At 56.3% G+C, this 226,671-nt stretch carries 229 protein-coding genes, 4 tRNA genes, 4 rRNA genes and 1 pseudogene (2 of these 238 running past the window's edge); 160 read left to right on the top strand and 78 right to left on the bottom strand.

The window, feature by feature from the left end; translation table 11 throughout:
* Positions 1-115 carry the beginning of a LacI family DNA-binding transcriptional regulator gene (locus SCU88_RS23235; RefSeq protein WP_175340022.1) on the bottom strand. 902 nt of this gene lie to the left of the window's left edge, so 115 of the gene's 1,017 nt are visible here — the first part of the coding sequence; the start codon lies at positions 113-115; its stop codon lies off the left edge, out of view.
* A gap of 116 nt (positions 116-231) precedes the next feature.
* Here SCU88_RS23235 and SCU88_RS23230 point away from each other — a divergent pair, with 116 nt between their 5' ends.
* Positions 232-981, top strand: a complete 750-nt coding sequence (locus SCU88_RS23230; protein ID WP_168198756.1) for an SDR family oxidoreductase — start codon at positions 232-234, stop codon at positions 979-981.
* Between the two features lie 28 nt (positions 982-1,009).
* Complete coding sequence (locus tag SCU88_RS23225; RefSeq protein WP_431810188.1) at positions 1,010-2,617, top strand: FGGY-family carbohydrate kinase; 1,608 nt, start codon at positions 1,010-1,012, stop codon at positions 2,615-2,617.
* Positions 2,618-2,682: 65 nt separating this feature from the next.
* On the opposite strand, the gene feoC is transcribed toward SCU88_RS23225, so the two are convergent.
* The 4 genes from feoC to SCU88_RS23205 form a co-directional block, all read right to left on the bottom strand.
* A complete protein-coding gene (feoC, locus tag SCU88_RS23220; protein WP_138094571.1) occupies positions 2,683-2,922 on the bottom strand; it encodes a [Fe-S]-dependent transcriptional repressor FeoC in 240 nt (79 codons plus the stop codon).
* A 16-nt stretch (positions 2,923-2,938) separates the two neighbouring features.
* Positions 2,939-5,254, bottom strand: coding sequence for a Fe(2+) transporter permease subunit FeoB (gene feoB / locus SCU88_RS23215; RefSeq protein ID WP_175340020.1), 2,316 nt, complete (start codon positions 5,252-5,254; stop codon positions 2,939-2,941).
* A gap of 59 nt (positions 5,255-5,313) precedes the next feature.
* Complete coding sequence (feoA, locus tag SCU88_RS23210; RefSeq protein ID WP_138094567.1) at positions 5,314-5,538, bottom strand: ferrous iron transporter A; 225 nt, start codon at positions 5,536-5,538, stop codon at positions 5,314-5,316.
* A gap of 292 nt (positions 5,539-5,830) precedes the next feature.
* Positions 5,831-8,167: a Tex family protein gene (locus tag SCU88_RS23205; protein WP_138094565.1), complete on the bottom strand. Its 2,337-nt coding sequence runs from the start codon at positions 8,165-8,167 to the stop codon at positions 5,831-5,833.
* Positions 8,168-8,332: 165 nt separating this feature from the next.
* On the opposite strand from SCU88_RS23205, the gene greB reads away from it, so the two are divergent.
* Positions 8,333-8,854 (top strand): transcription elongation factor GreB, encoded by a 522-nt coding sequence (gene greB, locus SCU88_RS23200; RefSeq protein WP_138094563.1) that lies wholly within the window; start codon positions 8,333-8,335, stop codon positions 8,852-8,854.
* Here the strand turns inward: greB and SCU88_RS23195 are convergent.
* Positions 8,835-9,593 (bottom strand): FadR/GntR family transcriptional regulator, encoded by a 759-nt coding sequence (locus SCU88_RS23195; protein ID WP_138094561.1) that lies wholly within the window; start codon positions 9,591-9,593, stop codon positions 8,835-8,837. The genes greB and SCU88_RS23195 overlap by 20 nt on opposite strands.
* A 224-nt stretch (positions 9,594-9,817) precedes the next feature.
* Between SCU88_RS23195 and SCU88_RS23190 the strand changes: the two genes are divergently transcribed.
* The 9 genes from SCU88_RS23190 (at position 9,818) to envZ (ending at position 18,289) form a co-directional block, all read left to right on the top strand.
* Positions 9,818-10,558 (top strand): SDR family oxidoreductase, encoded by a 741-nt coding sequence (locus SCU88_RS23190; RefSeq protein WP_175340019.1) that lies wholly within the window; start codon positions 9,818-9,820, stop codon positions 10,556-10,558.
* A gap of 32 nt (positions 10,559-10,590) precedes the next feature.
* Positions 10,591-11,436 carry a fumarylacetoacetate hydrolase family protein gene (locus tag SCU88_RS23185; protein ID WP_175340018.1) on the top strand — a complete coding sequence of 282 codons (846 nt, stop codon included), beginning with the start codon at positions 10,591-10,593 and terminating at the stop codon, positions 11,434-11,436.
* Between the two features lie 2 nt (positions 11,437-11,438).
* Entirely contained in the window at positions 11,439-12,725 is a 1,287-nt protein-coding gene (locus SCU88_RS23180) for an L-fuconate dehydratase (RefSeq protein WP_175340017.1), read from the top strand.
* Positions 12,725-13,564, top strand: coding sequence for an amidohydrolase family protein (locus SCU88_RS23175; RefSeq protein ID WP_175340016.1), 840 nt, complete (start codon positions 12,725-12,727; stop codon positions 13,562-13,564). Before SCU88_RS23180 ends, SCU88_RS23175 begins: the two co-directional genes overlap by 1 nt.
* A 2-nt stretch (positions 13,565-13,566) precedes the next feature.
* Complete coding sequence (locus SCU88_RS23170; RefSeq protein ID WP_138094551.1) at positions 13,567-14,343, top strand: SDR family oxidoreductase; 777 nt, start codon at positions 13,567-13,569, stop codon at positions 14,341-14,343.
* A complete protein-coding gene (locus SCU88_RS23165; RefSeq protein WP_175340015.1) occupies positions 14,340-14,699 on the top strand; it encodes an L-rhamnose mutarotase in 360 nt (119 codons plus the stop codon). The genes SCU88_RS23170 and SCU88_RS23165 overlap by 4 nt, the downstream gene beginning before the upstream one ends.
* Positions 14,700-14,763: 64 nt before the next feature.
* On the top strand, positions 14,764-15,999 hold the full coding sequence (fucP, locus tag SCU88_RS23160; RefSeq protein WP_175340014.1) for an L-fucose:H+ symporter permease: 1,236 nt from the start codon (positions 14,764-14,766) through the stop codon (positions 15,997-15,999).
* Between the two features lie 218 nt (positions 16,000-16,217).
* Complete coding sequence (gene ompR, locus SCU88_RS23155; protein ID WP_138094546.1) at positions 16,218-16,937, top strand: osmolarity response regulator transcription factor OmpR; 720 nt, start codon at positions 16,218-16,220, stop codon at positions 16,935-16,937.
* Entirely contained in the window at positions 16,934-18,289 is a 1,356-nt protein-coding gene (gene envZ / locus SCU88_RS23150) for a two-component system sensor histidine kinase EnvZ (protein WP_138094544.1), read from the top strand. Before ompR ends, envZ begins: the two co-directional genes overlap by 4 nt.
* Positions 18,290-18,345: 56 nt before the next feature.
* Here the strand turns inward: envZ and pckA are convergent, their stop codons facing one another.
* From pckA to SCU88_RS23125, 5 genes are all read right to left on the bottom strand, one after another.
* Positions 18,346-19,965: a phosphoenolpyruvate carboxykinase (ATP) gene (gene pckA, locus SCU88_RS23145; protein ID WP_138094542.1), complete on the bottom strand. Its 1,620-nt coding sequence runs from the start codon at positions 19,963-19,965 to the stop codon at positions 18,346-18,348.
* Between the two features lie 355 nt (positions 19,966-20,320).
* A complete protein-coding gene (gene hslO, locus SCU88_RS23140) occupies positions 20,321-21,199 on the bottom strand; it encodes an Hsp33 family molecular chaperone HslO (RefSeq protein WP_138094540.1) in 879 nt (292 codons plus the stop codon).
* A gap of 22 nt (positions 21,200-21,221) precedes the next feature.
* Positions 21,222-21,623: a ribosome-associated heat shock protein Hsp15 gene (gene hslR, locus SCU88_RS23135; RefSeq protein ID WP_138094538.1), complete on the bottom strand. Its 402-nt coding sequence runs from the start codon at positions 21,621-21,623 to the stop codon at positions 21,222-21,224.
* On the bottom strand, positions 21,620-22,309 hold the full coding sequence (yrfG, locus tag SCU88_RS23130; protein ID WP_431810063.1) for a GMP/IMP nucleotidase: 690 nt from the start codon (positions 22,307-22,309) through the stop codon (positions 21,620-21,622). Before yrfG ends, hslR begins: the two co-directional genes overlap by 4 nt.
* A gap of 56 nt (positions 22,310-22,365) precedes the next feature.
* Positions 22,366-24,504, bottom strand: coding sequence for an intracellular growth attenuator family protein (locus SCU88_RS23125; RefSeq protein WP_138094536.1), 2,139 nt, complete (start codon positions 24,502-24,504; stop codon positions 22,366-22,368).
* 327 nt (positions 24,505-24,831) lie between these two features.
* Between SCU88_RS23125 and nudE the strand changes: the two genes are divergently transcribed.
* A complete protein-coding gene (nudE, locus tag SCU88_RS23120; protein ID WP_138094534.1) occupies positions 24,832-25,407 on the top strand; it encodes an ADP compounds hydrolase NudE in 576 nt (191 codons plus the stop codon).
* Positions 25,408-25,457: 50 nt separating this feature from the next.
* Here the strand turns inward: nudE and mrcA are convergent, their stop codons facing one another.
* A complete protein-coding gene (gene mrcA / locus SCU88_RS23115) occupies positions 25,458-28,010 on the bottom strand; it encodes a peptidoglycan glycosyltransferase/peptidoglycan DD-transpeptidase MrcA (RefSeq protein WP_175340013.1) in 2,553 nt (850 codons plus the stop codon).
* Positions 28,011-28,177: 167 nt separating this feature from the next.
* On the opposite strand from mrcA, the gene SCU88_RS23110 reads away from it, so the two are divergent.
* The 12 genes from SCU88_RS23110 to trpS all read left to right on the top strand — a co-directional run bounded on the left by SCU88_RS23110 (position 28,178) and on the right by trpS (position 38,291).
* A complete protein-coding gene (locus tag SCU88_RS23110) occupies positions 28,178-28,966 on the top strand; it encodes a pilus assembly protein (RefSeq protein ID WP_175340012.1) in 789 nt (262 codons plus the stop codon).
* Positions 28,963-29,508 (top strand): PilN domain-containing protein, encoded by a 546-nt coding sequence (locus SCU88_RS23105; RefSeq protein ID WP_168198755.1) that lies wholly within the window; start codon positions 28,963-28,965, stop codon positions 29,506-29,508. The genes SCU88_RS23110 and SCU88_RS23105 overlap by 4 nt, the downstream gene beginning before the upstream one ends.
* Positions 29,489-29,926, top strand: a complete 438-nt coding sequence (locus tag SCU88_RS23100; protein ID WP_175340011.1) for a hypothetical protein — start codon at positions 29,489-29,491, stop codon at positions 29,924-29,926. The genes SCU88_RS23105 and SCU88_RS23100 overlap by 20 nt, the downstream gene beginning before the upstream one ends.
* Positions 29,923-30,306, top strand: coding sequence for a HofP DNA utilization family protein (locus tag SCU88_RS23095; protein ID WP_175340010.1), 384 nt, complete (start codon positions 29,923-29,925; stop codon positions 30,304-30,306). The genes SCU88_RS23100 and SCU88_RS23095 overlap by 4 nt, the downstream gene beginning before the upstream one ends.
* Positions 30,257-31,477, top strand: coding sequence for a secretin N-terminal domain-containing protein (locus SCU88_RS23090; protein WP_175340215.1), 1,221 nt, complete (start codon positions 30,257-30,259; stop codon positions 31,475-31,477). Before SCU88_RS23095 ends, SCU88_RS23090 begins: the two co-directional genes overlap by 50 nt.
* Before the next feature lie 360 nt (positions 31,478-31,837).
* Positions 31,838-32,359 carry a shikimate kinase AroK gene (gene aroK, locus SCU88_RS23085; RefSeq protein WP_138094522.1) on the top strand — a complete coding sequence of 174 codons (522 nt, stop codon included), beginning with the start codon at positions 31,838-31,840 and terminating at the stop codon, positions 32,357-32,359.
* 56 nt (positions 32,360-32,415) lie between these two features.
* Positions 32,416-33,504, top strand: a complete 1,089-nt coding sequence (aroB, locus tag SCU88_RS23080) for a 3-dehydroquinate synthase (RefSeq protein ID WP_138094520.1) — start codon at positions 32,416-32,418, stop codon at positions 33,502-33,504.
* Positions 33,505-33,630: 126 nt separating this feature from the next.
* Positions 33,631-34,965, top strand: a complete 1,335-nt coding sequence (gene damX, locus SCU88_RS23075; RefSeq protein WP_175340009.1) for a cell division protein DamX — start codon at positions 33,631-33,633, stop codon at positions 34,963-34,965.
* A gap of 64 nt (positions 34,966-35,029) precedes the next feature.
* On the top strand, positions 35,030-35,893 hold the full coding sequence (dam, locus tag SCU88_RS23070; RefSeq protein ID WP_138094516.1) for an adenine-specific DNA-methyltransferase: 864 nt from the start codon (positions 35,030-35,032) through the stop codon (positions 35,891-35,893).
* The gene (gene rpe / locus SCU88_RS23065) at positions 35,890-36,567 is read left to right on the top strand and encodes a ribulose-phosphate 3-epimerase (RefSeq protein WP_175340008.1); all 678 of its coding nucleotides are present in this window, start codon (positions 35,890-35,892) and stop codon (positions 36,565-36,567) included. Before dam ends, rpe begins: the two co-directional genes overlap by 4 nt.
* Entirely contained in the window at positions 36,560-37,282 is a 723-nt protein-coding gene (locus SCU88_RS23060; protein ID WP_138094512.1) for a phosphoglycolate phosphatase, read from the top strand. Before rpe ends, SCU88_RS23060 begins: the two co-directional genes overlap by 8 nt.
* Positions 37,283-37,286: 4 nt before the next feature.
* Entirely contained in the window at positions 37,287-38,291 is a 1,005-nt protein-coding gene (gene trpS, locus SCU88_RS23055) for a tryptophan--tRNA ligase (protein ID WP_138094510.1), read from the top strand.
* A 53-nt stretch (positions 38,292-38,344) separates the two neighbouring features.
* On the opposite strand, the gene cysG is transcribed toward trpS, so the two are convergent.
* The 5 genes from cysG to tsgA form a co-directional block, all read right to left on the bottom strand.
* Positions 38,345-39,721, bottom strand: a complete 1,377-nt coding sequence (gene cysG / locus SCU88_RS23050) for a siroheme synthase CysG (RefSeq protein ID WP_175340007.1) — start codon at positions 39,719-39,721, stop codon at positions 38,345-38,347.
* A gap of 135 nt (positions 39,722-39,856) precedes the next feature.
* Entirely contained in the window at positions 39,857-40,663 is an 807-nt protein-coding gene (gene nirC, locus SCU88_RS23045; RefSeq protein ID WP_138094506.1) for a nitrite transporter NirC, read from the bottom strand.
* A 128-nt stretch (positions 40,664-40,791) separates the two neighbouring features.
* On the bottom strand, positions 40,792-41,118 hold the full coding sequence (gene nirD / locus SCU88_RS23040; RefSeq protein ID WP_138094504.1) for a nitrite reductase small subunit NirD: 327 nt from the start codon (positions 41,116-41,118) through the stop codon (positions 40,792-40,794).
* Positions 41,115-43,658: a nitrite reductase large subunit NirB gene (nirB, locus tag SCU88_RS23035; protein ID WP_175340006.1), complete on the bottom strand. Its 2,544-nt coding sequence runs from the start codon at positions 43,656-43,658 to the stop codon at positions 41,115-41,117. The genes nirD and nirB overlap by 4 nt, the downstream gene beginning before the upstream one ends.
* A gap of 236 nt (positions 43,659-43,894) precedes the next feature.
* A complete protein-coding gene (gene tsgA / locus SCU88_RS23030; protein ID WP_175340005.1) occupies positions 43,895-45,076 on the bottom strand; it encodes an MFS transporter TsgA in 1,182 nt (393 codons plus the stop codon).
* 267 nt (positions 45,077-45,343) lie between these two features.
* Here tsgA and ppiA point away from each other — a divergent pair, with 267 nt between their 5' ends.
* The 4 genes from ppiA (at position 45,344) to argD (ending at position 48,565) form a co-directional block, all read left to right on the top strand.
* Positions 45,344-45,916 (top strand): peptidylprolyl isomerase A, encoded by a 573-nt coding sequence (gene ppiA / locus SCU88_RS23025; RefSeq protein WP_138094497.1) that lies wholly within the window; start codon positions 45,344-45,346, stop codon positions 45,914-45,916.
* Positions 45,917-46,020: 104 nt separating this feature from the next.
* A complete protein-coding gene (locus tag SCU88_RS23020) occupies positions 46,021-46,659 on the top strand; it encodes a putative adenosine monophosphate-protein transferase Fic (RefSeq protein WP_138094495.1) in 639 nt (212 codons plus the stop codon).
* Positions 46,660-46,691: 32 nt separating this feature from the next.
* The gene (gene pabA, locus SCU88_RS23015; protein ID WP_138094493.1) at positions 46,692-47,255 is read left to right on the top strand and encodes an aminodeoxychorismate synthase component 2; all 564 of its coding nucleotides are present in this window, start codon (positions 46,692-46,694) and stop codon (positions 47,253-47,255) included.
* An 89-nt stretch (positions 47,256-47,344) separates the two neighbouring features.
* Positions 47,345-48,565 (top strand): bifunctional acetylornithine/succinyldiaminopimelate transaminase, encoded by a 1,221-nt coding sequence (argD, locus tag SCU88_RS23010; RefSeq protein ID WP_175340004.1) that lies wholly within the window; start codon positions 47,345-47,347, stop codon positions 48,563-48,565.
* On the opposite strand, the gene SCU88_RS23005 is transcribed toward argD, so the two are convergent.
* On the bottom strand, positions 48,566-50,650 hold the full coding sequence (locus SCU88_RS23005; RefSeq protein ID WP_138094489.1) for a YccS/YhfK family putative transporter: 2,085 nt from the start codon (positions 50,648-50,650) through the stop codon (positions 48,566-48,568).
* A gap of 72 nt (positions 50,651-50,722) precedes the next feature.
* Positions 50,723-51,355, bottom strand: a complete 633-nt coding sequence (crp, locus tag SCU88_RS23000; RefSeq protein WP_138094487.1) for a cAMP-activated global transcriptional regulator CRP — start codon at positions 51,353-51,355, stop codon at positions 50,723-50,725.
* Positions 51,356-51,659: 304 nt separating this feature from the next.
* Between crp and SCU88_RS22995 the strand changes: the two genes are divergently transcribed.
* Positions 51,660-52,064, top strand: a complete 405-nt coding sequence (locus tag SCU88_RS22995; protein ID WP_138094485.1) for an OsmC family protein — start codon at positions 51,660-51,662, stop codon at positions 52,062-52,064.
* Between the two features lie 44 nt (positions 52,065-52,108).
* On the opposite strand, the gene SCU88_RS22990 is transcribed toward SCU88_RS22995, so the two are convergent.
* The 3 genes from SCU88_RS22990 to SCU88_RS22980 form a co-directional block, all read right to left on the bottom strand.
* On the bottom strand, positions 52,109-52,975 hold the full coding sequence (locus tag SCU88_RS22990) for a phosphoribulokinase (RefSeq protein ID WP_138094483.1): 867 nt from the start codon (positions 52,973-52,975) through the stop codon (positions 52,109-52,111).
* A gap of 69 nt (positions 52,976-53,044) precedes the next feature.
* Positions 53,045-53,263, bottom strand: a complete 219-nt coding sequence (locus SCU88_RS22985; RefSeq protein WP_175340003.1) for a YheU family protein — start codon at positions 53,261-53,263, stop codon at positions 53,045-53,047.
* Entirely contained in the window at positions 53,264-54,280 is a 1,017-nt protein-coding gene (locus SCU88_RS22980; RefSeq protein ID WP_138094479.1) for a hydrolase, read from the bottom strand.
* A 152-nt stretch (positions 54,281-54,432) separates the two neighbouring features.
* Here SCU88_RS22980 and SCU88_RS22975 point away from each other — a divergent pair, with 152 nt between their 5' ends.
* Positions 54,433-54,618 carry a hypothetical protein gene (locus SCU88_RS22975; RefSeq protein ID WP_175340002.1) on the top strand — a complete coding sequence of 62 codons (186 nt, stop codon included), beginning with the start codon at positions 54,433-54,435 and terminating at the stop codon, positions 54,616-54,618.
* A 221-nt stretch (positions 54,619-54,839) separates the two neighbouring features.
* On the opposite strand, the gene SCU88_RS22970 is transcribed toward SCU88_RS22975, so the two are convergent.
* A complete protein-coding gene (locus SCU88_RS22970) occupies positions 54,840-55,838 on the bottom strand; it encodes a 5-bromo-4-chloroindolyl phosphate hydrolysis family protein (protein WP_138094477.1) in 999 nt (332 codons plus the stop codon).
* Position 55,839: 1 nt separating this feature from the next.
* A complete protein-coding gene (locus tag SCU88_RS22965; protein ID WP_175340001.1) occupies positions 55,840-56,973 on the bottom strand; it encodes a toxic anion resistance protein in 1,134 nt (377 codons plus the stop codon).
* 251 nt (positions 56,974-57,224) lie between these two features.
* Between SCU88_RS22965 and tauA the strand changes: the two genes are divergently transcribed.
* Genes tauA through tauD form a run of 4 tightly spaced genes read left to right on the top strand, consistent with a single transcriptional unit; the run spans position 57,225 to position 60,663 of the window.
* Positions 57,225-58,214 carry a taurine ABC transporter substrate-binding protein gene (tauA, locus tag SCU88_RS22960; protein WP_175340214.1) on the top strand — a complete coding sequence of 330 codons (990 nt, stop codon included), beginning with the start codon at positions 57,225-57,227 and terminating at the stop codon, positions 58,212-58,214.
* Between the two features lie 9 nt (positions 58,215-58,223).
* Positions 58,224-58,991: a taurine ABC transporter ATP-binding subunit gene (gene tauB / locus SCU88_RS22955; protein WP_175340000.1), complete on the top strand. Its 768-nt coding sequence runs from the start codon at positions 58,224-58,226 to the stop codon at positions 58,989-58,991.
* Complete coding sequence (gene tauC / locus SCU88_RS22950; protein ID WP_175339999.1) at positions 58,988-59,818, top strand: taurine ABC transporter permease TauC; 831 nt, start codon at positions 58,988-58,990, stop codon at positions 59,816-59,818. Before tauB ends, tauC begins: the two co-directional genes overlap by 4 nt.
* Positions 59,815-60,663: a taurine dioxygenase gene (gene tauD, locus SCU88_RS22945; protein WP_138094469.1), complete on the top strand. Its 849-nt coding sequence runs from the start codon at positions 59,815-59,817 to the stop codon at positions 60,661-60,663. Before tauC ends, tauD begins: the two co-directional genes overlap by 4 nt.
* A gap of 121 nt (positions 60,664-60,784) precedes the next feature.
* Here tauD and SCU88_RS22940 read toward each other — a convergent pair whose 3' ends face one another.
* On the bottom strand, positions 60,785-62,701 hold the full coding sequence (locus SCU88_RS22940) for an ABC transporter ATP-binding protein (protein WP_175339998.1): 1,917 nt from the start codon (positions 62,699-62,701) through the stop codon (positions 60,785-60,787).
* A 121-nt stretch (positions 62,702-62,822) separates the two neighbouring features.
* On the opposite strand from SCU88_RS22940, the gene kefG reads away from it, so the two are divergent.
* The 4 genes from kefG (at position 62,823) to slyD (ending at position 66,061) form a co-directional block, all read left to right on the top strand.
* Positions 62,823-63,374, top strand: a complete 552-nt coding sequence (gene kefG, locus SCU88_RS22935) for a glutathione-regulated potassium-efflux system ancillary protein KefG (RefSeq protein ID WP_175340213.1) — start codon at positions 62,823-62,825, stop codon at positions 63,372-63,374.
* Entirely contained in the window at positions 63,374-65,179 is a 1,806-nt protein-coding gene (gene kefB / locus SCU88_RS22930; protein WP_175339997.1) for a glutathione-regulated potassium-efflux system protein KefB, read from the top strand. Before kefG ends, kefB begins: the two co-directional genes overlap by 1 nt.
* An 11-nt stretch (positions 65,180-65,190) precedes the next feature.
* Positions 65,191-65,391, top strand: coding sequence for a YheV family putative zinc ribbon protein (locus tag SCU88_RS22925; protein WP_138094461.1), 201 nt, complete (start codon positions 65,191-65,193; stop codon positions 65,389-65,391).
* A 94-nt stretch (positions 65,392-65,485) separates the two neighbouring features.
* Entirely contained in the window at positions 65,486-66,061 is a 576-nt protein-coding gene (gene slyD, locus SCU88_RS22920) for a peptidylprolyl isomerase (protein ID WP_175339996.1), read from the top strand.
* 56 nt (positions 66,062-66,117) lie between these two features.
* On the opposite strand, the gene SCU88_RS22915 is transcribed toward slyD, so the two are convergent.
* Positions 66,118-66,336, bottom strand: a complete 219-nt coding sequence (locus SCU88_RS22915; protein WP_138094457.1) for a SlyX family protein — start codon at positions 66,334-66,336, stop codon at positions 66,118-66,120.
* A 230-nt stretch (positions 66,337-66,566) separates the two neighbouring features.
* Here SCU88_RS22915 and fkpA point away from each other — a divergent pair, with 230 nt between their 5' ends.
* The 43 genes from fkpA (at position 66,567) to SCU88_RS22700 (ending at position 92,824) form a co-directional block, all read left to right on the top strand.
* Positions 66,567-67,385: an FKBP-type peptidyl-prolyl cis-trans isomerase gene (fkpA, locus tag SCU88_RS22910; RefSeq protein ID WP_138094455.1), complete on the top strand. Its 819-nt coding sequence runs from the start codon at positions 66,567-66,569 to the stop codon at positions 67,383-67,385.
* 160 nt (positions 67,386-67,545) lie between these two features.
* A complete protein-coding gene (locus tag SCU88_RS22905; protein ID WP_138094453.1) occupies positions 67,546-68,271 on the top strand; it encodes a helix-turn-helix transcriptional regulator in 726 nt (241 codons plus the stop codon).
* Positions 68,271-68,657: a sulfurtransferase complex subunit TusD gene (gene tusD, locus SCU88_RS22900; RefSeq protein WP_175339995.1), complete on the top strand. Its 387-nt coding sequence runs from the start codon at positions 68,271-68,273 to the stop codon at positions 68,655-68,657. Before SCU88_RS22905 ends, tusD begins: the two co-directional genes overlap by 1 nt.
* Positions 68,657-69,016 (top strand): sulfurtransferase complex subunit TusC, encoded by a 360-nt coding sequence (gene tusC, locus SCU88_RS22895; protein ID WP_175339994.1) that lies wholly within the window; start codon positions 68,657-68,659, stop codon positions 69,014-69,016. Before tusD ends, tusC begins: the two co-directional genes overlap by 1 nt.
* 7 nt (positions 69,017-69,023) lie before the next feature.
* The gene (gene tusB, locus SCU88_RS22890; RefSeq protein ID WP_175340212.1) at positions 69,024-69,311 is read left to right on the top strand and encodes a sulfurtransferase complex subunit TusB; all 288 of its coding nucleotides are present in this window, start codon (positions 69,024-69,026) and stop codon (positions 69,309-69,311) included.
* A 125-nt stretch (positions 69,312-69,436) separates the two neighbouring features.
* On the top strand, positions 69,437-69,811 hold the full coding sequence (gene rpsL, locus SCU88_RS22885; RefSeq protein WP_138094445.1) for a 30S ribosomal protein S12: 375 nt from the start codon (positions 69,437-69,439) through the stop codon (positions 69,809-69,811).
* A gap of 96 nt (positions 69,812-69,907) precedes the next feature.
* A complete protein-coding gene (gene rpsG / locus SCU88_RS22880) occupies positions 69,908-70,378 on the top strand; it encodes a 30S ribosomal protein S7 (RefSeq protein ID WP_138094443.1) in 471 nt (156 codons plus the stop codon).
* 92 nt (positions 70,379-70,470) lie between these two features.
* Positions 70,471-72,585, top strand: a complete 2,115-nt coding sequence (gene fusA, locus SCU88_RS22875) for an elongation factor G (RefSeq protein ID WP_138094441.1) — start codon at positions 70,471-70,473, stop codon at positions 72,583-72,585.
* A 73-nt stretch (positions 72,586-72,658) separates the two neighbouring features.
* The gene (gene tuf, locus SCU88_RS22870; protein WP_138094439.1) at positions 72,659-73,843 is read left to right on the top strand and encodes an elongation factor Tu; all 1,185 of its coding nucleotides are present in this window, start codon (positions 72,659-72,661) and stop codon (positions 73,841-73,843) included.
* 157 nt (positions 73,844-74,000) lie between these two features.
* Positions 74,001-74,195 carry a bacterioferritin-associated ferredoxin gene (bfd, locus tag SCU88_RS22865; RefSeq protein ID WP_138094437.1) on the top strand — a complete coding sequence of 65 codons (195 nt, stop codon included), beginning with the start codon at positions 74,001-74,003 and terminating at the stop codon, positions 74,193-74,195.
* Between the two features lie 119 nt (positions 74,196-74,314).
* On the top strand, positions 74,315-74,791 hold the full coding sequence (bfr, locus tag SCU88_RS22860; RefSeq protein ID WP_138094435.1) for a bacterioferritin: 477 nt from the start codon (positions 74,315-74,317) through the stop codon (positions 74,789-74,791).
* A gap of 290 nt (positions 74,792-75,081) precedes the next feature.
* Positions 75,082-75,393, top strand: coding sequence for a 30S ribosomal protein S10 (gene rpsJ / locus SCU88_RS22855; RefSeq protein WP_001181005.1), 312 nt, complete (start codon positions 75,082-75,084; stop codon positions 75,391-75,393).
* A 33-nt stretch (positions 75,394-75,426) separates the two neighbouring features.
* Positions 75,427-76,056: a 50S ribosomal protein L3 gene (rplC, locus tag SCU88_RS22850; RefSeq protein ID WP_138094433.1), complete on the top strand. Its 630-nt coding sequence runs from the start codon at positions 75,427-75,429 to the stop codon at positions 76,054-76,056.
* A 10-nt stretch (positions 76,057-76,066) separates the two neighbouring features.
* Entirely contained in the window at positions 76,067-76,672 is a 606-nt protein-coding gene (rplD, locus tag SCU88_RS22845; RefSeq protein WP_138094431.1) for a 50S ribosomal protein L4, read from the top strand.
* A complete protein-coding gene (gene rplW / locus SCU88_RS22840; RefSeq protein ID WP_012768102.1) occupies positions 76,669-76,971 on the top strand; it encodes a 50S ribosomal protein L23 in 303 nt (100 codons plus the stop codon). Before rplD ends, rplW begins: the two co-directional genes overlap by 4 nt.
* 19 nt (positions 76,972-76,990) lie before the next feature.
* Positions 76,991-77,815 carry a 50S ribosomal protein L2 gene (gene rplB / locus SCU88_RS22835; protein WP_138094429.1) on the top strand — a complete coding sequence of 275 codons (825 nt, stop codon included), beginning with the start codon at positions 76,991-76,993 and terminating at the stop codon, positions 77,813-77,815.
* Positions 77,816-77,831: 16 nt separating this feature from the next.
* Positions 77,832-78,110 carry a 30S ribosomal protein S19 gene (rpsS, locus tag SCU88_RS22830; protein WP_017374152.1) on the top strand — a complete coding sequence of 93 codons (279 nt, stop codon included), beginning with the start codon at positions 77,832-77,834 and terminating at the stop codon, positions 78,108-78,110.
* Between the two features lie 14 nt (positions 78,111-78,124).
* Positions 78,125-78,457, top strand: a complete 333-nt coding sequence (rplV, locus tag SCU88_RS22825; protein WP_138094427.1) for a 50S ribosomal protein L22 — start codon at positions 78,125-78,127, stop codon at positions 78,455-78,457.
* Between the two features lie 17 nt (positions 78,458-78,474).
* Positions 78,475-79,176, top strand: coding sequence for a 30S ribosomal protein S3 (rpsC, locus tag SCU88_RS22820; RefSeq protein ID WP_138094425.1), 702 nt, complete (start codon positions 78,475-78,477; stop codon positions 79,174-79,176).
* A gap of 12 nt (positions 79,177-79,188) precedes the next feature.
* Positions 79,189-79,599 (top strand): 50S ribosomal protein L16, encoded by a 411-nt coding sequence (gene rplP / locus SCU88_RS22815; RefSeq protein ID WP_008927134.1) that lies wholly within the window; start codon positions 79,189-79,191, stop codon positions 79,597-79,599.
* The gene (gene rpmC / locus SCU88_RS22810; RefSeq protein ID WP_004388609.1) at positions 79,599-79,790 is read left to right on the top strand and encodes a 50S ribosomal protein L29; all 192 of its coding nucleotides are present in this window, start codon (positions 79,599-79,601) and stop codon (positions 79,788-79,790) included. The genes rplP and rpmC overlap by 1 nt, the downstream gene beginning before the upstream one ends.
* Complete coding sequence (gene rpsQ / locus SCU88_RS22805) at positions 79,790-80,044, top strand: 30S ribosomal protein S17 (protein WP_138094423.1); 255 nt, start codon at positions 79,790-79,792, stop codon at positions 80,042-80,044. The genes rpmC and rpsQ overlap by 1 nt, the downstream gene beginning before the upstream one ends.
* 171 nt (positions 80,045-80,215) lie before the next feature.
* Positions 80,216-80,587, top strand: coding sequence for a 50S ribosomal protein L14 (gene rplN / locus SCU88_RS22800; RefSeq protein WP_035344535.1), 372 nt, complete (start codon positions 80,216-80,218; stop codon positions 80,585-80,587).
* Between the two features lie 9 nt (positions 80,588-80,596).
* A complete protein-coding gene (gene rplX, locus SCU88_RS22795; RefSeq protein ID WP_138094421.1) occupies positions 80,597-80,911 on the top strand; it encodes a 50S ribosomal protein L24 in 315 nt (104 codons plus the stop codon).
* Positions 80,912-80,925: 14 nt separating this feature from the next.
* Positions 80,926-81,465, top strand: coding sequence for a 50S ribosomal protein L5 (gene rplE / locus SCU88_RS22790; protein ID WP_138094419.1), 540 nt, complete (start codon positions 80,926-80,928; stop codon positions 81,463-81,465).
* Positions 81,466-81,480: 15 nt separating this feature from the next.
* Positions 81,481-81,786 carry a 30S ribosomal protein S14 gene (gene rpsN / locus SCU88_RS22785; RefSeq protein WP_138094417.1) on the top strand — a complete coding sequence of 102 codons (306 nt, stop codon included), beginning with the start codon at positions 81,481-81,483 and terminating at the stop codon, positions 81,784-81,786.
* 33 nt (positions 81,787-81,819) lie between these two features.
* On the top strand, positions 81,820-82,212 hold the full coding sequence (rpsH, locus tag SCU88_RS22780) for a 30S ribosomal protein S8 (RefSeq protein WP_138094415.1): 393 nt from the start codon (positions 81,820-81,822) through the stop codon (positions 82,210-82,212).
* A 12-nt stretch (positions 82,213-82,224) separates the two neighbouring features.
* Positions 82,225-82,758, top strand: coding sequence for a 50S ribosomal protein L6 (gene rplF, locus SCU88_RS22775; protein WP_138094413.1), 534 nt, complete (start codon positions 82,225-82,227; stop codon positions 82,756-82,758).
* Between the two features lie 9 nt (positions 82,759-82,767).
* Complete coding sequence (gene rplR / locus SCU88_RS22770) at positions 82,768-83,121, top strand: 50S ribosomal protein L18 (RefSeq protein ID WP_138094411.1); 354 nt, start codon at positions 82,768-82,770, stop codon at positions 83,119-83,121.
* Between the two features lie 14 nt (positions 83,122-83,135).
* Positions 83,136-83,636: a 30S ribosomal protein S5 gene (gene rpsE / locus SCU88_RS22765; protein ID WP_138094409.1), complete on the top strand. Its 501-nt coding sequence runs from the start codon at positions 83,136-83,138 to the stop codon at positions 83,634-83,636.
* 6 nt (positions 83,637-83,642) lie between these two features.
* Complete coding sequence (gene rpmD / locus SCU88_RS22760) at positions 83,643-83,822, top strand: 50S ribosomal protein L30 (RefSeq protein WP_001140434.1); 180 nt, start codon at positions 83,643-83,645, stop codon at positions 83,820-83,822.
* Between the two features lie 3 nt (positions 83,823-83,825).
* Positions 83,826-84,260: a 50S ribosomal protein L15 gene (gene rplO, locus SCU88_RS22755; RefSeq protein ID WP_154776078.1), complete on the top strand. Its 435-nt coding sequence runs from the start codon at positions 83,826-83,828 to the stop codon at positions 84,258-84,260.
* A gap of 7 nt (positions 84,261-84,267) precedes the next feature.
* The gene (gene secY, locus SCU88_RS22750; RefSeq protein WP_138094405.1) at positions 84,268-85,599 is read left to right on the top strand and encodes a preprotein translocase subunit SecY; all 1,332 of its coding nucleotides are present in this window, start codon (positions 84,268-84,270) and stop codon (positions 85,597-85,599) included.
* A 28-nt stretch (positions 85,600-85,627) separates the two neighbouring features.
* A complete protein-coding gene (rpmJ, locus tag SCU88_RS22745; RefSeq protein WP_000868187.1) occupies positions 85,628-85,744 on the top strand; it encodes a 50S ribosomal protein L36 in 117 nt (38 codons plus the stop codon).
* 146 nt (positions 85,745-85,890) lie between these two features.
* Positions 85,891-86,247 (top strand): 30S ribosomal protein S13, encoded by a 357-nt coding sequence (gene rpsM, locus SCU88_RS22740; RefSeq protein ID WP_138094402.1) that lies wholly within the window; start codon positions 85,891-85,893, stop codon positions 86,245-86,247.
* Between the two features lie 16 nt (positions 86,248-86,263).
* Positions 86,264-86,653, top strand: coding sequence for a 30S ribosomal protein S11 (rpsK, locus tag SCU88_RS22735; RefSeq protein ID WP_116938351.1), 390 nt, complete (start codon positions 86,264-86,266; stop codon positions 86,651-86,653).
* 31 nt (positions 86,654-86,684) lie between these two features.
* Positions 86,685-87,305: a 30S ribosomal protein S4 gene (gene rpsD / locus SCU88_RS22730; protein ID WP_138094400.1), complete on the top strand. Its 621-nt coding sequence runs from the start codon at positions 86,685-86,687 to the stop codon at positions 87,303-87,305.
* Between the two features lie 25 nt (positions 87,306-87,330).
* Positions 87,331-88,320: a DNA-directed RNA polymerase subunit alpha gene (locus SCU88_RS22725; RefSeq protein WP_138094398.1), complete on the top strand. Its 990-nt coding sequence runs from the start codon at positions 87,331-87,333 to the stop codon at positions 88,318-88,320.
* Between the two features lie 40 nt (positions 88,321-88,360).
* A complete protein-coding gene (gene rplQ / locus SCU88_RS22720; RefSeq protein ID WP_138094396.1) occupies positions 88,361-88,747 on the top strand; it encodes a 50S ribosomal protein L17 in 387 nt (128 codons plus the stop codon).
* A 108-nt stretch (positions 88,748-88,855) separates the two neighbouring features.
* The gene (locus SCU88_RS22715) at positions 88,856-89,224 is read left to right on the top strand and encodes a DUF1992 domain-containing protein (protein ID WP_138094394.1); all 369 of its coding nucleotides are present in this window, start codon (positions 88,856-88,858) and stop codon (positions 89,222-89,224) included.
* Positions 89,225-89,305: 81 nt separating this feature from the next.
* On the top strand, positions 89,306-89,545 hold the full coding sequence (locus SCU88_RS22710; RefSeq protein ID WP_175339993.1) for an alternative ribosome rescue factor ArfA: 240 nt from the start codon (positions 89,306-89,308) through the stop codon (positions 89,543-89,545).
* Positions 89,546-89,812: 267 nt separating this feature from the next.
* Positions 89,813-91,192 carry a glycoside-pentoside-hexuronide (GPH):cation symporter gene (locus SCU88_RS22705; RefSeq protein ID WP_175339992.1) on the top strand — a complete coding sequence of 460 codons (1,380 nt, stop codon included), beginning with the start codon at positions 89,813-89,815 and terminating at the stop codon, positions 91,190-91,192.
* A gap of 18 nt (positions 91,193-91,210) precedes the next feature.
* Positions 91,211-92,824, top strand: coding sequence for a family 43 glycosylhydrolase (locus tag SCU88_RS22700; RefSeq protein WP_175340211.1), 1,614 nt, complete (start codon positions 91,211-91,213; stop codon positions 92,822-92,824).
* Positions 92,825-92,868: 44 nt separating this feature from the next.
* On the opposite strand, the gene mscL is transcribed toward SCU88_RS22700, so the two are convergent.
* The 5 genes from mscL to def form a co-directional block, all read right to left on the bottom strand.
* Entirely contained in the window at positions 92,869-93,282 is a 414-nt protein-coding gene (mscL, locus tag SCU88_RS22695) for a large-conductance mechanosensitive channel protein MscL (RefSeq protein WP_138094388.1), read from the bottom strand.
* 140 nt (positions 93,283-93,422) lie between these two features.
* On the bottom strand, positions 93,423-94,799 hold the full coding sequence (trkA, locus tag SCU88_RS22690) for a Trk system potassium transporter TrkA (protein WP_138094386.1): 1,377 nt from the start codon (positions 94,797-94,799) through the stop codon (positions 93,423-93,425).
* Positions 94,800-94,844: 45 nt separating this feature from the next.
* Positions 94,845-96,134 carry a 16S rRNA (cytosine(967)-C(5))-methyltransferase RsmB gene (gene rsmB, locus SCU88_RS22685; protein WP_175339991.1) on the bottom strand — a complete coding sequence of 430 codons (1,290 nt, stop codon included), beginning with the start codon at positions 96,132-96,134 and terminating at the stop codon, positions 94,845-94,847.
* A gap of 78 nt (positions 96,135-96,212) precedes the next feature.
* Positions 96,213-97,160 carry a methionyl-tRNA formyltransferase gene (gene fmt / locus SCU88_RS22680; RefSeq protein WP_175339990.1) on the bottom strand — a complete coding sequence of 316 codons (948 nt, stop codon included), beginning with the start codon at positions 97,158-97,160 and terminating at the stop codon, positions 96,213-96,215.
* Positions 97,161-97,176: 16 nt separating this feature from the next.
* Positions 97,177-97,692 (bottom strand): peptide deformylase, encoded by a 516-nt coding sequence (def, locus tag SCU88_RS22675; RefSeq protein WP_175339989.1) that lies wholly within the window; start codon positions 97,690-97,692, stop codon positions 97,177-97,179.
* A 128-nt stretch (positions 97,693-97,820) separates the two neighbouring features.
* On the opposite strand from def, the gene dprA reads away from it, so the two are divergent.
* The 6 genes from dprA to SCU88_RS22645 are packed head-to-tail and all read left to right on the top strand — an operon-like array spanning position 97,821 to position 101,594.
* Complete coding sequence (dprA, locus tag SCU88_RS22670) at positions 97,821-98,936, top strand: DNA-protecting protein DprA (RefSeq protein WP_175339988.1); 1,116 nt, start codon at positions 97,821-97,823, stop codon at positions 98,934-98,936.
* The gene (gene smg, locus SCU88_RS22665) at positions 98,908-99,381 is read left to right on the top strand and encodes a DUF494 family protein Smg (RefSeq protein ID WP_138094376.1); all 474 of its coding nucleotides are present in this window, start codon (positions 98,908-98,910) and stop codon (positions 99,379-99,381) included. Before dprA ends, smg begins: the two co-directional genes overlap by 29 nt.
* A gap of 22 nt (positions 99,382-99,403) precedes the next feature.
* Positions 99,404-99,961 (top strand): topoisomerase DNA-binding C4 zinc finger domain-containing protein, encoded by a 558-nt coding sequence (locus tag SCU88_RS22660; RefSeq protein WP_175339987.1) that lies wholly within the window; start codon positions 99,404-99,406, stop codon positions 99,959-99,961.
* A 10-nt stretch (positions 99,962-99,971) separates the two neighbouring features.
* Positions 99,972-100,523, top strand: a complete 552-nt coding sequence (gene tsaC / locus SCU88_RS22655; protein ID WP_175340210.1) for an L-threonylcarbamoyladenylate synthase type 1 TsaC — start codon at positions 99,972-99,974, stop codon at positions 100,521-100,523.
* A 4-nt stretch (positions 100,524-100,527) separates the two neighbouring features.
* On the top strand, positions 100,528-101,346 hold the full coding sequence (aroE, locus tag SCU88_RS22650; RefSeq protein ID WP_175339986.1) for a shikimate dehydrogenase: 819 nt from the start codon (positions 100,528-100,530) through the stop codon (positions 101,344-101,346).
* Entirely contained in the window at positions 101,343-101,594 is a 252-nt protein-coding gene (locus tag SCU88_RS22645; protein ID WP_138094367.1) for a DUF1488 domain-containing protein, read from the top strand. The genes aroE and SCU88_RS22645 overlap by 4 nt, the downstream gene beginning before the upstream one ends.
* Here the strand turns inward: SCU88_RS22645 and SCU88_RS22640 are convergent.
* The gene (locus SCU88_RS22640) at positions 101,555-102,124 is read right to left on the bottom strand and encodes a gamma carbonic anhydrase family protein (RefSeq protein WP_175339985.1); all 570 of its coding nucleotides are present in this window, start codon (positions 102,122-102,124) and stop codon (positions 101,555-101,557) included. The genes SCU88_RS22645 and SCU88_RS22640 overlap by 40 nt on opposite strands.
* A gap of 463 nt (positions 102,125-102,587) precedes the next feature.
* On the opposite strand from SCU88_RS22640, the gene SCU88_RS22635 reads away from it, so the two are divergent.
* The 6 genes from SCU88_RS22635 (at position 102,588) to rrf (SCU88_RS22610) (ending at position 107,839) form a co-directional block, all read left to right on the top strand.
* A 16S ribosomal RNA gene (locus SCU88_RS22635) occupies positions 102,588-104,129 on the top strand.
* Positions 104,130-104,212: 83 nt separating this feature from the next.
* Positions 104,213-104,288: transfer RNA gene (locus SCU88_RS22630), tRNA-Glu, on the top strand.
* 184 nt (positions 104,289-104,472) lie between these two features.
* Positions 104,473-107,377 (top strand): 23S ribosomal RNA (locus tag SCU88_RS22625).
* Between the two features lie 100 nt (positions 107,378-107,477).
* Positions 107,478-107,593, top strand: a 5S ribosomal RNA gene (gene rrf / locus SCU88_RS22620).
* 14 nt (positions 107,594-107,607) lie between these two features.
* Positions 107,608-107,683 (top strand) — tRNA-Thr (locus SCU88_RS22615).
* A gap of 40 nt (positions 107,684-107,723) precedes the next feature.
* Positions 107,724-107,839, top strand: a 5S ribosomal RNA gene (rrf, locus tag SCU88_RS22610).
* The 16S, 23S and 5S rRNA genes sit together here with 2 tRNA genes alongside, the layout of an rRNA operon.
* Before the next feature lie 420 nt (positions 107,840-108,259).
* Here the strand turns inward: rrf (SCU88_RS22610) and fis are convergent.
* From fis to SCU88_RS22555, 11 genes are all read right to left on the bottom strand, one after another.
* Entirely contained in the window at positions 108,260-108,556 is a 297-nt protein-coding gene (fis, locus tag SCU88_RS22605; protein ID WP_000462905.1) for a DNA-binding transcriptional regulator Fis, read from the bottom strand.
* A 26-nt stretch (positions 108,557-108,582) separates the two neighbouring features.
* Positions 108,583-109,548, bottom strand: a complete 966-nt coding sequence (dusB, locus tag SCU88_RS22600; protein WP_138094363.1) for a tRNA dihydrouridine synthase DusB — start codon at positions 109,546-109,548, stop codon at positions 108,583-108,585.
* Positions 109,549-109,862: 314 nt separating this feature from the next.
* Positions 109,863-110,744, bottom strand: coding sequence for a 50S ribosomal protein L11 methyltransferase (gene prmA, locus SCU88_RS22595; RefSeq protein WP_175340857.1), 882 nt, complete (start codon positions 110,742-110,744; stop codon positions 109,863-109,865).
* A 26-nt stretch (positions 110,745-110,770) separates the two neighbouring features.
* A complete protein-coding gene (panF, locus tag SCU88_RS22590) occupies positions 110,771-112,210 on the bottom strand; it encodes a sodium/pantothenate symporter (protein WP_175340856.1) in 1,440 nt (479 codons plus the stop codon).
* On the bottom strand, positions 112,200-112,442 hold the full coding sequence (locus SCU88_RS22585; RefSeq protein WP_138094355.1) for a YhdT family protein: 243 nt from the start codon (positions 112,440-112,442) through the stop codon (positions 112,200-112,202). The genes panF and SCU88_RS22585 overlap by 11 nt, the downstream gene beginning before the upstream one ends.
* A 111-nt stretch (positions 112,443-112,553) precedes the next feature.
* On the bottom strand, positions 112,554-113,897 hold the full coding sequence (accC, locus tag SCU88_RS22580; RefSeq protein WP_138094353.1) for an acetyl-CoA carboxylase biotin carboxylase subunit: 1,344 nt from the start codon (positions 113,895-113,897) through the stop codon (positions 112,554-112,556).
* Between the two features lie 10 nt (positions 113,898-113,907).
* Positions 113,908-114,375: an acetyl-CoA carboxylase biotin carboxyl carrier protein gene (gene accB, locus SCU88_RS22575; RefSeq protein ID WP_138094351.1), complete on the bottom strand. Its 468-nt coding sequence runs from the start codon at positions 114,373-114,375 to the stop codon at positions 113,908-113,910.
* 22 nt (positions 114,376-114,397) lie between these two features.
* The gene (gene aroQ / locus SCU88_RS22570) at positions 114,398-114,850 is read right to left on the bottom strand and encodes a type II 3-dehydroquinate dehydratase (protein ID WP_175340855.1); all 453 of its coding nucleotides are present in this window, start codon (positions 114,848-114,850) and stop codon (positions 114,398-114,400) included.
* A 235-nt stretch (positions 114,851-115,085) separates the two neighbouring features.
* A complete protein-coding gene (msrQ, locus tag SCU88_RS22565; protein WP_175340854.1) occupies positions 115,086-115,685 on the bottom strand; it encodes a protein-methionine-sulfoxide reductase heme-binding subunit MsrQ in 600 nt (199 codons plus the stop codon).
* Positions 115,686-116,687 carry a protein-methionine-sulfoxide reductase catalytic subunit MsrP gene (gene msrP, locus SCU88_RS22560; RefSeq protein WP_175340853.1) on the bottom strand — a complete coding sequence of 334 codons (1,002 nt, stop codon included), beginning with the start codon at positions 116,685-116,687 and terminating at the stop codon, positions 115,686-115,688.
* A gap of 80 nt (positions 116,688-116,767) precedes the next feature.
* Positions 116,768-117,742: an acryloyl-CoA reductase gene (locus SCU88_RS22555; RefSeq protein ID WP_175340852.1), complete on the bottom strand. Its 975-nt coding sequence runs from the start codon at positions 117,740-117,742 to the stop codon at positions 116,768-116,770.
* A gap of 222 nt (positions 117,743-117,964) precedes the next feature.
* On the opposite strand from SCU88_RS22555, the gene csrD reads away from it, so the two are divergent.
* From csrD to tldD, 8 genes are all read left to right on the top strand, one after another.
* Positions 117,965-119,905, top strand: a complete 1,941-nt coding sequence (gene csrD, locus SCU88_RS22550; RefSeq protein WP_175340851.1) for an RNase E specificity factor CsrD — start codon at positions 117,965-117,967, stop codon at positions 119,903-119,905.
* 309 nt (positions 119,906-120,214) lie between these two features.
* The gene (mreB, locus tag SCU88_RS22545; protein WP_000913396.1) at positions 120,215-121,258 is read left to right on the top strand and encodes a rod shape-determining protein MreB; all 1,044 of its coding nucleotides are present in this window, start codon (positions 120,215-120,217) and stop codon (positions 121,256-121,258) included.
* Between the two features lie 58 nt (positions 121,259-121,316).
* On the top strand, positions 121,317-122,408 hold the full coding sequence (gene mreC, locus SCU88_RS22540; protein ID WP_175340850.1) for a rod shape-determining protein MreC: 1,092 nt from the start codon (positions 121,317-121,319) through the stop codon (positions 122,406-122,408).
* Entirely contained in the window at positions 122,408-122,896 is a 489-nt protein-coding gene (mreD, locus tag SCU88_RS22535; protein ID WP_138094336.1) for a rod shape-determining protein MreD, read from the top strand. Before mreC ends, mreD begins: the two co-directional genes overlap by 1 nt.
* A 9-nt stretch (positions 122,897-122,905) precedes the next feature.
* Positions 122,906-123,499 carry a Maf family protein gene (locus tag SCU88_RS22530; protein WP_138094334.1) on the top strand — a complete coding sequence of 198 codons (594 nt, stop codon included), beginning with the start codon at positions 122,906-122,908 and terminating at the stop codon, positions 123,497-123,499.
* Positions 123,489-124,958 carry a ribonuclease G gene (gene rng, locus SCU88_RS22525; RefSeq protein ID WP_175340849.1) on the top strand — a complete coding sequence of 490 codons (1,470 nt, stop codon included), beginning with the start codon at positions 123,489-123,491 and terminating at the stop codon, positions 124,956-124,958. Before SCU88_RS22530 ends, rng begins: the two co-directional genes overlap by 11 nt.
* Before the next feature lie 52 nt (positions 124,959-125,010).
* Positions 125,011-128,787, top strand: coding sequence for an AsmA2 domain-containing protein YhdP (yhdP, locus tag SCU88_RS22520; protein ID WP_175340848.1), 3,777 nt, complete (start codon positions 125,011-125,013; stop codon positions 128,785-128,787).
* Between the two features lie 87 nt (positions 128,788-128,874).
* On the top strand, positions 128,875-130,320 hold the full coding sequence (tldD, locus tag SCU88_RS22515; RefSeq protein WP_175340847.1) for a metalloprotease TldD: 1,446 nt from the start codon (positions 128,875-128,877) through the stop codon (positions 130,318-130,320).
* A gap of 33 nt (positions 130,321-130,353) precedes the next feature.
* On the opposite strand, the gene aaeR is transcribed toward tldD, so the two are convergent.
* Positions 130,354-131,292, bottom strand: a complete 939-nt coding sequence (gene aaeR, locus SCU88_RS22510; protein ID WP_175340846.1) for an HTH-type transcriptional activator AaeR — start codon at positions 131,290-131,292, stop codon at positions 130,354-130,356.
* A 179-nt stretch (positions 131,293-131,471) separates the two neighbouring features.
* On the opposite strand from aaeR, the gene aaeX reads away from it, so the two are divergent.
* The 5 genes from aaeX to SCU88_RS22485 all read left to right on the top strand — a co-directional run bounded on the left by aaeX (position 131,472) and on the right by SCU88_RS22485 (position 136,468).
* Entirely contained in the window at positions 131,472-131,675 is a 204-nt protein-coding gene (gene aaeX / locus SCU88_RS22505; protein WP_138094324.1) for a p-hydroxybenzoic acid efflux pump operon protein AaeX, read from the top strand.
* A 7-nt stretch (positions 131,676-131,682) separates the two neighbouring features.
* Entirely contained in the window at positions 131,683-132,615 is a 933-nt protein-coding gene (gene aaeA / locus SCU88_RS22500; RefSeq protein WP_175340845.1) for a p-hydroxybenzoic acid efflux pump subunit AaeA, read from the top strand.
* A gap of 5 nt (positions 132,616-132,620) precedes the next feature.
* Complete coding sequence (aaeB, locus tag SCU88_RS22495; RefSeq protein ID WP_175340844.1) at positions 132,621-134,588, top strand: p-hydroxybenzoic acid efflux pump subunit AaeB; 1,968 nt, start codon at positions 132,621-132,623, stop codon at positions 134,586-134,588.
* Positions 134,589-134,677: 89 nt separating this feature from the next.
* The gene (locus tag SCU88_RS22490; RefSeq protein WP_175340843.1) at positions 134,678-136,135 is read left to right on the top strand and encodes a succinate-semialdehyde dehydrogenase; all 1,458 of its coding nucleotides are present in this window, start codon (positions 134,678-134,680) and stop codon (positions 136,133-136,135) included.
* Positions 136,136-136,186: 51 nt separating this feature from the next.
* A complete protein-coding gene (locus tag SCU88_RS22485) occupies positions 136,187-136,468 on the top strand; it encodes a barstar family protein (protein WP_138094316.1) in 282 nt (93 codons plus the stop codon).
* Between the two features lie 53 nt (positions 136,469-136,521).
* Here the strand turns inward: SCU88_RS22485 and yhcN are convergent, their stop codons facing one another.
* Complete coding sequence (yhcN, locus tag SCU88_RS22480) at positions 136,522-136,785, bottom strand: peroxide/acid stress response protein YhcN (protein ID WP_138094314.1); 264 nt, start codon at positions 136,783-136,785, stop codon at positions 136,522-136,524.
* Positions 136,786-137,135: 350 nt separating this feature from the next.
* Positions 137,136-137,606 (bottom strand): transcriptional regulator ArgR, encoded by a 471-nt coding sequence (gene argR / locus SCU88_RS22475; protein ID WP_138094312.1) that lies wholly within the window; start codon positions 137,604-137,606, stop codon positions 137,136-137,138.
* A gap of 430 nt (positions 137,607-138,036) precedes the next feature.
* On the opposite strand from argR, the gene mdh reads away from it, so the two are divergent.
* Entirely contained in the window at positions 138,037-138,975 is a 939-nt protein-coding gene (gene mdh, locus SCU88_RS22470; protein WP_175340842.1) for a malate dehydrogenase, read from the top strand.
* Between the two features lie 65 nt (positions 138,976-139,040).
* Here mdh and degS read toward each other — a convergent pair whose 3' ends face one another.
* The 3 genes from degS to zapG all read right to left on the bottom strand — a co-directional run bounded on the left by degS (position 139,041) and on the right by zapG (position 142,086).
* Positions 139,041-140,099: an outer membrane-stress sensor serine endopeptidase DegS gene (degS, locus tag SCU88_RS22465; RefSeq protein WP_138094308.1), complete on the bottom strand. Its 1,059-nt coding sequence runs from the start codon at positions 140,097-140,099 to the stop codon at positions 139,041-139,043.
* A gap of 87 nt (positions 140,100-140,186) precedes the next feature.
* Positions 140,187-141,551: a serine endoprotease DegQ gene (gene degQ, locus SCU88_RS22460; protein ID WP_175340841.1), complete on the bottom strand. Its 1,365-nt coding sequence runs from the start codon at positions 141,549-141,551 to the stop codon at positions 140,187-140,189.
* A 139-nt stretch (positions 141,552-141,690) separates the two neighbouring features.
* Positions 141,691-142,086, bottom strand: coding sequence for a Z-ring associated protein ZapG (gene zapG / locus SCU88_RS22455; protein WP_138094304.1), 396 nt, complete (start codon positions 142,084-142,086; stop codon positions 141,691-141,693).
* A 181-nt stretch (positions 142,087-142,267) separates the two neighbouring features.
* Here zapG and zapE point away from each other — a divergent pair, with 181 nt between their 5' ends.
* The 10 genes from zapE to SCU88_RS22405 all read left to right on the top strand — a co-directional run bounded on the left by zapE (position 142,268) and on the right by SCU88_RS22405 (position 152,527).
* On the top strand, positions 142,268-143,401 hold the full coding sequence (zapE, locus tag SCU88_RS22450) for a cell division protein ZapE (RefSeq protein ID WP_138094302.1): 1,134 nt from the start codon (positions 142,268-142,270) through the stop codon (positions 143,399-143,401).
* 298 nt (positions 143,402-143,699) lie between these two features.
* Positions 143,700-144,128 carry a 50S ribosomal protein L13 gene (rplM, locus tag SCU88_RS22445; RefSeq protein WP_138094300.1) on the top strand — a complete coding sequence of 143 codons (429 nt, stop codon included), beginning with the start codon at positions 143,700-143,702 and terminating at the stop codon, positions 144,126-144,128.
* A gap of 15 nt (positions 144,129-144,143) precedes the next feature.
* Entirely contained in the window at positions 144,144-144,536 is a 393-nt protein-coding gene (rpsI, locus tag SCU88_RS22440) for a 30S ribosomal protein S9 (RefSeq protein ID WP_138094297.1), read from the top strand.
* Between the two features lie 279 nt (positions 144,537-144,815).
* Complete coding sequence (sspA, locus tag SCU88_RS22435; RefSeq protein WP_138094295.1) at positions 144,816-145,454, top strand: stringent starvation protein SspA; 639 nt, start codon at positions 144,816-144,818, stop codon at positions 145,452-145,454.
* 5 nt (positions 145,455-145,459) lie between these two features.
* Positions 145,460-145,951 carry a ClpXP protease specificity-enhancing factor gene (sspB, locus tag SCU88_RS22430; RefSeq protein WP_138094293.1) on the top strand — a complete coding sequence of 164 codons (492 nt, stop codon included), beginning with the start codon at positions 145,460-145,462 and terminating at the stop codon, positions 145,949-145,951.
* A 93-nt stretch (positions 145,952-146,044) separates the two neighbouring features.
* A complete protein-coding gene (locus tag SCU88_RS22425) occupies positions 146,045-146,794 on the top strand; it encodes a transcriptional regulator NanR (protein ID WP_175340840.1) in 750 nt (249 codons plus the stop codon).
* Positions 146,795-146,940: 146 nt separating this feature from the next.
* Positions 146,941-147,840, top strand: a complete 900-nt coding sequence (gene nanA, locus SCU88_RS22420) for an N-acetylneuraminate lyase (RefSeq protein WP_138094289.1) — start codon at positions 146,941-146,943, stop codon at positions 147,838-147,840.
* A gap of 75 nt (positions 147,841-147,915) precedes the next feature.
* The gene (locus SCU88_RS22415; protein ID WP_138094287.1) at positions 147,916-149,409 is read left to right on the top strand and encodes an MFS transporter; all 1,494 of its coding nucleotides are present in this window, start codon (positions 147,916-147,918) and stop codon (positions 149,407-149,409) included.
* Between the two features lie 97 nt (positions 149,410-149,506).
* Positions 149,507-150,844 carry an aryl-sulfate sulfotransferase gene (locus tag SCU88_RS22410; protein ID WP_431810062.1) on the top strand — a complete coding sequence of 446 codons (1,338 nt, stop codon included), beginning with the start codon at positions 149,507-149,509 and terminating at the stop codon, positions 150,842-150,844.
* Positions 150,845-151,111: 267 nt separating this feature from the next.
* Entirely contained in the window at positions 151,112-152,527 is a 1,416-nt protein-coding gene (locus SCU88_RS22405) for a sodium:solute symporter family transporter (RefSeq protein WP_175340839.1), read from the top strand.
* Between the two features lie 51 nt (positions 152,528-152,578).
* Here SCU88_RS22405 and SCU88_RS22400 read toward each other — a convergent pair whose 3' ends face one another.
* Positions 152,579-153,997 carry an FAD-dependent oxidoreductase gene (locus SCU88_RS22400; protein WP_175340838.1) on the bottom strand — a complete coding sequence of 473 codons (1,419 nt, stop codon included), beginning with the start codon at positions 153,995-153,997 and terminating at the stop codon, positions 152,579-152,581.
* A 9-nt stretch (positions 153,998-154,006) separates the two neighbouring features.
* Positions 154,007-158,464, bottom strand: coding sequence for a glutamate synthase large subunit (gene gltB, locus SCU88_RS22395; RefSeq protein ID WP_175340837.1), 4,458 nt, complete (start codon positions 158,462-158,464; stop codon positions 154,007-154,009).
* A 683-nt stretch (positions 158,465-159,147) separates the two neighbouring features.
* Between gltB and SCU88_RS22390 the strand changes: the two genes are divergently transcribed.
* The 4 genes from SCU88_RS22390 (at position 159,148) to mtgA (ending at position 164,103) form a co-directional block, all read left to right on the top strand.
* Positions 159,148-160,074, top strand: a complete 927-nt coding sequence (locus SCU88_RS22390; protein ID WP_175340836.1) for a TIGR01212 family radical SAM protein — start codon at positions 159,148-159,150, stop codon at positions 160,072-160,074.
* Between the two features lie 77 nt (positions 160,075-160,151).
* The gene (gene arcB, locus SCU88_RS22385; protein ID WP_175340835.1) at positions 160,152-162,503 is read left to right on the top strand and encodes an aerobic respiration two-component sensor histidine kinase ArcB; all 2,352 of its coding nucleotides are present in this window, start codon (positions 160,152-160,154) and stop codon (positions 162,501-162,503) included.
* A 230-nt stretch (positions 162,504-162,733) separates the two neighbouring features.
* Complete coding sequence (elbB, locus tag SCU88_RS22380) at positions 162,734-163,387, top strand: isoprenoid biosynthesis glyoxalase ElbB (protein WP_138094275.1); 654 nt, start codon at positions 162,734-162,736, stop codon at positions 163,385-163,387.
* Entirely contained in the window at positions 163,378-164,103 is a 726-nt protein-coding gene (gene mtgA / locus SCU88_RS22375) for a monofunctional biosynthetic peptidoglycan transglycosylase (RefSeq protein ID WP_175340834.1), read from the top strand. Before elbB ends, mtgA begins: the two co-directional genes overlap by 10 nt.
* Before the next feature lie 14 nt (positions 164,104-164,117).
* Here mtgA and yrbL read toward each other — a convergent pair whose 3' ends face one another.
* The 12 genes from yrbL to SCU88_RS22315 form a co-directional block, all read right to left on the bottom strand.
* Entirely contained in the window at positions 164,118-164,762 is a 645-nt protein-coding gene (gene yrbL / locus SCU88_RS22370; protein WP_175340833.1) for a PhoP regulatory network protein YrbL, read from the bottom strand.
* A gap of 216 nt (positions 164,763-164,978) precedes the next feature.
* Positions 164,979-165,251, bottom strand: coding sequence for a PTS phosphocarrier protein NPr (gene npr, locus SCU88_RS22365; RefSeq protein WP_138094269.1), 273 nt, complete (start codon positions 165,249-165,251; stop codon positions 164,979-164,981).
* Entirely contained in the window at positions 165,248-166,102 is an 855-nt protein-coding gene (gene rapZ, locus SCU88_RS22360) for an RNase adapter RapZ (protein WP_138094267.1), read from the bottom strand. Before rapZ ends, npr begins: the two co-directional genes overlap by 4 nt.
* A 66-nt stretch (positions 166,103-166,168) precedes the next feature.
* The gene (gene ptsN, locus SCU88_RS22355; RefSeq protein ID WP_138094265.1) at positions 166,169-166,654 is read right to left on the bottom strand and encodes a PTS IIA-like nitrogen regulatory protein PtsN; all 486 of its coding nucleotides are present in this window, start codon (positions 166,652-166,654) and stop codon (positions 166,169-166,171) included.
* 75 nt (positions 166,655-166,729) lie between these two features.
* Positions 166,730-167,017, bottom strand: a complete 288-nt coding sequence (hpf, locus tag SCU88_RS22350) for a ribosome hibernation promoting factor (protein ID WP_138094262.1) — start codon at positions 167,015-167,017, stop codon at positions 166,730-166,732.
* Positions 167,018-167,039: 22 nt separating this feature from the next.
* On the bottom strand, positions 167,040-168,473 hold the full coding sequence (rpoN, locus tag SCU88_RS22345; RefSeq protein ID WP_138094260.1) for an RNA polymerase factor sigma-54: 1,434 nt from the start codon (positions 168,471-168,473) through the stop codon (positions 167,040-167,042).
* 81 nt (positions 168,474-168,554) lie between these two features.
* Positions 168,555-169,280, bottom strand: a complete 726-nt coding sequence (lptB, locus tag SCU88_RS22340) for an LPS export ABC transporter ATP-binding protein (RefSeq protein ID WP_138094258.1) — start codon at positions 169,278-169,280, stop codon at positions 168,555-168,557.
* A gap of 6 nt (positions 169,281-169,286) precedes the next feature.
* Positions 169,287-169,829 (bottom strand): lipopolysaccharide ABC transporter substrate-binding protein LptA, encoded by a 543-nt coding sequence (lptA, locus tag SCU88_RS22335; RefSeq protein ID WP_138094256.1) that lies wholly within the window; start codon positions 169,827-169,829, stop codon positions 169,287-169,289.
* Positions 169,798-170,382 carry an LPS export ABC transporter periplasmic protein LptC gene (lptC, locus tag SCU88_RS22330; RefSeq protein ID WP_175340832.1) on the bottom strand — a complete coding sequence of 195 codons (585 nt, stop codon included), beginning with the start codon at positions 170,380-170,382 and terminating at the stop codon, positions 169,798-169,800. Before lptC ends, lptA begins: the two co-directional genes overlap by 32 nt.
* Positions 170,379-170,945 (bottom strand): 3-deoxy-manno-octulosonate-8-phosphatase KdsC, encoded by a 567-nt coding sequence (kdsC, locus tag SCU88_RS22325; RefSeq protein ID WP_138094252.1) that lies wholly within the window; start codon positions 170,943-170,945, stop codon positions 170,379-170,381. The genes lptC and kdsC overlap by 4 nt, the downstream gene beginning before the upstream one ends.
* A 16-nt stretch (positions 170,946-170,961) precedes the next feature.
* Complete coding sequence (kdsD, locus tag SCU88_RS22320; protein ID WP_175340831.1) at positions 170,962-171,948, bottom strand: arabinose-5-phosphate isomerase KdsD; 987 nt, start codon at positions 171,946-171,948, stop codon at positions 170,962-170,964.
* Between the two features lie 12 nt (positions 171,949-171,960).
* A complete protein-coding gene (locus SCU88_RS22315; protein ID WP_138094248.1) occupies positions 171,961-172,938 on the bottom strand; it encodes a calcium/sodium antiporter in 978 nt (325 codons plus the stop codon).
* Positions 172,939-173,169: 231 nt separating this feature from the next.
* Here SCU88_RS22315 and mlaF point away from each other — a divergent pair, with 231 nt between their 5' ends.
* From mlaF to murA, 7 genes are all read left to right on the top strand, one after another.
* Entirely contained in the window at positions 173,170-173,982 is an 813-nt protein-coding gene (mlaF, locus tag SCU88_RS22310) for a phospholipid ABC transporter ATP-binding protein MlaF (RefSeq protein ID WP_138094245.1), read from the top strand.
* Positions 173,983-173,989: 7 nt separating this feature from the next.
* Entirely contained in the window at positions 173,990-174,772 is a 783-nt protein-coding gene (gene mlaE, locus SCU88_RS22305) for a lipid asymmetry maintenance ABC transporter permease subunit MlaE (RefSeq protein ID WP_138094243.1), read from the top strand.
* Positions 174,773-174,776: 4 nt separating this feature from the next.
* A complete protein-coding gene (gene mlaD, locus SCU88_RS22300; protein ID WP_138094241.1) occupies positions 174,777-175,328 on the top strand; it encodes an outer membrane lipid asymmetry maintenance protein MlaD in 552 nt (183 codons plus the stop codon).
* 17 nt (positions 175,329-175,345) lie between these two features.
* Positions 175,346-175,981, top strand: coding sequence for a phospholipid-binding protein MlaC (mlaC, locus tag SCU88_RS22295; protein WP_138094239.1), 636 nt, complete (start codon positions 175,346-175,348; stop codon positions 175,979-175,981).
* A complete protein-coding gene (gene mlaB / locus SCU88_RS22290) occupies positions 175,981-176,283 on the top strand; it encodes a lipid asymmetry maintenance protein MlaB (RefSeq protein WP_138094237.1) in 303 nt (100 codons plus the stop codon). Before mlaC ends, mlaB begins: the two co-directional genes overlap by 1 nt.
* Before the next feature lie 121 nt (positions 176,284-176,404).
* Positions 176,405-176,659, top strand: coding sequence for a BolA family iron metabolism protein IbaG (gene ibaG, locus SCU88_RS22285; RefSeq protein WP_138094235.1), 255 nt, complete (start codon positions 176,405-176,407; stop codon positions 176,657-176,659).
* A gap of 50 nt (positions 176,660-176,709) precedes the next feature.
* On the top strand, positions 176,710-177,972 hold the full coding sequence (murA, locus tag SCU88_RS22280) for a UDP-N-acetylglucosamine 1-carboxyvinyltransferase (protein ID WP_175340830.1): 1,263 nt from the start codon (positions 176,710-176,712) through the stop codon (positions 177,970-177,972).
* A gap of 49 nt (positions 177,973-178,021) precedes the next feature.
* On the opposite strand, the gene sfsB is transcribed toward murA, so the two are convergent.
* Together sfsB and ispB are read right to left on the bottom strand one after the other, a co-directional pair.
* Entirely contained in the window at positions 178,022-178,285 is a 264-nt protein-coding gene (gene sfsB / locus SCU88_RS22275; RefSeq protein WP_138094231.1) for a DNA-binding transcriptional regulator SfsB, read from the bottom strand.
* Between the two features lie 173 nt (positions 178,286-178,458).
* Positions 178,459-179,430 (bottom strand): octaprenyl diphosphate synthase, encoded by a 972-nt coding sequence (ispB, locus tag SCU88_RS22270; RefSeq protein WP_175340829.1) that lies wholly within the window; start codon positions 179,428-179,430, stop codon positions 178,459-178,461.
* 260 nt (positions 179,431-179,690) lie between these two features.
* Between ispB and rplU the strand changes: the two genes are divergently transcribed.
* From rplU to cgtA, 4 genes are all read left to right on the top strand, one after another.
* A complete protein-coding gene (gene rplU, locus SCU88_RS22265) occupies positions 179,691-180,002 on the top strand; it encodes a 50S ribosomal protein L21 (RefSeq protein WP_138094227.1) in 312 nt (103 codons plus the stop codon).
* Between the two features lie 18 nt (positions 180,003-180,020).
* The gene (gene rpmA / locus SCU88_RS22260; protein ID WP_002434222.1) at positions 180,021-180,278 is read left to right on the top strand and encodes a 50S ribosomal protein L27; all 258 of its coding nucleotides are present in this window, start codon (positions 180,021-180,023) and stop codon (positions 180,276-180,278) included.
* 96 nt (positions 180,279-180,374) lie between these two features.
* Entirely contained in the window at positions 180,375-181,346 is a 972-nt protein-coding gene (locus SCU88_RS22255) for a DMT family transporter (RefSeq protein ID WP_138099094.1), read from the top strand.
* A gap of 16 nt (positions 181,347-181,362) precedes the next feature.
* Complete coding sequence (gene cgtA, locus SCU88_RS22250; protein WP_138094225.1) at positions 181,363-182,538, top strand: Obg family GTPase CgtA; 1,176 nt, start codon at positions 181,363-181,365, stop codon at positions 182,536-182,538.
* A gap of 57 nt (positions 182,539-182,595) precedes the next feature.
* On the opposite strand, the gene pmrB is transcribed toward cgtA, so the two are convergent.
* From pmrB to dacB, 3 genes are read right to left on the bottom strand one after another with little or no spacing between them, the layout of a single operon-like run.
* On the bottom strand, positions 182,596-183,654 hold the full coding sequence (gene pmrB, locus SCU88_RS22245) for a two-component system sensor histidine kinase PmrB (RefSeq protein ID WP_138094223.1): 1,059 nt from the start codon (positions 183,652-183,654) through the stop codon (positions 182,596-182,598).
* On the bottom strand, positions 183,651-184,313 hold the full coding sequence (gene pmrA, locus SCU88_RS22240; protein WP_138094221.1) for a two-component system response regulator PmrA: 663 nt from the start codon (positions 184,311-184,313) through the stop codon (positions 183,651-183,653). Before pmrA ends, pmrB begins: the two co-directional genes overlap by 4 nt.
* A gap of 2 nt (positions 184,314-184,315) precedes the next feature.
* Complete coding sequence (gene dacB, locus SCU88_RS22235; protein ID WP_138094219.1) at positions 184,316-185,749, bottom strand: serine-type D-Ala-D-Ala carboxypeptidase; 1,434 nt, start codon at positions 185,747-185,749, stop codon at positions 184,316-184,318.
* Positions 185,750-186,001: 252 nt separating this feature from the next.
* Here dacB and greA point away from each other — a divergent pair, with 252 nt between their 5' ends.
* The gene (gene greA, locus SCU88_RS22230; protein WP_138094217.1) at positions 186,002-186,478 is read left to right on the top strand and encodes a transcription elongation factor GreA; all 477 of its coding nucleotides are present in this window, start codon (positions 186,002-186,004) and stop codon (positions 186,476-186,478) included.
* A 158-nt stretch (positions 186,479-186,636) separates the two neighbouring features.
* Here greA and yhbY read toward each other — a convergent pair whose 3' ends face one another.
* Complete coding sequence (yhbY, locus tag SCU88_RS22225) at positions 186,637-186,930, bottom strand: ribosome assembly RNA-binding protein YhbY (RefSeq protein WP_175340828.1); 294 nt, start codon at positions 186,928-186,930, stop codon at positions 186,637-186,639.
* Positions 186,931-187,056: 126 nt separating this feature from the next.
* On the opposite strand from yhbY, the gene rlmE reads away from it, so the two are divergent.
* The 12 genes from rlmE to truB all read left to right on the top strand — a co-directional run bounded on the left by rlmE (position 187,057) and on the right by truB (position 199,085).
* A complete protein-coding gene (gene rlmE, locus SCU88_RS22220) occupies positions 187,057-187,686 on the top strand; it encodes a 23S rRNA (uridine(2552)-2'-O)-methyltransferase RlmE (RefSeq protein WP_138094213.1) in 630 nt (209 codons plus the stop codon).
* Positions 187,687-187,742: 56 nt separating this feature from the next.
* Positions 187,743-189,683 (top strand): ATP-dependent zinc metalloprotease FtsH, encoded by a 1,941-nt coding sequence (gene ftsH / locus SCU88_RS22215; protein ID WP_175340827.1) that lies wholly within the window; start codon positions 187,743-187,745, stop codon positions 189,681-189,683.
* Between the two features lie 94 nt (positions 189,684-189,777).
* The gene (folP, locus tag SCU88_RS22210) at positions 189,778-190,626 is read left to right on the top strand and encodes a dihydropteroate synthase (protein ID WP_175340826.1); all 849 of its coding nucleotides are present in this window, start codon (positions 189,778-189,780) and stop codon (positions 190,624-190,626) included.
* Positions 190,619-191,956 (top strand): phosphoglucosamine mutase, encoded by a 1,338-nt coding sequence (gene glmM, locus SCU88_RS22205; protein ID WP_175340825.1) that lies wholly within the window; start codon positions 190,619-190,621, stop codon positions 191,954-191,956. The genes folP and glmM overlap by 8 nt, the downstream gene beginning before the upstream one ends.
* Before the next feature lie 220 nt (positions 191,957-192,176).
* Positions 192,177-192,506 carry a preprotein translocase subunit SecG gene (gene secG / locus SCU88_RS22200; protein WP_138094204.1) on the top strand — a complete coding sequence of 110 codons (330 nt, stop codon included), beginning with the start codon at positions 192,177-192,179 and terminating at the stop codon, positions 192,504-192,506.
* 45 nt (positions 192,507-192,551) lie between these two features.
* A tRNA-Leu gene (locus SCU88_RS22195) sits at positions 192,552-192,638 on the top strand.
* 56 nt (positions 192,639-192,694) lie between these two features.
* Positions 192,695-192,771 (top strand) — tRNA-Met (locus SCU88_RS22190).
* Positions 192,772-193,007: 236 nt separating this feature from the next.
* Complete coding sequence (rimP, locus tag SCU88_RS22185) at positions 193,008-193,460, top strand: ribosome maturation factor RimP (protein ID WP_175340824.1); 453 nt, start codon at positions 193,008-193,010, stop codon at positions 193,458-193,460.
* A gap of 26 nt (positions 193,461-193,486) precedes the next feature.
* Entirely contained in the window at positions 193,487-194,974 is a 1,488-nt protein-coding gene (gene nusA, locus SCU88_RS22180; RefSeq protein WP_138094200.1) for a transcription termination factor NusA, read from the top strand.
* A gap of 23 nt (positions 194,975-194,997) precedes the next feature.
* Positions 194,998-197,673, top strand: a complete 2,676-nt coding sequence (gene infB / locus SCU88_RS22175) for a translation initiation factor IF-2 (protein ID WP_175340823.1) — start codon at positions 194,998-195,000, stop codon at positions 197,671-197,673.
* A gap of 63 nt (positions 197,674-197,736) precedes the next feature.
* The gene (gene rbfA, locus SCU88_RS22170) at positions 197,737-198,141 is read left to right on the top strand and encodes a 30S ribosome-binding factor RbfA (protein WP_138094196.1); all 405 of its coding nucleotides are present in this window, start codon (positions 197,737-197,739) and stop codon (positions 198,139-198,141) included.
* Positions 198,141-199,085: a tRNA pseudouridine(55) synthase TruB gene (gene truB / locus SCU88_RS22165; protein ID WP_138094194.1), complete on the top strand. Its 945-nt coding sequence runs from the start codon at positions 198,141-198,143 to the stop codon at positions 199,083-199,085. Before rbfA ends, truB begins: the two co-directional genes overlap by 1 nt.
* A gap of 75 nt (positions 199,086-199,160) precedes the next feature.
* Here the strand turns inward: truB and kduI are convergent, their stop codons facing one another.
* Positions 199,161-199,997, bottom strand: a complete 837-nt coding sequence (kduI, locus tag SCU88_RS22160; RefSeq protein ID WP_175340822.1) for a 5-dehydro-4-deoxy-D-glucuronate isomerase — start codon at positions 199,995-199,997, stop codon at positions 199,161-199,163.
* 341 nt (positions 199,998-200,338) lie between these two features.
* Between kduI and kdgT the strand changes: the two genes are divergently transcribed.
* The 7 genes from kdgT (at position 200,339) to mtr (ending at position 208,701) form a co-directional block, all read left to right on the top strand.
* On the top strand, positions 200,339-201,334 hold the full coding sequence (kdgT, locus tag SCU88_RS22155; protein ID WP_138099093.1) for a 2-keto-3-deoxygluconate transporter: 996 nt from the start codon (positions 200,339-200,341) through the stop codon (positions 201,332-201,334).
* A 160-nt stretch (positions 201,335-201,494) separates the two neighbouring features.
* On the top strand, positions 201,495-201,764 hold the full coding sequence (gene rpsO / locus SCU88_RS22150; protein ID WP_138094190.1) for a 30S ribosomal protein S15: 270 nt from the start codon (positions 201,495-201,497) through the stop codon (positions 201,762-201,764).
* Between the two features lie 249 nt (positions 201,765-202,013).
* Positions 202,014-204,149 carry a polyribonucleotide nucleotidyltransferase gene (pnp, locus tag SCU88_RS22145; protein WP_138094188.1) on the top strand — a complete coding sequence of 712 codons (2,136 nt, stop codon included), beginning with the start codon at positions 202,014-202,016 and terminating at the stop codon, positions 204,147-204,149.
* Positions 204,150-204,266: 117 nt separating this feature from the next.
* Positions 204,267-205,154: a lipoprotein NlpI gene (nlpI, locus tag SCU88_RS22140; RefSeq protein ID WP_138094186.1), complete on the top strand. Its 888-nt coding sequence runs from the start codon at positions 204,267-204,269 to the stop codon at positions 205,152-205,154.
* A gap of 218 nt (positions 205,155-205,372) precedes the next feature.
* Positions 205,373-205,453: a protein YrbN gene (gene yrbN, locus SCU88_RS22135; RefSeq protein WP_138099092.1), complete on the top strand. Its 81-nt coding sequence runs from the start codon at positions 205,373-205,375 to the stop codon at positions 205,451-205,453.
* Positions 205,446-207,296: a DEAD/DEAH family ATP-dependent RNA helicase gene (locus tag SCU88_RS22130; protein WP_175340821.1), complete on the top strand. Its 1,851-nt coding sequence runs from the start codon at positions 205,446-205,448 to the stop codon at positions 207,294-207,296. Before yrbN ends, SCU88_RS22130 begins: the two co-directional genes overlap by 8 nt.
* Before the next feature lie 160 nt (positions 207,297-207,456).
* A complete protein-coding gene (mtr, locus tag SCU88_RS22125) occupies positions 207,457-208,701 on the top strand; it encodes a tryptophan permease (RefSeq protein WP_138094182.1) in 1,245 nt (414 codons plus the stop codon).
* 195 nt (positions 208,702-208,896) lie between these two features.
* On the opposite strand, the gene nrdG is transcribed toward mtr, so the two are convergent.
* Together nrdG and nrdD are read right to left on the bottom strand one after the other, a co-directional pair.
* Positions 208,897-209,361 (bottom strand): anaerobic ribonucleoside-triphosphate reductase-activating protein, encoded by a 465-nt coding sequence (gene nrdG, locus SCU88_RS22120; protein WP_138094180.1) that lies wholly within the window; start codon positions 209,359-209,361, stop codon positions 208,897-208,899.
* 2 nt (positions 209,362-209,363) lie between these two features.
* A complete protein-coding gene (gene nrdD / locus SCU88_RS22115; RefSeq protein WP_175340820.1) occupies positions 209,364-211,499 on the bottom strand; it encodes an anaerobic ribonucleoside-triphosphate reductase in 2,136 nt (711 codons plus the stop codon).
* Positions 211,500-211,682: 183 nt separating this feature from the next.
* Here nrdD and SCU88_RS22110 point away from each other — a divergent pair, with 183 nt between their 5' ends.
* From SCU88_RS22110 to SCU88_RS22100, 3 genes and pseudogenes are all read left to right on the top strand, one after another.
* Positions 211,683-211,991, top strand: a complete 309-nt coding sequence (locus SCU88_RS22110) for a hypothetical protein (RefSeq protein WP_138094176.1) — start codon at positions 211,683-211,685, stop codon at positions 211,989-211,991.
* A 245-nt stretch (positions 211,992-212,236) separates the two neighbouring features.
* A pseudogene (gene mgtA, locus SCU88_RS22105) lies at positions 212,237-214,816 on the top strand (magnesium-translocating P-type ATPase); the annotation flags it as partial.
* Between the two features lie 114 nt (positions 214,817-214,930).
* Positions 214,931-217,336 (top strand): family 20 glycosylhydrolase, encoded by a 2,406-nt coding sequence (locus tag SCU88_RS22100; RefSeq protein WP_175340818.1) that lies wholly within the window; start codon positions 214,931-214,933, stop codon positions 217,334-217,336.
* A gap of 41 nt (positions 217,337-217,377) precedes the next feature.
* Here SCU88_RS22100 and ridA read toward each other — a convergent pair whose 3' ends face one another.
* The 3 genes from ridA to pyrB all read right to left on the bottom strand — a co-directional run bounded on the left by ridA (position 217,378) and on the right by pyrB (position 219,254).
* Positions 217,378-217,764, bottom strand: a complete 387-nt coding sequence (gene ridA, locus SCU88_RS22095) for a 2-iminobutanoate/2-iminopropanoate deaminase (protein WP_138094170.1) — start codon at positions 217,762-217,764, stop codon at positions 217,378-217,380.
* A gap of 79 nt (positions 217,765-217,843) precedes the next feature.
* On the bottom strand, positions 217,844-218,305 hold the full coding sequence (gene pyrI, locus SCU88_RS22090) for an aspartate carbamoyltransferase regulatory subunit (RefSeq protein WP_138094168.1): 462 nt from the start codon (positions 218,303-218,305) through the stop codon (positions 217,844-217,846).
* Between the two features lie 16 nt (positions 218,306-218,321).
* Positions 218,322-219,254 carry an aspartate carbamoyltransferase gene (gene pyrB / locus SCU88_RS22085; RefSeq protein WP_175340817.1) on the bottom strand — a complete coding sequence of 311 codons (933 nt, stop codon included), beginning with the start codon at positions 219,252-219,254 and terminating at the stop codon, positions 218,322-218,324.
* Positions 219,255-219,618: 364 nt separating this feature from the next.
* Here pyrB and SCU88_RS22080 point away from each other — a divergent pair, with 364 nt between their 5' ends.
* On the top strand, positions 219,619-220,071 hold the full coding sequence (locus tag SCU88_RS22080; protein WP_175340816.1) for a YhcH/YjgK/YiaL family protein: 453 nt from the start codon (positions 219,619-219,621) through the stop codon (positions 220,069-220,071).
* Between the two features lie 41 nt (positions 220,072-220,112).
* Here the strand turns inward: SCU88_RS22080 and argF are convergent, their stop codons facing one another.
* The gene (gene argF, locus SCU88_RS22075) at positions 220,113-221,117 is read right to left on the bottom strand and encodes an ornithine carbamoyltransferase (RefSeq protein WP_138094162.1); all 1,005 of its coding nucleotides are present in this window, start codon (positions 221,115-221,117) and stop codon (positions 220,113-220,115) included.
* 166 nt (positions 221,118-221,283) lie between these two features.
* On the opposite strand from argF, the gene rraB reads away from it, so the two are divergent.
* The 3 genes from rraB to SCU88_RS22060 are packed head-to-tail and all read left to right on the top strand — an operon-like array spanning position 221,284 to position 223,342.
* On the top strand, positions 221,284-221,703 hold the full coding sequence (gene rraB / locus SCU88_RS22070; RefSeq protein WP_138094160.1) for a ribonuclease E inhibitor RraB: 420 nt from the start codon (positions 221,284-221,286) through the stop codon (positions 221,701-221,703).
* 52 nt (positions 221,704-221,755) lie between these two features.
* Positions 221,756-222,514 carry a tRNA isopentenyl-2-thiomethyl-A-37 hydroxylase MiaE gene (gene miaE / locus SCU88_RS22065; RefSeq protein ID WP_175340815.1) on the top strand — a complete coding sequence of 253 codons (759 nt, stop codon included), beginning with the start codon at positions 221,756-221,758 and terminating at the stop codon, positions 222,512-222,514.
* A 24-nt stretch (positions 222,515-222,538) separates the two neighbouring features.
* Entirely contained in the window at positions 222,539-223,342 is an 804-nt protein-coding gene (locus SCU88_RS22060) for a topoisomerase II (protein WP_138094156.1), read from the top strand.
* 100 nt (positions 223,343-223,442) lie between these two features.
* On the opposite strand, the gene SCU88_RS22055 is transcribed toward SCU88_RS22060, so the two are convergent.
* Both SCU88_RS22055 and SCU88_RS22050 read right to left on the bottom strand, forming a co-directional pair.
* On the bottom strand, positions 223,443-223,946 hold the full coding sequence (locus SCU88_RS22055; RefSeq protein ID WP_138094154.1) for a GNAT family N-acetyltransferase: 504 nt from the start codon (positions 223,944-223,946) through the stop codon (positions 223,443-223,445).
* A gap of 127 nt (positions 223,947-224,073) precedes the next feature.
* On the bottom strand, positions 224,074-226,671 hold the 3' portion of the coding sequence (locus SCU88_RS22050; RefSeq protein WP_175340814.1) for a valine--tRNA ligase. The gene runs 258 nt beyond the window's last position; 2,598 of the gene's 2,856 nt are visible here — the last part of the coding sequence; the start codon falls outside the window, past its right edge — the gene reads right to left on this strand; it ends in the stop codon at positions 224,074-224,076.

The raw sequence follows: 226,671 nt of genomic DNA, 5'->3' as shown, positions 1-226,671 counted from the left end.
TGCGGCGCTTTTTCCATGAGCCATTAAGGATTGCACTGACGGCACTGGCCGATATTCCCGTCAGTTGCGCCAGATCGTAAATCGTGGTCTTCCTGTTTTTTTTGATGTCAGTCACAGGTTAACTTCTCCGCTTTATATTTCGCTTGTTACTACTATTTAGAGTTGCTAGATCTGCTTCATCGATTGAGCTGGTTGTGAATTAGCCAATAGCCATCATCGGAGGAGTATAAAATGAGCAACTCTGTTACCGCCATGAATCACCCCCTCCAGGGGAAAGTAGCCGCTATCACCGGCGCCGCATCGGGTATCGGGCTTGCCTGTGCCCAGGCCCTGCACAGCGCTGGCGCCACGGTAATACTAATCGACCGTGATGCCGCCAGTCTGCAAAAAAGCGTTACTGAAATGGGTGAAAATGCCTTCGCATTGCAAATTGACCTGATGAAGCCTGAACAGGTCGATGGCCTGCTGGAGGGGATCCTGAAGCTGGCTGGTCGACTGGATATTTTCCATGCTAACGCTGGTGCCTATGTGGGCGGCCCTGCGGCCGAGGGGGATCCGGATGTTTGGGATCGGGTTTTGAATCTGAATATTAATGCGGCCTTCCGTTGTGTACGTGCCGTCCTGCCTCATCTGATTGAGCAGAAATCCGGCGATATTCTGTTCACCAGTTCTATTGCTGGTATTGTGCCTGTGATTTGGGAACCCATTTATACCGCCTCTAAATTTGCCGTTCAGGCCTTTGTGCACACCACGCGTCGACAGGTGGCGCAGCATGGGGTGCGGGTCGGTGCTGTACTTCCCGGGCCAGTGGTAACCGCACTGTTGGATGACTGGCCGAAGGCTAAGCTGGAAGAGGCATTAGACAGCGGTAGTCTGATGCAGCCAACAGATGTGGCTGATGCTGTGCTGTTTATGGTTACACGGCCAAAACATGTCACCATTCGCGATCTGGTCATCCTGCCAAATAACGTTGACCTCTGACCTTCTCCCTCTTTCCGGATAATGCATGATGAACTGTGATAAAGCTGTTATTGGCGTGGATGTTGGTTCAGGAAGCGCACGAGCGGGTGTATTTGATGCTGACGGCAATCTGCTGGCACACGCATCGCGAAAAATAACCCTTTACCGTGATAGCGGCGATCGGGCGGAACAGTCCAGCCGGGAGATTTGGCTGGCGGTTTGCCACTGCGTCCGGGAGGCGGTAGTTACCTCCGGCGTATCGCCATTAGCGATTGCGGGGATGGGGTTTGACGCAACCTGTTCCCTGGTTGTGCTGGGAGCAGGGGGAGAGCCGCTGCCGGTGGGTGAGAGTGAAGATCCTGAACGCAATATTATTGTCTGGATGGATCATCGGGCGACGGCTCAGGCCGAACGTATTAATGCCACACAACATCCGGTGCTTCGCTATGTCGGAGGGCGTATCTCACCGGAAATGGAAACGCCCAAGCTAGCCTGGCTGAAAGAGCAGCGCCCTGAAATATATAACGGCGCCTGGCAATTTTTTGATCTGGCCGATTTTCTGACGTGGCGCGCTACCGGGGATCTCGCTCGTTCCGTTTGCACCGTCACCTGTAAATGGACCTACCTTGCGCATGAGCAACGTTGGGATCCGGATTATTTCCGCGCCATTGGTCTGCACGATCTGGCGGATGACGATTTTGCGCGTATCGGCCAGCGTATTGTCGAACCAGGCACACCTTGCGGGCAGGGATTAACAGAGGAAGCCGCAACCGCGATGGGGCTACCGGTGGGTACACCGGTTGCGGCTGGTCTGATTGATGCGCATGCGGGCGGTATTGGCACCGTGGGGGTGAGTGGGGGAGCCACTCGCAGCCTTGGATACGTCTTTGGCACCTCATCCTGCACCATGACCTCAACCCGTGAGCCGGTATTCGTGCCGGGCGTCTGGGGGCCTTACTATTCGGCAATGGTCCCGGGGTTGTGGCTGAACGAGGGGGGACAAAGTGCCGCTGGCGCAGCGATAGACCGATTGCTGGCACTCCATCCCGCAGCCCTGGAGGCCAGAGAACGGGCGAAACTTACCGGTGTTTCTCTGCCTGTCTGGCTAGCGGACAGAGCGCTGGAAGCCGTATCCGATGCTTCATACGCTGTCGAGCTGGCGAACGGTTTACATATCGTGCCGGAATTTCTGGGAAATCGGGCGCCGTTTGCCGATCCAGACGCGCGTGCCGTTATTGTTGGACTGGGTATGGAGCAGGATCTAAAAAGCCTGATATCACTCTATATCGCAGGGATCTGCGGTATCGGTTACGGTCTGCGACAGATACTCGGCGTTCAGAGTGAGCGGGGCATCAAAACGGAAAATATCGTCATCAGCGGAGGCGCCGGGCAGCACCCACTGGTGCGGCAACTGCTGGCGGATGCCTGTGGCTTACCAGTACTTTCTACCCGCTCTCAGGAGCCTGTGTTACTGGGAGCCGCTATTCTTGGCACAGTGGCTGGTGGATTAGCACCCAGTGTGGGTGATGCCATGGCGAACATGGTTGTGGCTGATACTCGCTATGAACCTTCCAGCGATGTATCAGAACTGCATGTTCGGCGCTATGAGGCATGGATACTGCTGCAGCAAACGGCAAAAGCTATTCGTCAGGCTTAAGCCACATCATAGGCAGGAAGTACGACAGCGCTCCGGTATGTTCTGAAATGCGGGTGCTCGTCTCTTCAGACCTTCAGCATCCAGCGCTCCGTCAGGCAGCGCTGGCCTTCCGGGCAACTGCGGCAGCTGCCGGAAAGGCAGCCATCGGCTTCATCGGGCACCCGCACCGTTCTGCCCATGGCTTCCAGCCGCTCCAGCATGGCGGTGACCAGCGGCAGTGGGGCGCCCAGCGTCTCGCTAATCTGACGCGCTTCCATCCGCCCGCGCAGCGCCAGCAAATCCCGAACCTGAGTCAGGGTAGCCATAGGTAGCCTGGTCTCCTTAGTGGCAGTCGCCAGCGTGGGACCGACAGCCGTCCGGTTTCCTGGCTGGCGCCAGCAGGTTGACGTCCACCCGGCTACGCATCCGCCGCAGCGTCACGAGTAGCGCCAGGTTAAACAGCACCACCACGGCAATGGCTGTCGTACTGTAGCGTGGATGTTCGCTAAAGGTGGCGCACTGATAGTAGAGGGTCGCCAGCGAGTAGCCGATGTTCAGCCCCCACAGTACCGAAAAGGTCATCCAGCCACGGCTCGATTCGCGGGCGATAGCCCCCATTACCGAGATACAGGGGATGTAGAGCAGCACGAAAATCAGATAGCTGTAGGCGGCGGCATCGCTGCCGAACTTACTGCTCATCACACCCATGGCGCCGCTGGCCATCTCGCCGTCACCCTTGCTGGCTTCGATGGGGTTAGCCAACACGCTCAGGCTGAAGGTCTCTTTCAGGCTCTGCCAGGTGTCATCAACCGCGCCTTTCAGTTCGTCGCTCAGGCTAAAGGTGGCGGGATCGAATTCGTCTTCGTGCATATCCTCGGCGGTATACAGGGTGTTCAGGGTGCCGACCACCACCTCTTTTGCCATGGCGCCGGTAAACAGCCCGACGGTGGCCTGCCAGTTATCCTGATGAACGCCGATCGGCGCCAGCAGTGGCGTCAGCACTTTACTCACCGAAGCGAGCGCGGAGTCGTTAATGCTATCGACTGTCTTGCCGCTGAACGAAAAGCTGTTCAGAGCACCGATAAAGATACTGACGATGACAATCACCTTACCGGCCCGCAGCACGAAGCCTTTCAGGCGCTGCCAGGTTTGCAGCAGCAGGCTCTTCATATGGGGAACGTGATAAACCGGAAGCTCCATCACAAAGGGAGTCGCTTCGCCGCGCATCAGCGTATATTTCAGCACCAGCCCGGTGACGATCGCCATCACAATCCCCAGCAGATAGAGCGAAAAGACCACCGTGGCGCCCTGCTTACCGAAGAAGGCGGAGGCGAAGACGGCGAAAATCGCCAGACGGGCGCCGCAGGACATAAAGGGCGCCATCATAATGGTCATCAGACGTTCGCGCGGCGCATCCAGGGTACGGGCCCCCATGACCGACGGCACATTACAGCCGAAGCCGACGATCAGCGGCACGAAAGATTTACCAGGCAGCCCCAGCGCCTGCATCAGGCGGTCCATAACGAAGGCGGCGCGTGCCATATAGCCGGAGTCTTCCAGGAAGGAGAGGAACAGGTACATCATGCCAATCTGCGGCACCAGCGGTAGCACGGTGTTGATACCGCCGCCCACCCCCTGGGCCAGGAAGATGGTCAGCCATTCCGGGAAGTGCAACGCATCTCCCAGCCAGCGGGTACCGTGAATAAAGATTGCTACCGAACCGCCGTCAAAGATGGGCTGAAGGGCGCCGCCGATATTGATCGCCAGCAGGAACATCAGGTACATCACCAGCAGAAACACCGGCAGCCCCAGCAGACGGCTGAGCACGATTTTGTCCAGCGCCACGGTCAGACGATTAGGCGCGGCGGTCAGGCTGTTGCTGACCTCATCGCATATTGCGGCGATGCTCTGATAGCGGGCATCGGCAATGCTCAATGCCGGATCCTCAATTTGGGTGCTCAGCCGCGCCAGGGCGCCGTCGAGATCCCCGGCAACGCTGCCCGCCAGATGGCGGCTATAAATATCGCCTTCCAGCATTTGTAGCGCCAGCCAGCGCCGTTCGCTGTGGGGTTGGGTGGCTGGCATCCGCTCGGCAAGCTGTTCGGCTTCCGCCAGCAGCGGCTGAGGATAGTGCACCAGCTCGATGGCGGTATTACCGCGATGGCGGTCAACAGCCAGTTTCAGACCGTCGATACCCCGGGCGCGGGTGGAGACCAGCGGTACTACCGGGCAGCCCAGACGGGCGGAAAGGGCGTCGATATCGATACGGATCTGCTGCTTTTCGGCAATATCCAGCATGTTCAGCGCTACCACGCAGGGAATGCCCAGCTCCAGCAACTGCAGCGTCAGATAGAGGTTACGCTCCAGGTTCGAGGCATCCACTACGTTTATCAGCATATCGGCGTCGTTGCTCAGAATGTAGTGGCAGGCGATCTGCTCATCGAGAGAGGTCTGGGAAGAGATAGTGGTCAGGGAGTAGGTGCCGGGCAGATCCACCAGTGTGACCGCATGGTCGGTGGTGGTGAACTGCCCCTCTTTACGTTCGACAGTTACGCCAGACCAGTTGCCGACCCGCTGGCGGGAACCGGTCAACTGATTGAACAGCGTGGTTTTGCCGGAGTTAGGGTTGCCAATAAGACCGATAGTGAGTTTTTTCATTTGTAGTATCGCAACGTGAAAGTGGTTCGCGGCGCCTGAAGCTCCAGGCGCCAGTCCGGTCAGGCGAGCGCTTCCAGGGAGAGTAGCGCCAGGTCTTTCTTACGTAGTACCAGGCTGATACGGCGCGTTTCTATCTGTACCGGATCGCCGAAAGGCGCCACCCGCACGACCCGGAATGAAGAGCCAGGCAGCATCCCGAGAGAGAGCAGCTTCTGACGCCAGGCCGGACTGATTTCCCGGGAAAATCCGGTAATTTTCCACGAACTGTTCGCGTGCATATGCATAGAATCCCCTGTGAACGAGACCGATCGGCAAAAAACCTGGCCACCGCAGGCGACCAGGAAAAAACCTGAAAAAGTATGAGGCAATGATAATGAGAACAATTTTTATCTTCAATCTGAAGAAGGGGGTTAAATGCGTTTTTTTTGAGCGTAAACAAATTTAGCGCTCGGGGCGGGATAACGAAGGGTTAATAAAGTTATCTGTCGGTAAGAAGGTTTTAGAAAATGGGCCAATGTTACTTTTATGTTGGCGCGGAAAGAGGCCGCCGGTGCAGGGCACCGGCGGCTTTCTGGGTTAGCGCTTCTTGCCGAAGGCGGCCGCCAGAGCATCGCTCATGGCGCTGTTACCCGCAGGCGTGCTTTCTGCCCGCCGGGGTTTACCCGCCGGACGGCTACGATCGCGGCCATTGCCGTTACCGGCGTTGCCGGAAGCGGAACGGCGGCTACCGGTATCGCCGGGTTGTTCATCCAGCCGCATGGTCAGCGCGATACGCTTACGCGCCATATCCACATCCAGCACCTTCACCTTCACGATATCGCCCGCTTTCACTACTTTGTGGGGATCGTCAACGAAGCTGTCGGACAATGAAGAGATATGGACCAGGCCGTCCTGATGAACGCCGATATCCACGAAGGCGCCGAAGTTGGTGACGTTAGTGACCGCCCCTTCCAGCACCATGCCGGGCAGCAGATCGTTCATGGTTTCCACGCCGTCGGCGAATTTGGCGGTCTTAAACTCGGGGCGCGGATCGCGGCCCGGTTTTTCCAACTCTTTGATGATATCGCTGACGGTCGGCACCCCGAATTTGTCGTCGGTAAAGTCCACGGCCTTCAGATTACGCAGGGCGCTGCCGTTGCCCATCAGATCGCGCAACGCCTGCTCAGTCGCCGCCAGAATGCGTTCCACCACCGGGTAGGCTTCCGGGTGAACGGTGGAGGCATCCAGTGGGTTATCGCCGTGGTTAATACGCAGGAAGCCAGCGCACTGTTCAAAGGCCTTCGGCCCCAGACGGCTTACCTTCAGTAACTGCTGGCGGTTGCTGAACTGGCCGTTTTCGTCGCGCCAGGCCACGATATTTTGCGCCATCATGCGCGTCAGACCCGCTACCCGGGTCAGCAGAGGGACCGAAGCGGTGTTCAGGTCAACGCCAACGGCGTTTACGCAGTCTTCCACCACCGCGTCCAGCTTCTTCGCAAGCTGGCTCTGGCTGACATCGTGCTGATACTGGCCCACCCCGATGGATTTAGGATCGATCTTCACCAGCTCTGCCAGCGGATCCTGAAGGCGGCGGGCGATAGAGACCGCGCCGCGCAGCGACACGTCGAGATCCGGGAATTCCAGCGCCGCCAGCTCGGAAGCGGAATAAACCGACGCCCCAGCCTCGCTAACGATCACCTTCTGGGCGGTCACTTTGGGGAACTGCTTCTGAACGTCCAGGTAGAAACGCTCGGTCTCGCGGGAAGCCGTACCGTTACCGATCGCCACCAGCTCAACGTTGTATTTTTCGCAGAGCGCGGCTACTACGGTCGCCGCTTTGGCCGCCTGACCGGTGTGGGGGTAAATCGTGTCGGTGGCGACCAGCTTACCGGTGGCGTCCACCACTGCGACCTTAACGCCGGTGCGTAGACCGGGATCGAGGCCCATAGTGGCGCGCAGCCCGGCTGGGGCCGCCATCAGCAGGTCATGCAGATTACGGGCGAAAACGTTGATAGCCTCGTCTTCGGCGCGTTCGCGCACCGTGCCCATCAGCTCAGTTTCCAGGTGCATCAGCACCTTAATACGCCAGGTCCAGCTCACTACCGCACGGCGCCAGCTATCCGCCGGAGCGTTGTTCAGACGCAGGCCCAGGTGGTCGATAATAATCTGTTCGCCGTGACTCTCTTTCGGCGGCTCGTCGAACTGCGGATCGGGGTTCAGGGAAAGTTGCAGTACGCCTTCGTTACGACCGCGGAACATTGCCAGAGCGCGGTGGGAAGGCACTTTGGCGATGGGTTCATGATGGTCGAAATAGTCGCGAAACTTGGCTCCTTCTTCTTCCTTGCCGCTCACGACACTTGCTACCAGATCGGCGTTCTTCCACAGGTAGTCACGCACTTTAGCCAGCAGGGCCGCGTCTTCTGCGAAGCGCTCCATCAGAATGTAGCGAGCGCCGTCCAGGGCGGCTTTCGCATCGGCGACCCCTTTATCGGCATCGATATAGCTTTCCGCTTCCTGTTCCGGGGTGAGGGAAGGCGTGTTCCACAGGCTGTCCGCCAGCGGCTCCAGACCGGCTTCGATGGCGATCTGCCCACGGGTACGGCGCCTGGGCTTATAGGGAAGGTAGAGATCTTCCAGTTCGGTTTTGCTCAGGGTGCCATTAATGGCCGTGGCCAGTTCACTGGTCAGCTTGCCCTGCTCATCGATGGATTTCAGAATCGCCTGGCGGCGATCGGACAGCTCGCGCAGGTAGCCCAGACGGGTCTCCAGTTGGCGCAACTGGGTATCGTCCAGCCCGCCGGTGACCTCCTTACGATAACGTGCGATAAACGGCACGGTGTTCCCTTCATCCAGCAGACGAACCGCGGCTTCTACCTGTTCGGCCCGGGCCTGCAGCTCACCGGCGATAATGCGACAGAGCGAATCATTCATCATGGCTAAAATTTCATCTTGTGAGTACCAAAAGTCAGGGGACAGTTATACGGACTGACGGCGAAAAATGCCAGTCGCAGCGGCCGGGCAGCGGGGAATCAGACAGTTCCTCGCATGTGGATATTGCTGTTATGATTTATGTCAGCGTTTGAATTCGGGAATATGGCTGTGGGCACCAAACTGATTACCCGGGAAGGGTATAACAAGCTGAAACAAGAGCACGATTACCTGTGGAACGAGAAACGCCCGGAGATCACTAAAATCGTCTCCTGGGCTGCGAGTCTGGGTGACCGCTCGGAAAATGCCGACTACACCTATAACAAGCGACTGCTGCGCCAGATCGATCGTCGGGTGCGCTTTCTGAGGAAGCTGCTACCGGTGCTTTCAATCGTCGATTATTCGCCGCAGCAGGAAGGGCGCGTTTTCTTTGGCGCGTGGGTGGAAATTGAAAACGAAGCAGGGGATGTGAAGAAGTTTCGCATTGTCGGCCCGGAGGAGATCTACAGCGAGCGCAAAGACTATATCTCCATTGATTCGCCTATGGCCCGGGCGCTGCTGAAAAAGCAGGTGGACGAAGAGTTTGTGGTCCAGACACCGGAAGGTGAAAAACTCTGGTTTATCAATGCCATTGAGTATCCGAAGGGCGATGCCGCGTTGGATGATACCGGCTTCAGACCGCTCCGCGGCTGAAAATGGCGATGACCTGCGTCAGGTGCGCCTTCATCGCCTGGCGCGCTGCGCGTACGTCCCGGGCTTCCAGCGCTTCCAGAATGGCGCGGTGCTCCAGTTCCGAGCGGTGCGGCATATCCTGCGGCGTGTAATGGCGCTGCAGCATACGGAACATACTGCCGTAGCGGTGGCCCAGCAAATGGCTGATGATAAAGGCCAGCGTGGGATTACCGCTGGCCCGGGCGATGCGAATATGAAACAGGCGATCCCCGGGATGAGTGACCGAGCCCGCGCGGTTATCGCGGCAGTTCTGTTCCCAGGCGCTGCGGATCCCCGCCAGCTCCTCATGGCTTGCGTGGCGCGCCGCCAGCGCTGCGGTTTCCGGTTCAATCAGCAGTCGGGTTTGCAGTAGCGAAAACGGCGGCAGTTCGGCGTTCAAATCCAGACTGATACCCAGTTCGTTATCCACGTCGCCCCACTGATCGCGCCCGGCCTGAGTCATTACCGGCTCCTGGCGGGCGTCCGGCGTCTGCGCCTTCACAATCACCCCGTTACCGACCTTCACATCCACCAGTCCTATCACTTCCAGCGCAATCAGCGCTTCACGCACCGAAGCCCGGCTCACCTGAAGCTGACGCGCCAGTTCGCGCTCTGGCGGCAGGCGGCTACCGGGAGGAAACTCGCCATTCTCGATGAGCTTGTGCAGTTGATCGGCTATCTGTCTGTATATCCTTGGGTTTTCAAGTCGGGTGATCGGCATGGGTTACCTTTTCTTACCAGTTTGAAGTGACTGAGTGCACAAAAAACAATCAGGAAACTTGAGTAATCGTTATCTGGGTGTAAAAAAATAGTTAATCCGAAACGCTGTTTTGAGATCTGAATAACCCATAACTGTACACACAATAACCCGTTACTCCGGTTTTGTCATGGTGCCGTCGGCGGCTAAAGGCCTGACCATTAGACCGAAGTAGCGAAGGAGTCACTATGGATTTAGCAGGTAAGCGAGCGCTGATAACCGGCGCCGGACAGGGGATTGGCTATAGCACCGCCAGACTATTCGTGGAGGCCGGTGCCGAAGTGATTGGTTGCGATCTGAATCCCGCGTCTCTGGAGGCGATCGCCGGTATTCAGGCCGTTACCCTGAATGTGACTGACGGTGCTGCGGTCGCGGCGGCAGCTCAAAGGCTGGGGCCGGTGGATGTACTGTTCAACTGCGCCGGAGTGGTGCACAACGGCTCGATTCTTGAGTGTCGCGAAGAGGAGTGGCGTTTCGCCATGGATCTTAACGTGACGGCGATGTTCCACACCATTCGCGCCTTTCTGCCCGCCATGCTCGAGCGCGGCGGCGGCTCCATTATCAATATGTCATCGGTGGCCTCCAGCATCAAAGGGGTGGCTAACCGTTTTGCCTATGGCGCCAGTAAAGCGGCGGTCATCGGTCTGACCCGTTCGGTGGCGGCGGACTACATCACCCGGGGAGTTCGCTGTAACGCCATTTGCCCGGGCACCGTGGAGTCGCCATCGCTACGCGATCGCATTGCCAGCCAGGCTCAGGCCCAGGGCAAAAGCGTGGAGGAAGTGTACCAGGCCTTTGTGGCCCGCCAGCCCATTGGCCGCATCGGTAAGTCTGAAGAAATTGCGCAACTGGCGCTCTATCTGGCCTCTGACGCAAGCGGCTATACCACCGGCACCACACAGATTATTGATGGCGGCTGGAGCAACTGACGCCTGTATACCTTCAAAAATTGGGGAACCACATGAAATTACTGCGTTATGGAGAGCCGGGCCAGGAGCGTCCGGGGGTACTGGATAAAGCGGGGCTGATTCGCGATCTTTCCGGGTATATCCCGGATGTGGCAGGTCCTGCGCTATCGGCAAAAAGCCTGGAGCATCTGAAGAGTCTGGATATCGAGGCGCTGCCCCACGTGCCGGGGCAGCCGCGCATCGGTGCCTGTGTGGGCAATATCGGCAAATTTATCTGTATCGGCCTGAACTACGCCGACCATGCGGCAGAGACCGGCGCTGAGATTCCGAAGGAGCCAGTGGTATTTAACAAGTGGACCAGCGCGGTGGTGGGCCCTTATGACAATGTGCTGATCCCACGCGGTTCAGAGAAGACCGACTGGGAAGTGGAGCTTGGGGTGGTGATCGGCCGTGCCGCCAGCTACATCAGCGAACAGGAGGCGATGGATTACGTGGCGGGGTACTGCGTGGTGAACGATGTCTCCGAGCGCGAATACCAGATCGAGCGCGGCGGCACCTGGGATAAAGGCAAGGGCTGCGACACTTTCGGCCCCATTGGCCCGTGGCTGGTCACAACCGATGAGGTGCCGGATCCTCATAACCTGAAGATGTGGCTGGAGGTGGACGGCAAGCGCTATCAGAACGGCAGCACCAGCACCATGATCTTTAACGTGCCGCAGATAGTCAGCTACCTGAGCCGTTTTATGAGCCTGCAACCCGGGGATGTGATTTCTACCGGCACGCCGCCGGGCGTGGGAATGGGCCAGAAACCGCATCCGGTGTACCTGCGTCCCGGTCAGACCATGCGTCTGGGGATTGAGGGACTGGGCGAACAGCGTCAGCAAACCCGGGGGGCCTGATCATGACGACGATCGTTGGCCTGCGCGTGGAGGATATTCGCTTTCCCACCTCCCAACACCTGGACGGCTCGGATGCCATGAACCCGGATCCCGACTATTCCGCCGCCTATGTGGTTCTGGAGACCGACGATCCACAACTGAGCGGGCACGGCCTGACTTTCACCATCGGTCGCGGCAATGAGATCTGCTGTACGGCTATCCGTGCCCTGGCGCCGCTGATTGTCGGTGAAAGTCTGCAAACCATCGCCGCCGATATGGGAGCCTTCTGGCGACGCTTTACCGGCGACAGCCAGCTACGCTGGATTGGCCCGGATAAGGGCGCTATTCATCTGGCCACCGGCGCGGTGGTCAATGCAGTCTGGGATCTGTGGGCAAAGGCCGAAGGTAAGCCGCTGTGGCGACTGGTGGCAGAGATGTCGCCCCAGGAGCTGGTGCGCTGCATCGACTTCCGCTACCTGACTGATTGCATCACGCCACAGGAGGCGGAAACGCTGCTGACTGAACGGGCAGAGGGCAAGGCCCGGCGGCTGGAAACCCTGCTGGCGGAAGGCTATCCCTGCTACACCACCTCTGCCGGTTGGCTCGGTTATCCGGACGATAAACTGCGACGCCTGTGTCAGCAGGCGGTGGACGCCGGATTTTCCCATATCAAACTGAAGGTCGGGCGCGACCTGGAAGACGATATCCGCCGGGTACGCATCGCCCGGGAAGTGCTGGGGCCGGACCGGCATCTGATGATCGACGCCAACCAGGTCTGGGAGGTCGATGAAGCTATCGAATGGGTACGCCAGTTGGCCTTTGCCGAGCCCTGGTTTATCGAAGAGCCCACCAGCCCGGACGATGTGGAAGGGCATCGCCGCATCCGGGAAGGGGTGGCGCCGGTGAAGGTCGCCACCGGCGAGATGTGCCAGAACCGGATTCTGTTTAAGCAGTTTATTATGCGCGACGCCGTGGATGTGGTGCAGATAGACGCCTGTCGTCTGGGCGGTGTTAACGAAGCGCTGGCGGTGATGCTGATGGCGGCGAAGTATCAGCTACCGGTCTGTCCTCATGCCGGGGGCGTTGGCCTGTGCGAATACGTCCAGCACCTGTCGATGATCGATTACCTGTGCATTTCGGGCAGCCGTGAAGGACGGGTGATTGAGTATGTGGATCATCTGCATGAGCACTTTGTCGATCCGTGCGTCATCAAAGGCGCAGCCTATATGGCGCCGACCACGCCGGGCTACTCCATTGAAATGTATCCGGAATCTATCGAGCGTTACCGCTTTCGCGAAGGGAATGCCTGATGCCGCGCATCGACGCCCATCAGCACTTCTGGCGCTACCGGCCCCGGGATTTCCCGTGGATAAACTCGCAAATGGCGGTGCTACAGCGTGATTTTGGCTCGCAGCAGTTGCAACCGCTGCTGGAGCAGCACGGCTGCGACGGCGCCATTACGGTGCAGGCCCGCCACAGCGAGCAAGAAAACGCGTGGCTGGTGGAGCAGGCGCGAACGCTTCCTGGCTTGCGCGGCGTGGTGGGCTGGCTGGATGTCAGGGCGACGAGTCTTGGCGATAAGCTGGCGCAGTGGTCCCATGAACCGCTGCTGTGCGGCGTGCGTCATCAGGTGCAGGACGAACCCGATCCCGCCGCCTGGCTGGATGACAGCGCGGTGAATGCGGGCGTTGAACAGGTACAGCGCGCTGGCTACGTCTGGGAGCTGCTGGTGACCTGGCGTCATCTGGAGGACGCCACCCGTTTTGCCCGTCGTCATGACCGCCACTTGCTGGTGCTGGACCATTGCGGCAAGCCGGATATTACCGCCGGGGCACGGCGCTGGGCTCAGCAAATCGCCCCTCTGGCAGCGCAGTCCCATGTGATGTGCAAGCTTTCCGGGCTGGTTACCGAGGCGCCCGGCGGGCAGTGGAAGGCTGAAGAGCTACGGCCCTTTATCGATGCGGCGCTGGAGGCATTCGGGCCGCAGCGTTTGCTGTTTGGTTCCGACTGGCCGGTCTGCCTGCTGGCGGCGGAATATGGACAAGTGGTTGCGTTAAGCGAACGGGCACTGAGTAAGCTGAGTCCGGCAGAGCAGGCGGATATCGCAGGCAATAACGCCGCACGGGTTTACCGACTGACGGAGGTCTGAGTATGGATCTGTTTCTGGAAGATAAGGTCGTTATCGTCACTGGCGGCGGTTCCGGCATTGGCGGCGCGATCGCGCAACTGCTGGCGCAGGAAGGGGCGATTCCGGTCATTGTCAGTAATGTCGAACCGGACGCGCAATTTATGGCGCAACTGACCCGGCATCAGCCCGACAGTCTGTTTATTCTGGCCGATCTGTGTCAGGAAGCCGCGTGCGACAGCGCTGTGACCCAAACTCTGACGCGCTTCGGGCGTATCGATGGACTGGTGAATAACGCCGGAGTGAATGACGGTGTCGGGCTGGAGGCCGGGCGCACCGCTTTTATCGGCTCTCTGGAGAAGAACCTGGTGCACTACTACCAGATGGCGCATCTGTGTCAGTCGGCGCTGGAGCGGGCCCGGGGCGCCATTGTGAATATCGCCTCAAAAACCGCTCTGAGCGGTCAGGGGGGAACCAGCGGTTACACCGCCGCCAAAGGGGCAATCCTGGCGCTGACCCGGGAGTGGGCCGTCTCCCTGCGACACAGCGGGGTGCGGGTGAACGCCGTAGTTCCGGCAGAGGTGATGACGCCGCAGTACCAGCGCTGGATCGAAACCTTTGAAGAACCGCAGCGTCAACTGGCGGCCATCAGCGCCCATATTCCTCTGGGGCAGCGGATGACCACGCCGGAGGAGATCGCCAGTACCGCGGTGTTTCTGCTGTCGGCGCGTGCATCGCACACCACCGGTCAGTGGTTGTCGGTCGATGGCGGCTATCTGCATCTCGACAGGGCGATAACGTGAACGGGGGGCGCAGGCGCTACTGCCAGGCGCTCGATCTGGTGGATTCCCCGGCGTTGATTGCGGAGTACGAGGAGTACCACCGGCAAATCTGGCCTGAAGTGGCGGCACACCTGCGTGAGCAGGGGGTCGCGCAGATGGATATTTACCGGCTGGGCACCCGGCTGTTCATGATTATGGAGGTGGACGCGGACTTTGATGAACGGCGTTTTGCGCGGCAGAGCCTGGATCACCCGGTGATTCAGCGCTGGGAGGCGTTGATGTGGCGCTACCAGGTGCCGACCCCCTGGACCCCGGAAGGGGAAAAGTGGGCGGCGATGACGAGGATATTTTCGTTGCAGGATCAATCCCCCGAGTAACGGCAGGCTGCCGTTCGGGCGTGTCGGGGCAATACCACTCTGTACGTCTTGTGAGGATATAATCATGCTGGTAAACGAGAAAACGTCGGCCGCAGGCGCGCCGACGCGCGCGACCACCGGTATGCGCTGGGCCTTTATGCTGGTCACCAGCCTGTTCTTTATGTGGGGTCTCTCCTACGGCCTGTTAGATGTCCTGAACAAACACTTCCAGGAAACGCTGCATGTCACTAAGGCCCAGTCCGGGCTGTTACAGGCCGCTTATTTTGGCGCTTACTTCCTGGTGGCGCTGCCAGCGGGCTACTTTATGGACAAACGCGGCTATAAGGCCGGTATTCTGGCGGGGCTTTGCCTGTACGCCCTGGGCGCGCTGCTGTTTGTGCCCGCCGCCTCCGTAGGCAACTTCGGGATGTTCCTGTTCGCGTTGTTTGTTATCGCCAGCGGCCTGGGCTGCCTGGAGACGGCCGCCAACCCCTATGCCACGGTACTGGGCGATCCCTCCGGAGCCGAACGGCGTCTGAACCTGGCGCAATCCTTTAACGGTCTGGGGCAGTTTATTGGCCCGGTGATCGGCGGCTCGCTGTTTTTTTCCGGCACCCAGAGCGTCGGGGATGAGCAGGGAGCGGTAAAACTGACCTATGTCGGGATTGCCGTGGTGGTGCTGGGGATTGCGCTGCTGTTTCGGCGCACCTCGCTTCCGGATATCCGCGATGCGCGTGAGGCGAATGACGGCCCGCGCGGGCTGTGGTCGCATCGCCATTTTGCCGGTGGCGTGGTGGCGCAGTTCTTCTATGTGGCGGCTCAGGTGGGTGTGGGGGCCTTCTTTATCAACTATGCCACCGAGCACTGGCAGGGGGTCACCAGCCGCCAGGCCTCTTATCTGCTGTCTGTGGCGATGATTAGCTTTATGGTCGGGCGCTTCTTCAGTACCTGGCTGATGGGGCGAATTAAACCCGCCACGCTGCTGGCGACCTACGCCCTGGTGAATATGGCGCTGTGTGGCGTAGTGATGATGGGCATCGACGGCGGCGTTTCGGTGGTGGCGCTGATCGCCGTGTTCTTTTTTATGTCCACCATGTTTCCCACCATTTTCGCACTGGGGGTGAAAAACATGGGCGGCCACACCCGCCGCGCCAGTTCGTTTATGGTGATGGCGATCGTGGGCGGGGCGGTGATGCCCTGGTGTATGGGGGCGATTGCCGACAGCAGCAGCACCGCGCTCTCCTACGGGCTGCCGTTGATCTGTTTCGCCGTGGTGCTGATTTACGGTCTGAGCCAGCGGCGCCACAGCGTCGCGGGGTAAAAAGATTCTGGCGTATGTGCGGGCGGGGGAAACCCCGCCCGTTTTTTTAACTACAATTTTTATGAGGTCACACCGGAAATAGAGATGGATCGGTAGCATAACCTGCTGTTAAATATGCTTTGTAACAATTTTGCCTGGAATATATACCAGTTTTAACTGGTGGTGGGCGCCTGCTTTTTTAGAATACTCTGCTACAGAGAGCCTTTGGGAGTTTAACAATGCAAGAGAATTATAAGATTCTGGTTGTGGATGACGATATGCGTTTGCGAGCTCTGCTGGAGCGCTATCTGACTGAGCAAGGCTTCCAGGTTCGTAGCGTGGCTAACGCCGAGCAGATGGACCGTCTGCTGACCCGTGAATCATTCCACCTGATGGTGCTGGATCTGATGCTGCCTGGCGAAGATGGCCTGTCCATTTGCCGCCGACTGCGTAGCCAGAGCAACCCGATGCCGATCATTATGGTTACCGCCAAGGGTGAAGAGGTCGACCGTATTGTCGGGCTGGAGATCGGCGCCGACGACTATATTCCCAAACCCTTTAACCCCCGTGAGCTGCTGGCCCGTATCCGTGCGGTGCTGCGTCGCCAGGCCAATGAGCTGCCGGGAGCCCCTTCCCAGGAAGAAGCGGTTATCGCTTTTGGTAAGTTCCGGCTCAATCTGGGCACCCGCGAAATGTTCCGCGAAGATGAACCGATGCCGCTGACCAGCGGTGAATTCGCGGTACTTAAAGCGCTGGTCAGTCATCCGCGTGAGCCGCTGTCCCGCGATAAGCTGATGAACCTGGCCCGTGGTCGCGAATACAGCGCCATGGAGCGCTCCATCGACGTACAGATCTCCCGCCTGCGCCGCATGGTGGAAGAGGACCCGGCGCATCCGCGTTATATCCAGACCGTTTGGGGCCTGGGCTACGTCTTTGTACCGGACGGCTCTAAAGCATGAAGCGACTGCGCTTCTCGCCACGAAGTTCATTTGCCCGCACCCTGCTTCTGATCGTCACTCTGCTGTTCGTCAGCCTGGTGACGACCTATCTGGTGGTGCTGAACTTTGCCATTCTTCCCAGTTTGCAGCAGTTCAATAAAGTCCTCGCCTACGAAGTGCGTATGCTGATGACCGATAAGCTGCAGCTGGAAGATGGAACCCAACTGGTGGTACCGCCGGCCTTCCGGCGTGAGATTTACCGGGAGCTTGGGATCTCGCTCTACTCTAACGAGGCGGCCGAGGAGGCGGGACTGCGCTGGGCGCAACACTATGAGTTTCTGAGTCAGCAGATGGCGCAGCAGTTGGGGGGACCTACCGAGGTCCGGGTCGAGGTCAATAAGAGCTCGCCGGTGGTGTGGCTTAAAACCTGGCTGTCGCCCAATATCTGGGTTCGGGTGCCGCTGACCGAGATCCATCAGGGCGATTTTTCGCCGCTGTTCCGCTATACCCTGGCGATTATGCTGCTGGCCATTGGCGGCGCCTGGCTGTTTATCCGTATTCAGAACCGACCATTAGTGGAGCTGGAACACGCCGCCATGCAGGTAGGGCGGGGGATTATTCCGCCGCCGCTGCGGGAATACGGCGCTTCTGAGGTGCGTTCCGTAACCCGGGCCTTTAACCATATGGCGGCCGGGGTGAAACAGCTGGCGGATGACCGTACCCTGTTGATGGCCGGGGTCAGTCACGACCTGCGAACGCCTCTAACCCGTATTCGCCTGGCGACGGAGATGATGGGCGAGCAGGATGGCTACCTGGCGGAATCGATCAATAAAGATATCGAAGAGTGTAACGCCATCATCGAGCAGTTTATCGACTTCCTGCGGACCGGACAGGAGGTGTCGCTGGAAGATGCTGATCTGAACGCGGTGCTGGGTGAGGTGGTCGCTTCAGAGAGCGGCTATGAGCGCGAGATTGAAACCGATCTGAAGCCCGGCGAGATTCCGCTGCATATCCATCCGCTGTCGATCAAGCGCGCCGCAGCCAATATGGTGGTGAACGCCGCCCGCTATGGCAACGGCTGGATTCGGGTAGCCAGCGGTACTGAACTGAACCGTGCCTGGTTCCAGGTGGAAGACGACGGCCCGGGGATTAAGCCGGAACAGCTTAATCAGTTGCTACAGCCGTTTGTGCGCGGCGACAGCGCGCGCAGCACCAGCGGCACCGGGTTGGGGCTGGCCATCGTCCAGCGTATCGTGAACAACCATAACGGTACTCTGGATATTGGCACCAGCGAGCGGGGCGGTCTGCGTATTCGTGCCTGGCTGCCGATGCCGCTGGCGGGAGGGCACTCGTCGCATCCGAAAGGGGAGTGATACTTCGCCCATAAAAAATGGTCGCCCGGGCGACCATTTTTTTTACCCAGAGGCAGTTAAAGCTGCGGACCGGCGCTAACCAGTTCGGCGCCTGCGGGGGTATCGGTATATTTATCGAAGTTAGCGATAAACAGCTGTGCCAGCTGGGTCGCTTTCTCCTGCCAGGCTTCCCGTGAGCTCCAGGTGTTGCGCGGATCGAGAATCTCCGGATTCACGCCAGGCAGCGAAGTGGGGATAGCCAGATTGAACAGCGGCAGGGTAAAGGTTTCTGCGTCGTCCAGTGAGCCATTAAGGATGGCATCGATAATGGCGCGGGTATCCTTGATGGAGATACGCTTGCCGGTACCGTTCCAGCCGGTATTCACCAGATAGGCCTGAGCGCCAGCTTCCTGCATTCGCTTCACCAGCACTTCGGAGTACTGGGTCGGGTGCAGGGTCAGGAAGGCGGCACCGAAGCAGGCGGAGAAGGTCGGCGTTGGTTCGGTCACGCCGCGCTCGGTACCGGCCAGTTTGGCGGTAAAGCCGGACAGGAAGTGGTACTGGGTCTGGCTGGCGGTCAGGCGCGAAACCGGCGGCAGCACGCCGAAGGCGTCGGCAGTCAGGAAGATAACCTTAGTGGCATGGCCCGCTTTCGACACTGGCTTAACGATATTGTCGATATGGTAGATCGGATAGGAAACGCGGGTGTTTTCGGTTTTCGAAGCATCGTCAAAGTCGATGGAGCTGTCGTCACGTACGGTCACGTTTTCCAGCAGGGCATCGCGGCGGATCGCGCGCCAGATATCCGGCTCGGCCTCTTCCGACAGACGGATGGTCTTGGCGTAGCAGCCGCCTTCAAAGTTAAAGACGCCGTCGTCGTCCCAGCCGTGTTCGTCATCGCCGATCAGGCGGCGTTTAGGATCGGTGGACAGGGTGGTTTTGCCGGTGCCGGAAAGGCCGAAGAAGACCGCCACGTCGCCTTTTTCGCCCACGTTGGCGGAACAGTGCATTGAAGCGATGCCACGCAGCGGCAGCAGGTAGTTCATGATGGCGAACATCCCTTTCTTCATTTCGCCGCCGTACCAGGTACCGCCGATCAACTGCATGCGTTCGGTCAGGTTAAAGGCGACAAAGTTTTCCGAGTTCAGCCCCTGCTCCTGCCACTGCGGATTAGTGCACTTCGCGCCGTTCATCACGATAAAGTCCGGCGTAAAGCTCGCCAGCTCTTCGTCGCTCGGGCGAATAAACATGTTCTTTACGAAGTGCGCCTGCCAGGCGACCTCGGTAATAAAGCGTACGGAAAGGCGGGTGTCGGGGTTGGCGCCGCAGTAAGCGTCCACCACGAACAATCGCTTGCCGGAAAGTTCGCTGGTGACCAGCCCTTTCAGGTGCTGCCAGGTTTCCTGACTGAGTGGTTTATTATCGTTTTTGCTTTTCGCGTTATCGTTCCACCACAGAGTATCGCGGGTGGTGTCGTCGCGGACGATGTACTTATCTTTCGGAGAACGACCGGTAAAGATGCCGGTATCGACAGCGACGGCGCCAGAGTTGGTCAGGGTGCCACGCTCAAAGCCCTCCAGGCTCGGGTCGAGCTCTTCTTTATAGAGGGTATCGTAATCGGGGTTATGGACGATCTCGGTGACATCAACAATACCGTATTGAGCGAGATCCTGTGGGGTCATGCCATTAGCGCCCATTTCACTACTCCTTAGCTAACTTATACTGCCTGAGATTGTAGGGGTGTTTCGAGGTTGTTAACCGCGACCGGAATCATAGATTTGTGAATTTGCACAAACCAGCGTCGGGGCAAACGCTGTGAGGCCCGTCACAGTTGCTCGAGAGTATGCCAGCATTTTACGCGGTGTCGGTGAAAATATTCCGAATATGTTAAAAAAATGTGCAGTTTGGAGGCGGTTTGTGAGTGTAAGCGCTTTCTCAGGAAAATGTATGAAACGACGCCTGATATCAGGGCATTGTTATACGTGAGCGCATGCCGGATACCCTCACCCCAGCCCTCTCCCTGAAGGGAGAGGGAGAATTAACGAGAGGGGATTAATGCAACTGATGTCCGGAGCTGCTCTCTTCAGCACGCAGCGTGACGATCTGCTCCGGCGTAAAGATGTAGTGGCTACCGCAGTAGTCGCAGTGCATATCGATTTCACCGTCTTCTTCGAGGATGCCTTTAAGCTCATCGTCAGGCAGGGTTTTCAACGCGTCCGCGCAGCGTTCGCGTGAGCAGGTGCACTTAAAGGTCACCGATTGCGGGTCGTATAGCTCTACCTCTTCCTCATGATAGAGGCGCCACAGCACTTCCTGAGCCGGCAGGGTCAGCAGCTCGTCAGCGCGAATGGTTTCGGTCAGGGTCGCCAGGTGATTGAAATCGTCGGCCTGAGACTCCTGCGCCGGCAGGACCTGCAGCAGCATACCGCCCGCGGCCGGTTTGCCTTCAGCTTCGCCGGTGCAGATAAACAGACGGGTCTGCAGCTGCTCTGAGCGCTGGAAGTAATCTTCCAGGCAGGCCGCCAGGGTATCGCCTTCCAGACCGACCACGCCCTGATAGCGCTCGCCGTCGCTCGGCGTAATAGTAATGACCAGATAGCCATTACCCACCAGGGTCTTCAGCGTAGCATCTTCCGGGATCTCACCCTGTACCCGTGCCACGCCGCGCATCTGCTGCTGGTTGTCACCGTTGATCACCGCCAGATTCATCGGGCCATCGCCCTGAAGCTGCACGGTGATATCGCCGGTGAACTTCAGGGTGGCGGTCAACAGGCTGGTGGCCACCAGCAGTTCGCCAAGAATATTCTTCACCGGCTGGGGATAGTCGTGGTTTTCCAGGATCTGCTGCCAGGTTTCAGAAACCGTCACCAGTTCGCCGCGTACGGCATAGTTCTGGAACAGATAGCGGTGTAATTGGTCGTGTTGGGACATAACTTCTCTCTCCGGGCGACGCTCAGTCAGCATCGCCATATTTAAATTTCATCAGGTCGCGGCGCTCTTTTTTGTCCGGGCGGCGATCCGGATGCGGCATCGACAGGGCGTTCATCTTGCGCGCCAGCGCCATTTTTTCCCGCTTGCTCTGGCTTTCTGCCGTCTCCTCATAGAGCTGCACCGCAACGCTCGCCGGGCCGCGTCGGCTGCTGATGCCTTTGATCAGCACTTCGCGTTCATCATTGCCCTGACGTAGCGTCAGCCGTGCATTCAGTTCCACAATCTTCCCGGGCTTGCTGCGCTGCCCGTTATAGTGCACTTTCCCACCTTCGATCATCTCGCGGGCGAGGGCGCGGGTTTTATAAAAGCGGGCCGCCCAGAGCCATTTGTCGAGGCGAACCTCTTCAGTCTGTTTCTCTTTCATGACGACTCCGATAGCTGTGGAATCAGATGGCGATAGTCATTCAGCGCCGGATGGCGAGCGTAACGTTTTTCCGCCATGCCGGAATCCGGATTGCCAACGCCCAGACAGAAGCGAATACCAAAGCGGGCGGCGGCATCCAGGATGGGTTCGCCGTCGTCGATAAACAGTGTCTTTTGGATATCAAGACCGGTATGTTCGACAACGGCCTGCCAGAGCCGGCGATCCTCTTTCGGATATCCAAATGTGTGGGTGGAAAGTAATAAATCAAGGTGCTGTCCCAGCCCGGTATGCTGTAGCTTCACCGCCAGATTGTGCGGGTGTGCGTTCGTCAGCAGAATCCGGCGCTTTCCCTGGCGCTGCAGCCAGTTCAGGAAAGGGACGGTATCTTCGCGCAGTGCGGCGTTCGGTCCCATCTCGCTGGTCATGCCGCGGATATCCAGACTCAGCCGCTCGCTCCAGTAATCCAGACAGTACCAGTTTAGCGTATGCTGCACCGCCTGATACTCCAGGTCTATCAGCGCTCTGGCCTGCGGTAGCGAAATACCGCGGGTCCGGCTCAGGGTTTCGGGCACCAGGGTCAGCCAGAAGTGGCGATCGAAGGCCAGATCCAGCAGGGTGCCATCCATATCGAGCAGGATTGTATCGATCTCCTGCCAGGGGAGCGAAATAGCGATAACGGGCTCCATTCAGCGCGCGGGAAAGGGATGGGCGACAGGTTAGCATAACCCGTCGCCGGGTGGGATCAGAAGCGCGGTTGAATATCCGGCCCCGGCAGCAGTACCGGGTTAAAGCAGCTTTCGTAATACTGCTGGATGGATTGCAGACGGTGGCGGTTGCGGCGATAGCGGCGTACGGCGAGCCAGCAGTTGGCGAGCAGGCTGACAATCAGGCCCAGCAGCAGCAGTGTGGTGCCCACGAAACGCCACTGGCCCAGGCTATCCGGAATGCTGTGCAGCGTGATATGGCGGGTACCGTTGGCGTCGGTACGAATGCCAGTGACGATCCCTTCGGCACTGAACTGGGTGTGCATCAGCATGTTGGCCAGGCGGCGGAACTCCGGCCACTGATCGCGAGCCGGGTAATCATAGAGCCCCATTGGTGGGAAGGGCTGATCCACCAGATCGGTACCTTCATCGCTGATAATCATAAAGCCACCCGGCGCCGGGCTGTTGAGCGACTGGGCGGCACGGGTCGTTTCACGCATAAAGAACGGCGCGGTCGAGGTGGTGACCAGATTATCCAGCGACTCCGCGCTAACCGGGCGTAGCGTGATGTTAACCCCGTCCAGCTTGCCGGTGTCGGCGCGTCGGGTCAGGGATGCCCAGTCACGGGAGTTCCCCAGGTTAACCAGCGCATTCTTCAGGCGGGTACACTCATCTTCCCCGGTGCACAACGCCTGGGTTTTCAGCACGATATCGGCGAAATCATCCAACAGCACCAGACCCGACTTTTGAATGGCGGAGGCCAACTGCGGGTTTACCTTTCTGTCTTCCCGGGTTTCCGGATGGAGCTGAGCGTGCACGGCATCGCTTAGCGCCGTTGCTTTTTCGACGATAGGGGAGTCAGGCACGGGCAGTGGGCGGGCGTTGTTCCAGACAATACGCGAGCAGTCGAACGGCATAAAGGGGGAGCTCTGACGTGACGGATAGGCGCCTGGCGTATGAATGTTGCACATACCGGAGCCCTTAACGCGCAGTGTGTCACCGACTCTGACGCCCGCTTTCGCCAGGGCCTCCAGGCTGGTAGCTTCAACGGTCTGGGCGCCTTTCAACCAGGAGACGGTCAGCTTCAGCGGCATTTCCAGCGGTACCCAGATGGTCAGCATCACCAGCACTAACAGGGAGCCGCAGGCGATGGTCAGATTACGTTTCCAGTGCTGTAGCGGAAAGTTCTTCACCTCGTCATGCAGCGACAGGAAGCGCCCCTGACGCACCACATGCCTGTCGAGATAGATATCAATATCGGTCTTTTGCCCCAGATCCTGAGTAATCCACGGCTGCCAGTGGGGAGGATAGATCAGATCGATGATGCCCAGCGAGATATTGTTGATGTGGTCCCGATCGGCTTCGCCAAACAGCCCCCAGCGCTTTGGCGTACCGCGCAAGCAGTGGATCTCACGCAAGGTGTTTTTAGCCGGGCGGGCAAACAGCCCCCACATACCGGCCCCCAACAGCAGCAACGCTCCCCCTAACAGCCAGGGAATAATGACGCCCGGCGTCACCAGACACAGGAACATTAGCAGCAGCGAAGCGACGACCAGAAAGGCTTCGCGCATGCCATCCGGGCGGCTCAGGGCATACTCTTCCGGGCTCTCCTGACGGATATTGAGCAGTTCAATCTGTTCGCTCTCTTCGCCGCGGATAGATGCCTGACGGTTATTGGGCTGCGTGGCGGGGAAGGCATCGGCTTCCTGCTGATATTCCAGAAGGCTGTGGCCGTTAAGCGCAATCACCAGCGGCATTGAGTCGGTACGGATTAGCTCCACGCTGTTATCGTCGGTGATGTACTGCTCCCAGAACGGGGGCAGATGGACTTCAACCGCGTCGAGGTAATAGCGCCACTTGTTGGGATCGTCCGTAGACAGACCGTAGCGGGTAATGGAGCGCGTCAGGCACAGCACTTCGTCGCTCAGGGCGTTAAGCGCCAGAGTGGCAGATGTGGTGCTGGCCCCGGTTGGGGTAATCTCCTGGCGCGTGCGTGACAGCGACGACAGGTAGTTCTCAATCGCCGAACGTTCGTCGCCCGTCAGCTTACGGGTGGTAGTGCCGGTGAAGGCGTGCAGCTCCCTGCGCAACTGGAAGCGCGGACTACGCCAGAACCTCCACCCGGCTACTGCCAGACAGGCCAGCATGGCTGCGATGAAAAAAGATACAGTGCTCATGCTTTTTCCGTCAAACCGTCAATATTCTTCTCTAAGCGCAGCAAACAGTGACCCTTCCAGCGCGTTGGAAAACAGATAATCATTGGCAGGTATGACGCGTGACAGGAATTATTTTTCAGGCATACCAGCGGTAGAGCAATGGTAGCAGAGCCGCTTCGATGGTTACATCGGCAAATTCTCATTTCAGGAACAATAACTTGACAGGGGAGTGTGATACGTGGTTGGTGATATGAAAGTTTCAGAAATGTAAATAAGAGGCAATTGACATTGCCGAAACCGTGCGCCATGTCGCACAATGCCCGAAATGTACCTGCTAAAGCGGTCGAGATGAGTAATCTGCAAAAACCGAAAATTCAACATGTCGAAACGGTCGCACGTTCCCGACTGTTTACTATTGAAGCAGTAGATCTGACTTTCAGCAATGGTGAATGTCGTGTTTATGAACGCATGCGTCCTACCGATCGCGAAGCGGTGATGATTGCGCCGCTTCTCGATGACCACCTGCTGCTGATTCGCGAATATACCGTGGGCACTGAAAGTTACGAACTGGGTTTCCCCAAAGGGTTGATGGATCCCGGAGAAACGGTAGAGCAGTCGGCGAACCGGGAACTGAAAGAGGAAATCGGCTTCGGCGCGCGCGAGCTGACTTTCCTGAAACAGGTAGGGATGGCACCTTCTTATTTCTCCAGCAAAATGAATATTCTGGTGGCTGAATCGCTCTATCCTGAAAAGCTGGAAGGCGATGAGCCAGAGCCGCTGCCGCTGGTGCGTTGGCCGCTTGCCAGAATGATGGATCTGCTGAACGAACCCGACTTCAGTGAAGCGCGCAATATCAGCGCGCTGTTCCTGCTGCGGGAGTGGCTGATAGCCCAGGGGCGTCTGCCGCCGGCGGTGACTGGCTGATTTTTTCAATGCACCATAAAAAAACGCCCGTTACGGGCGTTTTTTGTTAATCAGAACAGTTCCTGGGTTTCGCCATTATCGATAATGGTGGTACCGACATCGCGCACTGCATGGTGCGTGGGCTGGGTTCCCTCAATGAAGTACTCATCGCGGCTGTTTCCGCCGTTAGAGAGCTGCCCGGTCGCCCGGTCGATCTTGATGGTGACCACGCCTGGCGGCGGCGTTAGCGGTTCTTCAGGAACCCCTTCCAGAATCACCTTCATAAAGGCATCCCAGGCGGGTTGCGCGGTTTTCGCGCCGCCTTCGTAGCCGGAAACCTGATCCTTAATGGCGCCAGATGCGGTGGTACGCCCCAGATTACGGCGATGATCGTCAAAGCCGATCCACACCGATGTCACCACGCCCGGACCGTAACCAGAGAACCAGGCATCTTTCGAGCTGTTGGTGGTTCCGGTCTTACCGCCAATATCGTGACGCTTCAGGTCACGGGCCGCACGCCAGCCGGTACCCATCCAGCCGGGTTCGCCATAGATATTGGTGTTCAGCGCGCTCTTAATCAGGAAGGTCAGCGGCGTGTTGATCACGTGCGGCGCATACTCTGGCGCCGTACTACGGGAAACCAGATCCTGATTCGCCTGCTCGAGCTGCGGCTGGGGAAGACCCATATTGCGCTGCTGCTGAGAAGTCGTCACATTCTCCACGTCCTGATTTTCCATCACGTTGGATTTCTGGGTATCGCCGTAAATCACCGGCAGATTACATTCAGGGCAGGCGATTTTCGGTCTGGCCTCAAACTGGGTTTCGCCCTGAGCATTGACGATGCGGGTGATGAAGTAAGGATCCACCAGAAAACCGCCATTAGCCATGACCGCATAGCCCCGGGCAACCTGGAGCGGCGTGAAAGAGGCGGAACCCAGCGCCAGAGACTCGGTACGTACGATGTTCTGCGCCGGGAAGCCAAAGCGCTGCAGGTATTCGGCGGCGTAGTCGACGCCCATAGCGCGCATGGCACGCACCATCACTACGTTCTTCGACTGACCCAGTCCCTGGCGCAGGCGAATAGGGCCGGCATACTGAGGTGGTGAGTTTTTCGGTCGCCAGTCGGTGCCGGACCCGGCATCCCAGCGTGAAATTGGTACGTCGTTGATGATGCTGGCCAGGGTAAAGCCTTTGTCCATCGCTGCGGTATACAGGAACGGCTTAATGTTGGAGCCGACCTGACGCAGCGCCTGAGTGGCGCGGTTAAACATGCTCTGGCTGAAGTCAAAACCGCCAACCAACGCCCGTACCGCGCCATCTTTCGGATTCAGGGAGACGATGGATGAATTCACTTCCGGTACCTGAGCCAGCCACCAGTTGTCATCGACCTTACGCACCCAAATCTGCTGTCCGGTCTGGACCACATCGGTCACCTTACGGGGTGTCGGGCCCTGCTGAGTATCAGAACGCCAGGGGCGGGCCCAGCGCATGCCTTCCATCTTCAGGGACACGGCGCTACCGTCAGCGATTTGTGCCACGGCCTCTATAGGAGAGCTGGAGGTCACCACTGCCGGCACCAGGGGACCGTAGGTGGGTAACTTTTTCAGTTCTCTGATGATTTTTTTCTGGGGCCAGGGCGTCTCACCGACTTTCCACAACTGATTCGATGGGCCGCGATAGCCGTGGCGCATATCGTAAGCGATCACGTTATCACGCAGCGCTTTTTCAGCCGCCTGCTGGACCTTGCGATTAACAGTGGTATAGACCCGATAACCGTCGTTATAGGCGTCCTCACCGTAGCGCTTCACCATCTCCTGGCGCACCATCTCCGTCAGCCAGGGGGCGGAAAAGGCGATTTTCGGCGCGTGATAGTTAGCGTCAATCGGCTCTCTGCTCGCCTGAGCATACTGCTGGGCGGTGATATAGCCTTCATGCTCCATCCGCGACAGCACCACGTTACGACGTGCGGTGGCGCGCTCCAGCGAGTAGAGCGGGTTGAAGGTGGAAGGCGCTTTGGGAAGACCCGCGATCATCGCCATTTCGCTCAGCGTGAGCTGATCCACCGATTTACCAAAATAAACCTGTGCGGCTGCGCCCACGCCATAGGCGCGGTAGCCGAGGTAAATCTTATTCAGGTAAAGCTCCAGGATCTCATCCTTGCTCAGCAACTGCTCAATGCGAATCGCCAGAAAGACCTCTTTGATCTTACGGATCAGGGTACGTTCCGGGCTAAGGAAGAAGTTACGCGCTAACTGCTGGGTAATGGTACTGGCGCCCTGAGAGGCATGGCCGGAGAACATAGCGACGCTACCGGCGCGGAAGATACCAATGGGATCTACACCGTGATGCTCAAAGAAGCGGCTGTCTTCGGTCGCGATAAACGCCTTCACCATTTGGGGAGGGATCTGGTTTAACTTCAGGGGGATACGACGCTTTTCGCCGTACTGCGCCATCAGTTCACCGTCGGCGCTATAGACCTGCATGGGGATCTGGAGCCGTACCTCTTTCAGCGTGGCCACATCCGGCAACTGAGGCTCAACATATTTATATAAACCATATATCGAGCCCGCTCCCAGCAGGATGCAACACACTGCAAGGATGAATAAATACTTTACGAACTTCACTCGGAATTTCCCATTTCGTTTGGACCGGGCAGTTTATAAACAAACGCGCGGTAGTATAAAGGCAAGCCAGGCGCTTTGATACACCCGTCGTCATTCGGACTGTCTCCGTCGCCCGAATTAGTGGGGGTGTCGCCATATTTCAGAACAGACATCAGGGAGGAGCATTTATGGCGTTCGGTAACTGGCGAATTGGTGTGGATATTCAGGAAGATGTCATCAGGGCGGTGGCGGTCTCACGGCGGCGCGGCGCGTGGTACTTACAGCGTTGGTGGCGGCTGCCTGTCGACGGGGAAAATGAAGGGGAAAAGCTGAGCGTCGCACTTAATGGCTGGCACAGGCAGCTTCCGTTGGGCTATTGCCTGTGTCTGGGCTTTCCCACCCGCCGCACGCTGCAACGGGAGATCCCGGCGCCCCCACCGGAGTTGAGCGAACTTCAGTATAGCCACTATGTGGCCAGCGCGACCGGGCGTCAGCTCCAGATGTCGGAACAGATGCTGTGTCTGGATTTCCGCCCCGTTCCCGGTGAGCCGCGTTTTGCGGTCACCGCGGCCCGCGCCAGCGAAGTGGATCGGCTGGTCGCAAGCATGCGGCAGGCCCGGTTGAGGCTCACGGCGATAGCGCCGGAAGCCTGCGCATTGTTCAGCTTTTTGCCTTTTATTCACGATAGCGATGATGCCTGCCTGGTCTGCAGAACGGCGACGGAGTGGCTATGGGTTCGCCATGCCCGCTGGGGATCGCTTCCCTGTCAGGAGGTTCCCGACTGCGTGACGCTGTGCCAGCGTCTGTCGGTGACGGCCCGGCATCTGATCTGCTGTTCGCCTGGCGAGCTGACAAACGATGAGGTGCGTGAATTTGATCCCTGGCGGGTCCTGTCTCGTCTGCAACCGCCGCTGCCGGAACAGGGGGAACGCTATGCGATCGCGCTGGGACTGGCGCTGGCGAGGCTACCGCAATGAGGCTTATTAATTTGCTTCCCTGGCGCCGCAGTCTGGCGCAGCAGCGCTTGCGCTTCTGGGGGGCGGTGATGTCCGGGAGCCTGATGGCGATGCTGGCCGTTCACGGGTATCGCATTGCGCTCGGCTCCCTGGACTCCCGGCGCCAGATGCTGTTGGTCGAAAGCGATCGGCAACACCGTGAATGGCTGACGCAGGCGCTGGAACAGGCCGATATTCGGCAGCGTCAGCGTGAGGCGCAACAGCAGGAAAATCAGCGCCGGCATGCCAGGCGCGCGCAGGTTCTGGCATGGCGTGATGCCATGCTGTCTCTGTCGGGATTGTTGCCTGACGACGTCTGGCTTACCCGGCTGGAAGGGGATGCAAGTCGATGGCGCATCTCCGGTCTGGCGCGCACTTCCGATGCGCTAAGCGCTCTGGAGCAGGCGATCGGTCAACATTCAGATTTTCGCCATGCCCGCGCCGGGGCGCTGGTACACAAAGGGCCCCGTGAATGGCAGTTCACCTGGCAATTTGGGTTAGGTCATGATGCCGCCGCGCCTTGACGACTGGTTACTGGGGCCGCGCAGGCGTCGTGCGATCTGCGGTTTTATATGGGGACTGGTGATGGTCGGGATGACGGCGCTACCATCAGGCCCGGCGGCGCAGTTGCGTGAGGCCGATCGGGAGTGGGTGCAGCAGCGTATCAGGCTACGTCAGATGTGGTTGCAGGAGCAGGAAACCACTGCGACGTTGCTGCCGCCAGTGCGTCCTTTTTCTGCCCTGAGGCTGGCCCGGGCCAGCGGCGGGCAAATAACGTCGTGGCAGGCGGATGAGGGCGTGCTGATCCTCTCGGTGGATTGGCCGACTTTGCCACGGCTTTTTCGGTTACTGGCGGAAAGCGATGTTGTACTGCGCGGATTTCAACTGGAGCCTGGCGCCCCGGCGCTTAACCTGACCTTACGGCTGGAGGCAGAACAATGAAACGCTGGCGATGGATGGTTCTGCTGGTATTGAACGTACCGCTTCAGGCTACGCTACGCGACCCTTTTCAGGCGTTGCCGGATCCCTGCGCCGTCCCTTTTCACACCTGGCGCTTGCATGCGACGGTGCAGGGCAATGGGGGGCGTGCGGTCGCGATTGTCGCCGTGCCGGAAGGCTGGCGTCGCCTGTATCACGGCGAAACTCCCTGGCCAGGTTGGCAAGTGACGGAGATTGTGGAACGTCGGGTTTATCTGAAATCACAGGCGCGCTGCCCGGCTATTGTGCTGGAACGTGAGCCGCAAGGAGGAGGCTATGGCAGGAAGGAGCCTGATGCTGTTCGGATTTCTCTGGGCCGTCACGGGGCTGGCGGCAGTCCCTGATGAAGTTTCACTCAGTGCGGATGAGGCGCCGGTAGTGCAGGTGCTACAGGCGCTGGCGGAAAGCCAGGAGGTCAGTTTGGTGGTGGCCCCAGGCGTGGAAGGCAAGCTCTCTTTACATCTGACGGCCCTGTCCTGGAAGCAGGCGTTCGGCGCGGTGACCCAGGCTGCGGGGCTGGCCTGGGAGCGTAAAGGCAATCTGGTGAGCGTCTGGCCTGCGGGACGAAAAACACCGGGTACCGAACAACAGGAAGCTGCCCGTAATACGCCACGGGACAGGCGACCGCTACTGCGAGAGATCTTCCCCCTGAGCCACGCCAGCGCGGGCGAGCTGGCTGCGGCGTTACGGGAATCCGGGGAGCATGTATTAAGCGCTCGCGGAACTATTACCGTAGATGCCCGAACCAACCGGCTGCTGGTGGATGATATCCGCGCTGCGCTACCGCGTATTCGCTCGTGGGTCACCGAGATGGATCGTCCGATGGGGCAGGTCGAACTGATTGCGCATATCGTCTCTATGACCCAAAGCAGCCTGCGGGAGCTGGGCATCAAATGGTCCCGCGCTGCCCGTGCGGAGGGTCGAAGTTCATTGAGCGCTGATTTGTCTGTGGCGGCAGCCAGCAGCCGTATCGGGTTTAGTGTGGGTCGTATCAATGGGCGCCTGCTGGAAATAGAACTGTCGGCGCTGGAGCAGAAACACCAACTGGCGTTTATCGCCAGCCCGCGGCTGCTGGCGGCGCACCAGCAGCCTGCCAGCATTAAACAGGGCAGCGAGATCCCCTATCAGGTCGCCGGTACTGAGAAGGGCAGTGGCAGGATTGAGTTTCGGGAAGCGGTGTTGGGCATGGAGGTGACGCCCACTATCCTGCCCCACAGTCGGGTTCGGTTGAAGCTGAGAATCAGTCAGAACATGCCTGGCCAGAAACTTAAACAGGCTGATGGCGAAACGCTCATCATCGATAAACAGGAAATCGAAACCCAGATAGAGCTGCGGGAAGGGGAAACCATTGCGCTGGGCGGTATTTTTCAGCAGCGGCGCCAGAGCGATAAAGACAGCGTACCGCTACTGGGGGCGATTCCCGTTCTGGGGCACCTGTTCAGCCATGATGGGCGTAGCAAAGAGCGGCGCGAACTGGTGGTGTTTATCACACCGCATCTGCTTAAAGAGGGATAACTTATTGAGATAACGGGCCGGTAGAATGCGATTCATCCGTGCACGAATGGCGCGATATGCTATTTTTACGGCAGATGTGCCTCAGGAATTTGACGGCGGCAGGGAATTATCATACAAGGTGTACCGATTCCGGGACAGGTAGTCCGGCGCTTTCCCTTGCGTTGGTAGCGACGATGGCGTCTGCGGCGGTTTTCGCGCCCCGACGCTGATTTATTCGGTTGCCAAACTACCTTGAGTGTTGAGATAATTTTCAGTCTGATTCTCGAACTCACGCAATGAGGTTTCAGTTCATGTCTCGCCCCCAGGGTACGAATGGGGTGGGTTTATCATCAACGAATTGTCTTACGTAGTACCGAAAAAATGGCAGAGAAACGCAATATCTTTCTGGTTGGGCCTATGGGTGCCGGCAAAAGCACTATTGGGCGCCAGTTAGCTCAGCAGCTCAATATGGAATTCTACGATTCTGATCAAGAGATTGAGAAACGAACCGGAGCGGATGTGGGATGGGTCTTCGACGTTGAAGGCGAAGAAGGTTTCCGCCATCGTGAAGAAAAAATCATTAATGAACTCACAGAGAAGCAGGGTATCGTGCTGGCTACGGGCGGTGGCTCTGTCAAATCCCGCGAAACCCGCAATCGTCTCTCTGCACGCGGCGTAGTTGTCTATCTGGAGACGACCATCGAGAAACAGCTGGCACGCACTCAGCGCGATAAAAAGCGCCCGCTGCTGCAGGTCGATGCGCCGCCGCGCGAGGTTCTGGAAAATCTGGCCGGTGAACGCAATCCGCTGTATGAAGAGATTGCTGATGTGACGATCCGCACTGACGATCAAAGTGCTAAAGTTGTTGCCAACCAGATTATTCATATGTTGGAAAACAACTAATTCTGTTTAGATAACAGACTCGTTCGTCAGCACAAGCAAAAAAGGTACTGAGCGTCATGGAGAGGTTGACCGTCACCCTTGGGGAACGCAGTTACCCCATCACCATCGCATCCGGATTGTTCAACTCAGCGGATGCATTCTGGCCCCTGGCTGCTGGCGATCGGGTTATGCTGGTCAGCAACGAAACCCTGGCGCCTCTCTACCTTGAACCTGTGCGCGCCGTGCTGGAACAGGCGGGCGTTAAGGTTGACCAGATTATTCTGCCGGATGGCGAACAGTATAAAAGCCTGACTTCGCTGGATTCGGTGTTTACCGCACTACTGAAAAAGCCTCACGGTCGCGATACCACGCTGGTTGCCCTTGGTGGCGGTGTGATTGGTGACCTTACCGGTTTTGCTGCCGCCTGCTATCAGCGCGGCGTGCGTTTTATCCAGGTGCCCACCACCCTGCTGGCGCAGGTAGACTCCTCGGTAGGAGGCAAAACGGCGGTTAACCATCCGCTGGGTAAAAATATGATTGGCGCCTTCTGGCAGCCTGCCTCGGTGATTATCGATCTCGACTGTCTGAAGACGCTGCCCGCCCGTGAGCTGGCCTCCGGCCTGGCGGAAGTCATCAAATATGGCGTGATTCTCGATGCCGAATTCTTTACGTGGCTTGAACAGAATCTGGATGCGCTGCTGGCACATGATGAAGCGGCGATGTCCTGGTGTATCCGTCGTTGCTGTGAACTGAAGGCAGAGGTTGTGGCGGCCGACGAGCGGGAAAGTGGTCTGCGTGCTTTACTGAATCTGGGCCATACCTTTGGTCATGCCATCGAAGCTGAAATGGGCTATGGCAATTGGCTGCACGGCGAAGCCGTTGCTGCGGGTATGGTGATGGCGGCACGCACCGCCCAGCGTCTTGGACAGTTCTCCGAAGACGATACCCGGCGTATTATAGCGCTGCTGACACGTGCGGGGCTGCCGGTGGAAGGCCCGGTACAGATGGCGCCGCAAAGTTATCTTCCCCATATGCTGCGTGACAAAAAAGTGCTGGGCGGCGAATTACGTCTGGTATTGCCGCAGGCTATCGGGAAAAGTGAAGTTCGCGCGGGCGTGGCGCACGATTTAGTGCTGGAGGCTATTGCCGATTGCCTGCCAGCGTGAACAATAAGAGTGAACAGATGCCCGGACCAATATCGGGCAGACAGGTAGCCGCCCGCGGGCGGCTCCGTAGTTGATGCGCTAACAGTGCTTTTTTATCAGGCGTTGGCCTGTGAGTGGGGGTGTTAAATGGATGAGTTTAAACCGGAAGACGAGCTGAAACCCGATCCCAGTGACCGACGTTCTGGCCGCCAGCGTAACGGCGCCAGCCATGAGCGTGATAATGAACCCAGTATCAACGTCGATGATGTTGATATTGATGAAGATGATGTTCGTCCCGGTCGTCGCCGTGAAGAGACGGCGGATGACGAGCCGCAGCGTGAAGCTGTCCGCCCCGCGGCCGATGACGACGATGAGCGTCGCCCGCGCCGCCGTAAAGCTACCCCGGCCCGTAAACCTGCCTCGCGTCAGCACATTATGATGGGGGTGGGGATTCTGGTACTGCTGCTGGTGATTATCGGTATTGGCTCTGCGCTGAAGGGGCCTTCTTCTGACGATAACCGTACGGCAGACAACGGCGGCGAGAAGAATATTGACCTTTCCGCCAACGGTGCCGATAACGGCAACCCGCAGCCGGATAATAATGCCATGGCGCCTCAGGGCAGCGATGCGCAGAACAACGGTAACCCGCAGGATATCTCCCTGCCGCCGGTTTCCCAAACGCCGACGCAGTCCCAGCCTCAGGTTGCACAACAGGGCCAGCAGCGCGTTGAGGTTCAGGGCGATCTGAACACTGCGCTGACCGGCGATCGGGGTCAGCAGAATCAACAGCAGATGGATGTTGCCGCAAGCCCAGGCTCTTCAACGCTGCCGACCCAGCCAGCTACTGTGGCGCCGGTCGGTAATGGCCACCGCAGCACGGCGAGCAGCGCGCCGCATCAGACCGCGTCTCAGCAGCCCTCTCACCGCAGTGAGCCTCGTCAGGAGCGTAAGAAAACGGTAAGTGAACAGCCGCCGCGGACCAGCACGCAGCAGCATGCCAGCGCGCCGAAGAGTACGGCTTCCACCGCAAAGGCGACTCGCGAGCCGGTGAAAGCGAAGAGCGAAACCACTCAGCCTGCGCAGAAGGTTGCGACCACGGCCAGCAGCAAGCCTGAGCCGACGCAGAAAGCGGCGACCACCAGTTCGACTCAGCAGACGGCACCGACGGTCGCCGCTACCAGCAAGGTATTGAGCGGTAACGGCGGTGCGTTGCAGTCCGCGCCTTCCGGTCACTATACACTGCAGTTGAGCAGCTCTTCGAACTACAACAATCTGAGCGCCTGGGCGAAGAAAGAGAACCTGCAGGACTATGTGGTTTATCAGACGGTACGTAACGGTAAACCCTGGTACGTGTTGGTCAAAGGCGTCTACGCCTCTAAAGATGCGGCGAAAAGCGCAGTGGCCTCACTGCCTTCCGGCGTACAAGCCAGAAATCCGTGGACCAAACCTGTTGCTCAGGTGCAGTCCGACCTGAAACAATGATCGAAGCGCAGTATGCTGTCGGAGCTTCTCCACAGCTGGAGAAGGTATAAAATTGTCAGGCAGCATGAAAAAGAATCGCGCTTTTTTGAAATGGGCGGGGGGGAAATACCCCCTGCTGGAAGAGATCAAACGTCACCTTCCCAAAGGTGACTGTTTGATCGAACCTTTCGTTGGCGCAGGTTCGGTATTCCTCAATACCGATTACCAGCGTTATGTTCTGGCTGATATCAACAGCGATCTGATCCAGCTCTATAACATCGTGAAGGAACGGCCGGAGGAGTACGTACGTGAAGCGCGGGCGCTGTTTTGTGTAGCGAATAACACCTCGGATGCCTATTATGCGTTGCGCGATGAGTTCAATCAGAGCCGCGACGCGCTGCGGCGTTCGGTGCTGTTCCTCTATCTTAATCGCCACGGTTACAATGGCCTGTGCCGGTATAATCTGAGCGGCGAATTTAATGTGCCGTTTGGCCGATACAGCCGCCCTTATTTTCCTGAGGTTGAGCTGTATCACTTTGCGGCTCAGGCGCAGAAGGCCACCTTCCACTGCCAGTCCTATATCGATAGCATGGGTGATGCGCCGCCGGGTTCGGTGGTCTACTGCGATCCGCCCTATGCGCCGCTTTCCGCAACGGCCAACTTTACGGCTTACCACACCAACAGCTTTAGCCTGGCGCATCAGCAACAGCTGGCCCGTCTGGCGGAAGAGCTGTCCGGGCGCGGCATTCCTGTGTTGATCTCCAACCACGATACCGTGCTGACTCAGGACTGGTACCAGCAGGCGACGGATTTGTACAAGGTGAGCGTCCGGCGCAGCATCAGCAGCAATGGCGGAACGCGCAAGAAGGTAGACGAACTACTGGCGCTCTACAAGCCGCTTCAGGCCTTAGCCGCCGCAGACGAAGCGTTGAACAGGAGAAGTGGATGAAACAGTATCTGATTGCCCCCTCTATCCTCTCGGCCGATTTTGCACGGCTGGGGGAAGATACCGCGAAGGCGCTGGCGGCCGGTGCCGATGTGGTGCACTTCGACGTTATGGACAACCACTATGTCCCTAACCTGACCATTGGTCCCATGGTGCTTAAGGCGCTGCGCGATTACGGTATTACCGCGCCGATTGATGTACATCTGATGGTGAAACCGGTGGATCGCATCATTCCCGACTTTGCGGCGGCGGGCGCCAGCATCATCACCTTCCACCCTGAAGCTTCTGAACATATCGATCGCTCTTTGCAGCTTATTAAAGAGCACGGCTGTAAGGCCGGACTGGTCTTTAATCCCGCCACGCCGCTGACTTATCTGGACCACGTGATGGATAAGCTGGACGTGATCCTGCTGATGTCAGTCAACCCCGGTTTCGGTGGACAGTCGTTTATTCCCCATACCCTGGAAAAACTACGTCAGGTACGTGAGCGCATTGATGCCTCTGGTCTGGATATCCGCCTGGAAGTGGATGGCGGCGTGAAGGCCGACAACATTGGCGAGATTGCCGCGGCGGGAGCCGATATGTTTGTCGCGGGATCGGCTATCTTCGGGAAGCCGGATTATAAAGCGGTAATTGATCAGATGCGTAGCGAACTGGCAAAGGTGAGTCATGGATAAGTTTTCAACCCTGCGTGCCGTTGCCTTCGATCTTGACGGCACCCTGGTGGACAGCGCTCCGGGTCTGACCGAGGCGGTGGATAACGCGCTTTACGCGCTGGAGCTGCCTCGGGCCGGTGAAGATCGGGTCATTACCTGGATTGGCAATGGCGCCGATGTGCTGGCGGAGCGGGCGTTATGCTGGGCTCTGAAAGAAAAGGCCGAAGGTAAAGGCGAACCGCAGCCGGACGACGAAATGCGCCGTATGATGCGCAAACTGTTCGATCGCTATTATGGCGAAGTCGCTGAACAGGGGAGCTTCCTGTTCCCGGCGGTTGCAGAAACCCTGGCCGCGCTAAAACAGCATGGTGTGGCGCTGGCGCTGGTCACCAATAAGCCCACCCCCTTTGTGCGGCCGATCCTGGAAAGCCTGGGGCTGTCGGGTTACTTCGAGCCGATTATCGGCGGCGACGATGTCGAGAACAAAAAGCCGCACCCGGAACCGATTCTTCGGGTGGCGGAGCGGCTGGGCATTTCCCCGCAAGCATTGCTCTTCGTCGGCGATTCGCGTAATGATATTCAGGCCGCCCGGGCCGCGGGTTGTCCCTCGGTCGGTATGACTTACGGTTACAATTACGGCGAAGCGATCGCGCTTAGCAACCCTGACAAGGTGCTCGATCGCTTCCATGAACTTTTGCCCTTGCTTGGGCTTCCCCAATACGAACATCAGGAATGAGCCAATGACTAAGCCCATCGTCTTTAGCGGCGCGCAGCCGTCAGGAGAGTTAACCATCGGGAACTATATGGGTGCGCTGCGTCAGTGGGTGAACATGCAGGATGATTACCACTGCATCTACTGCATCGTCGACCAGCACGCGATTACGGTTCGCCAGGATCCTGCACAGCTGCGTAAGGCGACTCTGGATACCCTGGCGCTCTATCTGGCCTGCGGCATCGACCCGGAAAAAAGCACCATCTTCGTTCAGTCGCACGTGCCGGAGCATGCGCAGCTGAGTTGGGTGCTGAACTGCTACACCTATTTCGGCGAGCTGAGCCGCATGACTCAGTTTAAGGATAAGTCATCCCGCTATGCGGAAAATATCAACGCCGGTCTGTTTGACTACCCGGTGCTGATGGCGGCGGATATCCTGCTGTATCAGACCAATCAGGTTCCGGTTGGGGAAGATCAGAAGCAGCATCTGGAACTGAGCCGCGATGTGGCCCAGCGCTTTAACGCCATTTATGGCGAGATTTTCCGGATCCCTGAGCCGTTCATTCCTAAGTCCGGCGCCCGCGTGATGTCGCTGCTGGAGCCGACCAAAAAGATGTCCAAGTCGGACGATAACCGCAACAACGTGATCGGCCTGCTGGAAGAGCCGAAAGCGGTAGTGAAGAAGATCAAACGCGCGGTAACCGACTCCGACGAGCCGCCGGTAGTGCGCTATGACCTGACCAACAAAGCCGGGGTTTCTAACCTGCTGGATATTCTTTCCGGCGTTACCGGCCAGAGCATCAGCGAGCTGGAACAGCACTTCGAAGGCAAGATGTATGGCCATCTGAAAGGCGAAGTGGCGGATGCGGTTTCCGGAATGCTGAGCGAGCTGCAGGAGCGTTATCACCGCTACCGCAATGACGAAGCTTTCCTGCAAAAGGTGATGAAGGAAGGGTCGGATAAAGCCCGCGCCCGCGCCCAGGAGACGCTGAAAAAGGTCTATGAGGCTATCGGCTTTGTCGCGCAGCCGTAACCGCAACTAACCAACAAAAAAGCTCCCACCGGGAGCTTTTTCGTTATTGCGAATCAGTGGTTAGAGAACCAGTTCAGCTTATCGCGCAGGGCCACCACGCGGCCGACGATAATCAGGCTGGGGCTTTTGACCTGCTGTGCCAGTTCGCCTAACTGCGCCAGAGTCCCGTCCACTACCCGCTGGGTAATGGCAGTGCCATTTTCCACCAGCGCCACCGGCACTTTCGGCGACATTCCGTGGGCAATCAGGTTTTGTTGGATCTCTGCCGCCTGATTCAGGCCCATATAGAACACCAGAGTCTGTTTTTCAGCCGCCAGGCTCTGCCAGTTAAGCTCTTCGCCATCGTGCTTAAGATGGCCGGTGATCAGGCGCACGCCCCGGGCGTAGTCCCGGTGAGTCAGCGGAATACCGGCGTAGGCGGAACAGCCCGATGCGGCGGTAATCCCCGGAACTACCGAGAAGGGAATGCCGGCGTTGCACAGCACCTCCAGCTCTTCGCCTCCGCGCCCGAAGATAAAAGGATCCCCGCCTTTAAGACGCACCACGCGCTTACCGCGTTGGGCCTCGCGCAGCAGGATCTGGTTAATCTCCTCCTGGGGAACGCAGTGATAGCCTGCCCGCTTGCCGACGAAAACCCGATCCGCATCGCGACGCACCAGGTTCATGATGTCGTCGGAAACCAGCCGATCGTAAACCACAATATCGGCCTGCTGGATCTGCTGTAGCCCTTTCAGGGTCAGCAGACCGGCGTCGCCCGGCCCGGCGCCCACCAGTACCACTTCGCCGCGATTATCCAGCGGTTCATTGAACAGCGATTCGGTGACCTGGGTAACCGCTTTGTCATCGCGGTTGGCCAGCGATTGGGCCAGCCGATCGTTGACGAAAAACTTCTCCCAGAAGCGGCGTCGTTCGCCCATGGTGGTAAAACGGTCTTTCACGCGCTTGCGTAACTGGCCCGCGTAGTGGGCGACCTGGCCCAGGTGCAAAGGCAGTATCGATTCCAGCTTTTCACGCAGCAGACGCGCCAGCACCGGAGAGGTACCACCGGAAGAGATGGCGACCATCAGCGGGGAACGGTCGATAATGGAGGGCATGATAAAGCTGGCCTGCTTAGGGGCATCCACCACGTTGCAGAAGATACGCCGCGCTTCGGCAGCGTCGCTGACCTGCTGGTTGACCGCGTCATCGTCGGTGGCGGCAATGGCCAGCCAGCACTCATCCAGCAGCGCTTCGTCAAAGGGGCCCTGCGCCAGGGTCAGCAGCCCGGCATTTGCCCAGGCCTGAAACTGAGGAACAAAGTCGAGCGCGTTAACGGTCAGACTGGCGCCTGCCTCCAGCAGAAGCCGCGCCTTGCGCTCTGCGACATCGCCGCCGCCTACCAGCAGGCAGGCGCGGTCACGTAACTGGCAAAATATGGGCAGGTGATCCACGGTGTCTTTTTCCTCATCTTTTATCGGTAATGCTCGCCGGGCTGCGATGGCGTCCGTTGGGACACCCGGCAAGGCAAAACAGCATACCAGCAACCCCGCCCGCTGAATATGGCGCGGGCGGGGAGAGAGAAGGGGTTAGCCTGCGACCTGCTCCTGAGCCTCTGTGCGCTGAGGCTGCGGGCGTTCGGCGCGCGGTGTGGCGTACCAGTAACCCAGCCCCATCAGAATAGCGCCGGAGACGGTGTTACCCAGGGTGACCCACAGTAAATTATGGCCGATCCCTGCCAGGGTGAAGCTGTCGCCGTGGTTACCGAACCAGGAGAGGGCGAACAGCGTCATATTGGCGATGGAGTGCTCGTAGCCAGAGGCGATAAAGGCCAGCAGGCACCACCAGATAGCGATGAACTTCGCCGCCCCTTCGCTGCGAATTGCCATCCAGATCGCCAGACAAACCAGCCAGTTACACAAGATGCCTTTAAAGAACAACACCATGCCCGGCTGCGTGGTTTTCGCCAGCGCCGCGCTGTGGATAAGGCTGGTGTCTACCGGCAGCAGGCTACCGCCGCCCCAGTAATAGAGCAGCGCCACGAACACCGAGCCCAGCAGATTGCCGAGCCAGGTCTGAGGCAGAATGCCCCACATCTGGCGCTGACTGATGGTGCCTGCTTTGACACCCAGTGTCAGGAACATGGTATGGCCGGTAAAGAGTTCGGAACCGGCGATAATCACCAGCGTCAGGGCGATACCAAAGGTTGCGCCCATTACCAGCGGACGTACTGAGGGATCGAGCAAATTACCGAGGGTAAAGATGAGGATGATACCCAGTCCGACATAGGCGCCGGCCATAGCGGAGGCTATCCAGAAACCCAGAGGATTGGTGCGGTTGAGGCGGGCAATGCGCGCGGCATTCGCCGCACACAGCTTGATGGTGTCGGTGAACATGCAGTGGTTATCCTTAAGTCAAAATAAAAAAGTAAAAAAGAAAAATAAATGGGCCGGGGATACCCTTTATGATCGGGTATTTCCCCAAAAAATAACGCCCCCTGCGTGGCCGAAGGGGGCGTGGTGTATCAGGCTTTAATCTGTACCTGACCGTCCTGGACGCGGGCTTCAAAGTGCGCCACGGAACGGCCCTCATCTTCCATGCACAGTCCGTCGCGCAGACGGAAGCGCTGCTTCTTCAGCGGGCTGGCGACCCAAAGGTCGCCCAGGTGTTCGGCAATGATGCCGCGCGACAGCACGCTGGCTTCGAAGAAGGGGTCAATATTGCTGATGGCGTAGATCTGCTCATCCGCACGCGGGCGGAAGATAGCCACCTGCTGCTGACCCACCAGGGCGCAGACGCCGGTGGCGGGCAGGATGTCGGCTAACGGGCAGACGGTGGTCCACTGGCTCATGCGTTCTCCTCCACAAGGGTTACCGGAATGCGTTCATAGGGTGTGGCCGGACGATGCTGCTGGCGCTCAGGCACCACCTGCACATTCGGGTCGCGCTGCGGGCTGTTAATAAAGTGATGGAAGCGAACCTGGGCCTGCGGGTTATTTACCGTTTCGCTCCATTCACAGGCAAAGGCTTCGCGCAGACGGGCCAACTCAGCTTCAAGCTGTGCGTTAAGGCCCAGCTTGTCGTCGATGATGACGCTCTTCACGTAGTCGATGCCGCCTTCCAGGTTTTCCAGCCAGACCGAAGTACGCTGCAGTTTGTCGGCGGTACGGATGTAGAACATCATAAAGCGGTCGAGGTAGCGGACCAGGGTGTCGTGGTCAAGATCTGCGGCCAGCAGATCGGCGTGGCGCGGTTTCATCCCGCCATTACCGCAAACGTAAAGGTTCCAGCCTTTTTCGGTGGCGATAACCCCAACGTCTTTGCCCTGGGCCTCGGCACATTCACGGGTACAGCCGGAAACCCCGAACTTCATTTTGTGCGGGGTGCGGATACCTTTGTAGCGGTTTTCCAGCTCAACGCCAAAGCCGACGCTGTCGCCCACGCCGTAGCGGCACCAGGTGCTGCCGACGCAGGTTTTCGCCATACGCAGCGCTTTGGCATAGGCGTGACCGGTTTCGAAGCCCGCTTCAATCAGCTGACGCCAGATTTCCGGCAGATCGTCTTTCTGGGCGCCGAACAGGCCGATACGCTGGGAGCCAGTGATTTTGGTGTAAAGGTTAAATTCACGGGCGATACGACCCACCTCTATCAGCCCTTCCGGGGTGATTTCGCCGCCTGCGGAGCGGGGGATCACCGAGTAGGTACCGTCTTTCTGGATGTTCGCCAGGAAGTTGTCGTTGGTGTCCTGCAGCGGCGTGTGCTGAGGCTCCAGCACATACTCATTCCAGCAGGAGGCCAGCAGGGAGCCTACGGTCGGCTTACAGACTTCACAGCCGTAGCCTTTACCGTATTTTTCCAGTAATTGGTCGAAGGTTTTAATGCCTTCCACGCGGATCAGGTGGTACAGCTCCTGGCGGGAGAATGCGAAGTGTTCACACAAGTGGTTGTTCACTTCAATACCCTGTTTCGCCAGTTCGGCGTTCAGCACCTGGGTGACCAGCGGGATACAACCCCCACAGCCGGTACCGGCTTTGGTTTCCGCCTTCAGCGCGGCAACGGTGTGACAGCCTTTGTTGATGGCGGCGACCAGGGCGCCTTTGGTGACATCGAAGCAGGAGCAGATCTGCGCGCTGTCGGGGAGCTTATCCACGCCGATAGCTGGTTTGCCGCTGCCCGCATGGGCAGGCAGGATCAGCGAGTCCGGGTTTTCCGGCAGCTCAATGGCGTTCAGCATCAGCTGTAGCAGGTTGCCGTAGTCACTGGTATCGCCGACCAGTACCGCACCCAGCAGGGTTTTGTTGTCTTCGCTTACGATCAGGCGCTTATAAACTTCTTTGTTTTCATCGAGGTAGACATAGCTGCGGCAGCCCGGCGTGCGGCCGTGCGCATCGCCGATACCGCCGACGTCCACGCCCAGTAGTTTCAGCTTGGCGCTCATATCGGCGCCTTCAAAGGTGCTGATATTGCCCAGCAGATGGTCAACGGCGATCTGCGCCATCTTGTAGCCAGGGGCGACCAGACCAAATACGCGGTTATGCCAGCTGGCGCATTCACCGATGGCGTAGATATCCGGGTCAGAGCTCTGGCACTGGTCGTTGATAACAATACCGCCACGTTGCGCTACGGAAAGGCCGCACTGGGTCGCCAGCTTGTCCTGGGGACGAATACCGGTAGAGAAGACGATAAAGTCGATTTCCAGCTCGCTGCCGTCGGCAAAGCGCATGGTTTTACGCGCTTCCTGGCCGCCCTGAACGATCTCCTGGGTGTTCTTGCTGGTGTGAACTTTCACGCCCATGCGCTCGATCTTATTGCGCAGCTGTTCGCCGCCCATCTGGTCGAGCTGTTCGGCCATCAACATGGGGGCGAATTCGATGACGTGGGTTTCTACCCCTAGGTTCTTCAGCGCACCGGCCGCTTCCAGACCCAGCAGCCCACCGCCGACTACGGCACCACGCTTGCTGCGACGGGCGCAGGCTTCAATGGCGTTCAGGTCTTCGATAGTACGGTAGACGAAGCAGTCCTGGGTTTCGGCGCCTTTAATGGGCGGTACCCATGGATAGGAGCCGGTAGCCATAATCAGCTTGTCGTAGTAAAGCGTACGACCAGAGCTGGAGTGGATAACCTTCTCCTGGCGATTGATGGTAATGGCGCGTTCGCCAACCAGCACCTGTACGCCGTGTTTCTCGTAGTAGCCTTCCCGCACCAGCGACAGTTCTTCAGCAGTATGGTGGGAAAAGTAAGAGGAGAGGTGGACACGGTCGTAGGCGATACGGGGCTCTTCACAAAAAACGGTGATATCAAATTGCCCGGGTTCAGCTTTATCAAGAAGCTCTTCGATAAAGCGATGGCCGACCATGCCGTTACCGATAATAGCGAGTCTGACTTTGCTCATTTTTGCCTCGATTTCTTTTCTATTACCGATGACTTTAACGATTCAGCACCGGTTATTATTGATTCAGATCAATTTCGCCCCTGTATACCCCTTAATGGGTATATTCTTGATTTTTAAGTGGATATCTAAGTGGCGGAAAATGCTGGTTTTTAATTGAGCAGTTTCTTTAGGGGGAATATTGGCAGGTTGGGGAGCGATTCCCCCCGAGAGGGAGGAATCGGTCGTGAGTAGATCGGTCACTGTTTCACGATACAGGCATGCTGGCGGTGACGGGAGACAAATCCCAGTAGCAGGCACATCAGGAAGACCACGGCGTAGAGACCATTGGCGGTAAACAGCGCTGCCTGTGGCCCGCTGTGGGCGACTATCGGGCCGGTGACCACAAAGGTCAGCATGGTGCCGATGGTGCCGCAGGTCAGCACGAAGTTAACCAGTTTCGGTGACGCCACCCGGGTCTGTAGCGAGCCCAGGGTGATAATCGAGGTGTAGATAGCGCTGGAGCAAAAGCCAAGCGCCAGAATAAACCACGGCAGATGTGGGGCGCTGCTGGTAATAAAGCCGTACATCAGCAGCGTGGCAAGTAGCGCCAGCACCGTCAGGATGCGCTGCAGATCGAAGAAACGCAGTATCACGCTGAAGGCCCACATGCCCAGCATATAGGACATCCAGAAGTTACTGACCAACCTGCCGGCATCGTTCAGATTCATTCCCAACTGCCTGGCGTATTCCGGGACCCAGGAGATAAAACCCAGCTGGCCGAGGATGTAGCAGAGTGCCGCGATGGACAGGAACAGAACGCCGATTCCCCATTTCTCTTTCGGCGCTTTCTGCTGCTCAGGAGCGGCGTGGCGCCCCAGGGCCGGAAACTGGCAGCCCAGGGTCAACAGGAAAATGGCGACGTAGATCAGGCCGATGCAGACGTACACCCAGTACCAGGTAAGGCTGCGCGCCAGCAGAAAGGCGGCCAGCATCGGAAAAATCATGCCTGCCATGCTGAAGAAGGAGTCGGTAAACAGCAACCGGGAGCCGCGCTGACGGCCTTCATACATATGGGTAATCAGAAAGGTACCGATAGACATGGTAATACCGCTGACCAGGCCCATGACGAACATCGAGGCGGAAAAGAGAGCCAGGCTGTGGCCGAGTATCAGCCCCGCCAGCGCCAGGATCATCAATATGAAGCCAAAACGCAGCTGGGTTTTTAGCGGAACGATTTCCATTAGCCAGGCATTCAGGAAGATGGAGATCAGGATCCCGGCATTAAGAAAGGTGAAAGTATTACTCATGCTGGAGACCGGCAGACCGAAGTAATCTGCGATATTTCCCATGACCATTCCGGTGATAATCACCAGCGCCCCGGTCAGGGCGTAGGAGAGAAAACTGATCCAGGTAAGCTTGATACGATTGTGACTGGTCATAACGAACCTGTGAATAGAAGTGTAAAGCGCATTGACGGCGCGGTAAGCGCTCGAAGTCTAGACATTAATGTGATCAATTTAAACTTTTTACTGTTTATTTTATGAAATAAGCTTTTTGTTTTGTGTTTTGAGTCCCGTTTTTGAACTAAAAAACCGTTTTAGCTGCCAGTCATGGAGCCATCGTAAAAAAAGGTAAATGGCTGGCATGACGCAGCGAGGCTCTTTAAAATCAATCAATTCCCCTCAAGCTTCTCAAAGGAACCGTTCATGCTGAAATCGACCCTGGCAGCGGTCGTTACCGTGTTTGCCCTTTCAACGCTTTCTCCCGCCGCACTGGCGGCAAAAGGCTCCCCGCACGTTCTGTTGAATACCTCTGCAGGCGATATTGAACTTGAGCTGGATAGCCAGAAAGCGCCGGTTTCAGTACAAAACTTCCTGGACTATGCCAACAGCGGTTTTTATAACGGTACTGTCTTCCACCGCGTGATTCCGGGCTTTATGGTTCAGGGCGGCGGTTTTAACAAAGAATTGCAGCAGAAGCAGCCGAAGCCGCCGATTAAGAACGAAGCGGACAATGGTCTGCGTAATACCCGTGGCACTATTGCGATGGCGCGTACGGCAGATAAAGACAGCGCCACCAGCCAGTTCTTTATCAACGTGGCCGATAACGCTTTCCTCGACCACGGCCAGCGTGACTTCGGTTATGCGGTATTTGGTAAAGTTGTGAAAGGAATGGACGTTGTCGATAAGATCTCTCAGACCCAGACTCACGATGTCGGCCCTTACCAGAATGTACCGACAAAACCGATCGTTATTCTGTCTGTGAAGCCGCTGCCTTAATCTCTTCGCGCGCGGGCCCTGACGCCCGCGTGCTGCTCTGCCCCCGACGCGGTCCGGAATTGCTGCTTATACTTGTGGCAAACGGGCTGCGTACGGGAGGTGTCATGACCAAAAAACTCACCGACAAACAAAAAATCCGCCTGTGGGAACAGCGACGCTTGCCCTGCTTTCAGGACAGCTGTCGGCTGGAGATCCCTGATTCCGGGCGCGCGCCGGAGCCCGCGGGTAACGCACTGAGCGGCGAAGCGCTGGCGTTGACGACGCAACGCCTTGCCACGCTGGAGCTGGGCCCGGTACTGCGCGGCTTGCCCTGGCTGTGCGCCATCCATCATCATCTGTTTATCGAACTGTTCGATCGGGCCGGCGAACTGCGCCAGGTGGATATTTCGCTGGGAGATACGCCTTTCTGCCTGTTTACCCGAATCGAAAAAGAGGGTAATGCGCTGATGCAAAAGCTGGAGAATGAGCACTATCTGGCGGGGCTGGAGCGCCATCGCTTTGTGACGCGGCTGGCCTGGTATTACGGCGAGATTAATGTTCTGCATCCGTTCCGGCTCGGTAGCGGTCGTACTCAGCGTATTTTCTTTGAACAGATGGCGATCCACGCTGGTTACTGTCTGGACTGGAAACCCGTTACCCCACAGGCATGGCGCGATGCCTGCCAGAGTAGCGCTATGGGCGATCCGGCGCCACTGGAGGCGTTGTTCGCAACTGTCGTGAGCGTAGCAGGGGAAAAAGCGTAGAATAGCGCGGTATCATTTTTGCCGGAGCCGCCATGCTATTACTGATCGACAACTACGACTCTTTTACCTGGAACCTCTACCAGTATTTCTGCGAACTCGGGGCTGATGTCAGGGTGAAGCGTAATGATGAGCTCTCGCTTGATGAGATAACGGCGCTGGCACCCCGGCAACTGGTGATCTCCCCCGGTCCCTGCACGCCCAATGAAGCAGGCATTTCTCTGGCTGCTATCCGCCATTTCGCCGGTCGGCTGCCGATTCTGGGGGTCTGTCTGGGGCATCAGGCGATCGCCCAGGCGTTTGGCGCATCGGTGGTACGTGCCGGTAAGGTGATGCACGGCAAGACCTCCGCTATCCGCCATACGGGCGTCGGTGTATTCCAGGGGCTGAATAATCCCCTGACGGTGACCCGATATCATTCGCTGCTGGTGGATCCCGCTACCTTACCTGACTGTCTGGAAGCGACGGCCTGGAGCGATGAGCAGGAGATTATGGGGCTGCGCCACCGGACGCTGGCGCTGGAGGGGGTGCAATTTCATCCCGAGAGTATCCTGAGCGAACAGGGGCACCGGTTGCTGGAAAACTTCCTGAAGCGCTGATTTTATGTTTGCCAGTGTGTGATTTTTTATGCATATTTAATGATTATATTTTCAATTAAAGATGTGCGTAAAAAAGGGACGGTTAACCCATGGCAAATGAAAATTCAGCGATTACTCGCGCCACTTTTGATGATGTCATCCTGCCCGTTTATGCACCGGCGCAGTTTATCCCGGTGAAGGGGCAGGGCAGCAGGGTCTGGGACCAGCAGGGCAAAGAGTACGTTGACTTTGCCGGTGGTATTGCCGTCACGGCACTGGGACACTGCCACCCGGCTCTGGTGTCGGCGCTGAAGCAGCAGGGAGAGACTCTGTGGCATACCAGCAATGTGTTCACCAATGAACCGGCGCTGCGTCTGGGTCGTAAGATCATTGACGCGACCTTCGCTGAGCGGGTGATTTTCATGAATTCCGGCACCGAAGCCAATGAAACCGCCTTTAAGCTGGCGCGTTACTATGCTTCCACGCGCTACAGTCCGTACAAAACCAAAATTATCGCCTTCCATAATGCTTTCCACGGGCGTTCACTGTTTACCGTATCGGTCGGTGGACAGCCCAAGTATTCAGACGGCTTCGGCCCTAAACCTGCTGATATTATCCATGTGCCCTTTAACGATCTGCACGCCGTGAAAGCCGTCATGGATGACCACACCTGTGCCGTGGTGGTCGAGCCGATTCAGGGAGAAGGGGGAGTCACCGCCGCCACGCCGGAGTTCCTGCAGGGGCTGCGTGACCTGTGCGACCACTATCAGGCGTTGCTGGTCTTTGATGAGGTACAGTGCGGTATGGGTCGCGTGGGCAAGCTGTTCAGCTATATGCACTACGGTGTGACGCCGGACATTCTGACCAGCGCCAAAGCGTTGGGCGGCGGTTTCCCGGTGAGCGCGATGCTGACGACCCAGGAGATTGCCTCTGCTTTCCACGTGGGCTCCCATGGCTCGACCTATGGCGGTAACCCGCTGGCATGCGCAGTGGCGGAAGCGGCCTTCGACATCATTAATACCCCACAAGTGCTGGGTGGCATTCAGAGCAAGCGTCAGCGTTTTGTCGACCATCTGCGTCAGATCAACGAGCAATTCAATATTTTCAGCGAAGTTCGCGGTATGGGGCTACTGATTGGTGCTGAGTTGAGTGAAGCATATAAAGGGCGCGCCCGGGATCTGCTGAACGCAGCAGCGGAGCAGGGCGTTATGGTGTTGAATGCCGGGCCGGACGTGGTTCGTCTGGCGCCGTCGCTGGTGGTGGAAGACGCCGACATCGATGAAGGCATGGCGCGTTTCGCCAAAGCGGTGCAGAAAATTGCCCTGGGATGATTATTTGTGGCTTTGCAGACGGCGGCGTAGCCAGGCGCCGTGGTGGGGGCGCTGATGCCAGGCCACGGAAGAGATGGTATGCATCGCATTCAGATGGCTGAGGATGCGATCCAGATGGCGCTCCATGGTACTCATTGGGCCAATGGTGAGCGCCTCGGGGTCGTCCAGTACGTGAATGGCCCCGCTGTCGTCGGGGTTGTCCCAGGTCAGCCGTTGCTGGCAGCGCTGAATAGCGATTTCACAGGATTGCAGATAGCGTTGGGCCAGCGCTGGCGTCAGCATATTATGCTCGCGCGCCAGGATCGTCATGGCGTTAATATGCTCGACGATAAACTGGCTGTGGGTTACCCATAGCTTCATATCGGCCAGGTAACGGTTATTGAATGATGGCTCCTGCATTGCCTGATTTAGCGAGTTATAGAGCGCATTATGGGCCTGATTGACCCGCATTCGCTCCCAGGCCAGCGGGCCGGGCTGTGGATCGTCGCTCAGGATCTGGCGGATGGCCTGCTGGTCGCGCTCCAGCGCATCGTGGGCATTCTGTCGTAGCAGGCCGCTCTGCCACTGAGGCCACAGCCAGACCATGCCGCCAAAGGCGATCAGGCAACCGAGCAGCGTATCCACCAGTCGGGTCATAATAAACTGCTCACCGCTCAGCGAAAGCAGTTGCAGGCTGTACACCGCAGTGATGGTAAATCCGACGGTCGCCAGCGCGTAATGTTTACGGATTATCAGGTAGCCAATCAGCGTTATCAGCAGCATTCCCGCCAGAATATAGCCCTGGGGTACGTTAAAGTGCAGCGCGCCCGCCGCAATTAACAGACCCGCGATAGTTCCCCCCGCCCGGTGCAGAATGCGTACCCGGGTGGCGCCATAGCCGTTCTGGGTGACAAACATGATGGTCATCAGTATCCACCAGGGTTTGGGCAGATTGAGCGCGGCGCCAAGCAGACTGGCGATGGCAAGCATGGTTCCAATGCGCGCTGCGCTACGCAGCGCCGAGGACTTCAGCGACAGATAGCTGCGCAGCGCCCGAAGCAGCGGAAGATGCTGTTGCCGGTCGGCCATCAGATCCCGAATATAGAGCGGGCGCTGGGTGCGCAGTAGTCGGGCGATACGGCTGAAGTGATAGTGGCAGAACTGCCCCACCGGGTTTTCCGGATGCTGGCGGGCAATCTTTTCCAGCGCGGAGATGGGTTTTTCCATGCTAAAGCGCCGGGGATAGCGGTGGTAGAGTATATCGTCGCTGACTACGCGCAGTCGGGCGGCCACGGTACGGGCCGCCCAGCGAATCACCGGTTCCGCGTGGCTCTGCTCTACCAGTTTCTGTACCTCTTCAGGCTGGTGAAGGCTGACGGAAATATGCTCCTGAAGATCCAGCGCCACCTGAAAGACGCGCAGCAGGCGCTTATAATCATTCTGGCGGCTGGTGGCAGATAGCATATGCAACTGCTGATAACAGAGGCTGATGAGATCCACCACCTTTTGCTGACGAATCAGCAGCGGCGGCAGCGCATTTTCCGGATCGGTATGCTGGGTCAGCAGGCTGTATTTGGCTTCGCAGTAGTCCGCCAGTTCGCGATAGAGCAGGCTCAGGGTCTCGCGTAGCGGCTGTTCACGCCACATCCAGAACCAGAACCAGTTAAAGGCGCCGTACCACAGGGTGCCGAGCGCATACAGCAGCATCGGCTGCCAGACCGGCATATTGCCGGCCAGCCCCAGAGTAAAGATCGCGGCGATAAGCGAAGCAGGCAACAGGCGGCCATGCAGGGCGCTGATTTCCGCCGTAACGCCCAGTAACAGCGCCATTCCGAAGAAGATGGCGGCCAGTGGCAGCTTTTCCATCAGCAGTAGCTGAACCATCAGGCTGCTAAAGGCGAACAGCGAGCCGCCGACGATCAGGCGTTTAAAGAAACGTTTATGGGGGGTATCCAGGCCCGCGATATTGCAACAGGCGGGAACCAGCGAGAAGAGCAGGCCCTGTTGCAGGCTACCGAATATTAGCCCGATAATCACCGGCAGCGACAGTACCAGGGTCTGACGCAGCGCATAGTTAACTTCGGGGTGATAGATCAGTCGGCGCATTGGCACAGGGTAACGCGTCAGTGGCAAAGAGAAAAACGGCGCGTTGCCACAACACGCCGTTACAGACCGGGATTAACGGGTACCGAAGACGACGATGGTTTTCCCGTGTGCGGAGATCAGGTTTTGATCTTCCAGCATCTTCAGAATACGGCCAACGGTTTCGCGGGAACAGCCCACGATCTGCCCAATTTCCTGACGGGTGATTTTGATCTGCATTCCGTCTGGATGGGTCATTGCGTCCGGCTGTTTTGCCAGGTTTAGCAGGGTCTGTGCGATACGACCTGTCACATCCAGGAAGGCGAGATTGCCCACTTTCTCTGAGGTGACCTGCAGACGGCGGGCCATCTGCGAGGAAAGGCGCATCAGAATGTCCGGGTTTACCTGGATCAGCTGACGGAATTTCTTATAGGAGATTTCAGCGACTTCGCAGGCGGTTTTCGCCCGTACCCAGGCGCTACGCTCCTGGCCTTCTTCGAATAGCCCCAGTTCACCAATGAAATCCCCCTGATTCAGGTAAGAGAGGATCATCTCTTTCCCTTCCTCATCTTTGATAAGTACTGCGACAGAGCCCTTAACGATGTAATAGAGGGTTTCGGCTTTTTCACCCTGATGAATAAGTGTGCTCTTCGATGGATACTTATGAATGTGGCAATGAGACAAAAACCATTCGAGAGTCGGGTCTGTTTGCGGTTTGCCAAGCACCATGCGCGGTTATCCTCTGGTTATAAGCTGACGCCCGGAAGAATATGGGCCTCCGGGCGTATTGATCGTTTGTCCCCGCTCTTGGGGATCTGGCATGAGAAAAGCCTGTAAGCTACATAAATTTCACGTGAAATTTCATCCCGTACGCGCTTCGCCGCGCCGCGAGAGGGTATCCTCAGTGTTTTAGCATAGCTTTTTCCGGGTGTCTCCTATTGTCTCGTTTCAGCTTGACCCGGATCGCCTTCTGTTGCGACTTTCTTTGCGGCGGCTTACTCTGTGGGGAAAATGGCTTGATGGGAGCGACAACATGCAGTCACGAGTAAAATGGGTTGAGGGCCTGACTTTCCTGGGTGAGTCCGCCTCCGGGCATCAGGTGCTGATGGACGGGAATTCCGGCGACAAGGCCCCCAGTCCGATGGAGATGGTGCTGATGGCGGTGGGAAGCTGTAGCGCCATCGATGTGGTCTCTATTCTGCAAAAGGGTCGCCACGGCGTGACCGACTGCGAGGTGAAGCTAACCTCGGAGCGTCGTGAAGAGGCGCCGCGCCTGTTCACTCATATCAATCTGCACTTTATCGTTACCGGCCAGGATCTGAAAGACAATGCGGTGTCGCGTGCGGTGGATTTGTCTGCCGAGAAATACTGCTCTGTGGCGCTGATGTTGGGTAAAGCGGTGAATATCACCCATTCATATGAGGTGGTGGAAGGCTGATGCTGGCTGGGGAGGGGAGACAGATTCCCCTCCCCAGCCAGGGATTAGGCTATCTTTTTACCTTCCATAATGCGCCGCACCAGCGGCGTCATAATCAGCTCCATCGCCAGTCCCATCTTGCCGCCCGGCACCACCAGCGTATTGATATGCGAGATAAACGAGCCCTGCAGCATCGCCAGCAGCCAGGGATAATCGACCTCCAGATCCCGGAAGTGGATCACCACAAAGCTTTCATCCAGCGACGGGATCTCTCTGGCGGCGAAGGGATTAGAGGTATCTACCGTCGGCACGCGCTGGAAGTTGATGTGGGTACGTGAGAACTGCGGGGTGATGTAGTTAATGTAGTCTTCCATCGAACGCACCACCGAATCCATCACGGCTTCACGGGAATGGCCGCGCTCGCTGGTGTCGCGCACCAGTTTCTGAATCCACTCCAGGTTGACGATGGGTACTACGCCGACCAGTAGATCCACATGCTGCGCCACATCGTGCTGCGAGGTGACCACGCCGCCGTGCAGCCCTTCGTAGAACAGTACGTCCGTAGGTTCTGGTAGCGGCTGCCAGGGAGTAAAGGTGCCTGGCACCTGATCCCAGGGCACTGCTTCATCGTAGGTATGTAGATATTTGCGGGACTTTCCCGTACCGCTATGACCATATTCGGTAAAGGTATTTTCCAGCAGACCAAAGTCATTGGCGTCCGGGCCGAAATAGCTGATATGGCGCCCTAAATCCCGGGCCTTGCGAATCTCCATATCCATTTCCGGGCGGGTATAGCGGTGGAAACTGTCACCTTCGAGCTCGGCGGCTCTGAGCCCGAGTTCGGCGAAAATCTTACGAAATGCGATGCTGGTGGTGGTGGTTCCCGCACCGCTGGAACCGGTGACGGCGATAATCGGATGCCTGGTGGACATAGCTGAGCAACTCCTTGAGTACAGGGGTGTAGCCACTGAAACACGGCGAATTGTTTGGTAAACCAGATATTAGCCGCGGAATTGCGAGCGCGGCATGATGTTGACCGTTTCATAAAGTTCCGACCATACCACAACGGCTTCGCCGGTTTGTAGCTGATGCTTTACATCCGCCACTTTTTGTTCGAGCGAACGCTCATGTTCACCGTAATCGGTGCCTTCGCGCAACACAAAGGCTTCTATCAGGCTATCCAGCGTTTCCGCCGATATCTGCTGCCAGGGAATAATCATTTATCCATCCAGGAATTGACTTAACCAGTCGGGAATACGTTTTTCCAGCCACATTTCCGGGTGTCGTAGTGTTCCCCCCACGAAGCCGACGTGGCCACCGTGCTCGGTCAGCTGATACTCAATGTTGGGGGGCAGATGGTCGAGATCCGGAATGACCTGGTGATCCATAAAGGGATCGTCTTTCGCGTGGATAATCAGCGTCGGTCGGGCGATTTGCGGCAGCATTGGCAGTGCGCTACAGCGTCGGTAGTAGTCCAGAGCATCACGAAAACCGTGGATTTTCGAGGTAATCAGATCGTCGAATTCCCGGATGCGGCGAATGCGTTTCAGACGGGCCCTGTCGATGGGCAGGGTTCCGGGCCAGGCCTTGAGTTTGCGCCCGGCGTTAGCCTTCAGCAGATTCAGCAGATAGCGCTGGTAGAAACGGGAAAACCCTTTTTCCATATGGTAGCAGCAGGGCTCCAGCATCAGCGGCGCCGACACCACGACGCCAGCCGCCAGCGAACAGGCTTTTTCCTGTTGGGCCATCAGGCAGGCCAGCATATTACCGCCCAGCGAAAATCCCACCGCGGCGGTCGGACGAGCGCCGTAGCGCCGGCGCAGCCAGTCCAGGAAGTAGCTGGCATCGTTAGTTTCGCCGGAGTGATAGATGCGGTTCATGCGGTTTGGTTCGCCGCTACAGCCGCGAAAGTGCATCACCACGCCCAGCCAGCCGCGCTGTTTTGCCGCATTCATCAACCCGTGAGCGTATGGGCTGTGCAGGCTGCCCTCCAGGCCGTGAAACACCACCAGGCGCGGCTTATGCTGTGCTTTTGACGGGTGTTCGCTCCAGGCGAGGTCGATAAAATCGCCGTCCGGCGTATCGATTCTTTGCCACCAGGGGGTAAAGCGCAGCCGACGGCGTATCAGGCGCGGCAGCATGGTTTGCATATGCGGATTGCGTGCGCCGATCATTGGGCGGAAAAGCTGCGTCTCGTCACTATTGGCGGAGAGTTCTGCAGGGGTAATTTCTGCCATGGTACAGAGTAATTTTAGTTAATTAATCCACCATCATACCGGTAAATCCGTAGATTGTTGATGCTTTTTTTGGTCTGTTTAATTCGTCTCAAAGAGGGGGACCCACAGTTAAGGAATGCTTATTAAATCAATCCTGTGAGGAATACGTCATAATGAATCAGAATAAGAATACCCGTGCTGAAATGTTTTATCTACGGAGGTATTCAGTCCATGTTAAGGCGATTGCCGTTGCGGTTAATACTGAAACCTATTCTGGTGAGCACATCCTGAATATGCTGGTTTCTCTTTTACGTCAATCGGTTATTGGTAAAGCATTCGAATACCCCTGGCATTTTTAAGTATATCAGGCGAAGCGTTTTATTCCCTTCACTGACGGCATTTATATTCCGTCTAAATCTGTCGCCCATGGTCAGTTGATCCCACAACATGTTAATTCCCATGGGAATCATCAGGAAATAAGCAAAGAGCTCGATCTGATCGTGCCTGTGTCGTGAGGGAGAAAACGAGATTATTGATGTAGCCGATGCGGGCCCGCCAGTTGCTGCGGGCCCGAAAGGGGTTACAGGAAGCCGTCTGTTTTTAGCAGCTTTTCCAGAGTACTGACTTCGGTGTTCAGTTCCGTTTCGTCGTTTTCCAGCAACTGGGCGTGCTTCTGGCGGAAAGCGGAACGTAGCGCTTTCAATATTTCCACGCTGCGGGCCGTGACCTGATGTTCATTCCCATGTCCGGCAAGCTGACTGGACAGGTTCTGGCTTTTGGTGATGATCTCCTCGACTGACGGCAGATAGCGGTTCAGGAAATCCTGGCCGGGCTGCATATCCCGCGGGTCGGTCAGCATGCAGTGCTGGATAAGCCGCGCATACTTAATAATGCCTTTAAGTTCGCTGTGAACAGCGCCTTCCAGATTTTCCAGACTCTCCAGGCGGGCTATTTCCGTTTCAAACGGTGCCAGTTCCGGTTCGTCCTCGCTGTTATCAGGCTCCTTGTCTTCGTCAAACGCTTCCTCTTCGTCGTCTTCATCCTCTTCTTGCGCGGCTTGCCGCTCCTGGATAAACCGCGGATACCAGTACTTACAGTAAGTGACGAAAAGGGCAATAATCGCACCAGTATAGAAGGGGCTGTTGAGAAGCGTATAGGCTTCTATATAACTACCGATAACGAAGCTCCACAGCGCCATATACCAGTAATGGATGCCGCGCCATTTTCCCAGACTGTTTAGCAGATACACCAGCAGCGCCATACTGCCAGCCCAGAACGGGAGCGCCAGAATATCGCCAGTGGGGATCCAGAGCAGACCGGCGGCTATTCCCATCGCAAGAGCCCTACGGTCAAAAAGCAGAGTCCGGAACAGAATCGTGAATCCTGCCCAGCAGAATACCAGGATGGCGCCATCAAGGGAGCCCTCATCTTCCGGGAGCGGGGGATGGAGTTCCGTAGCCAGTGGCTGGAAGTTATTCATGAATCCTCTTGCCAGGACGAACAGCAAAAATACAAGCGTAGCGCGTTTCCAGCGTTTATCGGTCAACCTTTCGGCAAGGCGTTGCTCAAGACTGCTCATGTTATGCCTGCTCTACTTTTCCCGCGCCGCCGTTGGCGATATTCGCAAGGCGAAGGCGCAGGTCGTTTTCCATGGATGACAGCTCTTTTTCCACTTCGCTGCGACGCTTGCGGGCGTCGCTGGCGATATTGACCGACTCTTCAATAGTGTTCAGCAGACGGGACTGCACATCACGCAGGGTTTCGATATCCACTACCGACCGCTCCACTTCGCGGGCGGTTTCCAGGGTGCCGGTCTGCAGCAGCTCTGCATTGCGACGCAGCATCTCGTTGGTGGTATCTGAAACCTCTTTCTGCAGCTTTGTGGCCTGACGCTGTGAATGCAGCGACAGCGCCAGCACAATCTGGCTTTTCCAGATGGGAATGGTGGACAGAATGCTGCTCTGTATTTTTTCCGCCAGCGCCTGGCTGTTCCCCTGCATCAGGCGAATCTGCGGTGCAGTTTGTATCGCAATGGTGCGTGACAGCATCAGGTCATGCAGGCGGCGCTCAAAGCGCTGCATCCCGTCAATCATATCCCGGACAACCTGGGCATTCATGGGGTTATCGGAAAGCTGCGCCTGGGCCTGAGGCAGATCGTGTTGCTGGAGCTGCTCCAGCTTGCGCTTACCGGCGATGATATGCAGGTTGATCTGCTGGAAGAAGTCGCGGTTGCGGGTAAACAATTGCTCCAGCGTAGAGATATTGCGCAGTAGATCGACCATCGCTTCATCCAGCTTACGGGTAATACCTTCCACCTGCTGCGCCAGCGTTTGATACTCCATGAGCGAGCGTTCAACGCGGTTAAACAGCTTGCCGATCAAGGGGATCGAGGCCAGCATGCCGGGCTTTTTATCGAAGGCGGTCAGATCGACGGACTTTACCTTACCCAGCATGTCGGTCAGTTGTTCACCGATAGCGCCAGCATCTTTGGCGCGCACTTGCTCCATCAGGGCGTCGGAAAAGCGTGAAATGCCATTCATGGTTTTGGCGCCGTAAGACAGGGAAAGCACCGGATCGTTAATATCTATCTGCTCGATGAGTTGCTGAACTTCCTGCTGTTGTTCCTGGGTTAGCCGCTCATCAGAAGGGAGCGCGTCGGTAATATCCAGGGGGGCCTGAGAGGCGGAAACGGTGACTGAGGTGTTTTCCGTCATTAATGCATTCCTTAAATAAGAGAACAGTCCGTCTGCAGCAAAATGACGTGAGGCTGGCCACGGAAACAATGGGTGTAATGGTACTTCACGCTCAGAGGCGAGCCAACAAGGCCATGAGAAATATATGGACTCCAGGGGCGGTATTTTCTTTATATTCCTTTAAGAAATAAAAGATAATTTTTTATTTCTTTTTATAGTCTTCGCGTCCGGATACAACTGTCGCTAACAGAGAGTGAATAACGGAGCGAATGATGGCGGGCAGATTTCCTTTATTTCGGGCAGCGACGCTGCTGGCACTGGTGCTGACGGCAGGAGCGGTCCAGGCAGTGGAGGTGACCGTAGCGTATCAGACCTCGGCGGAACCGGCCAAAGTGGCTCAGGCAGAGAATCGCTTTGCGAAGCAGTCCGGGGCGCAGGCCGACTGGCGTAAGTTCGACAGCGGTGCTGGCGTGCTGCGGGCGATGGCCTCCGGGGATGTGCAAATCGGCAATATTGGCTCCAGCCCCCTGGCGGTAGCCGCCAGCCAGCGTTTGCCGATTGAAGTTTTCCTTGTCGCGTCGCAGCTCGGCAGTTCGGAAGCGCTGGTGGTGAATCCGAAAATCCGCTCGCCGCAGGATCTTATCGGTAAACGTATTGCCGTGCCTTTTATCTCCACGGCTCATTACAGCCTGCTATCGGCGTTACAGCACTGGGGCATTCGTCCCGATCAACTGACTATTGTCAATCTGCAGCCGCCTGCTATTGCCGCGGCATGGCAGCGCGGCGATATCGACGGCGCTTATGTCTGGGCTCCGGTGGTTAACGCCATGGCGAAACAGGGCCGGGTGCTGACCGATTCCGGGCAGGTAGGGCAGTGGGGAAAACCGACGCTGGATGTCTGGGTGGTACGCAAGGATTTCGCCGAAGCGCATCCGGAAGTTGTTACCGCGTTTGCAGCCAGCGCGCTGACCGCTCAGGGGGAATACCTGAAGGCGCCAGATGCCTGGCTGAAAGATAAGGAGCACCTCAGCGTTCTGTCGCGTCTGAGCGGCGTGCCGCAGGAACAGATTCCGGGACTGGTTAAGGGGAATCGTTATCTGCCAGTGGCGCAGCAAATAGAGCAGCTCGCTCAGGGCGGACCGGTGGCGCATACGATTCACGATACCGCGCAATTCCTGAAACAGCAGGGCAAGGTTGCCCGGGTGAGTGACGATTACAGCGACTGGGTGACCGATCGCTTTGTGAAACAGGTTCAACCCTAAGGAGGGCATATGCTGAAGGTCAGTCATCTCAGCGCCGGTTACCAGGGGCATCAGGTACTGCGCGATATTTCGTTGCAGATAGACAGCGGCTCTCTGGTGGTGGTACTTGGCCCTTCGGGTTGCGGTAAAACCACGCTGCTCAACCTGATTGCCGGATTTACGGCGCCTTCCTCGGGGGAGATTACCCATGATGGTCTGCCGGTGACCGGGCCGGGGGCCGATCGCGGCGTGGTATTTCAGAATGAAGGGCTACTGCCGTGGCGCAACGTGCTGGATAACGTGAGCTTTGGCCTGCAACTGGCCGGGGTGGAGCAGCCCCGACGGCATGATATAGCGCAGCGCATGCTTCGGCGTGTGGGACTGGAAGGCTATGAGCGGCACTTTATCTGGCAACTGTCTGGCGGTATGCGCCAGCGGGTGGGGATTGCCAGAGCCCTGGCGGCGGACCCGCGCCTGCTGTTGCTGGATGAGCCCTTTGGCGCGCTGGATGCCTTCACACGCGAGCAGATGCAGGAGCTGCTGCTGACCATCTGGCGCGATACCGGCAAGCAGATTCTGCTGATTACCCACGATATTGAAGAGGCGGTTCTGCTGGCCAGTGAGCTACTGATTTTGTCGCCGGGGCCTGGCAGGGTTGTGGATCGCCTGAACCTCGACTTCGGGCGTCGCTACGTGGAGGGCGAATCCTGCCGCAGCATTAAGTCGGATCCTGAATTCATCCGCTACCGCGAGTATGTATTGGGCAGCGTTTTTCACCAGCGGGAGGCCCTGCTATGAGCCTGCATGCCACGTTAAAAGCCGCAACCCGTCCAGGAACGCGCTACCGGTGGCGGATACCGGGGCGACTCTGGCTGAGCGCCGCTACGCTGTTGACCGTACTGGCAGTTTGGTGGCTGGTGACAATGCTGGGGCTTATCGATCCGCTGTTTCTGCCTGCGCCGCAGCAGGTACTGCATCAACTTATGGTTATTGGCGGATCTCAGGGCTTTATGGATGCCACGCTGTGGCAGCATCTGGCGGCCAGTCTGGGGCGCATTCTGGTGGCGCTGCTGGCGGCGGCGGTTATCGGCGTTCCCGTCGGTATTGCGATGGGGTTGAACGATAAAGTCCGAGCGGTGTTCGATCCGCTCATTGAACTGTACCGGCCAGTGCCGCCGCTGGCCTGGCTGCCGCTGATGGTGATCTGGTTCGGCATTGGTGAAACACCGAAGATTCTGCTGATTTATCTGGCGATTTTCGCCCCCGTCACGCTTTCCGCCGTGGCGGGAGTGCGCAGCGCCGATCCGGTGCGAGTGCGCGCCGCGCAGTCGTTGGGCGCCAGCCGCTGGCAGGTGTTGCGCTATGTGATTCTGCCCGGGGCGCTACCGGAAATTTTAACCGGTCTGCGTATCGGGCTGGGCGTTGGCTGGTCCACGCTGGTCGCGGCTGAGCTGATCGCCGCCACCCGTGGTCTGGGGTTTATGGTGCAGTCCGCCGGTGAGTTTATGGCGACCGATGTGGTGCTGGCCGGTATTGGCGTGATTGCGATAATCGCATTTGGTCTGGAGCTGGGGTTGCGCATACTGACGCGGCGGCTGACTCCCTGGCATGGAGTACAACGATGAACGAACGTCTGAGCATTACCCCGCTGGGGCCCGCTATTGGGGCTCTGGTTGATAATCTGTCGCTGGCAAAACCGTTGAGCGATGTGCAGTTTGAGCAGCTTTATCACGCGCTGATGAAGCACCAGGTACTGTTTTTCCGCAATCAGCCGATTGTGCCGACGCAGCAGCGCGACCTGGCACGGCGCTTTGGCGATCTACATATTCACCCGGTCTATCCTCACGCTCGTGAGGCTGATGAGATTATCGTGCTGGATACCCATAACGATAATCCGCCGGATAACGATAACTGGCATACCGACGTGACCTTTATCGAAAACCCGCCGCTGGGCGCTATTCTGGCGGCGAAGCAGTTGCCTGCCAGCGGTGGCGATACCCTGTGGGCTAGCGGTATCGCGGCTTATGAAGCGCTTTCCGCGCCGCTGAAACAGCTGTTGTGCGGGCTGCGGGCGGAGCACGACTTCACCAAATCCTTTCCGGAGTACCGGCACCGAGACAGCAAGGAGAGTCATGAACGCTGGAAGCGGGCGGTGGAGAATAACCCGCCGTTGCTACATCCGGTAGTGCGTACCCATCCGGTCAGCGGACGTCAGGCGTTGTTCGTTAATGAAGGATTCACCACCCGAATTGTCGATCTGGCGCCCAAAGAGAGCGACGCGCTACTGGGCTTTCTGTTTGCCCATATCACGAAGCCAGAATTTCAGGTGCGCTGGCGCTGGCAGGAAAATGATGTCGCTATCTGGGACAATCGGGTAACGCAGCATTACGCCAACGCCGACTACCTGCCTCAGCGGCGGGTGATGCATCGGGCGACGATACTGGGCGATAAGCCTTTTTACCGGGGGTAATGGCTGTGCGTGGCTGTGACGGCGTTGCTGCGTCGCCTCGGGATCTCACATACTATTTGTATGCTCCGTTCCCTCGGCTCCTTGCGCCTTGTCTCGCCGACGCACAGCCATGGTCCGGGCGTTACTGCTCCTCGAATACCTGAGTCAGTTGCTCCAGTTGTTCCTGCGCTTCCAGCCAGGCCATTTCCGTCTCTTCCAGAGCGGATTTAGCCTGGCTCTGGGCCTGCAGGCATTCGGTTAGCTCGGCTTTACGATCGGGATCGTACAGCCCCTGGTCCGACAGCTTCTCCTCGGCTGCCGCCAGCGTATCGCCCAGTTTTTCCATCTGCTTCTCAAGAGTCGCTATCCGTTTACGCAGCGGTTGGGTCTGGTTGCGGAATTCCGCTTCGCGCCGCTTCTGATCTTTACGAGCCTGGGCGCTGTTGGTGCTATCCGGCTTTGCTGCCGTATCCTGACGACTCTCCTGCTTCTGCTGGTCACTCAACCACTGCTGGTAGTCGTCCAGATCGCCGTCGAAGGGCTCTACCAGCCCGTCATGCACCAGATAGAGGTCGTCGGTGGTGGAGCGCAGCAGGTGCCTGTCGTGCGAAACCACCACCAGCGCGCCGTCAAAGCCGATCAGGGCTTCGGTGAGCGCCTGACGCATATCGAGATCCAGGTGGTTGGTCGGTTCGTCCAGCAGCAGCAGGTTGGGGCGCTGCCAGACGATGAGCGCCAGCACCAACCGGGCCTTTTCGCCGCCGGAAAAGTGCTGCGTGGGAGCGCTGACCTTATCGCCGCGGAAGTCGAAACCGCCCAGATAGTCGCGCAGCGCCTGTTCGGTCTCTTTTGGTGCCAGACGCGCCATGTGCTGGAGCGGAGACTCATCGGCTCGCAGAAACTCCAGCTGATGCTGGGCGAAATAGCCCAGCTTAATGCCTTTGGCTAACGCCACTTCGCCGTTAAGCGGCGCCAGTTCGTCCGCCAGCAGTTTGATCAGCGTGGATTTACCGGCGCCGTTACGCCCCAGCAGACCGATGCGTGAACCCGGAACCAGGTTGAGCTTAATCGACTTCAGCACGACTTTATCGCCATAACCGGCGCTGACGTGTTCCATCTTCAGCAGTGGATTCGGCAGGCTTTCCGGCGCCCGGAAGCTAAAGTGGAACGGGTTATCGACGTGGGCCGGGGCGATGAGCTCCATGCGTTCCAGCATCTTAATACGGCTCTGGGCCTGCTTGGCCTTGGTCGCTTTGGCGCGGAAACGATCGATATAGCTTTGCAGATGCGCGACCTTCAGTTGCTGGCTTTCGTAAGTCGCCTGCTGCTGGGCCAGACGCGTAGCGCGCTGGCGCTCGAAGTCGCTGTAATTGCCGGTGTATTCGAACAGCTGTTGCTGCTCGATATGAATAATTTTGTCCACGATGGGATCGAGAAAGTCGCGATCGTGAGAGATCAAAATCAGCGTTCCCTGATAGCTTTTCAGCCATTTTTCCAGCCAGATCACCGCATCCAGATCCAGGTGGTTGGTGGGTTCGTCAAGCAACAGCAGATCGGAACGGCAGATCAGCGCCTGGGCCAGGTTAAGACGCATACGCCAGCCCCCGGAAAAGTCGCTGACCGGGCGCTCCAACTGGGCGTTGCTGAAGCCCAGTCCGTGCAACAGACTGGCGGCGCGGGCGTGGATGGTCCAGGCGTCGATGGCGTCGAGCTTGCCGTGGAGCGTGGCGATGGCGTGGCCGTCGTTTTTCTCGTTGGCGCTGGCAAGCTGCTGTTCGAGCTGGCGATATTCGCGATCGCCATCGATAACATACTCGATGGCCGGCATGGCGAGCGCCGGAGTTTCCTGATTCACCCAGGCGAGCTGCCAGTTGCCGGGGAAGGTGGCGCTGCCGCCGTCGGCGGCGATCTCATGTTTCAGCAGTGCCAGCAGCGTCGATTTGCCACAGCCGTTCTTGCCCACCAGCCCTGCTTTTTGACCGGGGTTGATGGTGGCGGTCGCGTTATCCAGCAAAAGCTGAGCGCCGCGGCGGATCTGGAGAGATGAGAAAACAATCATAAGGCGCCGTATGTTCAGAGTATGTTAAATTGTCATGACGAAGGCGTAGCATGGTGGTATGCCCGCCCGGGCTGCATGGTAGCCCAAAACAGAATCGAAGACGACGCCCTGGAGGGTAATGATGTCGCAGCCGCCTAAAGTTTTGCTGCTGTATGCCCATCCGGAATCCCAGGACTCGGTAGCCAACCGGGTTTTGCTCCAACCGGCTCGGCAGTTAAGCAATGTCACCGTGCACGACCTTTACGCGCACTACCCGGACTTTTTTATTGATATCCGCCATGAGCAGGAGCTGCTTGAGCAGCATGAGATCGTGGTGTTTCAGCATCCCCTCTATACCTACAGCTGCCCGGCGCTACTGAAAGAGTGGCTGGATCGCGTGTTGAGTCGCGGTTTTGCCAGTGGCCCGGGCGGTGATGTGCTGGCCGGAAAGTACTGGCGTAACGTGATTACTACCGGTGAGCCGCAGGCGGCATGGCGCCGTGACGGCCTGAATCACTACACCCTGAATGAGGTGCTGCGCCCTTTTGAGTTGACCGCCGCCATGTGCCGGATGCACTGGATGAATCCGATGATTATTTACCAGGCTCGCCGCCAGTCCGCCACCGCGCTGGCTCACTACGCCAGCGCTTACGGCGAATGGCTGGCCGAGCCGCTGCCGCCGGGAGGACACTGATGGAAGGAAGTGATTTACTGCTGGCGGGGCTGCTGTTTCTGTTTGCCGCCGTGGTGGCGGTGCCGATCGCTGCCCGGTTGGGCATTGGCGCCGTGCTGGGCTACCTGCTGGCGGGGATCGCCATTGGCCCCTGGGGGCTGGCGTTTATCAGCGATGTCGACGAAATTCTGCACTTCTCCGAACTGGGCGTGGTGTTCCTGATGTTTATCATCGGACTGGAGCTCAATCCGTCCCGGCTCTGGCAACTGCGGCGCCCGATTTTCGGCGTCGGTACCGGTCAGGTGCTGATTAGCGCCGGGGTGCTGGCGGGGCTGCTGATGCTGACCAATTTCAGCTGGCAGGCCGCGTTGGTCGGCGGTATCGGGCTGGCGATGTCGTCAACGGCAATGGCGCTGCAGCTGATGCGCGATAAGGGGATGAATCGCAGCGAATCCGGGCAACTGGGCTTTTCGGTACTGCTGTTTCAGGATTTGGCTGTCATTCCGGCGCTGGCGTTGGTGCCACTGCTGGCGGGCAATGGCGACGATCATCCGGACTGGATCCGTATTGGTCTGAAGGTACTGGCCTTTGCCGGTATGCTGCTGTTTGGTCGCTATATGCTGCGCCCGGTGTTCCGCTTTATTGCTGGCTCCGGCGTGCGCGAGGTGTTTACCGCGGCGGCGCTGCTACTGGTGCTGGGCTCTGCGCTGTTTATGGATGCGCTGGGCTTCTCGATGGCGCTGGGCACCTTTATTGCCGGGGTACTGCTGGCGGAAAGCGAATACCGACACGAGCTTGAGATTGCGATTGAGCCCTTTAAGGGGCTGCTGCTGGGGCTGTTTTTCATCTCGGTTGGGATGGCGCTGAACCTGGGCGTGCTCTACACCCATCTGCTGTGGGTGGCGGTCAGCGTACTGGTGCTGGTGGCGGTGAAAGTGTTAGTGCTTTGGGGGCTGGCTCGCCTGCATGGCCTGCGCGCCGACGAGCGGCTTCAGTTTGCGAGCGTACTGAGTCAGGGCGGTGAGTTCGCCTTCGTGCTGTTTTCCGCCGCTTCTGCCCAGAAGCTGTTCGATAGCGATCAGATGGCGCTACTGCTGGTGACGGTCACGCTGTCGATGATGACTACGCCGCTGCTGATGAAGCTTATCGACAAACTGCTGGCCCGACGAATCAACAGTACGGAAGAGGGTAATGAAAAGCCCTGGGTGGAAGACGATCAGCCGGAGGTGATTGTGGTGGGCTTCGGCCGCTTTGGTCAGGTGATTGGCCGTTTGCTGATGGCCAATAAGAAGCGTATTACGGTGCTGGAGCGTGATATCGCCGCAGTCAATCTGATGCGTAAATATGGCTACAAGGTGTATTACGGCGATGCCGCGGAGCTGGAACTGTTGCGTTCGGCAGGCGCGGATCGTGCCCGCTCGATAGTCATCACTTGCAATGAGCCGGAAGATACGATGAAGATCGTCCATCTGTGCCAGCATCATTTCCCCCACCTGGCGATTCTGGCCCGGGCAAGGGGCAGGGTAGAGGCCCATGAGTTATTGCAGGCCGGGGTCAGTCTGTTCAGTCGTGAAACCTTCTCCAGTGCTCTGGAGCTGGGGCGCAAGGCGCTGATGTCGCTGGGGATGCATCCTCATCAGGCGTTACGTGCCCAGCATCACTTCCGTCGTCTGGATATGAGCATGCTGCGCGAGCTGATGCCGCTTCACAGCGACAATGCGCAAATTTCCCGGGTGCGTGAAGCCCGGCGCGAGCTGGAAGAGATTTTTGAGCGAGAGATGCAGCAGGAGCGACGTCAGATCAACGGCTGGGATGAGTTCGAATAGAGGACTGGGTAATGACAGTGCGTAAAAGATTTATCGCCGGTGCAGTGTGTCCACACTGTCAGGCGCAGGATTCCATGGCGATGTGGCGCGAAAACGGCGTAGATATTGTTGAGTGCGTGAAGTGCGGTCACCAGATGCGTGAAGCCGATAAAGAGGCGCGCGGTAGCGTGCGCGATCGCGAACAGGTTATCGGGATTTTCCATCCGGACTAGCGATATGCGGCAGGTTTTTTTAAGCTAAGGGGTACAGCGGCGTCGATTTCCGCTACAATCGGCGCCCGTCACTTTCTCACGCTCAGGAGATATCATGAAAGTAGCAAAAGACCTGGTGGTCAGTCTGGCCTATCAGGTACGTACAGAAGACGGTGTAATGGTTGATGAGTCTCCGGTGAGTGCGCCGCTGGACTATCTGCACGGTCACGGCTCCCTGATTTCAGGCCTGGAAAAAGCACTGGATGGCCGCAGCGTTGGCGATAAATTCGACGTTAGCGTTGGCGCCAACGATGCCTACGGTCAGTACGACGAAAACCTGGTTCAGCGCGTACCGAAAGACGTGTTCATGGGCGTTGATGAGCTGCAGGTGGGGATGCGTTTCCTTGCTGAAACCGATCAGGGTCCGGTACCGGTAGAAATTACCGAAGTCGGCGATGACTACGTTGTGGTTGACGGTAACCACATGCTGGCGGGTCAGAACCTGAACTTTAACGTTGAAGTGGTGGCGATTCGCGAAGCGACGGCGGAAGAGCTGGCTCACGGCCACGTTCACGGCGAGCATGACCATCATCACGGTGAAGGCGACGGCTGCTGCGGCGGTCACGGCCACGACCATGACCACGAACATGGCAAAGGCGGTTGCGGTAACGGCGGTTGCGGTTGCCACTAAGCGCGCTATAAATGCAAAAAAAGCTTCCATCCGGAAGCTTTTTTTATGTCTGTATTTCAGTAGTGCGGCGGTGGCGTTTCTTCTGACTGGTGTGCGACCAGCGATTCCTGGCTGGACTTGATCTTCTCTACCAGTATTTTCAGATGTTCGCGTAGCCTGGCCATTTCTAGCTCATGGGCGGTGACCGTCTGGTTCAGCTCTTCGATGGTCAGCTCCTGGAATGCCAGGCGGCTTTCCAGTTCGGCCAGGCGCTGTTCGGTCGATTTGTCGTGCATGATTCCTCCTGGGATTTGCCGCAGCCCCTGTACGGCTCCGGGATTTTACTGGAATTCTCCGGGTCTGACAGTGGCTTATTGCCGTTGAGGAAACTTATTTAAACAAAAATAGTCTTAACTTGACTCGGGATCAGACCGGGTGAGATTGTGTTGCTTTTCTCACAGACGGTATAGTACACAATTCGGTTCATACAAACCCGGGGCGAGAGACTTCGGGCTGGAGATAATGGATGAAATCACTGTTTAAAGTAACGCTGCTTGCGACCACGATGGCTGTGGCGCTGAATGCACCGCTGGCGTCCGCTGCTGATGCAGCTAAACCGGCTGCCGCTGCGAGCGACAGCAAAGCGAATTTCAAAAATGACGATCAGAAATCCGCTTATGCCCTGGGTGCATCTCTGGGCAGCTACATGGAAAACTCACTGAAAGAGCAGGAAAAACTGGGGATTAAACTGGATAAAGACCAGCTGATTTCCGGTGTTCAGGATGCTTTTGCTGATAAGAGCAAGCTTTCCGATGAGGAAATTCAGAAAACGCTCCAGGCGTTTGAAACCCGTGTGAAGACCGCCGCTCAGGAACGTATGGAAAAAGAAGCGACGGAAAACGAAACCAAAGGTAAGAAGTTCCGTACCGACTTCGCTGCCGAGAAAGGTGTGAAAAACACCAAGAGCGGCCTGCTGTATAAAGTAGAGAAAGAGGGTAGCGGCGACGCACCGAAAGACAGCGATACCGTGGTGGTGAACTACAAAGGTACGCTTATCGACGGTAAAGAGTTCGATAACTCCTACACCCGCGGCGAGCCGCTCTCTTTCCGTCTGGACGGCGTTATTCCAGGCTGGACCGAAGGTCTGAAGCACATTAAGAAAGGCGGCAAGATCAAACTGGTTATCCCGCCGGGTCTGGCTTACGGTAAGGCTGGCGTTCCGGGGATTCCGGCGAACTCCACCCTGGTGTTCGACGTTGAGCTGCTGGATATTAAACCGGCACCGAAAGAAGACGCTAAAGCTGATGCCGATAAGGCTAAGCAGGAAGCAGGAAAGAAACAGTAATCCGCTTCAGTTTAAGCGCCGCCCTTCGGGGCGGCGTTTTTATTTGGAATTAAAACTGGAAAGCGCTGGCTGGGCTGTATTACCTTAAGCTTCACACGTTATATAACGAGCCTGCATCTGCGTAATGGCAACAGGCTGCCGTAAAGGAGTGATTTTCTTCATGTCCAGGTCGCTTTTAACCAATGAAACCAGTGAACTTGATTTACTGGATCAGCGTCCCTTTGTTCAGACCGACTTCGATATTCTAAAATCCTACGAAGCGGTAGTGGATGGCCTGGCAATGTTAATTGGCCCCCACTGTGAAATCGTTTTGCACTCATTACAGGATCTGAAATGTTCGGCAATTCGTATCGCCAACGGGGAACATACCGGGCGTAAGATTGGGTCTCCCATTACTGACCTGGCGCTGCGCATGCTGCACGATATGACCGGTGCCGACAGCAGCGTATCAAAGTGCTATTTCACCCGCGCCAAAAGCGGGGTTCTGATGAAGTCGGTGACCATTGCTATCCGTAATCGGGAACAGCGGGTGATTGGTCTGTTATGCATCAATATGAATCTCGATGTGCCGTTCTCGCAGATTATGAGCACCTTCATTCCGCCGGAAAGTCAGGAGGAAGTTCCCTCTTCGGTTAACTTCGCTTCATCCGTGGACGATCTGGTAACTCAGACACTGGAGTTTACGATTGAAGAGGTTAATGCCGACCGTAGCGTTTCCAATAACGCCAAGAATCGTCAGATTGTCCTGAATCTTTATGAAAAAGGGATCTTTGATATTAAAGATGCCATTAACCAGGTTGCGGATCGTCTGAATATTTCCAAGCACACCGTCTATCTCTATATCCGCCAGTTTAAAAGCGGTGATTTCCAGGGGCAGGAGAAGTAATGCGTTTTGCCCTGACGGTGACCGGCCCCGCCTATGGTACTCAGCAGGCCAGCAGCGCGTTGCAGTTTGCCAGGGCGCTGATTGCCGAAGGCCATCAACTGGAGCGTGTGTTTTTCTATCGTGAAGGCGTTTATAACGCCAATCAGCTAACTGCCCCGGCCAACGATGAGTTTGATATCGTGCGCGCCTGGCAGGCGCTAAATGAAGACCATGGCGTTCAGCTTCATATCTGTGTGGCGGCCGCACTGCGTCGCGGTGTGGTAGATGAGACAGAAGCACAGCGCCTGGGGCTTAACGCCGCCAATATGCAGTCCGGCTTTACGTTAAGTGGCCTGGGACAGCTTGCCGAAGCGGCGCTGACCTGCGAGCGGATGGTGCAGTTCTGATGAAACGTATTGCCTTTGTTTTTACCCGGGCTCCCCATGGCTCTGCTGCTGGCCGTGAAGGGCTGGATGCACTGTTGGCGACTTCGGCGTTGAGCGATGAGATCGGCGTATTCTTTCTGAGCGATGGCGTACTGCAACTGCTGCCTGACCAGCAGCCCCAGAAAATCCTGGCGCGCGACTACATCGCCACCTTCGGCGTTCTGGAACTCTATGATATCGATCAGTGCTGGATATGCAGCGCCTCGATGCGCGAGCGCGGTCTGGAGCCGGGTCGTCCTCTGGTGATGGAAGCCGCGCCGCTGGAGCCGGATGCCTTACGCGCCCGGCTGGATGAGTATGACGTTATTTTCACTTTCTGAGGCCTTCATGCTGTTTACGCTCAGTCACTCCCCATTCCATTGCGATCTCGCCGCTCTGTTGCGCACGACCCGCGCCGGCGACGATCTGCTGCTGCTGCAGGATGGGGTTATCGCCGCGCTGGAAGGCGGGGCGGCCCTTGGGTTATTGCGTTCCGCCCCCATATCAGTCTACGCCTTGCAGGAAGATGTCGAAGCGCGCGGGCTTTCTGCGCAAATTTCGACCAAAATTGAGCGCGTAAGCTATACTGACTTCGTCAGACTAGCGGTAAACCAGCGTAGCCAGATGGCCTGGTAAGCTGCGTTCCGCTGTATATTTCTTGACACCCTTTCGGCCCGGCCCTAAAATTCTGCGTCCTCATATTGTATGAGGCCGTTTTATTACGTGTTTACGAAGCAAAAGCTAAAACCAGGAGCTATTTAATGGCAACAGTTAACCAGCTGGTACGCAAACCACGCGCACGCAAAGTTGCGAAAAGCAACGTGCCGGCGCTGGAAGCCTGCCCGCAAAAACGTGGTGTATGTACTCGCGTATATACCACCACTCCGAAAAAACCGAACTCCGCACTGCGTAAAGTTTGCCGTGTTCGTCTGACTAACGGTTACGAAGTGACCTCCTACATCGGTGGTGAAGGCCACAACCTGCAGGAACACTCCGTCGTCCTGATCCGTGGCGGTCGTGTTAAAGACCTTCCGGGTGTTCGTTACCACACCGTTCGTGGCGCGCTGGACTGCTCTGGTGTTAAAGACCGTAAGCAGGCTCGTTCCAAGTACGGCGTGAAGCGTCCTAAGGCTTAATGGATCTCCGTTAAGTAAGGCCAAACGTTTTAACTTAAATGTCAAACTAAACTCGTAGAGTTTTGGACAATCCTGAATTAACAACGGAGTATTTCCATGCCACGTCGTCGCGTCATTGGTCAGCGTAAAATTCTGCCGGATCCGAAGTTCGGATCTGAACTGCTGGCTAAATTTGTGAACATCCTGATGGTAGACGGTAAGAAGTCTACCGCTGAAGCAATCGTATACAGCGCGCTTGAGACCCTGGCTCAGCGCTCTGGTAAAGCCGAACTGGAAGCGTTTGAAATCGCCCTTGAAAACGTGCGCCCGACTGTCGAAGTTAAGTCGCGCCGCGTAGGTGGTTCTACCTACCAGGTTCCGGTTGAAGTTCGTCCGGTTCGTCGTAATGCTCTGGCAATGCGCTGGATCGTTGAAGCTGCTCGTAAACGCGGTGATAAATCCATGGCTCTGCGCCTGGCGAACGAACTTTCTGACGCTGCAGAAAACAAAGGTACTGCAGTTAAGAAACGTGAAGACGTTCACCGTATGGCAGAAGCCAACAAGGCGTTCGCACACTATCGCTGGTAATCCCACGACAGTGTAAGTCACCAGGCGGGCGCTTTAAGAAGCTGCCCGCGCTGGGTAACTCACTTGAACGCCTAAGGCAATAGAGGAATCAAATGGCTCGTACAACACCTATTGAGCGCTACCGTAACATCGGTATCAGCGCACACATCGACGCCGGTAAAACCACGACTACCGAACGTATTCTGTTCTACACCGGTATCAACCATAAGATCGGTGAAGTTCATGACGGCGCTGCCACTATGGACTGGATGGCTCAGGAGCAGGAGCGTGGTATCACCATCACCTCTGCTGCGACCACTACGTTCTGGCAGGGTATGGCGAAGCAGTATGAACCGCATCGCATCAACATCATCGACACCCCAGGGCACGTTGACTTCACCATCGAAGTAGAACGTTCCATGCGTGTGCTCGACGGTGCGGTCATGGTTTACTGTGCAGTCGGTGGTGTTCAGCCGCAGTCTGAAACCGTATGGCGTCAGGCAAACAAATATAAAGTTCCGCGTATCGCGTTCGTTAACAAAATGGACCGCATGGGTGCGAACTTCCTGAAAGTTGTTGACCAGATCAAAACCCGTCTGGCGGCTACCCCGGTCCCGCTGCAGCTGGCGATCGGTGCCGAAGACGCTTTCACCGGTGTTGTTGACCTGGTGAAAATGAAGGCCATCAACTGGAACGATGAAGATCACGGCGCAACCTTCACCTATGAAGATATTCCGGCTGACATGCAGGATCTGGCTGAAGAATGGCACCAGTTCCTGATCGAGTCTGCTGCAGAAGCTTCTGAAGAGCTGATGGAGAAATACCTCGGCGGTGAAGAACTGACTGAAGAAGAGATCAAAAAGGCTCTGCGTCAGCGCGTTCTGGACAACGAGATCATCCTGGTCACCTGTGGTTCTGCATTTAAGAACAAAGGTGTGCAGGCGATGCTGGATGCGGTCATCGATTACCTGCCGGCACCGACTGACGTTCCGGCGATCAAAGGTATGCTGGACGACGGTAAAGATACCCCGGCTGAGCGTCACTCTGACGACAAAGAGCCGTTTGCGGCGCTGGCGTTCAAAATCGCCACCGACCCGTTTGTGGGTAACCTGACCTTCTTCCGCGTGTACTCTGGTGTGGTTAACTCCGGTGATACCGTGCTGAACTCCGTGAAGTCTGCTCGTGAGCGCTTTGGTCGTATCGTTCAGATGCACGCTAACAAGCGTGAAGAGATCAAAGAAGTTCGTGCGGGCGACATCGCTGCTGCGATCGGTCTGAAAGACGTGACTACCGGTGACACCCTGTGCGATCCGGACGCGCCGATCATCCTGGAGCGTATGGAATTCCCTGAGCCGGTAATCTCCATCGCCGTTGAGCCGAAGACCAAGTCTGACCAGGAAAAAATGGGTCTGGCACTGGGTCGTCTGGCCAAGGAAGACCCGTCTTTCCGCGTATGGACTGACGAAGAGTCTAACCAGACCATTATCGCCGGTATGGGTGAGCTGCACCTCGACATCATCGTTGACCGTATGAAGCGTGAATTCAACGTTGAAGCGAACGTGGGTAAACCTCAGGTTGCTTACCGCGAAGCGATTCGCCAGAAAGTTACCGATATCGAAGGTAAGCATGCGAAGCAGTCTGGTGGTCGTGGTCAGTACGGTCACGTTGTGATCGACATGTATCCGCTGGAGCCGGGTTCAAACCCGAAAGGCTACGAATTTATCAACGAGATCAAAGGTGGTGTTATTCCTGGCGAATACATCCCGGCTGTTGATAAAGGTATCCAGGAGCAGCTCAAGTCTGGCCCGCTGGCGGGTTACCCGGTAGTTGACCTCGGCGTGCGTCTGCACTTCGGTTCCTACCACGACGTTGACTCCTCCGAGCTGGCGTTTAAACTGGCCGCTTCTATCGCCTTTAAAGAGGGCTTTAAGAAGGCGAAGCCGGTTCTGCTTGAGCCGATCATGAAGGTTGAAGTTGAGACTCCGGAAGAGAACACTGGTGACGTTATCGGTGACCTGAGCCGTCGTCGCGGCATGCTGCGCGGTCAGGAATCCAACGTAACTGGCGTTGTTATTCATGCTGAAGTTCCGTTGTCTGAAATGTTTGGTTATGCAACCGACCTGCGTTCTCTGACCAAGGGTCGCGCATCTTACTCCATGGAATTCCTGAAGTATGATGATGCACCGAACAACGTTGCTCAGGCCGTTATCGAAGCCCGCGGTAAATAAGCCCAGGGTTTTAATACAATGATCCCGTGCTCTCCTTTCCACAGGGAGAGCACAGAAAGTAAGGAATATAGTCGTGGCTAAAGAAAAATTTGAACGTACAAAACCCCACGTCAACGTCGGTACTATCGGCCACGTTGACCATGGTAAAACCACTCTGACCGCTGCTATCACCACCGTACTGGCTAAGACCTACGGCGGTGCTGCTCGCGCATTCGACCAGATCGATAACGCGCCGGAAGAGAAAGCTCGTGGTATCACCATCAACACCTCTCACGTTGAGTATGACACCCCGACTCGCCACTACGCGCACGTTGACTGCCCCGGGCACGCCGACTACGTGAAAAACATGATCACCGGTGCTGCTCAGATGGACGGCGCTATCCTGGTTGTTGCTGCAACTGACGGCCCGATGCCGCAGACCCGTGAGCACATCCTGCTGGGCCGCCAGGTAGGCGTACCGTGCATCATCGTGTTCATGAACAAGTGCGACATGGTTGATGACGAAGAGCTGCTGGAACTGGTTGAGATGGAAGTTCGTGAGCTGCTGTCTCAGTACGACTTCCCGGGCGACGACTGCCCGGTTATCCGCGGTTCCGCACTGAAAGCGCTGGAAGGCGAAGCTCAGTGGGAAGAGAAAATCATCGAACTGGCTAACGCTCTGGATACCTACATCCCTGAGCCGGAGCGCGACACCGACAAGCCGTTCCTGCTGCCGATCGAAGACGTATTCTCCATCTCCGGTCGTGGTACCGTTGTTACCGGTCGTGTAGAAACCGGTATCATCAAAGTGGGCGACGAAGTAGAAATCGTTGGTATCAAAGATACTGCGAAGACCACCTGTACTGGCGTTGAAATGTTCCGCAAACTGCTGGACGAAGGCCGTGCTGGTGAGAACTGTGGCGTTCTGCTGCGTGGTACCAAGCGTGATGAAATCCAGCGTGGCCAGGTTCTGGCTAAGCCGGGCTCCATCAAGCCGCACACCAAGTTCGAAGCAGAAGTTTACGTTCTGTCCAAAGACGAAGGCGGCCGTCACACTCCGTTCTTCAAAGGCTACCGTCCGCAGTTCTACTTCCGTACTACTGACGTGACGGGTTCCATCACTCTGCCGGAAGGCGTAGAGATGGTAATGCCGGGCGACAACATCAAAATGAATGTTGAGCTGATTCACCCGATCGCAATGGACCAGGGTCTGCGCTTCGCAATCCGCGAAGGCGGCCGTACCGTTGGCGCGGGCGTTGTTGCTAAAGTTGAAGCTTAATTTCTTTTAAGCTGAACGAAAAAGGCGCCTTCGGGCGCCTTTTTGCTATCTGTTGTAAGTGAATTGTAGTACTCACATGATCTTCTTCCCGCGATGCGCTATTGTAATCATAACTATTCTCATTTAGAATTTGCGCAGTTTTTGAACGGGAGTTGTTATGTACGTTTGCTTATGTAACGGCGTGAGTGATAAAAAAATCCGCCAGGCCGTGCGCCAGTTTCATCCCCAGTCTTTTCAGCAGTTGCGTAAATTTATCCCCATTGGCAATCAGTGTGGTAAGTGCGTGAGAGCTGCCCGTGAGATCATGCAGGAAGAGATGATCCAGATGCCGGAATTCAAAGAGATCGCCTGAGTCCGCAATTGATCACTGAGTGCTGCCGACGCTGTTGGTAACCTCAGGTTTAGCGGGGATAGTTTGACTTACCCCGTAGCCCTTCTACGCTTTTTTGTAGTGGAAGCGGAGGGTTAAAAATGAAAGGTGACGTTAAGATAATAAATTATCTCAATAAATTATTGGGAAATGAGCTTGTCGCAATCAATCAGTACTTTCTTCATGCCAGAATGTTCAAGGACTGGGGGTTGATGCGTCTGAATGACGTTGAATACCACGAGTCCATTGATGAAATGAAACACGCCGATAAATACATCGAGCGCATCTTGTTTCTTGAAGGCATTCCTAATCTCCAGGATCTGGGTAAGTTACGCATCGGCGAAGATGTGGAAGAGATGCTGCGTTCCGATCTGCAACTGGAGATGGAAGGCGCTAAAGACCTGCGGGAGGCCATTGCCTATGCTGACAGCATCCATGACTACGTCAGCCGGGACATGATGATCAAGATTCTTGAAGAAGAGGAGCATCACATCGACTGGCTGGAAACGGAGCTGGGGTTGATAGATAAGATTGGCCTGCAGAACTATATACAGTCCCAGATTAAGGAAGAGGAGTAACCCTCTTTCTGATTCAGTTACCGGCGGGGGAGGGGCTTCTCCGCCGAATGCCGTTGACAGTGACGCTTTTCTAAACAGCGCTTGCTTAAGTGTGATATTCACGTATAATGCGCGGGCTTGTCATTATTGACGGCGGGTTCGACGGAACCCTGTGGTAATCTTCTCTTTTTTGGATTGCCGACAATGCTCCCAATCGGGGAGCTACGCAAGAACGATTACACTCCCCCATCAATCGTAATGGGTGTGAGGAGTAATTCTTTTCGTCTATAAATAATTGGAGCTCTGGTCTCATGCAGAACCAAAGAATCCGTATCCGCCTGAAAGCGTTTGATCATCGCCTGATCGATCAATCAACCGCGGAAATCGTCGAGACTGCCAAGCGCACTGGTGCGCAGGTACGTGGTCCGATCCCGCTGCCGACCCGCAAAGAGCGCTTCACCGTTCTGATCTCTCCGCACGTTAACAAAGACGCGCGCGATCAGTACGAAATCCGCACTCACAAGCGTCTGGTTGACATCGTTGAGCCAACCGAGAAAACCGTTGATGCTCTGATGCGTCTGGATCTGGCTGCCGGTGTAGACGTGCAGATCAGCCTGGGTTAATCAGGGTCATTGAGCGATTGAGAGGTTGAAACAATGATTGGTTTAGTCGGTAAAAAAGTGGGCATGACCCGCATCTTCACTGAAGAAGGCGTTTCTATCCCCGTAACCGTTATCGAAGTAGAAGCAAACCGCGTTACCCAGGTTAAAGATCTGGCGAGCGATGGCTACCGTGCAGTTCAGGTTACCACTGGTGCTAAAAAAGCAAACCGCGTAACCAAGCCGGAAGCGGGTCACTTCGCTAAAGCTGGCGTTGAAGCTGGCCGTGGTCTGTGGGAATTCCGCCTGGCTGAAGGCGAAGAGTTCACCGTAGGTCAGGACATTAGCGTTGAGCTGTTTGCTGAAGTTAAGAAAGTTGACGTAACTGGCACCTCTAAAGGTAAAGGTTTCGCCGGTACCGTTAAGCGCTGGAACTTCCGTACCCAGGACGCGACTCACGGTAACTCCTTGTCTCACCGCGTTCCGGGTTCTATCGGTCAGAACCAGACTCCGGGCAAAGTATTCAAAGGCAAGAAAATGGCAGGTCAGATGGGTAATGAGCGTGTAACCGTTCAGAGCCTGGACGTAGTACGCGTTGACGCTGAGCGCAACCTGCTGCTGGTTAAGGGTGCTGTTCCGGGTGCAACCGGCTGCGACCTGATCGTTAAACCGGCTGTGAAGGCGTGAGGAGATAGCAATGGAATTAGTACTGAAAGACGCGCAGAGCGCGCTGACTGTTTCCGAAACTACCTTCGGTCGTGATTTCAACGAAGCGCTGGTACACCAGGTTGTAGTTGCATACGCTGCAGGTGCTCGTCAGGGTACCCGTGCGCAGAAAACCCGTGCTGAAGTGACTGGCTCCGGTAAAAAACCGTGGCGCCAGAAAGGTACTGGTCGTGCACGTTCCGGTTCCATCAAGAGCCCGATCTGGCGCTCTGGTGGCGTAACCTTCGCTGCACGTCCGCAGGACCACAGTCAAAAAGTTAACAAAAAGATGTACCGCGGCGCGCTGAAAAGCATTCTGTCCGAGCTGGTACGTCAGGATCGTCTGATCGTCGTCGAGAAGTTTGCAGTCGATGCGCCGAAGACCAAACTGCTGGCGCAGAAACTGAAAGACATGGCGCTGGAAGATGTGCTGATCATCACTGGTGAGCTGGACGAGAACCTGTTCCTGGCCGCACGTAACCTGCACAAGGTTGACGTTCGCGACGCAACGGGTATCGACCCGGTTAGCCTGATCGCCTTCGACAAAGTCGTCATGACTGCTGACGCTGTTAAGCAAGTTGAGGAGATGCTGGCATGATCCGTGAAGAACGTCTGCTGAAAGTGCTGCGTGCACCGCACGTTTCTGAAAAAGCGTCTACTGCGATGGAAAAAAACAACACCATCGTTCTCAAAGTTGCTAAAGACGCGACCAAAGCAGAAATCAAAGCTGCTGTGCAGAAACTGTTTGAAGTCGAAGTCAATGACGTACGTACCCTGATCGTTAAGGGTAAGGTTAAGCGTCATGGACAGCGTATCGGTCGTCGTAGCGACTGGAAAAAAGCTTACGTCACCCTGAAAGAAGGCCAGAATCTGGACTTCATTGGCGGCGCTGAGTAAGTCGGAGGAGTAAAGAACAATGGCAATTGTTAAGTGTAAACCGACATCTCCGGGTCGTCGCCACGTCGTTAAAGTGGTGAACCCTGAGCTGCACAAGGGCAAACCTTTTGCTCCGTTGCTGGAGAAAAACAGCAAGTCCGGTGGCCGTAACAACAATGGCCGTATCACTACCCGTCACATCGGTGGTGGTCACAAGCAGGCTTACCGTATTGTTGACTTCAAGCGCAACAAAGATGGTATCCCGGCAGTTGTTGAGCGTCTTGAGTACGATCCGAACCGTTCCGCGAACATCGCGCTGGTTCTGTACAAAGATGGCGAGCGCCGTTACATCCTGGCCCCTAAAGGCCTGAAAGCTGGCGACCAGATTCAGTCTGGCGTTGATGCTGCTATCAAAACCGGCAACACCCTGCCGATGCGCAATATCCCGGTTGGTTCTACCGTTCATAACGTAGAAATGAAGCCGGGTAAAGGCGGCCAGCTGGCTCGCTCTGCAGGCGCATACGTGCAGATCGTTGCTCGCGACGGTGCATACGTTACCCTGCGTCTGCGCTCTGGCGAGATGCGTAAGGTTGAAGCCGAATGCCGCGCGACACTGGGCGAAGTCGGTAACGCAGAACATATGCTGCGCGTACTGGGTAAAGCTGGTGCCAGCCGCTGGCGTGGTGTTCGTCCGACCGTTCGCGGTACTGCGATGAACCCGGTAGATCACCCGCACGGTGGTGGTGAAGGTCGTAACTTTGGTAAGCACCCGGTATCCCCGTGGGGCGTTCAGACCAAAGGTAAGAAGACCCGTAGCAACAAGCGTACTGATAAGTTCATCGTACGTCGCCGTAGCAAAAAATAATTTTAGAGGATAAGCCATGCCACGTTCTCTCAAGAAAGGTCCTTTTATTGACCTGCACTTGCTGAAGAAGGTAGAGAAAGCGGTGGAAAGCGGTGACAAGAAGCCCCTGCGCACCTGGTCCCGTCGTTCAACGATCTTTCCTAACATGATCGGTTTGACCATCGCTGTCCATAATGGTCGTCAGCACGTTCCGGTATTCGTAACCGATGAAATGGTCGGTCACAAACTGGGTGAATTCGCGCCGACCCGTACTTATCGCGGCCACGCGGCTGATAAGAAAGCCAAGAAACGTTAAGAGAGGAGGAAGAGATGGAAACTATCGCTAAACATCGCCATGCTCGTTCTTCTGCTCAGAAGGTTCGCCTGGTGGCTGACCTGATCCGCGGTAAGAAAGTGTCGCAGGCTCTTGAAGTTCTGACCTACACCAATAAGAAAGCGGCTGTACTGGTCAAGAAAGTTCTGGAATCTGCCATTGCTAACGCTGAACACAACGATGGCGCTGATATCGACGATCTGAAAGTCACGAAAATCTTCGTCGACGAAGGTCCGACCATGAAACGCATTATGCCGCGTGCCAAAGGTCGTGCAGATCGCATCCTGAAGCGCACCAGCCACATTACTGTGGTTGTGTCCGATCGCTGAGACTCTGGAGACTAGCAATGGGTCAGAAAGTACATCCTAATGGTATTCGCCTGGGTATTGTAAAACCCTGGAACTCTACCTGGTTCGCGAACACCAAAGAATTCGCTGACAACCTGGACAGCGATTTTAAAGTACGCCAGTACCTGACTAAGGAACTGGCTAAAGCGTCCGTATCCCGCATCGTTATCGAGCGTCCGGCTAAGAGCATCCGTGTGACCATTCACACCGCTCGCCCGGGTATCGTTATCGGTAAAAAAGGTGAAGACGTAGAGAAACTGCGCAAGGCCGTAGCCGATCTGGCTGGCGTACCTGCTCAGATCAATATCGCCGAAGTTCGTAAGCCTGAACTGGACGCTAAACTGGTAGCTGACAGCATCACTTCTCAGCTGGAGCGTCGTGTGATGTTCCGTCGCGCGATGAAGCGTGCTGTTCAGAACGCTATGCGTCTGGGCGCTAAAGGTATCAAAGTTGAAGTTAGCGGCCGTCTGGGCGGCGCGGAGATCGCACGTACCGAATGGTACCGTGAAGGTCGTGTTCCGCTGCACACCCTGCGTGCTGATATCGACTACAACACTTCCGAAGCGCACACCACTTACGGTGTAATCGGCGTTAAGGTATGGATCTTCAAAGGTGAGATCCTTGGTGGTATGGCTGCTGTTGAACAGGCGGAAAAACCGGCTGCTCAACCCAAGAAGCAGCAGCGTAAAGGCCGTAAATAAGGAGCGTCGCTGATGTTACAACCAAAGCGTACAAAATTCCGTAAAGTGCACAAAGGCCGCAACCGTGGTCTGGCTGCCGGTACGGATGTTAGCTTCGGCACTTTCGGTCTCAAAGCTGTTGGCCGTGGTCGTCTGACTGCCCGTCAGATCGAAGCAGCACGTCGTGCAATGACCCGTGCAGTTAAGCGTCAGGGTAAGATCTGGATCCGTGTATTCCCGGACAAACCGATCACCGAGAAGCCGCTGGAAGTGCGTATGGGTAAAGGTAAAGGTAACGTGGAGTATTGGGTTGCCTTGATTCAGCCGGGTAAAGTCCTGTACGAGATGGACGGTGTGCCGGAAGAGCTGGCCCGTGAAGCATTCAAGCTGGCAGCAGCGAAACTGCCCATCAAAACCACCTTTGTAACTAAGACGGTGATGTAATGAAAGCAAAAGAGCTGCGTGAAAAGAGCGTTGAAGAGCTGAACACCGAGCTGCTTAACCTGCTGCGCGAGCAGTTCAACCTGCGTATGCAGGCGGCAAGTGGCCAGCTGCAACAGACTCACCTGTTGAAGCAAGTGCGTCGTGATGTCGCACGCGTTAAGACTTTACTGACTGAGAAGGCGGGTGCGTAATGACCGATAAAATCCGTACTCTGCAGGGTCGTGTTGTTAGCAACAAAATGCAGAAATCTGCCGTTGTTGCTATCGAACGTTTCGTGAAGCACCCGATCTACGGTAAATTCATTAAACGTACGACTAAACTGCACGTACACGACGAGAATAACGAATGCGGTATCGGCGACGTGGTAGAAATCCACGAGTGCCGTCCGATTTCCAAGACCAAGTCCTGGACTCTCGTTCGCGTTGTAGAGAAAGCGGTTCTGTAATACAGTACCTCTTTCATACAAGATAAACGGCCCAGCGATGGGCCGTTTATTTTTTCTACCCATAGCAGGCCGGTGGTGTTATAATGCCGCGCCCTTGATTATGGGGCTTTCTAACGACCTGTTTATATTAGGTCCCGAAGTAGTAGTAGTTGACATTAGCGGAGCACTGAAATGATCCAAGAACAGACTATGCTGAACGTCGCCGACAACTCCGGCGCGCGTCGCGTAATGTGTATCAAGGTTCTGGGTGGCTCGCACCGTCGCTACGCAGGCGTCGGCGACATCATCAAAATCACCATCAAGGAAGCAATTCCTCGTGGCAAGGTGAAGAAAGGCGATGTGCTGAAGGCGGTAGTGGTGCGCACCAGGAAGGGTGTTCGTCGCCCTGACGGTTCTGTCGTTCGCTTCGATGGCAATGCTTGTGTTCTTCTGAACAATAACAGCGAGCAGCCGATCGGTACGCGTATTTTTGGGCCGGTTACTCGTGAACTTCGTTCTGAGAAGTTTATGAAAATCATCTCTCTGGCACCAGAAGTACTCTAAGGAGCGAACATGGCAGCGAAAATCCGTCGTGATGACGAAATTATCGTGCTGACCGGCAAAGATAAAGGTAAGCGCGGTAAAGTAAAAAATGTCCTGACTTCTGGTAAGGTCATCGTTGAAGGTATCAACCTGGTTAAGAAACACCAGAAGCCGGTTCCGGCTCTGAACCAGCCGGGTGGCATCGTTGAAAAAGAAGCTGCAATCCAGCTTTCCAACGTTGCGATCTTCAATGCGGCAACCGGTAAAGCGGACCGTGTAGGCTTTAGATTTGAAGACGGCAAAAAAGTCCGTTTCTTTAAGTCTAATGGCGAAACAATCAAGTAATTTGGAGTAGTACGATGGCGAAACTGCATGATTACTACAAAGACGAAGTAGTTAAAAAACTCATGACAGAGTTTAACTACAATTCTGTCATGCAAGTCCCTCGGGTCGAGAAGATTACCCTGAACATGGGTGTTGGTGAAGCGATCGCTGACAAGAAACTGCTGGATAATGCAGCAGCGGATCTGGCAGCTATCTCCGGTCAAAAGCCGTTAGTCACCAAAGCACGCAAATCTGTTGCAGGCTTCAAAATCCGTCAGGGCTATCCGATCGGCTGTAAAGTAACTCTGCGTGGCGAACGCATGTGGGAGTTCCTTGAGCGCCTGATCACCATTGCTGTACCGCGTATCCGTGACTTCCGTGGCCTGTCCGCGAAGTCTTTCGACGGTCGTGGCAACTACAGCATGGGTGTCCGTGAGCAGATCATCTTCCCGGAAATCGACTATGACAAGGTCGATCGCGTTCGTGGTCTGGATATCACCATTACCACCACTGCGAAATCCGATGATGAAGGCCGCGCTCTGCTGGCAGCCTTTGACTTCCCGTTCCGCAAGTAAACCAGGGTTACGTTCATGGCTAAGCAATCAATGAAAGCTCGCGAAGTTAAGCGTGCCGCACTGGCCGATAAATACTTCGCTAAACGCGCTGAACTGAAAGCAATCATTTCAGACGTGAACGCTTCCGACGAAGATCGTTGGAATGCCGTTCTCAAGCTGCAGACTCTGCCGCGTGATTCCAGCCCGTCCCGTCAGCGTAATCGCTGCCGTCAAACAGGTCGTCCGCACGCATTCCTGCGGAAGTTCGGGTTGAGCCGTATTAAGGTCCGTGAAGCCGCTATGCGCGGTGAAATCCCGGGTCTGAAAAAGGCTAGCTGGTAATTGTCACCAATTGAATCACGGGAGTAAAGACAGATGAGCATGCAAGATCCGATCGCGGATATGCTGACCCGTATCCGTAACGGTCAGGCCGCGAACAAAGTTGCGGTCACCATGCCTTCCTCCAAGCTGAAAGTGGCAATTGCCAAAGTGCTGAAGGAAGAAGGTTATATCGAAGATTTTAAAACTGAAGGCGACACTAAGCCTGAACTGGAACTGACTCTTAAGTATTTCCAGGGCAAGGCTGTGGTAGAGAGCATTCAGCGTGTCAGCCGCCCGGGCCTGCGCATCTATAAGCGAAAAGATGAGCTGCCGAAAGTTATGGCCGGTCTGGGTATTGCTGTCGTTTCTACCTCTAAAGGTGTTATGACCGATCGTGCAGCGCGCCAGGCTGGTCTTGGTGGCGAAATTATCTGCTACGTAGCCTAATCGGAGGAAAAAATGTCTCGTGTTGCTAAAGCACCGGTCGTTATTCCTGCCGGCGTTGACGTTAAAATCAACGGTCAGGTTATTACGATCAAAGGTAAAAACGGCGAGCTGACTCGTACTATCAACGATGCTGTTGAAGTGAAGAATGCCGACAATGCGCTGACCTTCGGTCCGCGTGACGGCTTCACTGACGGCTGGGCACAGGCGGGTACCGCTCGTGCACTGCTGAACTCAATGGTTATCGGTGTTACCGAAGGCTTCACTAAGAAGCTGCAGCTGGTTGGTGTAGGTTATCGTGCAGCGGTTAAAGGCAATGTGCTGAACCTGTCTCTGGGTTACTCACATCCGATTGACCATCAGCTGCCGGCAGGCGTTACTGCTGAATGTCCGACTCAGACTGAAATCGTGCTGAAAGGCGCTGATAAGCAGGTGATCGGCCAGGTTGCTGCTGACGTGCGCGCCTACCGTCGTCCTGAGCCGTATAAAGGCAAGGGTGTTCGTTACGCCGACGAAGTCGTGCGTACCAAAGAGGCTAAGAAGAAGTAAGGTAACACTATGGATAAGAAATCTGCTCGTATCCGTCGTGCGACCCGCGCACGCCGCAAGCTCAATGAGCTGGGTGCGACTCGCCTGGTGGTACATCGTACCCCGCGTCATATTTACGCCCAGGTAATCGCACCGAACGGTTCTGAAGTTTTGGTAGCCGCTTCTACTGTAGAAAAAGCTATCTCTGAGCAACTGAAGTACACCGGAAACAAAGACGCTGCCGCCGCTGTCGGTAAAGCTGTCGCTGAGCGCGCTCTGGAAAAAGGCATCAAAGATGTTTCTTTCGACCGCTCTGGTTTCCAATATCATGGTCGTGTCCAGGCACTGGCAGATGCTGCCCGTGAAGCTGGCCTTCAGTTCTAAGGTAGAGGTGTAAGATGGCTCACATCGAAAAACAAGCTGGCGAACTGCAGGAAAAGCTGATCGCGGTGAACCGCGTATCTAAGACTGTTAAAGGTGGCCGTATTTTCTCCTTCACCGCTCTGACTGTAGTGGGTGATGGTAACGGTCGCGTAGGTTTTGGTTACGGTAAAGCCCGTGAAGTTCCGGCAGCGATCCAGAAAGCGATGGAAAAAGCCCGTCGCAACATGATTAACGTCGCGCTGAACAACGCTACCCTGCAGCACCCGGTTAAAGGTGTTCACACGGGTTCTCGCGTGTTCATGCAGCCGGCTTCTGAAGGTACCGGTATCATCGCCGGTGGTGCAATGCGCGCCGTCCTGGAAGTCGCTGGGGTTCATAACGTTCTGGCTAAGGCCTATGGTTCCACTAACCCGATCAACGTGGTTCGTGCAACCATCGATGGTCTGGAGAACATGAATTCCCCGGAAATGGTCGCTGCCAAGCGTGGTAAATCCGTTGAAGAAATTCTGGGGTAATTGACCATGGCAAAGACTATTAAAATCACTCAAACCCGCAGCGCTATCGGTCGTTTGCCGAAACATAAGGCAACGCTGCTTGGCCTGGGTCTGCGTCGTATTGGTCACACCGTAGAGCGCGAGGATACTCCTGCTGTACGCGGTATGGTCAACGCGGTTTCCTTCATGGTTAAAGTTGAGGAGTAAGAGATGCGTTTAAATACTCTGTCTCCGGCCGAGGGCTCCAAGCGCGAAGGTAAGCGTCTGGGTCGTGGTATCGGTTCAGGCCTCGGTAAAACCGGTGGTCGTGGTCACAAAGGTCAGAAGTCTCGTTCTGGCGGTGGCGTACGTCGCGGTTTCGAGGGTGGCCAGATGCCGCTGTACCGTCGTCTGCCGAAGTTCGGCTTCACCTCTCGCAAAGCTATGGTTACCGCAGAAGTTCGTCTGTCTGACCTGGCTAAAGTGGAAGGCGACGTAGTTGACCTGAACACGCTGAAAGCAGCTAACATTATCGGCATCCAGATCGAGTTCGCGAAAGTGATCCTGGCTGGTGAGGTAACTCGTCCGGTAACCGTTCGCGGTCTGCGTGTCACCAAAGGTGCGCGTGCTGCTATCGAAGCTGCTGGCGGTAAAATCGAGGAATAAGTAGCAGATGGCAAAGCAACCGGGATTAGATTTTCAAAGTGCTAAAGGCGGCCTCGGCGAGCTGAAACGCAGACTTCTGTTTGTTATCGGTGCGCTGATCGTGTTCCGTATTGGCTCTTTTATTCCGATCCCTGGTATTGATGCCGCTGTACTTGCCAAACTGCTCGATCAACAGCGTGGCACCATCATTGAAATGTTCAACATGTTCTCTGGTGGTGCCCTGAGCCGTGCTTCTATCTTCGCACTGGGTATCATGCCGTATATTTCGGCATCGATTATTATCCAACTGCTGACGGTGGTTCATCCCGCCCTGGCTGAGCTGAAGAAAGAAGGGGAGGCTGGCCGTCGTAAGATTAGCCAGTACACCCGTTACGGAACGTTGGTGTTAGCGATATTCCAGTCGGTCGGTATTGCGACCGGTCTGCCGAATATGCCTGGGATGCAGGGTCTGGTGATTAATCCGGGCTTTGCGTTCTATTTCACCGCTGTTGTTAGTCTGGTCACGGGAACCATGTTCCTGATGTGGCTTGGCGAACAGATTACAGAGCGGGGTATCGGTAACGGTATCTCAATCATAATCTTCGCGGGTATTGTCGCGGGTCTTCCGCCGGCGATCGCCCACACTATCGAGCAGGCGCGGCAGGGCGACCTGCACTTCCTCCTGTTGCTGTTGGTTGCAGTATTGGTATTCGCCGTGACCTTCTTCGTGGTGTTTGTTGAACGTGGTCAACGCCGCATTGTGGTGAACTACGCCAAACGCCAGCAGGGCCGCCGCGTCTATGCTGCACAGAGCACACATTTACCGCTGAAAGTGAATATGGCAGGGGTCATCCCGGCAATCTTCGCTTCCAGTATTATTCTGTTCCCGGCGACCATCGCGTCGTGGTTCGGGGGCGGAACGGGTTGGAACTGGCTGACAACAATTTCGCTGTATTTGCAGCCTGGGCAACCGCTTTATGTGTTACTCTATGCGTCTGCAATCATCTTCTTCTGTTTCTTCTACACGGCGTTGGTTTTCAACCCGCGTGAAACAGCAGATAACCTGAAGAAGTCCGGTGCATTTGTACCAGGAATTCGTCCGGGAGAGCAAACGGCGAAGTATATCGATAAAGTAATGACCCGCTTGACCCTGGTCGGCGCGCTTTACATTACCTTTATCTGCCTGATCCCGGAGTTCATGCGTGATGCGATGAAAGTGCCGTTCTACTTCGGTGGGACCTCACTGCTTATTGTCGTCGTGGTCATCATGGACTTTATGGCTCAAGTGCAAACTCTGATGATGTCCAGTCAGTACGAGTCTGCATTGAAGAAGGCGAACCTGAAAGGCTACGGTCGTTAAGGCGCCTGAGAAGTTACGGAGAGTAAAAATGAAAGTTCGTGCTTCCGTCAAGAAATTATGCCGTAACTGCAAAATCGTTAAGCGTGATGGTGTCATCCGCGTGATTTGCAGTGCCGAGCCGAAGCATAAACAGCGTCAAGGCTGATTATCTCGCATATTTTTCTTGCAAAGTTGGGTTGAGCTGGCTAGATTAGCCAGCCAATCTTTTGTATGTCTGTACGTTTCCATTTGAGTATCCTGAAAACGGGCTTTTCAGCATGGGACGTACAAATCTAATAGTAGGAGTGCATAGTGGCCCGTATAGCAGGCATTAACATTCCTGATCACAAACATGCTGTAATCGCGTTAACCGCTATTTATGGCGTCGGCAAAACCCGCTCCAAGGCCATCTGTGCCGCTGCGGGCATCGCTGAAGATGTTAAGATCAGTGAGCTGTCTGAAGAACAGATCGACACGCTGCGTAACGAAGTAGGTAATTTCGTCGTAGAAGGTGATTTGCGCCGTGAAGTAACCCTGAGCATCAAGCGTCTGATGGACCTTGGTTGCTACCGTGGTTTGCGTCATCGTCGTGGTCTGCCGGTTCGCGGTCAGCGTACCAAGACCAACGCACGTACCCGTAAGGGTCCGCGTAAACCGATCAAGAAATAATCGGGGTGATTGAATAATGGCAAAGGCACCTATTCGTGCACGTAAGCGTGTAAGAAAGCAAGTCTCTGACGGCGTGGCTCATATCCATGCTTCTTTCAACAACACCATCGTTACCATTACTGATCGTCAGGGTAACGCTCTGGGTTGGGCAACTGCCGGTGGTTCCGGTTTCCGTGGTTCTCGTAAATCTACGCCGTTCGCAGCTCAGGTAGCAGCAGAGCGTTGCGCAGAAGCCGTGAAAGATTACGGTATCAAGAACCTGGAAGTTATGGTTAAGGGACCGGGTCCGGGCCGCGAATCTACCATTCGTGCTCTGAACGCCGCTGGTTTCCGCATCACGAACATTACTGATGTGACTCCGATCCCTCACAACGGTTGTCGTCCGCCGAAAAAACGTCGCGTATAACGCCCGTTTTTAGGAATGTTGGAGAAAGAAAATGGCAAGATATTTGGGTCCTAAGCTCAAGCTGAGCCGTCGCGAGGGCACAGACCTGTTCCTTAAGTCTGGCGTTCGCGCGATCGATACCAAGTGTAAAATTGAACAGGCTCCTGGCCAGCACGGTGCGCGTAAACCGCGTCTGTCTGACTATGGTGTACAGTTACGTGAGAAGCAGAAAGTTCGCCGTATGTATGGCGTTCTGGAACGTCAGTTCCGTAACTACTACAAAGAAGCAGCGCGTCTGAAAGGCAACACCGGTGAAAACCTGCTGGCTCTGCTGGAAGGTCGTCTGGACAACGTTGTATACCGTATGGGTTTTGGTGCCACTCGTGCAGAAGCACGTCAGCTGGTAAGCCACAAAGCTATCATGGTAAACGGTCGTGTTGTTAACATCGCTTCTTATCAGGTTAGACCGAGCGACGTTGTATGCGTACGTGAGAAAGCTAAAAAGCAGTCTCGCGTTAAGGCCGCTCTGGAGCTGGCCGAGCAGCGTGAAAAGCCTACCTGGCTGGAAGTTGATGCTGGCAAGATGGAAGGCACGTTCAAGCGTAAGCCGGAGCGTTCTGATCTGTCTGCGGACATTAACGAACACCTGATCGTCGAGCTTTACTCCAAGTAAAGCTTAGTACCAAAGAGAGGACACAATGCAGGGTTCTGTGACAGAGTTTCTAAAACCGCGCCTGGTAGATATCGAGCAAGTGAGTTCGACGCACGCCAAGGTGACCCTTGAGCCTTTAGAGCGTGGCTTTGGCCATACTCTGGGTAACGCACTGCGCCGTATTCTGCTTTCATCGATGCCGGGTTGCGCGGTGACCGAGGTTGAGATTGATGGTGTACTTCATGAGTACAGCACCAAAGAAGGCGTTCAGGAAGATATCCTGGAGATCCTGCTCAACCTGAAAGGGCTGGCGGTGAAAGTTCAGGGCAAAGATGAAGTTATTCTTTCTCTGAATAAATCTGGCATTGGCCCTGTAACCGCAGCCGATATCACCCATGACGGTGATGTCGAAATCGTCAAGCCGCAGCATGTGATCTGCCACCTGACCGATGAAAACGCATCTATTAGCATGCGTATCAAAGTTCAGCGCGGCCGTGGTTATGTTCCGGCGTCTGCCCGAATTCATTCGGAAGAAGATGAGCGCCCGATCGGTCGTCTGCTGGTCGACGCCTGCTACAGCCCTGTAGAGCGTATTGCCTACAATGTTGAAGCAGCGCGTGTTGAGCAGCGTACCGACCTGGACAAGCTGGTCATCGAAATGGAAACCAACGGCACTATCGATCCTGAAGAGGCGATTCGTCGTGCGGCAACCATCCTGGCCGAACAACTGGAAGCTTTCGTTGACCTGCGTGATGTACGTCAGCCGGAAGTGAAAGAAGAGAAACCAGAATTCGATCCGATCCTGCTGCGCCCTGTTGACGATCTGGAATTGACTGTCCGCTCTGCTAACTGCCTTAAGGCAGAAGCTATCCACTACATCGGTGATCTGGTACAGCGTACCGAGGTTGAGCTGCTTAAAACGCCTAACTTGGGTAAAAAATCTCTTACCGAGATTAAAGACGTGCTGGCCTCTCGTGGTCTGTCTCTGGGCATGCGCCTGGAAAACTGGCCGCCGGCAAGCATTGCTGACGAATAACCGGATCGCAGGTTAAGGTTTTACTGAGAAGGATAAGGTCATGCGCCATCGTAAGAGTGGTCGTCAACTGAACCGCAACAGCAGCCATCGCCAGGCTATGTTCCGCAATATGGCAGGCTCTCTGGTTCGTCATGAGATCATCAAGACGACCCTGCCGAAAGCGAAAGAGCTGCGTCGCGTAGTTGAGCCGCTGATTACTCTTGCCAAGACCGACAGCGTAGCTAATCGTCGTCTGGCATTCGCCCGTACTCGTGATAACGAGATCGTGGCAAAACTGTTTAACGAGCTGGGCCCGCGTTTCGCGAGCCGTGCAGGTGGTTACACTCGCATTCTGAAGTGTGGCTTCCGCGCAGGTGATAACGCACCGATGGCATACATCGAGCTGCTGGATCGCCCTGAGCCGCAAGCAGAAGCTGCTGCAGAGTAATCTGCCGCATGTAAAAAAACCCGCCCCGGCGGGTTTTTTTATATCTGGCGTTTTCCTCCTCCCCTGAATCCTCGTATCCTTATTTCATAACTCCCACGGAGATTCGCGATGTGGCTGATTGATGAATGGGCCGAGCGCCATATCCAGGAAGCGCAACGTAAGGGCGAACTGGACTCCCTGCCAGGCAGCGGTGAACCGCTTGAGCTTGATGATGACTCTCATGTTCCCTCTGAGCTACGTGCCGGTTACCGGTTATTAAAGAATGCCGGCTGTCTGCCACCAGAACTGGAAATGCGTAAAGAAGCTATCGAACTTGCTGATTTACTGAAGGGGATCCATCAGTTACACCCGGACTATAAGGCGGTGAGTAAACGTCTTTCCCTGCTGGAACTGCGTCTGCGGCAGGCTGGCATTAGCACCGATTTCCTTTATGGCAACTACGCCGATAAACTACGACAGCGCTTGCCTGAAGAGTAATGCTGACGCCTGTTGCGGCACTCGATACCGCGGCGCATAATAGCGCCGATTCCGTAATACCATCATGATGAGGTTTATTCTATGAGTCGCTATCAGCATAAACGCGGCAAGATTCAGGACAATGCCCTGGAGGCTTTGTTGCACGATCCGCTCTTTCGCCAGCGGATAGAAAAGAACAGCAAGGGCAAGGGGAGCTATAAACGTAAGGCTAAACATGGCGGTAAGGACTGGCAGGAGGCCAGTGGCAAGCAAGCGATGCGCTTTTTTACCACTGGTCTTCTCCCCCTTCGGTCCCAGCTTCTTCTTATCCCTTCTTTCTGATCCCACGTTCCGATAATCTCCGGTTATCATATAATAACACAATGATATTTAAGGGTTTTATTCCCTGTCCTCTATCACAAAAACCAAAAAACGTAATACCCAAACCAGAATTGATGGCTGTTGCAGCGGGCTAACTCTTTTCATACTGCCCTGGCCGGAAGCGCTCAGGTGCCCGGCATAAAAGGTGCGTTTCTTACAGAATGCCAGTCGCTGTATCACCCATTTTGTAGATTCCTTTAATCCACTTACTTCTGGTTGGGGGCCGAAATGGCGTTAACGCTGAAAGATAAGATTGGTTACGGTCTGGGGGACACCGCCTGCGGATTTGTCTGGCAGGCAACCATGTTTCTGCTGGCCTATTTCTATACGGATGTCTTTGGCCTGTCGGCTGGAGTGATGGGCACGTTATTTCTGATCTCGCGGATCCTGGATGCTGTCACCGATCCGCTGATGGGACTGCTGGTTGACCGTACCCGAACCCGCTATGGGCAGTTCCGCCCTTATCTGCTCTGGGGCGCGATCCCGTTTGGTATCGTCTGCGTCATGACCTTCTACACGCCCGATTTTTCGCAGACCGGCAAGATAGTTTATGCCAGCGTGACCTATATCCTGCTGACCCTGGTCTATACCTTTATCAATGTTCCCTACTGCGCGATGCCCGGCACGCTTACCAACGATCCCAAACAGCGCCATGCGCTGCAGTCCTGGCGCTTTTTTCTGGCGGCGGCGGGCGCGCTGGCGATCAGCGGTATCGCCTTGCCGTTGGTTGGCCTGATTGGCAAAGGCGATGAGCGGCTGGGGTATTTTGGCGCGATGTGTGTGCTCGGTATTACTGGTGTAGTTCTGCTGTATATCTGCTTTTTCACTACCCGCGAACGCTATCAGTTTGCTCCTCAGCCAGGGGCTTCGGTGACGCGCGATCTTCGATTGCTGTTGGGCAATGGTCAGTGGAGAATTATGTGCACTTTCAAGATGATGGCGACTTGCTCCACAGTAGTTCGCGGTGGTGCCACCCTCTATTTTGTGAAATATGTGATGGATCATCCTGCGCTGGCAACGCAGTTTCTGCTCTATGGCAGTATTGCCACTATGTTTGGCTCCCTTTGCTCCTCCCGCTTACTCGGGCGTTTCGATCGCCTTGTGGCATTCCGGTGGATTATCGGTATCTATTCATTGATTAGTCTGCTGATTTTCTTTATTCCGGCCGATAGCATTGCCATGCTTTTTGCCCTGAATATTCTGTTCCTGTTTATCTTTAATACCACCACGCCTCTGCAGTGGCTGATGGCCTCTGATGTGGTTGATTATGAAGAGAGCCGCAGTGGTCGTCGCCTGGACGGTCTGGTGTTTTCCACCTATCTCTTCAGCCTCAAGATCGGTCTTGCGATTGGCGGCGCGCTTATTGGCTGGATCCTGGCCGCTGCCAATTACTCTTCCAGCGCTGTGACCCAGCCGGAGAACGTAGTGACCTCAATCAGGTTACTGTTCTGCATTGTCCCCGTCATTCTCTATGCCGGTATGTTCGTTATGTTGCATCTCTACAAACTGGACAGCCGCAGAGTGGAAGAGATTAGCCGCCAGTTAGAGAAAAAACGCCAGCAGCAGTCGGAAGCGCCAGCCTCCTCTGCGGTTGCAGTTTCCAGTTAACGATTAGCGGGAGAAATGATGTCCACTATTACCAATCCTGTACTGAAAGGCTTTCATCCCGATCCGTCCATTTGCCGGTGCGGAGAGGATTACTACATTGCCACTTCCACGTTCGAATGGTTCCCCGGCGTACGGATCTATCACTCCAGGGATCTCAACAACTGGACGCTTGCAGCCTGCCCTCTGGATCGCGCATCGCAGCTCGATATGTGGGGTAACCCCGATTCTGGAGGTATCTGGGCACCCTGTCTGAGCTACGCGGATGGTCTGTTCTGGCTGGTATATACCGACGTTAAGGTGGTCGATTCGCCCTGGAAAAACGGACGAAACTACCTGGTGACTGCCCCCTCAATCGAGGGGCCATGGAGCGAACCGATTCCAATGGGTAACGGCGGTTTCGACCCTTCTCTGTTTCACGATAGCAACGGGCGTAAATATTACCTGTATCGCCCCTGGGGACCGCGCCATCATAGCGATCCCCACTGCACGATCGTGATGCAGGAATATTTTCCGCAGGAGCAGCGGTTATCCCCGGAACGTCGAACATTGTTTACCGGTACGACGCTGCGCTATACCGAAGGCCCGCATCTGTACCAGCGTGATGGCTATTACTATCTGGTGGTGGCGGAAGGCGGAACCAGTTATGAGCATGCTGTGGTGGTATTACGGGCCAGAGCGCCGGAAGGCCCTTATGAACTGCATCCTGATACCGTCATTATGACGACCTGGGACCAGCCCGAACATCCATTGCAGAAAAGCGGCCACGGCTCGCTGGTCGATACGCCCAACGGCGAGTGGTTTATGGCCTATCTGACCAGTCGACCCTTACGCTTGCCAGGGGTTCCGCTACTGGCTGTCGGAGGCCGCGGCTACTGCCCACTGGGGCGTGAAACCGGCATTGCCCGGATCGCCTGGCAGGATGGCTGGCCTTATGTAGAAGGGGGGAAACATGGCGGTGTGCAAATCCAGGGGCCGGAAACGGCAAACCGTGATGCATCTCCAGACGAAGCGTGGCGTGATGACTTTATCGATTCGACACTCGATCCTGCACTCCAGACCTTGCGCATTCCATTTGACGATCGCCTGGGGTCGCTGAGTGCCCGTAAGGGCTTTCTGCGTCTATACGGTAATGACTCCCTGGTCTCAACCTTCGCTCAGTCTACCGTCGCCCGGCGCTGGCAGCACTTTCGCTTTCAGGCTGAAACCTGCATGCAGTTCGATCCTGCCCATTTTCAGCAGAGCGCGGGACTGACCTGTTATTACAACACCAAAAACTGGAGCTACTTCTTTATGGATCGGGAAGAAGGCCGGGGTCGAACGCTGAAGATTATTCAGCTGGATCGTAATGTTCCGGGCTGGCACCTGTATGAAGAACCGATCCCGGTGCCGGAGGAGGTTTCCGCCGTCTGGCTGAGAGTGGAGGTTGATCACCTCAGCTATCACTATAGCTACTCGTTCGATGGTGAAAACTGGCAGCGGGTCGCGCTGAGTTTTGAAGCCTGGAAGCTGTCAGATGATTATATCGGAGGGCGAGGATTCTTTACCGGCGCCTTTGTCGGGCTGCACTGCGAAGATATTAGCGGCGATGGCTGTCACGCTGACTTCGATTATTTTAGTTATTTACCGGGATAATATGTGAAAGTTTGGCGGCTACGGTCGGGTAGCCGCCAGCGGAATCAGGGTTTACTGTTACGCTCTTTCAGCAGATCGCGAATCTCGCCCAGCAGAACTTCTTCTTTGGTCGGTTCTGGCGGCGCTGCCGGGGCCTCCTCTTTTTTCTTATGCAGGTTGTTGATCAGTTTGATCATCATAAAGATCGCCAGTGCGACAATCACAAAATCAAACACGTTCTGCAGGAAGGCACCGTAATTGATCACTACGGCGGGGGTATCTCCGACCGCTTCTTTAAGCGTCCAGGCAAACTGCTTAAAGTCGATACCGCCAATTAACAGCCCCAGCGGCGGCATAATAATATCCGCAACCAGTGACGAAACGATCTTGCCGAAGGCTGCACCAATAATGACACCCACTGCCAAATCCACCACGTTTCCACGCATCGCGAATTCGCGGAACTCTTTAAAAAAGCTCATTGTTATTACTCCATGTATATGCCGACACGGCTAAGTTTAACAGAAGCCGCCTGCTTTGCCATTTGTGCGCTCGGGGAATAGAGATGGTTATCCACTGAAATAAAAGGGATTTTATCAGGGCGGTAGCTACCGCCCTGGTTTTACAGGAAGAAGGGACTGGGCTGGAACAGGCGTTCCACATCAGAAACAAACTTCTTATCCGTCAGGAACATAATCACGTGATCGCCCTGTTCGATACGCAGATCGTCATTGGCGATCATGACGTCGTTACCGCGCACGACCGCGCCGATGATGGTGCCGGGCGGCAGCTTGATTTCACTGATAACCCGACCAACGACGCGCGAGGTGCTCTCGTCGCCGTGGGCTACGGCTTCAATGGCTTCCGCGACGCCGCGACGCAGGGAAGAAACCCCGACGATATCCGCTTTGCGCACGTGGCTGAGCAGCGCCGAAATGGTCGCCTGCTGAGGCGAGATTGCAATATCAATCACGCTCCCCTGAACCAGGTCGACATAGGCGCGTCGCTGGATTAGCACCATCACTTTCTTGGCGCCCAGACGTTTGGCCAGCATGGCCGACATAATATTGGCTTCGTCGTCATTGGTCACGGCGATAAACAGATCCACCTGTTCGATATGCTCTTCGGACAGCAGTTCCTGATCCGACGCATCGCCATAGAACACGATGGTATCCTGTAGCATTTCTGCCAACTCGGCGGCACGCTGCTGATCGCGCTCGATCAGTTTCACGCTGTAATCTTTTTCCAGCCGCTGGGCCAGACCGGCGCCGATATTGCCGCCGCCGACCAGCATAATGCGCTTGTAGGGCTTTTCCAGACGCTGAAGTTCGCTCATTACTGCACGGATATGCTGGGATGCGGCGATAAAGAACACCTCATCACCGGCCTCGACGATGGTTGATCCCTGCGGGCGAATTGGCCGATCGTGGCGGAAAATGGCGGCAACGCGGGTATCGATATGCGGCATATGTTCGCGCATCGTCGACAGCGCATTACCGACCAGCGGACCACCGTAATAGGCTTTCACGACCGCCAGCGCCACCTTGCCTTCGGCGAAGTTCACCACCTGCAGAGCACCGGGATATTCGATCAGTCGGTAAATACTGTCGATGACCAACTGCTCGGGGGCTATCAGGTGATCGATGGGCACGGCTTCCGGGGTAAACAGCCGTTCGGCGTCCCGAACGTACTCCGGCGCGCGGATACGGGCGATACGATTTGGCGTATTAAACAGCGAATAGGCCACCTGGCAGGCGATCATATTGGTTTCGTCGGAACTGGTGACCGCGACCAGCATATCGGCGTCATCAGCGCCGGCGTCGCGCAGTACTCTGGGGTGTGAACCATGGCCCTGTACCACGCGCAGGTCGAACTTATCCTGCAGGCTGTGTAGTCGATCCCCGTTGGTGTCGACTACGGTAATATCGTTATTTTCGCCTACCAGGTTTTCCGCCAGCGTACCGCCGACCTGGCCCGCGCCAAGAATAATTATCTTCATCGCATATCGCTTCGTTGATGCTGTAAACCCAATCCACTATGTGGATTAGCCCCTGATTAGCTTAGCGTAAAAGAAGCCATCGCCTTCATCCGCCGCAGGCAGATTCTGTATGCCGGGCTGTTCCGGCGTACCGGTTTCCACCAGACGGGCATCCGGATGTCGGCTAAGAAACGCGGCAATCTGTTCGCTGTTTTCCTGCGGCAGGATGGAGCAGGTCGCATAAACCATGGTACCGCCGGGCTTCAGGTGCGGCCAGATGGCGTTGAGGATCTCCGCCTGGAGTCGTACCAGCTCGTCGATATCCCGATCGCGGCGTAACCATTTGATATCGGGATGACGGCGAATAACGCCGGTTGCCGAGCAGGGCGCATCCAGCAAAATACGATCAAACTGTTGTTCGTCGCACCACTGCGCGGGGAAGCGCCCATCGCCGCATTTTACCTCAGCCTTCATCCCCAGACGCGCCAGATTTTCGTGCACGCGCTTCAGACGCTGGTCGTCAACGTCCACCGCCATCACCGTGGCGCCGGGGGCCGCTTCCAGAATATGAGTAGTCTTACCGCCCGGTGCCGCGCAGAGATCGAGGATAACCTCGCCGTCACGGGGATCCAGCAGATCGACACAACCCTGGGCCGAGGCGTCCTGAACGGTAACATCGCCTTGTTCAAATCCCGGCAGTGCCTGCACCGGCAGAGGGGAGTCCAGCCGCACCGCATCGCGGTAGCGTGGATGTGGATGCCCATTAATCTCCTGAGCTTTCAGGCGCTCAAGCCAGGCATCACGGCTGCCATGTTGACGGTTGACCCGTAACCACATGGGAGGGCGCTGGTTATTGGCTTCGACGATCGCCTGCCACTGCTGGGGGTAAGCTTTGCGTAATCGGGCCAGCAGCCATTCGGGGTGCAGCCAGCAGCAGTCATTCTTTGTCGCTTGATCCAGTAGCTCCTGCTGACGACGCTGGAAGTTGCGTAATACGCCGTTGATAAGCCCCTTAAACTGTATCTTACGCAGCGCCACGCTCCCTTCGACGGTTTCCGCCAGCGCCGCATGGGCTGGAATACGGGTGTGGATCAGCTGGTAGAGGCCTACCAGGATCAGATAGTGGACGACGCGCTGCTTCCCGGTCATGGGGCGGGCCATCAGTTGGGCAGCCAGCCACTCCAGTTGAGGAAGGGTACGTAGCACGCCGAAGCACAGCTCCTGTAGCAGCGCCCGGTCTTTATCCTGGACCTTATTCTGCATGGCAGGCAGCACATTGCTCAGGGACTGCCCCTTTTCCACCACCTGTTCGATGGCCTGGGCCGCCAGGCTGCGGAGGTTTACGTTTTTTTTCATAGACTGGATCGGTTCTGTGCCCGCGTTAAAAACAAAAATGCCCGGAGGGGGAGTTCCGGGCGTGAGTCAGACAGGTTGTCAGGCCAGGCGACTGCCAGGCTCGAACCATTCGCGGCGCGAGTTCAGCAGGTCGCGGGCCGCCATGGGCTTTTTACCCGCCGGTTGCAGAATTTCCAGATTCAGCACGCCATCGGCGGTGGCGATTCGGATGCCCTGCTTGTCGGCATCGAGAATAGTTCCTGGCTCGGCGCCAGCAGGGCCGTCGATGACTGAAGCCTGCCATACCTTGACCGGCTGCTCATCGATGGTGAAGTAGCTCACCGGCCAGGGGTTAAAGGCGCGGATGCAGCGTTCGAGCTGAGTCGCGGACAGTGACCAGTCGAGACGAGCCTCTTCCTTACTTAACTTTTCGGCCCAGGTGACTCGCGTTTCGTCCTGTTTTTCCGGGCTGGCCTGACTGCTGGCCAGCTGTGCCAGGGTTTCCAGCAGGCCTTTGGGGCCGAGCTCAGCAAGCGTGTTATACAGCGTAGCGCTGGTGTCCTGGGCCGTGATAGGGCAGGCGAGCTTATACAGCATATCGCCAGTATCCAGACCCACATCCATCTGCATAATGGTCACGCCGGTTTCGGCATCGCCAGCCCAGAGCGCACGCTGAATCGGCGCCGCGCCGCGCCAGCGCGGCAGCAGCGAGCCATGGACGTTAATGCAGCCCAGACGCGGCATTTCCAGCACGGCTTTTGGCAGAATCAGGCCATAGGCCACCACCACCATGACGTCGGCATTTAAATCAGCGACCAGTTGCTGGTTTTCTTCCGGGCGTAGCGAAACGGGTTGGAAAACGGGGACGGCTTTTTCCTGGGCCAGCGTCTTCACCGGGCTGGGCATCAGTTTTTTACCACGGCCCGCCGGGCGGTCTGGCTGCGTGAAAACGCCGACCACCTGGTGCTCAGACGCGAGCAACGCGTCCAGGTGACGCGCTGCGAAGTCCGGCGTTCCGGCAAAAATAATACGTAGTGATTCGGACACGTTATTTCCTGTCTGCTTAGCTGGCGGCGCGGGCTTTCATGCGATCCAGTTTCTCGACTTTCTGCACGATGCGATCGCGTTTCATCTTTGACAGATAATCAATGAACAGTTTACCCATCAGATGATCCATCTCGTGCTGAATGCAGATCGCCAGCAGGCCATCGGCTTCCAGTTCGTATTCCTTGCCGTCGCGGTCGAGCGCGCGAATCTTTACCTGCTCGGCACGCGGCACCAGGGCACGCTGCTCAGGGATGGAAAGACAGCCTTCTTCGATCCCGGTTTCGCCGTTTTTTTCCAGTAGCTCAGGGTTAATCAGCACCAGGCGTTCGTCGCGATTTTCTGAAACGTCGATAACGATAATACGCTGGTGAATGTTGACCTGGGTTGCGGCCAGGCCAATGCCTTCTTCGGCGTACATCGTATCGAACATATCATCGACGATACGCTGAATTTCCGCATTCACTTCTTTAACGGGCTCGGCAACTTTGCGCAGACGCTCGTCGGGAACATGTAATACCTGCAAAACTGACATAACTATCCGGATCTGTATTCAATGATTGAAAGGATTATGTCCTTTATTCTAGACAAATCGCCCCCTGATTGACAGCATCAGTCACCAATCACAGGGATTGTCTGGCGGCCTGTGTCAGGGGGGCGGACATGGATGAGACGGAGTTCTGGTTGCGCTTAATGGCAGTACAAAATTTAAGCGGAGAAAAGATGGTGGCGGTGGCAACCCGGTTTATTGCATCGCCCCGAGGGGACGGGTGGCGGCATGGGCTGACGCCGTTACAGCGCGTGCAGTTCGATGGCGTGACGTCTGTTATACTGGAGCGGGCTCATTGCTGGCTTGCCCAGCCGGAAAATCATCTGGTGACGGCGCTGGCGCCGGAATATCCGGTACAGTTACGGGCGATTGACTGGTTCCCTGGCGCTTTGATGGTCACAGGCAACACGGCGCTGCTGCGAAGTGAACAGCTGGCAATCGTTGGCAGCCGCAACCACTCCTGGTATGGCGCTCGCTGGGGAGAGCACTTCGCCCGTGCGCTGGCGGCGGCTGGTTTCTCTATTGTGAGTGGACTGGCATTAGGTATTGATGCCGTTGCCCATCGGGCTACGCTTGCGGTGAAAGGCAAAACGCTGGCGGTACTGGGTAACGGGCTGGGGACATTCTATCCGCGCCGCCACAGGCACCTGGCGGAGCAGATTATCGAACAGGGCGGTGCGATTATTTCGGAGTTCCCGCTGGATGCACCTGCGCTGCCTTATCATTTTCCACGGCGTAACCGAATTATCAGCGGGCTTAGCCGCGGCGTGCTGGTGGTTGAGGCATCGTTGCGTAGCGGATCTTTAACGACGGCGCGTTACGCACTGGAGCAGGGAAGAGAGCTGTTCGCACTGCCCGGTGCTATCGGTAGCCCCGGTAGCGAAGGAACCCACTGGCTGATCAAGCAGGGCGCGGTGGCGGTCACCGAGCCTCAGGATATTATCGATCATTTACAAAATGAGCTATGCTGGCTCCCTTCTTTAACGAATGCGGGCAATAATCCCACAGATCGCGAAGTCCCCCCATTGCCATTTGCCCACCTCCTGGCTAACGTAGGAGATGAGGTTACACCTGTTGACGTCGTCGCTGAACGTGCCGGCCAACCTGTGCCAGTGACAGTGGCTCAATTACTTGAACTGGAGTTAGCAGGATGGATCGCAGCTGTACCCGGCGGCTATGTCCGATTGAGGAGGGCAGGCCATGTTCGACGTACTAATGTATTTGTTTGAAACCTATATCCATACTGAGCCGGAAGCGCGCGTGGATCAGGACAAACTGACCCGTGATCTGACGGATGTCGGTTTTGAGCGGGAAGATATTTATAACGCCCTGATGTGGCTTGAAAAACTGGCCGACTATCAGGACGGACTGGCAGAGCCGATGCAACTGGCTGCCGATCCGCTCTCCATGCGTATCTACACTGAGGATGAGAGCCGTCGCTTAGATGCCGACTGCCGGGGTTTCCTGCTGTTTCTTGAGCAGATTCAGGTGCTGAACCTCGAAACGCGTGAAATGGTGATTGAGCGCATTATGGCGCTGGATGCCGACGAGTTCGATCTCGAAGATCTTAAATGGGTGGTGCTGATGGTGCTGTTTAACCTCCCGGGGTGTGAAAACGCCTATCAGCAAATGGAAGAGTTACTGTTTGAAACCAGCGAAGGCCAGCTGCACTAACGCGGCGGTCTGATAAGTTCATATGGCCAAACCGGCATTATTTGATGTTAGTCATCAGGAACTCTGCCCCCGCTGCGGGGCAGAGTTAGTTATACGCTCCGGGAAACATGGTCCGTTTCTTGGCTGTTCCCACTATCCGGACTGTGACTATATCCGACCGCTGAAGAATCAGACGGACGGACATGTCATTAAGGTACTGGAGGGGCAGCAGTGCCCGGCCTGCGGTAGCGAGCTGGTTTTGCGCCAGGGGCGTTTCGGGATGTTTATTGGCTGCGCCAGCTATCCTGCCTGTGGCCATACTGAGCTTATCGATAAACCCGATGACACTGCGATTCCCTGTCCTCAGTGCGGTGAGGGACATCTGGTGCAGCGGCGTTCTCGCTATGGCAAAACCTTTCATTCCTGCGATCGTTATCCAGCCTGCCAGTTCGCCATCAATTTTAAACCGGTAGTGGGGGAGTGCCCTGAATGTCACTACCCGCTGCTTATCGAGAAGAAGACCGCGCATGGCGTCAAACGCTATTGTGCGAGCAAACAATGTGGAAAGCCGGTTCCGGCCCAATCAACCTGTGAAGAATAACCCCCTTGAAATGACCCCTGAGGAGATTATCGCTCTCCTTAATCAACAGCAGGTCATCGCCTACCCGACGGAAGCCGTGTTTGGCGTTGGCTGCGATCCCGATAGTGAAGAAGCGGTTAACCGCCTGCTGACCCTGAAACAGCGTCCGGTAGAGAAAGGGCTGATTCTGATAGCGGCAAACTATCAGCAGCTTATGCCGTATATCGATGACAGTCGGCTTGATGCATCGCAGCGTGAGTCTGTATTTTCCCGCTGGCCGGGACCGGTGACTTTCGTTTTCCCGGCAAAACCCACGACACCGCGCTGGCTGACGGGCCGTTTCGACTCGCTGGCGGTACGGGTTACCGATCACCCGCTGGTGGTGAAACTGTGTCAGACATACGGTAAGCCACTGGTTTCAACCAGTGCGAATCTGAGCGGGCAGCCGCCGTGCCGTAACGCGCAGGAGGTTATCGCGCAGTTCGGGGTGGACTTCCCCGTACTGGCAGGGGAAACCGGTGGCCGTCTGAACCCTTCTGAAATTCGTGATGCCTTAACCGGCGAACTCATTCGTCAGGGGTAATAGCATGGAAACCTATGCCGTCTTCGGTAATCCGATTGCACACAGCAAATCGCCATTTATTCAGCGCCAGTTTGCCGAACAGCTGAGCATCACGCATCCCTATGGTCGGGTACTGGCCCCGATGGACGACTTTGTGTCGACGCTGGAGCGCTTTTTTATGACTGGCGGTCGCGGGGCTAACGTCACTGTACCCTTTAAAGAGCAGGCATTTGCTCGCTCCGATGAACTGACCGAGCGCGCTTCGCTGGCCGGTGCCGTCAATACGTTTAAGCGTCTGGACGATGGGCGACTGTTGGGGGATAACACTGACGGTGTGGGGCTGCTCAGCGATCTGGAACGTCTGCAACTGATCCGCCCGGGCGACCGAATCCTGCTGGTGGGGGCCGGAGGTGCGGCGCGAGGCGCGCTTCTGCCGCTGCTGTCGCTGGGCTGCCCGGTCACGATCGTTAACCGAACCTTTGTCCGAGCCCAGGAGCTGGCCCGGCTTTTCAGTCATACTGGTAGCGTTAGCGCGCTGGAGATGTCTGCACTTGAAGGCCATGAGTTCGATCTCATTATCAACGCCACTTCCAGCGGCTTAAGCGGTGAGGTACCGGCACTGCCGACATCAATACTGAGCCATCACGTTCGCGGCTACGATATGTTTTACCAGCAGGGATTAACGCCTTTCCTGCACTGGTGCGTGGATGGCGGTGTACAGCAGTATGCCGACGGTCTGGGCATGCTGGTGGGCCAGGCGGCGCATGCTTTCCTGTTATGGCATGGTAAATTGCCAGAGATAGAGCCGGTTATCGCAGCACTGAAACTGGAATTAGCGCAATGAACCAGTCTATCCAGTTTCCGGATCGTGAAACCTGGGATGAAGCGCGTCAGGCCGTCTGTTTCCCTGCGCTGGTGGGGGGGATGCAACTCACCTGCGCCATTCGCGGCGCAACGCTGGCGGCACGCTATGGAAATGTGGATGAGCCACTTGCGCTGTTCCGGACCCGGCGTTGGGATCTTGAAGAGGAGGCGGAACAGCGCATACAGGATCAGGAAGAGGATGAGTCCGGGTGGCTCTGGCTCTCCTGAGCCAGATAATCATCTTTCCATTTGACGTAGTTGTTGGCGGAATACTTCAGCCCCTCAAGCTCTTCCTGCTTCAACGGACGGATCTGCTTTACCGGACTTCCCAGATAGAGATAACCACTCTCCAGTCGCTTGTTCTGCGGTACCAGGCTGCCAGCGCCGATCATGACATCATCTTCAATGGTGGCGCCATCCAGTAGAATTGATCCCATTCCCACCAGAACCCGGTTACCTATGATGCAGCCATGCAGCATCACTTTATGTCCGACGGTAACATCTTCTCCTACGACTAATGGATTGCCTTCGGGATTCCTGGAAGATTTATGAGTCACATGCAATACACTGCCATCCTGAATATTGGTACGCGCGCCTATTGAAACAGTGTTGACGTCACCGCGGATTGCGACCAGTGGCCAGATGCTGACATCATCGGCCAGCCGGACATCGCCGATCACCACGCTGGATGCGTCCAGCATGACACGCTGACCAATCCGGGGAATAAGATCCTTATAAGGGCGGAGAACCTCAGCCATAGCTACCTCTTTGTTAAACAAACTTCATCAAGACTTTGGGCGCATTTCTGGTGCACCGCAAGGATGAAAAGTGACAAATCTGCGGCAGATCGTTCAGGATCTCTACGGAAAGGCTGAAAAAACATCAGTTGAAAGAAAAGATCGAAAAAAGGCTTGTGCTAAAAAATGGGATCCCTATAATGCGCCACCACTGACACGGAACAACGCCTTACAGCGCACCGGTCAGAAAGAGAAAATCCTGAAAATCAGGGTTGACTCTGAAAGAGGAAAGCGTAATATACGCCACCTCGCGACAGTGAGCTTAACGCCTTGTCGCAACTGCTCTTTAACAATTTATCAGACAATCTGTGTGGGCACTCGAAAGCACTGATATCCTGAACGTCGAAAGACGCTAAATGAATATCAAGTCTCAAGAGTGAACACGTAATTCATTACGAAGTTTAATTCTTTGAGCATCAAACTTTAATTGAAGAGTTTGATCATGGCTCAGATTGAACGCTGGCGGCAGGCCTAACACATGCAAGTCGAGCGGCAGCGGAAGGAAGCTTGCTTCCTTGCCGGCGAGCGGCGGACGGGTGAGTAATGTCTGGGGATCTGCCTGATGGAGGGGGATAACCACTGGAAACGGTGGCTAATACCGCATAATCTCGAAAGAGCAAAGTGGGGGACCTTCGGGCCTCACGCCATCAGATGAACCCAGATGGGATTAGCTAGCAGGTAGGGTAATGGCCTACCTGGGCGACGATCCCTAGCTGGTCTGAGAGGATGACCAGCCACACTGGAACTGAGACACGGTCCAGACTCCTACGGGAGGCAGCAGTGGGGAATATTGCACAATGGGCGCAAGCCTGATGCAGCCATGCCGCGTGTATGAAGAAGGCCTTCGGGTTGTAAAGTACTTTCAGTCAGGAGGAAGGGTGTGAGCTTAATACGTTCACACATTGACGTTACTGACAGAAGAAGCACCGGCTAACTCCGTGCCAGCAGCCGCGGTAATACGGAGGGTGCAAGCGTTAATCGGAATTACTGGGCGTAAAGCGCACGCAGGCGGTTGGTTAAGTCAGATGTGAAATCCCCGGGCTCAACCCGGGAACTGCATTTGAAACTGGCCAGCTGGAGTCTCGTAGAGGGAGGTAGAATTCCAGGTGTAGCGGTGAAATGCGTAGAGATCTGGAGGAATACCGGTGGCGAAGGCGGCCTCCTGGACGAAGACTGACGCTCAGGTGCGAAAGCGTGGGGAGCAAACAGGATTAGATACCCTGGTAGTCCACGCCGTAAACGATGTCGACTTGGAGGCTGTGAGCTTGACTCGTGGCTTCCGGAGCTAACGCGTTAAGTCGACCGCCTGGGGAGTACGGCCGCAAGGTTAAAACTCAAATGAATTGACGGGGGCCCGCACAAGCGGTGGAGCATGTGGTTTAATTCGATGCAACGCGAAGAACCTTACCTGGTCTTGACATCCACAGAAGAATCCAGAGATGGATTTGTGCCTTCGGGAACTGTGAGACAGGTGCTGCATGGCTGTCGTCAGCTCGTGTTGTGAAATGTTGGGTTAAGTCCCGCAACGAGCGCAACCCTTATCCTTTGTTGCCAGCGATTCGGTCGGGAACTCAAAGGAGACTGCCGGTGATAAACCGGAGGAAGGTGGGGATGACGTCAAGTCATCATGGCCCTTACGACCAGGGCTACACACGTGCTACAATGGCGCATACAAAGAGAAGCGACCTCGCGAGAGCAAGCGGACCTCATAAAGTGCGTCGTAGTCCGGATTGGAGTCTGCAACTCGACTCCATGAAGTCGGAATCGCTAGTAATCGTGAATCAGAATGTCACGGTGAATACGTTCCCGGGCCTTGTACACACCGCCCGTCACACCATGGGAGTGGGTTGCAAAAGAAGTAGGTAGCTTAACCTTCGGGAGGGCGCTTACCACTTTGTGATTCATGACTGGGGTGAAGTCGTAACAAGGTAACCGTAGGGGAACCTGCGGTTGGATCACCTCCTTACCTTTGGATACAGGTTTCGCAGTGTCCACACAGATTGTCTGATGAAAGTAAAGAAGCAAGGCGTCTGCGAAGCCGACTTTAGTGTCCCCTTCGTCTAGAGGCCCAGGACACCGCCCTTTCACGGCGGTAACAGGGGTTCGAATCCCCTAGGGGACGCCACTTGCTGGTTAGTGTGAGTGAAAGTCGCCAACCTTAATATATCTCAAAACTGGCTCAGTGAGTCACGTTTGAGATATTTGCTCTTTAACAATCCGGAACAAGCTGAAAATTGATAATCCATAAACGGGTTAACCGTTTAATGGGTCTCTCAAGCTTACAACACGAAGACATCTTCGGGTTGTGAGGTTAAGCGAATAAGCGTACACGGTGGATGCCCTGGCAGTCAGAGGCGATGAAGGACGTGCTAATCTGCGAAAAGCGTCGGTAAGCTGATATGAGGCGTTATAACCGACGATGTCCGAATGGGGAAACCCAGTGTGATCCGTCACACTATCATTAACTGAATCCATAGGTTAATGAGGCGAACCGGGAGAACTGAAACATCTAAGTACCCCGAGGAAAAGAAATCAACCGAGATTCCCTGAGTAGCGGCGAGCGAACGGGGAAGAGCCCAGAGTCTGAATCAGCGTGTGTATTAGTGGAACGGTCTGGAAAGTCCGGCGATACAGGGTGACAGCCCCGTACACGAAAATGCACATGCTGTGAGCTCGATGAGTAGGGCGGGACACGTGTTATCCTGTCTGAATATGGGGGGACCATCCTCCAAGGCTAAATACTCCTGACTGACCGATAGTGAACCAGTACCGTGAGGGAAAGGCGAAAAGAACCCCGGCGAGGGGAGTGAAACAGAACCTGAAACCGTGTACGTACAAGCAGTGGGAGCACCCTTTGGGGTGTGACTGCGTACCTTTTGTATAATGGGTCAGCGACTTATATTCTGTAGCAAGGTTAACCGAATAGGGGAGCCGAAGGGAAACCGAGTCTTAACCGGGCGTTAAGTTGCAGGGTATAGACCCGAAACCCGGTGATCTAGCCATGGGCAGGTTGAAGGTTGGGTAACACTAACTGGAGGACCGAACCGACTAATGTTGAAAAATTAGCGGATGACCTGTGGCTGGGGGTGAAAGGCCAATCAAACCGGGAGATAGCTGGTTCTCCCCGAAAGCTATTTAGGTAGCGCCTCGTGAATTCATCTCCGGGGGTAGAGCACTGTTTCGGCTAGGGGGCCATCCCGGCTTACCAACCCGATGCAAACTACGAATACCGGAGAATGTTATCACGGGAGACACACGGCGGGTGCTAACGTCCGTCGTGAAGAGGGAAACAACCCAGACCGCCAGCTAAGGTCCCAAAGTCATGGTTAAGTGGGAAACGATGTGGGAAGGCCCAGACAGCCAGGATGTTGGCTTAGAAGCAGCCATCATTTAAAGAAAGCGTAATAGCTCACTGGTCGAGTCGGCCTGCGCGGAAGATGTAACGGGGCTAAACCATGCACCGAAGCTGCGGCAGCGACACTTAAGTGTTGTTGGGTAGGGGAGCGTTCTGTAAGCCTGCGAAGGTGTACTGTGAGGTATGCTGGAGGTATCAGAAGTGCGAATGCTGACATGAGTAACGATAAAGCGGGTGAAAAGCCCGCTCGCCGGAAGACCAAGGGTTCCTGTCCAACGTTAATCGGGGCAGGGTGAGTCGACCCCTAAGGCGAGGCCGAAAGGCGTAGTCGATGGGAAACGGGTTAATATTCCCGTACTCGGTGTTACTGCGATGGGGGAACGGAGAAGGCTATGTCATCCGGGCGACGGTCGTCCCGGTTTAAGCGTGTAGGCTGACTTTCCAGGCAAATCCGGAGAGTTAAGGCTGAGGCGTGATGACGAGGCACCACGGTGCTGAAGTGACAAATGCCCTGCTTCCAGGAAAAGCCTCTAAGCTTCAGGTAACAACGAATCGTACCCGAAACCGACACAGGTGGTCAGGTAGAGAATACCAAGGCGCTTGAGAGAACCCGGGTGAAGGAACTAGGCAAAATGGTGCCGTAACTTCGGGAGAAGGCACGCTGACATGTAGGTGAAGCCCCTGCGGGTGGAGCTGAAGTCAGTCGAAGATACCAGCTGGCTGCAACTGTTTATTAAAAACACAGCACTCTGCAAACACGAAAGTGGACGTATAGGGTGTGACGCCTGCCCGGTGCCGGAAGGTTAATTGATGGGGTTATGGGTAACCAGAAGCTCCTGATCGAAGCCCCGGTAAACGGCGGCCGTAACTATAACGGTCCTAAGGTAGCGAAATTCCTTGTCGGGTAAGTTCCGACCTGCACGAATGGCGTAATGATGGCCAGGCTGTCTCCACCCGGGACTCAGTGAAATTGAACTCGCTGTGAAGATGCAGTGTACCCGCGGCAAGACGGAAAGACCCCGTGAACCTTTACTATAGCTTGACACTGAACATTGAGCCTTGATGTGTAGGATAGGTGGGAGGCTTTGAAGCGTGGACGCAAGTCTGCGTGGAGCCAACCTTGAAATACCACCCTTTAATGTTTGATGTTCTAACCTGGCGCCATTATCTGGCGTGGGGACAGTGTCTGGTGGGTAGTTTGACTGGGGCGGTCTCCTCCCAAAGAGTAACGGAGGAGCACGAAGGTTGGCTAATCCTGGTCGGACATCAGGAGGTTAGTGCAATGGCATAAGCCAGCTTGACTGCGAGCGTGACGGCGCGAGCAGGTGCGAAAGCAGGTCATAGTGATCCGGTGGTTCTGAATGGAAGGGCCATCGCTCAACGGATAAAAGGTACTCCGGGGATAACAGGCTGATACCGCCCAAGAGTTCATATCGACGGCGGTGTTTGGCACCTCGATGTCGGCTCATCACATCCTGGGGCTGAAGTAGGTCCCAAGGGTATGGCTGTTCGCCATTTAAAGTGGTACGCGAGCTGGGTTTAGAACGTCGTGAGACAGTTCGGTCCCTATCTGCCGTGGGCGCTGGAAGACTGAGGGGGGCTGCTCCTAGTACGAGAGGACCGGAGTGGACGCACCACTGGTGTTCGGGTTGTGATGCCAATTGCATTGCCCGGTAGCTAAGTGCGGAAAAGATAAGTGCTGAAAGCATCTAAGCACGAAACTTGCCCCGAGATGAGTCTTCCCTGAGACCCTGAGTCTCCTGAAGGGACGTTGAAGACGACGACGTTGATAGGCCGGGTGTGTAAGCGCAGCGATGCGTTGAGCTAACCGGTACTAATGACCCGAGAGGCTTAACCTTACAACGCCAAAGATGTTTTGGTGATGAGAGAACGAACGATATTCAGCTTGTGACGGATAAACGCTTATGGCCTGTATGGCGGTAAGCGGAACAGAATTTGCCTGGCGGCGACAGCGCGGTGGTCCCACCTGACCCCATGCCGAACTCAGAAGTGAAACGCCGTAGCGCCGATGGTAGTGTGGGGTCTCCCCATGCGAGAGTAGGGAACTGCCAGGCATCAAATTTAGTGTGCTGATATGGCTCAGTTGGTAGAGCGCACCCTTGGTAAGGGTGAGGTCCCCAGTTCGACTCTGGGTATCAGCACCACTTTATTCGGTTAAAGTTCGGCGCTTAAGAAAAGAATTTGTCTGGCGGCGATAGCGCGGTGGTCCCACCTGACCCCATGCCGAACTCAGAAGTGAAACGCCGTAGCGCCGATGGTAGTGTGGGGTCTCCCCATGCGAGAGTAGGGAACTGCCAGACATCAATTAAGAGAAAGGCCCGGTCATTTGACCGGGCCTTTTTCGTTACTGACGTTGAAATTCTTCCACGTCATCTACCGTAAAACCTCTTATCATATTCCCGCTCTGTCATTGAGCTCCCTCATACCCGGTGTGACGGTGACAGGACAATGATATAAAGACCTTAACGTAGCACATTGGGTCACGCTCAGACGGAACTGCAGAGGTAATGCGTCAGGCTGCTTGTGCTTTCCTGCGGGGCAGCAGGATCCCAGGGAAAGCTGGATATGTGATGTCCTGGAGCCTTCTGTAGCGCTTTAACGAGCATCAGGTAAAGGGGATGGAGCCGTTGGCTTTGGGGACCGGGGAGAGAGGGATTCAGGCAATAAAAAAGGCGCTTCCCCATGCCGGTCAGCGCCTTTTATCAACATGTAACGGATAATCAGTTCATGCCGTATTTTTTCAGTTTCTTACGCAGCGTGCCGCGGTTGATACCCATCATCAGGGCTGCGCGGGTCTGGTTACCGCGGGTGTATTGCATCACCATGTCCAACAGGGGCTGCTCTACTTCAGCCAGTACCAGCTCATACAGGTCATTAACGTCCTGACCATTCAGTTGAGCAAAATAGTTCTTCAGTGCCTGTTTTACCGAGTCACGCAGGGGCTTTTGAGTCACCTGGTCCTGAGAGTTAACGGTTGAAACGGTCAGTACGTCAGAATTTACGCGTTGTTCGAACATAGTTCTGTCAGCTCTTTTATTTCTGGTTACGCAAAATTTTCGAAGTATGCCTCCAACGCCTCCAGCTGTTCGCTGGCATCCTCAATGGCGTTGAATGTGCGCCGAAACTGGTCACTGGGCGCGTGCTCCTGGAGATACCATGAGACGTGCTTACGCGCAATTCGGTACCCCTTTACCTCACCATAGAAGGCATGAAGTTCCCTAACGTGCGCGCAAAGTAAGCGCTTAACCTCTGCCAGTGGCAGCGGGGGCAGCAACTCACCCGTGTCCAGATAATGCTGGATTTCCCGAAAGATCCAGGGTCTTCCCTGAGCCGCACGTCCAATCATCAGAGCATCTGCTCCGGTATATTCGAGCACGGCTCTGGCTTTTTGCGGGGTAGTCAGGTCACCATTCGCGATAACCGGAATGGAAACCAACTGTTTAACCGTCCGAATGCTGTCGTATTCCGCCTCGCCTTTAAACAGGCAGGCACGGGTACGACCATGGATGGTCAATGCCTGAATACCACAGCTTTCGGCCAGTTGGGCTATTTCCGCACAGTTGCGATGTTCAGGATCCCAACCGGTGCGGATCTTCAACGTAACAGGCACGTCTACTGCATTTACCACAGCGCTGAGAATCCTTTTCACCAGTTCCGGGTACTGCAGCAGGGCGGAACCTGCCAGTTTTCGATTCACTTTCTTGGCCGGGCACCCCATATTGATATCAATAATCTGGGCGCCGTTTTTCACGTTAATCCGCGCGGCCTCGGCCATATCTTCCGGTTCGCTACCGGCAATCTGAACCGTACGAATTCCCGGTTCATCCACATGCACCATTCGCAGGCGAGACTTATCACTGGCCCAAACTTCCGGGTTCGATGACATCATCTCTGAAACGGTCAGTCCGGCTCCCATCTCGTGACACAGCGTCCGAAACGGTCGGTCAGTAATCCCGGCCATTGGGGCTGCGATCAGTCGATTTCTGAGCTGGTATTGTCCGATGCGCATGAGTTAAGAAATGACCATATATGCCTGCAAGGCGGCGTATATTACGCATTTTTTGCACGAGATGAAAGGCCAAACTTTGAACAATCAGATGTTGTAGATCAATGAATCGTGTCACCGCCGCACGGTTATAAATAATAATCTTTACTAATCAGTTGCTTACTAAGGCATGATGTTTTTGTGCGCTACGCTATTTTTATAGAAACTTCCTGGCAATAATCCTGCCAGATAGCGTTAACGCACAGATTATGTGCTGAAAAACTGTGCCTGACCGGGGTTCTGAAGAAGGGGATGCGGCTATCGCATCCCCGCTGGATTCAGCGCCTTGTACCGGTAATACGGCACCACTCTTCCTTTTCCGCCACCGGATCAAGCGTGAAGCGTTCACGATAGGCTTCACAAACGCCTTCCGCCTGGCTCGCCAGCACGCCGGAGAGCCCCAGCAGCCCACCCTGGACCGGCAGAACGCTAATCAATGGCGCCAGCTCGCGCAGAGGACCAGCAAGGATGTTAGCGACCACGACGTCGGCCTGTAGCCCTTCCGGCTGCTGATGAGGCAGGTAGAGTTCCAGACGCCCGGCTACGCCGTTACGTTCAGCGTTATCGCGGCTGGCCTGAATGGCCTGAGGGTCGATATCGATGCCGATAGCGCGCGCGGCGCCCAGTTTTAGTGCCGCGATGGCGAGAATGCCGGAGCCACAGCCGAAATCAATCACGGTTTTACCGGTCAGATCCAGGCCATCCAGCCATGTCAGACACAGAGACGTTGTAGGATGAGTACCGGTACCAAAAGCCAGACCCGGGTCGAGCATGACGTTAACGGCGTTTTCATCGGGAACGTCACGCCAGCTTGGGCAGATCCACAGGCGCTCGCCAAAGCGCATGGGGTGGAAGTTCTCCATCCATTCGCGTTCCCAGTCCTTATCTTCGAGCTGTTCGATTTTATGGTGGAAGCCCGCGCCCAGCAAAGGATGCTGTTCCAGCTGCGCCACGGCGGCCTTCATATCACATTCGGCGTCGAACAGACCGATAACGTCGGTATCGCCCCACAGTCGGGTTTCGCCTGGCAGCGGTTCGAACACTGGCGTGTCGTGGGTGTCCTGAAAGGTGACGGATACCGCTCCGCTTTCCATCAGGGCGTCTCCCAGCTCTTCCGCGTATGAGCCGGTGGTATTAATTTTCAGTTGAATCCATGGCATGGCAAAACTCTTTCTTGATAAGCAGGTTAATAAACGGTGGCCGGGACACTGGCGCGGCCAAACCGGTTCCCGACCAGAAAGCACAGAAGGCTGACCAGCAGGGAAGGAACAATGGGATGGAAGCCCAGCACTTCTACCTTCAGCGTAGCCAGGAGGGCGTAAAGTACGCCACCGCTAATCATAGCGCTAAGGGCTCCTGCGGCGTTGGCGCGCTCCCAGTAAAGTCCGAGCACCAGTGGCCACAGAAAAACCGCCTCCAGGCCGCCGAAGGCCAGCAGATTAAGCCAGATGATCATCTGGGGGGGATGCCAGGCGGCCAGCAGCAGCAGGGCGCTGAGGATCAGGGTAATCGCAGTGGACATACGCTTAAGTCGTCGCTCGTTGGTGGCCTGTTCCGGGCGCATGCTGAGCCAGAGATCCTTGACGATCGTCGCCGATGACTGAAGCAACTGAGCGTTGATCGTCGACATAATGGCCGCCATAGGCGCGGCCAGAAAGATCCCGGCGGCTACCGGCGGCAGTACGGCAACCATCAACGTCGGTATCACCTGATCCGGAATGGCCAGATCGGGGATCACCGCACGCCCCAGTGCGCCGGCCAGATGCATACCCAGCATCAGGATACCCACCACCAGGGTGCCAATAATCATACCGCGGTGCACCGCCTTACTGTCTTTGTAGGAGATACAGCGCACGGCGGTATGGGGCAGACCGATAACCCCGAAGCAGACCAGCACCCAGAACGAGGCCAGAAACGAAGGCGTCAGAATATTATCTGCCCCCTGCGGCGTCACCAGTTGAGGATCGATATGCTGGAGCTTGCTCACCGCGGCGGGCAGACCGCCTGCGGCGTGAATAATCCCGACCAGCAGCAGCAGGGTGCCAATCAGCATCACCAGCCCCTGCATGGCGTCGTTCAGCACGCTGGCACGGAAGCCGCCGAAAGCGGTATAGAGCGCGATGCTGATCCCAAAAATCAGCAGGCCGCTTTCGTAAGGGATCCCCGCTGCCGTCTCCAACAGCCGCGCGCCGCCGATAAACTGTACCGTCATGGCACCGATAAAGGCGACCAGCAGGCTCAGGCTGGCCAGCCAGACCAGCAGTCGGCTCTGGTAGCGGGCATAGAGCATATCGTTGAGGGTCACGGCGTTATAGCGTCGGGCCAGGATGGCGAACTTCTTGCCGAGTATGCCCAGCGACAGCCAGATAGCGGGCAGTTGAATCATTGACAGCAATACCCAGCCCAAACCGTACTTATAGGCCGCTCCAGGACCACCGATAAAGGAACTGGCGCTAATGTAGGTGGCCGTCAGGGTCATAGCCAGCACGAAGCCGCCCATGGAGCGTCCACCCAGGAAGTACTCATTCAGGAAATTGCCCTGTCGGCGGCGGCGTATGGCCCACAGCGAAATGCTGAATACCACCAGCAGATAGGCGATCAGCGGCAGGATAACTTCAGTCTGCATGGTCATCCTCCAGTGGGATATCGCGGAAGATTCCCCGTACCATAAGCCAGCAGAGGGCGAAAAAGATCAGCGGTACCAGCAGGCAGGCCATTTCGAACCAGTGCGGCAGGCCGGTCAGGCCGGGCGTAGAGTCGGGTAGCCATGCGGCCAGGGTCCAGGCGACCAGATAGAGCAGGGTCAGCCACAGTGCCCAACGGGCCTCTTTGTGAGCCTGAACAAAACGGTTATCCATCTTTGTTCCCCGGGTTGTCAGATAAAGCGGCGATTGTACCTTATCCCCTCCCGGCGGGGCGAAAAAAGAAGGGCCGGTAAAAACCGGCCCTTGCGTGACGAGGAAGATAACTTACTGGAGACCCAGTTTCTTCTCCAGGTAGTGGATGTTAGTTCCACCGTGCTGGAAGTTTTCGTCATTCATGATGCGCATCTGCAGCTCGACGTTGGTTTTGATACCGTCGATAATCAGCTCCTGCAGCGCGTTACGCATACGCGCAATCGCCACATCGCGGTTTTCACCGTAGCAAATAAGCTTACCGATCATGGAGTCATAGTACGGCGGCACTGTATAGCCAGCGTAGATATGTGACTCCCAGCGCACCCCAAAACCGCCCGGCGCGTGGAAACGGGTGATTTTACCCGGGCTCGGCAGGAAGGTGTTGGGATCTTCGGCGTTGATACGGCATTCGACTGCGTGGCCGCGTACCATGACCTCTTCCTGTTTGATGGAGAGAGGCTGACCGGCAGCAATACGCAGCTGCTCTTTGATCAGGTCAACGCCGGTAATCATTTCCGTTACCGGGTGCTCTACCTGAATACGGGTGTTCATCTCAATGAAGTAGAACTCGCCGTTTTCAAACAGGAACTCGAAGGTACCCGCGCCGCGGTAGCCGATATCAACACAGGCCTTGGTGCAGCGTTCGCCAATATAGCGACGCAGTTCCGGAGTGATGCCCGGCGCCGGCGCTTCTTCCACCACTTTCTGGTGACGACGCTGCATGGAGCAGTCGCGCTCTGCCAGATAGATGGCGCCGCCCTGGCCGTCAGCCAGTACCTGAATTTCGATATGGCGCGGATTTTCCAGGTATTTTTCCATGTAGACCATGTCGTTGCTGAATGCCGCTTTCGCTTCAGCTCGGGTCATGGTGATGGACTGCGCCAGTTCGGCGTCGCTGCGCACCACGCGCATACCGCGACCGCCGCCGCCGCCGGAGGCTTTGATGATAACCGGGTAGCCAATGCGTTTAGCAATGGCGCGGTTACGGTCCATATCATCGTCCAGCGGACCGTCGGAACCCGGAACGCAAGGAACGCCCGCTTTCTTCATGGCGTTGATGGCGGAGACTTTGTCTCCCATCAGACGGATGGTTTCCGCTTTAGGGCCAATGAAGATAAAGCCGGACTGTTCAACCTGTTCGGCGAAGTTAGCGTTCTCAGACAGGAAGCCGTATCCCGGGTGGACAGCTACCGCACCGGTGATTTCTGCCGCGGAGATAATAGCCGGGATATTCAGGTAGCTCTTTACTGACGGCGCCGGACCGATACAGACAGTCTCGTCCGCCAGCAGTACGTGTTTCAGATCGCGATCCGCGGTGGAGTGCACGGCGACGGTCTTGATGCCCAGCTCTTTGCAGGCACGCAGGATTCGCAGGGCGATTTCACCACGGTTGGCGATAACAATTTTATCCAGCATGTTCGCCTCGTTATTCGATGACGACCAGCGGCTCGTCAAATTCTACCGGTTGGCCACTTTCCACCAGAACGGCTTTCACCACGCCAGCTTTATCAGCTTCGATCTGGTTCATCATTTTCATTGCTTCAACGATGCACAGAGTGTCGCCTACATTGACTTTCTGTCCCACTTCCACAAAGGCCTTCGCATCCGGACTCGGGGTGCGATAGAACGTCCCGACCATCGGGGAACGTACGATGTGACCACTGACTTCCGGGCTGGCAGGGGCTTCCATTGCCGGTGTTGCTGCCGGAGCCACCGCGTTGGACAGTGCCGGCTGCGGCTGCTGAGGAACGGCCCATTGCTGCATAACCGGTGCGGGCTGGTTGGCGACGGCGCGGCTGATACGTACAGACTCTTCGCCTTCAGAAATTTCCAGCTCAGCGATGCCTGATTCTTCAACCAGCTCAATCAGTTTTTTAATCTTACGAATATCCATGAGTGGGTTCCGTACTCTTTGTTTAGTTTGTGTATGACAGACGGTTAACCGCCGTCTGGAGTGCATAGGTGTAGCCATCCGCGCCCAGCCCGCAGATAACGCCAGCGGCGATATCGGAAAGATACGAGTGGTGACGGAATGGCTCGCGCGCATGCACGTTGCTCAGGTGAATCTCAATAAATGGGATGCTCACCGCCAGCAAAGCGTCACGCAATGCTACGCTGGTGTGCGTGAATGCGGCCGGATTAATCAGGATATAGTCAACCTGACCTTTAGCCTGATGAATACGGTCGATAAGTTCATGCTCAGCGTTAGACTGCAGGTGATCCAGCGTGACGTTCAGCGCTTTTGCTTGAGTGCGCAGCTGGCTAACAATCTCGGCCAGCGTCTGGCTACCGTATTTCTCCGGTTCGCGCGTGCCGAGCATATTGAGGTTAGGCCCGTTGAGAAGCAAAACCTGAAACTTGTCCGCCATTGTGCTGCCATCTCCTGCAATTTTCGGTGATATTACAAAATATACCTTCGATGCGTGGTTGTCACCCCTGAATGTGTTTAAAAAGCCATCAGAAGCAATCGTGGGGGCACATTATAATGATTTCGTGGCATTTAGCAGCTAAATACTGGTCGTATCAGGGAAGATTATCAACCGCAATCGCCAAAGAATCGCGGTTGATAAAGCGTTCTGCGGGGAAGGACACAGAAATGGTGAGCTAGCGCCACCACTGGCGGAATTTGCGATATCGGGTGGCTAAAAGCAGCAATGCCAACAGGGCGTAGATAACCGGTTGGGGTGACAACGTCTTCACGGACCATAGATAGTGGACGGGCGCGAGGATAGCCACCAGATAGACGAAGTTATGCAGTTTTTGCCAACGGGGGCCCAGTTTACGCTGCGCTGAACGGGTGGAGGTTATCGCCAGCGCCAACAGTATTAGCCAGCCGATCAGGCCCAACGTCAGATACGGACGACGGATAACTTCCTGCCCCAGTAACACCAGATTGTTAATACCCAGCTCCAGCAGCGCATAGCTGACCAGATGGAGCGAGGCCCACGCAAAGCACCACAGACCCAGTAAGCGGCGGGTGCGCATCAGTAGCGGCTGCTTAGCGTAGCGCGCCAGCGGGGCGATGAGCAAGGTCGCCAACAATAATTTCAGAGCTGTCCGCCCGGTAAAGTGTTGAATATCCCGGGCCGGATCGGCGCTGAGGTTGCCCTGAAATCCAGCCCAGAACAGCCATAGCAATGGAGCTAACGCTGCCGCATGCAAAAAAACTTTCAGCCAGGTGATTTGGCCCGCTGTCATACGCACTTAGAAATTCTCCTTAAGGTTAAGCCCACGATATAGCGAGGCGACCTGGTCGGCGTAGCCATTGAACAGCAATGTCGGCTGACGTTCGACCTTGAGAATGCCGCCAGCGCCAATGACACGCTCGGTGGCCTGGGACCAGCGCGGATGATCCACGTGCGGATTCACGTTGGCGTAAAAGCCATATTCATTCGGGGCCGACAGATTCCATGTGGTGGGTGGCCGTTCACGGGTCAGGCGGATGCGGACGATGGATTTAATCCCTTTGAACCCGTACTTCCAGGGAACGATTAATCTAATCGGCGCGCCGTTCTGCGGCGGTAACGCTTTACCATAAACGCCTACGCTCATCAGCGTCAGCGGATGCATAGCCTCATCCAGGCGTAATCCTTCCACGTAGGGATACTTCAGCCCGCCGCCGATAAAGCGGTCCTTCTGCCCCGGCATCTGCTCCGGCGCATAGAGGGTCTGAAAGGCGACATATTTTGCATGGCTGGTGGGCTCCACCAGGGCCAGGAGCTTATGCAGCGGGAAGCCGATCCAGGGAATGACCATCGACCAGGCTTCCACGCAGCGCATACGGTAGATACGCTCGGCAAGCGGGAAACGGGAGGTCAGCGCATCGTGATCCAGAGTGAGCGGTTTGGCCACTTCACCGTCGATAGTAAGCGTCCAGGGATCGGTCGCCATCGCACCTGCGTTGGCGGCCGGGTCAGCTTTATCGAGACCAAATTCATAAAAGTTGTTGTAGCCGGTGACTTTGTTTTCCGGGGTTAGCGGCAGGCCGCTTTGCCACTGCGGCGGTTTGCTGAAGTCCAGCGCTTTGCCTGCGGGAGCGGGGGGACGATCGTTGCCTTTAAACCAGTCGAGCAGGCTGGCCTGTGCTGGAGGCGTAAGCGTGAGCGCGGTAGCGCCAATTCCTAACATCTTCAGAATCTGGCGGCGCTGTAACATAAAGACAGACTCTGCCGTGACATCGGCCTCCGTCAACTTTTTGGTTTTCATTCATGTATCCTCCGTCATGCCTTTTCATCAGCATGACGGAGGCGGATTGCGAATGCGAATATGTCACGAAAAATTGAAGATTAGCCGACCTTCACCAGGGTGCGGCCCCGGGCCAGGTTATTGATGATGCGTTCGGCGTACTCCACGGCCTGGTCCAGGCCGATCTCCGTAGCGCTCTGTGCATAAAATGAGGCGGGAAGATCCCGGGCCAGGCGCTGCCAGGCTTCGCTGCGGCGGGCGGGCGGGGTCATCACTGAGTCAACGCCCTGCAGTCGCACATTGCGCAGAATAAACGGCATTACGGTGGTGGGGAGGGTGAATCCTCCCGCCAGGCCGCAGGCCGCCACGCAACCGCCGTATTGGATCTGAGAAAGCACTTTCGCCAGCGTCTCGCCGCCGACGGTGTCGATAGCGCCTGCCCACAGCTGTTTTTCCAGCGGGCGTCCGGCGCCGAATTCCGCGCGCGCCAGGATACGCTGAGCGCCAAGACTGCGCAGATAGTCGTGCGTGGTTTCGCGGCCGGAGACCGCCACAACCTGATAGCCAAGCTGATGAAGCAGGGCCACGGCGGTACTGCCCACGCCGCCGCTGGCGCCGGTAACCAGTATTTCACCGTGTTCGGGCCTAACGCCTGCGTCTTCGAGCGCCAGAACGCACAGCATTGCAGTGAAGCCTGCGGTGCCGATAATCATCGCCTTACGGCTGTCCAGCCCTTCAGGCATGGGAACCAACCAATCGCCTTTCACCCGGGCTGCACCGGCAAGACCGCCCCAGTGGCCTTCGCCTACGCCCCAGCCGGTGAGGAGAACGGACTGTCCAACATGGAAGCGGGGATCCTTACTGTGCTGTACCCGACCGGCAAAGTCGATGCCGGGCACCATGGGGAACTGACGCACAATTTTCCCTTTGCCAGTGATGGCCAGCGCATCTTTATAGTTAAGGCTGGAGTAATCCACCTCTACGGTTACGTCGCCTTCGGGCAGGGACGCCGGGTCGAGCGATTCAACAGCGGCATGGGTCTGGCCGTCGCGTTGATTAAGGATAAGAGCCTGCATCGAAATCCTCCGGGTCATTCAAAAATAAGCACCGGCGACTATACTCGCATGACGCCGTAGAGAAGGCGATTTATCGCAATAAAAAGGTGAGGTAAGCTGCCGCATGTCTGGTAAAATGGCAGTCTCATACAAGATAGTTAGTACTTACTTATATAATAGAGCCGGAAGCCGCATTGAGAAGCCACAGGCTGCTTCTGTACATCCGACGGAGTTAACACAGGGATGCGCTTAACGACGAAATTTTCCACCTTTATGACCCTGCTAACGGGACTGGCGATTCTGGTCACCCTGTTGGGGTGTTCGTGGAGTTTTTATCATTCGATTCATGAGCGGGGTGAGCACCGTCTGAACCGAATTGTGGCGCTGGTAGATAACGAACTGCTGGTGCGCTCGCCTGAGCAACTGGACGATCGTCTTAACGGTATGATGGTTCCGCTGGAGATTGTCCGCCTGACGCTGAGTTCGGGCAGCCTTCAGGTACTGGATCATGAGCTGCCGACCGGCTATCTGGCCGCCGGGCAGCATGTGCGCCTGCGCCATCACTCGGTACGGTTGGTGAAGCACCCCAGCCTGGTGCTGCATCTGACCTGGCGCGATCCCGTCGATGATTACTTCCATTCGCTGCTAACCACGACACCGCTCTCGCTGGCGATTGCCTTTATGGTCATCGTGCTGATATTTGGCGCCCGTTGGGTGAAACGCCAGTTTTCCGGTCTGGAGCTGCTGGAAGGTCGCGCTACCCGCATTTTGAACGGCGAACGGGGAAAAGTCGCGCGTGGTTCGCTACATGAGTGGCCGCCGCGGACCAGTAGCGCGATGGATGTTCTGCTGAGCGAATTGCACAACGCTGGCGAGCAGCGCAGTCGTGTGGATACGCTGATCCGCTCCTATGCGGCTCAGGATGCGCAGACGGGTCTGAGCAATCGCCTGTTTTTTGAAAATCAGCTCGCCATGTTGCTGGAAGATAATGAACAGGTAGGTACCCACGGCATGGTGATGATGATCCGTGTGCCGGATTTCGAAATTTTGCGCGAAACCTGGGAGCGTCACTCCGTCGATGACTACCTTTATAACCTGATCAATCTGCTGTCCACTTTTGTGATGCGTTACCCCGGCGCGTTACTGGCGCGCTATTTCCACAATGATTTTGCTGTTTTGCTCCCGCACAGCACCCTGAAAGAAGCGGACGGCATTGCCAGCCAGCTGCTGAAATCGGTGGATGCGATGCCGCCTACCCGCATGCTGGATCCCCTGGATATGGTGCATATTGGTATCTGCGCCTGGCGCGGCGGTCAGAGCGTGGAACAGGTGATGGAGCATGCCGAAGCGGCGGTACGTAATGCCGTGCTCCAGGGCAGCAACAGTTGGGCGGTCTATGATGACAAGCTGCCGGAAAAAGGCCGCGGCAATGTGAAGTGGCGTACTATGCTGGAAGATGCCCTGCGTCGCGGCGGGCCGCGTCTGTATCAGAAACCTTCAGTGCTGCGTAGTGGTGAAGTGCATCACCGGGAAATGGCCGGGCGCATCTTCGACGGCGAGACTGAGGTGACGTCGGCGGAGTATATGCCGGTGGTTCAGCAGCTTGGTTTAGCGGAGCAGTATGACCGCCAGATGATCTCCCGCATGATTCCGCTATTGCGTTTCTGGCCGGAAGAGACCCTGGCTTTTCCGGTCACCGTGGAGTCGCTGCTGCGCCGTCCATTTCAACGCTGGCTGCGCGATACTTTGATGCAGTGTGAAAAATCGATAAGAAATCGAATTCTTTTTGAACTTGCTGAGGCAGATGTTTGTCAACACATCAGCCGGTTACAGCCGGTCGTCAGGCTGATTAAAGTACTGGGGGCCCGGGTGGCCATTACGCAGGCGGGATTGACCGTGGTAAGTACGACTTACCTCCAGGATTTGGACGCGGAAATTCTCAAACTGTATCCCGGGTTGGTCAGGAATATTGACAAGCGTACTGAAAATCAGTTGTTTGTTGAGAGCCTGGTGGAAGCCTGCAAGGGAACGCGTACCATGGTTTTTGCTACCGGTACGCGAACCCGTGGAGAATGGCAGACGCTGATCGAGAAAGGGGTGAGTGGCGCACAGGGTGAATTCTTTGTCGGTTCAGAGCCCCTTGACAGCAATGTGAAAAAATATTCACGTAGATATCCGGTTTAGCCTGTCGTTTAGCCGGTTTTCACGTAGAATATTGCGCGCTGCATCCATAAGGGGGCCATGGGGTCTGCCGACTGGAACGTCGCAGTGTAATAACACCAGTTTATTTCGTTTTGCTGTAACAGAAAATTGAATAAATAATCAACATTACCCGGGTCAGAACGGGGAAATGTGTCAATCTGTTACGAGTGAAACGAGCTGTACTATTTTTCACCGAGGCAGAACGTTTTTTGCGCCTTGTCGCTGCTTCGAGTGGTTGGTAAAGTAAGCGGATTTTGTTTTCCGCCCCAGCTTTCAGGATTATCCCTTAGTATGTTGAAAAAATTTCGTGGCATGTTTTCCAATGACCTGTCCATTGATCTGGGTACCGCGAATACCCTTATTTATGTTAAAGGACAAGGCATCGTACTGAATGAACCTTCGGTGGTTGCCATTCGCCAGGATCGTGCCGGTTCCCCCAAGAGCGTTGCCGCTGTGGGTCACGACGCTAAACAGATGCTTGGCCGTACACCAGGCAACATCGCCGCCATTCGTCCTATGAAGGATGGTGTTATCGCCGACTTTTTCGTTACCGAAAAAATGCTGCAGCACTTTATTAAGCAGGTGCACAGTAATAGTTTTATGCGCCCCAGCCCGCGTGTGCTGGTGTGCGTTCCGGTTGGCGCTACTCAGGTTGAGCGTCGTGCGATTCGTGAATCCGCTCAGGGCGCTGGTGCCCGTGAAGTTTTCCTGATCGAAGAGCCGATGGCGGCTGCTATTGGTGCCGGTCTGCCGGTTTCTGAAGCCACCGGTTCAATGGTGGTGGATATCGGTGGCGGTACTACTGAAGTGGCCGTTATCTCTCTGAATGGCGTGGTTTACTCCTCTTCCGTGCGTATTGGCGGTGACCGTTTCGATGAAGCGATTATCAACTACGTGCGCCGCAACTATGGGTCGCTTATCGGCGAAGCCACGGCTGAGCGCATCAAGCATGAAATCGGCTCCGCCTATCCGGGCGATGAAGTGCGTGAGATCGAAGTCCGCGGCCGTAACCTGGCCGAAGGGGTTCCGCGTGGCTTTACGCTGAACTCCAATGAAATCCTTGAAGCGCTGCAGGAGCCGTTGACCGGCATCGTCAGCGCGGTGATGGTGGCGCTGGAGCAGTGCCCGCCGGAGCTGGCTTCCGATATCTCTGAGCGCGGTATGGTGCTCACTGGCGGTGGTGCGCTGCTGCGTAACCTTGACCGTCTGCTGATGGAAGAGACGGGTATTCCTGTCGTCGTTGCTGAAGATCCGCTGACCTGTGTCGCCCGTGGCGGCGGCAAAGCGCTGGAGATGATCGACATGCACGGCGGCGACTTGTTCAGCGAAGAATAAGCCGTCGCAAGAGAAGGGGGCTTCGGCCCCCTTCTGATTTCGGGAATACGCATAGCCTATGAAGCCAATTTTTAGCCGTGGCCCGTCACTCCAGATTCGCCTTATCCTGGCGGTAGTGGTGGCGCTCGGTGTGATTATCGCTGACAGTCGGCTTGGTACGTTCAGTCAGATCCGAACGTATATGGACACGGCCGTCAGCCCTTTCTATTTTATTTCTAATGGTCCCCGCGCGCTTCTCGACAGCGTTTCTCAGTCTTTGACCTCCCGTGAACGTCTGGAAATGGAAAACCGGGCACTGCGTCAGGAGCTTCTGTCAAAAAACAGCGAACTGCTGTTAATGGGGCAGTATCGTCAGGAAAACGCCCGTCTGCGTGAGCTGTTAGGATCGCCATTGCGTCAGGATGAGCAGAAGATGGTGACGCAGGTGATCTCTACGGTAAACGATCCGTACAGCGATCAGGTGGTGATCGATAAAGGCACCATGAATGGCGTCTACGAAGGTCAGCCTGTGATCAGCGATAAAGGCGTGGTCGGCCAGGTGGTAGCAGTTGCTAAGATGACCAGTCGGGTATTGTTGATTTGCGACGCGACCCACGCGCTGCCGATCCAGGTGCTGCGTAACGACATCCGCGTTATCGCTGCCGGTAATGGCTGCACCGACGATCTGCAACTGGAGCATCTGCCCGCCAACACCGATATCCGGGTTGGGGATGTGCTGGTGACTTCCGGCCTGGGTGGGCGCTTTCCGGAAGGGTACCCTGTCGGGGTGGTCTCTTCGGTGAAGGTGGATACCCAGCGCGCTTATACCGTGATTCAGGCTCGTCCGACCGCGGGTCTGCAGCGTCTGCGTTACCTGTTGCTGCTGTGGGGCGCCGATCGTAACGGTGTTTCGCCGCTGTCGCCGGAAGATGTGCATCGGGTGGCGAATGAGCGCCTGATGCAGATGATGCCGCAGGTACTGCCATCGCCGATGGGCCCACCGGCACCGCTTCCGGCACCGGCCACCGGCATCCAGCCCGCTGTGCCCGGTCAACGTCCGATGCCGGTTCCGCCGCCGGGAGGCGCTAACGGCGCGCCTGCGACCCAGCCCGCGCCTTCTGTGCCGACTCAGCCTGCAACGCCGGTCGCCCCGGCTTCGGGAGGCCGCTAGTGGCCGGATACCGTAGCCAGGGACGCTGGGTTATTGCGCTATCTTTTCTGATAGCGCTGCTGCTGCAGGTGATGCCGTGGCCGGATGAGATTATCGTCTTCCGCCCCAACTGGGTGCTGTTAATCCTTATATACTGGATTCTGGCGCTGCCCCACCGGGTGAACGTGGGGCTTGGCTTTGTACTGGGGGCTATTCTTGACCTGATCAGCGGCTCTACGCTGGGGGTACGGGCACTGGCGCTCAGTATTGTCGCCTATCTGGTAGCGCTTAAGTTTCAACTACTGCGTAACCTGGCGCTTTGGCAACAGGCGCTGGTGGTGATAGTGATGTCGCTGGCAGTGGATGTCATTGTCTTTTGGGCAGAATTTTTAGTGATCAATGTCTCGTTTCGACCGGAAGTGTTCTGGAGCAGCCTGGTCAACGGGATACTCTGGCCGTGGATTTTTCTGCTAATGCGTAAGGTTCGCCAGCAGTTTTCCGTTCAGTAAAGGTTACCTATGACAGAACTCTATCTCGCCTCGGGGTCGCCCCGGCGCCGTGAGCTGCTGACCCAATTGGGCGTCAGCTTTGAACGCATCGTTACCCAGGTGGAAGAGGTGCGCCGTCCTGGCGAAGAGGCGAGGCAATATGTTCTGCGTCTGGCGCGCGATAAAGCGCGCGCCGGCGTTGCTGCGGCTACGCAAAATTTGCCGGTGCTCGGCGCAGATACCATAGTTATCTTAAACGGCGAAGTGCTGGAGAAACCGCGCGATGCAGAGCATGCCAGCGAGATGTTGCGCCAGCTTTCCGGTCAGACCCACCAGGTCATGACCGCCGTTGCGCTGGCGGATTCCCAGGCTATGCTGGACTGTCTGGTGGTGACTGATGTGACCTTCTGTTCACTTTCCGGGCAGGATATCGCCGACTACGTGGCAAGCGGCGAGCCCATGGATAAAGCAGGTGGATACGGTATCCAGGGGGCGGGGGGCCGTTTCGTCAGAAAAATAAACGGCAGTTATTATGCCGTCGTTGGTCTGCCGCTGGTGGAAACACGGGAGTTGCTGAGCAATTTTCACGCCCTGCGTGATGAACGAGGACAACATGACGGCTGAATTACTGGTAAATGTCACTCCGTCGGAGACGCGGGTGGCCTATATTGATGGCGGTATTCTTCAGGAAATTCATATAGAGCGTGAAGCGCGGCGCGGAATCGTAGGGAATATCTACAAAGGTCGCGTCAGCCGGGTACTTCCAGGTATGCAGGCGGCGTTTGTAGATATTGGTCTTGAGAAGGCTGCGTTCCTTCACGCTTCCGACATCATGCCCCACACCGAATGCGTGGCGGGGGATGAACAAAAAAATTTTACGGTACGTGATATCTCCGAACTGGTGCGTCAGGGCCAGGATCTGATGGTCCAGGTGGTCAAGGATCCGCTGGGCACCAAGGGCGCGCGCCTGACTACCGATATTACCCTGCCTTCCCGCTATCTGGTGTTTATGCCGGGAGCATCCCACGTGGGGGTGTCGCAGCGCATTGAAAGCGAAGAAGAACGCGAACGCCTGAAGCAGATCGTCAGCGACTACTGTGACGAGCAGGGGGGCTTTATTATTCGCACCGCAGCGGAAGGAGTCAGTGACAAGGAGCTGGCCTCTGATGCCGCCTACCTGAAGCGGGTGTGGAATAAGGTGATGGAACGCAAAAAGCGTAACCATACCCGCTGTAAGCTCTACGGCGAACTGGCGCTGGCCCAGCGCGTGCTACGGGACTTTGCGGATGCCGCGCTGGACAGGATCCGCGTAGACTCCCGCATCACCTGGGAACTGCTGATGGAGTTCACTGCCGAATATATCCCCGAGATGACCGATAAGCTGGAACACTATAGCGGTCGCCAGCCGATCTTCGATCTCTTCGACGTGGAAAATGAGATCCAGCGAGCGTTGGATCGTAAGGTGGAGCTGAAATCAGGCGGCTACCTGATCATTGATCAAACCGAAGCGATGACCACCGTCGATATTAATACCGGCGCCTTTGTCGGTCATCGCAATCTGGACGACACCATCTTTAACACCAATATCGAAGCGACTCAGGCCATTGCCCGCCAGCTTCGGCTACGCAACCTGGGCGGCATTATCATCATCGACTTTATCGATATGAGTAGCGATGATCACCGGCGCCGGGTGCTACATTCGCTGGAACAGGCGCTGAGTAAGGATCGGGTAAAAACCAGCATTAACGGCTTCTCACCGCTGGGGCTGGTAGAGATGACCCGCAAGCGTACCCGCGAAAGCCTGGAGCACGTACTGTGCCACGAATGCCCGACCTGCGATGGCCGTGGAACGGTGAAAAGCGTTGAGACCGTGTGCTATGAGATCATGCGTGAAATCGTGCGCGTCTATCATGCCTATGATACCGACCGTTTCCTGGTCTATGCCTCGTCTGCGGTGGCGGAAACGCTAAAGAGCGAAGAGTCTCATGCGCTGGCGGAGGTGGAAATCTTTGTCGGTAAGCAGGTTATCGTAAAAGTTGAACCGCTCTATAACCAGGAGCAGTTCGACGTGGTCATGATGTAGCGCCACGCATTTGCAACAGAGTTCCGCTGCGGCGGCAGACAAGGAGTGAAGGGTGAGGAGACTGCCGGGCATTTTGATGCTCACGGCTGCCACGCTGATTGTAATCATCGCGCTGCTGGTCAGCGGTCTGCGCCTGGCGCTGCCGTATCTGGACAGCTGGCGTCCGGCGCTGTTGGCGAAAATCGAGGCGGTGAGCGGCGTGCCCGTTTCCGCCTCGCAGCTCAATGCCAGCTGGCAAAACTTTGGCCCGACCCTGGAAGCACGGGATATCAAAGTCGGCCTTAAAGACGGCGGTCACCTGGAGGTTCGGCGGGTTACTCTGGCATTAGATGTCTGGCAGAGCCTGCTGCGACTGCGCTGGCAGTTCCGCAATCTCACCTTCTGGCAACTGCATATTCGCACCAATACCCCGTTAAGCCGGGGGGACGGCGATAATGTTAAAACCGATAACCTGAACGATCTGTTCCTGAACCAGTTCGATCATTTCGATCTGCGCGACAGCAGCGTCAGTTTTCTGACCCCCTCCGGCGAGCGCGCTGAGCTGGCTATTCCCCAACTGACCTGGCTTAACACCCGTAACCGCCACCGTGCGGAAGGCCAGATAAGTCTGTCGAGCTTTAACAATCAGCACGGCATTGTGCAGGTGCGTATGGATCTGCGTGATGAAGAGGGGCTGCTGGATAACGGGACCGTTTGGCTGCAGGCGGACAATGTCGATGTGAAGCCGTGGCTCAGCCGTTGGATGAATCAGAAAGTGGCGCTGACCGATGCGCGCTTTAGCCTGGAGGGCTGGATGCGTCTTGATGGCGGCGAGGTTACCGGCGGCGATGTCCGACTGAAGCAGGGGGGCGCCTCCTGGCCGGGAGAGAGCGGCACTCATCGTCTGACAGTGGACAATCTGACCGCCCATATCAGTCAGGTGGATGGCGGCTGGCAGCTGGCGATCCCTGATACCCGCATCGCGATTGACGATCGACACTGGCCGAAAGGCGAACTGGCGCTGGCCTGGCTGCCGAAAACCGCGCAGCGCGATGAAGAGGTACGGATCCGGGCGGACAACCTGGCACTGGCTTCTGTCAGACCGCTGCTGTCAATCGCTGATAAATTTACCCCGCAGGCCAGCGACATCTGGCGCCAGATGCAGCCGCAGGGCATGTTTGAAAAACTGGCGCTGGATATTCCCGTCCAGCATATGGAAAAGACCCGTTTACAGGGACGCTGGCGCGATCTGTCCTGGAAACAGTGGAAGCTGATTCCCGGGGCGCAGAACGTGGAAGGCAGCGTTACCGGCAGCCTGGAAAATGGTCGGCTTATCGTTGGGCTGCATGATGCGATTATGCCTTATGAAGGCGTGTTTCGGGCGCCGCTGGAGGTGAGCCGCGGCAGTGCGACCATGGACTGGCGTCATGATGAACAGGGCTTCAGCCTGCGGGGGAGCGGCATTGATGTGCAGGCCAACTCCCTGTGGGCGAATGGCGACTTCCGCTACAGTCAGCCCAAAGGCGACGATCCCTGGCTGGGGATTGTCGCCGGAATTCGCACCCCCGATGGCGGGCAGGCCTGGCGCTACTTCCCGGAAAACCTGATGGGCAAACATCTGGTCGACTACCTGAGCGGTGCGATTCAGGGCGGTCAGGTTGATAATGCCACCCTGGTCTATGGCGGTAATCCCCATCTGTTCCCCTATGAACATAACGAGGGGCAGTTTGAGGTGCTGGTGCCGTTGCGTAACGCCACTTTCGCCTTCCAGCCGGGCTGGCCAGCTCTGGAAAATCTCGATATCGAGCTCGACTTCCTTAACGACGGGTTGTGGATGAAGACCCCGAAGGTGGCGCTTGGCGGGGTGACGGCGACTAACCTGAAAGCGGCCATTCCCGACTATGCCCGCGAAAAACTGCTGATCGATGCGGATATCAATGGTCCCGGTAGCGCCGTGGGGCCTTATTTTAAAGAGACGCCGCTGCATGATTCCCTGGGGGCGACCCTTGACGAACTCCAGCTTAGCGGCGATGTGAATGCCCGCTTACATCTCGATATCCCGCTGGATGGCGAGATGGTCACAGCCAAAGGCGACGTGCGCCTGAACAATAACGCCCTGTTTGTGAAGCCCATCGACAGCACGCTGGAAGGATTGAGCGGCAGCTTCAGCTTCGAGAACGGCAACCTGAATAGTGGTCCGCTGAACGCGCGCTGGTTTAATCAGCCCTTAAATCTGGATTTCTCCACCCATCAGGGCGAAAACAGCTACCAGGTGGGCGTCAATATGCAGGGGAACTGGCGGCCTGCGGAGACGGGCGTACTGCCGCCGCAGGTGAATAGCGCGCTGTCCGGCACCTTCCCCTGGCACGGTAAAGTGGATATTCAACTGCCGTACCGTGGCGATGCCAGTTACAAGGTGGATTTAAACGGCGATCTGAAAGGAGTGAGCAGTCGCTTACCTGCGCCAATGGATAAGCCTGCTGGTGAAGCGCTGCCTGTAGCAGTCAGTGCTCAAGGCGATCTGCGTCACTTTGACCTGACCGGTAGCCTGGGTCGCAACGGCCATTTCAATAGCCGCTGGTTGCTGAATAAGAAGCTGGAACTCGATCGTGCCGTGTGGGTCTCCGACAGTAAAACTCTGCCGCCGCTACCGGCTCAGCCCGGCGCGGAGCTGAACCTGCCCGCGCTGGACGGCGCCGAGTGGCTGGCGCTGTTCCGTCAGGGGGCGGCGCAGGAGGTCAGCAGTAAAACGCAGTGGCCTCAGGCGGTGACCCTGCGTACACCAGCATTGATGATGGGGGGCCAGCGCTGGAACAACCTGAGCCTGACTTCGGCGCCGGTCTCCGGCGGTACCCGGATTAACGTCAGCGGGCGTGAAATCAACGGAACCCTGACGATGCATGATAATGCGCCCTGGGAAGCGGCGATTAAGTACCTCTACTATAACCCGGGGCAGATGCAGAGCGGGCAACCGGGGGCCAGTGGCATACCGGAAACGGCATCCGCTATCGATTTTAACGGCTGGCCGGATCTTAACCTGCGCTGTGCTGAATGCTGGCTGTGGGGACAGAAGTACGGCCGTATTGACGCTGATGTCGCGATTCGCGGCAATACCCTGAAGCTGAACAAGGGGCTGGTCGATACCGGCTTCGCTAGCCTGACCGCCAACGGTGAGTGGGTGAATAACCCCGCCGCGCCGCGGACCTCCCTGAAGGGCAAGCTGAAAGGCAAGCAGTTGGATGCCGCCGCCGGCTTCTTCGGTGTGAAGACCCCGGTTCAGGGCTCTTCGTTTGATCTGGATTACGATTTGCACTGGCGTAAGGCGCCCTGGCAGCCCGATGAAGCGACGCTGAACGGGATTATTCATGCCCGGCTGGGCAAGGGGCAGATCGCCGATCTGGGGACTGGTCACGCGGGGCAATTACTACGTCTGTTGAGCTTCGACGCACTGCTGCGCAAGCTGCGCTTCGACTTCAGTGATACCTTTGGCGATGGTTTCTATTTTGACTCCATTCGCAGCACCGCCTGGATTAAAGACGGCATTCTGCATACCGACGATACGCTGGTGGATGGTCTGGAAGCGGATATCGCCATGAAAGGTTCGGTCGACCTGGTTCGTCGCCGCCTGGATATGGAAGCGGTGGTGGCGCCTGAGATTTCCGCCACTGTCGGCGTGGCTGCCGCCTTTGCGGTTAACCCCATCGTCGGCGCTGCGGTGTTTGCCGCCAGCCAGGTGCTGAGTCCGCTGTGGAACAAGATCTCGGTGCTGCGCTACCGGATCTCCGGGCCGGTGGATCAACCGCAAATTAATGAGGTGCTGCGCCAGCCGCGGACCAGTCCGGCCCAATGATTTGACGCGAGCCGGGAATTGCCTCAAGCTCACCTGATAAACCCTGAGCCCTGTTACAGGGCAACAACTGAATGAGTAGCAAAAACGATGAGTCTGAAGCTGGTAAGTGAGCAATTGCTGTCTGCGCATGGCCTGAATCATCAGGATCTGTTTTCCATTCTCGGCCAGCTCTCCGAGCGCCGTCTCGACTACGGCGATCTTTACTTTCAGTCCAGTTATCACGAATCCTGGGTACTTGAAGACCGCATTATTAAAGACGGCTCTTACAATATCGATCAGGGCGTTGGCGTGCGCGCCATCAGCGGCGAGAAAACCGGATTTGCCTATGCCGATCAGATTAGCCTGCTGGCCCTGGAGCAGAGCGCCCAGGCGGCTCGCAGCATCGTACGCGAGCAGGGGGAAGGGCGCGCCCATACCCTTGGCGAGGTTGCCCATTCACCGCTTTATACCTCAGTCGATCCGCTGACCAGCCTGACCCGGGAAGAGAAGCTGGATATTTTGCGCCGGGTTGATAATACCGCCCGGGCGGCCGACAGCCGCGTTCAGGAGGTGACCGCCAGCCTGAGCGGGGTCTATGAACTGATTCTGGTTGCGGCCACTGACGGAACGCTGGCGGCGGATGTACGCCCGCTGGTGCGTCTTTCCGTTAGCGTGCTGGTCGAGCAGGATGGTAAGCGCGAGCGTGGCGCCAGCGGCGGCGGCGGTCGTTTCGGCTATGAGTGGTTCCTGGCGGAAACCGACGGTGAAGTTCGGGCCGAAGCCTGGGCTAAAGAAGCGGTGCGGATGGCGCTGGTGAATCTTTCTGCCGTGGCGGCGCCGGCCGGGACCCTACCGGTGGTGCTGGGGGCCGGCTGGCCTGGCGTTCTGCTGCACGAAGCGGTAGGGCACGGTCTGGAAGGGGACTTCAACCGTCGCGAAACTTCGGTATTCAGCGGGCGTATGGGGGAGCTGGTCGCCTCTGAGCTGTGCACCGTAGTGGATGATGGCACTATGGCCGATCGCCGTGGTTCGCTGGCGATCGACGACGAAGGGGTTCCCGGACAGTATAACGTGCTGATTGAAAACGGCGTTCTGAAGGGCTATATGCAGGATAAGCTGAACGCCCGCCTGATGGGCGTTCAGCCGACCGGCAACGGTCGCCGCGAATCCTATGCCCACCTGCCGATGCCGCGTATGACCAATACCTATATGCTGGCCGGTCGCTCCACGCCTCAGGAGATTATCGAATCGGTGGACTACGGTATCTACGCGCCGAATTTCGGCGGCGGTCAGGTGGATATCACCTCCGGGAAGTTCGTTTTCTCGACCTCCGAGGCTTACCTTATCGAAAAAGGCCGCATCACGACGCCGGTTAAAGGGGCGACCCTGATTGGCTCCGGCATTGAAGCCATGCAGCAGATCTCGATGGTCGGTAATGACCTGGCGCTGGATAGCGGTGTCGGAGTGTGCGGTAAGGAAGGGCAGAGCGTGCCGGTTGGCGTAGGCCAGCCTACCCTGAAGGTGGACAGCCTGACCGTGGGCGGTACCGCCTGATCTTTCTGCGTCCGGCGCTGGTCAGCGCCGGACTTAGTGCGTTTCCTGATGGCCATTGCGGCCACGCATCGCCTGGTAGAGCTGGGCCACCTTCACAAAGTACTCTGTCAGATAGTTAATACATACCTCCACCTTGAGCGGCAGCTTATCTTTTTCGGTATAGAGCGCGTACACCGGGCGGGGATCGGACTGGTAACGGGGAAACAGAATCTCCAGTTCACCGCTGTTGACCCTGTCGATTACCCACATCAGCGGCACATAGGCAATACCGGCACCGGCGCTCAACCAGCGCGTTAACGTCATGGGATCGTTGGTCACAAAGCGTCCCTCGGGATGTAGTCGGATGGTGAGCCCTTCCGGCGCCACCAGTTCAAATTCGTTATCCGGTCGGACGCTGTAGCTCAGCCAGGCGTGGTTGGTGAGATCGGCGGGTTTTTCCGGTACGCCGGTTCTGGCCAGATAGCTTTTGGCGGCGCATACCACCATTGGCATGCTGCCCAGCCTGCGGGAAAACAGACTGGAGTCCTGTAGAGCGCCGACCCGAATCACCAGATCCAGACCGTCGGCAATCAAATCCGGTGCCGGGATGCCGGTCACCAGGTTGACCGTCAGCCCCGGGTACTCCCGCAACATTTCTGCGGTCATCGCCGCCAGGACATTTTGTGCCATGGTTGAAGAACTGCCGATACGCAAGGTACCGATAGGCGTGTTGTTAAAGGCGTAAAGTTGTTCGTGTACCTCCTGGGCTTCGTACAGCATCTTACGGCAACCCTGGTAGTAGATTTTTCCGGCTTCGGTCAATCCAATGCTACGGGTACTGCGGTTTAACAGCTTTACCTGGAGTTCATTTTCCAGGCGAGATACGGTCTGGCTGATGGCGGAAACGCTCATCTGTAACTGCCTGGCGGCGGAGGTGAAAGAGCCCTGCTCCACCACTTTGGCAAAAACCGCCATGCTCTTTAGTCTTTCCATTATTCACTCTGGCTTAAAAGTGATTTAGATCACAGATTATAGATAACAGCATAACAGTTACGTTAATATATTATTATTAACAAAACCTGCGCTGCGCTCTCGCCCGGCCATCCAGGCCATTAAATCTGTTGCAGTTTGTGGTACATAATAATTTATCTGCTTTTGTCTCCAGGATTAACATGAGTTTATTTCCGGTTATCGTGGTGTTTGGCTTGTCCTTCCCACCGATATTTTTTGAGTTGCTGTTATCACTGGCCCTGTTCTGGCTGGTGAGGCGCCTGCTTGTTCCAACCGGGATCTATGACTTTGTCTGGCACCCTGCGCTGTTTAACACCGCGCTATATTGCTGCCTGTTCTGGCTGATTTCGCGCCTGTTTGTCTGAGGTTGATGTGAAAACACTAACAAGAAATATCGCCCGTACGGCCATTACGCTGGTGCTGGTCGTTCTGGCTTTCATCGCTATCTTTCGTATCTGGAGCTTCTATACCGAGTCGCCCTGGACCCGTGACGCCCGCTTCTCTGCCGACGTGGTGGCCCTGGCCCCTGATGTCAGCGGTCTGGTGACAGATGTAAAGGTGCACGATAACCAACTGGTGAAGAAAGGGCAGGTTATCTTTGTGATCGACCAGCCGCGCTATACCAAGGCGCTGGACGAGGCAGAGGCGAACGTCTCCTATTATAAGGCACTGGTTAAAGAGAAACGTACCGAGGCAGCCCGTCGTAACAAGCTGGGGGTTCTGGCAACGTCTCAGGAAGATATCGATCAGTACAACAACAGCCTGCAAACGACGCTGCACGAGCTGGCCAAGGCGGAAGCGGCTCGCGATCTGGCGAAGATAGACCTGGATCGCACCGTGATTCGTGCGCCCTCCGACGGTTGGATCACCAACCTGAATGTCTACGCCGGTGAATATATTACCACCGGTTCCACCGCCGTGGCGCTGGTGAAGAAGGACTCTTTCTACGTTCAGGCCTATATGGAAGAGACCAAGCTGGAAGGTGTACGCCCGGGTTATCGGGTCGAGATCACGCCGCTGGGCAGCAACCATGTACTGAAGGGTACCGTGGATAGCGTCGCGGCCGGGGTGACCAATGCCAGCAGCACTAGCGACACTAAAGGGATGGCGACGATCGACTCTAACCTTGAGTGGGTTCGTCTGGCTCAGCGCGTGCCAGTGCGTATCCATCTGGATAAACAGACTGGAAACACCTGGCCTGCCGGAACCACGGCAACGGTAGTGGTGACGGGCGAAAAAGATCGCAATACCGATGAGATGTCGCCCTTTATGAAGCTGCTACACCGGCTGCGTGAGTTCGGTTAACCGTTATGGGATGGTATAGCATTGCGCCAGTGCATCTGCGCTTCGCCATTAAACTGGCAACGGCGCTGGTGCTGGCGCTGTTCGTGGGATTTCACTTCCAGCTGGAGACGCCGCGCTGGGCAGTACTGACGGCGGCCATCGTTACAGCAGGGCCGGCCTTTGCCGCTGGTGGCGAACCCTATTCGGGGGCCATTCGTTACCGCGGTATGCTGCGTATTGTCGGTACCTTTATCGGCTGTATCGCCTCGCTGGTGATTATCATCGGATTGATTCGCGCGCCGGTGGTGATGATCATGGTGGCCTGTCTGTGGACCGGGTTCTGTACCTGGATCTCCTCGCTGGTGAAGGTTGAAAACTCCTATGCCTGGGGGCTGTCCGGCTATACCGCGCTGATCATTGTTATTACGATTGAACATGAGCCGCTCCTGGCGCCGCAGTTTGCCGTCGAACGATGTAGTGAAATTGTGCTGGGGATCGTCTGCGCCATTGTGGCCGATCTGCTGTTTTCTCCTCGCTCGATCAAGCGTGAGATCGACAGAGAACTTGATGGCCTGCTGGTGGATCAATATCGGTTGATGCAGCTCTGCCTGGCGCATGGCGATCGCGATGAAGTGGACAAGGCCTGGAGTGACCTGGTACGACGCACCACCATGCTGCAGGGAATGCGCAGCAACCTGAAGATTGAATCATCGCGCTGGTCGCGGGCCAATCGTCGCCTGTATGCGATCAATACCCTATCGCTGACGATGATCACGCAGGCCTGTGAAACCTTTCTGATCCAGAATACCCGTCCCGAGGCTTTCCCCCAGGAGTACCGGGAACTGTTTGCCGAACCGGTAGAGACCGTGGCGGACGTGCACCGCAACCTGAAACGTATTCGGCGGGTTTTCTCCTGGACCGGCGAGGTAGATACCCCGGTCACGCTCTATAGCTGGGTGGGAGCGGCTACCCGCTATCTGCTGCTTAAGCGCGGCGTTATCAGTAATACCCGCATCAGCGCGGTAGAAGAAGAGATTCTCAACGGTGAGCCGGTCGTGAAGCCCGAATCGGCGGAGCGCCATCATGCGATGGTTAACTTCTGGCGTACCACGGTGTCCTGCATGGTGGGGGCGCTGTTCTGGCTGTGGACCGGCTGGACTTCCGGCAGTTCGGCGATGGTGATGATTGCGGTGGTGACCGCTCTGGCAATGCGTATGCCTAACCCTCGTATGATGGCGCTTGACTTCGTCTACGGCATGGTGGCGGCGCTGCCGGTGGGCTGTTTCTACTTCCTGGTGGTGCTCCCTTCGACGCAGCAAAGCATGCTGCTGCTCTGCATTAGTCTGGCGCTGTTGGGTTTCTTCATCGGTATTGAGGTGCAAAAACGGCGTCTGGGCTCTATAGCGCTACTGGCCGGGACCATTAACACTATAGTGCTGGATAACCCGATGACCTTCGAGTTCAACACCTTCCTGGACAGCTCGCTGGGCCAGTTGGTGGGGGTTATTCTGGCGATGATGGTCATCCTGGTGATCCGCGATAACTCGAAAGCGCGCACCGGGCGTATGTTGCTGAACCAGTTTGTGTCGGCGGCGGTCTCTTCAATGACCACCAACAGGGCGCGTCGTAAAGAGAATCATCTTCCGGCGCTTTACCAGCAACTGTTTCTGTTGCTCAACAAATTCCCGGGGGATATCGCCAAATTCCGCCTGGCGCTGACGCTGATTATTGCGCACCAGCGTCTGCGTGATGCCCCCATTCCGATCAACGAAGATCTCTCTAACTTCCACCGCCAGTTAAGGCGTACGGCGGATCGGGTTATTTCGGCCTCCAGCGATGGCAAGCGGCGCCGTCACTTTAGTCAGTTGCTGGATGAGTTGGATATCTATCAGGAGAAACTGCGGGTCTGGGAAGCTCCGCCTCAGGTCACTGAACCGGTGGGGCGTCTGGTCGGTATCCTGCGTAAATATCAGAATGCGCTGACGGATAATTAATGCTCTCTGCGGGGGAATAGCCGACGCCTGTGCGTCGGCTTTTCTATACTTAATGCCCGCGAACGGAAACTGAGATATCAGGAGAGAGTATGAGCGACCAGAAATTGCAGGATCATGAACTGTTTCGAACCGGCTACCTGGTAAATGGCGAATGGCGTAGCCTGGAGGAGACCTTCGAGGTGCTTAATCCCGCCAGCGGCGAGACTATTGCCAGGGTGGCCCGGGCCGGGAAAGCTGAAACCCAGGCGGCTATCGCGGCGGCGGCCCGTGCTTTTCCCGCCTGGCGTGCGCAACCCGCAAAAGCGCGCAGCGAACTTCTCTACCGCTGGTATCAGCTGATTCTGGAGCATAAAGCGTGGCTGGCGCGTCTGATGACCATCGAACAGGGAAAACCGCTGAAGGAGGCGGCTGGCGAGGTCGAATACGCTGCCAGCTTTATTCAATGGTTTGCCGAACAGGCGAAGCGAGCTAACGGTGAAATTATCCCGTCAGTGAAGCCCGGCTCGCGGATCCTGGCGACCCGTGAACCGGTAGGCGTGGTGGCGGCTATTACCCCCTGGAATTTCCCTATGGCGATGCTGACCCGCAAGCTGGGTCCGGCGCTGGCTGCTGGCTGTACCGGCGTGATTAAGCCCGCGAATAACACCCCGCTGTGTGCGTTCGCCTTACTGGCGCTGGCCCAAAAAGCGGGCATTCCGGATGGTGTGCTCAACGCCGTGGCGGGTAACACGCCGGAGATCAGCGATGCCATTATGGCAAGTCACGACGTGCGTAAAATCTCCTTTACCGGCTCTACTGCCGTGGGGAAAACCCTGATGCGTAATGCGGCGGAGACGGTGAAAAAGATCTCGCTGGAGCTGGGCGGCAACGCGCCTTACATCGTTTTTGATGATGCAGATATTGATGCAGCTGTAGAAGGCGCTATCGCCAACAAATTCCGCAATGCCGGACAGGTCTGCGTCAGCGTTAACCGTTTCTTCATCCAGGAGGGGGTTTACGAGCGCTTCGTCAGCCAGTTGGCCGAGGCGGTCCGTCGCCTGAAAGTGGGAGATGGTCTGGAAGAGGGCGTTAATGTGGGGCCGCTTATTGAGCCCGCTGCCGTAGAGAAAGTGCGTGAACATGTGGAAGATGCTCGCGGCAAAGGCGCCCGGATCCTGACCGGCGGTGCCGCCCATGCGCTGAGTGGCAACTTCTGGCAGCCCACGGTACTGGCGGATGCCTGCGACGAGATGCTGCTGGCGCAGGAGGAGACCTTTGGACCGGTCGCCGCCTGCTTTCGCTTCAGCACTGAAGAGGAGGTGCTCCAGCGCGCCAACAACACGCCATACGGTCTTGCCGCCTACTTCTATACCCGTGACCTCCAGCGGGTATTCCGCGTTTCTGCGGCGCTTGAAAGCGGTATGGTGGGGATTAACGAGTGCGCGGTTTCTACCGAGCTCGGTCCGTTTGGCGGCGTGAAAGAGTCGGGTCTGGGGCGTGAAGGCTCGGTGCTGGGCCTGGAAGAGTTCCTGGACGTGAAAACGCTGCATCTGGGCGGTTTGTCGTAATCGATAAGGGGCGGTGGCCGCCGCCCCGTTGTTAACAGCGGTAGCAAACCAATGAAACGCTATTCATTTAATTTCAGTGAAATAACCAATCAGGCCGACTTCTTCTATCAATTCAACCGGGCGTTTGGGTTACAGAACGGCCGGGTCAGTAATCTGGATAAGCTCTGGGATGTGGTGACGGGGAGTGAGCTTCCTTTGCCGCTGGAGATTGTGTTTACGCACCTGGGGGAGCGGGAACGCAGGCGCTATGGGGCGTTGATTTTGCTGTTTGATGAAGCGGAAGAAGAGCTGGAAGGGCGATTGCGTTTTAATCAGTTCCAGGATGGCGCATAAAAAAAAGCCCCCCGAGTGTTGGGGGGCAAGTCGTCGGACAAGACGACGAGGGTTTATTTGTAGAGTTCTGCGGTGGCGTGCCAGCTGGAGCCGGAGCGGGCCTCGATGATGCGATAGGCGGAAGCCCCTTCTTTATCTGCTTTTTTGCTCAGCTCGCTATTCATATCCATCGGTGAGCTGCCGATCTGGCTGACGGAGATGGTCCCCATCGGCTGGCGGCCTTCTGCCTGTTCGCTGTTGATCGAGCTGGCAGCGAAAGCGCCAAATGACAGCATGGAAAGGAGACTTACGGTTGCTACGGTAGTTTTGATGTTCATAAGGTTTACCTCGTCGAATTCTTCTGTTTGGGTCCTTTGTTTCGTGACCCTCATCACAAAATCAAGTATACACTAATAACGCATGAAATTAATACCTGATTAACTATAAACAATGAAATTTTATGTTAATAAAACTAGTTTTAAGTCTATTTAGTTATAAAAACGTCATGCTTATCACTTTATTTTATTTTTTTTATAAGAAAATCATATAGATGCAGGGAATGGATTTTTTGTGCCTTTTGATGGCGTGTTAACGGGTCGCCGCTGAGCTGAAAGCACGAACGGTAAAAAATAGCGGGATTGTGACAATAAAAGGGGGCCACCGCGGTCAGGCGGTGGAGGCAGGCGGTTTACAGCTCCTGATCGAAAAGCACCAGAATGGCTTCGTAGAGTTGACGGACGGAAAAGTTGCGCGACGGGGTGGTAAAGATAGTATCATCGCCGGCGATGGTGCCGAGGATCCCCTCTGATTTACCCAGTGAATCGAGCAGGCGGGCAATCAGTTGCGCAGCGCCAGGGCTGGTATGAATCACCACGACGGCATCGTTATAGTCGATATCCAGCACCAGGTTTTTCAGCGGGCTGGAGGTGGTTGGTACGCCCAGCTCAGCCGGAAGGCAATAGACCATCTCCATTTTTGCATTGCGGGTACGTACCGCGCCGAATTTTGTCAGCATGCGCGACACTTTCGACTGATTAATATTCTCGAAGCCCTGATCCTGTAACGCCAGGACGATTTCACCCTGGGAGCTGAATTTCTCTTCTTTCAATAGCGCCTTAAAGGCTCTGACTAATTCTTCTTGTCTGGCGGGCGTTCTCATATTGATAGTTCCATAACAGAGACGGGGATAGCGTCAATTATGCATTTTAATGAATTTTTATGCAAATCTTTGCCAGAACGTCGGATGAAATAATGTTATGGAATCGACGTTTTACATCAATAAAGCTTATTTTCAGCATAATGTGACGGCGTTTATAAATTAAAATAAAGTTAATTTAATGTTGTTAAAATGATGTTGTTTAATAAAGGAAAATGGGTGTAATGTTACTGAGCTAGATGTCGATGTTTGGTTGTGACATGGCCTGTACCCTAATTTATCCGGGGGGCAAGTATGGCATTTTCCCAGCTAAGTTGTTGCGTAGCATCGCATTTTATTTCCGGGATATTTGTAATTACCTGCTCCCTGGATTATGGTCTGTGACAGCTGAAGTTACGGCATAATTTTGCCAACCATAATAAGGAGTTTTAGGATGAAAGTTGCAGTCCTCGGCGCGGCTGGCGGCATTGGTCAGGCGCTTGCACTTCTGTTAAAAACCCAGCTCCCGTCAGGTTCAGAACTCTCGCTTTACGATATTGCACCCGTTACCCCAGGGGTTGCGGTGGATCTTAGTCATATCCCGGGTGAAGTGACCGTTAAAGGATATTCTGGTGAAGACGCCACGCCGGCATTGAATGGCGCCGACGTCGTGCTCATTTCCGCAGGCGTTGCCCGTAAGCCGGGAATGGATCGTTCTGACCTGTTTAATGTTAATGCCGGGATCGTCAGAAATTTGATTGAGCAGGTGGCGAAAGCCTGCCCGGAAGCCTGCATCGGCATTATTACTAACCCGGTAAACACCACAGTGGCGATTGCGGCTGAGGTGCTTAAAAAAGCGGGCGTTTACGATAAAAGAAAGCTGTTTGGGGTGACCACGCTGGATATTATCCGCGCCAACACTTTTGTGGCGGCGCTGAAAGGTAAGCCATCATCGGAGATCGAGGTACCGGTGATTGGCGGCCACTCTGGCGTAACTATTCTGCCGCTTCTTTCCCAGATTTCTGGCGTGAGCTTCAGCGATCAGGAAGTCGCCAGTCTGACCAAACGCATCCAGAATGCCGGCACCGAAGTGGTGGAAGCCAAAGCCGGTGGCGGTTCGGCCACGCTCTCGATGGGGCAGGCAGCGGCACGTTTCGGGCTGTCGCTGGTACGGGCGATGAACGGTGAGCAGGGCGTGGTAGAGTGCGCCTATGTGGAAGGCGATGGCCAGCATGCTCGTTTCTTCTCTCAACCGCTGCTGTTGGGTAAAGAGGGGATCGTTGAGTATAAGCCCATCGGCACCTTGAGCAGCTTTGAGCAGCAGGCGCTGGAAGGCATGTTGGATACTCTGAAGCAGGACATCGCCCTGGGCGAAGAGTTTGTCGGCAAGTAACTCCGATATAGTGAAGCAAAAAACCGGAATCATTGATTCCGGTTTTTTGTGCCTTAACGGCAAGGTTATTCGGCGTTGGGGTATTCCTGAATTGACACCTGAACCGTCAGCTTGCGGTTGTCACGCAGGATTTCCACCGGAATAACCGAACCGGGACGAATCTCCGCTACCTGGTCCATGGTCTCCACGGCCGAGACTGCTGGCTTGCTTCCTACCGAGAGCAGTACATCATTAGGCTGAATACCTGCCCGGGCAGCCGGGCCGTCCGGCTCTACCGCTTTCACGATGATGCCCTGCAGCGGATCCGGGCTTCCCTGACCCTGGCCATGAATCTTCGGCGCATCCATACCGGTAATGCCGATATAGCCGCGGATCACCCGACCATCGCGAATCAGCTTATCCATGATTTTGGTGGCCAGCTGTACCGGAATGGCAAAGCCCAGTCCTTCCGGCGTTTCGCCATCGCTGCTCTTATCAAAGGAGAGGGTATTAATACCGACCAGCTCGCCCAGCGAATTCACCAGCGCGCCGCCGGAGTTGCCGTGGTTAATCGACGCATCGGTCTGCAGGAAATTCTGATGTCCGCTGGGGCTCAGACCTACGCGCCCGGTAGCGCTGATAATTCCCAGCGTAATGGTCTGGCCCAGGTTATAGGGGTTGCCTATCGCCATCACCACATCGCCGATATGCGGCGTACGCTTCAGATTCATGGGAATGGTTGGCAGCGAGCTGGCGTTAATCTTCAGGACCGCCAGGTCGGTCAGGGGATCGGAACCAACCAGCAGGGCTTCGAAGAAACGCCCGTCCTGCAGGGCGACGATAATCTGGTCCGCACCGTTAATCACGTGCTTATTGGTAATAATGTAGCCGCGATTATCCATGATCACGCCAGCCCCCAGAGAGCGAATTTTCATCTGGTGATTGGGGGCAGTACGACTGTAAACGTTCACTACGGCCGGCGCGGCGCGGCGCACCGCAGCATTGTAGCTTAAAGGCGTTTTATCTGAGCTATCCACTTGCTGCGAAGACGACGAATTAATCTGGCGCAGTGAAGGGATAAACGTCAGCAACAGACCTGCGACAACCAGGCCAACGATCAGCGGGCGTAACAGTTTCAGAAACATGGATATTGATTAACCAAAGATGAAAACGCTCGCAGCATAGCACGAGTTCCGCGGGCATCCTATGAGGAATACCCGCGTGAAGGCGCATTACCGTAACAGCAGGTAGATGTTGTCGGAGCCGCGTACGACGTTCAGCGCGACAATGGCGGGTTTGCTTTCCATAATCTTGCGCATCTGCGCGATGGTGCGTACCCGTTCACGGTTAACGCCGATAATCACATCCCCTTTATGCAGACCGGCCTGAGCCGCAGGGCTGCCCTTTTCCAGGTTGTCGATAACGATCCCCTGGGTCACGCCATCTTTCAGATGACCGTCGCTCAGTGCCGCACCGCGCAGGGCGGGAGCGATCAGTTCAGCGCTGGCGGAAGCGGACGTACTCTTATCCAGGGTCACTTCTACCGTCATCGGTTTGCCGTTGCGCAGCAGGCCCAGCTTCACCTTGCTGCCTGGCTCGCTGGTGGCGATTCTGGCGCGCAATTCGGCGAAACTGTTGAGCCGATTGCCGTTGAGCGCGGTGATCACATCCCCAGCTTTAATCCCCGCTTTGGCAGAGCCAGAGCCTGGCATAACTTCGCTGACGAAGGCACCACGTTGGGTATCGAGGTTAAAGGCTTTGGCAATATCGGCGCTCATTTCGGTTCCCCGAATGCCCAGCAGGCCACGGCGGACTTCACCGGTCTGAATCAGCTGGTCGGAAAGAATCTTCACCATATTGGAAGGAATGGCGAAACCGATTCCTACATTGCCGCCGCCTGGGGCCAGGATGGCGGTGTTAATCCCAATCAGTTCGCCGTTCAGGTTGAGCAGCGCACCACCGGAGTTGCCGCGGTTAATGGAGGCATCGGTCTGGATAAAGTTCTCCAGGCCTTCCATGCTCAGGCCGCTACGGCCCAGCGCCGAAATAATGCCGGAGGTGGCCGTCTGTCCCAGTCCGAAGGGGTTGCCGACCGCCACTGCGAAGTCGCCAACCCGCAGCTTATCGGAATCGGCGATTTTAATCGCCGTCAGCTTGCTGGCTTTCTGGATCTGAACCAGCGCGATATCGCTCTGCTTATCACTGCCGATAAGCTTAGCCTCAAATTCACGGCCATCGTTCAACTGCACGCTAATTTTCTGGGCCTGATTAATGACGTGGTTGTTGGTCAGCACATAGCCTTTGGTGGCGTCAATGATGACGCCGGAGCCCAGGCCTTCGAACGGCTGGGCGGGCTGATCCGGAATATTGCCGAAGAAGCGCCGCAGCTCTTCGGGAATTTGTGGGTTTTGCCGCGCGCTGCCTTCCACCTTAATGCTCACCACGGCGGGCAGGACTTTATCCAGCATAGGCGCAAGGCTGGGCAGCGGCTGGCCGGAAACTTGTGCGGGTAATGCCGCGCTTACCGGCAGAGAGGTTGAAAGCGTCAGTCCGACGCTTAATGCTAATGCACTGAACAGTAAAGTTTTGTTCTTCATTGATGCTCTCGCAACCAGAAAGAGAAATGGGCAGTCAATCCCCACCGATAGTAGTGAATTCCGGGGCGGGTCACAATGCCCGATAAATGCGGCGGGGGTAAAAAAACGGGCCGCTGATGCGACCCATTATTATAAGAAATTACTGATGCTTACGCCCACGTAACAAGCCTGACGCCCCTTCCGAATAGTCGCGCGGCATCTGTACCGGCGCCTGATCGTTGCTGGCTTCCGATTCGCTCAGACGATTGCGAAAGGGGTTGCTTTCAGCGGACATCTCCGGCAGCAGGTTGCTGGAGCTTTTGGCCATATGCTGATAGAGCTGGCGATAATCGTGGGCCATATTGTCCAGTAGCTCGGCGCTATGAGCAAAGTGGCCGACCAGCTCTTCACGCCAGGTGTCCAGCTCTGCTTTTTTTTGTTCCAGTTCGTACTGCAGGGCCTGCTGCTGGCGGAGCTTACGGCTGCCAAAACGCATCGCGACGGCGCCGATAATGATACCGACGACTAACCCAATGAGCGCATATTCCCAGGTCATGAACGACTCCCGTTGTCTTGTTTTCCGTAGGGTTCTGACGGCACAGGCCGGTCAAACTTGTTCCACTATAACCGTTAATCTGCCAGAAGTGGAATCCTGAGCGTGCATCGCTTATGGTAGAACGGCAATTTTTTCGTCAACCCGTGCGGTTGAGTACTTTTTATAAAACGACAATATCACCATGCAAAGCCTTTCCCCAACATCGCGCTATCAGCAGGCCCTGAAGCAGGGCTCTCATCAACCGGACGACGTTCAGCAGGAAGCCGTCTCCCGATTAACCACCATCTGGCAGGAGCTGGGCGAACGGCCTGCACCGTCTTCCGACAGCGGCGGAGGGCTACGTGCCCGCTTCGGCAAACTGCTTGGCAAGCGGCAGGCGACCACCGCCGATGTTGAGCCGGTTCGCGGCCTTTATATGTGGGGGGGCGTTGGGCGCGGTAAAACCTGGCTGATGGACCTCTTTTTTCAGAGTCTGCCTGGGGAACGTAAGCTACGCCTTCACTTCCATCGCTTTATGCTGCGGGTTCATGAAGAGCTGACCACCCTGCAGGGGCACAGCGACCCGTTGGAGATCGTGGCTGACGGGTTTAAGGCCCAGGCGGATGTGATCTGCTTCGATGAATTTTTTGTCTCCGATATTACTGACGCTATGCTGTTGGGCGGTCTGATGGAGGCGCTGTTTCGCCGCGGCATCACTCTGGTGGCCACATCGAATATTCCGCCGGACGATCTGTATCGCAACGGTCTGCAGCGCGCCCGCTTCCTGCCTGCCATCGAGGCGATTAAAACCTGGTGTGACGTGATGAACGTGGATGCCGGTATCGACTACCGTCTGCGGACCCTGACTCAGGCGCATCTGTGGCTGTCTCCCCTTAATGAGCAGACGCACGGGCAGATGGCGCAGCTATGGCAGGCGCTGTCGGGCAGTCGTGAGCAGACGCCGGAAACCCTGGAGGTTAATCACCGGGCGCTGCCGGTATTGGGCAGCGTGGATCAGACCGTGGCGGCCAGCTTTGAACGGCTGTGCGTCGACGCCCGCAGTCAGCACGATTACATTGCGCTTTCACGTCTCTACCATACGGTACTGCTCTACGACGTACCGGTGATGACCCGGCAGATGGAGAGCGAGGCCCGGCGTTTTATCGCCCTGGTGGATGAGTTCTACGAGCGTCATGTGAAGCTGGTGGTCTGCGCCGTCGCGCCATTGCTGGAAATCTATCAGGGAGAGAAACTGAAATTTGAGTTCCAGCGCTGCCTGTCGCGCCTGCAGGAGATGCAGAGCGAAGAGTACCTGAAGCGCGAGCATATGCCCTGAAGTCACCCCGGCCCTCTCCCCGTGGGAGAGGGCCGGGGTGAGGGAAGCAGGCCGCAGGACGTTACCCGTAGCCCGCCGCCGCCCTCATCCAAATCCCAAAAAGGGGTCGATCTTTACCTGTGACTTCTCTATAATCTTGCGACCCCACGTTACAACAAAGTTTTTTTCCCGAAACTTTAGAGTGCCGGTGAAAACTATCCGAGGGGGTAGGTTTACTGGACAATGTCGTGTGAACCTCAACTGATTTTGAAACGTTTGGGTGTTCACCAACGTGTAACTTAATTTGGGTAAGCTTTTAATGAAAACTTTTACAGCTAAACCAGAAACCGTAAAACGCGACTGGTATGTTGTTGACGCGACCGGTAAAACCCTGGGCCGTCTGGCTACTGAGCTGGCTCGCCGCCTGCGCGGTAAGCACAAAGCGGAATACACTCCGCACGTTGATACCGGTGACTACATCATCGTTCTGAACGCAGAAAAAGTTGCCGTCACTGGCCACAAGCGTACTGACAAGATGTACTACCATCACACCGGCCACATCGGTGGTATCAAAGAAGCGACCTTTGAAGAGATGATTGCCCGCCGTCCTGAGCGTGTGATTGAAATCGCGGTTAAAGGTATGCTGCCGAAAGGGCCGCTGGGCCGTGCCATGTATCGTAAACTCAAAGTTTACGCTGGCAACGAGCACAACCACGCGGCGCAGCAACCGCAAGTTCTGGACATTTAATCGGGATTACAGGCAATGGCTGAAACTCAATACTACGGCACTGGTCGCCGCAAAAGCTCCGCCGCTCGCGTGTTCATCAAACCGGGCAACGGTAAAATCGTTATCAACCAGCGTACGCTGGAACAGTACTTCGGTCGCGAAACTGCTCGCATGGTAGTTCGCCAGCCGCTGGAACTGGTCGACATGGTTGAAAAACTGGATCTGTACATCACTGTTAAAGGTGGTGGTATCTCCGGTCAGGCAGGTGCTATCCGTCACGGTATCACTCGCGCTCTGATGGAGTACGATGAGTCTCTGCGCTCCGAACTGCGTAAAGCTGGCTTCGTCACTCGTGACGCTCGTCAGGTTGAACGTAAGAAAGTCGGTCTGCGTAAAGCACGTCGTCGTCCGCAGTTCTCCAAGCGTTAATTGCAGACTGCAATTGGCGAAAAACCCCGCTCTGGCGGGGTTTTTTTATGTCCGAGACCTGGCGGCGAGGGCTTTTGGGTGAAAACCCCAAATCCCTTCACCACACTACGCGTAAAATCTGGTAAACTATCATCCAATTTTCTGCCCAAATGCTGGTAACTGCTGATGTTTTGCGCAATGAGCGTCAACAAAAGCAACCGGCAGCGAAGGCGATTCTAATCACGCCGGTCTTGATTGCGGCTGGCAGCAGTATTTTTCTGAATATACCTGGAGGTTTTCATGGCTGTCGCTGCCAACAAACGTTCGGTAATGACGCTGTTTTCTGGTCCTGTTGATATCTATAGCCATCAGGTACGTATTGTTTTGGCTGAAAAAGGCGTCAGCTTTGAGATTGAGAACGTTGAGATGGATAACCTGCCTCAGGACCTGATCGACCTCAATCCCAGCCAGAGCGTACCGACTCTGGTCGACCGGGAACTGACGTTGTGGGAGTCCCGTATCATCATGGAGTACCTGGATGAGCGCTTCCCGCACCCGCCGCTGATGCCGGTTTATCCGGTGGCGCGCGGTGAGAGCCGCCTTTATATGCAGCGGATCGAGAAAGACTGGTACTCGCTGATGAATATCATCGAGAAAGGCTCCGCTCAGGAGGCCGATGCGGCGCGTAAGCAACTGCGTGAAGAGCTGCTGGCTATCGCGCCGGTATTCACTCAGAAGCCTTACTTCCTGAGCGATGAGTTCAGCCTGGTAGACTGCTACCTGGCGCCGCTGCTGTGGCGTTTGCCGGTTCTGGGCATTGAGATGAGCGGTGCAGGTTCAAAAGAGCTGAAGGGCTATATGACTCGCGTCTTCGAACGTGATTCATTCCTGGCTTCCCTGACTGAAGCCGAACGTGAAATCCGTCTGAGCCGGAGCTAAGGCTAATGGACATTACGCAGTTATCCCCGCGTCGCCCTTATCTGCTGCGGGCTTTCTACGACTGGCTGCTGGACAACCAGCTAACGCCGCACCTGGTGGTGGATGTCACCCTGCCGGGCGTGAATGTGCCAATGGAGTACGCGCGCGACGGGCAGATTGTCCTGAACATCGCGCCGCGTGCCGTAGGGAATCTGGAGCTGGGCAATGACGAAGTGCGTTTTAATGCGCGCTTTGGTGGCGTGCCGCGTCAGGTCAACGTGCCGATGTATGCGGTACTGGCCGTCTATGCCCGGGAAAACGGCGCTGGAACCATGTTTGAGCCGGAAGCGGCTTATGAAGAGGGTGCCGAGGTGTCGGGCGAGCAGCCTGCCACTGATGAAGGTGAAACCCTGATGTCGGTCATCGACGGCGACAGGCCGGACGCTGACGACGATAACCCGGATGACGATCCGCCGCCGCCGCGCGGTGGCCGCCCGACGTTGCGGGTTGTGAAGTAAATCAAACAGGGCCAAATGGCCCTGTTTCTTTATCATCTGTAGTCCCCTTTGTGGTATACCTTTTCTACCAATATTTCCGGATAAACAGCGCTTATGAGTTCATTCGATCAACCGGCAGGCAAGGATGCGGGCAGCCTGCGTCGTCGTCCGCTGACGCGTAAAAAGCTCTCAGACATGGTGGAGGAGGAGCTGGAGCAGATGATCCGTCGCCGTGAATTTTCTGAAGGAGATCCACTGCCGTCGGAGCGTGAGCTGATGACGATGTTCGATGTGGGGCGTCCTTCAGTACGTGAAGCACTGGCGGCGCTCAGACGTAAGGGGCTGGTGCAGATAAACAACGGCGAGCGCGCCCGGGTCTCTCGCCCCTCTGCGGACACCATTATCAGCGAGCTGTCTGGCATGGCGCAGGATTTCCTGTCCCAGCCGGGGGGGATCGCCCACTTCGAGCAGTTGCGCCTGTTCTTCGAATCCAGCCTGGTGCGTTACGCGGCCAGTTATGCCAGCGATGATCAAATCGCTGAACTGGGGAAAGCCCTGGAGCACAACAGTCAGTCGCTGGATGATAATGCCCGGTTTATTCGCTCGGATATTGAGTTTCACCGGGTGCTGGCCAGCATTCCCGGCAATCCCATCTTTATGGCTATCCACGTTGCCCTGCTGGACTGGTTAATCGCCGCCCGCCCAGGGGTGGCCGATGAAGAGCTGCATCAGCACAATAGTGAAAGCTATCAGCAACATATCAGGATCTATAACGCCATTTGCGATCGCAGCCCCGATGCGGCCGATCGCGCTTTGCAGGAGCATCTCACCAGCGTTTTTGCTACCTGGGCACGTCTGCGTTAAGCGCGTTACCGGTCTGCGAACGTCGTCCGTTTTAGTGAAGTTGCTCCCAAACTGAACATTCAGTCACTGGGGTGTCGCTTTTTTAGTCTGGTATAATAGGTATAAAGGTATATAGTTTCTGCATTCCCAACATGAATGAGGTCTCTATGTCAGCCAGTCTTAAAGGGGTTATGTCCGCGTTGCTTACGCCGTTTGATCGCGAACAGCGGCTGGATACCACCAGCTTGCGCCAGTTGGTTCGTTTTAATATCAGCCAGGGGATCGATGGCCTGTATGTGGGGGGCTCTACCGGCGAGGCCTTTGTCCAGAGCATCGCCGAACGGGAAGAGGTACTGGAAACTGTGGCCCAGGAGGCGGCGGGAAGGATCAAACTGATCGCTCATGTCGGCTGCGTCAGCACCGCAGAGAGTCAGCAACTGGCCGTGGCGGCGCAGCGCTACGGTTATGATGCCGTATCGGCGGTAACGCCGTTTTACTACCCCTTCAGTTTTGCGGAGCACTGCGATCACTATCGCGCCATTATCGATGCCGCCCGGGGGCTGCCAATGGTGGTCTATAACATTCCGGCGCTCAGCGGCGTACAGCTTACGCTGGATCAGATTAGCCAGTTGGTCACCTTACCGGGCGTAGCGGCGTTGAAGCAGACTTCCGGCGACCTCTATCAGATGGAGCAGATCCGCCGAGCTCATCCTGAACTGGTGCTTTATAACGGTTATGACGAGATCTTCGCCAGCGGCCTGTTGGCCGGGGCTAACGGTGGGATCGGCAGTACCTACAACGTGATGGGCTGGCGCTACAAAGCCATTGCCCGTGCGCTGGCGCAGGGTGAGGTCGATCAGGCCCGTCGCCTGCAAAGCCAGTGTAACGAGGTTATCGGTCTGCTGATTCAGACCGGCGTCTTTCGCGGCCTGAAGACCCTGTTGCACTATATGGATGTGGTGGCGGTACCGCTGTGCCGCAAGCCTTTTTCCCCGGTAGATGAGCGGTTCCTGCCGGCCCTGAAAACGCTGGCGCGACAGCTGCAGGAAGAGAACGGGTCACGCTAAGCCCCGGTATTGCCGGTAGCTACCGGCATCCGATCATTGTCAGCAAACGGGCAGAGCCCGTTGCGGGAGACACCGATGAGTACAACCGCTCCAACGATCCCGTGGTATCGCCATCTCAACCGGACGCAGTGGCGTGCCTTTTCCGCCGCCTGGCTGGGGTATCTGCTTGATGGATTCGATTTTGTTCTGATCGCGCTGGTATTAACGGAGATTCAGGCGGATTTTGGCCTGACGACCGTCCAGGCCGCCAGCCTGATCTCCGCCGCGTTTATCTCCCGCTGGTTTGGCGGTTTGCTGCTTGGCGCCATGGGCGATCGCTACGGGCGACGGCTGGCGATGATCACCAGTATCGTACTGTTTTCGGTCGGTACTCTGGCCTGTGGTCTGGCGCCGGGCTATACCACCCTGTTTATCGCCCGTCTGGTGATAGGTATGGGGATGGCAGGGGAATATGGTTCCAGCGCCACTTATGTGATTGAAAGCTGGCCCCGCCATTTACGCAATAAAGCCAGCGGCTTTTTGATCTCCGGATTTTCGGTCGGCGCGGTGGTGGCGGCGCTGGTATACAGCCTGGTGGTGCCGGTCTGGGGATGGCGGGCGTTGTTCTTCATCGGCATTCTGCCCATTATCTTTGCCCTGTGGCTGCGCAAGAACATCCCGGAGGCGGAAGACTGGAAAGAGCGGCATGCGGGCAAAGCCCCGGTGCGCACCATGGTTGATATCCTGTATCGCGGCGAGCACCGGCTGGCCAATGTGGTGATGACGCTGACGGCGGGCGTTGCTCTTTGGTTCTGTTTCGCCGGGGAGTTACAGAATGCGGCGATAGTGGCGGTGCTCGGTCTGTTATGTGCTGCGATCTTTATCAGCTTTATGGTACAGAGCGCGGGTCGACGCTGGCCAACCGGCGTGATGTTGATGGTGGTGGTCCTGTTTGCCTTTCTCTACTCCTGGCCTATCCAGGCGCTGTTGCCGACCTGGCTTAAAACCGAGCTGGCCTATGATCCGGGCACTGTTGCGCAGGTCCTGTTCTTTAGCGGCTTTGGCGCGGCGGTCGGCTGTTGCGTTGGCGGCTTTCTGGGGGACTGGCTGGGTACACGGCGGGCCTATGTCTATAGCCTGCTGGCATCGCAACTTCTGATTATTCCGGTCTTTGCGGTGGGGGGAACCAGCGTCTGGGTTCTGGGGCTACTGCTCTTTTTTCAACAGATGCTGGGGCAGGGGATCTCCGGGATCCTGCCTAAGCTTATCGGCGGCTACTTCGATACCGATCAGCGTGCTGCAGGCCTGGGATTTACCTATAACGTCGGGGCGCTGGGTGGCGCGCTGGCGCCAGTGCTGGGCGCCACCATCGCCCGGCAGTTGGATCTGGGCACCGCGCTGGGCTCGCTCTCGTTTAGTCTGACCTTTGTGGTGATTCTGCTGATTGGTCTGGATATGCCTTCCCGGGTACAGCGCTGGCTGCGCCCCGATGCCCTGCGTACCCATGACGCTATTGATGGGCTGCCTCTGAGCGGAGCGCAGCCGGGAAAGCGTCAGCGTAAGCGCGTGAATATTCCGGCCAGACGCTGAGGGAATACCTGGATAACGCTGAAAATGACGCCACCGGAAAGCATGTGCCGTTTTGCTGTATTAGCATGGAGGATCATAACGCAAAGCGGGAGGTGGCGTGACAAAATCGTGGCTAATGGGATGCGCCTGCGCGCTGCTGTTTAGCGCGGCGGTCAGCGCCGGGCCGGGCAGTTTCCCAACCGGAACGACTTATTACGACCCGTTGCGGGCATGGAACGGCTATATTCTGTTTCCCGGCGGCGATCGCAAAACCCATCTGATTGATATGAACGGCAACGAGGTCAAACGCTGGAATAACGAGAGTTTCCCCCCATGGCCGATAGACGGCGCTAAAGGACATCTCCTGGTTCAGCTTGAGCGTCAGGATAAGCCGGAAAAAGCGGCGACGCCGGGCAACGGCATGCTGAACGCGGTAGTAGGCGAGATGGACTGGAATGGCAGGGAAGTCTGGCGCCACGGCAGCCAGCGTAAGCCATTGCATCAGCATCACGATATCCGTCGGCTGGATAATGGCAACACCCTGATTATGGGGGCGGCAAAGCGTCGGCTGCCGGGGTTCGACTATCCGGTAATCGATAACAATATCGAAGAGGTGACGCCAGAGGGCAAAACGGTCTGGCGTTGGTGGGTGGGCGATCATCTGTATCAACTGGGCTTTTCACCGCAGCAGATAACGTTGATCAAACAGAGTCGCGATCCCGACTTTCTGCATTTCAATACTGCGGCGCCGCTGGGGGAAAACCGTTGGTTTGATGCCGGCGATCGCCGCTTTGCGCCTGACAACATTCTGGTCAATTCGCGCAACGGCAATGTCGCGGTCATTATTGATAAGAAGACGAAGCAGGTCGTGTGGCGTATCGGGCCGGATTATCCCCCGCTAAAGCTTGGCGATCCCCTGCCGCGCCCCCTGGATCAGATGGTGGGAGCCCATGATGTGCATATGATCGGCAAAGGGCTGCCCGGCGCCGGTAATCTGTTGATTTTCGATAACCAGGGCCAGGCGGGTTTTCCGCCGCCGCGTCAGGGGGTTTTCTCCGCCTCGCGGGTGATCGAAGTCAATCCGAAAACCCGGCAGATCGTCTGGGAATATTCAGCCCAGCAGTCAGGCAGGGCGGTATGGAGCTTCTACAGCGCCTTTATCAGTAACGCCCAGCGTCTGCCTAACGGCAATACCCTGATTAACGAAGGCCAGAACGGGCGCTTTTTCCAGGTTACGCCGCGCGGCAGGATTGTCTGGGAATATGTCAGTCCGTACTTCGGTAAGCAGATGCCGAAGGATAATTATGTGACCAACTCCGTGTATCGGGCGCGGATGGTAGATTATCGCTGGGCGCCAGCGGGGACGCCACGCTCGGAAACGCCGGTAAAAGCGGATTGCCGGCGGCATCCGGCAGCGCCGGGCTGTGCAGAAAATCAGGAAGGCGTCAGGGAATGAAACAGGCTGCGGGGAAATTCGCGGCCTGTTTGCTGCCATCGTCTTACGATTTCCCATAATGAGAGGGGGCGCAGTCCCCCTTAACCTGATTATTTCTGCCTCTTCGCGCTGGGTGTCATCGATTCAGTGAATCTTTATCGTTTCGTTATATGTCTATCATAATGAGTGATCTTTCCCCCTGTATTTGCCGGTAGTCTCTCCTTTTATACGGCTGGTATGTTTTTTGCCTGTTAGCGCTGTCTCACCACTTTTTCCAGGAGGGCGCAGATGGAGCGAGAAGCCGTTATCTACATCATCATTATTGTTTATATGTTGGTAATGGTCGGCATTGGTTTTTATGCCCGGACCCGAATTACCAATGCGCAGGATTATCATCTGGCTGGTCGACGACTCGGGCCGATTATGCTGGCTGGTACGCTGGCGGCAACGGAAATAGGCGGCGGCAGTTCGGTCGGCGTCGCCGCTAAGGCTTACGGCGCCTGGGGGCTGTCCGCTGGCTGGTACGTGGTAGCTACGGGATTGGGGATCTTTCTGGTCTCTTTTATCGCCCCCTTTATGCGCCGGACTATGGCGACGACGGTGCCAGAGATTATTGGTCGCCGCTACGGTTCGGCCAGCTATCTCATCACCAGTGTGGTTTCTCTGCTGTCTTTGGTGGCGCTGGCCGCGGCGCAAATTACCGCTACAGCTACCATTGTTCATGTTCTGACCGGGATCGATACCCACTACGCCGTGATTAGCTCAGGCGTTATCGTGGTGTTCTATACCTGGCTGGGAGGAATGTGGAGCGTAACGCTGACCGATTTTGTTCAGTTTTTCCTGATTATTTTCGGGTTTGCGGTGGCGGTACCGGTCGCTCTTTCCTCACTGGATGGCGGCTGGCAGTATGTCGTTAATCATGTCCCCGAGGAAAAATTCGATTTTACTCTGCTGGGCTGGAAGACAATTTTTGGCCTGGTCCTCATGTATTTTATGACCTTTTCCACCGGTCAGGAGGCGGTACAACGCTATTATTCCGCCCGTAATGAGAAAGTCGCCGTGGCGGGTTCTCTGCTCTGTAGCCTGTTTATGGCGCTGTACGCTTTTATTCCTGCCGTGCTGGGCCTGATCGCGTTGGCTGTTTTCCCTGATATCGAAGCGAATAATGCCCTGGCGACGCTCTCCGTCTCTTTGTTGCCACCGCTGATTTCTGGTTTGCTACTTTCTGCGGTAATCTCCGCTACGTTGTCGAGCGCCTCTGGTGATTTACTTGGGGCCGCCAGCATCTACACCCACGATCTGCATGAGAAATATTTGTTTTCCGGGCGACCGGTGAATAACCTGGCGCTGAGTCGGATTGTGGTTCTGATTGTTGGTGGCTGCGCCATTCTGCTTTCGCTGTGGAGCGGCGAAATTATTTCTCTGCTCATGTTCGCCTTTACGCTACGGGCGAGTGGTCCCTTTGCGGCCTGGGTATTTGGTTTACTGTGGGAAAAGGCGACGCCTCATGCTGGATTCTGGTCAATTCTGTTGGGCAGTCTTGCAGGGCTGGGTTGGCAGTTGGCGGGTGAACCGTGGGATGTGATGGCGATTGTCGCCGGAGCCCTGGTGAGCGTGGTGACTTTTTTGCTGGTCGCCTGGGTGGAAAAACAACTGGGCGTTGCGCCAGCGCCTTCGGCCTATCCGCCGGAGGATAACCCGTAATACGGCGTTGGATATACAAGCCGCGGTAACCCGCGGCTTGTTCTGTTCCTATCAGACTTCAAGGAAGTTAAGAATGCCGTCTGCCGCTTTACGGCCTTCGGCAATAGCGGTGACCACCAGATCGGAACCGCGAACGATATCGCCGCCAGCGAAGATTTTCGGATTGCTGGTCTGGAACGCGTTATCGCTGCCTTCCGGCGCAATGACGCGGCCCTGGCCGTCCAGCTCGACGCTGTGCTTCTCCAGCCAGTGCATAGGATGCGGACGGAAACCAAAGGCCATCACTACGGCATCGGCGGGCAGCACGTGCTCTGAACCAGCAACGATCTCGGCGCGACGGCGCCCTTTATCATCGGGCTCGCCCATTTCGGTACGTGCCATTTTCACGCCACACACCCGGCCATTGTCGTTGATCTCAACGCCCAGCGGCTGAAGGTTGAACTGAAACTCCACCCCCTCTTCACGGGCGTTCTTCACTTCGCGCTTCGAGCCTGGCATGTTCTCTTCGTCACGACGGTAGGCGCAGGTGACGTGGGTCGCCCCCTGGCGCACCGAGGTACGCACGCAGTCCATCGCCGTATCGCCGCCGCCCAGTACCACCACGCGCTTGCCTTCCATGCTGGTGTAGGGCTGCTGCGGATCTTCAGAGAAGCCCATCAGTTGGCGGGTGTTGGCAATCAGGAACGGCAGGGCCTCGTAAACGCCTGGCGCATCTTCATTTTCCAGGCCGCCGCGCATCGACTGATAGGTGCCCACGCCGAGGAAGACCGCATCATAGTCGGCCAGCAGGCTGTCCAGCTCTACATCCTTGCCTACTTCGGTGTTGAGCTTAAACTCAATGCCCATACCGGAGAAGATTTCGCGGCGGCGGGTCATCACCTCTTTTTCCAGCTTGAAGGCCGGAATGCCGAAGGTCAGCAGACCGCCGATTTCCGGATGGCGGTCAAAGACCACCGCCTTCACGCCGTTGCGGGTCAGGACATCGGCACAGGCCAGTCCGGCCGGTCCGGCACCGATAATCGCCACTCGCTTGCCGGTCTGCTTCACGCCGGTAAGGTCCGGGCGCCAGCCCATCTCAAGGGCTTTATCGTTGATATAGCGCTCGATATTGCCGATGGTCACGGCACCGAACTCGTCATTCAGCGTACAGGCGCCTTCACAAAGCCTGTCCTGCGGGCAGACGCGGCCGCAGACTTCCGGCAGCGTGTTGGTCTGGTGCGAGAGCTCCGCCGCTTCCACAATACGCCCCTCGTTGGCCAGCTTCAGCCAGTTGGGGATGTAGTTATGGACCGGGCACTTCCATTCGCAATAGGGGTTCCCGCAGTCGAGGCAACGGTCTGCCTGGGCGCTGGCCTGATTTTCCAGAAAGGGCTCGTAGATCTCAACAAATTCGATCTTACGGATCTTGAGCGGCTTCTTTGGCGGGTCAACGCGCTGTAAATCGATAAACTGGTATACGTTCTGACTCATAACAACCCCTTACTGCGCCTGCACCCGCAACTCGGCGGCGGTTCGGCTACGGTGACCCAATAATGCTTTAACATCGCTGGACTTCGGCTTCACCAGCGCGAATTTAGAGGCAAATTCCGACCAGTCGGCCAGGATCGCCTCTGCGCGTGACGAGCCGGTGTGCTGCACGTGCTCGGTAATCAGCCCACGCAGGTGCTCTTCGTGAATCGGCAGTTCGTCCACCTGCAGCACCTCCACCAGCTCCGGGTTGACACGCTTACGGAATTCACCGTCGTCATCCAGTACATAGGCAAAGCCGCCGGTCATGCCTGCGCCGAAGTTGACCCCGGTTTTGCCGAGGATGCAGACCACGCCGCCGGTCATGTATTCACAGCCGTTATCGCCGATACCTTCCACCACGGTGAGCGCCCCGGAGTTACGTACTGCAAAACGCTCACCCGCGCGGCCAGCGGCAAACAGCCGTCCGCCGGTGGCGCCGTACAGACAAGTATTACCGATGATGCTGGCTTCATGGCTGTGGAACGAGGAGCCGACCGGCGGACGTACCGCGATCAGTCCGCCAGCCATGCCTTTACCGACGTAGTCGTTGGCATCCCCGGTCAGGAACAGCTCAACGCCGCCCGCGTTCCAGACCCCGAAGCTCTGGCCTGCGGTACCGCTAAAGTGGGCGCGGATCGGATCGCCTGCCAGACCCTGGTCGCCGTGCTGGCTGGCGATATAGCCCGAGAGCGCGGCGCCTACTGAACGATCGGTGTTGCGAATGTCGAACCAGAAGGTTTTGCTCTGTTTCTCATCGACAAAGGGCTGCGCCTGCTTCAGCAACTGGGCGTTCAGCTCGCCGTTATCGAACGACGGGTTGTTCTCGGTGCAGTGGAGCGCTTTGCCTGCCTGGGGCTCGGCGGTCTCCAGCAGCTTAGAGAGATCCAGCTTCTGCTGTTTCGCAGTGAAGCCATCCAGCTCTTTCAGCAGATCGGTGCGGCCAATCAGATCCACCAGACGCTTCACGCCAAGCCACGCCATCAGCTCGCGGGTTTCCCGGGCGATGAAGTCAAAGTAGTTGGTTACCTTGAACGGCAGGCCGTGGTAATGGTTCTTACGCAGCTTTTCGTCCTGGGTTGCTACACCGGTCGCGCAGTTGTTCAGGTGGCAGATACGCAGATATTTACAGCCCAGCGCCACCATAGGTCCGGTACCGAAGCCGAAACTTTCCGCACCCAGGATAGCGGCTTTAATGATGTCGAGCCCGGTTTTCAGACCGCCATCGACCTGAAGGCGGATCTTGTGACGCAGGCCGTTGGCCACCAGCGCCTGCTGCGTTTCGACCAGTCCCAGCTCCCACGGACAACCGGCATATTTTACCGAGGTCAGAGGGCTGGCGCCGGTACCGCCGTCGTAACCGGCAATGGTGATGAGGTCAGCATAGGCTTTGGCCACGCCGGTGGCGATGGTGCCTACGCCAGGTTCGGAGACCAGCTTCACCGAGATCATCGCCTGCGGATTGACCTGCTTAAGGTCAAAGATCAACTGCGCCAGATCCTCGATGGAGTAGATATCATGGTGCGGCGGCGGTGAAATCAGGGTCACGCCGGGGACTGAATAGCGCAGTTTGGCAATATAAGGGGTAACCTTATCGCCGGGCAACTGTCCGCCTTCGCCCGGCTTGGCGCCCTGGGCCACTTTAATCTGAATCACGTCGGCGCTGCTCAGGTAGGCCGGGGTTACGCCAAAGCGTCCCGAAGCAACCTGCTTGATGCGTGATACTTTGTTGGTGCCATAGCGCGCCGGATCTTCGCCGCCTTCGCCAGAGTTAGAGAAGCCGCCGATGCTATTCATCGCTTCGGCCAGTGACTCGTGGGCTTCCGGGCTGAGGGCGCCGATGGACATCGCCGCGGTGTCGAAGCGTTTAAACAGCTCGCTGGCGGGCTCGACCGCGTCTACGGAGATGGCTTCGCCCTGCGGGTTCAGCGCCAGCAGATCGCGCAGCGCCGCGACAGGACGTTCGTTAACCAGCTTCGCGTAGGCCTGATAGTCCCGGTAGTCGCCACTCTGTACCGCTTGTTGCAGGGTACGGACCACATCCGGGTTATAGGCATGGTATTCGCCGCCGTGTACGTATTTCAGCAGCCCGCCCTGGCTCAGCGGCTTACGGGCCAGCCAGGCGCGCTTCGACAGGTTCAGCAGATCCTGCTGGAAGTCGCTAAAGCTGGCGCCGCCGATGCGGGTAACCACGCCGGGGAAACAGAGATCGCACAGATCCTGGTGCAGCCCCACGGCTTCGAACAACTGGGCGCAGCGGTAGGAAGCGATGGTGGAAATCCCCATCTTGGACATGATCTTGTACAGACCTTTATTGATGCCGTTCCGGTAGTTAAGCATCACTTCGCGCCAGGACTTGCTGATGGTGCCGCTGTCTACCATACGGGCCAGGGTTTCATAGGCCAGATACGGGTAGATAGCCGTGGCGCCAAAGCCGAGCAATACCGCGAAGTGGTGCGGATCGCGGGCGCTGGCCGTCTCGACGATGATGTTGGCGTCGCAGCGCAGGTTTTTCTCGATCAGGCGACGCTGAATGGCTCCCACCGCCATCGGCGCCGGAACCGGCAGACGATCTTTGGCGATATTGCGGTCAGAGAGCACCAGTAGCACGGTACCGTTATGCACCATGCGTTCGGCTTCGTCACACAGCGTCTGAATAGTGGTTTCCAGGCCGGTCTGGCTGGCATCGTAAGTGATATCCAGGGTATCGGCGCGATAGTACTCTTCGTCGAAGGTGGTGAGCTGACGGAAGTCAGACCACAGCAGGATCGGCGACTTAAAGCTCAGGCGGTGCGCCTGGCCTTCCGCTTCGCAGAAGACGTTCATCTCACGACCGATATTGGTGGCCAGTGACATCACATGGGCTTCGCGCAGCGGATCGATAGGCGGGTTGGTCACCTGAGCGAACTGCTGACGGAAGTAGTCATAAATAATACGCGGCTGGCTGGAGAGCACGGCGAAGGGAGTATCGTCCCCCATGGATCCGGTCGCCTCCTGGCCATTTTCGCCCAGAACGCGGATCACCGAGTCCAGCTCTTCGCCGCTGTAGTTAAACTGCTTCTGATAGCTCGACAGCAGAGTGTCGTCCATTTCACGCACGCCGACCTGGTCGTCAGACAGCTCTTCGAAGGGCACCAGGCGCTGAACGTACTGGTCCATCCAGGCTTTGTAAGGGTGACGTCCCTTAAGCTCGTCATCGGTTTGCGCCGAGTGCAGGATCTGCCCGCTACGGGTGTCGATCACCATCAGTTCACCAGGGCCGACGCGCCCTTTTTCCACCACTTCATCGGGCTGATAGTCCCAGATCCCCACTTCCGAGGCGCAGGTGATTAGCTTATCTTTGGTGATGACGTAGCGCGCCGGGCGCAGGCCGTTGCGGTCCAGACTACAGGCCGCGAAGCGACCGTCGGACAGAACGATACCCGCCGGGCCGTCCCAGGGCTCCATATGCATGGAGTTAAAGTCGAAGAAGGCGCGCAGTTCAGGATCCATATCCGGGTTGTTCTGCCAGGCCGGCGGTACCAGCAGACGCATGGCGCGGACAATATCCATACCGCCGCTTAACAGCAGCTCCAGCATGTTATCCAGCGAGCTGGAGTCGGATCCGGTTTCGTTAACGAAAGGCGCGGCATCCTGCAGATCGGGAATCAGCGGGGTCTTAAACTTATAGGTGCGAGCCCGGGCCCACTGGCGGTTACCGGTAATAGTATTGATTTCACCGTTGTGCGCCAGATAGCGGAAAGGCTGAGCCAGCGGCCAGCGCGGCACGGTATTAGTGGAGAAGCGCTGGTGAAACAGGCAGATGGAGGATTCCAGGCGCAGATCGGCCAGGTCCAGGTAGAAGCGCGGCAGATCCGCCGGCATACACAGACCTTTATAGATGTTCACCAGATTGGACAGGCTACAGACGTAGAAATCCTGATCCTGAATGCGTTTTTCAATGCGGCGGCGGGCGATGAACAGACGGCGCTCCATATCGCGTGGGCGCCAGCCCGCCGGGGCGTTAACAAAAATTTGCTCAATGCGGGGCAGGGAGGAGAGGGCGATTTCACCGAGTACATCGTCGTTGGTTGGCACGTCGCGCCAGCCGACGATAGACAGGGTTTCCTGGCGCAGCTCCTCTTCAACGATCTCGCGGCAGGCGCGCGCGATGGCGTCGTCCTTGCTTAAGAAAATCATGCCAACCGCGTAATTTTTGGCAAGACGCCAGCCCCGCTCTTCGGCCACCAGGCGGAAAAAACGGTCGGGTTTCTGTAACAGCAGGCCGCAGCCATCGCCGGTTTTACCATCGGCAAGAATGGCGCCGCGGTGCTGCATGCGGGCCAGTGCGTGGATAGCGGTACGCACTACTTTGTGGCTGGGTTCGCCTTCTATGTGGGCGATCAGGCCAAAACCACAGTTATCCTTCTCTAAGGATTTATCGTACAACATATCAGTGAACCTCCCCAGGCTCTGCGAGATTCCCGATACCGTTTGCTTTTGGGCGCAGAAGGGGCTGTGGCGACGAGTTGCGCGTGATTCACGCCTGACCCGAATTCGCCCTCCTTCAGACCTTCGCAGCGGTGGCACAAGTGTTGAGGACTTGCTTAAGAGGGAATCTCAATTACTGCATAAATATGATGGGGAGACCCCCATCGAGAAAGCTTCCAGCGAAATTCCAACTTATCGGGAAAGCGAACACAGGTCAAATGGCAAACTTATTTATCAAAAAAGCGTGTCGGTTGTTGTTATCTTTATGTATTTAAATGATTTTATGGTGTTTCAATCTGCAATCTGACCAATACCCGCGCTGGGCTTTCTGTGATCCCTCTCACTAAATTATCAGCCCTTCAATATCGATGAATGCTGCTGTCAGACTTAATTCCAGATTTTTTCACCAGTTTTCATTGTAAATGCAATCTATATGACTGTTTTAGGGGCCGAATAAATAATTTAACCAGACAGGGGAAAATATAAGGATAAGTTATTGGCTGGGTTGCGGGTAAAGTTGCAGTAATAGTGAATGGATATGCATATGAAGAAATCCCCCCGCAGACGCTTGATCCAGGTCATCGCCAGAGGGTAAGGATAATGGCAGGCTGGCCCCCTTTTTTCACGGGCCGGTCAGACAGATTATGCAGTTACAGGAATTAGTCAATATGTTTGGCGGCGATCTTCGCCGCCGCTACGGCGAAAAGGTTCATAAGCTGGCGCTGCATGGTGGCTTCAACTGTCCTAATCGGGATGGCACCCTGGGGCGCGGGGGCTGCACGTTTTGTAATGTCGCCTCGTTTGCCGATGAGAGTCAGCAGTACCTATCTATCCGCGAGCAACTGGACACGCAGTCTGACAAGCTGGATCGGGCTCGGCGCTGGCTTGCCTATTTTCAGGCTTACACCAGCACCTTTGCGGAAGTGGAAGTGTTAAGAAAAATGTACCAGCAGGCGGTCGCCCGGGCGGAGGTGGTGGGGCTGTGTGTTGGCACGCGACCAGACTGTGTGCCGGAAAGCGTGCTGGATTTGCTGAGCGACTACCGGGAACAGGGCTATGAGGTCTGGTTGGAGCTGGGGCTACAGAGCGCTCACGACAAAACCTTGCACCGTATCAATCGCGGCCATGATTTTGCCTGTTATCAGGAGACGACCCGACGCGCCAGAGCGCGCGGTATGAAGGTGTGCTGCCATCTGATTGTCGGGCTACCCGGCGAGGGCCAACAGGCCTGTCTGCAAACGCTCGAAAAGGTGGCGGAGACTGGCGTCGACGGGATTAAACTGCATCCATTACATATCGTTGAAGGCAGTATTATGGCGAAGGCCTGGCGGGCCGGTCGATTAACGCCTCCCGAACTCACAGAATATGGCGCCATCGCCGGGGAGATGATTCGCCATACCCCACCGGAGATTGTCTGGCATCGGGTTTCGGCCAGCGCTCGCCGCCCCACGCTGCTGGCGCCGCTATGGTGTGAAAATCGCTGGTCCGGCATGCTGGAGGTCGATCGCTGGCTACGGGCCCACGGCCCACAGGGATCGGCGCTGGGGCGTCCCTGGCGCTCTCCGGAGTAACGGGACGTTAACCTGCTGTCAATATTGCGCTATTTTTCCGGTATGATTGAGATTCAAACGCAGCTAAGGAATCCCTGATGAAGCAAATCCGGAAACTGGCGCAGTATTATGTCGACCTGATGATGAAGCTGGGCCTGGTCCGCTTCTCCCTGCTGTTGGCCCTGGCGCTGGTGGTGCTGGCGATGGTAGTGCAAATGGCGGTCACCATGCTGCTGCGCGGCCAGGTAGAGAGCATTGACGTTATCCGCTCGATCTTTTTCGGTCTGCTGATCACCCCCTGGGCAGTCTATTTCCTGTCGGTGGTGGTTGAGCAACTGGAAGAGTCGCGACAGCGGCTCAGTCGGCTGGTGGAAAAGCTGGAGGAGATGCGCGAGCGCGATCTGATGCTTAACGTCCAGCTTAAGGACAATATCACCCAGCTGAATCAGGAGATTGCCGAGCGCGAAAAGGCGGAAGCCGAACGTCATACCATGCTGGAAAAGCTAAAGGTCGAAATGAAGGAGCGCGAAGAGACCCAGATTCGCCTTGAGCAGCAATCCTCTTTCCTGCGTTCTTTCCTTGATGCTTCCCCGGATCTGGTGTTCTATCGCAATGAAGACAAAGAGTTTTCCGGCTGCAACCGGGCCATGGAGCTGCTGACCGGCAAAAGCGAGAAGCAGCTTATCGGCCAGAAACCTCACGAGGTGTACAACGATGAAGCCGCAGCCAAAGTTATCGAAACCGATGAGAAGGTATTTCGTCACAATGTCTCCCTGACCTATGAGCAGTGGCTGGACTACCCGGACGGGCGCAAGGCCTGCTTCGAGATCCGTAAGGTGCCCTATTACGATCGGGTCGGTAAGCGCCATGGCCTGATGGGGTTTGGCCGCGATATCACCGAGCGTAAGCGCTATCAGGAAGCGCTGGAACGCGCCAGCCGTGACAAGACCACCTTTATCTCCACCATCAGCCACGAATTGCGTACCCCGCTGAATGGCATTGTCGGCTTAAGCCGCATACTGCTGGACACCGAACTGACGCCGGAGCAGGAGAAATACCTGAAGACTATCCATGTCTCCGCCGTGACGCTGGGCAATATCTTCAACGATATTATCGATATGGATAAGATCGAGCGTCGCAAGGTACAGCTTGATAACCAGCCGGTGGATTTCACCAGCTTCCTGGGCGAGCTGGAGAACCTTTCGGCGCTGCAGGCCCAGCAGAAGGGGTTGCGCTTCGTAATGGAGCCGACGCTGCCGCTGCCTCATCAGGTGATTACCGATGGCACTCGTCTGCGTCAGATCCTGTGGAATCTTATCAGCAATGCGGTGAAATTTACCCGTGAGGGACGGGTAACGGTACGGATTCGCTACGACGAGGGCGATATGCTGCGCTTTGAAGTTGAGGATTCCGGTATCGGTATTCCTCAGGAAGAGCAGGATAAAATCTTCGCCATGTACTACCAGGTGAAGGACAGCCAGGGCGGAAAACCCGCCACCGGTACCGGTATCGGCCTGGCGGTCTCGCGACGGCTGGCGAAAAGCATGGGCGGCGATATTACCGTTAGCAGCCAGCCGGGTCAGGGCTCGACCTTTGTGCTGACCATTCAGGCGCCTCAGGTAGCGGAAGAGGTGGAAGACGCGCTGGAGCAGGACGATATGCCGCTGCCTGCATTGCATGTGCTGCTGGTGGAAGATATTGAGCTGAACGTGATTGTTGCCCGCTCGGTACTGGAAAAAATGGGCAACAGCGTTGAGGTTGCCATGACCGGTAACGAAGCGTTGACCCTGTTCCAGCCCGATGAGTTCGATCTGGTACTGCTGGATATTCAGCTGCCGGATATGAGCGGGCTGGATATCTCCAGAGAACTGCATCGACGCTATCGTGCTGACCAGCTACCGCCTCTGGTGGCGCTGACGGCTAACGTGCTGAAGGATAAAAAAGAGTATCAGGATGCCGGGATGGACGATGTACTTAGCAAACCGCTGGCGGTACCGGCGCTGACCGCCATGATTAAGAAATTCTGGGATGGCTGCGTACCTCAGGGCGAAAACGGGAAGGAGGCGCAAAGCGGCGTGAGTGATAAAGATAAGCATCAGACTCTGTTTGACCTGCCGATGCTGGAGCAGTACCTGGAGCTGGTGGGAGAGAAGGTAATTCTGGACGGGCTGGATATGTTTGAAAAGATGATGCCCGGTTACCTGAGCGTTCTGGAATCTAACCTGACGGCCCGCGACCAGAAGGGGATTGTCGAAGAGGGGCATAAAATTAAAGGCGCCGCCGGTTCGGTAGGGCTGCGCCACCTGCAGCAACTGGGCCAGCAGATCCAGTCGCCGGAGCTCCCCGCCTGGTGGGATAACGTCGGCGACTGGGTTGAAGAGCTTAAGCAGGAGTGGCGCCAGGACGTTGAGGCTCTACGCTTCTGGGTAGCGGAGACCAGAAAAAAATGACCCCGGCCAGGCCGGGGTGCGCGAAGTCTGCGCCAACACCAGGGAAAACGAGGCGCCGCTGGCTATTAGTTTGATTCATGGATAGCGACGCCGGGAGAGTAGTGCTGCACAGGCAATAAGATAGCAAACCTTAATGGTTTTGTTACCTGAATCAGTAAAATATGTGAAGTATAGCGTCCTAATCAAAAAATTTTATTGCCATTTTCCGATTAAGAAAAAGGACTAATGATATGAAAAAAATTGGCGTAATTCTTTGTGGCTGTGGCGTTTATGACGGCTCGGAGATCCACGAGGCGGTGATAACGCTGTTGGCGATAGCCCGTGCGGGCGCACAGGCGGTTTGTTTTGCCCCCGATAAAACTCAAGCAGACGTTATCAATCATCTGACCGGCGAGCCGATGGCGGAAAGCCGCAATGTCCTGATTGAAGCGGCGCGCATCGTTCGCGGCGAAATCCGCCCTTTGAACGAAGCCCGGGCCCAGGATCTGGATGCGCTGATTGTCCCTGGTGGCTTCGGCGCCGCAAAAAATCTCAGTAATTTTGCCAGTGAAGGAAGCAATTGTACCCTCGATCCTGAACTGCTACGTATTGCCCGCGACTGTCACCAGGCCGGGAAACCGCTGGGTTTTATTTGTATCGCTCCGGCGCTGTTACCGAAAATTATTCCGGCGCCGCTGCGCCTGACTATTGGTACCGATGCCGATACCGCCGAAGCGATTGAGGCTATGGGGGGCGAGCACGTGCCCTGTCCGGTAGAAGATATTGTGGTCGATGAAGAACAGAAGGTGGTGACCACACCGGCTTATATGCTGGCCAGCCGTATTGATGAGGCTGCAGACGGTATTGAGAAACTGGTCGCGAGGGTTCTGCTCCTGTGCCAGTAAAGAAGCGACGCGGCGGGCCGCTTGCCCGATTAAAACGCTGGCTGTTGGGGGCGATCGTGGTGGTGGTCGCATTCTGGGCGGGCGGTATTGCGCTGTTTGGCGTGCTTCCGGTTCCCTTTTCCGCTGTGATGGCGGAACGTCAGCTTAGCGCCTGGTTTTCCGGCGATTTCAGCTACGTTGCTCACTCCGACTGGGTGGGGATGGATGAAATATCCCCCTGGATGGCGCTGTCGGTGATTGCGGCAGAAGATCAGACATTCCCTGAACACTGGGGATTCGATGTGGGATCGATTCAGAAGGCGCTGGAAGAGAGCGGGGGACGGCCGCGCGGCGCTTCAACCCTTTCGCAGCAGACAGCCAAGAACCTGTTTCTGTGGGATGGTCGTAGCTGGGTGCGTAAGGGGCTGGAGGCTGGCCTGACGGCCGGGATTGAGCTGGCCTGGACCAAGCGTCGGATTTTGACGGTCTACCTGAATATTGCGGAGTTCGGCCCGGGCATTTTCGGCGTTGAGGCGGCTTCGCGTCACTTTTTCAACAAGCCCGCCAGCCGTTTGACGTTTTCAGAGGCGGCGCTGCTGGCCGCGGTTCTGCCGAATCCGATTCGCTATCGCGCTGATGCGCCAACCGGCTATGTTCTGTCTCGTCAGCAGTGGATTATGCGACAGATGCGTCAGTTAGGCGGGGAAGGATTCCTGAAACAACACCGGCTGCATTAAGCAGCCGGAGATGATTAACCTGCGCCGTGGCTGGGTGTAAAGCGGGGAGGAACCCGCTGGGGCAGTGGCGCCTGATCGAGCCCCTCAAACAGCGGGTGGGCCATAAAGCGCTGCCACTGGCGTGCCTGTTTGCGGTGGCAGAACCAGCGTGACCATGTTGCCAGCGGCAGTAAGGAGGCTTCCCCGATATTATCCACCACCACCGGCATGACCTCTGTGGGGCTAAGGCGGCGGCACAGAATGTTCTGCGGCTTCAGGTTCATGGTGACGATGCGGTGCTCGGCGAGCCAGCGCTTCAACTGGAGCAGCGTCTGGCGCAGCAGTCTCAGATCGCCGTTCTCCCTGCACTGGCGGGCAAATTCGTCCAGAGAGACAGAGGTATGACCGTCGTAATCTTTGATGATGTCGTAGATGTAGCCGGTGCCGAGATCGGTTTCAATGGTACCGTGATAGGCTGGCAGACCTGACCAGTCTTTCAGACGACGCCCCAAATGAGCATAATATCCCAACTCGCGCAGCAACTCTTTATCGCCGCCGCTCTCCTGGTTGTAGACAATCTTGATGCAGCGGTCAGGGTTGCCAGGATGCAGATAGCATTTACGATGACGGCCCGTCCCTAAAGGGGCTACATCAGAGAGTCGAACTACGCTGTCAGCCATGGAAACCTTCCCGTTTCGAATTTAGTAACACGGTTGATAGTATGAACGTTGAACTTAAATAAAGACTCAACGGCAGTGGTTTTCTTAATAAAACCTTAAGCCGAAGTTAGGATTAATCTGATGATAGAAGCAGGGGCACAAACAGCAAAGCCAACATCAGGTTGGCTTGATCTGAATCAGGTTTATTCGCAAGAGATGTGAAAGTCGGGGAAGGGGTTACTCTTCGTCAAAACCGGCGTTAAACAGCGCGATAACGGCACTTAACGCCTCCTGCTCCTGGGGGCCGCTGGCTTCGATTTCGATGTGGCCTCCCTGAGCGGAGTCCAGCATCAACAGGGCGATAACGCTGCTGGCTTCCGCCTCGATGCCGCCCTCGTTACGCAGCAGAACTTCGGCATCAAAGCTCTGTACCAGTTCGAATAGCTTCATCGCCGGCCGGGCGTGCATGCCCAGTCGGTTAGTGATTTCAACGGTTTGTCTGACGGTCATGTTTTACGCTTTTCCAGGGTTCGGTGGCGCGACTGCACATTCTTGCCGCGGGAGCGGAAATAGTCCGCCAGCTGTTCGGCAACGTAGACCGAACGGTGCTTACCCCCGGTACAACCGATGGCGACAGTCAGATAGCTACGATTGTTGGTCTCCAGCATAGGGAGCCAGAGCTCAAGGTAGCTGCGGGTCTGATAGATAAAGTTGTGCACCTCGGTGTGCCGGTCCAGGAAGGCGGCAACAGGCTTGTCCAGACCGGTCATCGGGCGCAGTTTGGGATCCCAGTGCGGGTTCGGCAGGAAGCGCACGTCGAAGACGTAATCGGCGTCGATGGGAATACCGTGCTTAAAGCCGAAGGATTCGAAGACCATGGTCAGCTCGCGTTCCCGCTTGCCCAGCAGCCGGGTACGGAGCATCTCCGCCAGTTCGTGTACCGACATTTCCGAGGTATCGATAATGAGGTCGGCCCGGGAACGCAGCGGCTCCAGTAGGTCGCTTTCACGGTCGATAGCGCTTTCCAGCGACAGGTTTTTGCTGGATAGCGGATGCAGGCGTCGGGTATCGCTGTAGCGGCGAATCAGGGTATTGCGATCGGCATCCAGGAACAGCAACTGCGGCGAAAAGGCTTTAGGCAGACTGTCCATTGCCCGTTCAAAGATTTCCGGCGATTCCGGCATATTACGGACGTCGATACTGACCGCCGCCGAAATACCGCGCTCAGCCAGCGTATTCGCCAGTTCCGGCAGTAGCACGACCGGCAGGTTATCGACGCAGTAAAAGCCCATGTCTTCCAGCGCGCGCAGTGCCACGGACTTCCCTGAACCTGAACGGCCGCTGACAATCATCAGCACCATGTGCAGTCTCTCCCCCCATTAATCGACCGCGTTGCTACGCGGCCGTGATTCCTGCCGGAATGTTTATTATTCAACATCCAGGTTTTCTTCAGTGATGATCTGATAAAGCTCTTCATCGCTTTGCGCCGCTCGCAGCCGACGGCAGATAGTTTTGTCCGCCAGCCGTTTAGCTACCAGAGACAGCGTATGCAGATGCGTTTTGGTCTGGTCCGCCGGCACCAGCAGCGCGAACAGCAAATCCACCGGCTGATTATCGATAGCATCGAAGGCGATGGGGGTCTCCAGCTTAATAAAGACGCCCACGGCGCGTTCGGTATCCTCTTCCAGCTTACCGTGGGGGATGGCGATACCGTTACCGATACCGGTACTCCCCATTTTCTCCCGGGTCAGTACAGCCTCAAACACGAGCTGGGGAGCCAACCCCAACTGTTTGGCAGCCAGCTCGCTGACTACCTCCAGCGCCCGCTTTTTACTCTGGCACGGGACGCCGCTTCGGGTACACTCCTGGTTAAGGACATTGCTCAGTTGCAGCGCTAAATCATTGTTCATCATAATTTCACCTAAGCCTTCTGCGGGAACGGCCCGCCGCAATGGCGAGCCGCACGGGTCACAGAAACGCCCGGACAATTAGTGTTGTTTCAGTTTATCTTTATGTTTGGTTAACTGCCGCGCCAGCTTGTCGATCAGGCCATCAATGGCCGCGTACATATCCTGAGCTTCCGCGCTGGCGTGCAGCTCTCCGCCGTTGACGTGCAGCGTCGCTTCCGCGACGTGGGAAACCTTTTCCACTTTCAACACAATATAGACCTGATTGATCCTATCAAAATACTGCTCCAGCTTGGCGAATTTTGGATTGATAAAATCGCGCAATGCATCGGTGATTTCGACGTTTTGTCCAGTGATGTTGAGCTGCATAGTGTCTTCCTTATCTGTTGAGTCAGACCAGTTGTTTACGCTGGTTAGACGGAGGAATCGATAAAGACTCTCGGTACTTCGCAACGGTTCGGCGCGCCACCATAATCCCCTGGTCGGAGAGCATGGCGGTGAGCTTACTGTCGCTCAGTGGCTTGGCGGGATTCTCCGCAGCGATTAATTTCTTCACCAACGCCCGGATAGCCGTAGAGGAGGCTTCGCCGCCGCCTTCGGTGCTCACGTGGCTGGAGAAGAAATACTTGAGCTCAAAAATACCTCCTGGACTCTGGAGGTATTTTTGAGTGGTGACGCGTGAGATGGTGGATTCGTGCATATCAACGGCCTGGGCGATATCGGCCAGCACCATGGGTTTCATATGCTCTTCACCATGTTCGAAAAAGGCCTGCTGCTGTTCCACAATACAGCGGCTGACGCGTAGCAGGGTGTCGTTACGGCTCTCCAGACTCTTAATCAGCCACTTCGCTTCCTGCAGATTACTGCGGATAAACTGGCTGTCGCTGTCGTTACGGGCGCTGGTCCCCATTGCCGCATATTGCTGATTAATCTTCAGGCGCGGAATACTGTCGCCGTTAAGTTCCACAACCCAGCGTCCCTGGTGCTTACGGACCAGCACGTCAGGGATAACGTATTCCGGCTCGCTGGTCTGAATCGACTGGCCTGGGCGTGGATCGAGGGACTGAATTAGCCCGACGGATTCTTTCAGCACCTCCTCTTTAAGGCGCGTAACGCGCATCAGCGAGCGAAAATCATGATTGGCCAGCAGATCGAGATGATCGTTGACGATCTGATGCGCCTCATTCAGGCGCGGGGTTTCGGGCGCGAACTGAGAAAGCTGGATCAACAGACATTCCCGCAAATCGCGGGCAGCCACGCCAACCGGATCGAAGCGCTGAATGCGTTTGAGTACCGCCTCGACCTCTTCCTGGGTCACCTCTTCATCGCCCATGCCGTCCAGAATGTCCTGGACTGTGATGGTGAGGTAGCCGGTGTCGTCGACGGCGTCGACAATAGAGGTCGCGATGGCGATATCGGTGTCGGAGAAAGGAGTTAGCTCAACCTGCCACATCAGGTAGTCCTGAAGGGACTGGGTGGTTTCGCCCTGGTAGATGGGCAGTTCGTCGTCGACATAGTCAGTGCCGGTACCGGAGGGGGTGCCTGCGGTATAGATCTCGTCCCAGCTGGCATCAAGCGGCAGCTCTTCGGGCATGGAGTCTTGTTCCAGCGCATCCCGGCTGTCGAGCGTTTCGCTGTCGCTGCTTTCGGTGGTCGCGACTTCGTCAAGGGGGTCGCTCTGTTCAAGCAGGGGATTGCTTTCCAGCGCCTGGTTAAGCTCCTGCTGGAGTTCCAGCGTGGAGAGCTGCAGCAGGCGGATGGCCTGTTGCAGCTGGGGCGTCATGGCAAGCTGTTGGCTCAGCTTTAATTGCAAACCTTGCTTCATGTTCAGAACAAGCTACCTCAGGTCAATGTTTCGATGAAACCGCGCACTCATAGGGGCGTGCGGCATCCAGTCCTTACCCTATCAGAGTCTGAACTCTTCCCCAAGATACACGCGTTTCACCTGGTCGTCCTTGAGGATCTCATCAGGCGTACCATGGGCAATCAGGTGCCCCTGGCTGACGATATAAGCGCGTTCGCAGACGGCCAGCGTCTCGCGAACGTTATGGTCGGTGATAAGCACCCCAAGACCGCTGTCGCGCAGGTGTTCGATAATGCGTTTGATGTCGATAACCGAGATGGGATCGACCCCTGCGAAGGGCTCATCCAGCAGGATAAATTTGGGATTAGCCGCCAGCGCGCGGGCGATTTCGACCCGTCGACGTTCCCCACCGGAGAGGGATTGACCCAGGTTATCGCGCAGGTGCTCGATGTGGAACTCTTCCATCAGCTCGTTGGCGCGATCGGTACGCTGTTCCGCCGATAGATCGTCGCGAATTTGCAGCACCGCCATCAGGTTGTCGAAGACGCTCAGGCGCCGAAAAATGGACGCTTCCTGAGGCAGATAGCCGATGCCGCGGCGGGCGCGGGCGTGCAGCGGCAGCAGACTGATGTCTTCATCGTCGATGATGATGTTACCGGCATCGCGCGGGACGATGCCCACCACCATGTAGAAGGTTGTGGTCTTACCGGCGCCGTTAGGGCCAAGCAGACCGACGATTTCACCGGACTCCACGGTCAGGCTGACATCTTCTACCACCTTTCGGCCCTTATAGGCCTTGGCGAGATTCTTTGCAGTGAGTGTTGCCATACGAAATTAGTTACTCTTCTGACCGGAATTGTTTTTATCCTGAAGCTGTGACGGTACCAGAACGGTTGTCACGCGTTTGCCTTTCTCACTGGAAGCCTGCATTTTCTGCTCTTTTACGAGATAGGTGATCTTATCGCCCTTGATGTTGCTGTCGAGCTGCTCCAGGTATGCATTACCGGTCAGGATGACATAATCATTCTGAAGCTCGTAGCGCATCTTGCTGCCGTGCCCTTTCACCGGTTTGCCGTTGTCCTGCATCTGGTAGAAAGTGGCAGGTTTACCATAGGCTTCCACCACCTCTCTACCTTTTTCGCCGCCCGGGCGGGTCACCACCACTTTGTCGGCGTTCACCTTGATCGTGCCCTGAGTCACCACCACGTTGCCGGTAAAGGTCACCACGTTGCCTTCCATATCCAGCGACTGCTGGTCGGATTCGATATGGATCGGCTTATCGGTGTCACCGGTAACTGCAAAGGCCGGGAGCGCTGCGGCAAAAAGCGTACCGGCCAGCAGGAGATTAAGGCTGTGTTTGTTTATTCTGGATTTCATATGAGGATCTAACCTTTTCAATCAGCTCGGCAGTTTTGCTGCGCAGGTTTCCGCGCATTTTCAGGCCTTTGGAATTAAATGTGGTCCCGTACAGCGTGACGAGGTCATCAGAAGTAACATCCTGTGTCACAAGGTTCACCTGGGCATTATCGGTGGTGATTCTACGCAATTGCGAATCTGGCGCCAGCGCGGTTACCACCACATTTCCGTACAAATACAGCATACGATCTTTAGTCAGTTTGGCGCGATCGGCGCGAACTGACCAGGTGGCGGTCTTATTTGCGTCGTTGGCGTCATAAACGGTCATCACTGGCAGAGTAAACCACGAAAGCTCTTCTGCGGAGAAATATTCCACGTGCTGAGCGACCAGTCGATAGTTCAACGCCCCCTGAGGGTTGTAAACGACGGTGTCGGAGTGCTCGCTCTTGTAGGTCGGCTCGTTACTGTTCACGGCTTCAGGCGCAGCATCGTCGAGGTCGGTCAGATTAATGCCGATCAGTACCAGTGCCACAATGGCCAGCCCGATAATGACCCAACGTTTCAGCTTACTCATAGGGATTGCCCTTTAGCCTCCTCCAGCTTGCCCTGCGCCAGCAGTAGCAGATCGCACACTTCGCGTACCGCGCCGCGGCCGCCTGCAATGCGGGTCACATAATCTGCTCGCGGCAGCAGCAGCGGATGGGCATCGGCAACGGCGACGCTCAGCCCCACTTCAGCCATGACCGGCCAGTCGATAAGATCATCGCCGATATATGCTACCCGATCGGCTGTTAATGAGAGTTTATGCAACAGCTCCTGAAAGGCCAGCCGTTTATCTGACTGCCCCTGGTAAAGATGTGTAATACCGAGCGTTTTACAGCGATCCTCAAGCAGCTTCGCATCGCGTCCGGTGATGATCGCCACCTCGATATCGGAGGTCAGGGCGCAGCGAATGCCGTAACCGTCACGCACGTTAAAGGCTTTTAGCTCTTCGCCGTTGTTGCCCATATAGATCAGGCCGTCGGACATCACGCCGTCGACATCGAGAATCAGCAGGCGAATATTCTGCGCCCGATTCATGACCTGCGAGCTTACCGGACCATAACAGGTGGCAAGCATTGCTTCCTGGTTGCTCATTACCGCTTATCCTTCTTTACACTACGCCAGCGCGCAGTAAGTCATGCATATGTAACACACCGCGTAGTTTGTCGCCATCGGCAACCATCACCGAGGTGATATGGCGGCTCTGCATCAGGTTGAGTGCATCGACGGCCAGAATATCCGGACGTACGCGAATACCGCCTGAGGTCATCACATCGGTGATATGGAGCTGATAGAGATCGACGCCGGTGTCGAATACCCGGCGCAGGTCGCCGTCGGTGAAGATGCCTTCAATGGTCATATCGTCGTCGCAGACAACCGTCATCCCCAGATTTTTGCGAGTGATCTCCAGCAGCGCGTCGCGTAGTGTCGCCTCTTTACTGACGCGGGGAATTTCATCGCCGGTGTGCATAATGTCGTTAACCCGTAGCAGCAGTTTGCGCCCCAGCGCGCCGCCGGGGTGGGAGAGCGCGAAATCTTCGGCGGTAAAACCGCGGGCTTTCAGCAGCGCTACAGCCAGGGCATCGCCCATGACCAGTGTTGCGGTCGTGCTGGTGGTCGGCGCCAGTCCCAGCGGACAGGCCTCCTGGGGAACTGTAATGCACAGATGGACGTCGGCGGCGCGCCCCATGGCGCTTTCCGGGCGGCCAGAGATGCAGATCAGCGGTACCCGCAGGCGCTTCAGCACCGGGATCAGCGCCAGAATCTCGCTGGATTCGCCGGAGTTGGAGATGGCGATAACGACATCCTGCGCCGTTACCATGCCCAGATCGCCGTGGCTGGCCTCACCGGGATGCACAAAGAAGGAAGGTGTGCCGGTACTGGCGAAGGTGGCTGCCATCTTGCGGCCAATATGGCCCGATTTCCCCATGCCCATGACCACGACTTTGCCGGGGCAGTGGAAAATCATTTCGCAGGCGCGCGAGAAGTCCTCATTGATATACTGCGTCAGTTGATTAATCCCTTCACGTTCGATCTCCAGCACCTCTTTACCCGCTTGCTGAAAGTCGAAACCGGGCGGTATAGCAATCTGCGACATAATCTTTTCCAGTTATTCAACGAGACGAGGAGCCGTGATAAACAGCACCGTCATCCATATTAAAAATCCACAGGTTAACAGGGCGCCTACCGTGCGTCCGATATGGCGCGTCTTACGCCAGCACAGCAGAGCAAAAAGTACGCTGACCACCAGCATCAGACCATAGTCCCGAACTATAGCCTGCGGGTCAAAGGCGCCAGGCGAGAGCAGCGCCGGCAGCCCAAGCACGATGGCGATATTAAAAATGTTAGCGCCAATAATATTACCGATGGCGATATCGTCCTCGCCTTTACGTGCGCCAGCAATCACCGTCGCCAGCTCAGGCAAACTGGTGCCAACGGAGATGATCGTCAGGCCTGGCAGCAGCTCGCTCACTGAAAAGGCGTTAGCCAGCACGGTGGCGTTATCGATCACCATTCGGGTGGCCACCGGCATAATCAGCAGCGCAACGCCCAGCCAGAGAAACGCGACCGGCTGGCTTACGCCGCGCGGTAATTCCAGCATTTGCTCATTGGTCAGGCTATCATTACCCTGACGTTGGGCGAGACGGGCAATCTTAACGGTAAACAGCAGATAAAGCACGGCGGTTGCCAGCAATATCACGCCATCCAGTCGGCTCAGGTTGCCGTCATACAGCAAAAAGCCGCACAGAACGCTGAGCGCCAACATTAAGGGTAACTCGCGGCGCAGAATATCGGAATGTACGGTAAAGGGGTGCAGTAACGCGCCCAGACCCAGTATCAGCAGAATATTGGTGATATTAGAGCCAAGCGCCGTTCCTACTGCCAGATCCAACTGGCCATGCAGCCCCGCCGCCGCCGAAACAATAATTTCTGGCAGGGAAGTACCGATACTGACTACGGTCAGACCAATAATCAGAGGTGGAACGCCCAGGCTCTGGCCAAGAATCGACGCGGCAAATACCAGCCGGTCTGCGCCATAAACAACCAGAAGTAACCCGATGATTAACAGAGCCGTAGCTAAAAGCATGCAGAATCCTCAAGGAAGGTATAATCGCCGGTCCATTGGCTGGAAACCCCGGGCGCGCATACAGTTCTGTGTTAGTTGCGTTTAATTCTTAATTTTGACTTTTAGAAGGGAAAAAGTAAAACAAATGCCAGCTTTAGCTAACCCGGCGCGTTATTCTTCTGTAAGAATGCGGGGTTTTGATGAATGCTCTGCCACAGAGCGAATCTTATGCGGTAAACAGGAACTCAATTGATGAGCCAGACGCAGACGAATCTGGTCGAGGTTCGGGGAGTCAGCTTCTCGAGAGGGGAGCGGCGTATCTTTGACGAGATTACGCTCTCGGTACCCCGGGGCAAGATCTCGGCGATTATGGGCCCTTCAGGCATCGGTAAAACGACGCTGTTGCGCCTGATCGGCGGCCAGATCCCGCCGGATACCGGGGAGATTCTCTTCGACGGAGAAAACATACCCGCCATGTCACGCTCGCGGCTTTACCAGGTGCGCAAACGGATGAGTATGCTGTTCCAGTCCGGGGCGCTCTTTACCGATCTCACCGTATTTGAAAACGTGGCCTGGCCGCTGCGCGAGCATACCCGGCTGCCGGAGCCGCTGCTGCATAGCACGGTGATGATGAAGCTGGAGGCGGTAGGACTGCGGGGCGCGGCGTCGCTGATGCCTTCCGAACTGTCCGGCGGTATGGCGCGCCGTGCAGCACTGGCGCGCGCTATCGCGCTTGAGCCGGATCTGATCATGTTCGATGAGCCTTTTGTCGGTCAGGATCCCATTACCATGGGAGTGCTGGTGAAGCTGATCTCCGAGCTGAACAGCTCGCTGGGTGTCACCTGTATTGTGGTTTCCCACGACGTGCCAGAGGTGCTGAGCATCGCGGATCACGCCTGGATTATCGCGGATCGTCGGGTGGTGGCTGAAGGCTCGCCCCAGTCGCTTGCGGATAATCAGGATCCCCGGGTGCGCCAGTTCCTGGACGGCATCGCCGACGGTCCGGTTCCGTTCCGCTACCCCGCCGGGGACTACCAACACGATCTAACAGGAACAGGGAGTTGAGCCACTCATGCTTCTAAATGCACTGGCGTCGTTCGGCCGTCGTGGGATAGCGACCTGCGCCGCGTTCGGGCGTGCCGGGTTAATGTTGTTTAACGCGCTGGTGGGCAAGCCGGAATTCCGTAAACACGCCCCACTGTTGGTTAAGCAACTCTATAACGTTGGCGTACTGTCGCTGATGATTATCATCGTTTCCGGGCTGTTTATCGGGATGGTGCTGGGGCTCCAGGGCTATCTGGTGCTGACCACCTACAGTGCGGAAACCAGTCTTGGCATGATGGTGGCGCTATCGCTGCTGCGGGAGCTGGGGCCGGTGGTGACGGCGCTGTTGTTTGCCGGGCGTGCGGGCTCCGCCCTGACGGCGGAGATCGGCCTGATGAAGGCCACCGAGCAGCTTTCCAGTATGGAGATGATGGCGGTGGATCCGCTGCGCAGGGTCGTTTCGCCGCGCTTCTGGGCCGGTATGATTTCGCTGCCGCTGCTATCGGTGATTTTTGTCGCCGTCGGGATTCTGGGCGGCGCGCTGGTGGGCGTGACCTGGAAAGGCATCGACGCCGGCTTCTTCTGGTCCGCCATGCAGAATGCGGTTGACTGGCGTATGGATCTGGTGAACTGCGTGATTAAGAGCGTAGTGTTCGCCGTAACCGTAAGCTGGATAGCGCTGTTTAACGGCTATGATGCGGTGCCGACCTCCGCGGGAATTAGTCGGGCAACCACGCGTACCGTCGTGCATGCGTCGCTGGCGGTGCTGGGTCTGGATTTTGTGCTGACGGCACTGATGTTTGGGAATTAAGTGAATGCAAACCAAGAAATCTGAAATCTGGGTCGGCGCGTTTTTGTTGATAGCGCTGGTGGCCGCCATTTTCCTGTGTCTGAAGGTGGCTAACGTCACCGCGCTGAACAGCGAGCCAACTTATCGTCTGTATGCGACCTTCGATAATATCGGTGGTCTGAAGGAGCGCTCGCCTATTCGTATCGGCGGGGTGACTATTGGCCGGGTGCACGATATCTCCCTTGACCCGAAGAGCTATCTGCCGCGGGTAGCGATGGACATCGAACAGCGTTATAACCATATTCCGGATACCAGCTCGCTGGCGATCCGCACCTCCGGGCTTCTGGGAGAGCAGTACCTGGCGATGAATATCGGCTTCGAGGATCCAGAGCTGGGAACCGCTATTCTTAAGGATGGTGATACCATTCAGGACACCAAGTCGGCGATGGTGCTGGAGGATCTGATCGGTCAGTTCCTGTACAAGAGCAACAGCGACGATAATAAGAACCCGGGCGATGGCGATAAGGCCGCGGCCGGAGATAATGGAACACAGCCGCAACCCGGCACGACGAAGTAATTCAGGAGAAAATTCATATGATTAAACGTATGTTAATGGTCGCTATGCTGGTGATTGCGCCGCTGGCAACAGCGGTAGCCGCGGATATGTCCAATCCTTATCAGGTGATGAACGAAGCGGCGAAAAAAACCTTCGATCGTCTGAAACGCGAACAGCCGCAGATTCGTCAGAACCCGGACCATCTGCGCGACGTGGTCGATCAGGAACTGCTGCCCTACGTGCAGGTAAAATATGCCGGTGCCCTGGTGCTGGGTCGTTACTATAAAGAGGCGACTCCGGCGCAGCGCGAAGCCTACTTCGCTGCTTTCCGCGAATATCTGAAACAGGCCTACGGCCAGGCGCTGGCGATGTATCACGGCCAGACTTACCAGGTCGCTCCCGAAAAGCCGTTGGGCGACGCCACCATAGTGCCGATTCGCGTTACTATCATCGATCCCAACGGTCGTCCGCCGGTACGACTGGACTTCCAGTGGCGTAAGAACACCCAGAGCGGCAACTGGCAGGCCTACGACATGATTGCCGAAGGCGTCAGCATGATCACCACCAAACAGAATGAATGGAGCGATCTGCTGCGCACTAAAGGCATCGATGGTCTGACCGAACAGCTGAAATCTATCTCTAAACAGAAAATCACCCTGGACGAGAAAAAGTAATGTCCGCATCGCTACGCTGGGCACGTCAGGGCGAGACCCTGAACCTGGAAGGCGTACTCGAGGAGCAGACCCTGCGTCCACTGTGGGACGCACGGGCTGAAGTGAGCCGCGACCTGCGGTATATCGCGTTGCAGGGGTTGGAACGGGTAGATACCGCAGGCCTGGCGTTGCTGGTGCATCTGGTTGCTCTCGCCTCATCTTCTGGTCAGTCGGTGACGATTAGCGGCGTTAGCCCCAGCCTGCAGACCCTGGCCCGGCTCTACAATTTGCCGTCAGGCGCCTTTCCCACAGACGGCCTCTAATTTTCAGCACTTTACCTGGCGGCCCGGATGATTGTTACAATCCGGGCCGCTTTGCCTGTTTAAGCGTGCGCCACTTTCCTCTAAGATGTGGGGCTGTTTTACTATCCGACGAAGTGATCCCATGGAAAATCATGAAATTCAGACAGTGCTGATGAATGCACTGCCCCTTCAGGAAGCCCACGTCTCTGGCGATGGCAGCCACTTTCAGGTTATCGCGGTGGGTGACCTGTTCGCCGATATGAGTCGCGTTAAGAAGCAGCAGGCTGTTTATGCGCCGCTGATGGAGCTGATTGCCGAAAATCGCATTCACGCGGTCTCCATTAAGGCTTATACCCCGCAGGAGTGGGAACGCGACCGTAAATTAAACGGCTTTTAAGCTATGGGCAGTGCGCCGGTAGCAGAGATTGAATAATAGAGAACTGTTGAATGGATAAGTTTCGTGTACAGGGCCCGACCCGGTTGAGCGGCGAAGTGGCGATTTCCGGAGCGAAAAACGCGGCCCTGCCGATTTTGTTCGCGGCTCTGCTGGCTGAAGAGCCGGTGGAGATTCAGAATGTTCCAAAACTCAGGGACATCGATACCACCATGAAGCTGCTCAGCCAGCTGGGCACCAAAGTGGAGCGTAATGGTTCTGTCTGGATCGATGCCAGCAAGGTCGACATCTTCTGTGCGCCTTATGAACTGGTTAAAACCATGCGCGCTTCCATCTGGGCTCTGGGGCCGCTGGTGGCACGCTTTGGTCAGGGTCAGGTCTCACTGCCGGGAGGATGTGCTATCGGCGCGCGTCCTGTGGATCTGCATATCAGCGGCCTGGAGCAACTGGGCGCAGAGATCAAGCTGGAAGAGGGCTACGTTAAAGCATCGGTTAATGGCCGTCTGAAAGGGGCGCATATCGTGATGGATAAGGTAAGCGTTGGCGCTACCGTGACCATCATGACTGCGGCGACGCTGGCGGAAGGCACTACCGTCATCGAAAACGCGGCGCGGGAGCCGGAAATTGTCGATACCGCCAACTTCCTGAACGAACTGGGCGCGAAGATCAGCGGCATGGGCAGCGATCGCATCACCATTGAAGGGGTAGAGCGACTGGGCGGCGGCGTATGGCGCGTACTGCCGGATCGCATTGAAACCGGCACCTTCCTGGTGGCTGCGGCAGTTTCCGGCGGTAAGGTGATGTGTCGCAATGCCTGCCCGCACACGCTCGATGCCGTGCTGGCCAAATTGCGTGATGCCGGTGCCGATATTGAGACCGGTGATGACTGGATAAGTCTGGATATGCACGGCAAGCGCCCGAAGGCGGTAAACGTGCGTACTGCACCGCATCCGGGATTCCCGACCGATATGCAGGCCCAGTTCACGCTGCTGAATATGGTAGCGGAAGGGACTGGCGTCATCACCGAAACCATCTTTGAAAACCGCTTTATGCACGTTCCCGAGCTGATTCGTATGGGCGCGCACGCGGAGATCGAAAGCAATACCGCGATTTGTCACGGCGTTGAGCATCTGTCCGGCGCTCAGGTTATGGCGACCGACCTGCGCGCTTCTGCGAGCCTGGTACTGGCGGGCTGTATTGCGGAAGGTGCCACGGTGGTGGAGCGTATCTACCATATCGATCGCGGCTATGAACGTATTGAAGATAAGCTGCAGGCGCTGGGCGCCAGAATCGAGCGCATCTCCGGCGAAGAATAATCGCTGAGATAAGAGCAAAAAACGGGGCCTGATTGGCCCCGTTTCGTTTTTAGCGCTGGCGAATGGAACGCCTTCTGTCGATAAACTCGTGGGTAACAGGATCGTGGTAGCGGGATGGCCAGATCACCCACGGGTCAATGCCTAACGCTTCGGCGATCAACCGTTCGCCTTTCGGCCAGGGGCGGCTAAGCGCGTTGGCAAGCGTGGACGAGCTAAGACCGGCACTGCGTGAAACCGCCGCCAGTGATGTTCCCTTTTTACGAAGCGCTGCGATGATATCGGCAGAGTGCCAGTCGACGAATTGGTTTTTCATGTTTTCTCCCTGTCAGCAGAATGTGCCATAGCTCCGGTGACTTCATTGCCTTCTGTTTATAACATAAACAGTTACCAATGGTTCCTGTAAGTTTCTAATACGCGCTGAAATGTGGACTGATGCACAGAGGAGAATGAAACGGGTGAAACCCGCGCCGGACGACGCGGGGGAGATTAGTGATTACGCTGTACGGCGATATGCGCCAGCGCCACCAGGGCTTCACGCTGCGGCGTGTCCGGCAGGGCGGCGAGGGCGGCGATGGCTTTATCGGCCTCTTCCTCCGCACGCTGACGGGTCCATTCCAGCGATCCGCAGGCGGCCATTGTTTCCAGAACCGGTTCCAATAAATGACGGCCGTTGCCTTCCTCAATAGCCTGACGGATCATCCGGGCCTGTTCCGGCGTGCCGTTCTGCATGGCGTGCAGTAGCGGTAGTGTCGGCTTGCCTTCATTCAGATCGTCGCCGACATTCTTGCCCAGAGTTTCGCCATCGGCGCTGTAATCCAGCAGATCGTCGATAAGCTGGAAAGCGGTACCCAGATAACGGCCATAATCCTGCAACGCCTGTTCCTGCTCCGGCGTCGCACCGGCCAGAATTCCCGCACACTGGCTGGCGGCCTCGAACAGGCGGGCAGTCTTGCTATAGATAACCCGCATATAGCTTTCTTCCGTGATGTCCGGATCGTTGACGTTCATCAACTGCAGTACTTCGCCTTCAGCGATAACGTTGACCGCTTCGGACATCACTTCCAGCACCTTTAATGAGCCCAGACGGGTCATCATCTGGAAGGCGCGGGTATAGATAAAGTCACCCACCAGCACGCTGGCGGCGTTTCCGAAGGCGGCGTTGGCTGTCGCCTTGCCGCGACGCATATCCGACTCGTCCACAACATCGTCGTGCAGCAGGGTGGCCGTGTGGATAAACTCAATCAGCGCGGCGAGCGTGATGTGGGCATCCCCCTGATAGTCGAGCGCCCGGGCAGAGAGCACGGCGATTATGGGGCGAATGCGCTTTCCACCGCCGCTAACGATGTAGTATCCCAACTGATTGATAAGCTGAACATCAGTGCTGAGTTGCTCAAGGATGACTGCGTTGACACCCGCCATATCTTGCGCGGTTAACTGATTAATATTCTCTAAATTCATCGCAAAAATCTGGCTATCGTCCTGTTGACCACACATCCCTACGGGATAACGTAATGGGGAATCGTATACTCAATTGTACGGATTGTACCGTAAAAACGCGGCAGATAAACGGCGCCGTCGCAGTTGCGTTTTTTTTCTGTACAGAACGTCGATCGGGCTTGTCAAAGCCTCACTATTTGCGTAATATTCGCGCCCTATTGTGAATATTTGTAGCGCAGCCTGAATCCAAAGAAAGGCCAGCGCGGAAAGCGGAGTTTTTTATGTACGCAGTTTTCCAAAGTGGTGGTAAACAACACCGAGTAAGCGAAGGTCAGACCGTTCGCCTGGAAAAGCTGGACATCGCAACTGGTGAATCCGTTGAATTCAACGAAGTTCTGATGGTTGCTGATGGCGAAGATGTCAAAATCGGCGTTCCTTTCGTTGATGGCGGCGTAATCAAAGCTGAAATCATTGCTCACGGTCGCGGCGAGAAAGTTAAGATCGTTAAGTTCCGTCGTCGTAAGCATCACCGTAAGCAGCAGGGTCACCGTCAGTGGTTCACTGATGTGAAGATCACTGGTATCAGCGCTTAATACAGGGGAGCAGGTAAAATGGCACACAAAAAGGCTGGCGGCTCAACTCGTAACGGTCGCGATTCAGAAGCTAAACGTCTGGGCGTAAAACGCTTTGGCGGTGAAGCAGTTCTGGCAGGTAGCATCATCGTTCGTCAGCGTGGCACCAAATTCCACGCAGGCACTAACGTTGGTTGCGGCCGTGACCACACTCTGTTCGCTTTGACTGACGGTAAAGTTAAGTTCGAAGTGAAAGGCCCGAAAAACCGTAAATTTATCAGCATCGTCGCTGAATAAGTTTTTCGAGTCCCGGTAACGGATAGAGCCCCGCAACACGTTGCGGGGCTTTTTATTATTCTGGGGCAGGCAGTTGCCGCAACAGGGGAAAGAGTGATGAAACAGCAGGCCAGCGTCGGTTTCGTTCTGGCAATCGTGACCGCGATGTGCTGGGGTGCGCTACCGATAGCCATGAAGCAGGTGCTGGAGGTCATGGATCCTCCTACTGTGGTGTTTTATCGTTTCCTGCTGGCCGGGATTGGGCTGGCGCCCATTCTGGCGATGCGCGGTCAACTACCGCCCTTGCGGATGTTCCGTAAGCCTCGCTGGCTCGGCTTACTGGCGATAGCCACCGGCGGCCTGTTCGGTAACTTTATCCTGTTCAGCTCCTCGCTTCAGTACCTGAACCCCACCGCTTCCCAGGTGATTGGTCAGCTTTCACCGGTTGGATTGATGGTGGCAAGCGTGATTGTGCTTAAAGAGAAGATGCGCGGTACCCAGGTGGTCGGCGCGCTAATGCTGCTGAGCGGGCTGATCATGTTTTTCAACACCAGTCTGGTGGAGATCTTCACCCGGCTGACGGATTACACCTGGGGCGTGATTTTCGGCGTTGGCGCCGCATCGTCATGGGTGTGCTATGGCCTGGCCCAAAAAGTTCTGTTACGCCGTCTGGCATCACAGCAGATTTTATTATTGTTGTATATTTTATGTACAATAGCCTTGTTGCCGCTGGCAAGCCCTGGGGTCATCATGCAGCTCGATAGCTGGCAGCTTGCCTGTCTTATCTTCTGTGGGTTGAATACCCTGGTTGGATATGGTGCCCTGGCGGAAGCGATGGCTCGCTGGCAGGCGGCGCAGGTCAGCGCCCTGATTACGCTGACGCCGCTGTTTACACTGCTGTTTTCTGAATTGTTGTCACTCGCCTGGCCCCTGGTCTTCGACAGACCGATGCATAATTTGCTGGCGCTGGTGGGGGCTTTCGTCGTGGTATCGGGCGCGATGTATTCCGCTATCGGTCACCGTCTGTGGGGCGGTTTACGTAAGCGTGACGCGGCGGTGGCAATGACCACTACCCGCCCGGGCGAATGAGTTACGGAGAAGTAAGATGAAGTTTGTTGATGAAGCGAAGATTCTGGTCGTCGCGGGTGATGGTGGTAACGGTTGTATCAGTTTCCGCCGCGAAAAATATATCCCGAAAGGGGGCCCGGATGGCGGTGATGGCGGTGATGGGGGAGACGTCTGGCTGGAGGCCGATGAGAACCTGAACACCCTGATCGACTATCGCTTTGAGAAAGCGTTTCGGGCCGAGCGGGGCCAGAACGGCCAGAGCCGTGACTGTACCGGCAGGCGGGGTAAAGATGTCTCCATTAAAGTGCCGGTAGGAACCCGTGTGGTCGACCAGGGCACTGGCGAAGTCATGGGCGATATGACCAAACATGGTCAACGTCTGATGGTTGCCAAAGGGGGCTGGCACGGCCTGGGCAATACCCGTTTTAAATCTTCGGTTAACCGAACGCCGCGTCAGAAGACTAACGGCACGCCGGGCGATAAGCGCGATCTACTGCTGGAACTGATGCTGCTGGCGGATGTCGGCATGCTGGGACTGCCTAATGCCGGCAAATCCACCTTTATTCGTTCGGTCTCGGCAGCGAAACCGAAAGTGGCGGACTATCCGTTTACCACCCTGGTGCCAAGCCTGGGCGTGGTGCGTATGGACAGCGAAAAGAGCTTCGTGGTGGCGGATATTCCCGGGTTGATTGAAGGGGCGGCGGAAGGCGCCGGCCTGGGCATTCGCTTCCTGAAGCATCTGGAACGCTGCCGGGTACTGCTGCACCTGATCGATATTGCGCCTATCGATGAGTCCGATCCGGTTGAAAATGCCCGGGTGATTATCAGCGAGCTGGAAAAATACAGCAGCAAGCTGGCTGAGAAGCCGCGCTGGCTGGTGTTTAACAAAGTCGATCTGATGGACAGGGCAGAGGCGGAAGCGAAGGCTCAGGAAATCGCCGACGCTCTGGGCTGGGAAGGTAAGCATTACCTGATCTCCGCAGCCAGCCACGACGGCGTGAACGCGCTGTGCTGGGATGTGATGAATTTCATCATTGAGAACCCGGTCAATAAGGAAGAAGGCGAGCAGCAGCCTGAGAAGGTCGAATTCATGTGGGATGACTACCATCGTCAGCAGCTGGAAGAGACGGCCAGCGAAGCAGAAGATGACGACTGGGACGATGACTGGGATGAAGACGACGACGAAGGCGTAGAGATTATCTACGAGCGCTAATCGTCAGAATACGCCCTGCGTTACCTTCACAAGAGAAGAAGGGACGCGGGGCGTTTTTTAATCGATATGGGTTGGTAGCCAGCAGCCCGCCTCAAGACCTTCGCTATCGCGACGGTTTTCCAGAATAATTTTCCCCCGATGAAGCTGCACGATGCGCTGAATAATACTTAGCCCAAGGCCGCTGCCGCCGTAGCGCTGATCGAGGCGGCGAAACGGCTCGGTAATTTTCAGCCGATGTTCCTCATCAATGCCGGGGCCCTCATCGATAACCGTCAGCTGCGTTCCTTCCTGCTGCTGGCTCAGCCGCACATCAATAACGCCGCCCTCCGGTCCGTAACGGCAGGCATTCTCCAGCAGATTACGCAGCATCAGGCGTAACAACACCGCGTCGCCTTCCACCATCAGGGGGGAAGACGCCGGCCAAATAATGCGTTGTTGGCGCTGCTGCGCCATCTCTTCCGCCTCCATGGTTAACGGGGCGATAATGTCGTTGCGCCAGTTCACGGTGGTGTAGTGGCCGCTGGCCAGCGCCTGACCGGCCCGTGACAGCATCAGTAGCTGACCAACGGTATGCATCAGGCGATCGATGCGCTCAATCAGCAACCCGGCCTGGGGCATTCCCTGCTGCTCCAGCAGTTCCAGATGCAGGCGGATGCCTGCCAGCGGCGTGCGGAGCTCGTGGGCGGCGTCGGCGGTGAACAGCCGCTCCTGCTGAATGGTGCTGTCCAGACGCGCCAACAGTTGGTTAATGGAGGTGGTGACGGCCGCCACCTCTTCCATATCGGTATACATCGGCAACGGCGAAAGATTATCGGCGGAACGGCTGGCAAGGCTACTGCGCAGACGGTTCAGCGGCCGGGTGATCCAGCTTACGGCCCAGAACGAGAAGAACAGGGTGAAACCCACCATCACCAGCGAAGGCACCAGCAGCGAGGCGATGGCCTCGTGAATCTCTTTTTCCACGTGCTGATTGCGGGTTTGTGCTGACAGCGTCTCATTAACCAGAAAGCCGATTTGCTCCTGGCTTTCATGCCACAGCCAGATAACGCTCACCAGTTGAAAGAACAGCAGAATCGCCGCCAGCATAATCATCAGACGGCGGCGCATGCTGTTCACTGGATTTTCTCCAGCCGGTAGCCGACGCCGCGCACCGTTTTAATGCGCTCTTTGCCCAGCTTGCGGCGCAGGTTATGGATATGCACTTCCAGGGTGTTGGAGCCGGGGTCGTCCTGCCAGCTATAGATATCCTGTTGGAGCGTTTCGCGGTGAACGGTCTGGCCGACCCGCATTATCAGGCGGCAGAGCAGAGCAAATTCTTTGGGGGTGACTTCCACCGGTTGGCCGCCCAAAAGTACCTGCTGAGTTTGCAGGTTGAGGGTCAAATCGTCTTGCTGCAGCAGGTTATCGCTCTGGCCCTGCCAGCGGCGGATCAGCGCCCGCACCCTGGCCTGAAGTTCAGTCAGGGCGAAAGGCTTGACCAGGTAGTCATCAGCGCCGGCATCCAGCCCCTGAACCCGATCTTCCAGCGCGTCGCGGGCGGTCAGGATCAGGACCGGATTACTGGTGCCGCGGCGACGCCACTGGCTTAACAGCGTGGCGCCGTCTTTGTCCGGCAGGCCGAGATCGAGGATCACCAGACTGTATTCGCCGCTCTGGATCAGCGCGTCCGCTTCGGCGGCGCTGGCCGCACAATCCAGGGCATAACCTTCGTTACCCAGCGCCTGGGCCAGCCCCTGTTGCAGCAGTAAATCGTCTTCGACAATGAGTAGCTTCATAGTCAGTTATTCCGGTAGATATCCTTATAAAGCCGCCCTTCGAAGCGGGATAAAGGAATACGACGGTTACGATAATCGGCCGGCGGTACGGCGTAGCCGGACAGGAACTGGACGAACGCCATTTTCTGACCGCTGGCAGTCGTGATAAAGCCAGCCAGATTATACACCCCTTGCAGCGATCCGGTCTTGGCGGAAACTTTGCCATTGACCCCCGCGATATCCAGACCGGCGCGATACTGCAGCGAGCCGTCGTGACCCGCCAGCGGCAGCATTGAAATAAAGTTCAGCTCGCTGTCGTGGGCAGCAATGTACTGCAGCACCTTCATCATGGTGGTTGGCGAGATCAGGTTGTGACGTGACAGGCCAGAGCCGTCCACAACGATGGTATTACCCAGATCGATACCCGCCTTTTGTCGCAGCAACTGGCGTACCGCATCGGCACCGGCGCGCCAGGTACCCTGAACGCCGAAGTATTCGCGACCAATGGTACGGAAAACGGTATCGGCGATCATGTTATCGGACTTCTTCAGCATAATGCGCAGCAGATCGTGCAGTGGCGGCGAATTCACGCTGGCAATGACGGTGCCGGGCTCTTCCGGTTTGGTCTGGCGCATCAGGGAGCCGTCGTAACTAATGCCTGCGGTTTTCAGTTCGTCTTTGATGATCGCGCCGGCATAGCCGGCACCATCCTGAATCGCGAAGGCGAGCGGCAGCGGATCGCTGCGCTGGGGCAGGCAGCCGGTCAGGGTATAGCGGTTAAGATCGCCCGGCACCACATCCAGTTCACAGTAGCGGGCGTCCGCCGAGCCGCGAGCCAGGGTACGCACCTGACTGAAAACGGTGACCGGATAGTATGAGGCGATACGCACAAAGGCGGTGTCGTTAGCTTTCGGCGCGCTGTAGAGCGAGACGGAAAAACAGTTGCGGTCGATAATGGCGGCCGACGGGGGGGCGCTGAAGCACTGGGTCATGTCGTTCCATGGCCAACCCGGCGCTTTATCGTGGCTGGTAAAGACCGAGGTGTCGATCAGGATGTTGCCGCTAATGCGCTGTACGCCCTCTTTTTTCAGCGCCGTCACCAGATTGCGAATATTCTGACGACGCAGAGTAGGATCGCCACTAAAGCGCGCGATCAAATCCCCCTGAAGTACGCCATCCTCCACATCGCCGCGGCGCTCCAGTGTGGTGGTAAAGCGATAGTCCGGACCCAACTGCAGCAGGGCCGCCAGCGCGGTAATCACCTTCTGGGTACTGGCCGGTAGCGCCATCTGCTGACCGTGGTAATCCATAGTTGGCGAACTCGCACCCACCTTCTGAGCCAGGAACGCAAGGTTGCTCCCGGCGGGGAGTTGCTGAACGTATTCATCCACACTGGCAGCCTGGGCGCTCAATGTAAAAATGCTGGTCAACCCGATTATAAAACTGGAAAATCGCATAAATCTCGCGGTTACGGCCTGGAAACGTGCCCGTCATACTACGGTGCATTGCACCGCAAAGTAAACGATGACCCCCGGGGAACTTCCGGGTAAAATGAGTATCAAATTGAAAAATTATCACTGACCCGGGGGTCTTCCCCGGGTCGGTTTTCTTTTGTTTCTTTCCCGGCTAAAAGCAGGACTTCCGGGCCAGGCCCGAGTGCCGACTGTGGTGTACCGATCCCAACAGGACAGTTTTAAGAGGTATAAGAAATGCAACCTATTCCGATGACTTTACGTGGTGCAGAAAAACTTCGCGAAGAGCTGGATCACCTGAAATCCGTCCGCCGCCCTGAGATCATTGCGGCGATTGCGGAAGCGCGTGAGCACGGCGATCTGAAAGAGAATGCTGAATACCATGCCGCCCGCGAACAGCAAGGCTTTTGCGAGGGGCGCATCAAGGATATTGAGGGCAAGCTCTCTAACGCGCAGGTGATTGATGTCACTAAAATGCCGAACAACGGTCGCGTTATCTTTGGAGCTACCGTTACCATTCTGAACCTCGATAGCGATGAAGAGCAGTGCTACCGTATCGTGGGTGATGATGAGGCGGATATTAAGCAGAATCTTCTCTCCGTCAATTCCCCTATCGCCCGTGGGCTGGTAGGCAAAGAGGTGGATGACGTGGTGGTGATCAAGACGCCGGGCGGAGAAGTCGAGTATGAGATCGTTAAGGTTGAGTACCTCTGATTTCTGCTACGCTTGTGTAATTGATGTCTGATTGTAAAGATAAGAAAAAGGCCGCGATGCGGCCTTTTAACAACTGAGGGGGCGTGGCATTTTGCACACACTCCGGCAAGAAATCGCCGTTTCTGGCTGTTACAGTAGCCCGAAACCGAGAGGGTTTCTTAGCGAGGAAGCGAAATTTTGCGCTCTTCAGAGGGACGATACAGCACAAGGGTTTTACCGATGACCTGGACATTGCAGGCGCCGGTCTCCCGCACGATAGCATCCACAATCAGGGCCCGGGTATCGCGGTCTTCCGCGGCAATCTTCACCTTGATTAACTCATGATGCGCCAGCGCTTGTTCAATCTCGGCCAGTACCCCTTCGGTCAAACCATTACCGCCAAGCTGTACGACGGGCTTAAGCGGATGTGCCAGACCTTTCAGGTGCTGTTTTTGTTTAGTACTCAGATTCATCGTGTTTTTTACTTACATTGGGATTGAAAACGGGCCATTCTACCGCCATCTCCCATTGAGAGTATAGCTAAGCTGGCGCAGTTTTTTTGAGCAGCGGCTTTACGATGAACCCGGATGGAATGCGAAATGACAGGTAAAAAGCGTTCTGCCAGCTCCAGTCGCTGGCTTCAGGAACACTTTAGCGATAAATATGTTCAACAGGCACAGAAAAAGGGGTTACGCTCCCGGGCCTGGTTTAAACTTGATGAAATACAGCAAAGTGACAAACTTTTTAAGCCGGGAATGACCGTTGTCGATCTTGGCGCCGCACCCGGAGGTTGGTCACAATATGTGGTAAGCCAAATTGGGGGCAAGGGCCGCATCATCGCTTGCGATCTTTTACCTATGGATCCTATTGTTGGTGTGGACTTTCTTCAGGGCGACTTTCGTGATGAATTAGTCGTGAATGCGCTAATGGAGCGTGTGGGCGATAGTAAAGTTCAGGTTGTCATGTCAGATATGGCGCCAAACATGAGCGGGACTCCGGCAGTAGATATTCCCCGCGCCATGTATCTGGTCGAACTGGCGCTCGATATGTGTCGCGATGTGCTGGCGCCGGGCGGAAGTTTTGTAGTGAAAGTTTTTCAGGGCGAAGGTTTCGATGAGTACCTGCGGGAAATTCGCTCCCTGTTTACGAAAGTGAAAGTTCGTAAACCGGACTCTTCTCGTGCCCGTTCACGCGAAGTGTACATTGTAGCGACCGGGCGTAAACTATAGTACCCTGACGCTGTTTGTTAACGCAGTTGTAATATGAGGTTAATCCCTTGAGTGACATGGCGAAAAACCTAATACTCTGGCTGGTCATCGCAGTCGTGCTGATGTCAGTATTCCAGAGCTTTGGGCCCAGCGAGTCAAATGGCCGTAGGGTGGATTACTCTACCTTCCTGCAAGAGGTCAATCAGGACCAGGTTCGCGAAGCGCGTATCAACGGACGTGAAATCAACGTTACCAAGAAAGATAGTAACCGATACACGACTTATATCCCCATCAACGATCCCAAACTGCTCGACAGCCTGGTTACCAAAAACGTAAAAGTCGTTGGTGAGCCGCCAGAAGAACCGAGCCTGCTGGCTTCTATCTTTATTTCCTGGTTCCCGATGCTGCTGTTGATCGGGGTTTGGATCTTCTTTATGCGCCAGATGCAGGGCGGCGGCGGTAAAGGCGCCATGTCATTCGGTAAGAGCAAGGCGCGGATGTTGACCGAAGACCAAATCAAAACCACTTTTGCCGACGTTGCAGGTTGCGACGAAGCCAAAGAAGAGGTGGGTGAACTGGTTGAGTATCTGCGCGAACCGAGCCGCTTCCAGAAACTGGGCGGTAAGATTCCGAAAGGCGTGCTGATGGTGGGCCCGCCGGGTACCGGTAAAACCCTGCTGGCGAAAGCGATCGCCGGTGAGGCGAAAGTCCCGTTCTTTACCATTTCGGGTTCCGACTTCGTAGAAATGTTCGTGGGTGTGGGCGCGTCTCGTGTCCGTGATATGTTCGAACAGGCGAAGAAAGCGGCACCCTGCATTATCTTCATCGATGAGATCGATGCCGTAGGTCGCCAGCGTGGCGCAGGTCTGGGGGGCGGTCACGACGAGCGCGAGCAGACTCTGAACCAGATGCTGGTTGAGATGGACGGCTTCGAAGGCAATGAAGGTATTATCGTTATCGCCGCGACCAACCGTCCGGACGTTCTGGACCCGGCGCTGCTGCGTCCTGGTCGTTTCGACCGTCAGGTTGTTGTCGGTCTGCCGGATGTACGCGGTCGTGAGCAGATCCTGAAGGTGCACATGCGCCGCGTGCCGCTGGCGACCGATATCGATGCTGCGATTATCGCGCGCGGTACCCCTGGCTTCTCCGGCGCCGACCTGGCTAACCTCGTTAACGAAGCGGCGCTGTTCGCTGCTCGCGGTAACAAACGCGTTGTGTCCATGGTGGAATTCGAGAAGGCGAAGGATAAGATCATGATGGGTGCGGAACGCCGCTCCATGGTGATGACCGAAGCCCAGAAGGAATCCACGGCGTATCACGAAGCGGGCCATGCCATTATCGGCCGCCTGGTGCCGGAACACGATCCGGTGCATAAAGTGACGATTATTCCGCGCGGTCGCGCGCTGGGTGTGACCTTCTTCCTGCCGGAAGGGGACGCCATCAGCGCCAGCCGTCAGAAGCTGGAAAGCCAGATCTCAACGCTGTACGGCGGTCGTCTGGCGGAAGAGATTATCTACGGTGTCGAGCATGTCTCCACCGGCGCCTCCAACGACATTAAAGTAGCCACTAACCTGGCGCGCAACATGGTGACCCAGTGGGGCTTCTCCGAGAAGCTGGGGCCGTTGCTGTACGCGGAAGAAGACGGCGAAGTCTTCCTGGGCCGTAGCGTCGCGAAAGCGAAGCATATGTCGGATGAGACCGCACGTATTATCGATCAGGAAGTGAAGGCGATGATTGAGCGTAACTACAATCGTGCCCGCCAGATCCTGAACGACAATATGGATATTCTGCACTCGATGAAAGACGCGCTGATGAAGTATGAGACTATCGATGCACCGCAGATCGACGATCTGATGGCGCGCCGTGAAGTCCGCCCGCCAGCGGGTTGGGAAGATCCGGGAACTTCCGGTGATTCCGGCAACAACACCGGCAGTAGCAGCGGCACGCCGCGTCCGACTGACGAACCGCGTGGCCCGACGCCGGGCAACACCGTGTCAGAGCAGACCGGCGACAAATAAGCGCTGACTGCAGTGTCCGTATCGTTATAAGTAAACCCCGGCTAAGACCGGGGTTTTGTTTTTCTGTCACCAGTCGTAGCTACAAGGAAAACCGATGAAACTCTTCGCCCAGGGCTCCTCTCTGGATCTCTCGCACCCTCAGGTTATGGGGATTCTCAACGTGACGCCGGACTCTTTTTCTGACGGCGGACGCCATAATGCGCTGATCGATGCGGTCAGGCATGCCAACGATATGATCAACGCAGGCGCGACCATTATCGATATTGGCGGTGAGTCCACGCGCCCCGGGGCCGATGAGGTGAGCATTGACGAAGAGCTGTCACGGGTGGTGCCGGTGGTTGAGGCGCTTTCCCGGCGCTTTGAAGTGTGGATTTCGGTGGATACCTCTAAACCCGAGGTGATTCTTGAGAGCGCGCGTGCGGGCGCCCATATCATCAACGATATCCGTTCGCTAAGCGAGCCGGGCGCGCTGAAAGCGGCGGCGAAAACGGGCCTGCCGGTCTGTCTGATGCATATGCAGGGAGAGCCACGCACCATGCAACAGGCGCCACACTACGACGATGTCTTCCTCGATGTCGTGGAATATTTCAACCAGCAGATTGCGCGTTGCGAAGCGGCTGGAATCGGAAAAGAGAAATTGTTGCTCGACCCGGGCTTTGGTTTCGGTAAAAATTTAGGGCATAACTATCAGCTTCTGGCCAGACTCTCTGAGTTTCACCGCTTTGGTCTGCCATTACTGGTCGGAATGTCGCGTAAGTCCATGATTGGGCAACTGCTGAACGTTGGTCCCGATCAGCGTCTGAGCGGGAGTCTGGCCTGCGCCGTGATTGCGGCAATGCAGGGCGCGCAGATTATTCGCGTCCATGACGTTAAAGAAACCGTAGAGGCACTGCGGGTGGCGGAAGCGACGCTTTCAGCAAAGGAAAAAAGCTACTATGAGTAACCGCAAATATTTTGGTACCGATGGTGTCCGTGGCCGGGTAGGCGACAGCCCTATAACGCCGGATTTTGTGTTGAAACTGGGTTGGGCCGCAGGCAAAGTTCTGGCGCGTAATGGCTCACGTCAGGTCATCATAGGTAAGGACACGCGTATCTCTGGTTATATGCTGGAGTCCGCGCTGGAAGCGGGCCTGGCCGCAGCGGGGCTCTCTGCCGCCTTTACTGGTCCGATGCCGACACCGGCGGTGGCCTACCTGACGCGTACCTTCCGCGCTGAAGCGGGAATTGTGATTTCTGCCTCCCACAACCCTTACTACGATAACGGGATTAAGTTCTTCTCTATCGATGGCACCAAACTACCGGACGATGTGGAAGAGGCGATTGAGGCCGAACTGGAAAAAGAGATCTGCTGTGTCGATTCTGCCGATCTCGGTAAGGCCAGCCGTATTGTCGATGCGGCTGGTCGCTATATTGAATTTTGTAAGGCGAACTTCCCGAACGCGCTGAGCCTTAACGGTCTGAAGATTGTGGTGGATTGCGCCAACGGGGCGACTTACCACATCGCCCCTAACGTACTGCGCGAGCTGGGCGCTGAAGTGATCGCGGTTGGTTGCGAACCGAATGGCGTTAACATCAACGATAAGTGCGGCGCCACCGATGTGGCAATGTTGCAGGCGCGGGTGGTGACAGAGCATGCGGATTTGGGCATTGCCCTGGATGGTGATGGCGATCGCATCATTATGGTCGACCATGAAGGTAACAAGATCGATGGCGATCAGATCCTCTATATCATTGCCCGGGAAGGGCTGCGCCAGGGGAGACTGAACGGCGGCGCCGTGGGTACGCTAATGAGTAATATGGGACTGGAACTGGCGCTGAAAGAGCTCGGTATTCCCTTCGAGCGCGCAAAAGTGGGCGACCGCTACGTGCTGGAAAAGATGCAGGAGAAAGGCTGGCGCATTGGTGCGGAAAACTCCGGTCATGTGATTCTTCTCGATCAGACCACGACCGGTGACGGCATTGTCGCGGGTCTGCAGGTGTTGGCGGCTGTGGTGCGCAATCGCATGAGCCTTCAGGACCTGTGCCGCGGTATGAAACTGTTCCCGCAGGTACTGGTGAATGTACGCTATACCGCTGGCAGCGACGATCCGCTCCAGAATGCGGAAGTTCAGAAGGTGACCGCTGAAGTGGAACGTGAACTGGCAGGGCGTGGCCGGGTGCTGCTGCGTAAGTCAGGGACCGAACCGCTGATTCGCGTGATGGTCGAAGGGGAGGATGAAACCCAGGTCACCGCTATGGCAAATCGCATCGCCGACGCGGTGAAGAAGGTTTAATCTCCGAAGCGGAAAGGCTCCTCAGGGGCTTTTCCGCTGCAGGTTGCGCGCGATTGCTGTTTTTTTCCGCACATAACATCAAGTTGAGAAATTGCCCTTGCGTGCGGCACAGGCTTTAGATAGTATTCAGACCCGCTTCAGTGGGGAAGGCTAATGCCATCTCACTATTACTTGGTTTGAAGCAAAGGTACGCGGAAATCCCGCAAGGAACAGGTCGATTATGTACGAAGCTCTTTTAGTCGTTTTCCTTATTGTAGCGGTGGCGCTGATCGCCATGATCATGCTGCAGCAAGGCAAAGGTGCTGATATGGGAGCCTCCTTCGGCGCAGGCTCTTCTACTACGCTGTTTGGTTCGAGCGGTTCCGGGAACTTTATGACCCGCGTAACGGCTGTACTGGCGACGCTGTTTTTTATCATCAGCCTCGTGCTGGGTAACCTGAACAGCAACAAAACCAGTAAGGGAAGCGAATGGGAAAACCTGACTCAGCCGAAAACTGAGCAGACTCAACCGGCGGCACCGGCTAAGCCGTCCAGCGATATCCCGAACTAATCAGCCAGCATCGGGTGCGGCTAATGCGAGAGCCGCACTTTACGTGCCGAGGTGGTGGAATTGGTAGACACGCTACCTTGAGGTGGTAGTGCCCAATAGGGCTTACGGGTTCAAGTCCCGTCCTCGGTACCAAATCCTGTTAACTTGCTTTTTTGGCAGTTCAGGCGTATCATCGCAACGTTTTCTGACGCGGGGTGGAGCAGCCTGGTAGCTCGTCGGGCTCATAACCCGAAGGTCGTCGGTTCAAATCCGGCCCCCGCAACCACTTTCCCTGAGAGTTCTTTTTCAAATATACTGTGAAGAGCATCGCCTTCGCGATGAATTTTGAAAAAAATTCTCCCGGAAGGTGACATCCGGAATAGTTCAGATTGCATTACGGCAACCTGAGGTATGACGGGTGACAGGGTTCAGTTATATAAAGCCCCGTTAATCGGGGTTTTTTGTTATCTGACGAGAGAATAACTGGGCTTTTGGCCCTTTTTTTATGTCCTGGGGGTGGATTTGTCCACATTAGAGCAGAAGTTAACAGAGATGATCACCGCGCCTGTGGAGGCGCTGGGTTACGAGCTGGTTGGCGTCGAATTCATTCGCGGTCGCACATCTACGCTGCGCATCTATATTGATAGTGAAGATGGCATAAATGTTGATGATTGCGCTGATGCCAGCCGCCAGGTAAGTGCCGTACTGGATGTCGAAGATCCCATCACTGTGGCTTACAACCTGGAAGTTTCCTCGCCTGGCCTGGATCGTCCGCTGTTCACCGCCGATCACTACCACCGTTATATCGGTGAAGATGTGAGCCTTGTCCTGCGCATGGCGGTGCAGAACCGTCGTAAATGGCAGGGCACGATTAAAGCCGTGGAAGGTGAAATGGTGACCGTCACGGTCGAAGGCAAAGATGAAGTGTTCGCGCTGAGCAACGTTCAGAAGGCGAACCTGGTACCCCACTTTTAACACTCTGGATTGAGGCGAAACCCAGGATGAACAAAGAAATTTTGGCCGTTGTCGAAGCTGTTTCCAACGAGAAAGCGGTACCGCGCGAAAAGATTTTCGAAGCGCTGGAAACTGCCCTGGCAACGGCGACCAAGAAGAAATATGAGCAAGAGATCGATGTGCGTGTCAGCATCGATCGCCGTAGCGGTGATTTTGATACCTTCCGCCGCTGGCTCATTGTGGAAGAGGTGACTCTGCCAACCCGCGAAATTACGCTGGAGGCTGCGCGCTTTGAAGATCCGGAACTCAACCCTGGCGACTATGTTGAAGACCAGATTGAATCCGTCACCTTTGACCGCATTACCACCCAGACCGCCAAGCAGGTCATCGTACAAAAAGTGCGTGAAGCCGAGCGCGCAATGGTGGTGGATCAGTTCCGCGATCGCGAAGGCGAAATCGTGACCGGGGTGGTGAAGAAGGTAAATCGCGACAGTATCTCGCTGGATCTGGGCAGCAATGCCGAGGCGGTGATTCTGCGTGAAGATATGCTGCCGCGGGAAAACTTCCGCCCGGGCGACCGCGTGCGTGGCGTGCTTTACGCCGTGCGTCCGGAAGCGCGTGGAGCGCAGCTGTTTGTCACCCGTTCCAAGCCGGAGATGCTGATCGAACTGTTCCGCATTGAGGTGCCGGAAATTGGTGAAGAGGTTATCGAGATTAAAGCCGCGGCCCGCGATCCGGGTTCCCGTGCCAAAATCGCGGTGAAAACTAACGATAAACGCATCGACCCGGTGGGCGCCTGCGTAGGTATGCGCGGTGCGCGCGTTCAGGCGGTTTCTACTGAACTGGGCGGCGAGCGTATCGATATTGTGCTGTGGGACGATAACCCGGCGCAGTTCGTCATCAATGCTATGGCGCCGGCAGATGTCGCCTCCATCGTTGTGGACGAAGATAAACACACCATGGATATCGCCGTTGAGGCCGGTAACCTGGCGCAGGCCATTGGCCGTAACGGGCAGAACGTTCGCCTGGCTTCCCAACTGAGCGGCTGGGAGCTGAACGTGATGACCATGGAAGACCTGCAGGCCAAACACCAGGCCGAGGCCAATGCTGCGATCGATACGTTTACCAAATATCTCGATATTGACGAAGATTTCGCCACGGTTCTGGTGGAAGAGGGCTTCTCCTCGCTCGAAGAGCTGGCTTATGTTCCGATGTCGGAACTGCTGGAGATCGAAGGTCTCGATGAACCAACCGTGGAAGCATTACGCGAGCGCGCTAAAAACGCGCTGACCACGCTGGCGCTGGCGAAGGAAGAGAGTCTCGGCGATAACAAGCCGGCTGACGACCTGCTCAACCTTGAGGGGATGGAGCATTCTCTGGCCTTAGAGCTGGCTGCACGTGGTGTCTGTTCGCTGGAAGATCTTGCTGAGCAGGGCGTGGACGACCTGTCCGATATCGAAGGCCTGACCGCAGAGCGGGCCGGGACGCTTATCATGGCGGCACGAAATATCTGCTGGTTCGGCGACGACGCGTAATCAACTTAGCAGGAAGGAACAGCATGACCGATGTAACCGTAAAAGCGCTGGCCGCAGAGATCCAGACTCCCGTGGACCGCCTGGTACAGCAATTCGCTGACGCAGGGATCCGGAAGTCTGCTGATGACTCTGTGACGGCGCAAGAAAAAGAAGCTTTGCTGGCACACCTGAATCGCGAACACGCTTCAGGGCCAGACAAGTTGACATTGCAGCGTAAAACGCGCAGTACTTTAAATATTCCGGGTACCGGCGGGAAGAGTAAGTCGGTACAGATCGAAGTCCGCAAAAAGCGCACCTTTGTAAAACGCGATCCGCAAGAGGCCGAACGTCTGGCAGCGGAAGAAGAAGCGAAGCGTGAAGCGGAAGAAACGGCCCGTCGTGAGGCAGAGGAAGCTGCCAAACGTGAGGCAGAAGAAAAAGCGAAGCGTGAAGCTGAAGAAAAGGCCAAACGTGAAGCCGCTGATAAAGCGAAACGTGAAGCTGCGGAAAAAGAGAAAGTGAGCAATCAACAGACCGACGAAGTGACCAAAGCCAGACACGCCGAGAAAGCCCGCCTGGAAGCCGAAGCCGCTGAGCTGAAGCGCAAGACCGAAGAAGAGGCGCGTCGCAAACTCGAGGAAGACGCCAAACGAGCCGCTGAAGAAGCGCGCCGCATGGCCGAAGCCGGTACCAAAGACTGGGAAGGGACGACGGATGATAGCGACTATCACGTAACCACCTCCCAGCATGCCCGTCAGGCTGAAGATGAAAACGACCGCGAAGTGGAAGGCGGACGTGGACGTAGCCGTACCAGCAAGGCCAGCCGTCATAAGAAAGGCAACAAGCATTCCGAGTCCAAGGCCGATCGTGAAGAAGCACGTGCCGCAGGGCGCGGTGGCAAAGGCGGTCGTAATCGCCGCGGCAGCGCGCTGCAGCAGGGCTTCCAGAAGCCTGCGCAGGCTGTTAACCGCGACGTGGTGATTGGTGAGACCATCACCGTTGCTGAACTGGCTAACAAGATGGCGGTAAAAGGCTCCCAGGTTATCAAAGTGATGATGAAGCTGGGTGCCATGGCGACTATCAACCAGGTTATCGACCAGGAAACCGCGCAGCTGGTTGCGGAAGAGATGGGCCATAAAGTGACTCTGCGCCGTGAAAACGAGCTGGAAGAGGCGGTAATGAGCGACCGTGATACCGGCGCTCAGGCTGAACCGCGTGCGCCGGTCGTCACCATCATGGGCCACGTTGACCACGGTAAAACCTCTCTGCTGGACTACATTCGTTCCACCAAAGTCGCCTCTGGCGAAGCGGGCGGCATTACCCAGCACATTGGTGCTTATAACGTTCACACCGACAACGGCAACATCACCTTCCTGGATACCCCGGGGCACGCCGCGTTTACCGCAATGCGTGCGCGTGGTGCTCAGGCCACCGATATCGTGGTTCTGGTGGTTGCAGCCGATGACGGCGTGATGCCGCAGACCATCGAAGCTATCCAGCACGCTAAAGCGGCGCAGGTGCCGGTCGTGGTTGCGGTGAACAAAATCGATAAGCCGGAAGCCGATCCGGATCGCGTGAAGAACGAACTGGCGCAGTACGGCGTTATTCCGGAAGAGTGGGGCGGCGAAAGCCAGTTTGTCCACGTTTCCGCTAAGGCCGGTACCGGTATTGACGAGCTGCTGGATGCCATCCTGCTGCAGTCCGAAGTTCTGGAGCTGAAAGCGGTACGTAACGGTATGGCGAGCGGTGTGGTTATCGAATCCTTCCTGGATAAAGGTCGTGGTCCGGTGGCATCCGTTCTGGTACGTGAAGGTACGCTGCACAAAGGCGACATCGTGCTCTGCGGCTTTGAATATGGCCGTGTACGTGCGATGCGTAACGAACTGGGCAAAGAAGTGACCGAAGCTGGTCCTTCCATTCCGGTTGAGATTCTGGGCCTGTCTGGCGTGCCGGTTGCCGGTGACGAGGCGACGGTTGTACGTGACGAGAAGAAAGCCCGTGAAGTGGCGCTCTACCGTCAGGGTAAGTTCCGCGAAGTGAAACTGGCTCGTCAGCAGAAGTCGAAGCTGGAGAACATGTTCGCCAACATGACCGAAGGCGAAGTCTCCGAAGTGAACATCGTGCTGAAGGCCGACGTTCAGGGCTCTGTCGAAGCTATCTGCGACTCGCTGCTGAAACTCTCCACCGACGAAGTGAAGGTGAAGATTGTCGGTTCCGGCGTTGGTGGTATCACCGAGACCGATGCGACCCTGGCTGCGGCATCCAACGCCATCATCGTGGGCTTTAACGTTCGTGCCGACGCCTCTGCGCGTAAGGTCATTGAAGCGGAAAGCCTGGATCTGCGCTACTACTCCGTTATCTATAGCCTGATTGACGAAGTGAAGCAGGCCATGAGCGGCATGCTGGCGCCGGAGTACAAACAGCAGATCATCGGTCTGGCCGAAGTCCGCGACGTGTTCAAGTCGCCGAAGTTTGGTGCTATCGCGGGCTGTATGGTTACCGAAGGCGTCGTCAAACGTCACAACCCGATCCGCGTCCTGCGCGAGAACGTGGTGATCTACGAAGGCGAGCTGGAGTCCCTGCGTCGCTTCAAGGATGACGTTAACGAAGTCCGTAACGGCATGGAATGTGGTATCGGCGTTAAGAACTACAACGACGTGCGTACTGGCGATATGATCGAAGTCTTCGAGATTATCGAAATTCAGCGCACTATCGACTGATAGACCACATATCGGCGTAATCATGGGGGGCTACGGCCCCCCTGTTTGTCTGGAGAAATTACCATGGCGAAAGAATTTGGTCGTTCGCAGCGCGTCGCTCAGGAGATGCAGAAAGAGATTGCCATCATCCTGCAGCGCGAAATCAAGGACCCGCGCTTAGGCCTGATGACTACCGTATCTGGCGTTGAGGTCTCACGTGACCTGGCCTACGCCAAAGTCTATGTCACCTTCCTGAATGACGATGATGCAGAAAACGTGAAGCAGGGCCTGAAGGCGCTAAAAGAAGCTTCCGGCTACATCCGTACCCTGCTGGGTAAGGCCATGCGTCTGCGTATCGTGCCGGAGCTGACCTTCTTTTACGATAACTCGTTGGTGGAAGGGATGCGCATGTCCAACCTGGTTTCCAACGTGATTAAGCAGGATGAAGCGCGTCGTGGGCGTGCTGACGATGGCGACAAGGAGGAGTAATGAGTCGTCCACGTCGTCGCGGTCGCGACATTCACGGCGTGCTGCTGCTGGATAAACCCGGCGGGCTCTCCTCCAACGATGCGTTGCAGAAGGTTAAGCGTCTCTATCGGGCTAATCGCGCGGGCCATACCGGCGCCCTGGATCCGCTGGCGACCGGCATGCTGCCCATCTGTCTTGGAGAAGCGACGAAGTTCTCCCGCTATCTGCTGGATACCGACAAGCGCTATCGGGTGATTGCCCGTCTTGGGCAGCGTACCGACACCTCCGATGCCGACGGCCAGGTGGTGGAAGAGCGCCCGGTGAACTTCAGCGCAGCAGAGCTGGCGCAGGCGCTGGAATCGTTTCGTGGCGAAACTCAGCAGGTGCCTTCGATGTACTCGGCGCTGAAACATCAGGGGCGTCCCCTGTATGAGTATGCGCGTCAGGGCATTGAAGTCCCGCGCGAGCCCCGGCCGATAGTGGTGTATGAACTGCTGTTTATTCGTCATGAAGGCGACGAGCTGGAGCTGGAGATTCACTGCTCCAAGGGCACCTATATTCGAACCATCATCGACGATCTCGGGGAAAAACTGGGCTGTGGCGCTCACGTTATCTTCCTGCGCCGTCTGGCGGTGGGACGTTATCCGACCGAACGGATGGTGACGCTGGAGCAGCTCAATGCGCTGGTCGCCCGGGCGGAAGCCGAAGAGTCTGATTCGGCAGCGCTGCTGGATCCGCTACTGATGCCGATGGACAGCCCGGCTGCCGACTTCCCGGTGGTTAATCTGCTGTCGGAAGTGGCTTTCTGGTTTAAGAATGGCCAGCCGGTACGGGTGAATGGCGCCCCTGCTGAAGGGCTGGTTCGGGTGACTGAAGGCGAAGAGCACAAGTTTATTGGCATGGCGGAAATCGCCGACGACGGGCGCGTGGCCCCGCGACGTCTGGTGGTGGAACACCAGGAGTAAATCTGGCGTCTGTGCGATATAACAAAGAAAAGGGGGGGAGCGCTGATGGCGCTCCCCCCCTTTGTTATTCAGGGATTAACGCAGATCTTTAACGGCGACGTGATCCATATCGTCGAAGACCTGGTTTTCACCAACCATTCCCCAGATAAAGGTGTAGGCGCGGGTGCCGACTCCTGAGTGAATCGACCAGCTTGGCGAGATCACCGCCTGCTCATTGCGAACCACGATGTGACGGGTTTCCTGAGGCTGCCCCATCATATGGAAAACGCAGCTGTCCTCTTCCATCCCGAAGTAGAAGTAGACCTCCATACGGCGTTCGTGGGTGTGGCAGGGCATGGTGTTCCACAGGTTGCCCGGCGCCAGTTCGGTCAGCCCCATGCTGAGCTGGCAGGTTTCCAGTACGTCGAGAATAAAATACTTATTGATGGTACGACGGTTACTGGTGACATCGTCGCCCAGCGTCTGGGGGGAGACATCCGCCGGTGTAACCCGACGGGTTGGGTAGCTCGTGTGCGCCGGTGCGCAGTTATAGTAGAAGCGCGGCGGATTTTGCGGATCCAGGCATTCGAAAACCACCTCCTTTGCGCCCTTACCCACGTACAGACCGTCGCGATGGCTCATCTCCCAGGCTTTACCGTCCACGGTGATGCGGCCCGCACCACCGATATTGATAACGCCCAACTCACGGCGTTCCAGGAAGTAGCTCACACCCAACTGCTTGCCGACCTCGCCACCCACGCTGACCGTGCGGGTGACCGGCATAACGCCGCCGACAATGATGCGATCGATATGGCTGTAGGTCATGGTGTACTCATCGGCCACAAAGATCTGTTCAATTAAAAACTCTTTGCGCAGACCGGTAGTGTCCAGTGTTTTGGCGTGCTCGCTATGAATGCTCTGACGTACGTCCATTCTCTCTCCTCTCATGGGGAGGCGGTATCCCGCAACCCCGCAATGCTGTCTGATTAATACTGACGAAACTTTTCTTCATCAACTTCTTTTCATTCTATCAGCGCCAAAAAATAAGAGTGTGACGCGCATAACTAAAACAATGTTTCATTCTGTTCAAACACACGTTCCGTGTTATAGCTAAGCGCGAAGAATTCATCCAGAGCGTATCCAGGCAATGGTCTGCCACTCCGCGTTTACGTGGTGGTTCGCCCGTCTGACTCACGCCGAGGATATAGGGTCACTGTTTATCGCCGTAGAGGATCCGGCCATGCCCCGGTCTGATAAAACGGTAAGGATTAATGATGAAGATTAAAGCCACGATTGAACGCATCCCAGGCGGGATGATGCTGGTCCCTCTGTTACTTGGCGCGATACTGAACACCCTGGCGCCGTCGACGGGGGAGTATTTTGGTTCCTTCACTAAGGGAATGATCTCAGGGACGGTGCCGATTCTTGCCGTCTGGTTCTTCTGTATCGGCGCATCGATCGACCTGCGCGCCACCGGCACGGTACTGCGTAAGTCTGGCACTTTGGTGCTGACTAAAATTGCCGTGGCCTGGATTGTGGCTATCATCGCCGCTTCTTTTATTCCGGAAACCGGTATTCAGACTGGCGTCTTTGCTGGCCTGTCGGTACTGGCAATTGTTTCGGCAATGGATATGACCAACGGCGGTCTGTACGCCAGCCTGATGAATCAGTACGGCACCAAAGAGGAGTCTGGCGCTTTCGTTCTGATGTCGCTAGAATCCGGCCCGCTGATGACCATGGTGATTTTGGGCTCCGCAGGTCTGGCTTCCTTTGAGGCTCACCACTTTATCGGTGCGGTACTGCCGTTCCTGATTGGCTTCGCGCTGGGCAATATCGATCATGACTTCCGCACCTTTTTCAGCAAGGCAACGCCGGTACTGATTCCATTCTTCGGATTTGCGCTGGGTAACACCATTAATCTTGGCGTGATCCTCGATACCGGCCTGCTTGGCGTGCTGCTGGGCGTGGCGGTGATTGTGATTACCGGTATTCCGCTGATTCTTGCCGATAAGTTTATCGGTGGTGGTAACGGCACCGCAGGGGTTGCGGCTTCCTCAGCAGCGGGTGCTGCGGTCGCTAATCCGGTTATCATCGCGCAGATTAACCCGGCATTCGAACCGGTGGCCGCATCGGCGACCGCACTGGTGGCCGCCAGCGTTATCGTCACGGCGATTCTGGTGCCGATTATTACCGCGCTGTATGCCCGACACGTGGGCGGACATAAGCCCGGGGTTCCACCGCTCCCCGGGGCCGCGGCGGATAAGCCATAACAGCCAGGGCGCGGAGGTATTCTCCGCGCCCGATGCGTTACTGACGAGCCCTTATCTTGCGATAAAAGGCGGCGACAGGTAGAATACACCGGCTTTATTCGGGGGTTGCTGAATTAGAGATCGGCGCCCTGTCATTTACCTTAAGTTTTGGAGTTCTAAAATGTCTCTAAGCGTTGAAGCTAAAGCTAAAATCGTTTCTGAGTTCGGCCGTGATGCAAACGACAGCGGTTCTACCGAAGTCCAGGTTGCTCTGCTGACTGCACAGATCAACCACCTGCAGGGCCACTTTTCGGAGCACAAAAAAGATCACCACAGCCGTCGTGGTCTGCTGCGTATGGTTTCTCAGCGTCGTAAGCTGCTCGACTACCTGAAGCGTAAAGATGTTGCTCGCTACACCAGCCTGATTGAGCGTCTGGGTCTGCGTCGCTAATTTTTGCAAGTTTCAGAAAAGGGGCCTTTACGGCCCCTTTTTTCAACCAGATGGCAGCAATTGCAGGTAAACTCATGTATTGTTGCTAAGAGTGATCTTTACCGCAGAGGTTCGCGCGGCTAATGAGAGGCTTGACCGCCAGGGGCGGTGCAGGGTTGTCATTAGTCGCGAGGATGCGGCTAAGATCGGGTTCTAACGACAGCGCGCCACAGGGCGCGCTGCCATGTTAATGAGAGTAAGGGTACTATTTTGCTTAATCCGATCGTTCAAAAATTTCAGTATGGTCAGCATACGGTAACGATAGAAACCGGCATGATGGCGCGTCAGGCTACCGCCGCTGTCATGGTGAGCATGGATGATACCGCGGTTTTCGTTACGGCCGTTGGTGCTAAAAAAGCTAAACCGGGTCAGGACTTCTTCCCGCTGACCGTTAACTACCAGGAGCGTACCTACGCTGCTGGCCGCATTCCTGGCAGCTTCTTTCGTCGTGAAGGCCGCCCGAGCGAAGGCGAAACCCTGACTGCGCGTCTGATCGACCGTCCTATCCGCCCGCTGTTCCCGGAAGGTTTTGTTAACGAAGTTCAGGTCATCGCGACCGTTGTTTCGGTAAACCCGCAGGTTAACCCGGACGTTGTGGCAATGATTGGCGCTTCCGCCGCGCTTTCCCTGTCCGGTATTCCGTTTAACGGACCGATCGGCTGTGCGCGCGTGGGTTACATCAACGATCAATACGTGCTCAACCCGACCACTGATGAACTGAAAACCAGTCAGCTGAATCTGGTGGTTGCCGGTACTGAAGGCGCCGTTCTGATGGTTGAGTCCGAAGCTGAGTTGCTGAGCGAAGAGCAGATGCTGGGCGCCGTGGTATTTGGCCACGATCAACAGCAGGTTGTTATTCAGAACATCAATGAGCTGGTGGCTAAAGCGGGTAAACCGCGTTGGGACTGGCAGCCAGAAGCCGCAAACGAAGCGTTGAACGCGCGCGTTGCCGCCCTGGCTGAATCTCGCCTGAGCGACGCTTATCGCATTACCGATAAGCAGGAACGCTATGCGCAGATCGACGCGATCAAATCTGAAACCATTGCTGCGCTGCAGGCGGAACAGCCGGAAGACCAGCCGCTCGATGAAAACGAGCTGGGCGATATTCTGCACGCCATCGAGAAGAGCGTGGTGCGTTCCCGCGTACTGGCTGGCGAGCCGCGTATCGACGGTCGTGAAAAAGATATGATTCGTGGTCTGGATGTGCGCACAGGCGTTCTGCCGCGTACTCACGGCTCCGCGCTGTTCACCCGTGGTGAAACTCAGGCTCTGGTTACCGCGACGCTGGGTACCGAGCGTGACGCCCAGAACATCGACGAACTGATGGGCGAGCGTACCGATCGCTTCCTGTTCCACTACAACTTCCCTCCGTACTGCGTAGGCGAAACGGGGATGGTAGGTTCGCCGAAGCGTCGTGAAATTGGTCACGGTCGTCTGGCGAAGCGTGGCGTGCTGGCTATCATGCCGGACGCTGAGCGTTTCCCGTACACCGTGCGCGTGGTTTCTGAAATCACCGAATCCAACGGTTCTTCTTCCATGGCCTCCGTGTGTGGCGCCTCTCTGGCCCTGATGGATGCTGGCGTACCGGTGAAAGCCGCCGTGGCGGGTATCGCGATGGGTCTGGTGAAAGAAGGCGACAACTACGTCGTGCTGTCCGATATCCTGGGCGACGAAGATCACCTGGGCGATATGGACTTTAAAGTTGCCGGTTCCCGCGACGGTATCACTGCGTTGCAGATGGATATCAAAATTGAAGGTATCACCCGCGAAATCATGCAAGCGGCGCTGAACCAGGCTAAGGGTGCGCGTCTGCACATCCTGGGCGTTATGGAGCAGGCTATCAACGCACCGCGTGGTGACATCTCTGAATTTGCGCCGCGTATCCATACCATCAAGATCAGTCCTGATAAGATCAAAGATGTTATCGGTAAAGGCGGTTCCGTTATTCGCGCACTGACCGAAGAGACAGGCACCACCATTGAGATCGAAGACGACGGTACCGTGAAGATTGCGGCGACCGATGGCGATAAAGCGAAACACGCCATCCGACGTATCGAAGAGATTACTGCTGAGATCGAAGTAGGCCGTATTTACAACGGTAAAGTTACCCGCATCGTTGATTTCGGTGCTTTTGTTGCCATTGGCGGCGGCAAAGAAGGGCTGGTGCACATTTCTCAGATCGCCGACAAGCGTGTAGAGAAAGTCTCCGATTACCTGGAAATGGGCCAGGAAGTGCCGGTTAAGGTACTGGAAGTGGACCGTCAGGGCCGCGTCCGACTGAGCATGAAGGAAGCTGCTGCTGAAGCGGCTCCGGCTGCGGCGCCTGCCGCACCTGAAGCTGAATAAGATGCGCTTTTCCGGCACTCTGCCAGTAATGGCAGAGTGCCGGTAAGCAGAGCTGGAAGCTCTGCGTTCCAGCCGGGGAACAGGACGTTCATCCAATAGTGTCTTCGGGAGTAGGAAATGAAGCCTTTTTTGCGCTGGTGTCTCGTTGCGACCGCTCTGGCGCTGGCAGGATGCAGCAGTAGCACTGCCTGGCGTCAGAATGAAGTACTGGCCGTGCCGCTACAGCCGACCCTCCAGCAGGAGGTGATTCTGGCGCGCATGGAACAGATTCTTGCCAGTCGGGCTTTAACCGATGATGAACGCGCTCAGCTTTTATATGAGCGCGGAGTATTGTATGATAGTCTCGGCTTGCGGGCTCTGGCGCGAAATGATTTTTCACAAGCGCTGGTGATCCGCCCGGATATGCCCGAGGTATTTAATTACCTGGGCATTTATTTAACGCAGGCGGGCAATTTTGATGCCGCCTATGAAGCGTTTGATTCTGTACTTGAGCTTGATCCAACATATAACTACGCGCATTTGAACCGGGGAATCGCCCTCTATTACGGTGGACGTTACCGGCTAGCGCAAGATGATCTGCTGGCGTTTTATCAAGACGATCCCAATGATCCTTTCCGTAGTCTTTGGGTCTACCTTGCCGGAAGCAGGATAGACGAAGACCAGGCCAAAGTGATGCTTAAGCAGCACTTTGACAAAGCGGATAAAGAGCAGTGGGGATGGAACATCGTCGAATTCTACCTTGGTCGCATCAGCGAAAAGACGCTGATGGAAAGACTGAAGGCAGACGCAACGGATAACACCTCGCTCGCTGAGCATCTCAGTGAAACCAACTTCTATTTAGGTAAGTACTACCTGAGTCTGGGGGATAAGAGCAGTGCCAGTGCACTGTTCAAGTTGACGGTCGCGAACAACGTCCACAACTACGTTGAGCACCGTTATGCATTGTTGGAATTAGCGCTCCTGGGCCAGGAGCAAGATGACCTGGCAGAATCGGACCAGCAATAGCTGACGAACATTAACCCATTAACCTTAAAGAATTCGTGTTGCAGGCAGGCAACGTACTACCGAGTCACTGACACAATGTCAGTACCCGGCGAATGCGAACGGCCTTTGGTTCGGCAACCCGAATGTGACGGGTGAAATCCCTTTTAAGTCATCATCTTAGCGGGTGAGGGCGTTTTTGTTTGTTAATCCATACAATTTGAGCCGGTTCACACTTTTCAATGAAAATTACAGACCATTTTCAAGATGAGTTATGTAGACTGGCCGCCATTGATACTGAGGCACTTGTACTACATGGCTGATATCGAAACCACTTTTAGCGAGCTGGGCCTGAAAGCCCCCATTCTTGAAGCACTTAACGACCTGGGTTATGAGAAGCCTTCTCCGATCCAGGCTGCCTGTATCCCGCACCTGCTGGAAGGTCGCGATGTGCTGGGGATGGCCCAGACCGGTAGTGGCAAGACCGCGGCATTTTCCCTGCCGCTGCTGAACAACATTGACGCAAACCTGCGCGCACCGCAGCTTCTGGTGCTGGCGCCGACCCGCGAACTGGCGGTGCAGGTTGCTGAAGCCTGTAATGATTTCTCTAAACACATGCGCGGCGTACAGGTTCTGGCGCTTTACGGCGGCCAGCGTTACGACGTGCAACTGCGCGCCCTGCGTCAGGGACCGCAGATCGTTGTGGGTACCCCGGGTCGTCTGCTTGACCACCTGAAGCGCGGTACCCTGGATCTCTCCAACCTGAAAGGGCTGGTACTGGATGAAGCCGACGAAATGCTGCGTATGGGCTTTATCGAAGATGTGGAAACCATCATGGCGCAGATCCCGGAAGGGCATCAGACCGCGCTGTTTTCCGCCACCATGCCGGAAGCGATCCGCCGCATCACTAAGCGCTTTATGAAGGATCCGCAGGAAGTGCGTATCCAGACCAGCATTAACACTCGTCCGGACATCAGCCAGAGCTACTGGAGCGTCTGGGGAATGCGTAAGAATGAAGCGCTGGTTCGTTTCCTGGAAGCGGAAGATTTCGACGCTGCAATCATCTTCGTGCGTACCAAAAATGCCACTCTTGAAGTGGCCGAAGCGCTGGAGCGTAACGGCTACAACAGCGCCGCGCTGAACGGCGACATGAACCAGGCGCTGCGTGAGCAGACCCTGGAGCGTCTGAAGGATGGCCGCCTGGATATCCTGATTGCCACCGATGTTGCTGCCCGTGGTCTGGATGTGGATCGCATCAGCCTGGTCGTGAACTACGATATCCCGATGGATGCCGAATCTTATGTACACCGTATCGGTCGTACCGGTCGTGCTGGTCGTGCAGGGCGCGCGTTGCTGTTCGTGGAAAACCGCGAGCGTCGCCTGCTGCGCAACATCGAGCGCACCATGAAGCTGACCATCCCGGAAGTGGAACTGCCGAATGCAGAACTGCTGGGCCAGCGCCGTCTGGCGAAATTCGCCGGTCGCGTTCATCAGCAGCTGGAAGCCAGCGATCTGGATCAGTATCGCGAACTGCTGAGCAAGCTGCAGCCGGAAGACGAGCTGGATATGGAAACTCTGGCCGCCGCGCTGCTGAAAATGGCACAGGGTGAGCGTCCGCTGATTCTGCCGCCGGATCCGGTTGTCGAGCGTCGTCCCAAGCGCGAATTCCGTGAGCGTGACGACCGCCGCGGTGGCGAGCGCAGCGAGCGCCCGCGCCGTGAACGTCGCGACGTTGGCGATATGGAGCTTTATCGCATTGAAGTGGGCCGTGATGACGGTGTGGAAGTTCGCCATATCGTGGGCGCCATCGCCAACGAAGGTGATATCAGCAGCCGTTATATCGGTAACATCAAGCTGTTTGCTTCCCACTCAACCATCGAGCTGCCGAAAGGGATGCCGGGCGATGTGCTGTCGCACTTTACCCGTACCCGCATTCTGAACAAGCCGATGAACATGCAGCTGCTGGGAGATGCCCAGCCGCGCGGCGAACGTCGCGGCGGTGGCGGTGGTCGTAACTTCAACGGCGAGCGTCGCGGTGGCGGTGAAGGTCGTCGCTTTAACAACGAACGCCGTGAAGGCGGTGGTCGCTTCTCCGGCGAGCGTCGTGAAGGCGGTCGCGGTCGTCGCGAAGAGAGCGGCAATCGTCGTCGCTTCGGTGATGCATAAAAATTAAGCGGAAAATGCTGCTTTACCCGCTGTAAAGTAAAATAAACGAATCCCGATCTGTCCGATCGGGATTTTTTTATCCCTTTTGTACTCATGTACTGGTACAATGCAGCAGCAGGCAGATGGCCCGCCACGATTTACCTTACAGGAATAGCATCAGATGACCGCACTCTCCACTTCCCGTCCGACGCCCTCCATTCTGGGCGGTGTGATGATTATCGGGGGCACCATTATTGGTGCCGGTATGTTCTCTCTGCCTGTAGTGATGTCTGGTGCCTGGTTTTTCTGGTCGCTGGCGGCGCTGGTGTTCACCTGGTTCTGCATGCTGCATTCGGGGCTGATGATTCTGGAAGCCAACCTGAACTACCCGCCGGGCGCCAGCTTCGACACCCTGACCAAAGATCTGCTGGGCCGTGGCTGGAACCTGGTGAATGGCCTGTCCATTGCCTTTGTGCTCTATATCCTGACCTATGCCTATATCTCGGCCAGCGGCTCGATCATCCACCATACTCTGGGGGAGATGGGCGTTGTTTTTCCGGCACGGATGGCGGGGCTGCTGTTTGCACTGGCGGTGGCCTTTATCGTCTGGTTGAGTACCCGGGCGGTCAGCCGGATGACCGCGATTGTGCTGGGGGCCAAGGTGATCACCTTCTTCCTGACTTTCGGCAGCCTGCTGGGTCACGTTGAGCCGGGCACGCTTCTGAACCTGAGTGAAGAAAGCCCGCGCTATGCCCCCTACCTGCTGATGACGCTGCCGTTCTGTCTTGCCTCTTTCGGCTATCACGGTAACGTTCCCAGCCTGATGAAATACTATGGCCGCGAGCCTAAGCTGATTATCCGCTGTCTGCTCTGGGGGACGCTGATTGCCCTGGGGCTGTACGTTATCTGGCTTCTGGGCACTATGGGCAATATTCCGCGCCAGGACTTTATCGGCATTGCTCAGAAGGGCGGTAATATCGATGTGCTGGTTCAGGCACTGAGCGGTGTGCTGAACAGCCGTTCGCTCAATCTGCTGCTGGTGATTTTCTCTAACTTTGCGGTGGCCAGCTCTTTCCTTGGCGTAACGCTGGGACTGTTTGACTACCTTGCGGATCTGTTTGGTTTCGACGATTCACCGCTGGGTCGTCTGAAGACGGCGCTCATCACCTTCCTGCCGCCGATGGTGGGGGGCCTGCTGTGGCCGAACGGGTTCCTGTATGCTATCGGCTATGCCGGGCTGGCGGCGACCATCTGGGCCGCTATCGTACCAGCGCTGCTGGCGCGGGCGTCACGCAAGCGCTTTGGCAGTCCTCGCTTTCGGGTATGGGGCGGTAAGCCGATGATTGCGCTGATTCTGGTATTTGGCGTCGGTAACGCGCTGGTGCATATTTTTTCCAGCTTTAATCTGTTGCCGGTGTTTCAGTAACAGCCATAAAAAAGGGACCTTCGGGTCCCTTCAGGTTGATGACAAAGAGGGAAAAAACGTGGTTTTTCCCTCTTTGTGGTTGAGCTGCCGAAAATCAATGAATTGATTTTCCTTGTTTATTTTTCTGGTGATTCTGGCCGAACGCGTTCGGCCCAGGTTTGCCATTAGTCTCAGGGACCTTCGGGTCCCTTCCATTCAGCGCAGATGGTGAATCACCTGATTGCTGCTGCCGCGCCAGATGAGCGCCGGATCTCTCAGGTCCTGAACGAACTTACCGTCCACCAGAACGTTAATCAGACTCACCACCTCCATTTGCTGGGGGGTCAGCTCATCCAGCTTGTAGCCGGTCCAGACCCAGATGTCTTTGCCGGGGCATTCGCGACGAACCCGCTGCACCAGTTTCAGAATATCGGGCACATTTTGCGGATGGAGCGGATCGCCGCCAGAGAGCGATAGTCCCTGGCGCCGTACCCGGGTGTCATTGAGGTCATCAATGATTTTTTGCGCCATCTCTGGCGTAAAGGCAACGCCGGAGTTCAGACGCCAGGTGCTTTTGTTGTAGCAACCGGGGCACTGATGAACGCAACCCGCCACAAACAGCGTGCAGCGGGTACCCGGCCCGTTAACCACATCGACCGGGTAATACTGGTGTATGTTCATCCTCAGCCCAACTGGCCGTTGCCCAGGTGCTTAACGCGGCGTTTCACCTCTTCCTGTTTACCGGCGTTAAACGGGCGCGCGTCCGGGCTGCCCAGGTAACCGCAGACCCTGCGGGTAACTGAAACCCGGCTGGCGTCATGGTTACCGCATTTCGGGCAGGTAAAGCCTTTACTGGTGCAGTCGAACTCGCCGGTGAAGCCGCATTCGTAACATTCATCGATCGGCGTGTTGGTGCCGTAATAGGGCACGTGCTGGTAGCTGTAATCCCAGACATCTTCCAGCGCTTTCAGGTTATGCTGCAGGTTGGGATATTCGCCGTAGCAGATGAAACCGCCGCTGGCGACGGGCGGGTAGGGCGCTTCGAAGTCCAGCTTATCGTAAGGATTCACCTTCTTCTCCACGTCCAGGTGGAAGCTGTTGGTGTAGTAGCCCTTATCGGTTACGCCCGGTACTACGCCGAATTCAGCGGTATCCAGACGACAGAAGCGATCGCACAGGTTTTCGCTCGGGGTGCTGTAGAGGCTGAAGCCATACCCGGTTTCCTCTTTCCAACTGTCTACAGCCTGGCGCAGGCGCTGAACAACGTCGAGCGCTTTAGCGCGCAGCGTTTCGCTGTCATAAACGTGCTGATTGCCGTATAGCGCGTTAATGGTTTCGTGGATGCCGATATAACCCAGCGAGATAGAAGCGCGACCGTTTTTAAAGATCTCTGCGACGTCATCGTCCGCTTTCAGGCGTACGCCGCAGGCACCTTCCATATAGAGGATTGGCGCAACCCGGGCCTTAACCCCTTCCAGGCGTGCGATACGGGTCATCAGCGCTTTTTTCGCAAGCAACAGGCGTTCGTCGAGCAGCGCATGGAAACGCGCCTCGTCACCTTTAGCTTCCAGCGCGATACGCGGCAGGTTGAGGCTGATGACGCCCAGGTTGTTACGGCCGTCGTGAATCTGTTCGCCGTTTTCTTCATACACCCCCAGGAAGCTGCGGCAGCCCATCGGGGTCTTAAAGGAGCCAGTGACTTTCACCACCTGGTCGTAGTTCAGGATATCCGGATACATGCGCTTGCTGGCGCACTCCAGGGCCAGCCGCTTAATGTCGTAGTTGGGATCGCCAAACTGGTGATTCAGGCCATCGCGGATGGCGAACACCAGCTTCGGGAAGACCGCGGTTTTGCGGTTCTTGCCCAGGCCGGCGATGCGGTTACGCAGGATAGAGGTCTGAATCAGACGCGATTCCCAACTGGTACCCAGACCAAAACCGAAGGTTACGAACGGCGTCTGGCCGTTGGCGGTATGCAGGGTGTTCACCTCATATTCCAGCGACTGGAAGGCGTCGTAGCACTCTTTTTCGGTGCGGGCGCGGGCATAACCTTCGGCATCCGGAATCTGCCATTCGTCGGCGGTTTTACGGTGCTTGTCAAAGCTGGCAGTGACGAAAGGTGCCAGCACTTCGTCGATGCGGTTAATGGTGGTGCCGCCATAAATATGACTGGCTACCTGGGCGATGATCTGGGCAGTGACCGCCGTCGCGGTAGAGATAGATTTCGGTGGTTCGATCTCCGCATTGCCCATCTTAAAGCCGCGGGTCAGCATGCCTTTCAGATCGATCAGCATACAGTTGAACATCGGGAAGAAGGGGGAGTAGTCGAGATCGTGGTAATGGATCTCTCCGCGCTCGTGAGCGCGCACCACATCGCGCGGCAGCAGATGTTGTTTGGCGTAGTGTTTGGCAACGATACCCGCCAGCAGGTCGCGCTGGGTGGGGATCACTTTACTGTCTTTATTGGCGTTTTCGTTCAGCAGTGAGGCGTTGGTCTGTTCGACCAGCCCCCGGATCTCCTGATTGAGCTGGCCGCGTTTTTCACGGGCAACATCGCGGTCATGGCGGTATTCGATATAGGCGCGGGCCAGCTGTTTGTACGGACCGGACATCAGCTGGTTTTCCACCGCGGTCTGAATCTCGTTGATATCGACCTGACTGCGATCCTGCATTAGGTTGCTAACAGTCTCCGCGACGGTGGCGCAATAGTCTGCGTCATCGACCCCCGCGGCGACGGCGGCGCGTATAATCGCTTCTTGAATACGCGCTGAAGTGAAAGGTACTTTGCACCCATCCCGTTTCATCACATGCGGTGTCATGATCTCTCCATTTTAAAAACAGGTTATCCACAGTGTCGACCGTTGGGCAGTACATCCTTTGCGGCTTGTTAATTAGAGGCTTTTCGCAATACCCGCCCGGCATTATCCACAGCCCGGCGCCTGTTTCCGGGCCGGGTGTGGTATCAGTCAATATGCACCAACTACAACATGTTGGGGTTGGTTGTGATTTTATTGCCTATATATGGTGTTTTCACTAAAGATGTTTGCGCTGTTGTTGACTCAGATCAAAGTAAAATTCCCGCTCCTGAAATGACGCGGCCTGGAACAAAGAGGGTGTTTTCTAATAAATCGATTGCCCGTTCAGATTTAAGTCATTCTGCGGCCGTGTTGGTTGACGTGCGGTTTAGTGACCGGACATTAGGATTTATCCCGATTATCGGCGGCATAGTGTCGCCCTTTCTTCTTTCTGCCGTTACCGGAGGCGTTATGGACCCCGATCCTTATCCCCAGTTGTGTAATTTCTTCCGGTAAGTCAGTTCTCTTCTTTTGATGGCTGCCTTCCGGAAGCGGAAGGCAGCGACACGCGTTGTGCCCCTGCCTGCTCGTTGATTTATTGCCCTGACGGGACGGCCTTGTCGTATCCGTAGGGATTGCGGTGCCTCGCAAGAAGCGCCGGAGGGACGCTTATGCTGTTTACTTTACTTTCTTCCCCTTTTACTGCTGCGCGTGGCTTACTGAACCGGGAAAAGCGCGCCAGAGCCGGGAGCGATGCCGAACTGGCTCGCGCCTGCCTGCACTATGCCCGTATGGATGAGGCTGCCCTGATGCGCCATTTCGCCAGCCATCCGGAAGGGCTGACCCCCGGAGAGGTAGTGAAAGCCAGAGTGCGCCACGGTCTGAATCAGGTGGCGTCGGAGTGTTCCACGCCATGGTGGCGCTATCTGGTTCGTAGCTACGTCAACCCCTTCAACCTGCTGCTGACGGCACTGGCGGCGATCTCCTGGGCTACGGACGATCTTTCCGCCACGGTAATTATTGCGCTGATGGTGTTTATCTCTACGCTGTTAAACGCGATTCAGGAGCTGCGCTCTTCCCGGGCAGCGCAGGCCCTGAAGGCCATGGTCAGCAGTAATGCGACTGTACTGCGCACCCTGAACCAGCGGGGCGAAAGCGGCTACGTGACCATTCCGGTTGAAGATCTGGTGCCGGGCGACATCGTCAAGCTGGCTGCGGGCGATATTGTTCCTGCCGATCTGCGCCTGTTGAACGGTCGGGCGCTGTTTGTTTCGCAGGCGACGCTGACCGGCGAATCGCTGCCGGTAGAGAAATCGGCTCAGCCCTGTGATTCCTCCGGCAGTCCGTTAGAAAGCAGCAACCTGTGCTTTATGGGCACCAGCGTGGCCAGCGGCAGCGGCCTGGCTTTAGTGGTGGCCACCGGAGAGAACACCTGGTTCGGGCAACTTGCCCGCCAGACGCTGGGGAAGGATCCTGAGCCTAATGCGTTTCGTCAGGGCATCAGCCGGGTCAGCCTGCTGCTGATCCGCTTTATGCTGGTGATGGCGCCGATCGTACTGCTGATCAACGGGTTTACCAAAGGTGACTGGTGGGACGCCGCGCTGTTTGCGCTTTCGGTGGCCGTAGGACTGACGCCGGAAATGCTGCCGATGATCGTCACTTCCACGCTGGCGAGGGGCGCTATGAAACTGTCGCGTCAGAAGGTGATCGTCAAGCGGCTGGACGCCATTCAGAATTTCGGCGCGATGGACCTTCTGTGTACCGATAAGACCGGCACCCTGACCCGGGACCGTATCCGGCTTGAGGGATACATGAATCTCGATGGCCAAACAAGCCAGCAGGTACTGGAGATGGCGTGGCTTAACAGCCATTACCAGACCGGTCTGAACAGCCCGCTGGATGAGGCGATAAAAGAAAAAATGGCGCAGGTTCAGGGGGAGGAGATCGCAGCCCGCTGGCGCAAAGTGGATGAGGTGCCCTTCGACTTCAGCCGACGTCGGATGACGGTGGTGGTAAGCCAGACGGTGGATAGCCACTGGCTGATCTGTAAAGGCGCGCTGGAAGAGATGCTGAATGTCTCGACCCGGATACGTCAGGGGAGCGACGTTATCAGGATGGATAGCGCACTACGCGCCAGGATTCGCCAGACAGCGGAGCAGCTCAATCGTGAAGGGCTACGGGTGGTGGCGGTTGCCGGTAAGCCGCTGCCGATGCGCGACAGCGAGTATGGACAAAGGGATGAGTCGGATTTGATCCTGGAAGGTTTTCTGACCTTCCTCGATCCGCCGAAAGAGAGCACGGCGCCTGCGCTGCGGGCGCTACAGGCGGGCGGCGTGGCGATTAAAGTGCTGACCGGTGACAGCGAACTGGTGGCGGCGAAAGTCTGCCATGAGGTCGGGCTGGCGCCAGGCGAAGCCCTCACCGGTAGCCAGATTGAGGAGATGGACGATGCCACCCTGGCCGCCAGGGCGCGGGAGTGCGTGCTGTTCGCCCGCCTGACGCCGCTGCAGAAGTCGCGTGTGGTCTGTCTGCTACGCGAACAGGGGCACGTCGTGGGCTTTATGGGCGATGGTATTAACGACGCTCCGGCGCTGCGCGCGGCAGATATTGGTATCTCGGTCGATAGCGCGGTGGATATCGCCCGTGAGGCGGCGGATATTATTCTGCTGGAAAAGAGCCTGATGGTGCTGGAACAAGGGGTACGCGAAGGGCGCCGCACCTTTGCCAACATGCTTAAGTACATCAGAATGACCGCCAGCTCCAACTTCGGCAACGTCTTTAGCGTGCTGGTGGCCAGCGCCTTTTTGCCTTTCCTGCCGATGCTACCGCTGCATCTGCTGATTCAGAACCTCCTTTACGATATGTCACAGGTGGCGATTCCGTTTGATAACGTGGATGAGGAACAGGTGGCTCGGCCCCAGCGTTGGGAGCCGGCGCAGATTGGGCGCTTTATGCTGTTTTTCGGCCCGATCAGTTCCATCTTCGACATCCTGACCTTCTGCCTGATGTGGTGGGTATTCCAGGCCAGGGTACCGGAGGCCCAGACTCTGTTCCAGTCAGGATGGTTTGTGGTCGGTCTGCTGTCCCAGACGCTGATCGTCCATATGATTCGCACCCGGCGCCTGCCATTCCTGCAAAGCCGCGCCGCCTGGCCGCTGATAGTGATGACTCTGGTGGTGATGGCGCTGGGGATCCTGCTGCCTTTTTCGCCCTGGGCCGAATGCCTGCATCTTCAGGCTCTGCCGTTAAGCTACTTCCCGTGGCTGGCGGCGATTCTGGCTGGCTATATGGCGCTGACTCAGGCGGTGAAAGGATTCTATAGCCGACGTTATGGTTGGTAGTAAGCCTTAATTGTGGCGATGTGTGAACGGCGTCCCGTTACCCGGTTTGCTCAAATCTTCTTCTCGTGATACCAGATGCGTTGACCATTTGACATCATAAAGAAGGAATCTTTGATGCTAAAATCAGTGCGTTATGCCGTACTGGCCGGAGCGCTCTCATTGAGTTTTTGCGGCCAGGCCGCGCCAGCTGGCGATCTGCCTCTGATGCCCTGGCCGCAGAAGGTGGAACTTTCAGCGCAGGCCGGTTATCTGACGCTGGATAATGAAGTATCGATAGCGATACGGGGCGACGATCTGGAAGGCGCTGTCGAGCGCTGGCGCCAGCGTATTGCCTTACAGACTGGCTGGGAGCTAAAGCCTCAGTCCGGCAGCCACCGGCCCCCGACCATAACGGTTACCATCGCCCAACGACTGGACCCCCAACCCCGGTTGGACAGCGATGAAAGCTATCACCTGAGTATCACTGCCGAAGGGGTGAAGCTCAATGCCGCCACGCGCTTTGGTGCGCTGCGCGGTATGGAGACGCTGCTGCAGTTGATCCGTCCGGGAGCGGAGCGAGTGGCTATCCCCTGGATAGAAATCGAAGACAGGCCGCGCTTTCCCTGGCGCGGACTGCTAATCGATTCTGCCCGTCATTTTATGCCGGTCAGCACTATTCTGCGCCAGCTCGACGGTATGGCGGCGGCGAAGCTTAACGTGTTTCACTGGCATTTGACCGACGATCAGGGCTGGCGTTTCGCCTCTACCCACTATCCTAAGCTTCAGCAGCTGGCGAGCGATGGTCAGTTTTATACCCAGGCGCAAATGCGGGAAGTGGTGCGCTATGCCACTGAACGGGGAATCCGCGTCGTGCCCGAGTTTGATGTTCCCGGACATGCCTCGGCCATTGCCGTGGCCTATCCCGAACTGATGAGTGCGCCAGGGCCTTATGCGATGGAGCGCGAATGGGGTGTGTTAAAGCCGGTGCTGGATCCTACAAAAGAGGAGACGTACCGGTTCATCGATACCCTGGTCGGGGAGCTGGCCGGTATCTTCCCGGACAGCTATCTGCATATTGGCGGCGATGAGGTGGATGATACCCAGTGGCGCAACAACCCCGATATCCAGAATTTTATGCGTCAGCACCAGTTGGCCGACAGTCACGCGCTGCATACCTGGTTTAACCAGCGGCTGGAGACCATTCTGGCAAAACATCAGCGGCGCATGGTGGGCTGGGACGAGATTTTTCATCCCTCTCTGCCTAAGCGGAGCCTGATTCAGTCCTGGCAGGGGCAGGATGCGCTGGGTAGTATTGCCAGAGCGGGCTATCAGGGCATTTTGTCCACCGGCTTTTACCTCGACCAGCCTCACGCCACCGCCTATCACTACCGTAATGAAGTTCTGCCCCAGGGTCTTAATGATATCGATAAGCCCCGGAAAGGGGACAGGGCGCAAAGCTGGTCCTTTACCATGCCTCGGCTGAAGGGGAGTGCGGTGGAAGGTAGCTTCACACTGATTGCCGATGCCGAAAATCGCACGTGGCGGGGTTTTATTGACTTCAAGGGGAAGTCACGGCGTGCCGTGCGTGATATTACCTGGCCCGGTGACGGACAGGTGAGCTTTAGCGTTGATACCTGGATGGGCGAAACGCGTCCGGTACTGACGCTGCGGGAAAATGTGCTGAGCGGATATTTCCTGGTGGGGAATACGCGCTATCCGGCCAGCGGTAAACGTCTGGAGGATATACCCGAAGGGAGGGCGCCGGTGGTTCCTGAACAGGAGCAAATGGCTAATATTCTCGGTGGCGAAGCCGCGCTCTGGGCCGAAAACGTGATAGCGCCGGTGATGGATATCAAACTCTGGCCGCGGGCTTTTTCGGTTGCCGAGCGGCTGTGGTCTGCCCGTGACGTTAACGATGTGGACAATATGTACCGCCGGCTGGCGCAGACGGACGCCTGGTCGACCATCTCTGTGGGATTGCAGCAGCATGACCAGTCTCAGCGTCAGATGATGCGCCTGGCGGGCACTGCCGATATTTTGCCATTACAGATTCTGGCTCAGGCGCTGGAGCCCGCCCAGTACTATACCCGCAACCATCTGAAATTCCAGGCCGGAAACTACCACCAGTTCGAGCCGCTTAATCGACTGGCGGATGCGCTGGGGCCAGAGAGTATGACAACGCGACAGATGCAGGGCTGGGTGGATGCGCTGATCGCCAATCCCCGGGATAAAGAGAGCGCTCAGGCGCTGCGCCGTCTCTTTATCCGCTGGCAGGATAACTATCAGGATCTCCTGCCATTGCTGGAAGGAAGCTATCAGTTACGGGCGATTAAACCGGTCGCGGAGGATGTGGCGCATCTGGCGGCATTGGGGCTGAAAATGATCGAACGGATAGAAAAACGGGAGCGTATCAGTGCTGCAGAGCGGGCCCTGTGGCAGAGTCAACTGGATGAAGCCGCCCGGGTGCGTGATGAACTGGTGATTGCGGCGGTATATCCGCTGGAAAAACTGTTGCGTGCTGGCGTGGAACTGAATCAATAACGGATGGAAGGCCGCAGCCGTCTGGCTGCGGCATGCGCCGATTAGCGGCGTAACGCGATAGCTTCGATCTCGATCTTCACGTCTTTCGGCAGACGCGCCACTTCCACGCAGGAGCGCGCCGGGAACGGCGCATCATTTTCAGTGAAGAAGGCCTCGTAAGCGGCGTTAACGATGGCGAAGTCGTTCAGATCCTTCACGAAAACCGTGGTTTTCACAATATCACTCGCTTTCAGACCGGAAGCTTCGACCACCGCTTTGACATTTTCCAGCGACTGGCGGGTTTGTGCTGCTACATCTTCTGATACGCCGCCGGTTTTTGGATCTACAGGGATCTGACCGGAGGTAATGATCATGCTGCCCAGGTCAACGCCCTGAACATAGGGGCCGATAGCGGCCGGTGCATTTTCCGTACTGATTGCGCGAGACATAGTCCTCTCCTGAAAAAGTCGTTCGTTATTAGCATAAGGCTCCCCCATTATAGGGAGCCTTGCCTTTATTTCCATCACCTTACCCGGCCAGAACCACCTGGTGTGAGAACTCTTTCTCACAGTATTTGCATTTCAGTGCAATATCCTGTTGGCGCTTTTTCACCGTAAAGCTGGTGGCGACCGGTTCATTGCGGCTGATGCAGTTGCTGTTCGGGCACACCAGCACGTTTTCAATCCGCTCCGGCAGCGCCGGACGGCTCTTACCCACCACCTCATAATTGTCGATACGGTTAACGGTGGCCTGAGGGGCATAGATGGCGAGCTGATTCACCTGCTCATCGGTCAGAAAAGTATTCTCAATTTTAATCAGATCCTTGCGACCCAGCTCGCCGGAGGGAAGGTTCAGGCCAATGGTAATACGCTGGTCGGTTTCGGTCAGACGGAACAGCGTCAGCAGGCGAAAGCCCACCCGGGCCGGAATATGATCGATCACCGTGCCGCGCTTAATCGCCTCAACCTGCAGTTTATTATCCTGTGTCATTTTGCTTCCCCTTTACTTAAGCCAAATCCTGAGTCAGTACCAGCGCCAGCAGCGCCTGGCGCGCATAGATGCCGTTCCCGGCCTGCTGGAAATACCAGGCATGGGGCGTGCGGTCGACATCGGTGGTGATTTCGTCCACTCTGGGCAGCGGGTGCAGTACCTTCATATTGGCGCGAGCGCCTTCCAGATCGGCGGCGCGTAGAACAAACTGCGCCTTCACGCTGGCGTATTCTGACGGATCCAGTCGCTCTTTCTGTACCCGGGTCATATACAGAATATCCGTCTGAGCCATCACTTCATCGATGCTGCCGTGCAGGCTCCAGGTAATGCCTTTCTCGTCGAGCATATCGAGGATGTACTGCGGCATCGCCAGGGCATCCGGCGCAATAAAGTAGAAACGGTTACCGTTGAATTTCGCCAGCGCCTGGGCCAGAGAGTGCACGGTGCGCCCGTATTTCAGATCGCCCACCATGGCGATGTTCAGGTTCTCCAGCCGACCCTGGGTTTCACGGATGGTAAACAGATCCAGCAGCGTCTGGGTCGGATGCTGGTTAGCGCCGTCACCGGCGTTCAGCACGGGTACCGCCCCGGAAAACTCGGTGGCCAGACGCGCGGCGCCCTCCTGGGGGTGACGCATCACAATGGCGTCGACATAGGTGCTGATAACCGAAATGGTATCGGCCAGGGTCTCTCCCTTCTTTCCCAGCGAGGTGTTGCTACTGTCGGAAAAGCCAACGACCGATGCGCCCAGGCGCTGAATGGCGGTTTCAAAGGAGAGGCGGGTACGGGTGGAGGCTTCAAAGAAGCAACTGGCGATCACTTTATGCTTCAGCAGTTCCGGCTGTGGGTGAGCCTTCAGGCTTGCGGCGGTGTCCAGCACCAGCTCCAGCTCCTCGCGGCTGAGGTCGTTGATGGAAATAATATGTTTCTGATAGAGCGGATTAGCCATCGTTCTCTCCTGTTTTCGACGCCCCGGCGCGTATCGGGCAAAAAAAAGCCCCTCAAACGAGGGGCTTTTTGATAATCGGTAAATGATGCGGAAGAAAAAAAGCGTGCGCCACGCCTGCAGTCAGGCGCTGGTGTAAATCACGATGCGCAGTTAGCTGAACCATATTTCCTCCCGGCAAAACGCCCGAAATTATACCCGTGTTTTTCGACGTATCAAGGAAAATAAGCACATTTTTTGCGCCAGTAATCGATTGCGCCTGCAGAGGTGAGCTGGCGCATATTTTATGGGGCTATTGGTAGTATGGCAGTATCGCCGGGTGTATAACGTGAAATATGAAACGTTGTTTTGAAAAAGGAAATGGCAAATGATTGTTGGCAATATTGATACTCCGATGCCCTGGCTGCCAGCGCCGCTGCGCCAGGCGATTGATGAAATCAGGCAGCGGGTGACTGACCAGACGCCCACCGGCCGTCACGATATCGACGGCGATCGGCTGTTCTTTTTGGTTTCTGAAGATATGACCGAAAAAAGAGAGGCGCGTCGGGCAGAGTTTCATCAGCGCTATCTGGATATCCAGATCCTCTTTCACGGACGTGAAGGCATGGTGTTCAGCAGCCAGCCCGCAGGTAAACCGGAGGTTGACTGGCTGGCGGACAAAGATATCGCCTTCCTTCCCGAAGGTAGCCAGGAAAAAATGGTGATACTGGAAGAGGGGGATTTTGTGGTGTTCTGGCCAGGAGAGGTGCATAAGCCGCTGTGCGCGGTGGGCGAGCCGGCGCGTGTGCGTAAGGTGGTGGTGAAGATGCTGGTGGAATAACGCCTTGCTTCCCCTCCCGCCGCCGCGGGAGGGGGCTGCCACTACTGCTGTGACAGCGTGGCGACCATTACGGCCTTAATGGTATGTAGACGGTTTTCCGCCTGATCGAAGACGATGCTGTGCTCGGATTCGAACACTTCATCGGTCACCTCCATACCGCCGTGCAGCCCGAACTCCTGGGCCATCTGCTGGCCGACCACGGTTTGATCGTCGTGGAATGCGGGCAGACAGTGCAGGAATTTGACCTGCGGATTGCCGGACAGCATCAGCACTTCTCCGTTTACCTGGTACGGTTTCAGTAGCGCGATACGTTCCGCCCACTTCTCTTTCGGCTCGCCCATAGAGACCCAGACATCGGTATAGATAAAGTCCACGCCGTTAACGCCAGCGCCGATATCTTCCGTCAGCGTAATACTGCCGCCGGTCTGACTTGCCAGCGCCTGGCACTCCTGAACCAGTTTTTCCTCCGGCCAGCAGGCTTTGGGCGCCACCAGGCGCAGATCCAGACCCGTTAACGCCGCCGCTTCCATCATGGAGTTACCCATATTGTTGCGGGCGTCGCCCAGATAGGCCATCGACATCTGGTTAAAGCGCTTCTCCGGCAGGTGCTCCTGCATGGTAAGCAGATCTGCCAGCAACTGGGTGGGATGAAATTCGTCGGTCAGACCGTTCCACACTGGCACGCCTGCATATTGTGCAAGAGTTTCAACGACGCCCTGTCCGTAGCCGCGATACTGAATGCCATCATACATACGGCCCAGCACCCGGGCGGTATCTTTAATGGACTCCTTATTGCCGATCTGGCTGCCGCTCGGGCCCAGATAGGTTACGCGGGCGCCCTGATCATATGCGGCAACTTCGAAAGAGCATCGGGTACGGGTCGAGTCTTTTTCGAAGATGAGCGCGATATTTTTGCCTTTAAGATGCTGAATTTCGGTTGCCTGTTTTTTTGCACCTTTTAGTTGGGCGGCAAGAGTGACGAGTTCATCGATTTCTGTTGAACTAAAATCAAGTAATCTAAGGAAATTCTTCTTATAAAAGGTCATCTTTCACCTCGCATGGCACCATGCCATCAATTGAATTAATATTCAATTTATAAGTATGAATATGCATTTTCAACCCCCGGGTAAATCTTTTTTTCCCATAAGCGTGGAGGCAATCACAGGGCTGTGTGAAAATAACAGTAACTGCCGACACACTGAGGACAGATCCATGGCAAACCCGGAACTACTGGAAGAACAGCGCGAAGAGACGCGGCTGATTATTGAAGAACTCCTTGAGGATGGCAGCGATCCGGATGCGCTGTACACCATTGAGCATCACCTCTCGGCGGATGACTTTGAAACTCTGGAAAAGGCGGCCGTTGAGATCTTCAAACTGGGCTATGAAGTGACCGATCCTGAAGAGCTGGAAGTGGAAGAGGGCGATACCGTCATCTGCTGCGATGCGCTGAGCGAATGCGCGCTCAATGCCGAGCTTATCGATGCCCAGGTGGAGCAACTGATGACGCTGGCTGAAAAGTTCGGCGTGGAGTATGACGGCTGGGGCACCTATTTCGAAGATCCGAACGGCGAGCCGGATGGCGACGGCGGCGACTATATTGATGAGGATGATGACGGCGTACGCCATTAAGGAAGAGGTTGCGGCGGCCCGGTGCCGCCGCACTGTTATCAGGACTGACACCATGGTTGACCCACAACTTATCGCGCCGGTGCTCGACTTCTTGCCGTGCCGGACGCCACAGGCCTGGATCGATCGGGCGCGAGATCCGGCTAACCTGCCGTTACTGCTCACCGACCATATGATTTGCGAGCTGAAAGCGGCCCAGACCGCGATGTTGCTGATCCGCAAATACGTAGCGGATAAGCGCGGCGCAGAAGCGTTGCTCGCCTGGCTGGAACCCTATGAAGCCTTCACTTTTCGCGACGGACCGGAGCCGGACTTTGTAGCGCTGCACCGGCGTATTGGTAAAAGTGAGATGCCTCACACTGACGATCCCTGGGGCCGCGCGCTTATCGACAGCATGGTGTTACTCATCAAAGAGGAGCTACACCATTTCTGGCAGGTGCGTGAAGTGATGCTCGCCCGCGAGATTCCCTACGTGAAAGTCAGCGCCAGCCGCTATGCCCGCGGTCTGCTGAAAGGACTGCGCACCTGGGAACCGGCGACCCTGGTCGATAAACTGATTTGCGGCGCCTATATCGAGGCGCGCTCCTGCGAGCGTTTTGCCGCTCTGGCACCGTATCTGGATGACGATTTGGGTAAGTTTTACCTGTCGCTGCTGCGCTCGGAAGCGCGCCATTACCAGGATTATCTGGCGCTGGCTCGTCTGATCGCGCCCCAGGATCTCGACGCCAGGGTGCGCGATTTTGGCGAGCTGGAAGCGCAACTGATTCTGGAGCCTGACGACGAGTTTCGCTTTCACAGCGGTGTTCCGCTGTAATATCTGAATCCTGAGGAGAAAAGGATGAACTGGACGATCCCTGTATTTATCGCCTGGCTGGTGCTGGTCGTTGCCCTGGCTGCGCTGTTCTGGCGTCGGCAGCGTCGGGGCATTGCGGTGGCGATAGCGCTTGCGGGTATTGTTATCGCGCTGCTGACGATTTCGGCTCGTTCAGGTAAACCCGATGCCGGATCGCAGATGGCGCTGGAAGATATTCCGGTCTGGAGAGTGATTCGGGAGCAGGAGCCGGCGCTCTACAGCCAACTGAACCGGCGGGCGCAGGAGCTGGAACAGGCCGGGGAGTCGCAGCAGCGAATTATCGATCTGCTACAGCCGCAGTTCAATACGCTTATGTCGCAGCGTTTACAGGAGGCTCCGGACGACAATGTGGTAGCGTGGATGCGCGCCAGTATTGAGCAAACGGCGCAGATTCAGAAGGTCAGCGGCGACGCCTGCTTTCGCTATCAGTTTCCGGGGGTGAAAGGTGGCATTGATGTAACGCAGTACCTGACACCTGAACAAATGCAGTACCGTTTCGAGGTCGATGCCCGAATGATGCGGGCCGCCAGGGGAGCGGGGCGGCATAAGGTTAGCGAACAGGAGCGCGAACAGGCACGCGCTGCGCTGGAGCCGGTCGTTAAGCACATGCAGCAACTGTACGGTCAGGATATTGCGCTGATGGCGGCGCCACAGCAGGCTCAGGGTAAAGAGACGCTGGTGTGCGATATGGTGCTGGCACTCTGGCGTCAGGTACTGGCGCTACCGCCAGAGAAGGCTGCGGCTATTATTCGCCTGACGCTATCAATGGGAGCAACGCCGTCGCGCTGAATTTACTGGAATTCGTCCACGGATTTCATTTTCCGCTTAGTGAGATGCTTTTTTCTGCGCTACTGACAAAGTCGTGGGGATAGTCTCATCGATGTGGTCGCTACAGCGTTTTCAGCATCCGCACTTCGCAGTCAACGTGTCCGGTGTTGCCCAACGCCCGATCGATATGGCGGAAGCCAAGGCGCTCATACAGGCGTATTGCCCGGGTCAGGGAGGCGGTGGTTTCCAGATAACAGTGGGTGAAACCAGCATCCCGGGCGAAAGCGAGCGCCGTTAACGCCAGCTGTTTCGCCAGTCCCTTGCCTCGCCCCTGGGGCAAAAAATACATTTTTTGTAGCTCACAAATGCCAGGCGCACCGCCGCTCAGCGGCGCCAGGCCTCCTCCACCTACGATTTCGCCTGCCAGCTCAACCACCCAGAACGCATGCCCGGGATGATGATACAAGGCGTAGAGTTCATCCAGATTTGGATCGGAGACGGTGTAGCCTTTATCCGCCGTCAGGCCAAATTCCGCCGAGACGGTGCGAATCACGCGGGCAATCACCGCGTTATCGTCAGCGCGCAACGGACGCATCATCAATTTGACCGGTGTGGCAACGCTCATAGGGGGATGTCCGGAAAATGACAGGTAAGGAAAAGTAAATAGCACCCGGCGGGCGTGAACGCAAGAGGGAAAGCGTCCTCACCCCGGTCCTCTCCAGGAAGAGAGGGCCAGGGTGAGGGGAAGGGAATTACAGCGCGGCGATAGTTGCCTGCTGCTCAATCAGCTTCGCTTTTGCTTCCGCGTAGCCTTTGAGCTTGTCACGCTCTTTAGCGATCACCGCTTCCGGCGCGCGAGCCACAAAGCCTTCGTTAGCCAGTTTGCTTTCAATACGGCCAATTTCCGCTTCGACCTTCGCCACTTCTTTCGCCAGACGTGCCAGCTCGGCTTCTTTGTCGATCAGACCCGCCATCGGAATCAGCAGTTCGGCACCATCCACCAGTTTGGTAACGGAAACCGGACCTTTATCGTCGGCGGGCAGCAGCGTAATGCTTTCCAGACGCGCCAGGCTCTTCAGGAAGTTCAGGTTGTCGTTCACCCGACGCTGAACGTCAGCAGAGGCGCCACGCAGCAGCAGTTCCAGCGGTTTACCCGGCGCGATGTTCATCTCGGCACGGATATTACGCACGGCGACGATGGCCTGCTTCAACCATTCGGTATCTGCGGTGGCGACATCGTCTTCCAGAGCCGCGTCATATGCCGGGAACGGTTGCAGCATAATGGTATCGGCATCGATGCCCTTGAGGACCTTCACACGCTGCCAGATAGCTTCGGTAATAAACGGAATGATCGGATGCGCCAGACGCAGCAGCGCTTCCAGTACCGTTACCAGGGTATGGCGGGTGCCGCGCAGCTCGGCTTCGCTACCGCCGTTCATCACCGGCTTGGTCAGCTCCAGATACCAGTCGCAGAACTGGTTCCAGGTGAACTCATACAGGATGCCGGCCGCGATATCGAAACGGTAGTTGTCCAGCGCTTCGCGGTAGGCTTTCACGGTGCGGTTGAATTCGGCCAGTACCCAGCGATCCGCCAGCGACAGCGTCATCTCGCCGCCGTTGAAGCCGCAATCCTGATCTTCGGTGTTCATCAGCACAAAACGGCTGGCGTTCCACAGCTTATTACAGAAGTTACGGTAACCTTCCAGACGCTTCATATCCCAGTTGATGTCGCGGCCGGTAGAGGCCAGCGCCGCCAGGGTAAAGCGCAGGGCGTCGGTACCGTGGGTTTCGATGCCGTTGGGGAACTGCTTCTCGGTACGCTTGCGGATTTTCTCTGCCAGCTGCGGCTGCATCATATTGCCGGTACGCTTGGCAAGCAGCGCTTCCAGAGAGATGCCGTCCACCATGTCCAGCGGGTCGATAACGTTACCCTTGGACTTGGACATCTTCTGGCCCTCTTCGTCGCGGATAAGCCCGGTCATGTAGACGGTCTTAAACGGCACCTGAGGTTTGCCATCCTCATCTTTGATGAAGTGCATGGTCATCATGATCATGCGGGCAATCCAGAAGAAGATAATATCGAAGCCACTGACCATCACGCTGGTGGGGTGGAAGGTCTTCAGAGCATCGGTCTGCTCCGGCCAGCCCAGGGTCGAGAAGGTCCACAGGGCGGAAGAGAACCAGGTATCCAGCACGTCTTCGTCCTGGCTCAGCGTCACATCCGCCGGGATATTGTTTTGCTGACGGACCTCTTCTTCGCTGCGGCCGACAAAGACGTTGCCTTCGGCGTCGTACCATGCCGGAATGCGGTGGCCCCACCATAGCTGACGGGAGATACACCAGTCCTGAATATCGCGCATCCAGGAGAAGTACATGTTTTCGTACTGCTTCGGCACAAACTGGATATCGCCGTTTTCTACTGCCTCGATAGCCGGTTTGGCCAGCGGCGCTACGCGTACATACCACTGGTCGGTGAGCATCGGCTCAATCACCACGCCGCCGCGGTCGCCATAAGGCACCGTCAGGTCATGGGGTTTAACCTCTTCCAGCAGGCCAAGGGCGTCGATGGCGGCAACCACGGCTTTACGTGCGGCAAAGCGCTCCAGGTTCTGGAATTCGGCCGGGATATCGGCGCTGTAGGCGTCGGATTCAGTGCCGTTGGTATCAAACACCTGGGCACTGGCGCGGATATCGCCGTCCAGGGTCAGGATGTTGATCATCGGCAGTTGGTGGCGCTTACCGACTTCGTAGTCGTTAAAGTCGTGGGCCGGGGTGATCTTCACGCAGCCAGTGCCTTTTTCCATATCGGCATGTTCGTCGCCGACGATGGGGATGCGGCGGTTCACCAGCGGCAGCATGACATATTTGCCAATCAAATCTTTGTAGCGCGGATCTTCCGGGTTAACCGCCACGCCGGTATCGCCCAGCAGGGTTTCCGGACGGGTGGTGGCGACCACCAGATAATCGTTACCCTCGGTGGTTTTCACGCCATCGGCCAGCGGGTAGCGGATATGCCACATCGAGCCTTTGGATTCGCGGTTTTCCACCTCCAGGTCGGAGATAGCGGTACGCAGTTTCGGATCCCAGTTCACCAGGCGCTTGCCGCGATAGATCAGATCTTCCTGCCACAGGCGAACGAACACCTCTTTCACCGCGTTGGACAGCCCTTCGTCCATGGTGAAGCGCTCGCGCTCCCAGTCCACAGAGTTGCCCAGACGACGCATCTGACGGGTGATGGTGCCGCCAGATTCCGCCTTCCACTGCCAGATCTTGTCGATAAAGGCATCGCGGCCATAATCGTGACGCGTCTTACCTTCTTCAGCGGCGATCTTACGCTCCACCACCATCTG

The organism is Jejuibacter sp. L23 (assembly GCF_050815825.1).
Classification (GTDB): Bacteria; Pseudomonadota; Gammaproteobacteria; order Enterobacterales; family Enterobacteriaceae; genus Jejubacter; species Jejubacter calystegiae.
This window is presented reverse-complemented; position numbering and strand designations above follow the sequence as displayed.

Coding starts and splice junctions, on each gene's coding strand:
- SCU88_RS23230 (WP_168198756.1), top strand. CDS start 232: ATGAGCAACTCTGTTACCGCCATGAATCACCCCCTCCAGGGGAAAGTA.
- SCU88_RS23225 (WP_431810188.1), top strand. CDS start 1,010: ATGAACTGTGATAAAGCTGTTATTGGCGTGGATGTTGGTTCAGGAAGC.
- feoC (WP_138094571.1), bottom strand. CDS start 2,922: ATGGCTACCCTGACTCAGGTTCGGGATTTGCTGGCGCTGCGCGGGCGG.
- feoB (WP_175340020.1), bottom strand. CDS start 5,254: ATGAAAAAACTCACTATCGGTCTTATTGGCAACCCTAACTCCGGCAAA.
- feoA (WP_138094567.1), bottom strand. CDS start 5,538: ATGCATATGCACGCGAACAGTTCGTGGAAAATTACCGGATTTTCCCGG.
- SCU88_RS23205 (WP_138094565.1), bottom strand. CDS start 8,167: ATGATGAATGATTCGCTCTGTCGCATTATCGCCGGTGAGCTGCAGGCC.
- SCU88_RS23195 (WP_138094561.1), bottom strand. CDS start 9,593: ATGCCGATCACCCGACTTGAAAACCCAAGGATATACAGACAGATAGCC.
- SCU88_RS23190 (WP_175340019.1), top strand. CDS start 9,818: ATGGATTTAGCAGGTAAGCGAGCGCTGATAACCGGCGCCGGACAGGGG.
- SCU88_RS23185 (WP_175340018.1), top strand. CDS start 10,591: ATGAAATTACTGCGTTATGGAGAGCCGGGCCAGGAGCGTCCGGGGGTA.
- SCU88_RS23180 (WP_175340017.1), top strand. CDS start 11,439: ATGACGACGATCGTTGGCCTGCGCGTGGAGGATATTCGCTTTCCCACC.
- SCU88_RS23175 (WP_175340016.1), top strand. CDS start 12,725: ATGCCGCGCATCGACGCCCATCAGCACTTCTGGCGCTACCGGCCCCGG.
- SCU88_RS23170 (WP_138094551.1), top strand. CDS start 13,567: ATGGATCTGTTTCTGGAAGATAAGGTCGTTATCGTCACTGGCGGCGGT.
- fucP (WP_175340014.1), top strand. CDS start 14,764: ATGCTGGTAAACGAGAAAACGTCGGCCGCAGGCGCGCCGACGCGCGCG.
- ompR (WP_138094546.1), top strand. CDS start 16,218: ATGCAAGAGAATTATAAGATTCTGGTTGTGGATGACGATATGCGTTTG.
- envZ (WP_138094544.1), top strand. CDS start 16,934: ATGAAGCGACTGCGCTTCTCGCCACGAAGTTCATTTGCCCGCACCCTG.
- pckA (WP_138094542.1), bottom strand. CDS start 19,965: ATGGGCGCTAATGGCATGACCCCACAGGATCTCGCTCAATACGGTATT.
- hslO (WP_138094540.1), bottom strand. CDS start 21,199: ATGTCCCAACACGACCAATTACACCGCTATCTGTTCCAGAACTATGCC.
- hslR (WP_138094538.1), bottom strand. CDS start 21,623: ATGAAAGAGAAACAGACTGAAGAGGTTCGCCTCGACAAATGGCTCTGG.
- yrfG (WP_431810063.1), bottom strand. CDS start 22,309: ATGGAGCCCGTTATCGCTATTTCGCTCCCCTGGCAGGAGATCGATACA.
- SCU88_RS23125 (WP_138094536.1), bottom strand. CDS start 24,504: ATGAGCACTGTATCTTTTTTCATCGCAGCCATGCTGGCCTGTCTGGCA.
- nudE (WP_138094534.1), top strand. CDS start 24,832: ATGAGTAATCTGCAAAAACCGAAAATTCAACATGTCGAAACGGTCGCA.
- SCU88_RS23110 (WP_175340012.1), top strand. CDS start 28,178: ATGGCGTTCGGTAACTGGCGAATTGGTGTGGATATTCAGGAAGATGTC.
- SCU88_RS23105 (WP_168198755.1), top strand. CDS start 28,963: ATGAGGCTTATTAATTTGCTTCCCTGGCGCCGCAGTCTGGCGCAGCAG.
- SCU88_RS23100 (WP_175340011.1), top strand. CDS start 29,489: ATGATGCCGCCGCGCCTTGACGACTGGTTACTGGGGCCGCGCAGGCGT.
- SCU88_RS23095 (WP_175340010.1), top strand. CDS start 29,923: ATGAAACGCTGGCGATGGATGGTTCTGCTGGTATTGAACGTACCGCTT.
- SCU88_RS23090 (WP_175340215.1), top strand. CDS start 30,257: ATGCTGTTCGGATTTCTCTGGGCCGTCACGGGGCTGGCGGCAGTCCCT.
- aroK (WP_138094522.1), top strand. CDS start 31,838: ATGGCAGAGAAACGCAATATCTTTCTGGTTGGGCCTATGGGTGCCGGC.
- aroB (WP_138094520.1), top strand. CDS start 32,416: ATGGAGAGGTTGACCGTCACCCTTGGGGAACGCAGTTACCCCATCACC.
- damX (WP_175340009.1), top strand. CDS start 33,631: ATGGATGAGTTTAAACCGGAAGACGAGCTGAAACCCGATCCCAGTGAC.
- dam (WP_138094516.1), top strand. CDS start 35,030: ATGAAAAAGAATCGCGCTTTTTTGAAATGGGCGGGGGGGAAATACCCC.
- rpe (WP_175340008.1), top strand. CDS start 35,890: ATGAAACAGTATCTGATTGCCCCCTCTATCCTCTCGGCCGATTTTGCA.
- SCU88_RS23060 (WP_138094512.1), top strand. CDS start 36,560: ATGGATAAGTTTTCAACCCTGCGTGCCGTTGCCTTCGATCTTGACGGC.
- trpS (WP_138094510.1), top strand. CDS start 37,287: ATGACTAAGCCCATCGTCTTTAGCGGCGCGCAGCCGTCAGGAGAGTTA.
- nirC (WP_138094506.1), bottom strand. CDS start 40,663: ATGTTCACCGACACCATCAAGCTGTGTGCGGCGAATGCCGCGCGCATT.
- nirD (WP_138094504.1), bottom strand. CDS start 41,118: ATGAGCCAGTGGACCACCGTCTGCCCGTTAGCCGACATCCTGCCCGCC.
- nirB (WP_175340006.1), bottom strand. CDS start 43,658: ATGAGCAAAGTCAGACTCGCTATTATCGGTAACGGCATGGTCGGCCAT.
- tsgA (WP_175340005.1), bottom strand. CDS start 45,076: ATGACCAGTCACAATCGTATCAAGCTTACCTGGATCAGTTTTCTCTCC.
- ppiA (WP_138094497.1), top strand. CDS start 45,344: ATGCTGAAATCGACCCTGGCAGCGGTCGTTACCGTGTTTGCCCTTTCA.
- SCU88_RS23020 (WP_138094495.1), top strand. CDS start 46,021: ATGACCAAAAAACTCACCGACAAACAAAAAATCCGCCTGTGGGAACAG.
- pabA (WP_138094493.1), top strand. CDS start 46,692: ATGCTATTACTGATCGACAACTACGACTCTTTTACCTGGAACCTCTAC.
- argD (WP_175340004.1), top strand. CDS start 47,345: ATGGCAAATGAAAATTCAGCGATTACTCGCGCCACTTTTGATGATGTC.
- SCU88_RS23005 (WP_138094489.1), bottom strand. CDS start 50,650: ATGCGCCGACTGATCTATCACCCCGAAGTTAACTATGCGCTGCGTCAG.
- crp (WP_138094487.1), bottom strand. CDS start 51,355: ATGGTGCTTGGCAAACCGCAAACAGACCCGACTCTCGAATGGTTTTTG.
- SCU88_RS22995 (WP_138094485.1), top strand. CDS start 51,660: ATGCAGTCACGAGTAAAATGGGTTGAGGGCCTGACTTTCCTGGGTGAG.
- SCU88_RS22990 (WP_138094483.1), bottom strand. CDS start 52,975: ATGTCCACCAGGCATCCGATTATCGCCGTCACCGGTTCCAGCGGTGCG.
- SCU88_RS22985 (WP_175340003.1), bottom strand. CDS start 53,263: ATGATTATTCCCTGGCAGCAGATATCGGCGGAAACGCTGGATAGCCTG.
- SCU88_RS22980 (WP_138094479.1), bottom strand. CDS start 54,280: ATGGCAGAAATTACCCCTGCAGAACTCTCCGCCAATAGTGACGAGACG.
- SCU88_RS22975 (WP_175340002.1), top strand. CDS start 54,433: ATGAATCAGAATAAGAATACCCGTGCTGAAATGTTTTATCTACGGAGG.
- SCU88_RS22970 (WP_138094477.1), bottom strand. CDS start 55,838: ATGAGCAGTCTTGAGCAACGCCTTGCCGAAAGGTTGACCGATAAACGC.
- SCU88_RS22965 (WP_175340001.1), bottom strand. CDS start 56,973: ATGACGGAAAACACCTCAGTCACCGTTTCCGCCTCTCAGGCCCCCCTG.
- tauA (WP_175340214.1), top strand. CDS start 57,225: ATGGCGGGCAGATTTCCTTTATTTCGGGCAGCGACGCTGCTGGCACTG.
- tauB (WP_175340000.1), top strand. CDS start 58,224: ATGCTGAAGGTCAGTCATCTCAGCGCCGGTTACCAGGGGCATCAGGTA.
- tauC (WP_175339999.1), top strand. CDS start 58,988: ATGAGCCTGCATGCCACGTTAAAAGCCGCAACCCGTCCAGGAACGCGC.
- tauD (WP_138094469.1), top strand. CDS start 59,815: ATGAACGAACGTCTGAGCATTACCCCGCTGGGGCCCGCTATTGGGGCT.
- SCU88_RS22940 (WP_175339998.1), bottom strand. CDS start 62,701: ATGATTGTTTTCTCATCTCTCCAGATCCGCCGCGGCGCTCAGCTTTTG.
- kefG (WP_175340213.1), top strand. CDS start 62,823: ATGTCGCAGCCGCCTAAAGTTTTGCTGCTGTATGCCCATCCGGAATCC.
- kefB (WP_175339997.1), top strand. CDS start 63,374: ATGGAAGGAAGTGATTTACTGCTGGCGGGGCTGCTGTTTCTGTTTGCC.
- SCU88_RS22925 (WP_138094461.1), top strand. CDS start 65,191: ATGACAGTGCGTAAAAGATTTATCGCCGGTGCAGTGTGTCCACACTGT.
- slyD (WP_175339996.1), top strand. CDS start 65,486: ATGAAAGTAGCAAAAGACCTGGTGGTCAGTCTGGCCTATCAGGTACGT.
- SCU88_RS22915 (WP_138094457.1), bottom strand. CDS start 66,336: ATGCACGACAAATCGACCGAACAGCGCCTGGCCGAACTGGAAAGCCGC.
- fkpA (WP_138094455.1), top strand. CDS start 66,567: ATGAAATCACTGTTTAAAGTAACGCTGCTTGCGACCACGATGGCTGTG.
- SCU88_RS22905 (WP_138094453.1), top strand. CDS start 67,546: ATGTCCAGGTCGCTTTTAACCAATGAAACCAGTGAACTTGATTTACTG.
- tusD (WP_175339995.1), top strand. CDS start 68,271: ATGCGTTTTGCCCTGACGGTGACCGGCCCCGCCTATGGTACTCAGCAG.
- tusC (WP_175339994.1), top strand. CDS start 68,657: ATGAAACGTATTGCCTTTGTTTTTACCCGGGCTCCCCATGGCTCTGCT.
- tusB (WP_175340212.1), top strand. CDS start 69,024: ATGCTGTTTACGCTCAGTCACTCCCCATTCCATTGCGATCTCGCCGCT.
- rpsL (WP_138094445.1), top strand. CDS start 69,437: ATGGCAACAGTTAACCAGCTGGTACGCAAACCACGCGCACGCAAAGTT.
- rpsG (WP_138094443.1), top strand. CDS start 69,908: ATGCCACGTCGTCGCGTCATTGGTCAGCGTAAAATTCTGCCGGATCCG.
- fusA (WP_138094441.1), top strand. CDS start 70,471: ATGGCTCGTACAACACCTATTGAGCGCTACCGTAACATCGGTATCAGC.
- bfd (WP_138094437.1), top strand. CDS start 74,001: ATGTACGTTTGCTTATGTAACGGCGTGAGTGATAAAAAAATCCGCCAG.
- bfr (WP_138094435.1), top strand. CDS start 74,315: ATGAAAGGTGACGTTAAGATAATAAATTATCTCAATAAATTATTGGGA.
- rpsJ (WP_001181005.1), top strand. CDS start 75,082: ATGCAGAACCAAAGAATCCGTATCCGCCTGAAAGCGTTTGATCATCGC.
- rplC (WP_138094433.1), top strand. CDS start 75,427: ATGATTGGTTTAGTCGGTAAAAAAGTGGGCATGACCCGCATCTTCACT.
- rplD (WP_138094431.1), top strand. CDS start 76,067: ATGGAATTAGTACTGAAAGACGCGCAGAGCGCGCTGACTGTTTCCGAA.
- rplW (WP_012768102.1), top strand. CDS start 76,669: ATGATCCGTGAAGAACGTCTGCTGAAAGTGCTGCGTGCACCGCACGTT.
- rplB (WP_138094429.1), top strand. CDS start 76,991: ATGGCAATTGTTAAGTGTAAACCGACATCTCCGGGTCGTCGCCACGTC.
- rpsS (WP_017374152.1), top strand. CDS start 77,832: ATGCCACGTTCTCTCAAGAAAGGTCCTTTTATTGACCTGCACTTGCTG.
- rplV (WP_138094427.1), top strand. CDS start 78,125: ATGGAAACTATCGCTAAACATCGCCATGCTCGTTCTTCTGCTCAGAAG.
- rpsC (WP_138094425.1), top strand. CDS start 78,475: ATGGGTCAGAAAGTACATCCTAATGGTATTCGCCTGGGTATTGTAAAA.
- rplP (WP_008927134.1), top strand. CDS start 79,189: ATGTTACAACCAAAGCGTACAAAATTCCGTAAAGTGCACAAAGGCCGC.
- rpmC (WP_004388609.1), top strand. CDS start 79,599: ATGAAAGCAAAAGAGCTGCGTGAAAAGAGCGTTGAAGAGCTGAACACC.
- rpsQ (WP_138094423.1), top strand. CDS start 79,790: ATGACCGATAAAATCCGTACTCTGCAGGGTCGTGTTGTTAGCAACAAA.
- rplN (WP_035344535.1), top strand. CDS start 80,216: ATGATCCAAGAACAGACTATGCTGAACGTCGCCGACAACTCCGGCGCG.
- rplX (WP_138094421.1), top strand. CDS start 80,597: ATGGCAGCGAAAATCCGTCGTGATGACGAAATTATCGTGCTGACCGGC.
- rplE (WP_138094419.1), top strand. CDS start 80,926: ATGGCGAAACTGCATGATTACTACAAAGACGAAGTAGTTAAAAAACTC.
- rpsN (WP_138094417.1), top strand. CDS start 81,481: ATGGCTAAGCAATCAATGAAAGCTCGCGAAGTTAAGCGTGCCGCACTG.
- rpsH (WP_138094415.1), top strand. CDS start 81,820: ATGAGCATGCAAGATCCGATCGCGGATATGCTGACCCGTATCCGTAAC.
- rplF (WP_138094413.1), top strand. CDS start 82,225: ATGTCTCGTGTTGCTAAAGCACCGGTCGTTATTCCTGCCGGCGTTGAC.
- rplR (WP_138094411.1), top strand. CDS start 82,768: ATGGATAAGAAATCTGCTCGTATCCGTCGTGCGACCCGCGCACGCCGC.
- rpsE (WP_138094409.1), top strand. CDS start 83,136: ATGGCTCACATCGAAAAACAAGCTGGCGAACTGCAGGAAAAGCTGATC.
- rpmD (WP_001140434.1), top strand. CDS start 83,643: ATGGCAAAGACTATTAAAATCACTCAAACCCGCAGCGCTATCGGTCGT.
- rplO (WP_154776078.1), top strand. CDS start 83,826: ATGCGTTTAAATACTCTGTCTCCGGCCGAGGGCTCCAAGCGCGAAGGT.
- secY (WP_138094405.1), top strand. CDS start 84,268: ATGGCAAAGCAACCGGGATTAGATTTTCAAAGTGCTAAAGGCGGCCTC.
- rpmJ (WP_000868187.1), top strand. CDS start 85,628: ATGAAAGTTCGTGCTTCCGTCAAGAAATTATGCCGTAACTGCAAAATC.
- rpsK (WP_116938351.1), top strand. CDS start 86,264: ATGGCAAAGGCACCTATTCGTGCACGTAAGCGTGTAAGAAAGCAAGTC.
- rpsD (WP_138094400.1), top strand. CDS start 86,685: ATGGCAAGATATTTGGGTCCTAAGCTCAAGCTGAGCCGTCGCGAGGGC.
- SCU88_RS22725 (WP_138094398.1), top strand. CDS start 87,331: ATGCAGGGTTCTGTGACAGAGTTTCTAAAACCGCGCCTGGTAGATATC.
- rplQ (WP_138094396.1), top strand. CDS start 88,361: ATGCGCCATCGTAAGAGTGGTCGTCAACTGAACCGCAACAGCAGCCAT.
- SCU88_RS22715 (WP_138094394.1), top strand. CDS start 88,856: ATGTGGCTGATTGATGAATGGGCCGAGCGCCATATCCAGGAAGCGCAA.
- SCU88_RS22710 (WP_175339993.1), top strand. CDS start 89,306: ATGAGTCGCTATCAGCATAAACGCGGCAAGATTCAGGACAATGCCCTG.
- SCU88_RS22705 (WP_175339992.1), top strand. CDS start 89,813: ATGGCGTTAACGCTGAAAGATAAGATTGGTTACGGTCTGGGGGACACC.
- SCU88_RS22700 (WP_175340211.1), top strand. CDS start 91,211: ATGTCCACTATTACCAATCCTGTACTGAAAGGCTTTCATCCCGATCCG.
- mscL (WP_138094388.1), bottom strand. CDS start 93,282: ATGAGCTTTTTTAAAGAGTTCCGCGAATTCGCGATGCGTGGAAACGTG.
- trkA (WP_138094386.1), bottom strand. CDS start 94,799: ATGAAGATAATTATTCTTGGCGCGGGCCAGGTCGGCGGTACGCTGGCG.
- rsmB (WP_175339991.1), bottom strand. CDS start 96,134: ATGAAAAAAAACGTAAACCTCCGCAGCCTGGCGGCCCAGGCCATCGAA.
- def (WP_175339989.1), bottom strand. CDS start 97,692: ATGTCAGTTTTGCAGGTATTACATGTTCCCGACGAGCGTCTGCGCAAA.
- dprA (WP_175339988.1), top strand. CDS start 97,821: ATGGATGAGACGGAGTTCTGGTTGCGCTTAATGGCAGTACAAAATTTA.
- smg (WP_138094376.1), top strand. CDS start 98,908: ATGTTCGACGTACTAATGTATTTGTTTGAAACCTATATCCATACTGAG.
- SCU88_RS22660 (WP_175339987.1), top strand. CDS start 99,404: ATGGCCAAACCGGCATTATTTGATGTTAGTCATCAGGAACTCTGCCCC.
- tsaC (WP_175340210.1), top strand. CDS start 99,972: ATGACCCCTGAGGAGATTATCGCTCTCCTTAATCAACAGCAGGTCATC.
- aroE (WP_175339986.1), top strand. CDS start 100,528: ATGGAAACCTATGCCGTCTTCGGTAATCCGATTGCACACAGCAAATCG.
- SCU88_RS22645 (WP_138094367.1), top strand. CDS start 101,343: ATGAACCAGTCTATCCAGTTTCCGGATCGTGAAACCTGGGATGAAGCG.
- SCU88_RS22640 (WP_175339985.1), bottom strand. CDS start 102,124: ATGGCTGAGGTTCTCCGCCCTTATAAGGATCTTATTCCCCGGATTGGT.
- fis (WP_000462905.1), bottom strand. CDS start 108,556: ATGTTCGAACAACGCGTAAATTCTGACGTACTGACCGTTTCAACCGTT.
- dusB (WP_138094363.1), bottom strand. CDS start 109,548: ATGCGCATCGGACAATACCAGCTCAGAAATCGACTGATCGCAGCCCCA.
- prmA (WP_175340857.1), bottom strand. CDS start 110,744: ATGCCATGGATTCAACTGAAAATTAATACCACCGGCTCATACGCGGAA.
- panF (WP_175340856.1), bottom strand. CDS start 112,210: ATGCAGACTGAAGTTATCCTGCCGCTGATCGCCTATCTGCTGGTGGTA.
- SCU88_RS22585 (WP_138094355.1), bottom strand. CDS start 112,442: ATGGATAACCGTTTTGTTCAGGCTCACAAAGAGGCCCGTTGGGCACTG.
- accC (WP_138094353.1), bottom strand. CDS start 113,897: ATGCTGGATAAAATTGTTATCGCCAACCGTGGTGAAATCGCCCTGCGA.
- accB (WP_138094351.1), bottom strand. CDS start 114,375: ATGGATATTCGTAAGATTAAAAAACTGATTGAGCTGGTTGAAGAATCA.
- aroQ (WP_175340855.1), bottom strand. CDS start 114,850: ATGGCGGACAAGTTTCAGGTTTTGCTTCTCAACGGGCCTAACCTCAAT.
- msrP (WP_175340853.1), bottom strand. CDS start 116,687: ATGAAAACCAAAAAGTTGACGGAGGCCGATGTCACGGCAGAGTCTGTC.
- SCU88_RS22555 (WP_175340852.1), bottom strand. CDS start 117,742: ATGCAGGCTCTTATCCTTAATCAACGCGACGGCCAGACCCATGCCGCT.
- csrD (WP_175340851.1), top strand. CDS start 117,965: ATGCGCTTAACGACGAAATTTTCCACCTTTATGACCCTGCTAACGGGA.
- mreB (WP_000913396.1), top strand. CDS start 120,215: ATGTTGAAAAAATTTCGTGGCATGTTTTCCAATGACCTGTCCATTGAT.
- mreC (WP_175340850.1), top strand. CDS start 121,317: ATGAAGCCAATTTTTAGCCGTGGCCCGTCACTCCAGATTCGCCTTATC.
- SCU88_RS22530 (WP_138094334.1), top strand. CDS start 122,906: ATGACAGAACTCTATCTCGCCTCGGGGTCGCCCCGGCGCCGTGAGCTG.
- rng (WP_175340849.1), top strand. CDS start 123,489: ATGACGGCTGAATTACTGGTAAATGTCACTCCGTCGGAGACGCGGGTG.
- tldD (WP_175340847.1), top strand. CDS start 128,875: ATGAGTCTGAAGCTGGTAAGTGAGCAATTGCTGTCTGCGCATGGCCTG.
- aaeR (WP_175340846.1), bottom strand. CDS start 131,292: ATGGAAAGACTAAAGAGCATGGCGGTTTTTGCCAAAGTGGTGGAGCAG.
- aaeX (WP_138094324.1), top strand. CDS start 131,472: ATGAGTTTATTTCCGGTTATCGTGGTGTTTGGCTTGTCCTTCCCACCG.
- aaeB (WP_175340844.1), top strand. CDS start 132,621: ATGGGATGGTATAGCATTGCGCCAGTGCATCTGCGCTTCGCCATTAAA.
- SCU88_RS22490 (WP_175340843.1), top strand. CDS start 134,678: ATGAGCGACCAGAAATTGCAGGATCATGAACTGTTTCGAACCGGCTAC.
- SCU88_RS22485 (WP_138094316.1), top strand. CDS start 136,187: ATGAAACGCTATTCATTTAATTTCAGTGAAATAACCAATCAGGCCGAC.
- yhcN (WP_138094314.1), bottom strand. CDS start 136,785: ATGAACATCAAAACTACCGTAGCAACCGTAAGTCTCCTTTCCATGCTG.
- argR (WP_138094312.1), bottom strand. CDS start 137,606: ATGAGAACGCCCGCCAGACAAGAAGAATTAGTCAGAGCCTTTAAGGCG.
- mdh (WP_175340842.1), top strand. CDS start 138,037: ATGAAAGTTGCAGTCCTCGGCGCGGCTGGCGGCATTGGTCAGGCGCTT.
- degS (WP_138094308.1), bottom strand. CDS start 140,099: ATGTTTCTGAAACTGTTACGCCCGCTGATCGTTGGCCTGGTTGTCGCA.
- degQ (WP_175340841.1), bottom strand. CDS start 141,551: ATGAAGAACAAAACTTTACTGTTCAGTGCATTAGCATTAAGCGTCGGA.
- zapG (WP_138094304.1), bottom strand. CDS start 142,086: ATGACCTGGGAATATGCGCTCATTGGGTTAGTCGTCGGTATCATTATC.
- zapE (WP_138094302.1), top strand. CDS start 142,268: ATGCAAAGCCTTTCCCCAACATCGCGCTATCAGCAGGCCCTGAAGCAG.
- rplM (WP_138094300.1), top strand. CDS start 143,700: ATGAAAACTTTTACAGCTAAACCAGAAACCGTAAAACGCGACTGGTAT.
- rpsI (WP_138094297.1), top strand. CDS start 144,144: ATGGCTGAAACTCAATACTACGGCACTGGTCGCCGCAAAAGCTCCGCC.
- sspA (WP_138094295.1), top strand. CDS start 144,816: ATGGCTGTCGCTGCCAACAAACGTTCGGTAATGACGCTGTTTTCTGGT.
- sspB (WP_138094293.1), top strand. CDS start 145,460: ATGGACATTACGCAGTTATCCCCGCGTCGCCCTTATCTGCTGCGGGCT.
- SCU88_RS22425 (WP_175340840.1), top strand. CDS start 146,045: ATGAGTTCATTCGATCAACCGGCAGGCAAGGATGCGGGCAGCCTGCGT.
- nanA (WP_138094289.1), top strand. CDS start 146,941: ATGTCAGCCAGTCTTAAAGGGGTTATGTCCGCGTTGCTTACGCCGTTT.
- SCU88_RS22415 (WP_138094287.1), top strand. CDS start 147,916: ATGAGTACAACCGCTCCAACGATCCCGTGGTATCGCCATCTCAACCGG.
- SCU88_RS22405 (WP_175340839.1), top strand. CDS start 151,112: ATGGAGCGAGAAGCCGTTATCTACATCATCATTATTGTTTATATGTTG.
- SCU88_RS22400 (WP_175340838.1), bottom strand. CDS start 153,997: ATGAGTCAGAACGTATACCAGTTTATCGATTTACAGCGCGTTGACCCG.
- gltB (WP_175340837.1), bottom strand. CDS start 158,464: ATGTTGTACGATAAATCCTTAGAGAAGGATAACTGTGGTTTTGGCCTG.
- SCU88_RS22390 (WP_175340836.1), top strand. CDS start 159,148: ATGCAGTTACAGGAATTAGTCAATATGTTTGGCGGCGATCTTCGCCGC.
- arcB (WP_175340835.1), top strand. CDS start 160,152: ATGAAGCAAATCCGGAAACTGGCGCAGTATTATGTCGACCTGATGATG.
- elbB (WP_138094275.1), top strand. CDS start 162,734: ATGAAAAAAATTGGCGTAATTCTTTGTGGCTGTGGCGTTTATGACGGC.
- yrbL (WP_175340833.1), bottom strand. CDS start 164,762: ATGGCTGACAGCGTAGTTCGACTCTCTGATGTAGCCCCTTTAGGGACG.
- npr (WP_138094269.1), bottom strand. CDS start 165,251: ATGACCGTCAGACAAACCGTTGAAATCACTAACCGACTGGGCATGCAC.
- rapZ (WP_138094267.1), bottom strand. CDS start 166,102: ATGGTGCTGATGATTGTCAGCGGCCGTTCAGGTTCAGGGAAGTCCGTG.
- ptsN (WP_138094265.1), bottom strand. CDS start 166,654: ATGATGAACAATGATTTAGCGCTGCAACTGAGCAATGTCCTTAACCAG.
- hpf (WP_138094262.1), bottom strand. CDS start 167,017: ATGCAGCTCAACATCACTGGACAAAACGTCGAAATCACCGATGCATTG.
- rpoN (WP_138094260.1), bottom strand. CDS start 168,473: ATGAAGCAAGGTTTGCAATTAAAGCTGAGCCAACAGCTTGCCATGACG.
- lptB (WP_138094258.1), bottom strand. CDS start 169,280: ATGGCAACACTCACTGCAAAGAATCTCGCCAAGGCCTATAAGGGCCGA.
- lptA (WP_138094256.1), bottom strand. CDS start 169,829: ATGAAATCCAGAATAAACAAACACAGCCTTAATCTCCTGCTGGCCGGT.
- lptC (WP_175340832.1), bottom strand. CDS start 170,382: ATGAGTAAGCTGAAACGTTGGGTCATTATCGGGCTGGCCATTGTGGCA.
- kdsC (WP_138094252.1), bottom strand. CDS start 170,945: ATGAGCAACCAGGAAGCAATGCTTGCCACCTGTTATGGTCCGGTAAGC.
- kdsD (WP_175340831.1), bottom strand. CDS start 171,948: ATGTCGCAGATTGCTATACCGCCCGGTTTCGACTTTCAGCAAGCGGGT.
- SCU88_RS22315 (WP_138094248.1), bottom strand. CDS start 172,938: ATGCTTTTAGCTACGGCTCTGTTAATCATCGGGTTACTTCTGGTTGTT.
- mlaF (WP_138094245.1), top strand. CDS start 173,170: ATGAGCCAGACGCAGACGAATCTGGTCGAGGTTCGGGGAGTCAGCTTC.
- mlaE (WP_138094243.1), top strand. CDS start 173,990: ATGCTTCTAAATGCACTGGCGTCGTTCGGCCGTCGTGGGATAGCGACC.
- mlaD (WP_138094241.1), top strand. CDS start 174,777: ATGCAAACCAAGAAATCTGAAATCTGGGTCGGCGCGTTTTTGTTGATA.
- mlaC (WP_138094239.1), top strand. CDS start 175,346: ATGATTAAACGTATGTTAATGGTCGCTATGCTGGTGATTGCGCCGCTG.
- mlaB (WP_138094237.1), top strand. CDS start 175,981: ATGTCCGCATCGCTACGCTGGGCACGTCAGGGCGAGACCCTGAACCTG.
- ibaG (WP_138094235.1), top strand. CDS start 176,405: ATGGAAAATCATGAAATTCAGACAGTGCTGATGAATGCACTGCCCCTT.
- murA (WP_175340830.1), top strand. CDS start 176,710: ATGGATAAGTTTCGTGTACAGGGCCCGACCCGGTTGAGCGGCGAAGTG.
- sfsB (WP_138094231.1), bottom strand. CDS start 178,285: ATGAAAAACCAATTCGTCGACTGGCACTCTGCCGATATCATCGCAGCG.
- ispB (WP_175340829.1), bottom strand. CDS start 179,430: ATGAATTTAGAGAATATTAATCAGTTAACCGCGCAAGATATGGCGGGT.
- rplU (WP_138094227.1), top strand. CDS start 179,691: ATGTACGCAGTTTTCCAAAGTGGTGGTAAACAACACCGAGTAAGCGAA.
- rpmA (WP_002434222.1), top strand. CDS start 180,021: ATGGCACACAAAAAGGCTGGCGGCTCAACTCGTAACGGTCGCGATTCA.
- SCU88_RS22255 (WP_138099094.1), top strand. CDS start 180,375: ATGAAACAGCAGGCCAGCGTCGGTTTCGTTCTGGCAATCGTGACCGCG.
- cgtA (WP_138094225.1), top strand. CDS start 181,363: ATGAAGTTTGTTGATGAAGCGAAGATTCTGGTCGTCGCGGGTGATGGT.
- pmrA (WP_138094221.1), bottom strand. CDS start 184,313: ATGAAGCTACTCATTGTCGAAGACGATTTACTGCTGCAACAGGGGCTG.
- dacB (WP_138094219.1), bottom strand. CDS start 185,749: ATGCGATTTTCCAGTTTTATAATCGGGTTGACCAGCATTTTTACATTG.
- greA (WP_138094217.1), top strand. CDS start 186,002: ATGCAACCTATTCCGATGACTTTACGTGGTGCAGAAAAACTTCGCGAA.
- yhbY (WP_175340828.1), bottom strand. CDS start 186,930: ATGAATCTGAGTACTAAACAAAAACAGCACCTGAAAGGTCTGGCACAT.
- rlmE (WP_138094213.1), top strand. CDS start 187,057: ATGACAGGTAAAAAGCGTTCTGCCAGCTCCAGTCGCTGGCTTCAGGAA.
- ftsH (WP_175340827.1), top strand. CDS start 187,743: ATGGCGAAAAACCTAATACTCTGGCTGGTCATCGCAGTCGTGCTGATG.
- folP (WP_175340826.1), top strand. CDS start 189,778: ATGAAACTCTTCGCCCAGGGCTCCTCTCTGGATCTCTCGCACCCTCAG.
- glmM (WP_175340825.1), top strand. CDS start 190,619: ATGAGTAACCGCAAATATTTTGGTACCGATGGTGTCCGTGGCCGGGTA.
- secG (WP_138094204.1), top strand. CDS start 192,177: ATGTACGAAGCTCTTTTAGTCGTTTTCCTTATTGTAGCGGTGGCGCTG.
- nusA (WP_138094200.1), top strand. CDS start 193,487: ATGAACAAAGAAATTTTGGCCGTTGTCGAAGCTGTTTCCAACGAGAAA.
- infB (WP_175340823.1), top strand. CDS start 194,998: ATGACCGATGTAACCGTAAAAGCGCTGGCCGCAGAGATCCAGACTCCC.
- rbfA (WP_138094196.1), top strand. CDS start 197,737: ATGGCGAAAGAATTTGGTCGTTCGCAGCGCGTCGCTCAGGAGATGCAG.
- truB (WP_138094194.1), top strand. CDS start 198,141: ATGAGTCGTCCACGTCGTCGCGGTCGCGACATTCACGGCGTGCTGCTG.
- kduI (WP_175340822.1), bottom strand. CDS start 199,997: ATGGACGTACGTCAGAGCATTCATAGCGAGCACGCCAAAACACTGGAC.
- kdgT (WP_138099093.1), top strand. CDS start 200,339: ATGAAGATTAAAGCCACGATTGAACGCATCCCAGGCGGGATGATGCTG.
- rpsO (WP_138094190.1), top strand. CDS start 201,495: ATGTCTCTAAGCGTTGAAGCTAAAGCTAAAATCGTTTCTGAGTTCGGC.
- nlpI (WP_138094186.1), top strand. CDS start 204,267: ATGAAGCCTTTTTTGCGCTGGTGTCTCGTTGCGACCGCTCTGGCGCTG.
- yrbN (WP_138099092.1), top strand. CDS start 205,373: ATGAAAATTACAGACCATTTTCAAGATGAGTTATGTAGACTGGCCGCC.
- SCU88_RS22130 (WP_175340821.1), top strand. CDS start 205,446: ATGGCTGATATCGAAACCACTTTTAGCGAGCTGGGCCTGAAAGCCCCC.
- mtr (WP_138094182.1), top strand. CDS start 207,457: ATGACCGCACTCTCCACTTCCCGTCCGACGCCCTCCATTCTGGGCGGT.
- nrdG (WP_138094180.1), bottom strand. CDS start 209,361: ATGAACATACACCAGTATTACCCGGTCGATGTGGTTAACGGGCCGGGT.
- nrdD (WP_175340820.1), bottom strand. CDS start 211,499: ATGACACCGCATGTGATGAAACGGGATGGGTGCAAAGTACCTTTCACT.
- SCU88_RS22100 (WP_175340818.1), top strand. CDS start 214,931: ATGCTAAAATCAGTGCGTTATGCCGTACTGGCCGGAGCGCTCTCATTG.
- ridA (WP_138094170.1), bottom strand. CDS start 217,764: ATGTCTCGCGCAATCAGTACGGAAAATGCACCGGCCGCTATCGGCCCC.
- pyrI (WP_138094168.1), bottom strand. CDS start 218,305: ATGACACAGGATAATAAACTGCAGGTTGAGGCGATTAAGCGCGGCACG.
- pyrB (WP_175340817.1), bottom strand. CDS start 219,254: ATGGCTAATCCGCTCTATCAGAAACATATTATTTCCATCAACGACCTC.
- SCU88_RS22080 (WP_175340816.1), top strand. CDS start 219,619: ATGATTGTTGGCAATATTGATACTCCGATGCCCTGGCTGCCAGCGCCG.
- argF (WP_138094162.1), bottom strand. CDS start 221,117: ATGACCTTTTATAAGAAGAATTTCCTTAGATTACTTGATTTTAGTTCA.
- rraB (WP_138094160.1), top strand. CDS start 221,284: ATGGCAAACCCGGAACTACTGGAAGAACAGCGCGAAGAGACGCGGCTG.
- miaE (WP_175340815.1), top strand. CDS start 221,756: ATGGTTGACCCACAACTTATCGCGCCGGTGCTCGACTTCTTGCCGTGC.
- SCU88_RS22060 (WP_138094156.1), top strand. CDS start 222,539: ATGAACTGGACGATCCCTGTATTTATCGCCTGGCTGGTGCTGGTCGTT.
- SCU88_RS22055 (WP_138094154.1), bottom strand. CDS start 223,946: ATGAGCGTTGCCACACCGGTCAAATTGATGATGCGTCCGTTGCGCGCT.